The organism is Methylomusa anaerophila, assembly GCF_003966895.1.
GTDB lineage: Bacteria > Bacillota > Negativicutes > Sporomusales > Sporomusaceae > Methylomusa > Methylomusa anaerophila.
On sequence record NZ_AP018449.1, the window covers coordinates 2,187,501 to 2,418,186 of the forward strand.

The 230,686-nt window shown below is 47.9% G+C and carries 229 protein-coding genes, 6 tRNA genes, 2 pseudogenes, 3 riboswitches and 1 other annotated feature (1 of these 241 running past the window's edge); of the genes and pseudogenes, 201 read left to right on the forward strand and 36 right to left on the reverse strand.

Annotation, left to right across the window (positions count from 1 at the left end; all coding sequences use genetic code 11):
- Positions 1-421 precede the first annotated feature (421 nt).
- Entirely contained in the window at positions 422-1,522 is a 1,101-nt protein-coding gene (locus tag MAMMFC1_RS09785) for a radical SAM/SPASM domain-containing protein (protein ID WP_126308345.1), read from the forward strand.
- 155 nt (positions 1,523-1,677) lie between these two features.
- Here MAMMFC1_RS09785 and speD read toward each other — a convergent pair whose 3' ends face one another.
- Complete coding sequence (gene speD, locus MAMMFC1_RS09790; protein WP_232035755.1) at positions 1,678-2,130, reverse strand: adenosylmethionine decarboxylase; 453 nt, start codon at positions 2,128-2,130, stop codon at positions 1,678-1,680.
- A 458-nt stretch (positions 2,131-2,588) separates the two neighbouring features.
- Here speD and MAMMFC1_RS09795 point away from each other — a divergent pair, with 458 nt between their 5' ends.
- From MAMMFC1_RS09795 to disA, 9 genes are all read left to right on the forward strand, one after another.
- Complete coding sequence (locus MAMMFC1_RS09795; protein WP_126308347.1) at positions 2,589-3,785, forward strand: FprA family A-type flavoprotein; 1,197 nt, start codon at positions 2,589-2,591, stop codon at positions 3,783-3,785.
- A 193-nt stretch (positions 3,786-3,978) separates the two neighbouring features.
- A complete protein-coding gene (locus MAMMFC1_RS09800; protein WP_126308348.1) occupies positions 3,979-4,521 on the forward strand; it encodes a zinc dependent phospholipase C family protein in 543 nt (180 codons plus the stop codon).
- A 1-nt stretch (position 4,522) separates the two neighbouring features.
- On the forward strand, positions 4,523-5,710 hold the full coding sequence (locus MAMMFC1_RS09805; protein WP_126308349.1) for a class I SAM-dependent rRNA methyltransferase: 1,188 nt from the start codon (positions 4,523-4,525) through the stop codon (positions 5,708-5,710).
- Positions 5,711-5,903: 193 nt separating this feature from the next.
- Complete coding sequence (locus MAMMFC1_RS09810; RefSeq protein ID WP_232035756.1) at positions 5,904-6,368, forward strand: CtsR family transcriptional regulator; 465 nt, start codon at positions 5,904-5,906, stop codon at positions 6,366-6,368.
- A 36-nt stretch (positions 6,369-6,404) separates the two neighbouring features.
- Complete coding sequence (locus MAMMFC1_RS09815) at positions 6,405-6,968, forward strand: UvrB/UvrC motif-containing protein (protein ID WP_126308351.1); 564 nt, start codon at positions 6,405-6,407, stop codon at positions 6,966-6,968.
- A gap of 12 nt (positions 6,969-6,980) precedes the next feature.
- Positions 6,981-8,078: a protein arginine kinase gene (locus MAMMFC1_RS09820; RefSeq protein WP_324332460.1), complete on the forward strand. Its 1,098-nt coding sequence runs from the start codon at positions 6,981-6,983 to the stop codon at positions 8,076-8,078.
- A gap of 36 nt (positions 8,079-8,114) precedes the next feature.
- Complete coding sequence (locus MAMMFC1_RS09825) at positions 8,115-10,595, forward strand: ATP-dependent Clp protease ATP-binding subunit (RefSeq protein ID WP_126308352.1); 2,481 nt, start codon at positions 8,115-8,117, stop codon at positions 10,593-10,595.
- A gap of 200 nt (positions 10,596-10,795) precedes the next feature.
- On the forward strand, positions 10,796-12,157 hold the full coding sequence (gene radA, locus MAMMFC1_RS09830) for a DNA repair protein RadA (protein ID WP_126308353.1): 1,362 nt from the start codon (positions 10,796-10,798) through the stop codon (positions 12,155-12,157).
- Complete coding sequence (gene disA, locus MAMMFC1_RS09835) at positions 12,154-13,272, forward strand: DNA integrity scanning diadenylate cyclase DisA (protein WP_126308354.1); 1,119 nt, start codon at positions 12,154-12,156, stop codon at positions 13,270-13,272. Before radA ends, disA begins: the two co-directional genes overlap by 4 nt.
- A gap of 290 nt (positions 13,273-13,562) precedes the next feature.
- Here the strand turns inward: disA and spoIIP are convergent, their stop codons facing one another.
- Positions 13,563-14,726, reverse strand: coding sequence for a stage II sporulation protein P (gene spoIIP / locus MAMMFC1_RS09840; RefSeq protein ID WP_126308355.1), 1,164 nt, complete (start codon positions 14,724-14,726; stop codon positions 13,563-13,565).
- Between the two features lie 244 nt (positions 14,727-14,970).
- The gene (locus tag MAMMFC1_RS09845) at positions 14,971-15,393 is read right to left on the reverse strand and encodes a nucleoside triphosphate pyrophosphohydrolase family protein (RefSeq protein ID WP_232035757.1); all 423 of its coding nucleotides are present in this window, start codon (positions 15,391-15,393) and stop codon (positions 14,971-14,973) included.
- 388 nt (positions 15,394-15,781) lie between these two features.
- On the opposite strand from MAMMFC1_RS09845, the gene MAMMFC1_RS09850 reads away from it, so the two are divergent.
- The 76 genes and pseudogenes from MAMMFC1_RS09850 (at position 15,782) to truA (ending at position 74,819) form a co-directional block, all read left to right on the forward strand.
- Positions 15,782-16,930: a PIN/TRAM domain-containing protein gene (locus tag MAMMFC1_RS09850; protein ID WP_232035758.1), complete on the forward strand. Its 1,149-nt coding sequence runs from the start codon at positions 15,782-15,784 to the stop codon at positions 16,928-16,930.
- A gap of 150 nt (positions 16,931-17,080) precedes the next feature.
- Positions 17,081-17,740, forward strand: a pseudogene (ispD, locus tag MAMMFC1_RS23010) (2-C-methyl-D-erythritol 4-phosphate cytidylyltransferase); the annotation flags it as partial.
- 48 nt (positions 17,741-17,788) lie between these two features.
- Positions 17,789-18,283, forward strand: a complete 495-nt coding sequence (gene ispF / locus MAMMFC1_RS23015; protein WP_232035807.1) for a 2-C-methyl-D-erythritol 2,4-cyclodiphosphate synthase — start codon at positions 17,789-17,791, stop codon at positions 18,281-18,283.
- A gap of 77 nt (positions 18,284-18,360) precedes the next feature.
- The gene (locus tag MAMMFC1_RS09860; protein WP_232035759.1) at positions 18,361-18,654 is read left to right on the forward strand and encodes a hypothetical protein; all 294 of its coding nucleotides are present in this window, start codon (positions 18,361-18,363) and stop codon (positions 18,652-18,654) included.
- 282 nt (positions 18,655-18,936) lie between these two features.
- Positions 18,937-20,400: a glutamate--tRNA ligase gene (gene gltX / locus MAMMFC1_RS09865; protein WP_126308358.1), complete on the forward strand. Its 1,464-nt coding sequence runs from the start codon at positions 18,937-18,939 to the stop codon at positions 20,398-20,400.
- 347 nt (positions 20,401-20,747) lie between these two features.
- Positions 20,748-20,957, forward strand: a binding site (T-box leader).
- A 62-nt stretch (positions 20,958-21,019) separates the two neighbouring features.
- On the forward strand, positions 21,020-21,706 hold the full coding sequence (gene cysE, locus MAMMFC1_RS09870; RefSeq protein WP_126308359.1) for a serine O-acetyltransferase: 687 nt from the start codon (positions 21,020-21,022) through the stop codon (positions 21,704-21,706).
- A complete protein-coding gene (gene cysS, locus MAMMFC1_RS09875; protein WP_126308360.1) occupies positions 21,687-23,138 on the forward strand; it encodes a cysteine--tRNA ligase in 1,452 nt (483 codons plus the stop codon). Before cysE ends, cysS begins: the two co-directional genes overlap by 20 nt.
- Complete coding sequence (locus MAMMFC1_RS09880; RefSeq protein WP_126308361.1) at positions 23,128-23,610, forward strand: Mini-ribonuclease 3; 483 nt, start codon at positions 23,128-23,130, stop codon at positions 23,608-23,610. Before cysS ends, MAMMFC1_RS09880 begins: the two co-directional genes overlap by 11 nt.
- A 119-nt stretch (positions 23,611-23,729) precedes the next feature.
- Positions 23,730-24,368 (forward strand): FAD-dependent thymidylate synthase, encoded by a 639-nt coding sequence (gene thyX, locus MAMMFC1_RS09885; RefSeq protein ID WP_126308362.1) that lies wholly within the window; start codon positions 23,730-23,732, stop codon positions 24,366-24,368.
- Positions 24,369-24,549: 181 nt separating this feature from the next.
- Positions 24,550-25,608, forward strand: a complete 1,059-nt coding sequence (locus tag MAMMFC1_RS09890; RefSeq protein ID WP_158618722.1) for an HD-GYP domain-containing protein — start codon at positions 24,550-24,552, stop codon at positions 25,606-25,608.
- A gap of 268 nt (positions 25,609-25,876) precedes the next feature.
- Positions 25,877-26,629, forward strand: a complete 753-nt coding sequence (gene rlmB, locus MAMMFC1_RS09895) for a 23S rRNA (guanosine(2251)-2'-O)-methyltransferase RlmB (protein WP_126308364.1) — start codon at positions 25,877-25,879, stop codon at positions 26,627-26,629.
- Complete coding sequence (locus MAMMFC1_RS09900) at positions 26,626-27,987, forward strand: VanW family protein (RefSeq protein ID WP_126308365.1); 1,362 nt, start codon at positions 26,626-26,628, stop codon at positions 27,985-27,987. The genes rlmB and MAMMFC1_RS09900 overlap by 4 nt, the downstream gene beginning before the upstream one ends.
- Positions 27,988-28,163: 176 nt before the next feature.
- Positions 28,164-28,682 carry an NYN domain-containing protein gene (locus MAMMFC1_RS09905; RefSeq protein WP_126308366.1) on the forward strand — a complete coding sequence of 173 codons (519 nt, stop codon included), beginning with the start codon at positions 28,164-28,166 and terminating at the stop codon, positions 28,680-28,682.
- Positions 28,683-28,827: 145 nt separating this feature from the next.
- Positions 28,828-29,568 carry an RNA polymerase sporulation sigma factor SigH gene (sigH, locus tag MAMMFC1_RS09910; protein WP_126308367.1) on the forward strand — a complete coding sequence of 247 codons (741 nt, stop codon included), beginning with the start codon at positions 28,828-28,830 and terminating at the stop codon, positions 29,566-29,568.
- Between the two features lie 151 nt (positions 29,569-29,719).
- Complete coding sequence (gene brxF / locus MAMMFC1_RS09915; protein WP_126308368.1) at positions 29,720-30,184, forward strand: BREX-3 system P-loop-containing protein BrxF; 465 nt, start codon at positions 29,720-29,722, stop codon at positions 30,182-30,184.
- 27 nt (positions 30,185-30,211) lie between these two features.
- Complete coding sequence (locus MAMMFC1_RS09920; RefSeq protein ID WP_232035760.1) at positions 30,212-31,309, forward strand: 6-phosphofructokinase; 1,098 nt, start codon at positions 30,212-30,214, stop codon at positions 31,307-31,309.
- Positions 31,310-31,589: 280 nt separating this feature from the next.
- A complete protein-coding gene (locus MAMMFC1_RS09925) occupies positions 31,590-32,321 on the forward strand; it encodes a DUF421 domain-containing protein (RefSeq protein WP_126308369.1) in 732 nt (243 codons plus the stop codon).
- A 187-nt stretch (positions 32,322-32,508) separates the two neighbouring features.
- Positions 32,509-33,309 (forward strand): undecaprenyl-diphosphate phosphatase, encoded by an 801-nt coding sequence (locus MAMMFC1_RS09930; protein WP_126308370.1) that lies wholly within the window; start codon positions 32,509-32,511, stop codon positions 33,307-33,309.
- Between the two features lie 385 nt (positions 33,310-33,694).
- Positions 33,695-34,156, forward strand: a complete 462-nt coding sequence (locus MAMMFC1_RS09935) for a chemotaxis protein CheX (RefSeq protein WP_126308371.1) — start codon at positions 33,695-33,697, stop codon at positions 34,154-34,156.
- Between the two features lie 141 nt (positions 34,157-34,297).
- Positions 34,298-34,373, forward strand: a tRNA-Thr gene (locus tag MAMMFC1_RS09940).
- A gap of 15 nt (positions 34,374-34,388) precedes the next feature.
- Positions 34,389-34,473, forward strand: a tRNA-Tyr gene (locus MAMMFC1_RS09945).
- An 18-nt stretch (positions 34,474-34,491) separates the two neighbouring features.
- Positions 34,492-34,567: transfer RNA gene (locus MAMMFC1_RS09950), tRNA-Met, on the forward strand.
- A 194-nt stretch (positions 34,568-34,761) separates the two neighbouring features.
- A tRNA-Thr gene (locus MAMMFC1_RS09955) sits at positions 34,762-34,837 on the forward strand.
- Between the two features lie 5 nt (positions 34,838-34,842).
- A tRNA-Met gene (locus MAMMFC1_RS09960) sits at positions 34,843-34,919 on the forward strand.
- Between the two features lie 336 nt (positions 34,920-35,255).
- Positions 35,256-36,458: an elongation factor Tu gene (gene tuf / locus MAMMFC1_RS09965; protein ID WP_126308372.1), complete on the forward strand. Its 1,203-nt coding sequence runs from the start codon at positions 35,256-35,258 to the stop codon at positions 36,456-36,458.
- A gap of 242 nt (positions 36,459-36,700) precedes the next feature.
- Positions 36,701-36,850, forward strand: coding sequence for a 50S ribosomal protein L33 (rpmG, locus tag MAMMFC1_RS09970; protein WP_126308373.1), 150 nt, complete (start codon positions 36,701-36,703; stop codon positions 36,848-36,850).
- Between the two features lie 43 nt (positions 36,851-36,893).
- Positions 36,894-36,969: transfer RNA gene (locus MAMMFC1_RS09975), tRNA-Trp, on the forward strand.
- Between the two features lie 24 nt (positions 36,970-36,993).
- Complete coding sequence (gene secE, locus MAMMFC1_RS09980; RefSeq protein WP_126308374.1) at positions 36,994-37,209, forward strand: preprotein translocase subunit SecE; 216 nt, start codon at positions 36,994-36,996, stop codon at positions 37,207-37,209.
- 41 nt (positions 37,210-37,250) lie between these two features.
- The gene (nusG, locus tag MAMMFC1_RS09985; RefSeq protein ID WP_126310551.1) at positions 37,251-37,790 is read left to right on the forward strand and encodes a transcription termination/antitermination protein NusG; all 540 of its coding nucleotides are present in this window, start codon (positions 37,251-37,253) and stop codon (positions 37,788-37,790) included.
- Between the two features lie 43 nt (positions 37,791-37,833).
- The gene (rplK, locus tag MAMMFC1_RS09990; protein ID WP_126308375.1) at positions 37,834-38,259 is read left to right on the forward strand and encodes a 50S ribosomal protein L11; all 426 of its coding nucleotides are present in this window, start codon (positions 37,834-37,836) and stop codon (positions 38,257-38,259) included.
- Positions 38,260-38,377: 118 nt separating this feature from the next.
- Positions 38,378-39,082: a 50S ribosomal protein L1 gene (gene rplA, locus MAMMFC1_RS09995; protein WP_126308376.1), complete on the forward strand. Its 705-nt coding sequence runs from the start codon at positions 38,378-38,380 to the stop codon at positions 39,080-39,082.
- A gap of 470 nt (positions 39,083-39,552) precedes the next feature.
- Positions 39,553-40,083: a 50S ribosomal protein L10 gene (gene rplJ, locus MAMMFC1_RS10000; protein WP_126308377.1), complete on the forward strand. Its 531-nt coding sequence runs from the start codon at positions 39,553-39,555 to the stop codon at positions 40,081-40,083.
- Between the two features lie 282 nt (positions 40,084-40,365).
- Positions 40,366-40,743, forward strand: coding sequence for a 50S ribosomal protein L7/L12 (gene rplL, locus MAMMFC1_RS10005; RefSeq protein ID WP_126308378.1), 378 nt, complete (start codon positions 40,366-40,368; stop codon positions 40,741-40,743).
- 443 nt (positions 40,744-41,186) lie between these two features.
- The gene (rpoB, locus tag MAMMFC1_RS10010) at positions 41,187-45,005 is read left to right on the forward strand and encodes a DNA-directed RNA polymerase subunit beta (RefSeq protein ID WP_126308379.1); all 3,819 of its coding nucleotides are present in this window, start codon (positions 41,187-41,189) and stop codon (positions 45,003-45,005) included.
- Positions 45,006-45,027: 22 nt separating this feature from the next.
- Positions 45,028-49,011, forward strand: a complete 3,984-nt coding sequence (rpoC, locus tag MAMMFC1_RS10015) for a DNA-directed RNA polymerase subunit beta' (RefSeq protein ID WP_126310552.1) — start codon at positions 45,028-45,030, stop codon at positions 49,009-49,011.
- A gap of 674 nt (positions 49,012-49,685) precedes the next feature.
- A complete protein-coding gene (locus tag MAMMFC1_RS10020) occupies positions 49,686-49,949 on the forward strand; it encodes a ribosomal L7Ae/L30e/S12e/Gadd45 family protein (protein ID WP_324332481.1) in 264 nt (87 codons plus the stop codon).
- Positions 49,950-50,158: 209 nt separating this feature from the next.
- Positions 50,159-50,542: a 30S ribosomal protein S12 gene (gene rpsL, locus MAMMFC1_RS10025; RefSeq protein ID WP_126308380.1), complete on the forward strand. Its 384-nt coding sequence runs from the start codon at positions 50,159-50,161 to the stop codon at positions 50,540-50,542.
- A 56-nt stretch (positions 50,543-50,598) separates the two neighbouring features.
- On the forward strand, positions 50,599-51,069 hold the full coding sequence (gene rpsG / locus MAMMFC1_RS10030) for a 30S ribosomal protein S7 (RefSeq protein WP_126308381.1): 471 nt from the start codon (positions 50,599-50,601) through the stop codon (positions 51,067-51,069).
- A 102-nt stretch (positions 51,070-51,171) separates the two neighbouring features.
- Positions 51,172-53,250, forward strand: a complete 2,079-nt coding sequence (fusA, locus tag MAMMFC1_RS10035) for an elongation factor G (protein ID WP_126308382.1) — start codon at positions 51,172-51,174, stop codon at positions 53,248-53,250.
- A 69-nt stretch (positions 53,251-53,319) separates the two neighbouring features.
- A complete protein-coding gene (gene tuf, locus MAMMFC1_RS10040) occupies positions 53,320-54,522 on the forward strand; it encodes an elongation factor Tu (protein WP_126308372.1) in 1,203 nt (400 codons plus the stop codon).
- 336 nt (positions 54,523-54,858) lie between these two features.
- On the forward strand, positions 54,859-55,170 hold the full coding sequence (gene rpsJ / locus MAMMFC1_RS10045; RefSeq protein WP_126308383.1) for a 30S ribosomal protein S10: 312 nt from the start codon (positions 54,859-54,861) through the stop codon (positions 55,168-55,170).
- A 15-nt stretch (positions 55,171-55,185) separates the two neighbouring features.
- On the forward strand, positions 55,186-55,827 hold the full coding sequence (gene rplC / locus MAMMFC1_RS10050) for a 50S ribosomal protein L3 (protein WP_126308384.1): 642 nt from the start codon (positions 55,186-55,188) through the stop codon (positions 55,825-55,827).
- A gap of 61 nt (positions 55,828-55,888) precedes the next feature.
- Complete coding sequence (rplD, locus tag MAMMFC1_RS10055; RefSeq protein WP_126308385.1) at positions 55,889-56,515, forward strand: 50S ribosomal protein L4; 627 nt, start codon at positions 55,889-55,891, stop codon at positions 56,513-56,515.
- Complete coding sequence (gene rplW, locus MAMMFC1_RS10060; RefSeq protein ID WP_126308386.1) at positions 56,515-56,802, forward strand: 50S ribosomal protein L23; 288 nt, start codon at positions 56,515-56,517, stop codon at positions 56,800-56,802. The genes rplD and rplW overlap by 1 nt, the downstream gene beginning before the upstream one ends.
- A 41-nt stretch (positions 56,803-56,843) precedes the next feature.
- Entirely contained in the window at positions 56,844-57,671 is an 828-nt protein-coding gene (gene rplB / locus MAMMFC1_RS10065) for a 50S ribosomal protein L2 (protein WP_126308387.1), read from the forward strand.
- A gap of 96 nt (positions 57,672-57,767) precedes the next feature.
- Positions 57,768-58,049, forward strand: a complete 282-nt coding sequence (rpsS, locus tag MAMMFC1_RS10070) for a 30S ribosomal protein S19 (protein WP_126308388.1) — start codon at positions 57,768-57,770, stop codon at positions 58,047-58,049.
- A gap of 55 nt (positions 58,050-58,104) precedes the next feature.
- Entirely contained in the window at positions 58,105-58,437 is a 333-nt protein-coding gene (gene rplV / locus MAMMFC1_RS10075; RefSeq protein WP_126308389.1) for a 50S ribosomal protein L22, read from the forward strand.
- Between the two features lie 30 nt (positions 58,438-58,467).
- Positions 58,468-59,154, forward strand: coding sequence for a 30S ribosomal protein S3 (gene rpsC, locus MAMMFC1_RS10080; protein WP_126308390.1), 687 nt, complete (start codon positions 58,468-58,470; stop codon positions 59,152-59,154).
- Positions 59,154-59,633, forward strand: coding sequence for a 50S ribosomal protein L16 (gene rplP / locus MAMMFC1_RS10085; protein ID WP_126308391.1), 480 nt, complete (start codon positions 59,154-59,156; stop codon positions 59,631-59,633). Before rpsC ends, rplP begins: the two co-directional genes overlap by 1 nt.
- The gene (rpmC, locus tag MAMMFC1_RS10090; RefSeq protein ID WP_126308392.1) at positions 59,623-59,820 is read left to right on the forward strand and encodes a 50S ribosomal protein L29; all 198 of its coding nucleotides are present in this window, start codon (positions 59,623-59,625) and stop codon (positions 59,818-59,820) included. The genes rplP and rpmC overlap by 11 nt, the downstream gene beginning before the upstream one ends.
- A gap of 46 nt (positions 59,821-59,866) precedes the next feature.
- On the forward strand, positions 59,867-60,166 hold the full coding sequence (gene rpsQ / locus MAMMFC1_RS10095) for a 30S ribosomal protein S17 (protein WP_126308393.1): 300 nt from the start codon (positions 59,867-59,869) through the stop codon (positions 60,164-60,166).
- A gap of 381 nt (positions 60,167-60,547) precedes the next feature.
- The gene (gene rplN, locus MAMMFC1_RS10100) at positions 60,548-60,916 is read left to right on the forward strand and encodes a 50S ribosomal protein L14 (RefSeq protein ID WP_126308394.1); all 369 of its coding nucleotides are present in this window, start codon (positions 60,548-60,550) and stop codon (positions 60,914-60,916) included.
- A gap of 18 nt (positions 60,917-60,934) precedes the next feature.
- Positions 60,935-61,273 (forward strand): 50S ribosomal protein L24, encoded by a 339-nt coding sequence (gene rplX / locus MAMMFC1_RS10105; protein WP_126308395.1) that lies wholly within the window; start codon positions 60,935-60,937, stop codon positions 61,271-61,273.
- 30 nt (positions 61,274-61,303) lie between these two features.
- Positions 61,304-61,846, forward strand: coding sequence for a 50S ribosomal protein L5 (gene rplE / locus MAMMFC1_RS10110; protein WP_126308396.1), 543 nt, complete (start codon positions 61,304-61,306; stop codon positions 61,844-61,846).
- A 49-nt stretch (positions 61,847-61,895) separates the two neighbouring features.
- Positions 61,896-62,081 carry a type Z 30S ribosomal protein S14 gene (locus MAMMFC1_RS10115; protein WP_126308397.1) on the forward strand — a complete coding sequence of 62 codons (186 nt, stop codon included), beginning with the start codon at positions 61,896-61,898 and terminating at the stop codon, positions 62,079-62,081.
- Between the two features lie 33 nt (positions 62,082-62,114).
- Entirely contained in the window at positions 62,115-62,513 is a 399-nt protein-coding gene (gene rpsH / locus MAMMFC1_RS10120) for a 30S ribosomal protein S8 (protein ID WP_126308398.1), read from the forward strand.
- A 218-nt stretch (positions 62,514-62,731) separates the two neighbouring features.
- Positions 62,732-63,283: a 50S ribosomal protein L6 gene (gene rplF / locus MAMMFC1_RS10125; RefSeq protein WP_126308399.1), complete on the forward strand. Its 552-nt coding sequence runs from the start codon at positions 62,732-62,734 to the stop codon at positions 63,281-63,283.
- Positions 63,284-63,321: 38 nt separating this feature from the next.
- The gene (gene rplR / locus MAMMFC1_RS10130) at positions 63,322-63,690 is read left to right on the forward strand and encodes a 50S ribosomal protein L18 (protein WP_126308400.1); all 369 of its coding nucleotides are present in this window, start codon (positions 63,322-63,324) and stop codon (positions 63,688-63,690) included.
- A 17-nt stretch (positions 63,691-63,707) separates the two neighbouring features.
- Positions 63,708-64,208: a 30S ribosomal protein S5 gene (gene rpsE / locus MAMMFC1_RS10135; protein ID WP_126308401.1), complete on the forward strand. Its 501-nt coding sequence runs from the start codon at positions 63,708-63,710 to the stop codon at positions 64,206-64,208.
- Positions 64,209-64,222: 14 nt separating this feature from the next.
- Positions 64,223-64,402 (forward strand): 50S ribosomal protein L30, encoded by a 180-nt coding sequence (rpmD, locus tag MAMMFC1_RS10140; RefSeq protein ID WP_126308402.1) that lies wholly within the window; start codon positions 64,223-64,225, stop codon positions 64,400-64,402.
- 206 nt (positions 64,403-64,608) lie between these two features.
- Positions 64,609-65,049 carry a 50S ribosomal protein L15 gene (gene rplO / locus MAMMFC1_RS10145; protein WP_126308403.1) on the forward strand — a complete coding sequence of 147 codons (441 nt, stop codon included), beginning with the start codon at positions 64,609-64,611 and terminating at the stop codon, positions 65,047-65,049.
- Positions 65,050-66,306, forward strand: a complete 1,257-nt coding sequence (gene secY, locus MAMMFC1_RS10150) for a preprotein translocase subunit SecY (protein WP_126308404.1) — start codon at positions 65,050-65,052, stop codon at positions 66,304-66,306.
- Positions 66,307-66,318: 12 nt separating this feature from the next.
- Positions 66,319-66,972 (forward strand): adenylate kinase, encoded by a 654-nt coding sequence (locus MAMMFC1_RS10155; protein WP_126308405.1) that lies wholly within the window; start codon positions 66,319-66,321, stop codon positions 66,970-66,972.
- Positions 66,969-67,715 (forward strand): type I methionyl aminopeptidase, encoded by a 747-nt coding sequence (map, locus tag MAMMFC1_RS10160; protein ID WP_126308406.1) that lies wholly within the window; start codon positions 66,969-66,971, stop codon positions 67,713-67,715. Before MAMMFC1_RS10155 ends, map begins: the two co-directional genes overlap by 4 nt.
- Before the next feature lie 24 nt (positions 67,716-67,739).
- A complete protein-coding gene (locus MAMMFC1_RS10165) occupies positions 67,740-68,027 on the forward strand; it encodes a KOW domain-containing RNA-binding protein (RefSeq protein ID WP_126308407.1) in 288 nt (95 codons plus the stop codon).
- A 25-nt stretch (positions 68,028-68,052) separates the two neighbouring features.
- Positions 68,053-68,271, forward strand: a complete 219-nt coding sequence (gene infA / locus MAMMFC1_RS10170) for a translation initiation factor IF-1 (protein WP_126308408.1) — start codon at positions 68,053-68,055, stop codon at positions 68,269-68,271.
- 109 nt (positions 68,272-68,380) lie between these two features.
- Complete coding sequence (gene rpmJ, locus MAMMFC1_RS10175) at positions 68,381-68,494, forward strand: 50S ribosomal protein L36 (protein ID WP_126308409.1); 114 nt, start codon at positions 68,381-68,383, stop codon at positions 68,492-68,494.
- 30 nt (positions 68,495-68,524) lie between these two features.
- A complete protein-coding gene (rpsM, locus tag MAMMFC1_RS10180) occupies positions 68,525-68,896 on the forward strand; it encodes a 30S ribosomal protein S13 (protein WP_126308410.1) in 372 nt (123 codons plus the stop codon).
- An 18-nt stretch (positions 68,897-68,914) separates the two neighbouring features.
- Positions 68,915-69,307, forward strand: a complete 393-nt coding sequence (gene rpsK / locus MAMMFC1_RS10185; protein ID WP_126308411.1) for a 30S ribosomal protein S11 — start codon at positions 68,915-68,917, stop codon at positions 69,305-69,307.
- A gap of 24 nt (positions 69,308-69,331) precedes the next feature.
- A complete protein-coding gene (gene rpsD / locus MAMMFC1_RS10190; protein WP_126308412.1) occupies positions 69,332-69,964 on the forward strand; it encodes a 30S ribosomal protein S4 in 633 nt (210 codons plus the stop codon).
- 66 nt (positions 69,965-70,030) lie between these two features.
- Positions 70,031-70,990, forward strand: coding sequence for a DNA-directed RNA polymerase subunit alpha (locus tag MAMMFC1_RS10195; protein ID WP_126308413.1), 960 nt, complete (start codon positions 70,031-70,033; stop codon positions 70,988-70,990).
- Positions 70,991-71,005: 15 nt separating this feature from the next.
- Complete coding sequence (gene rplQ / locus MAMMFC1_RS10200) at positions 71,006-71,344, forward strand: 50S ribosomal protein L17 (RefSeq protein ID WP_126308414.1); 339 nt, start codon at positions 71,006-71,008, stop codon at positions 71,342-71,344.
- 189 nt (positions 71,345-71,533) lie between these two features.
- Positions 71,534-72,367: an energy-coupling factor transporter ATPase gene (locus MAMMFC1_RS10205; protein ID WP_126308415.1), complete on the forward strand. Its 834-nt coding sequence runs from the start codon at positions 71,534-71,536 to the stop codon at positions 72,365-72,367.
- A complete protein-coding gene (locus MAMMFC1_RS10210; RefSeq protein ID WP_126308416.1) occupies positions 72,358-73,224 on the forward strand; it encodes an energy-coupling factor transporter ATPase in 867 nt (288 codons plus the stop codon). The genes MAMMFC1_RS10205 and MAMMFC1_RS10210 overlap by 10 nt, the downstream gene beginning before the upstream one ends.
- Positions 73,218-74,030, forward strand: coding sequence for an energy-coupling factor transporter transmembrane component T family protein (locus MAMMFC1_RS10215; protein WP_126308417.1), 813 nt, complete (start codon positions 73,218-73,220; stop codon positions 74,028-74,030). Before MAMMFC1_RS10210 ends, MAMMFC1_RS10215 begins: the two co-directional genes overlap by 7 nt.
- A gap of 21 nt (positions 74,031-74,051) precedes the next feature.
- The gene (gene truA / locus MAMMFC1_RS10220) at positions 74,052-74,819 is read left to right on the forward strand and encodes a tRNA pseudouridine(38-40) synthase TruA (protein ID WP_126308418.1); all 768 of its coding nucleotides are present in this window, start codon (positions 74,052-74,054) and stop codon (positions 74,817-74,819) included.
- An 11-nt stretch (positions 74,820-74,830) separates the two neighbouring features.
- On the opposite strand, the gene MAMMFC1_RS10225 is transcribed toward truA, so the two are convergent.
- From MAMMFC1_RS10225 to MAMMFC1_RS10240, 4 genes are all read right to left on the reverse strand, one after another.
- Positions 74,831-76,207 (reverse strand): VWA domain-containing protein, encoded by a 1,377-nt coding sequence (locus MAMMFC1_RS10225; protein ID WP_126308419.1) that lies wholly within the window; start codon positions 76,205-76,207, stop codon positions 74,831-74,833.
- Positions 76,188-77,072 (reverse strand): AAA family ATPase, encoded by an 885-nt coding sequence (locus tag MAMMFC1_RS10230; protein ID WP_126308420.1) that lies wholly within the window; start codon positions 77,070-77,072, stop codon positions 76,188-76,190. The genes MAMMFC1_RS10225 and MAMMFC1_RS10230 overlap by 20 nt, the downstream gene beginning before the upstream one ends.
- A gap of 170 nt (positions 77,073-77,242) precedes the next feature.
- Entirely contained in the window at positions 77,243-77,959 is a 717-nt protein-coding gene (locus MAMMFC1_RS10235; RefSeq protein WP_126308421.1) for a hypothetical protein, read from the reverse strand.
- Between the two features lie 328 nt (positions 77,960-78,287).
- Entirely contained in the window at positions 78,288-78,830 is a 543-nt protein-coding gene (locus MAMMFC1_RS10240) for a carbonic anhydrase (RefSeq protein ID WP_126308422.1), read from the reverse strand.
- A 308-nt stretch (positions 78,831-79,138) separates the two neighbouring features.
- A riboswitch (glycine riboswitch) is annotated at positions 79,139-79,240 on the forward strand.
- Positions 79,241-79,524: 284 nt separating this feature from the next.
- Between MAMMFC1_RS10240 and MAMMFC1_RS10245 the strand changes: the two genes are divergently transcribed.
- The gene (locus MAMMFC1_RS10245; RefSeq protein WP_126308423.1) at positions 79,525-80,694 is read left to right on the forward strand and encodes an ABC transporter substrate-binding protein; all 1,170 of its coding nucleotides are present in this window, start codon (positions 79,525-79,527) and stop codon (positions 80,692-80,694) included.
- A gap of 55 nt (positions 80,695-80,749) precedes the next feature.
- The gene (locus MAMMFC1_RS21470) at positions 80,750-80,893 is read left to right on the forward strand and encodes a hypothetical protein (RefSeq protein ID WP_158618724.1); all 144 of its coding nucleotides are present in this window, start codon (positions 80,750-80,752) and stop codon (positions 80,891-80,893) included.
- A 22-nt stretch (positions 80,894-80,915) separates the two neighbouring features.
- Here MAMMFC1_RS21470 and MAMMFC1_RS10250 read toward each other — a convergent pair whose 3' ends face one another.
- From MAMMFC1_RS10250 to MAMMFC1_RS10265, 4 genes are all read right to left on the reverse strand, one after another.
- Positions 80,916-81,455, reverse strand: a complete 540-nt coding sequence (locus MAMMFC1_RS10250) for a universal stress protein (RefSeq protein ID WP_126308424.1) — start codon at positions 81,453-81,455, stop codon at positions 80,916-80,918.
- Positions 81,455-83,035, reverse strand: coding sequence for a DHA2 family efflux MFS transporter permease subunit (locus tag MAMMFC1_RS10255; RefSeq protein WP_126308425.1), 1,581 nt, complete (start codon positions 83,033-83,035; stop codon positions 81,455-81,457). The genes MAMMFC1_RS10250 and MAMMFC1_RS10255 overlap by 1 nt, the downstream gene beginning before the upstream one ends.
- Before the next feature lie 59 nt (positions 83,036-83,094).
- Positions 83,095-84,114, reverse strand: coding sequence for an HlyD family secretion protein (locus MAMMFC1_RS10260; protein ID WP_126308426.1), 1,020 nt, complete (start codon positions 84,112-84,114; stop codon positions 83,095-83,097).
- Between the two features lie 94 nt (positions 84,115-84,208).
- Positions 84,209-84,535: a PadR family transcriptional regulator gene (locus MAMMFC1_RS10265; RefSeq protein ID WP_126310554.1), complete on the reverse strand. Its 327-nt coding sequence runs from the start codon at positions 84,533-84,535 to the stop codon at positions 84,209-84,211.
- A 350-nt stretch (positions 84,536-84,885) separates the two neighbouring features.
- Between MAMMFC1_RS10265 and MAMMFC1_RS10270 the strand changes: the two genes are divergently transcribed.
- From MAMMFC1_RS10270 to rpsI, 6 genes are all read left to right on the forward strand, one after another.
- Entirely contained in the window at positions 84,886-86,493 is a 1,608-nt protein-coding gene (locus MAMMFC1_RS10270; RefSeq protein ID WP_126308427.1) for a CehA/McbA family metallohydrolase, read from the forward strand.
- 251 nt (positions 86,494-86,744) lie between these two features.
- The gene (locus MAMMFC1_RS10275) at positions 86,745-87,203 is read left to right on the forward strand and encodes a MarR family winged helix-turn-helix transcriptional regulator (protein WP_126308428.1); all 459 of its coding nucleotides are present in this window, start codon (positions 86,745-86,747) and stop codon (positions 87,201-87,203) included.
- Positions 87,204-87,225: 22 nt separating this feature from the next.
- The gene (locus tag MAMMFC1_RS10280) at positions 87,226-87,726 is read left to right on the forward strand and encodes a GNAT family N-acetyltransferase (protein WP_126308429.1); all 501 of its coding nucleotides are present in this window, start codon (positions 87,226-87,228) and stop codon (positions 87,724-87,726) included.
- A gap of 84 nt (positions 87,727-87,810) precedes the next feature.
- The gene (locus MAMMFC1_RS10285) at positions 87,811-88,251 is read left to right on the forward strand and encodes a GNAT family N-acetyltransferase (RefSeq protein ID WP_126308430.1); all 441 of its coding nucleotides are present in this window, start codon (positions 87,811-87,813) and stop codon (positions 88,249-88,251) included.
- 200 nt (positions 88,252-88,451) lie between these two features.
- Entirely contained in the window at positions 88,452-88,889 is a 438-nt protein-coding gene (rplM, locus tag MAMMFC1_RS10290) for a 50S ribosomal protein L13 (protein ID WP_126308431.1), read from the forward strand.
- Between the two features lie 23 nt (positions 88,890-88,912).
- The gene (gene rpsI / locus MAMMFC1_RS10295) at positions 88,913-89,305 is read left to right on the forward strand and encodes a 30S ribosomal protein S9 (protein WP_126308432.1); all 393 of its coding nucleotides are present in this window, start codon (positions 88,913-88,915) and stop codon (positions 89,303-89,305) included.
- A 61-nt stretch (positions 89,306-89,366) separates the two neighbouring features.
- Here rpsI and MAMMFC1_RS10300 read toward each other — a convergent pair whose 3' ends face one another.
- Genes MAMMFC1_RS10300 through MAMMFC1_RS10305 form a run of 3 tightly spaced genes read right to left on the reverse strand, consistent with a single transcriptional unit; the run spans position 89,367 to position 91,968 of the window.
- Positions 89,367-90,977, reverse strand: coding sequence for a peptide ABC transporter substrate-binding protein (locus tag MAMMFC1_RS10300; protein ID WP_232035762.1), 1,611 nt, complete (start codon positions 90,975-90,977; stop codon positions 89,367-89,369).
- Positions 90,978-91,009: 32 nt separating this feature from the next.
- Positions 91,010-91,147 carry a hypothetical protein gene (locus MAMMFC1_RS22345; protein WP_232035763.1) on the reverse strand — a complete coding sequence of 46 codons (138 nt, stop codon included), beginning with the start codon at positions 91,145-91,147 and terminating at the stop codon, positions 91,010-91,012.
- Entirely contained in the window at positions 91,144-91,968 is an 825-nt protein-coding gene (locus tag MAMMFC1_RS10305; RefSeq protein WP_408631234.1) for a transglycosylase domain-containing protein, read from the reverse strand. The genes MAMMFC1_RS22345 and MAMMFC1_RS10305 overlap by 4 nt, the downstream gene beginning before the upstream one ends.
- A gap of 126 nt (positions 91,969-92,094) precedes the next feature.
- On the opposite strand from MAMMFC1_RS10305, the gene MAMMFC1_RS10310 reads away from it, so the two are divergent.
- The 17 genes from MAMMFC1_RS10310 (at position 92,095) to glmS (ending at position 113,520) form a co-directional block, all read left to right on the forward strand.
- On the forward strand, positions 92,095-92,811 hold the full coding sequence (locus MAMMFC1_RS10310) for an N-acetylmuramoyl-L-alanine amidase family protein (RefSeq protein ID WP_232035764.1): 717 nt from the start codon (positions 92,095-92,097) through the stop codon (positions 92,809-92,811).
- Positions 92,812-92,872: 61 nt separating this feature from the next.
- Positions 92,873-94,246, forward strand: a complete 1,374-nt coding sequence (gene amrA, locus MAMMFC1_RS10315; protein WP_126308434.1) for an AmmeMemoRadiSam system protein A — start codon at positions 92,873-92,875, stop codon at positions 94,244-94,246.
- Between the two features lie 194 nt (positions 94,247-94,440).
- A complete protein-coding gene (gene amrS, locus MAMMFC1_RS10320; protein WP_126308435.1) occupies positions 94,441-95,433 on the forward strand; it encodes an AmmeMemoRadiSam system radical SAM enzyme in 993 nt (330 codons plus the stop codon).
- Positions 95,434-95,876: 443 nt separating this feature from the next.
- Positions 95,877-96,917: an N-acetyl-gamma-glutamyl-phosphate reductase gene (argC, locus tag MAMMFC1_RS10325; protein WP_126308436.1), complete on the forward strand. Its 1,041-nt coding sequence runs from the start codon at positions 95,877-95,879 to the stop codon at positions 96,915-96,917.
- A gap of 191 nt (positions 96,918-97,108) precedes the next feature.
- The gene (gene argJ, locus MAMMFC1_RS10330) at positions 97,109-98,317 is read left to right on the forward strand and encodes a bifunctional glutamate N-acetyltransferase/amino-acid acetyltransferase ArgJ (protein ID WP_126308437.1); all 1,209 of its coding nucleotides are present in this window, start codon (positions 97,109-97,111) and stop codon (positions 98,315-98,317) included.
- A gap of 150 nt (positions 98,318-98,467) precedes the next feature.
- Positions 98,468-99,373 carry an acetylglutamate kinase gene (gene argB / locus MAMMFC1_RS10335; protein ID WP_126308438.1) on the forward strand — a complete coding sequence of 302 codons (906 nt, stop codon included), beginning with the start codon at positions 98,468-98,470 and terminating at the stop codon, positions 99,371-99,373.
- Positions 99,366-100,562, forward strand: a complete 1,197-nt coding sequence (locus tag MAMMFC1_RS10340) for an acetylornithine transaminase (RefSeq protein ID WP_126308439.1) — start codon at positions 99,366-99,368, stop codon at positions 100,560-100,562. The genes argB and MAMMFC1_RS10340 overlap by 8 nt, the downstream gene beginning before the upstream one ends.
- A gap of 329 nt (positions 100,563-100,891) precedes the next feature.
- Entirely contained in the window at positions 100,892-101,821 is a 930-nt protein-coding gene (gene argF, locus MAMMFC1_RS10345) for an ornithine carbamoyltransferase (protein WP_126308440.1), read from the forward strand.
- A gap of 9 nt (positions 101,822-101,830) precedes the next feature.
- On the forward strand, positions 101,831-102,280 hold the full coding sequence (locus MAMMFC1_RS10350; RefSeq protein WP_232035765.1) for a GNAT family N-acetyltransferase: 450 nt from the start codon (positions 101,831-101,833) through the stop codon (positions 102,278-102,280).
- Between the two features lie 254 nt (positions 102,281-102,534).
- Positions 102,535-103,773, forward strand: a complete 1,239-nt coding sequence (locus MAMMFC1_RS10355) for an argininosuccinate synthase (protein WP_174234371.1) — start codon at positions 102,535-102,537, stop codon at positions 103,771-103,773.
- The gene (gene argH / locus MAMMFC1_RS10360) at positions 103,766-105,181 is read left to right on the forward strand and encodes an argininosuccinate lyase (RefSeq protein ID WP_126308441.1); all 1,416 of its coding nucleotides are present in this window, start codon (positions 103,766-103,768) and stop codon (positions 105,179-105,181) included. Before MAMMFC1_RS10355 ends, argH begins: the two co-directional genes overlap by 8 nt.
- A gap of 62 nt (positions 105,182-105,243) precedes the next feature.
- Positions 105,244-106,323, forward strand: coding sequence for a branched-chain amino acid aminotransferase (locus MAMMFC1_RS10365; RefSeq protein ID WP_126308442.1), 1,080 nt, complete (start codon positions 105,244-105,246; stop codon positions 106,321-106,323).
- Positions 106,324-106,503: 180 nt separating this feature from the next.
- The gene (gene cdaA / locus MAMMFC1_RS10370) at positions 106,504-107,328 is read left to right on the forward strand and encodes a diadenylate cyclase CdaA (RefSeq protein ID WP_126308443.1); all 825 of its coding nucleotides are present in this window, start codon (positions 106,504-106,506) and stop codon (positions 107,326-107,328) included.
- Complete coding sequence (locus tag MAMMFC1_RS10375; protein ID WP_126308444.1) at positions 107,318-108,259, forward strand: CdaR family protein; 942 nt, start codon at positions 107,318-107,320, stop codon at positions 108,257-108,259. The genes cdaA and MAMMFC1_RS10375 overlap by 11 nt, the downstream gene beginning before the upstream one ends.
- A 14-nt stretch (positions 108,260-108,273) precedes the next feature.
- On the forward strand, positions 108,274-109,872 hold the full coding sequence (locus MAMMFC1_RS10380; RefSeq protein ID WP_126308445.1) for an NAD(P)/FAD-dependent oxidoreductase: 1,599 nt from the start codon (positions 108,274-108,276) through the stop codon (positions 109,870-109,872).
- Between the two features lie 62 nt (positions 109,873-109,934).
- The gene (glmM, locus tag MAMMFC1_RS10385; RefSeq protein WP_126308446.1) at positions 109,935-111,290 is read left to right on the forward strand and encodes a phosphoglucosamine mutase; all 1,356 of its coding nucleotides are present in this window, start codon (positions 109,935-109,937) and stop codon (positions 111,288-111,290) included.
- 397 nt (positions 111,291-111,687) lie between these two features.
- The gene (glmS, locus tag MAMMFC1_RS10390) at positions 111,688-113,520 is read left to right on the forward strand and encodes a glutamine--fructose-6-phosphate transaminase (isomerizing) (protein ID WP_126308447.1); all 1,833 of its coding nucleotides are present in this window, start codon (positions 111,688-111,690) and stop codon (positions 113,518-113,520) included.
- A 222-nt stretch (positions 113,521-113,742) separates the two neighbouring features.
- Here glmS and tnpB read toward each other — a convergent pair whose 3' ends face one another.
- Complete coding sequence (gene tnpB / locus MAMMFC1_RS22890; RefSeq protein WP_126310559.1) at positions 113,743-113,895, reverse strand: IS66 family insertion sequence element accessory protein TnpB; 153 nt, start codon at positions 113,893-113,895, stop codon at positions 113,743-113,745.
- Between the two features lie 30 nt (positions 113,896-113,925).
- Here tnpB and MAMMFC1_RS10400 point away from each other — a divergent pair, with 30 nt between their 5' ends.
- From MAMMFC1_RS10400 to MAMMFC1_RS10415, 4 genes are all read left to right on the forward strand, one after another.
- On the forward strand, positions 113,926-114,201 hold the full coding sequence (locus MAMMFC1_RS10400; RefSeq protein WP_126308448.1) for a helix-turn-helix domain-containing protein: 276 nt from the start codon (positions 113,926-113,928) through the stop codon (positions 114,199-114,201).
- An 823-nt stretch (positions 114,202-115,024) separates the two neighbouring features.
- Positions 115,025-116,074: a mechanosensitive ion channel family protein gene (locus tag MAMMFC1_RS10405; RefSeq protein WP_232035766.1), complete on the forward strand. Its 1,050-nt coding sequence runs from the start codon at positions 115,025-115,027 to the stop codon at positions 116,072-116,074.
- 312 nt (positions 116,075-116,386) lie between these two features.
- Positions 116,387-116,623: a type II toxin-antitoxin system Phd/YefM family antitoxin gene (locus MAMMFC1_RS10410; RefSeq protein WP_126308449.1), complete on the forward strand. Its 237-nt coding sequence runs from the start codon at positions 116,387-116,389 to the stop codon at positions 116,621-116,623.
- A 2-nt stretch (positions 116,624-116,625) separates the two neighbouring features.
- On the forward strand, positions 116,626-116,889 hold the full coding sequence (locus tag MAMMFC1_RS10415) for a Txe/YoeB family addiction module toxin (protein WP_126308450.1): 264 nt from the start codon (positions 116,626-116,628) through the stop codon (positions 116,887-116,889).
- 303 nt (positions 116,890-117,192) lie between these two features.
- Here MAMMFC1_RS10415 and MAMMFC1_RS10420 read toward each other — a convergent pair whose 3' ends face one another.
- The 3 genes from MAMMFC1_RS10420 to MAMMFC1_RS10430 form a co-directional block, all read right to left on the reverse strand.
- Complete coding sequence (locus MAMMFC1_RS10420; protein WP_269471875.1) at positions 117,193-117,450, reverse strand: cupin domain-containing protein; 258 nt, start codon at positions 117,448-117,450, stop codon at positions 117,193-117,195.
- Between the two features lie 104 nt (positions 117,451-117,554).
- Positions 117,555-117,809, reverse strand: a complete 255-nt coding sequence (locus MAMMFC1_RS10425; protein WP_126308452.1) for a hypothetical protein — start codon at positions 117,807-117,809, stop codon at positions 117,555-117,557.
- A 68-nt stretch (positions 117,810-117,877) separates the two neighbouring features.
- A complete protein-coding gene (locus MAMMFC1_RS10430; RefSeq protein WP_158618725.1) occupies positions 117,878-118,096 on the reverse strand; it encodes a helix-turn-helix domain-containing protein in 219 nt (72 codons plus the stop codon).
- Between the two features lie 191 nt (positions 118,097-118,287).
- Between MAMMFC1_RS10430 and MAMMFC1_RS10435 the strand changes: the two genes are divergently transcribed.
- From MAMMFC1_RS10435 to MAMMFC1_RS10470, 9 genes and pseudogenes are all read left to right on the forward strand, one after another.
- The gene (locus MAMMFC1_RS10435) at positions 118,288-118,593 is read left to right on the forward strand and encodes a helix-turn-helix domain-containing protein (RefSeq protein ID WP_197723972.1); all 306 of its coding nucleotides are present in this window, start codon (positions 118,288-118,290) and stop codon (positions 118,591-118,593) included.
- 23 nt (positions 118,594-118,616) lie between these two features.
- A complete protein-coding gene (locus tag MAMMFC1_RS10440; protein WP_126308455.1) occupies positions 118,617-118,826 on the forward strand; it encodes a hypothetical protein in 210 nt (69 codons plus the stop codon).
- Between the two features lie 218 nt (positions 118,827-119,044).
- Entirely contained in the window at positions 119,045-119,218 is a 174-nt protein-coding gene (locus MAMMFC1_RS10445; RefSeq protein WP_126308456.1) for an Arc family DNA-binding protein, read from the forward strand.
- Positions 119,219-119,255: 37 nt separating this feature from the next.
- Positions 119,256-119,454, forward strand: a pseudogene (locus MAMMFC1_RS22350) (glutamine--fructose-6-phosphate transaminase (isomerizing)); the annotation flags it as partial.
- A gap of 485 nt (positions 119,455-119,939) precedes the next feature.
- Positions 119,940-120,641 (forward strand): class I SAM-dependent methyltransferase, encoded by a 702-nt coding sequence (locus MAMMFC1_RS10450; protein ID WP_158618726.1) that lies wholly within the window; start codon positions 119,940-119,942, stop codon positions 120,639-120,641.
- Positions 120,642-120,691: 50 nt separating this feature from the next.
- Positions 120,692-121,105, forward strand: coding sequence for an LmrA/YxaF family transcription factor (locus tag MAMMFC1_RS10455; RefSeq protein WP_158618727.1), 414 nt, complete (start codon positions 120,692-120,694; stop codon positions 121,103-121,105).
- A 104-nt stretch (positions 121,106-121,209) separates the two neighbouring features.
- Positions 121,210-121,839, forward strand: a complete 630-nt coding sequence (locus MAMMFC1_RS10460) for a DUF3786 domain-containing protein (protein WP_126308459.1) — start codon at positions 121,210-121,212, stop codon at positions 121,837-121,839.
- A 503-nt stretch (positions 121,840-122,342) separates the two neighbouring features.
- Complete coding sequence (locus MAMMFC1_RS10465) at positions 122,343-122,765, forward strand: MarR family winged helix-turn-helix transcriptional regulator (protein ID WP_126308460.1); 423 nt, start codon at positions 122,343-122,345, stop codon at positions 122,763-122,765.
- 95 nt (positions 122,766-122,860) lie between these two features.
- Positions 122,861-124,261 carry an MFS transporter gene (locus MAMMFC1_RS10470; RefSeq protein WP_126308461.1) on the forward strand — a complete coding sequence of 467 codons (1,401 nt, stop codon included), beginning with the start codon at positions 122,861-122,863 and terminating at the stop codon, positions 124,259-124,261.
- Positions 124,262-124,728: 467 nt separating this feature from the next.
- Here the strand turns inward: MAMMFC1_RS10470 and MAMMFC1_RS10475 are convergent, their stop codons facing one another.
- Together MAMMFC1_RS10475 and MAMMFC1_RS10480 are read right to left on the reverse strand one after the other, a co-directional pair.
- The gene (locus MAMMFC1_RS10475; RefSeq protein ID WP_232035767.1) at positions 124,729-125,277 is read right to left on the reverse strand and encodes a site-specific integrase; all 549 of its coding nucleotides are present in this window, start codon (positions 125,275-125,277) and stop codon (positions 124,729-124,731) included.
- Positions 125,278-125,534: 257 nt separating this feature from the next.
- On the reverse strand, positions 125,535-126,815 hold the full coding sequence (locus MAMMFC1_RS10480) for an IS110 family RNA-guided transposase (RefSeq protein ID WP_126308463.1): 1,281 nt from the start codon (positions 126,813-126,815) through the stop codon (positions 125,535-125,537).
- Between the two features lie 357 nt (positions 126,816-127,172).
- On the opposite strand from MAMMFC1_RS10480, the gene MAMMFC1_RS10485 reads away from it, so the two are divergent.
- Positions 127,173-129,149, forward strand: coding sequence for a methyl-accepting chemotaxis protein (locus tag MAMMFC1_RS10485; RefSeq protein WP_158618728.1), 1,977 nt, complete (start codon positions 127,173-127,175; stop codon positions 129,147-129,149).
- Between the two features lie 108 nt (positions 129,150-129,257).
- Here the strand turns inward: MAMMFC1_RS10485 and MAMMFC1_RS10490 are convergent, their stop codons facing one another.
- Together MAMMFC1_RS10490 and MAMMFC1_RS10495 are read right to left on the reverse strand one after the other, a co-directional pair.
- Positions 129,258-129,842: a DUF2284 domain-containing protein gene (locus tag MAMMFC1_RS10490; protein ID WP_126308465.1), complete on the reverse strand. Its 585-nt coding sequence runs from the start codon at positions 129,840-129,842 to the stop codon at positions 129,258-129,260.
- Between the two features lie 123 nt (positions 129,843-129,965).
- Positions 129,966-130,640: a DUF3298 and DUF4163 domain-containing protein gene (locus MAMMFC1_RS10495; RefSeq protein ID WP_158618729.1), complete on the reverse strand. Its 675-nt coding sequence runs from the start codon at positions 130,638-130,640 to the stop codon at positions 129,966-129,968.
- 150 nt (positions 130,641-130,790) lie between these two features.
- Here MAMMFC1_RS10495 and MAMMFC1_RS10500 point away from each other — a divergent pair, with 150 nt between their 5' ends.
- Positions 130,791-131,975, forward strand: a complete 1,185-nt coding sequence (locus MAMMFC1_RS10500; RefSeq protein WP_158618730.1) for an MFS transporter — start codon at positions 130,791-130,793, stop codon at positions 131,973-131,975.
- A gap of 166 nt (positions 131,976-132,141) precedes the next feature.
- Here MAMMFC1_RS10500 and MAMMFC1_RS10505 read toward each other — a convergent pair whose 3' ends face one another.
- Positions 132,142-133,188: an HD-GYP domain-containing protein gene (locus MAMMFC1_RS10505; RefSeq protein WP_126308468.1), complete on the reverse strand. Its 1,047-nt coding sequence runs from the start codon at positions 133,186-133,188 to the stop codon at positions 132,142-132,144.
- Positions 133,189-133,978: 790 nt separating this feature from the next.
- On the opposite strand from MAMMFC1_RS10505, the gene MAMMFC1_RS10510 reads away from it, so the two are divergent.
- Positions 133,979-134,503, forward strand: coding sequence for a GNAT family N-acetyltransferase (locus MAMMFC1_RS10510; protein WP_232035768.1), 525 nt, complete (start codon positions 133,979-133,981; stop codon positions 134,501-134,503).
- Between the two features lie 45 nt (positions 134,504-134,548).
- Here the strand turns inward: MAMMFC1_RS10510 and MAMMFC1_RS22355 are convergent, their stop codons facing one another.
- A complete protein-coding gene (locus MAMMFC1_RS22355; protein WP_145987634.1) occupies positions 134,549-134,749 on the reverse strand; it encodes a hypothetical protein in 201 nt (66 codons plus the stop codon).
- A 203-nt stretch (positions 134,750-134,952) separates the two neighbouring features.
- On the opposite strand from MAMMFC1_RS22355, the gene MAMMFC1_RS10515 reads away from it, so the two are divergent.
- Together MAMMFC1_RS10515 and MAMMFC1_RS10520 are read left to right on the forward strand one after the other, a co-directional pair.
- Positions 134,953-135,243: a helix-turn-helix domain-containing protein gene (locus tag MAMMFC1_RS10515; RefSeq protein ID WP_126308470.1), complete on the forward strand. Its 291-nt coding sequence runs from the start codon at positions 134,953-134,955 to the stop codon at positions 135,241-135,243.
- A 171-nt stretch (positions 135,244-135,414) separates the two neighbouring features.
- Entirely contained in the window at positions 135,415-136,050 is a 636-nt protein-coding gene (locus tag MAMMFC1_RS10520) for an N-acetylmuramoyl-L-alanine amidase family protein (protein WP_126308471.1), read from the forward strand.
- A gap of 195 nt (positions 136,051-136,245) precedes the next feature.
- Here MAMMFC1_RS10520 and MAMMFC1_RS10525 read toward each other — a convergent pair whose 3' ends face one another.
- The gene (locus MAMMFC1_RS10525) at positions 136,246-137,607 is read right to left on the reverse strand and encodes a lipid biosynthesis B12-binding/radical SAM protein (protein ID WP_126308472.1); all 1,362 of its coding nucleotides are present in this window, start codon (positions 137,605-137,607) and stop codon (positions 136,246-136,248) included.
- Positions 137,608-138,438: 831 nt separating this feature from the next.
- Here MAMMFC1_RS10525 and MAMMFC1_RS10530 point away from each other — a divergent pair.
- The 10 genes from MAMMFC1_RS10530 (at position 138,439) to MAMMFC1_RS10575 (ending at position 147,993) form a co-directional block, all read left to right on the forward strand.
- Positions 138,439-139,299: a methylenetetrahydrofolate reductase gene (locus tag MAMMFC1_RS10530; RefSeq protein WP_126308473.1), complete on the forward strand. Its 861-nt coding sequence runs from the start codon at positions 138,439-138,441 to the stop codon at positions 139,297-139,299.
- A 492-nt stretch (positions 139,300-139,791) separates the two neighbouring features.
- A complete protein-coding gene (locus MAMMFC1_RS10535) occupies positions 139,792-140,400 on the forward strand; it encodes a TerD family protein (protein ID WP_126308474.1) in 609 nt (202 codons plus the stop codon).
- Positions 140,401-140,510: 110 nt separating this feature from the next.
- Positions 140,511-141,089, forward strand: coding sequence for a TerD family protein (locus tag MAMMFC1_RS10540; protein ID WP_126308475.1), 579 nt, complete (start codon positions 140,511-140,513; stop codon positions 141,087-141,089).
- A gap of 19 nt (positions 141,090-141,108) precedes the next feature.
- Complete coding sequence (locus MAMMFC1_RS10545) at positions 141,109-141,681, forward strand: TerD family protein (protein WP_126308476.1); 573 nt, start codon at positions 141,109-141,111, stop codon at positions 141,679-141,681.
- Positions 141,682-141,811: 130 nt separating this feature from the next.
- Positions 141,812-142,438, forward strand: coding sequence for a TerD family protein (locus tag MAMMFC1_RS10550; protein ID WP_232035769.1), 627 nt, complete (start codon positions 141,812-141,814; stop codon positions 142,436-142,438).
- Between the two features lie 36 nt (positions 142,439-142,474).
- Positions 142,475-143,206 carry a TerC family protein gene (locus MAMMFC1_RS10555; RefSeq protein ID WP_126308478.1) on the forward strand — a complete coding sequence of 244 codons (732 nt, stop codon included), beginning with the start codon at positions 142,475-142,477 and terminating at the stop codon, positions 143,204-143,206.
- Position 143,207: 1 nt separating this feature from the next.
- Positions 143,208-144,386 carry an HpcH/HpaI aldolase/citrate lyase family protein gene (locus tag MAMMFC1_RS10560; protein ID WP_126308479.1) on the forward strand — a complete coding sequence of 393 codons (1,179 nt, stop codon included), beginning with the start codon at positions 143,208-143,210 and terminating at the stop codon, positions 144,384-144,386.
- Entirely contained in the window at positions 144,349-146,847 is a 2,499-nt protein-coding gene (locus MAMMFC1_RS10565) for a phosphoribosyltransferase (protein ID WP_126308480.1), read from the forward strand. Before MAMMFC1_RS10560 ends, MAMMFC1_RS10565 begins: the two co-directional genes overlap by 38 nt.
- Entirely contained in the window at positions 146,847-147,662 is an 816-nt protein-coding gene (locus MAMMFC1_RS10570; RefSeq protein ID WP_126308481.1) for an HAD family hydrolase, read from the forward strand. The genes MAMMFC1_RS10565 and MAMMFC1_RS10570 overlap by 1 nt, the downstream gene beginning before the upstream one ends.
- 100 nt (positions 147,663-147,762) lie before the next feature.
- Entirely contained in the window at positions 147,763-147,993 is a 231-nt protein-coding gene (locus tag MAMMFC1_RS10575) for a hypothetical protein (protein ID WP_126308482.1), read from the forward strand.
- A 330-nt stretch (positions 147,994-148,323) separates the two neighbouring features.
- Here the strand turns inward: MAMMFC1_RS10575 and MAMMFC1_RS10580 are convergent, their stop codons facing one another.
- On the reverse strand, positions 148,324-149,256 hold the full coding sequence (locus MAMMFC1_RS10580) for a substrate-binding domain-containing protein (RefSeq protein ID WP_126308483.1): 933 nt from the start codon (positions 149,254-149,256) through the stop codon (positions 148,324-148,326).
- A gap of 354 nt (positions 149,257-149,610) precedes the next feature.
- Here MAMMFC1_RS10580 and MAMMFC1_RS10585 point away from each other — a divergent pair, with 354 nt between their 5' ends.
- The 9 genes from MAMMFC1_RS10585 (at position 149,611) to MAMMFC1_RS10625 (ending at position 161,265) form a co-directional block, all read left to right on the forward strand.
- Positions 149,611-150,450, forward strand: coding sequence for a polysaccharide deacetylase family protein (locus MAMMFC1_RS10585; RefSeq protein ID WP_158618731.1), 840 nt, complete (start codon positions 149,611-149,613; stop codon positions 150,448-150,450).
- Positions 150,451-150,471: 21 nt separating this feature from the next.
- The gene (locus MAMMFC1_RS10590) at positions 150,472-151,410 is read left to right on the forward strand and encodes a phosphodiester glycosidase family protein (protein WP_126308485.1); all 939 of its coding nucleotides are present in this window, start codon (positions 150,472-150,474) and stop codon (positions 151,408-151,410) included.
- A gap of 292 nt (positions 151,411-151,702) precedes the next feature.
- A complete protein-coding gene (locus MAMMFC1_RS10595) occupies positions 151,703-152,575 on the forward strand; it encodes a hypothetical protein (protein ID WP_126308486.1) in 873 nt (290 codons plus the stop codon).
- A 275-nt stretch (positions 152,576-152,850) separates the two neighbouring features.
- Entirely contained in the window at positions 152,851-154,647 is a 1,797-nt protein-coding gene (locus MAMMFC1_RS10600; RefSeq protein WP_126308487.1) for a putative bifunctional diguanylate cyclase/phosphodiesterase, read from the forward strand.
- Between the two features lie 65 nt (positions 154,648-154,712).
- Positions 154,713-155,561, forward strand: coding sequence for a PHP domain-containing protein (locus tag MAMMFC1_RS10605; RefSeq protein ID WP_126308488.1), 849 nt, complete (start codon positions 154,713-154,715; stop codon positions 155,559-155,561).
- Between the two features lie 519 nt (positions 155,562-156,080).
- Positions 156,081-157,265 carry an MFS transporter gene (locus tag MAMMFC1_RS10610; RefSeq protein WP_126308489.1) on the forward strand — a complete coding sequence of 395 codons (1,185 nt, stop codon included), beginning with the start codon at positions 156,081-156,083 and terminating at the stop codon, positions 157,263-157,265.
- Positions 157,262-159,670 carry an ATP-dependent DNA helicase gene (locus MAMMFC1_RS10615; RefSeq protein WP_126308490.1) on the forward strand — a complete coding sequence of 803 codons (2,409 nt, stop codon included), beginning with the start codon at positions 157,262-157,264 and terminating at the stop codon, positions 159,668-159,670. Before MAMMFC1_RS10610 ends, MAMMFC1_RS10615 begins: the two co-directional genes overlap by 4 nt.
- 109 nt (positions 159,671-159,779) lie before the next feature.
- Positions 159,780-160,547 carry a histidinol phosphate phosphatase gene (locus MAMMFC1_RS10620; RefSeq protein WP_126308491.1) on the forward strand — a complete coding sequence of 256 codons (768 nt, stop codon included), beginning with the start codon at positions 159,780-159,782 and terminating at the stop codon, positions 160,545-160,547.
- 310 nt (positions 160,548-160,857) lie between these two features.
- Positions 160,858-161,265 carry a VOC family protein gene (locus MAMMFC1_RS10625; RefSeq protein ID WP_126308492.1) on the forward strand — a complete coding sequence of 136 codons (408 nt, stop codon included), beginning with the start codon at positions 160,858-160,860 and terminating at the stop codon, positions 161,263-161,265.
- A gap of 108 nt (positions 161,266-161,373) precedes the next feature.
- Here MAMMFC1_RS10625 and MAMMFC1_RS10630 read toward each other — a convergent pair whose 3' ends face one another.
- Positions 161,374-161,592 carry a hypothetical protein gene (locus tag MAMMFC1_RS10630; protein ID WP_126308493.1) on the reverse strand — a complete coding sequence of 73 codons (219 nt, stop codon included), beginning with the start codon at positions 161,590-161,592 and terminating at the stop codon, positions 161,374-161,376.
- Positions 161,593-162,148: 556 nt separating this feature from the next.
- On the opposite strand from MAMMFC1_RS10630, the gene MAMMFC1_RS10640 reads away from it, so the two are divergent.
- From MAMMFC1_RS10640 to MAMMFC1_RS10650, 3 genes are all read left to right on the forward strand, one after another.
- Positions 162,149-165,091, forward strand: a complete 2,943-nt coding sequence (locus tag MAMMFC1_RS10640) for an insulinase family protein (RefSeq protein ID WP_126308495.1) — start codon at positions 162,149-162,151, stop codon at positions 165,089-165,091.
- A 146-nt stretch (positions 165,092-165,237) separates the two neighbouring features.
- A complete protein-coding gene (locus MAMMFC1_RS10645) occupies positions 165,238-169,485 on the forward strand; it encodes a 2-hydroxyacyl-CoA dehydratase (protein ID WP_232035770.1) in 4,248 nt (1,415 codons plus the stop codon).
- A 353-nt stretch (positions 169,486-169,838) separates the two neighbouring features.
- The gene (locus MAMMFC1_RS10650; RefSeq protein WP_126308496.1) at positions 169,839-170,843 is read left to right on the forward strand and encodes a DUF3231 family protein; all 1,005 of its coding nucleotides are present in this window, start codon (positions 169,839-169,841) and stop codon (positions 170,841-170,843) included.
- 194 nt (positions 170,844-171,037) lie between these two features.
- Here MAMMFC1_RS10650 and MAMMFC1_RS10655 read toward each other — a convergent pair whose 3' ends face one another.
- From MAMMFC1_RS10655 to MAMMFC1_RS10675, 5 genes are all read right to left on the reverse strand, one after another.
- A complete protein-coding gene (locus tag MAMMFC1_RS10655) occupies positions 171,038-172,279 on the reverse strand; it encodes an iron-containing alcohol dehydrogenase (RefSeq protein ID WP_174234372.1) in 1,242 nt (413 codons plus the stop codon).
- Positions 172,280-172,347: 68 nt separating this feature from the next.
- Positions 172,348-173,622 (reverse strand): Ger(x)C family spore germination protein, encoded by a 1,275-nt coding sequence (locus tag MAMMFC1_RS10660; RefSeq protein ID WP_158618732.1) that lies wholly within the window; start codon positions 173,620-173,622, stop codon positions 172,348-172,350.
- Positions 173,619-174,728 carry a GerAB/ArcD/ProY family transporter gene (locus tag MAMMFC1_RS10665; protein ID WP_126308499.1) on the reverse strand — a complete coding sequence of 370 codons (1,110 nt, stop codon included), beginning with the start codon at positions 174,726-174,728 and terminating at the stop codon, positions 173,619-173,621. Before MAMMFC1_RS10665 ends, MAMMFC1_RS10660 begins: the two co-directional genes overlap by 4 nt.
- 3 nt (positions 174,729-174,731) lie before the next feature.
- The gene (locus MAMMFC1_RS10670; protein ID WP_197723973.1) at positions 174,732-176,432 is read right to left on the reverse strand and encodes a spore germination protein; all 1,701 of its coding nucleotides are present in this window, start codon (positions 176,430-176,432) and stop codon (positions 174,732-174,734) included.
- A gap of 147 nt (positions 176,433-176,579) precedes the next feature.
- Positions 176,580-176,870 (reverse strand): hypothetical protein, encoded by a 291-nt coding sequence (locus MAMMFC1_RS10675; RefSeq protein WP_197723974.1) that lies wholly within the window; start codon positions 176,868-176,870, stop codon positions 176,580-176,582.
- Positions 176,871-177,126: 256 nt separating this feature from the next.
- Here MAMMFC1_RS10675 and MAMMFC1_RS10680 point away from each other — a divergent pair, with 256 nt between their 5' ends.
- The 4 genes from MAMMFC1_RS10680 (at position 177,127) to MAMMFC1_RS10695 (ending at position 182,163) form a co-directional block, all read left to right on the forward strand.
- Positions 177,127-179,022, forward strand: a complete 1,896-nt coding sequence (locus MAMMFC1_RS10680; protein WP_126308500.1) for a hypothetical protein — start codon at positions 177,127-177,129, stop codon at positions 179,020-179,022.
- A gap of 168 nt (positions 179,023-179,190) precedes the next feature.
- A complete protein-coding gene (locus tag MAMMFC1_RS10685) occupies positions 179,191-179,757 on the forward strand; it encodes an RNA polymerase sigma factor (protein WP_126308501.1) in 567 nt (188 codons plus the stop codon).
- Positions 179,758-179,839: 82 nt separating this feature from the next.
- Entirely contained in the window at positions 179,840-180,778 is a 939-nt protein-coding gene (locus MAMMFC1_RS10690; RefSeq protein WP_126308502.1) for a hypothetical protein, read from the forward strand.
- Between the two features lie 23 nt (positions 180,779-180,801).
- Positions 180,802-182,163 carry a PP2C family protein-serine/threonine phosphatase gene (locus MAMMFC1_RS10695; RefSeq protein ID WP_126308503.1) on the forward strand — a complete coding sequence of 454 codons (1,362 nt, stop codon included), beginning with the start codon at positions 180,802-180,804 and terminating at the stop codon, positions 182,161-182,163.
- Here MAMMFC1_RS10695 and MAMMFC1_RS10700 read toward each other — a convergent pair.
- Positions 182,156-183,106 carry an HD-GYP domain-containing protein gene (locus MAMMFC1_RS10700; RefSeq protein ID WP_158618733.1) on the reverse strand — a complete coding sequence of 317 codons (951 nt, stop codon included), beginning with the start codon at positions 183,104-183,106 and terminating at the stop codon, positions 182,156-182,158. The genes MAMMFC1_RS10695 and MAMMFC1_RS10700 overlap by 8 nt on opposite strands.
- Positions 183,107-183,513: 407 nt before the next feature.
- Between MAMMFC1_RS10700 and MAMMFC1_RS10705 the strand changes: the two genes are divergently transcribed.
- From MAMMFC1_RS10705 to MAMMFC1_RS10765, 13 genes are all read left to right on the forward strand, one after another.
- Complete coding sequence (locus MAMMFC1_RS10705) at positions 183,514-184,347, forward strand: carbon-nitrogen hydrolase family protein (protein WP_126308505.1); 834 nt, start codon at positions 183,514-183,516, stop codon at positions 184,345-184,347.
- 112 nt (positions 184,348-184,459) lie between these two features.
- Positions 184,460-184,657, forward strand: coding sequence for a 50S ribosomal protein L31 (rpmE, locus tag MAMMFC1_RS10710; protein ID WP_126308506.1), 198 nt, complete (start codon positions 184,460-184,462; stop codon positions 184,655-184,657).
- A 153-nt stretch (positions 184,658-184,810) separates the two neighbouring features.
- A complete protein-coding gene (locus MAMMFC1_RS10715; protein ID WP_126310564.1) occupies positions 184,811-185,641 on the forward strand; it encodes a DUF1385 domain-containing protein in 831 nt (276 codons plus the stop codon).
- 221 nt (positions 185,642-185,862) lie between these two features.
- Entirely contained in the window at positions 185,863-186,945 is a 1,083-nt protein-coding gene (gene prfA / locus MAMMFC1_RS10720) for a peptide chain release factor 1 (RefSeq protein WP_232035771.1), read from the forward strand.
- A 24-nt stretch (positions 186,946-186,969) separates the two neighbouring features.
- Positions 186,970-187,842, forward strand: a complete 873-nt coding sequence (gene prmC, locus MAMMFC1_RS10725; protein ID WP_126308507.1) for a peptide chain release factor N(5)-glutamine methyltransferase — start codon at positions 186,970-186,972, stop codon at positions 187,840-187,842.
- On the forward strand, positions 187,842-188,888 hold the full coding sequence (locus tag MAMMFC1_RS10730) for an L-threonylcarbamoyladenylate synthase (protein ID WP_126308508.1): 1,047 nt from the start codon (positions 187,842-187,844) through the stop codon (positions 188,886-188,888). Before prmC ends, MAMMFC1_RS10730 begins: the two co-directional genes overlap by 1 nt.
- A 343-nt stretch (positions 188,889-189,231) precedes the next feature.
- Positions 189,232-189,840: a manganese efflux pump MntP gene (locus MAMMFC1_RS10735; protein ID WP_126308509.1), complete on the forward strand. Its 609-nt coding sequence runs from the start codon at positions 189,232-189,234 to the stop codon at positions 189,838-189,840.
- Between the two features lie 118 nt (positions 189,841-189,958).
- Positions 189,959-190,462: a low molecular weight protein arginine phosphatase gene (locus MAMMFC1_RS10740; RefSeq protein WP_232035772.1), complete on the forward strand. Its 504-nt coding sequence runs from the start codon at positions 189,959-189,961 to the stop codon at positions 190,460-190,462.
- A gap of 315 nt (positions 190,463-190,777) precedes the next feature.
- The gene (gene rpiB / locus MAMMFC1_RS10745) at positions 190,778-191,221 is read left to right on the forward strand and encodes a ribose 5-phosphate isomerase B (protein WP_126308511.1); all 444 of its coding nucleotides are present in this window, start codon (positions 190,778-190,780) and stop codon (positions 191,219-191,221) included.
- Between the two features lie 55 nt (positions 191,222-191,276).
- On the forward strand, positions 191,277-191,834 hold the full coding sequence (locus MAMMFC1_RS10750) for a TIGR01440 family protein (RefSeq protein ID WP_126308512.1): 558 nt from the start codon (positions 191,277-191,279) through the stop codon (positions 191,832-191,834).
- 66 nt (positions 191,835-191,900) lie between these two features.
- Entirely contained in the window at positions 191,901-193,142 is a 1,242-nt protein-coding gene (locus MAMMFC1_RS10755; RefSeq protein ID WP_126308513.1) for a serine hydroxymethyltransferase, read from the forward strand.
- Between the two features lie 311 nt (positions 193,143-193,453).
- On the forward strand, positions 193,454-194,080 hold the full coding sequence (gene upp, locus MAMMFC1_RS10760; RefSeq protein ID WP_126308514.1) for a uracil phosphoribosyltransferase: 627 nt from the start codon (positions 193,454-193,456) through the stop codon (positions 194,078-194,080).
- Positions 194,081-194,113: 33 nt separating this feature from the next.
- Positions 194,114-194,383 carry a DUF2442 domain-containing protein gene (locus tag MAMMFC1_RS10765; protein ID WP_126308515.1) on the forward strand — a complete coding sequence of 90 codons (270 nt, stop codon included), beginning with the start codon at positions 194,114-194,116 and terminating at the stop codon, positions 194,381-194,383.
- 173 nt (positions 194,384-194,556) lie between these two features.
- Here MAMMFC1_RS10765 and MAMMFC1_RS10770 read toward each other — a convergent pair whose 3' ends face one another.
- On the reverse strand, positions 194,557-194,760 hold the full coding sequence (locus MAMMFC1_RS10770; RefSeq protein ID WP_126308516.1) for a TOBE domain-containing protein: 204 nt from the start codon (positions 194,758-194,760) through the stop codon (positions 194,557-194,559).
- Between the two features lie 307 nt (positions 194,761-195,067).
- On the opposite strand from MAMMFC1_RS10770, the gene MAMMFC1_RS10775 reads away from it, so the two are divergent.
- From MAMMFC1_RS10775 to MAMMFC1_RS10825, 11 genes are all read left to right on the forward strand, one after another.
- On the forward strand, positions 195,068-195,748 hold the full coding sequence (locus MAMMFC1_RS10775; protein ID WP_126308517.1) for a nucleoside triphosphate pyrophosphohydrolase family protein: 681 nt from the start codon (positions 195,068-195,070) through the stop codon (positions 195,746-195,748).
- A 165-nt stretch (positions 195,749-195,913) separates the two neighbouring features.
- On the forward strand, positions 195,914-196,963 hold the full coding sequence (locus MAMMFC1_RS10780; protein WP_126308518.1) for an MraY family glycosyltransferase: 1,050 nt from the start codon (positions 195,914-195,916) through the stop codon (positions 196,961-196,963).
- A gap of 222 nt (positions 196,964-197,185) precedes the next feature.
- Positions 197,186-198,349 (forward strand): non-hydrolyzing UDP-N-acetylglucosamine 2-epimerase, encoded by a 1,164-nt coding sequence (wecB, locus tag MAMMFC1_RS10785; protein WP_126308519.1) that lies wholly within the window; start codon positions 197,186-197,188, stop codon positions 198,347-198,349.
- A gap of 235 nt (positions 198,350-198,584) precedes the next feature.
- Positions 198,585-199,559: a calcium-binding protein gene (locus MAMMFC1_RS22895; protein ID WP_324332386.1), complete on the forward strand. Its 975-nt coding sequence runs from the start codon at positions 198,585-198,587 to the stop codon at positions 199,557-199,559.
- A 179-nt stretch (positions 199,560-199,738) separates the two neighbouring features.
- Positions 199,739-199,921: riboswitch (cobalamin riboswitch) on the forward strand.
- 131 nt (positions 199,922-200,052) lie between these two features.
- Positions 200,053-204,444 carry a TonB-dependent receptor domain-containing protein gene (locus MAMMFC1_RS10795; protein ID WP_126308521.1) on the forward strand — a complete coding sequence of 1,464 codons (4,392 nt, stop codon included), beginning with the start codon at positions 200,053-200,055 and terminating at the stop codon, positions 204,442-204,444.
- Positions 204,445-204,611: 167 nt separating this feature from the next.
- Positions 204,612-205,856 (forward strand): hypothetical protein, encoded by a 1,245-nt coding sequence (locus MAMMFC1_RS10800; protein WP_126308522.1) that lies wholly within the window; start codon positions 204,612-204,614, stop codon positions 205,854-205,856.
- A gap of 149 nt (positions 205,857-206,005) precedes the next feature.
- Positions 206,006-206,200 (forward strand): hypothetical protein, encoded by a 195-nt coding sequence (locus MAMMFC1_RS10805; protein WP_126308523.1) that lies wholly within the window; start codon positions 206,006-206,008, stop codon positions 206,198-206,200.
- A gap of 279 nt (positions 206,201-206,479) precedes the next feature.
- A complete protein-coding gene (locus tag MAMMFC1_RS10810) occupies positions 206,480-206,836 on the forward strand; it encodes a nucleotidyltransferase domain-containing protein (protein WP_126308524.1) in 357 nt (118 codons plus the stop codon).
- Positions 206,826-207,233, forward strand: a complete 408-nt coding sequence (locus MAMMFC1_RS10815) for a HEPN domain-containing protein (RefSeq protein ID WP_126308525.1) — start codon at positions 206,826-206,828, stop codon at positions 207,231-207,233. The genes MAMMFC1_RS10810 and MAMMFC1_RS10815 overlap by 11 nt, the downstream gene beginning before the upstream one ends.
- Positions 207,234-207,570: 337 nt before the next feature.
- Positions 207,571-207,754, forward strand: a riboswitch (cobalamin riboswitch).
- 198 nt (positions 207,755-207,952) lie between these two features.
- Complete coding sequence (locus MAMMFC1_RS10820) at positions 207,953-209,251, forward strand: type II secretion system protein GspD (RefSeq protein WP_126308526.1); 1,299 nt, start codon at positions 207,953-207,955, stop codon at positions 209,249-209,251.
- Between the two features lie 121 nt (positions 209,252-209,372).
- Entirely contained in the window at positions 209,373-210,167 is a 795-nt protein-coding gene (locus MAMMFC1_RS10825) for a hypothetical protein (protein WP_126308527.1), read from the forward strand.
- Positions 210,168-210,236: 69 nt separating this feature from the next.
- On the opposite strand, the gene MAMMFC1_RS10830 is transcribed toward MAMMFC1_RS10825, so the two are convergent.
- Positions 210,237-210,509, reverse strand: a complete 273-nt coding sequence (locus MAMMFC1_RS10830; protein WP_126308528.1) for a type II toxin-antitoxin system RelE/ParE family toxin — start codon at positions 210,507-210,509, stop codon at positions 210,237-210,239.
- The gene (locus MAMMFC1_RS10835; protein ID WP_126308529.1) at positions 210,499-210,723 is read right to left on the reverse strand and encodes a TA system antitoxin ParD family protein; all 225 of its coding nucleotides are present in this window, start codon (positions 210,721-210,723) and stop codon (positions 210,499-210,501) included. Before MAMMFC1_RS10835 ends, MAMMFC1_RS10830 begins: the two co-directional genes overlap by 11 nt.
- Positions 210,724-211,108: 385 nt before the next feature.
- On the opposite strand from MAMMFC1_RS10835, the gene MAMMFC1_RS10840 reads away from it, so the two are divergent.
- From MAMMFC1_RS10840 to MAMMFC1_RS10945, 22 genes are all read left to right on the forward strand, one after another.
- Positions 211,109-211,321: an AtpZ/AtpI family protein gene (locus tag MAMMFC1_RS10840; protein WP_126308530.1), complete on the forward strand. Its 213-nt coding sequence runs from the start codon at positions 211,109-211,111 to the stop codon at positions 211,319-211,321.
- Positions 211,322-211,388: 67 nt separating this feature from the next.
- The gene (locus tag MAMMFC1_RS10845) at positions 211,389-211,874 is read left to right on the forward strand and encodes an ATP synthase subunit I (RefSeq protein WP_126308531.1); all 486 of its coding nucleotides are present in this window, start codon (positions 211,389-211,391) and stop codon (positions 211,872-211,874) included.
- Between the two features lie 10 nt (positions 211,875-211,884).
- Positions 211,885-212,559 (forward strand): F0F1 ATP synthase subunit A, encoded by a 675-nt coding sequence (gene atpB, locus MAMMFC1_RS10850; protein ID WP_126308532.1) that lies wholly within the window; start codon positions 211,885-211,887, stop codon positions 212,557-212,559.
- Positions 212,560-212,650: 91 nt separating this feature from the next.
- Positions 212,651-212,899, forward strand: coding sequence for a F0F1 ATP synthase subunit C (atpE, locus tag MAMMFC1_RS10855; RefSeq protein ID WP_126308533.1), 249 nt, complete (start codon positions 212,651-212,653; stop codon positions 212,897-212,899).
- Positions 212,900-212,987: 88 nt separating this feature from the next.
- Positions 212,988-213,491, forward strand: coding sequence for a F0F1 ATP synthase subunit B (atpF, locus tag MAMMFC1_RS10860; RefSeq protein ID WP_126308534.1), 504 nt, complete (start codon positions 212,988-212,990; stop codon positions 213,489-213,491).
- Complete coding sequence (gene atpH / locus MAMMFC1_RS10865; protein ID WP_126308535.1) at positions 213,485-214,024, forward strand: ATP synthase F1 subunit delta; 540 nt, start codon at positions 213,485-213,487, stop codon at positions 214,022-214,024. The genes atpF and atpH overlap by 7 nt, the downstream gene beginning before the upstream one ends.
- Positions 214,025-214,342: 318 nt before the next feature.
- A complete protein-coding gene (gene atpA, locus MAMMFC1_RS10870; protein ID WP_126308536.1) occupies positions 214,343-215,872 on the forward strand; it encodes a F0F1 ATP synthase subunit alpha in 1,530 nt (509 codons plus the stop codon).
- A gap of 6 nt (positions 215,873-215,878) precedes the next feature.
- Positions 215,879-216,730 carry an ATP synthase F1 subunit gamma gene (gene atpG, locus MAMMFC1_RS10875; protein WP_126308537.1) on the forward strand — a complete coding sequence of 284 codons (852 nt, stop codon included), beginning with the start codon at positions 215,879-215,881 and terminating at the stop codon, positions 216,728-216,730.
- A gap of 37 nt (positions 216,731-216,767) precedes the next feature.
- Positions 216,768-218,177, forward strand: a complete 1,410-nt coding sequence (atpD, locus tag MAMMFC1_RS10880; protein WP_126308538.1) for a F0F1 ATP synthase subunit beta — start codon at positions 216,768-216,770, stop codon at positions 218,175-218,177.
- Between the two features lie 3 nt (positions 218,178-218,180).
- Positions 218,181-218,585 carry a F0F1 ATP synthase subunit epsilon gene (locus tag MAMMFC1_RS10885; RefSeq protein ID WP_126308539.1) on the forward strand — a complete coding sequence of 135 codons (405 nt, stop codon included), beginning with the start codon at positions 218,181-218,183 and terminating at the stop codon, positions 218,583-218,585.
- A gap of 282 nt (positions 218,586-218,867) precedes the next feature.
- Positions 218,868-220,127 (forward strand): UDP-N-acetylglucosamine 1-carboxyvinyltransferase, encoded by a 1,260-nt coding sequence (gene murA, locus MAMMFC1_RS10890; protein WP_126308540.1) that lies wholly within the window; start codon positions 218,868-218,870, stop codon positions 220,125-220,127.
- Positions 220,128-220,426: 299 nt separating this feature from the next.
- Positions 220,427-221,479: a stage II sporulation protein D gene (gene spoIID / locus MAMMFC1_RS10895; protein WP_232035411.1), complete on the forward strand. Its 1,053-nt coding sequence runs from the start codon at positions 220,427-220,429 to the stop codon at positions 221,477-221,479.
- 206 nt (positions 221,480-221,685) lie between these two features.
- Entirely contained in the window at positions 221,686-222,441 is a 756-nt protein-coding gene (locus tag MAMMFC1_RS10900; protein ID WP_126308542.1) for a M23 family metallopeptidase, read from the forward strand.
- Positions 222,442-222,695: 254 nt separating this feature from the next.
- A complete protein-coding gene (spoIIID, locus tag MAMMFC1_RS10905; protein ID WP_126308543.1) occupies positions 222,696-222,953 on the forward strand; it encodes a sporulation transcriptional regulator SpoIIID in 258 nt (85 codons plus the stop codon).
- A 203-nt stretch (positions 222,954-223,156) separates the two neighbouring features.
- Positions 223,157-224,188 carry a rod shape-determining protein gene (gene mreB, locus MAMMFC1_RS10910; protein WP_126308544.1) on the forward strand — a complete coding sequence of 344 codons (1,032 nt, stop codon included), beginning with the start codon at positions 223,157-223,159 and terminating at the stop codon, positions 224,186-224,188.
- An 87-nt stretch (positions 224,189-224,275) separates the two neighbouring features.
- The gene (flgF, locus tag MAMMFC1_RS10915; protein ID WP_126308545.1) at positions 224,276-225,034 is read left to right on the forward strand and encodes a flagellar basal-body rod protein FlgF; all 759 of its coding nucleotides are present in this window, start codon (positions 224,276-224,278) and stop codon (positions 225,032-225,034) included.
- A 97-nt stretch (positions 225,035-225,131) separates the two neighbouring features.
- Positions 225,132-225,920, forward strand: coding sequence for a flagellar basal-body rod protein FlgG (gene flgG, locus MAMMFC1_RS10920; protein WP_126308546.1), 789 nt, complete (start codon positions 225,132-225,134; stop codon positions 225,918-225,920).
- 10 nt (positions 225,921-225,930) lie between these two features.
- Positions 225,931-226,914, forward strand: coding sequence for a flagellar basal body P-ring formation chaperone FlgA (flgA, locus tag MAMMFC1_RS10925; protein ID WP_126308547.1), 984 nt, complete (start codon positions 225,931-225,933; stop codon positions 226,912-226,914).
- A 10-nt stretch (positions 226,915-226,924) separates the two neighbouring features.
- Positions 226,925-227,518, forward strand: a complete 594-nt coding sequence (locus MAMMFC1_RS10930) for a flagellar basal body L-ring protein FlgH (protein WP_126310566.1) — start codon at positions 226,925-226,927, stop codon at positions 227,516-227,518.
- 64 nt (positions 227,519-227,582) lie between these two features.
- Complete coding sequence (locus MAMMFC1_RS10935) at positions 227,583-228,698, forward strand: flagellar basal body P-ring protein FlgI (protein ID WP_126308548.1); 1,116 nt, start codon at positions 227,583-227,585, stop codon at positions 228,696-228,698.
- A gap of 230 nt (positions 228,699-228,928) precedes the next feature.
- Positions 228,929-229,384 carry a rod-binding protein gene (locus tag MAMMFC1_RS10940; protein ID WP_232035412.1) on the forward strand — a complete coding sequence of 152 codons (456 nt, stop codon included), beginning with the start codon at positions 228,929-228,931 and terminating at the stop codon, positions 229,382-229,384.
- A gap of 146 nt (positions 229,385-229,530) precedes the next feature.
- On the forward strand, positions 229,531-230,686 hold the 5' portion of the coding sequence (locus MAMMFC1_RS10945; RefSeq protein ID WP_126308549.1) for a phosphodiester glycosidase family protein. 293 nt of this gene lie beyond the right edge of the window; 1,156 of the gene's 1,449 nt are visible here — the first part of the coding sequence; the start codon lies at positions 229,531-229,533; the stop codon falls past the right edge of the window.

The window sequence follows — 230,686 nt, forward strand, 5'->3', positions numbered from 1 at the left end:
ATATTTTAACATATTCGGAATGCTCTTGCCAGTGTACTTGCACTTGCACCTGCACCTGCGTATGTGAATGTACCTGTCAATGCAAATGTCAGTGCGAAACCCCAGGGTGCATAATAAAAATACCGTTTATATCCCCGGCTGAAAAGATCCTTTTTGGTAGCGGCTTCATGCTCAGGCGAGAAGAATTTGGCGGGTTATTGTTTGACATGAACAAGTTGACATCTTTTATATGTAATTTCGTTGCGTACGAAATATTGTCATACATTAAAGGTAAGGATCTATTGTATGCACATGATTTGATGGCCTTGGTCAATCACATAAAAAACGTATTCGAAGAGGTTCCGGGAGACGCTGAAGATATCGTGCGTCGGTTTATTTGTAGCTGCACCCAACATAGATTCTTGGAAGGAGCAACATCGTAATGGGAAGCATATCGCACCTTTCTTCTCCTATCCATATCTGGTGGGATATTACCCGCCAGTGTAACTTAAGGTGTTTGCATTGTTACTCTTGCGCTTCGCAGCGGTCTGAAACTGAACTCACAACGGAAGAAGTCTTCGGTATCATAGATCAATTGAAAGCTATGAACATAGGGTATGTATACATATTGGGCGGAGAACCCTTGCTGCGTTCGGATTTTGATATCATTTTGGATTATTTCTCCAAAGCGCAGATTCCGTTGATGTTAAACACAAATGGCTGGTTTGTTGACAATCATTGGGCAGAAAAAATATCCGAAAGTTCTGTAAAACAGTTGCGCTTTAGTGTAGACGGCTGTAATGCGGAGACTCATGACGCTCTCCGTCAAAAAAAGGGATCGTTTGAACGGGTTGTAAATGCTATCAAAATTTGCCGTGAAACAAGCATACCTCTTATAAGCTGTTCTTTTACGATTACCAAGCACAATATGCATGAAATACAACCCACAGTGGATCTTCTTGCAAAATTAGGGGTTGATCAGATACAGTTTGGTCCCATCTCCAACACTGGCCGAGCATCCGAACATCCGCAATTACTCCTTGAAGCCAATGACACACAGGGAATAGCTAACATTTTGTCTCAATGTATAAATGATTATGGTGATAAAATATTTATTTACAGTGTTGATGGCATTTATGACAAACCATGCACTCAATGCGTAAAAGAAGGAATGGTAAAACCTATGTTTATGGGATGCCTTGCCGGCAGAACTTGTTGTTGTATTGACTGGGAGGGTAAGGTAATTCCTTGTCTGTTGAAGCGGGAGCCTGTTGCCGGGAGTTTAAGAGAAACCCCGTTTCAAGATATTTGGGACCATGCGCCTGTTTTTAATTATATGCGAAGGCATCGCGGCGCGGAATATCCTGAATGTAATGAATGCATTTATGGCGACGTATGCGCTAGGGAGTGCCCCCTCGCACAAAGTCAGAAAACGTACGGATATCATGAACGCCGTGAGCGCATTCAATCCCTGCCTCTGGAAAACGCAGCTAAACCCGTTTCTTGCTCTTTGACAGGTTATTGCCACAACTCATTGAGATAATAAGCTATAGTGTCGCATTTATGATCTGTATCGTCATTAAATAGAAACATTGATAAAATTCGCCTTTAATAAACGATAAGAAATATTAAAAAAAAATTAAAAGCAATTGGTTGTTATTATAACACAAATTGCTTTTAATTACCAGTTAAATTTTTTTATTTGTGTCTTGCTAGAAATTTTAACACTCTTGCACCGGTATTGCGCACGCTCCGCAGCGGGGCAATGCTTATTTTAACACGTGGACGCATATCCTTTTGTGAGCCAAAATCGCCGCGGAGAATGTTTGTGGTTTTGGTTTTAGCGGGTTTCAAGAAGCGCTTAAGAACAGATACGGCCTTATTAGGGCGAGTGTGATCGCCGCGAGTAAAGACATCTACTGCTGCGTATCCAAGCTCCGGGTAGGTATGGATGCCCATGTGGCTTTCAGCCAATAAGGCCAGGATAGTGAGGCCATGTGGTTCAAACTTGTGGTAGGACAACTCAAGTAGGGTCATATTTGCTTCTTGTGCAGCAGCGAGCAGAGCATTTTTTATATAATCCAGATCGTCGAGGCTTGCAAAACTGCAGCCGTACATATCTACGGTTACGTGTTTACCAATAACCTTCACAATGCATCGTCCCTTCCAAACTCTAATATTCATTATGCTGAATGCGATGGGAAGTATACTATAAGGCGTATATTTTTCGAAAATCGCTTGGGAAAATATACATCAACTATAGGGAACGCATTAGAGAATTGAAATTATATCCGGGTATTTAGGAACGCTTCGACGCTGCCGCTTAACCTTAGCTTATCCTAATACCCGGATATAAATTTTTAATGCGACATATATGGCATAATGAGCGATTATTGGTCAGAAATATAATGAATTATGCGGTTTTCATTATAATTCTCCTCCAAGGAAAAGTAAAGAGTATTTTCGTTATTTTTATGCAAAATATTGTTAACATCTTAAATACTTATATGTGGATTTGTTAAAAAACTTATTTGAAAATAGTATTTCAAAATTAAGCAGGAAAATTATTAGGAGATAGAATATATAAATAAGTATAGGAGGGGTTTAAGATGAATAATATTGAACTGGCGGAAGGCATATATTATGTGGGGGCCGTAGACTGGAATCTCCGGGATTTTCACGGCTATACAACAACACGCGGCGTTACCTATAACGCGTATCTGATTATAGATGAAAAAGTTTGTCTTATCGACAATGTTAAGGCTCCCTTTTCCCAGGAACTAATTGAACGCATTAGTCAAATCGTAGACCCGGCCAAAATTGACTATGTGGTTACAAATCACATTGAGCCTGACCATTCCGGGTCGCTGCCGGCTATCATGGCCAGGGCGCCGCAGGCGAAAGTCATTATAACGGATCACGGGCAAACGGGTATTCAAAAGCATTATCAACAGAACTACGACTTTCGCGTAGTTAAGGAAGGAGATACTTTAAAGCTGGGGCGGCATGAGTTAAAGTTTATTCCTTTGCCGATGCTGCACTGGCCTGATTCCATGGCTACCTATTTGCCGGGAGAACAAATTCTTTTTTCCAATGATGCTTTTGGTCAGCATATTTGCACTACCAAGCGTTTCGATGACGAAAACAACCTCCACGATGAATTGTACGAGGCTGAGAAGTATTATGCCAATATCATAATGCCGTTTGGTAAAATTGTGCTGAAAGCCCTTGAAAAATGCAAGGAACTGCCGATTAAAATGATTGCTCCCAGTCATGGAATCGTGTGGCGGAGTCATATACCTGAAATTCTTGCAAAGTATGCCATGTGGGGCAAGGGCATTAATGTAGCAAAAGTAATAATTGCCTATGACAGTATGTGGGGAAGCACCGAGCAAATGGCCCGCCGGATTTTAGAAGGGGTTGCCGCGGCGGGAGTACAGGGTAGTTTTTATAAAATGGCAGTATCCGACCGGAGTGAGGTGATCAGAGACATCTTAACAGCGGGAGGCTTGCTGATTGGCTCTTCAACCTTAAACAACGGTGTATTGCCGAACATTGCTGCACTTTTACTATATCTGAAGGGGTTAAGACCCGCTAACAAAATAGGGGCTGGTTTTGGCGCCTATGGCTGGGGCGGCGGCGCCCAAGCAACTATCGAAGAATTGCTTGCGAAAGCTGGCGTAGCTGTACAAGAACCGGGTCTAACGCTTAAATGGGTTCCCGACAAGGAGGAGCTTAATAAATGCTTTGAGTTCGGCCTGACTTTTGGCCAGAAAGTACTGGCCAGTATAGCCGAAAAACGTTAGAAGGTTTAAGCGATGTTTGCTAAACGTTTGCGAAACAGCCTCTACGATTTAGAGAGAAAGCGGGTTGCTCGATAAAAGATAAAAGATAGGAGGGCTGAAAAAGCCCTCTATTTACATACTGCCGGCCAAACATTAGCACACTATATACACACTATACTAATTAAGATTAAAGTACTTGGAGGCCGTATTTAGCGTGTTTACCGTACATCACGGATTTTGGATTTATTTTTTTACCAGAAATCATCCGCGGGTTTGGCACTTTGTCTTTGGTTCCATGTTCCCTGACTATGTATATGTAATACTCATTGCCATGGTAATGGTGCAAGGTTTGCTTAATTGGCATGAACTTATTAGCCTTACGCCGGAAATGCTGATGGGACTGGTTGCCCTGCATCCCTGGGCGGCAAGAATTGATCTGATTGGTCATTCGGTGGTGATTTGGCTGATTGTTATGATTGCATGTCTTTTGCTGCCGGGGATTAAACAGTTCAAGGCTTTTGTTGTTGGCTGGGGGTCGCATCTGTTTATTGATGCGATAACGCACGGGGCTTATTCAAACTTTTTTTTATATCCTTTATCGCATCTAACCGTAGAAAGCCCTGTCTCCTATTGGGAACCTGATCACTGGGTGCATGAATATAAACTGGTTAATACTTCATTAATGGCCATTGCTATGGCTTATTTGATTTTCGAATGGTGGCAAAAAAGAAAGAAGCGAGGAAAAATAAAAAAATAAAATGAGATTAGCTGCTAATGTAAATGTATATATTCGGAAGGGCGCTCAGCACCGGGTGGAAAGTGGTCATCCATGGGTTTACCAAAGTGAAATTGACTATGTTGACGGTCAATTTCAACCAGGAGACATTGTTGATGTATATAACTTTCGCCAGCGGTTTATTGGCCGCGGCTACATCAATCCCCGCTCCCAGATTACAGTAAGGATTTTATCCCGCGAGCAGGAAGATATTAACCGGAATTTCTTTAAAAAACGGATTGAGACTGCCTGGCGCTACCGACAAACATTCATAGCGGAGCCGGAATATTGCCGGCTGATTTTTGGGGAAGCCGATTTTTTGCCTGCGCTTATTGTGGACAAATTTGGACAATACATGGTGATGCAAACACTGGCGTTAGGCATCGAAGTTCATAAAGATACCATAGTATCTGTGTTGGAGGAATTATTTGACCCGGCAGGCATATACGAGCGCAACGACGTTCCCGTTCGCAAACTTGAAGGCCTGGAAATGCGCAAGGGTTATATTAAAGGGAAGTTTCCCACTTTAATAACGGTAAAAGAAAATGGGATTCCTTTTTATGCCGACATTGAAAACGGACAAAAAACGGGATTTTTTTATGACCAGCGAGAAAACCGCCTTTTTTTAAAGTATATGGTTCCTGAAGCCGAAGTTTTAGATTGTTTTTGCCATACCGGTTCTTTTGCCATCCACTCGGCTTTATTTGGGGCCAAATCCGTACATTCTATTGATATATCGGAAGATGCAATTTGTTTAGCGCAAAAAAACGCCGCATTAAACAAAGTGGATGACAGGTGCCGGTTTGAGGTGGCTAATGCATTTGATGCTCTACGTACACTAACCGGGGAGCGGCGGCAATATGATGTAGTCATCCTTGATCCCCCCGCTTTTACCAAAAGCCGGGATAGTATTGAAGGCGCAGTCCGTGGATACAAGGAAATCAACCTGCGTGGACTTAAACTCGTCCGTCCGGGCGGCTATCTTATTACCTGCTCTTGTTCTTATCATATGGACAGGGAACTGTTTAAAGCTGTGGTGGTAGATGCCGCTCGTGATGCCAAGCGCGTTATCAGAGAAGTAGAATACCGGACGCAGGCTAAGGATCATCCTATTTTGCCTGCCGCTGGCGAAACAAACTATCTAAAGTTTCTTGTAATTCAGGTCCAGTGATTCAGATGAGGCGTAAGGATTATATAGAAGGTGAAAAATGGCAATAATCAATAGTAATTGGTTTTTTCCATATATATTTGGAAGAAATAGCATATTGCTATTTTTAGATAAGTAAAGTAAAATAAAGTCGAAAAGTCAATTAAAGTCAAATTTGCATTTTGGTTATCTGTTAGCCGGTGACGGGGGTGGAATGGTGAATCAATTTAGTAACCCAAATAATCTTGCCGATATAATTGAGAAATGGATTTTGCGTAAACTTTCAGGACAAGACGGCGAAATTATTATACTTAAGCGTAATGAAATGGCTACTGAACTTGATTGTGCTCCCTCACAAATTAGTTATGTTTTAAGCACGCGGTTTACTTTCGAAAGAGGATTTATTGTGGAGTCGCGGCGCGGTTCAGGCGGATTTGTGAGAGTTGCCCGCGTCCCGGTGCAAAGAAGGGTTTTCGAGGAGGCTGCCGAGCAGATTTCCTCTGATATTACAATGGGTGAGCTTATCAGGCTTGTGGAAAGGCTGCGGGATAACAATCTCATGACAAACCGTGAAGCGGCTTTAATGCTCAAGTGTTTGACCATTCTCTACGAAAGGGTTAAACCAGCGGAGCGTATCCCTTTATTGCGTTCTCTATTGGAAACCCTTGCGGAGCATAATTAAGTCTTAACCAGTCTTAACCAGGGGAGGTCGACATAGATGTTATGCGATGACTGCCAAAAAGAACCGGCTTGTGTGCATATTACCAAGATTTTGAATGGACAGAAAATAGAAAAGCATCTTTGCGAGCAGTGCGCGGCTAATTCGGGAGATGCGGCCATTTCCAGCAGCATAAGTAATTTGTTTGCCAACAAGGTATCCATTCATGATTTTCTTAAAGAGATGTTCCATTATTCTCCATCGGCAGAGGCCGCGCACAAGACTGAAATTTCCTGTTCCCAGTGCGGCATGACCTACCAGGATTTTAGCCGCAGTGGTAAACTGGGATGCGGTACATGCTACCAAACCTTTCGCGAGAATCTGGAACCATTAATTAAAAGAGTGCATGGCACTTGTGGCCATACCGGCAAAATTCCTAAACGAAGCGGACAGTCTCTTGACATAAAACAGCGTATTAAAGCGCTGCGGCAGGAACTGGAAGCGCTGGTTGTCAGGGAAGAATATGAGCAAGCAGCGAAAGTTAGGGATGAAATCCGTATTCTTGAGAAGACGATAGTTGATAAGGATGATAGTCCCCCTGCTTCCCTGGCGGGGGACAGGTAAGGAGGAGTTCCGGTGAGTGAGAACCGAGATATCTTGGGAAGTTTACTGGAGCAGCCATTAAACCCTTGGATGAACGGTGACGGGCCGCCCGGCAATGTGGTTATTTCCAGCCGGATTAGACTGGCGCGTAATCTTTCGGGGCAGCCTTTCCCCAATCAGGCTAATGCTGATCAGATGGCGGCAGTGGTTAGGGAATTAAAAGAAGTAGCCGATGATTTATCCAAGGCGGACGGACATGATTATCTCTTTATTGAATTAAATGAACTACCGCCGTTGACACGCTACATTCTTGTGGAAAAACATATCATCAGTCCTAATCATGCCGTCGAACCGGAAAATAGAGCGCTTATTGTCCGGGATGACGCCGGTGTAAGTATCATGATCAATGAAGAGGACCATTTACGGCTTCAGTGTCTGAAACCAGGACTGGATTTGGAAGCGGCGCTGAGTCAGGCCAACACAATAGACGATATTATTGACTCCAAACATGATATTGCTTTTGCTGAACATTTTGGTTTTTTAACTTCCTGTCCCACCAACCTGGGTACCGGGCTCAGAGCTTCTGTCATGCTGCATCTGCCGGCATTGGCATTAACCAAACAAATAGGACAAATTGTAGCAGTATCCACTCAACTGGGTCTGGCTGTGCGTGGTCTGTACGGGGAAGGCACTGAGGCAGTCGGCAATGTGTTTCAGGTATCAAATCAGGTAACTACCGGGCATAGTGAACAGGAGATTATCGATAATTTGACTGCAGTTGTCAAGCAAATTGTGGATAAGGAGCAAGCGGCGCGATCTTTGTTGATACAAACTGCCAATGATATTTTGCACGATCGGGTGTGGCGAGCTTTTGGCATCTTGCGGTACGCCCGGAGTATCTCCGGTCAGGAAGCTTTGGCCAGGCTGAGTGAAGTACGTCTCGGTATTGATGTGGGAATCATTAAGGAGGCCCGGCCGGAAATTTTTAATGAGTTGTTGGTAACAACCAGGCCAAACTATCTCCAGAGTTTGGCCGGCGACCGGATCTTAGACCAGCTAAGCCGGAATAAACTTCGGGCCGACATTATCCGGGAGAAATTAAAAAAGGGGACAGAAGAAACAGAAGAATAAAAGAATAGGAGAAGAAGAAAATAGGAGGTCATAAAAATGTTTAATCGATTTACTGATCGAGCCCGCAAGGTGTTGGTATTCGCGCAGCAGGAGGCGGCGAGATTTGGTCATGGATATATTGGTACCGAGCATTTGCTTTTAGGCTTGTTGCGGGAAGGTGAGGGAGTTGCCGCCAAAGCTCTTGCTTCCTTGAGTATTGATCTCAATGCCGTACGGGCTCAAGTTGAAGGACTCATGGGCCGTGGCCAGGAGCAAAGTATGGAAATCGGCTATACACCCCGCGCCAAAAAGATAATCGAGTTGGCGATGGAAGAGGCTTTGCGTTTGGGACACAATTACGTAGGTACTGAGCATTTGCTTCTGGGACTGATTCGCGAGGGGGAAGGTGTGGCGGCCCAGGTGCTATCCAGTCTTGGCGTCGACATCAATATAATGCGTCAACGGGTGATTGAAATGCTCGGCGGCTACACTATGTCCGGTCAGACACCCCAGCCCAAAGTCCCAGGCAGTCAGCCGCTTGCCCAAACGAATACCCCATTGTTGGATGAGTTCGGCCGGGATCTGAATAAGTTGTCGACAGAGGGGAAGATTGATCCGGTCATTGGACGGGAAACCGAAATTGAAAGAGTCGTACAAATTCTTCTGCGCCGAACTAAAAACAATCCGGTGCTCATTGGTGAACCGGGAGTTGGCAAAACTGCCATTGCCGAGGGATTGGCCAAGCGCATCGTAGAGGGACAAATCCCCGAAATCTTACGCAATAAAAGGGTAATCTCCTTAAATATGGCTTCCATGGTTGCAGGTACAAAATACCGCGGTGAATTTGAGGAACGCCTGAAAAAGGTCATGGAAGAAATCCGGGAAGCCGGAAATGTAGTTCTATTTATTGATGAGCTCCATACTCTCATCGGGGCTGGAGCTGCCGAGGGCGCAATTGACGCTGCCAATATATTAAAACCCGCCCTTGCCCGGGGAGAAATCCAGGTTATCGGTGCAACAACATTAAACGAGTACAAAAAACATATTGAAAAAGATTCGGCCCTGGAAAGGCGCTTCCAGCCTATCATGGTAGGCGAGCCTACGGCAGAGGATGCAATCCTGATATTGCGGGGGATTCGTGATAAATATGAAGCTTTCCACCGGGCGCAAATTACCGATGAGGCGATTGAAGCGGCAGTAAACTTATCTCACCGCTACATTTCGGACCGGTTTCTGCCGGACAAGGCGATTGATTTGATGGATGAAGCCGCTTCCCGGGTAAGGCTGCAAGCCTTCTCCATTCCGCCGGAAGTTAAGGAAATGGAACAACAATTGGATAAAACCCGCACGGAGAAGGAAGCGGCCATTGCCGCTCAGGAATTCGAACAGGCTGCCGGTCTGCGTGATCAGGAACAGCTGTTTAAGGAACAACTGGATCAAATGCAGAAGCAGTGGAAGCAGCGGGGAAGTGAACGTATTGTAGTAACTGGGGAAGATATCGCCCACGTTGTTGCCGCTTGGACAGGAGTTCCCGTGAAACGGCTGGCTGAAGAGGAATCTGAGCGCCTGTTGAAGCTGGAAGAAATACTGCATAACCGGGTTATTGGCCAGCATCAGGCCGTTCAATCGGTAGCCCGCGCTATGCGCCGTGCCCGGGCCGGCCTCAAAGATCCTAAACGCCCCATTGGCTCATTTATCTTCCTGGGACCGACCGGTGTCGGTAAAACTGAGTTGGCGCGGGCTTTGGCAGAAGCATTATTCGGTGATGAAACTGCCATGATCCGGCTTGATATGTCCGAGTATATGGAGAAACATACTGTTTCCCGGCTGGTGGGAGCACCTCCCGGTTATGTCGGCTATGAAGAAGGGGGACAGTTAACGGACGCTATTCGCCGCAAGCCTTACTCCGTTATCCTTCTGGACGAAATCGAAAAAGCGCATTATGATGTTTTCAACATGCTGCTCCAGGTGCTGGAGGATGGAAGATTAACGGATAGCCAGGGCCGCACGGTGGACTTTAAAAATACTGTGATCATCATGACTTCTAATGTCGGCTCCCAGTATCTTAGAAAGGAATCCGGAACAATGGGTTTCTTAAGAGAGGATAGAGGGGATAAGGACGTTAAAGATGAGGCGGATTATGCGAAGAGACGGGTTATGGAGGAAGTGAAGAAAACCTTTAGACCCGAGTTTCTTAACCGGGTTGATGAAATCATTGTCTTTAGCAGTCTGACAGATGAAGAGCTTAAAAATATTGTAGCGATCATGCTCAAAGATGTAACCAAGCGGCTAATTGAAGCCAATTTGAATTTGGAAGTGACAGACGCCGCTAAAGACGTTCTTTTACAAGAAGGCCGGGATCATGCTTTTGGGGCTCGCCCGCTGCGGAGAGCTATTCAAAAGATGGTAGAAGATGAAATTGCCGAAATGATTATCCGCCAAGACGTAACTGCAAATGATACAGTAATCGTAGATGCTGATGAAACAGGTAAAATAACATTTGTTAAGAAACGGCTTGATTTGTGCCAAGTCCCTTAGGATGCAGGCAGGGATTTAATCGCCATATTCTCCTTAAAATGTCCGTATCGGTTAACAAGTGCCTATAGCAGGAAATTAAACCCTAAAGAGCGAAAAAGCACTCATATATGAGTGCTTTTTCCAGTATTAGGCTTATTTAATTCATTAAGACACCTCAGTTAGCATATAAAATATATAATTTTTTTAAGGGGAAGATACCTTTGACCAAGACTAAGACAAAGTTTGTCTGTCAAGAATGTGGCGCGGATTCTTCCAAGTGGCTGGGACGTTGCCCGGGATGCGGGGCCTGGAACACCATGATCGAGGAGCTGGTGGTGAAAAAAACAGATGCTGCCGGAATACGGCTGTCTGATTCCAAACCGCGTTCTATCAGGGATGTGGATTCAACAGTGACACCGCGGCTGGTAACAGGTGTGAGAGAATTTGACCGGGTTCTTGGCGGGGGAATTGTGCCGGGCGCACTCATTCTAATTGGCGGCGATCCGGGAATTGGCAAATCCACATTATTGCTGCAGGTAGCAGCCGGTGTCAGCGAACAGTATGGGACTGTTCTTTACATTACAGGTGAGGAATCGGCCGCCCAGATTCGAATTAGGGCGGAAAGATTAGGGAAGATAGGTAATAATTTATTGGTTTTTACAGAAAATAATTTAGAGACTATAATTAATGAGGCGGTAAACCAAAAGCCGGCTTTTGTTATCATTGACTCTATTCAAACAATGTACAGCGCCGATATTGCCTCAGCGCCCGGCAGTGTGAGCCAGGTGAGGGAATCAACAGGCAAGCTGCTCAGATTCACCAAAGATAGCGGAATTCCAACGGCTATCATCGGGCACGTTACCAAGGAGGGAAATATTGCCGGTCCACGCCTTTTAGAACATATGGTTGATGTGGTACTGTATTTTGAGGGAGAGCGAAATTACGCTTTCCGTGTATTAAGGGCCATGAAAAACCGGTTTGGCTCCACAAATGAAAGTGGAATTTTTTCGATGGAAGAATCAGGTTTGACTGAAGTGCCTAACCCTTCACGCATTCTCCTGGCGGAACGGCCCCAGGGAGCTCCGGGGTCTGTGGTGTTGGCTTATATGGAGGGGGTCAGACCGTTACTGATTGAAATCCAGGCTTTAGTCAGTACTACCTGTTTCGGCATGCCCCGGCGAATGGCTGTAGGCTTTGATTACAACCGGCTTATCATGTTGATGGCCGTGTTGGAAAAACGGGTCGGCATGATGTTGGCCAACCAAGACGCCTATGTTAATGCCGTTGGCGGATTCAAAGTCATTGAACCTGCGGCGGACTTACCGGTTGCACTGGCAATTGCATCCAGCTTTCGCAATGCTGCCGTGGACCCGGAAACAGTGGTAATGGGCGAGGTTGGTTTAACCGGTGAAGTACGAATGATCAACCGGGCGGAAGTCCGGATTGCGGAAGCAGCTACTTTAGGCTTTAAACGGTTTGTTATTCCCGGTGGCAACTTGACCAACCTGAAGATCTGCCGGCAGGATCTTAGCATAGTTGGGGTGGGAAGTGTCTGCGAAGCTATGGAGGCGGTGTACATATGACAAAAAATCGCGACGAACAAGCTGCACGTCCTGAACGTTCCGAACGAGTGGAACGGCTATGGGACACACGTTTTATCAAGACAATCAAATCACTGGCGCCGGGAACACCGCTGCGTGAAGGTCTCGAGAATGTTTTGAAAGCCAAAATGGGAGCGCTGGTACTGGTGGGTGACAGTCCGCAGGTACTGGAAGTAGTGGATGGCGGCTTCGAGCTCAATTCCGAATATACGCCTTCGGGATTCTATGAACTGGCGAAAATGGATGGCGCTATCGTTTTATCTTCCGACGGCAAACGGATATTGTATGCTAATGCTCAGCTAGTTCCGGAACCGGGCATACCTACGTCCGAGACGGGTACCAGACACCGTACAGCCGAGAGGGTTGCCAAAGAGACAGGGACGTTGGTTATTGGTATTTCGCAAAGAAGGAATATTATTACTTTGTATTTGGGAAACCTCAAATATATGTTAAAAGATATTCCGGTGATTTTGAACCGTGCCAATCAAGCCTTGCAAACGCTGGAAAAGTATAAGTCGGTTTTAATCAAGGGTTTGACCAATTTAAGCGCCCTTGAGTTTGAAGATTTGGTGACACTTTACGATGTGGCCAACGTGCTTATTCGGGCTGAGCAGGTTAACCGTATTGCCACGGAGATAAAGTATAACAGTATTGAATTGGGTACTGAGGGACGCTTGGTTAGTATGCAAATGGAAGAACTGGTGTCCGACGATGATGATGTCGAACTATTAATAAAGGACTACGCTATTCAGTACGATCAGAAGTTTTTTGAAAGTGTTCGCGAGCAGTTAGCCGCCCTGCCGGAGGATAATCTCGAACCTTATCCGGTATGTCGCGTTTTGGGATATGGAGTTAGTCCCAACGCTATGGATATACCGGTTGTACCCCGGGGATTCAGGGTCCTGAGCGAAATACCACGGCTTCCTCTTCAAATTGTCGAAAAACTGGTGATCCATTTTAAAACTCTGCACCGGATTAATAATGCAAACATTGCTGAACTGGATGAAGTAGAGGGAATTGGCGAAGTACGGGCCAAAACAGTAAAAGACGGCCTTAAGCGAGTGCGGGAGCAAGCGCTGATGGACCGTCATTTGTAGTGGGTTTATTCACTTTAAGGGGGGAACTGCTTATAAACCGCCATCTGCTTCGTTGCTCCTGCGGTCCTCACTCCGGCGTACAACCAGTACGCCTCCGTTCCGGTCCTCGTCGCGCCTAGCAGCTAACGATTTCTAAGCAGTTCGTGCAATTGATAAGCTGGCGGATACAAGTTTATTACTCATTAAGAACGTTTTACCACACTCTTCGTTATCTTTCTCTGTGGCCCTCTGTGTCCTCTGTGGTTCCGGTTCCTTTGCCTTATGACATTTTAGTTTTTCAGGATAGTTCGTTATTTACGTTTTCGGCGGGGGCCGAGAAAGTTGGTGAATTCGTATTTGACGAAATTTCTTAGTTTTTGCTTGGCTTCTTTGAGGCTGCCGGTGCTTAAATAGAGATAGACGGCGGCGCCGGCGATAAGGGCGAGTACAATCCAGAGTATGTCATAATAGGCGGGAGACACCGGGTCAGTGGTGGTGAATGAACCAACTGTACCGTCGTCTCCGGGGGGGCTGGCCTGGGCGACTCCGCCGCCGGCGGCGCTATTGAGAAAAGATGGAACTATATCGGCAAATAGGGCGGCGCTTCTTTCCGCCGCCTCGCGATTGCTATATTGGGTGCCGACTTCAATGAGGATATTACGGGGGCTTAAGTCCTGGTTGTAATTTCCGTGAGCAATGAATATGCCCCGGATAAGCCCTTTGTATCTGGCATCCGTTGCGGCTTTAATTTGCCTGGCATAGTTTTGTATTGTAATACGGCTCTGGTTTTGTCGTCCGACCACTAATAGAATCTTCGTTGCTTCTTGCCCGTTAATCGTTGTTCTATAAGCACTGGCCGGTGCACTGTTTCTATGGACGTCAAATAACGCTACCGGCTGATTTTTTAGCATTTTCATTACAGTGCGCCGGGAGCGATGGTAAGCGTTGGCGTCATGCGGGTCATGCAGTGTTTTATTATGATCAACCTGATAGCCAAGTTTTTTGAGCCTTCGGGCAAAGGCATCCCCTACAAGCATAATGCTGCCCTTCCCGCGCTCTGTGGCTCTTCCGTCGGAAGGAATATAAGATTCATCCGTATGAGTATGATATATTCCTATTAGAGGTTTGGGAACTTCGGCTGGAGCAGCTTGAGCCGGTACGTTGTATATAGGGAGAATTGAGGAATAACTGCCGATTACACGAGCTTTGCCTACATTACCTTCCACTGAAATAATTTCGTACAGGGTATCGTCCTCGTTTATAAATTGGTCGCCAGGATAAGCTTGGTGTCCTGTCTGCAGAATAATTTGGCCCTGTTCATCAACAATGGTTGTGTAGCCTGATATCATTTCAGCATCGTTATTGTAAACAGTGTCGCTATCCTGGGCTAAAGGTTCAGCGTATAAATTTCCGGCGGATAATAATACGGAGAGTAGTATGGAGGAATACAATAAAACTGTGCGCAGGTAACTCATGTATCTCACTCCCGCTAAAATCAGTGATCGTAATTTAAAATATTTTCACTTTCACCTTCACTACCTTTAGCATTTAGCATTCCCCGGGAACAAACGATTATGCGGAATAAAAAACAGCAGTCCGGAATGGGACTGCTGAATGCAGTTTAACTATACGGAACGCTTCCGCGCTGTCGCTTAACCTCAGCTTATTCTAATATCCGGATGTCTTCTTTATGCGACATGTAAATCAACTGAAGAATCATCAAGAAAGATGAAAAAATCCAAGGGTAGTGACATTGTTATGCTCTCGCTGCATCACGTCATAAAGATTTAGACCTGTAAGGTTGCAAATTGCCGCTAGGTAGAAAAGACTGTGCCCCAGCTCTTTTGTTAGTATTTCTTTGCATTGTTCACAAGGTTCGCCGTACAGATGGGAAGACATATGGTCCTTTAATTCACTGTAGCTGATATTTTCGGGTAATTGCTGCCTGGCGGCGTCAATCTTGATACAACCACATTCGGTCACAGCCTTAACCAGGGCTCGATTGACCCGGGCGGAAGCCTCTTGGTATTTGGTAACCACATCGAGTACACTGCGGTGGCGGATAAGGTATTTATCTACCGCCGACTGGAAATCCAAACAACATTTGTCTGATTTATCACATTTATTCTTATTATCCATCATTGGGAAAACACCTCGCTTTGCCTTAATTATATAGATAGCCGTAAGTCATTGTCAATCAGATGAAATGCCTATTTTACAGTAATACCCGTAAATAAAAATTGAAAAATAAGATAAGTGAATGAAAGTTGAGCATATAATGAAAGTTGAATTATTGACAACGATAAATAAGCATGCTAAAATATAAAATTTTGACAAATAACATGTTTCATGTTATATTAAGATAATAGCCAAGAAATTAAGAAATATTGTTGCGATGGGAATTTATGTATGATTTTAGAAAAAAACGGGAACAATACTATAAACACATTTCATGTAGATGACAATGTTTATCTGCAAATTTTGTGAAATTTTCTATGGCAAGAGTATAATTTTGAAGGGAGGTGAGCGGGTGTTAGACCAGATCTTACGGTTATTTATCACAGTCTTGGCTGCTGTGGGAGGACTGATGATAACCGATAGGATAATGCCCTTGTTGACAGCGGTAATTAGTGAAGAATTTTTGCGCATCGGTGTTTTCGGGGTGACAATGACCACTATATTATCTTTTATTATTGGCGGCTTAGTCGGCGGCATCCTTGGTTTTCTGGTAGCGCCGTTATTTATCAAACATCTATGGCGGTTTACCTATTGGGTGGAAGTGAAACTCAATAAAATGCCGGTATACGACATAATAGCCGGTGCGCTTGGGCTTGCCATCGGACTCATTATATCGAATTTACTAGGTTCTGCTTTTTTACCTATCCCCATAGTTGGCAAATATGTTCCTTTAATACTAAGTATAATCTTGGGATATCTGGGTATAAACGTCGCCATTCGGAAAAGGGAAGAATTGATTAGCATGTTCTCTTCCTTGCCAAACCTGCCATGGCTCAATAAAGACAATAAAGACGGTAAGGATGGTAAGGATCATGGCAAGGAACAACAACAGGGGGGAGTATCACAGCCGAAGATTTTAGACACAAGCGTGATTATTGACGGGCGTATTGCCGATATCTGCAAAAGTGGCTTTATTGAAGGAACATTGATTATTCCTATTTTCGTTCTGGAGGAATTGCAGCATATTGCTGATTCATCCGATTTGTTAAAACGTAATCGTGGTCGACGCGGACTTGATATTTTAAATCGGATGCAGAAGGAACTGGAGCTGAGCATTCAAATTGATACTTTGGATTTTGAAGATATTGCCGAAGTGGATTCTAAACTCATCAAACTTGGCCAAACACTTAAAGCCAAAATCATTACCAATGACTACAACCTTAATAAGGTTTCTGAGTTGCAAGGGGTTCCTGTTCTCAACATCAATGAACTGTCTAATGCCGTTAAACCGGTGGTGTTGCCAGGTGAAGAAATGACGGTGCACGTTGTGAAGGACGGGAAAGAGTTCGGCCAAGGCGTTGCCTATCTTGATGACGGAACCATGATTGTTGTTGACGGCGGCAAAAAACATATTGGTGAAACGGTAGGCGTACTTGTAACTTCGGTTCTTCAGACCGCTGCCGGCAGAATGATTTTTGCCAAGCCTAAAGTAATGGCCTAATATGGATTTTATTTAACTTAAAATGCCTATAAGTCTTAACGGCTTGTAGGCATTTTACACGTTTTACGAAAATAATATCAGTACCTTTTTAAATTGAATAGCCTTTGTCCGGCAAAGGCTGTTCAATAAGCTGGAGGTGGGGAAAAACGAGTGGTTACTGCGATAATTACTGCCGCCGGGCAAGGAAGGCGCATGGGAGCCGGCTTTAATAAAGTCCTGATGCCGTTGGGAGAGCATCCGGTTTTGGTACATACATTATCAGCTGTGGCTGCCTGCGCAGATGTCAACAGAATGGTAGTCACGGCGGCTGCAGATGAAATAGAAGCAGTCAAGAGCCTGATTGTTAGACAAGGATTACAGGCTGTTTGTCAAGTTGTTGCCGGCGGCAATGAACGACAATATTCCATCGACAATGCTCTTAGTCTCATACCGGAAGATGAGGATATAATTTTGGTTCATGACGGAGCCCGGCCTTTAATTGACCCGCAATTGATCAAGGAGGTAATTGCGGCGGCGCTCGTATATCAGGCGGCAGTTTTGGCTGTGCCGGTAAAAGACACAATAAAGACGGTGAATAACGAAAAATATGTTACTGATACTCTTGAGCGAAGCAAGCTGTGGGCTATTCAAACTCCGCAGGCTTTTCACGGCCGATTGTTGAAAGAGGCCTACTGTAAGGCTAAGCAGGAAGAATATCTGGGAACAGATGACGCTTCGCTGGTGGAGCGGATAGGGATTCCTGTAAAAATTGTGGCCGGAAGCTATAGGAATATAAAGATTACAACGCCGGAGGATTTAATTGTTGCCGACGCACTCTTAAATGCAGGACAAAGCCCTAAGAAGGAAGCTCATAATAGGATGCAATCTGTCCGGGTGGGCATAGGTTATGATGTTCACCGTCTGACTACAGGACGTAAACTTATTCTGGGCGGGGTGGAAATTCCTCACACTCATGGACTGGAAGGCCATTCTGATGCTGATGTGCTGCTTCATGCGATAAAAGACGCCCTTTTGGGCGCTGCTGCCCTGGGTGATATTGGCCGGCACTTCCCGGATAGCGACGATCAATATAAGGGTGCCTCCAGTCTTGCACTCCTGGAAAAAGTAAGAAACATATTATTCATTGAGGGCTATCGGATAATTAACATCGATGCGACGATTGTGGCGCAACAACCCAAACTTGCTCCCTACATGCCGGCCATGAATATAAATGTGGCTTCGGTTCTTAATATGGGCGCCGGCCAAGTAAATATCAAAGCTACAACTACCGAGGGGTTAGGATTTGCCGGCCGGCGGGAAGGCATTGCCGCTTATGCCACAGTTTCAATCATCCGCGGATCAAGTTTACTGTGATTAGTTTTGTGCATAAAAGCTTTTCTTTCACACATATTATGAATAAGCTATATTAAAAATTATTTTGGAGGTTTTTTATGCAGAGACAAACTTGGCTAAAAGTGACTATGCTGGTGGTTGCGTTTGTGCTTGTGCTGTCGCTGTTAAGTCCAGGGTATGCTAAAGCCGCCGACTTTACATTTAATATAAATATTGTCAGACAAAGCGACGGCAGTACGTGCGGTGAATTGTGGTTAAAAGACGGGCTCTTATGGCGGGTGGCTATATTACCTGACGGGGCCAGGCCTGTATCAAGGGGAACGGCCACTTCCAACACCACATTGATTATTCCCGATATTATCAAAGGTATGTTTGTGATCAAATTTGAATAACAAATTAGTAGTAGCTTAGTAGTATTTAAAATAAATGCGGCACTTTTTGTGCCGCATTTATTTTAAATACTGAGATTCGAGATTCGCAAAGGCAATACATTGCGTCAAAAGGAATGACGCAATAGACTAGACTTCCTTTGCATGTATCCTTATAATCTGATAGAATATACAATGATTAGCATATGTTGGCGGTTTTTTATATAAGCCGTCATTCTGTCATTTTATCATTCTATCATTCTATCATTCTATCATTGCCGAGTTTAACGGAAGGAGTAACTATATATGAATGAAGACCAACTTAGAGTTCGTTTCGCACCGAGTCCAACCGGACCTTTTCACATAGGTGGAGCCCGTTCGGCCTTATTTAACTGGCTTTTGGCCAAAAAGTACGGTGGAAAACTCATACTTCGCATTGAAGATACCGACCTGGAACGTTCGACGAAAGAATCGGAGGAAAACATCAAGGAAGCGTTGCGTTGGCTGGGGATTACCTGGGACGAAGGTATAGATGTGGGAGGTCCTTACGGTCCTTACCGTCAGACTGAGCGTCTTGACATTTACCGGCATTACACAGAGAAGCTTCTAGAATCAGGGCAAGCTTTTCATTGTTATTGCAGCGAGGAAGAATTGGAAGCCGAGCGTCAGGAGCAAATGGATAAAGGGGAAACACCCCGGTACATGGGCCGCTGCCGGAACTTAAGCCCGGAGGATAAACAACGCTTGGCGGCAGAAGGGCGTAAGCCAACTGTAAGGTTTAAAGTCCCGGAAAACAAACAGATCGTCTTTAAAGATCTGGTGCGGGATACGGTAAGCTTTGACTCCAACGGTATCGGCGATTTCGTCATTGTTAAGTCCGACGGCATTCCCGTGTATAACTATGCTGTTGTGCTGGATGACGCTTTGATGCGAATCAGTCACGTTATCAGAGCAGAGGAGCATCTCTCCAATACGCCTCGGCAAATCCTTCTCTATGAAGCTCTTGGCCTAGCTGTGCCGCAGTTTGGTCACATATCGCTTATCCTTGGGAAGGACCGGACCAAAATGAGTAAGCGCCATGGGGCAACTTCTGTTGATCAGTATCGGAACCAGGGTTATTTGTCTGAGGCCATTGTGAACTTTCTCGCTCTTCTCGGTTGGGCTCCTGCCGGGGAACAAGAGATATTTTCCCGTGAGGAACTTATAAACGAATTTTCTATGGACCGGGTGGCCAAAAATCCGGCAGTCTTTGATATTGACAAATTAAACTGGCTTAACGCTCATTATATGAAACAAGCCAGTCCGGAACTGGTAACCGAGCTGGCTTTGCCTCATCTCAAGGCAGCAGGTTACGTACAGGATGACATCTCGGGTGAAAAAAAAGATTGGTTAATTAAGGTCATGGCAGAAATAAAGGATTACCTTAGTTATGCCGCTCAGGCCGTCGATCATGTGGATGTATTCTTCAATGACCACATCACCTTCGAAAGCGAAGAAGCCAGGGAAGTCATGCGGGATGCGGATATACCCAGAGTCATGGAAGCGTTTAAAGTGAGGCTTCTTGCCCTCGACCCGCTGGAATCTGCCGGTGTACAAGCCATTTTAAAAAGTATTACGAAAGAACTTAAGCTAGGCGGCAAAAAAGTATACATGCCTGTCCGAATTGCCATTACCGGCAAAATGCACGGGCCGGAACTTATTAATTTGATTCCCCTTCTTGGCAAAGAACGCACCCTGGCCCGAATGGAAAGGATGCTGGCCCAAGTTTAACCAAATTATTAATCATTATTGACATGTTTAAGCCGCCTTGCGTATAATATTTATACAAAAACCCAAATAATGACTCGGAAATCCGATTATTTTATGTAACTAAGTAACTGCCCAGGTTATCTATCGCCACGAACTGCTTAGAAATCGTCAGATACCGTTGCATATGAAAAAAGCTTATTGCAACGAGTTTGCTAATTACGGTTCTACTACTATCATAGTCAGACCGTCTAGGCGCGACGAGGACCGGAATGGAGGCGTACTGGTTGTACGCCGGAGTGAGGACCGCAGGAGCAACAACGCAGATGGCGGTTTATAAGCAGTTCCCGACTTAATGTGAATAACATAGACTAAATGCGATGAACAGGAATAGTACGCGGATTACTTCCCCTTCAGAGAGGCGCTGTCAAAGGCTGAAAACGGCGCCGGGCTAGGTCCGCCGAAGTGCGCCTGGGAGCAGGATGGCTGAAAGGTTATCCCGGCAGGCTGCCGTTACCGGCTGAAAAAGCAGGGGTTTTATAACTCAAACAGAGTGGGACCGCGGAACCACCGTCTCTGTAGGAGACGGTGGTCATTTTATATTTTCTCTGCCTGTGGAATATTTCAAGGAGGATAAATACCAATGCTTAATCGTCTTAGAAAAGATATTAAGGTAGTATTTGAACGGGACCCTGCGGCCAAAAGCGTAGTGGAAGTACTTTTATGCTATCCCGGACTCCATGCCATCTGGCTGCATCGAATCGCTCACTGGCTGTTTAACAGGGGCTGGGTGCTTGTGCCACGCATGATCAATTATTTTAACCGGATTTTAACCGGTGTGGACATTCACCCCGGTGCAACCATCGGCGAAGGACTATTTATTGATCATGCTACCGGTGTGGTAATCGGTGAAACCTGTATTATCGGTGACAATGTAACATTGTATCAGGGAGTTACCCTTGGCGGTACAGGTAAAGAGAAAGGTAAGCGGCATCCCACAATCGGCAACAATGTGGTTGTTGCCAGCGGCGCCAAAGTTCTTGGATCGTTCAAAGTAGGCGACAATTCGAAAATTGGCGCCGGCTCCGTAGTGTTGCGGGAAGTGCCACCCAACTCAACTGTCGTAGGTATACCGGGTAAAATAGTATGGCATGACGGGAAAAAAGTAAACCGCTATGAAGACGCGGATGCGATTGATTTAGAGCATGACGACCTGCCGGATCCAATGGCGGAAATGATGCTTTGTATGCAGCGTAACATAGCCCGTTTAGAAGGAAGAGTGGCCCAACTGGAAAAGGAGTTGAAAAACCGTGAACTTAAGGGTGTATAATACACTAACCAGGCAGAAAGAGGAGTTCGTTTCTCTGGAGCCCGGCAAAATAAAAATGTATGTATGCGGTGTAACCCCTTACAACCACCCGCATATTGGCAACGCCAGACCGTTTATTACCTGGGATGCTATTCGCCGTTATCTGGAGTACAAAGGTTTTGCAGTATGTTACGTACAAAATTTTACCGACGTAGACGATAAAATAATTAATGCCGCCAATGGGGAAAAAGTAACCTGGGACGTAATTGCCAACCGCTATATTGCCTCCTATTTCGAGGTAATGGACAAATTGAATATTCGCCGCGCCCATTTTTACCCCCGGGTATCCGAACATATGGCAGATATTATCAACATGGTTGCAACACTGATTGATAAAGGCTTTGCTTATGAAGTAGACGGCGATGTGTACTATAGTGTCGAAAAGTTTCCCGGTTACGGCAAGTTAAGCGGACGCAGCCTGGAAGATATGAAAGCCGGGGCTAGAATCGACGTTGATGAACGGAAAAAACATCCGATGGATTTTGCGCTGTGGAAAAGCGCCAAGCCTGGTGAACCTTCATGGAAAAGCCCCTGGGGGGCCGGTCGGCCCGGCTGGCACATCGAATGCTCGGTCATGTCTTATAAATATCTTGGCAGCAGTTTTGATTTTCACGGCGGCGGCAGTGACCTTATTTTTCCTCATCATGAAAACGAAATCGCTCAGTCCGAAGCCTTCACCGGGGAAGAGCCCTTTGTCCGGTACTGGCTGCATAACGGCTTTATCACTGTGAATGAAGAGAAAATGAGTAAATCTTTGGGCAACTTTTTCTTAGTAAAAGATATATTAGAACACTTCCGGCCGGAGATTCTCCGCTTCTTCATCTTGTCTACCCATTATCGCAGCCCGCTCGATTTCAGTGATGAGCGGCTGCAGGAAGCCGGACGAAGTCTGGAACGATTGAAAACGGCGCAGGAAAACTTAAAGCATTTGATTGGTATGGGTGAAGGACAAGGAGAGGGTCAGGACGCAACAATTTTAAGTGATGCTGCAACCGGCGCCCTCAAAGATTTCACCGAAGCCATGGATGATGATTTTAATACCGCGCTGGCGATCAGTGCCCAGTTCGGTTTGGCGCGGGAAATTAATATTTACCACGGTAAAGTAGCGGGCGGCAAGGTTAAAGCCGATAGTCAAGCGATTGTTGCTGCCCGTCAGGCATTTACTACTATGGCTGATATTCTGGGAATTCTGGCAGAAGATAATAGTGGCTCAAAGGACGAAGATGCCCGCCTGGTGGAGCAACTGATGGAAATTATCATTGACATTCGACAGGAAGCACGCAAGAAAAAAGATTGGGCTGCAGCCGACAGTATTCGGGACCGGCTGGCGGAGATCGGCATCATCCTGGAAGATTCTCCGCAAGGAGTAAGGTGGAAAAAACGTGAAGTTTGATCACTTCCGGTCGTTAGTAGAAAATATGTTTTCCCCAGCGGCTGAAGGAGGCGCTCCGCCGGCAAGATTTGACCATCTTTCGGCGGAGCGCCTGCACCCGCTTGTTCTGGCTTATATCGGCGATGCCTATTTTACCTTGTACGTTCGTACGCGATTACTTGCCTATGAACAGAATAAAGTACGGGTGTTACATACTTTTGACGCGCGAATGGTTTCGGCGGTAATGCAGGCTAAAGCCCTAAAGGCACTGGAAGACATGCTGACGGAAGAGGAACGGAGTATTGTGCGGCGTGGCCGCAACACCAAGTCAACTGTGCCTAAAAGCGCTTCGATCGGCGAATATCGTTATAGCACAGGCTTCGAAGCGTTGCTGGGATTTTTGTTTCTGCAGGAAAAACATGAGCGTTTGTCGGAAATCGCCGGACAAGCTTTTGTTCATATTTCCCGGGAAATGACAATTGCCGATAAATAGATGACAAAAAGTATATAAAGTGAATAATTCCAATGGGCAGGGGGCGGAGTGGAAAAGTTACGGCGCATTAAACAGCAAAGTGGGATTTGCCCCCAAAATAATATAAGGAGTGGCATGTTGTGGAAGTTAAACTTATATCAAAAACACCGGACTATCTAAAAACCATTTGGGTTGCGGCTCGAACCTGCTATAGCCCTTTATCGCCTGTCGAACTTATCGACCAGACCCCGACTGAGGAAGAAATGTTACGATTAATAAAACATGTTTTGTCCAATAAACATTTAAGTGTTGTGGAACATTGCCATATGACTTTTGCAGTTAAACGGGTTTCCCGTACACTTCTTGCCCAATACAGCCGTCATCGTATCGGGGTTAGTCTGTCGGTTCAAAGCCAAAGATACGTTTCGGAACAATCATCACAAAACCCGGACGGTCTGTTTGAATTTATCATACCCCAAACCGTTGCTGACAACGAAGTAACCAAGGAAAAATTTATGGTTGCCATGAGGAAGGCGCAGGAGGCATATGACCAACTGTTGGCAGCCGGCGTGACTAAGGAGGATGCCCGGTTTGTCCTGCCGGGAAGTGCTGGCACAAACTTTGTGACTTCACTCAACTTGCGATCTTTCCTGGATCTTTATCAAAAACGGGTGCTTACCCATGGGGCCCAATGGGAAATCAGGAATATGATAATAAAAATGAGTGAGCTTTTGCTTGCAGTAGAGCCATGGCTGCAGAAATTTATACCTAAAGAATAATAAGAATAATAAGAATGATAAAATGATGTTTATTATGTTGGAGGTTGACGTAGGAGTATATCCGGCAGGACAACTGTGTGCCGGTGTATGGCAGGAATAAGCCGGTTTTTGTAGAACTATGTTAATTACGCTAATTGTATCAGGGAAAGTGACAGGAAAGGCTGTAAAAGGAGGGTCATACGTGCGGCGGATATTAAAGGAAAATGTTGCTGCCGGTATGAAACTGGCTCAGGCCATATATGGCTTAAACGGCCAAGTCGTATTGGGCAGCGGCGTGGAATTGACTGATAGCCATATTGCCAGGCTTATCGATATGGATATCACATATATCTACATAGAACCTGACGAACAGCAGTTGATTGATCCCAACGACAAAGAAGCGCAAGCTGCTAAAGCTGAGATTATTAATGCGGCTTATCAAGCTCTGGATGAAGTGGAAGTGGGCAAGTATGTTGATACAAAAGCGACTAAGGAAAAAGTTATAGAATTGCTCACTGAGTGCTGCATGCATAAGCAGATTCAGCCGCTGTTCGTTGAAATGCGAAAATGCAATGATTACTTATTTAAGCATGCTGTAAGCGGGTACTTTTTCGCCATGATGATGGGTATGAGTGGAGAACTCACAGGAACAAGACTCAAGGAATTGGGGTTGGGAGCTCTCCTAAGAGACGTGGGAATGGTTAGCATACCCAGAGAAATAATCAACAAGCCCGGAAATCTTACTCCCGCAGAAATGAGTGAGGTAAAGCGGCACGCTGAAGCCGGATTTGAAATACTACGCCAAAATCCGGATATCAGCCTAGTATCGGCCAATTGCGCCTTGCAGCATCACGAACGGTACGACAGCAGCGGTTACCCCAGGGGAATCGGGCAGGATCAGATTCATGAGTTTGCGCAGATTACCGCCATTACCGACGTATATTCGTCTATGACTGCAAACACTCCTTACCGGAAGGCTTTATCAGTTTACAATACATTAGCTATTATTCAAAAAACCGGTTCAACCTACTTTCATCCGGATATGGTAAACAGTCTTGTGGCGAATGTTGCCGTGTTTCCCGTGGGGGCGACTGTCCGTTTGAACAACCGGTATACCGGGATGATAAAAGGATATGCCGATGAAACTAAAACCAAGCCTATCGTTACGGTTGTTGCGGACGATCAGGGGCATCGAATCAGCGAGAAGGTAATTATCGATGTAAGCGTCAATCCTAATCGGTTTATTATTGAAGTTTCTTAATTTTGGAGTATCAGGACCGTGAACTCTATTATAGACGGCAGATGGTGATGTCTGCCGTTTATTTACTATGCATACATTGTTGTATGAGGTAATATGAAGGTATAAACCGGTTTCTATAAAATCTTCTATAAAATTAAGATTGCGGGTCTTCTAAAAGCATGCTTTGTTAGTAATCGCTTAAATATTGTAGTAAGAGTCAGGGAGCCAGGGTTGGTTTGCGGCTCAAGATGACAGAATAGAATCAAAGACGATGCAGGGAGTGGTTGCGATGTGTCAGAACGATGAAATCATTACCGGGCGAAATAGTGTCATGGAGGCACTAAAATCCGGGCGGGCCGTTAACAAGATATTGGTAATAAAAGGAGAAAAGTATGGTTCGATCCGTGAGATCATCAGTCAGGCACGGGCTATGGGGCTGGTAGTACAGGAGGTAGACGGGACTAAACTGGATCAGATGTCCGGCGGGACAAAGCACCAGGGAGTAGCAGCCATGGTAGCGCCTGTAAGTTATGTGGAAATGGAAGATATTTTGGCAAATGCTACAAATCATAATGAGACGCCCTTTCTTGTCCTGCTGGATGAGCTTAACGACCCGCATAATGTGGGGGCTATATTACGCACTGCTGACGCTGCCGCTGTGCACGGCGTGCTGATTCCCAAACGGCGTAGCTGCCCTCTCACTCAGGTGGTAGCAAAAACTTCCGCCGGCGCGGTAGAGCATGTTCCGGTTGCGCGTATCGGCAATGTGTCTCAGACGCTGGAATCTCTGAAAAAGCAAGGGCTTTGGGTAGTTGGGGCCGATATGGACGGGGAAAAGAATTACTACGAAGCCGATCTAACCGGACCTATTGTCCTGGTGGTTGGCAATGAAGGAGAGGGAATGGGGCGGCTCACCAAAGAAGCGTGCGATTTTCTGGTTCGCATACCGATGCGCGGGAAAATAACTTCCCTTAATGCTTCTGTAGCTTGCTCGCTGCTCATGTATGAAGTGCTTAGACAGAGGGAGGTGAAAGGACAGTGAAGCGCCGGGTGGTATTGCCGGCGGCTATCTTAACGATTTTGATTTTAGCGGGACTGGGGTGGATGCTCCGGCCTTTGTTCGCTAGTGAAGTCTATGCCGGCGTAACGGTAGCCAATATTGATGTGGGTGGAAAAACTTGCGATGAGGTGGCGCAGATTTTGCTGATGTGGCAAAAAGATCACCTTGACAAGCCTATCCTCTTATCCCATAATGATCTGGTATTTCGCCTGGAACCGCAAAATATTGATTTTAGTATTGATGCGGCATCTACGGCGGAAACGGCCTGGAAATTTGGGCGTGAGGGCTCCTGGTGGGAGCGGCTGAAAAATATTCGTCACGCCAAGCAGCAAGGCTATTTAGTACCACTTAAAATCAAGTATAATGAAAACAAGTTAGATGATATATTCCGTCAATTGCAAGAAATGGTTGAACAGCCGCCCCAGAATGCTACCCTAAGTCTGTTAAAAGGCGGTTTAGTGCCTGAACAGGCAGGCAAACAACTGGACATACCTCTTCTTAGGGATCAGGTGCTGGCGGCGTTAAACCGTCTGGAAGCAGGCAGTATATCATTGCCGGTCAAAGCCGTAAACCCCGATATAACCGCCGCCGATATTGCTGAAAATAACATTAAGGAACCTATTTCTGTCTATACCACTACTTTCAGCCCTGAAGATGTTAACCGCACAGCTAACATTAAACTGGCAGCCCAGAAAATTAATGGCTGGATGATACATTCCGGGCAAGTTTTTTCCTTTAACGATATAGTAGGTCCAAGAGAAAAGCCGCAAGGATTTAAGGAAGCCATGGAAATCATCAATGGTGAATTTGTCCCCGGAATTGGCGGTGGCATTTGTCAGGTTTCGTCCACCTTGTATAATGCTGTGCTGATGGCCGGGCTGGATATCGTAGAAAGGACAAATCACTCCAAGCCCCTGGTCTATGTCCCATTGGGGCGGGACGCTACGGTAGTTTACGGCCTTCTGGACTTTAAATTTCTCAATAACAGTTCGGCGCCGCTGATGATAATGGCGGAAACTTCAGGCAATAAACTTTACATAGGCATATTCGGCCAGCGATCGCCGGAAAAAACCATAGAAATAGTCACTGCCGAAAAACAGACTATTGAGCCCACAGTGATAAAAAAGGCTGACCCCGATTTGCCTATGGGGGGCAGCAAAGTGGAAAAGCAAGGAAAACCCGGTTATGAGGTAACTACAATCCGGCTGACGCGTGATGCAACGGGCCACGAAATAAGACGTGAAGTGTTGTCAAAAGACCGCTATTTGCCTGACAACACAGTTATGAGGGTAGGGCTGCAAGCGAAACCGGTTCAGAAGGCGGATGACAGTAAGGACTAGTAGTCTGTAAACCCTAATTCTATAGTGTTCTTGCGAGATCTTTTCCGTCTTGCTTTGTTGTCGTCGCCTTACATATTCCCGATATGCGCGCCTCCTCCGCCTCGCAGGACGAAAAACCTCTCGCAATTCATCCTATAGCTTTAGAGTTTACAGACCACTAGAAATGGAGCAAGTACATGGAAATACTGATTGTGGACGGCTATAACGTCATCAATGCCTGGCCTGACCTTGTTGCTGTAAAAGACAATCTGGAATATGCCCGTGATAAACTGGTGGACATACTTATGGAATATGGTGCATATAAAGGGTTTAAGACGGTTATCGTCTTTGACGCCCATTTGGCGGCCGGGAAGGATCAAATTTATGGCATGGCAGGTAATGTAGAGGTGGTATTTACCAAGGAAGGAGAGACTGCTGACAGTTCAATCGAGAAAATGGTATACTATCTTGTGCGCGGGGGAGAGCGGGTCTATGTCGTAACCTCAGACGCCGCTGAACAAATGATGGTCATTGGCGCGGGAGCTTGTCGCCTCTCCGCCAGGGAACTGAAAGCGGAGGTTGCCGCTGTCAAAAAAGAGATCCAAGACAACATGGCCGGAAAGCTTTTGCCGCAGAAGCGCTATGAAATAGGAAACCGTCTCGATCACGAACTGGTGCGGCGGCTGGACGCCATACGCCGCGGCGGCAAAGCCTGAGACCCGCGACTAAGGGCTTGACTAAGTAATTGTGAGCAGTTATAATTTATGTGACAAGACATGCACCGTTGGTAGCGGCACTAATCGCTTTAGTGCATTTTCTTTTTCTATAACAACAAAATAAAACTAGTATGGGGGCGATGCGATGCGGGTTAATACTCAACGCGATCAATACAGTTGTTTTGATAATTTGACCGATGAAGAGATTGTATTTGATGCCAAAGATAATGACAACATGGTCGCTCTGGAGTATTTGATAAACAAATACCGCAACTTCGTTCGGGCGAAAGCCAGGTCATACTTTTTGATTGGCGCTGAACGGGAGGACATTATTCAAGAAGGTATGATTGGCTTGTATAAAGCTATTCGCGATTTCCGCAATGACAAGCTCTCGTCATTCCGGGCTTTTGCCGAGCTATGCGTTACCCGGCAGATTATTACGGCGATTAAGACTGCTACCAGGCAAAAGCATATACCGCTCAATTCATACGTATCTTTAAATAAGCCGATTTATGATGAAGACTCTGATCGTACGCTCCTGGATGTGCTTTCAGGTTCAAAAATTACCGATCCTGAGGAATTGGTAATCAATCGCGAGGAGTTTGTTGATATTGAAGAAAAAATGGGCGAGATTCTAAGTGACCTTGAGTGGAAAGTGCTTATGTCCTATCTTGATGGCAAATCCTATCAAGAAATAGCTATTGAACTGGACCGTCATGTGAAATCCATTGACAACGCCTTGCAGCGGGTAAAGCGCAAACTGGAACGGTACCTGGAAAACCGTGGGGACGATACTGATATCCGTGGAATGTACAAGGGTTTAACAGGTATGGGTAAGGATAGTCAGCTTAATTTGACCGATTTTGGCGATGTTTGTGACGAATAGCTGAACTAATAGCATAGTAATAATAGTAATAATTGAAATGGCACCTAATACCGGTGTCATTTTTGCTTTTTTGCAAAGGAGATAATTGGTCGATTAGAGAATAAGAAAATATAGCGTGTAACATATAGACTTATTATAAGGGGGATGCGATATGGAGGTAACTATTACCCATGTGGTTGAGAGTGTACGTGAAGTGGGGAAAAAAGGGGAGCGACTGGTAATTATCGCCGGGAAGCCGGGCAGCGGCAAAAGTAAAATCATGCGTGAATTATCGGAAATGCGCGGGTGGGTATATGTTGACAGCAAGACGCTATTGACCGACGAGTTATTTGAAATGTCGCCAAAGGCGCGCGCCGGTGAAGCAGCCAACATTATGGACGAAGTCTTGGAACAAAAGAGCGCCGATGTGATATTGTTAGACAATACGCAAGTGCTCTTCGCGCCTGTGCTGCAAGTTAATCCGTTAACCTTGTTGCGCCGGCTGAGCCAAAAACAAACCGTTGTGGCCGCTTGGCCGGGCAGTTTCGAGAACGGAGAACTGGTGTACTCCGGGAATATGGGATCAGAACCTGTTTCTTATTCCGGTGAAGGGTTGAAAGTTGTCGCCATCAGTTAAAATACATTTCGGATAGGGGGTGATTATGTGGTCGCAAATGGAAATATTCAGACAATAGCCGTATTGACCGGCGGCGGAGACTGTCCGGGACTCAATGCTGTAATTCGGGCCGTGGTAAAGACTGCATTAGGTGCGGGAATGAAAGTGTGGGGAATCCAGAATGGTTTTGGCGGTATGGTAGAAAATCAGATGATTGCCATGACGGATCAGGCGGTGTCGGGTATATTGCCCCGGGGCGGCACCATTTTAGGGACAACCAATAGAGATAATCCATTTCATTATCCTCAAAAGCGGGGTAATGAAATCGTTTATGAAAACATGTCGGAACAGGCCCTTGCCAATCTGCGGGAAAAGAGGATTGAGGCCTTGGTAGTAATTGGCGGCGACGGCACTCTGAAAGTCGGATCTGACTTTCAGGCCATGGGATTAGCGGTTGTGGCTGTTCCCAAAACCATTGATAATGACATTCCGGGGACAGAGAGAACTTTCGGTTTTGATACGGCGGTTGCCACAGCTACCGATGCCCTTGACCGGTTGCATACCACTGCTGAATCTCACCACCGGGTTATGGTCCTGGAGGTCATGGGGCGTTATGCCGGCTGGATTGCCTTGCATGCCGGCATGGCCGGCGGCGCTGACTGCATATTGATTCCCGAAATACCCTTTGCCATCGAACCGGTGATTGCTAAGATCAAGCAGCGGCAAGGCAACGGCAAAAGGTTCAGCATTGTCGTAATAGCCGAAGGTGCATTCCCCCGTGGTGGCCAAGTATCCGTTTCCCGCATAGTGGAAGGCAGCCATGAAAAAATACGTTTGGGCGGGGCCGGCGAAAAACTGGCCAGGGAAATTGAAGAAATCACCGGGATTGAATCCCGCTGCACTGTTTTGGGACATTTGCAGCGCGGCGGAAGCCCCACGGCATTTGACCGGGTTCTTTCCACCCGGTACGGTGTTGCGGCAGTTCAGTGCATAAAAGATAACGTATTTGGCCATATGGTTGCCCTCAATAAAAATCAGATCATCCGCATTCCTATTGAAGAAATAGCCGGCCAAGCCTACAATGTTCCCCTTGATAATGAGCTGCTTTTGGCGGGGCGGGCCATAGGGATTTGCTTCGGCGATTAGGCGATTTAATACTCGGCTTAAAGGTGGGAACTGCTAATAAACCGTCATCTGCGTCGTTGCTCCTGCGATCCTCACTCCAGCGTACAACCAGTACGCCTCCGTTCCGGTCCTCGTCGCGCCTAGACGGTCTGACTATGATAGTAGTAGAACCGTAATTAGCAAACTCGTTGCAACAAGCTTTTTTCATATGCAACGGTATCTAACGATTTCTTAGCAGTTCGAGATATTTGATAACCTGAGCACCGGGCGAATAATAAACCCCGCTGTCGGATCACACTATGTGGTAAATGATGGCGGGGTGATATTTTTGGATACTCTGGGCATAACGCTGTTCAGGGTCGTTGTAAGTATGATGATGCTCCTGGTAGTAATGCTCGCTATTGGGCATCGATCCATGGGCGAGATGAGTCCCTTTGATTTTATCATCTCTATTACTATCGGGGCGGTGGCGGGGGCGTTAATCATCGACCAGCGAATTGAAATTCTCACTGGCCTGGCTGCGCTTTTCGTTTTAGGTATGATGCAGATTATAGTTGACTGGCTGGTAATCAAATTTCGCGCACTTAACTATCAGTTAAACTTAAAGCCCGTTGTTATGGTGGAGAAGGGGCAAATCTTAAAAAAAAACCTGCGTAAGGCTCGCATGCCGGTAGAAAGCCTGCTTCAACTCCTGCGGGAAAAAGATGTATTTGATGTTACTATGGTAGAACTGGCTATATTGGAACCCCACGGTAAACTAAGCGTCTTAAAAAAAGCCGAACATGCCCCGATAACACCAGACCAGGTAAATATAAATGTTCCGCCTAACAGTATTTTGATACCCGTCATTCTGGAAGGAAAATTGCAGGAAGATACTTTACAAGGCATGGGATTTTCGTCGCAGCAGATTGAAGAATTCCGCAAGCAGCATGAAGACAAAATTCATGAGGTTTTCATCGCATTTATGGATCAAAACAAACGGGTACATATTATAGCAAATAACGTTAAGGAGCAAGGAATATTTTTACATTAATCCGGTTTTCTTTTTCTGTTTCCATGTCTGACCCTTTGACGTGAGGCAAAATATGGTAGTATAATAAGGGAGTGACTATTCAGGAAGCGGGAGTCAGGAGATGGAATGGAAGAACGGCCTCGCCGAAACATTCTGAATTCTGAATACGGAATACTGAATACTGATTCTGAGACAGGACGTGACAACTGTGAATGAAAATGTTATTGCCGTAATTATCGGTATAGTAGAAGGTTTGACCGAGTATCTACCTATCTCTTCCACCGGACATATGATTTTAGTTGGATCTCTTCTTGGATTTGAAGGGGAAAAAGCCAGCGTGTTTGAAGTCTTTATTCAGCTTGGCGCTATTTTGTCGGTTTTGATTCTATATCGCGATAAGTTTTTGCATATGATAACTCCTAGGCGGACTGGAAGCGACGGTAATGAGCTAACGTTAATCCATGTATTGGCTGGAATTATTCCTGTAATGATAATAGGTTTTCTGTTACATAAGCCGATCAAAGCTTATCTTTTTTCTCCTTATACTGTAATTATCGGTTTGGTAGCGGGCGGAGTTCTCATGCTGGTCGCTGAGAAATATTTCTCAAATCCTCGTACCAAAGAAGTTGACCAGATGAGCATTTCCCAGGCTTTTTTTGTAGGTTTGTTTCAGATACTATCTCTTTGGCCTGGTTTTTCCCGGTCAGGGTCGACCATAGCAGGAGGCTTATTTTTCGGAATGAGCCGTAAAGCTGCCGCCGAATTTTCCTTTATTATCGCTGTGCCTTTAATGTTCGTTGCCTGTGTTTATGATCTCTTAAAAATATTGGACAAGCTAAGTATAGATGATTTGACTATGATCGCCATTGGCTTTGTGGTTGCGTTTATTACTGCGTATCTTTCAATTGTTTGGTTTTTGCGATTCTTAAACAAGTCAACTCTGGCTTCCTTTGCCTACTATCGCTTTATTGTTGCCGCTGTGTCATACTATTACTTTTTCTGGCGGTAACGGCAACAGAAAACGCCTAAGGCTGCATTTCAGCCTAGTGTCTTGACCACATTATCTTTTTAGTTTGATGACGGACAAAATAGCAAATGGCGGCGTCAGCCCCTCCTAGCAGACCCCTTCCAGTATGCGTCGTCGGGTCTTCCTTGCCCTTTGCCATTTTGTCTCGCCCTAAAACTAAAATATAACATGGCCAAGACACTAGGCGTTTTTTTATGACAATTAATTTAAGTAATTGGTAAAAAGATCCGAAAATCAAGATGTACGATTGATATAGAATTGGCATATTATACCGGAATAAGCAAAAAAATAACAGCGGATCCAGCTGCACATGTGAAATTTTGATCTTAATATCTTAATATGGATTAGTTTATAGGAGGTGGCAAGTATGGATGTAAAGTTGATTAATCCCTTTGTTGACGCAGTAGCAGCAGTGATGCCGCAATTAGGATTCGCCCAAATTTCCCGTGGCGGCTTGTCTGCCGGTGATCAGTACGTGACCAGTAAAGGTCTGACCGTAGTTGTAGGAGTCACAAATGCCCTTACAGGAAGTATTGCCTACAATATGACGGAGGACACAGCCAGAAAGATAGCGTCTACCATGATGATGGGAATGCCGGTCGCCGCTTTGGATGATATGGCGCAAAGCGCTATTTCCGAGATGGTTAATATGGTTACTTCGAATGCTGTGACCAGCCTGGGAAAAATGGGGGTCGTGGTAAAATTATTGCCGCCAGGTTTAGTAGTTGGGGACAATTCCAAAATAAAAGTGAGTGAATCAAAATTTTTGGCGATTGAGATTATGGTCGACTCTGAGCGGTTGGAATTGAATTTTGGATTGGGGACCTAGAGTAAACCGACCACTAGTTATGAGCTTAATTAAGGATGTATTTGCCTGCAAAAAAAAGTTGACATAGCAATTTTGATATTATATAATAAATTTTGTCACTGAGGCGAGGGCCTCGTTTGCGGTGACTAAAAAAAGGCAAGTGCTGGCGTAGCTCAATAGGTAGAGCAGCTGACTTGTAATCAGCAGGTTGGGGGTTCAATTCCTCTCGCCAGCTCCACTTCCACTATATTTTGGAGGGATTCCCGAGTGGCTAAAGGGAGCAGACTGTAAATCTGCCGTCTTTGACTTCGGTGGTTCGAATCCACCTCCCTCCACCAGTCACTCATCTCACTCATCGCGGGGTGGAGCAGTTGGTAGCTCGTCGGGCTCATAACCCGAAGGCCGCAGGTTCAAGTCCTGCCCCCGCAACCATCTAAAATTATCTGGTCTTAAATCACCCCAACTGCAACTATGTATTGTTTCTGCCACCTAACCGTAAAACGGGCTTAGAATGCCCAGATGCGAGGCGGCAGTGAGGATGTGCAGCGCAGCGTACATAAGAAGTACGCAAGCGAGCGTCCGAACGACAACGAAGCAGATGGGCGTTCTAAGCCCGTTTTACATTTGCTGGTGTAGCTCAGTCGGTAGAGCGTATCCTTGGTAAGGATAAGGTCACCGGTTCAATCCCGGTCACTAGCTCCATTTACGGCGGCGTAGCTCAGTTGGCTAGAGCATGCGGTTCATACCCGCAGTGTCCGGGGTTCAAATCCCTGCGCCGCCACCAAGTAACGAAAAAATCTTGCAGTTTAACTGTAAGATTTTTTTATTTTTGTCTCAAAATTTGTAACTTTTCAGGAAGGTAAAAATAGTTGATTTATCTACACTTTAGCAGAAAGTAACTTGAATTTTTCACAGTTGAAAACGCTGGCGCCCGTGTTTATACCCCGTGCTTTGCAGGAATTTTTTGAGTGAGATAGAATATTCTAACTTTATAGAACCGCGAAGTATCTTGATTTATTTTTGCAAATTATACGACTTATACGACTTATACGACTATCAGTTGCAGAAACATGAATAAGCTTAGTTTTAATTAGTTTCCATAAGGAGGCAGTCTAAGTAAATGGCTAAGAAAAAATTTGAAAGAAACAAACCCCACGTTAACATTGGTACAATTGGTCACGTTGACCATGGCAAAACATCCCTGACCGCTGCAATCACTCTGACATTGTCCAAACACGGCGGCGCAGAGTTCATGGCTTATGACCAGATTGACAAAGCCCCGGAAGAAAGAGAGCGGGGGATTACCATTAACACCGCTCACGTTGAGTATGAGACGGCAAAGCGTCACTATGCCCACGTCGACTGCCCGGGCCACGCCGACTACGTTAAAAATATGATTACCGGTGCTGCGCAGATGGACGGAGCCATCCTGGTTGTATCCGCAGCCGACGGGCCGATGCCGCAAACCCGTGAGCACATCCTCCTGTCCCGCCAGGTAGGTGTGCCGGCGATGGTTGTGTTCCTAAACAAATCTGACCTGGTTGACGATGCCGAACTGATGGAACTGGTTGAAATGGAAGTTCGTGAACTTCTCTCCAGCTATGAATTTCCCGGGGACGACATTCCGGTAGTAGCCGGCTCGGCCGTAAAGTGCCTGGAGTGCGGGTGCGCTAAGCCGGATTGTGAATGGTGCGGCAAAATCCATCAACTGATGGAGCAAGTAGATAATTATATTCCGACACCGGAACGCGATACCGACAAAACCTTCCTGATGCCGGTGGAAGACGTATTCACCATTACCGGTCGCGGTACAGTTGCAACGGGCCGTGTAGAACGGGGCACGGTAAAAGTAGGGGACACCATTGAAATCGTAGGTATGAGCGATAAACCAAAATCCACGGTAGTAACGGGTGTGGAAATGTTCCGCAAGCTGTTGGATTCGGCAGTAGCCGGCGATAATATCGGCGCCCTGCTGCGCGGAGTTGAGCGGAAAGAAATCGAGCGGGGCCAAGTCTTGGCTAAACCCGGTTCCATCAAACCCCATACCAAATTCAAATCGGAAGTATACGTATTGTCCAAAGAAGAAGGGGGCCGCCACACGCCGTTCTTTAACGGCTACCGGCCGCAATTCTACTTTCGTACCACCGACGTAACCGGAGTGGTACACCTGCCGGAAGGTGTGGAAATGGTAATGCCGGGTGACAATGTGCAAATGGCCATCGAGCTCATCACCCCCATTGCCATTGAAGAAGGTCTGCGGTTCGCCATCCGTGAAGGCGGCCGTACCGTAGGCGCCGGCGTGGTAACCGCTATTTCCGAATAGTGAACCAAACGCTTGCATAATATTGAATAGATTGGATATAATTGATAAAGCGGGGGACAAACCCCTGCTTTATTTTATTTAAAAATTAGGCTTATAATTAGTGACATGCCCGAGGCTGTGGGCTATTGACACGCCGGTATAATTATGCTAAATTGTATTAGTGACCTTACAAAAAGTTATCAAAAAAGTTGTCAAAATTAATTGTTTGAGCTATTATATTACTGGTAAGAGAGGTGTACGCCATGCGCAATGCAGTAACATTGGCCTGTACTGAATGCAAACAACGCAATTATCAGACCAATAAAAGCAAAAAAAACGATCCGGATAGATTGGAATTCAACAAGTATTGCAAATTTTGCAAAAAACATACTGCCCATAAAGAAACAAAATAATTATCGGATGGTTTCGTAATCATAAAAAGAATGCCTATAACGTAGGGGTATAGCTCAATTGGTAGAGTAGCGGTCTCCAAAACCGTTGGTTGTGGGTTCAAGTCCTACTGCCCCTGCCAGCACTTTGAACGGGATGTGAAATTATGGCAGCCCAAGAAACTGCAGTTACAGGCGGTACTGCGCGCTGGAAAAAGTTTTTTCGGGAAGTTAGAGCCGAATTAAAAAAAGTAACTTGGCCGACCCGGCAAGACTTAATCAATTATACAGGAATAGTTTTTGTTTCTGTCGTCGTCGTAGCGGCTCTAATTTGGGTAATCGACAGCATACTTACTCAAATACTTAAAGTTCTTATCAAGTAGACTAAGGGGGTAGGGGGCGTTTGGAACGTCCCTTGAAGGCAATGGAATCCGAAAAACTCGAAAAGCATTGGTATGTAATTCATACTTACTCCGGGTACGAAAACAAGGTTAAAGCCAATCTGGAAAAGAAAGTTCATTCCATGGGGATGGAAAATGAAATTTTCCGAGTGCTTGTGCCTATGGAAGATGAAGTGGAAATGAAGGATGGCAAAAAGAAAATTGCCAAGAAAAAAGTATTTCCCGGGTACGTACTGGTTGAAATGATTGTTACCGACCGGTCCTGGTACGTTGTGCGAAATACCCCGGGGGTAACTGGCTTTGTCGGTTCGGGTACCAAGCCTATTCCACTCAGCCAGACTGAGATAAAACACATCCTTAAGTCGATGGGAATAGAAGAAATTAAACCGAAAGTTGATATTGAGGTTCAGCAGCTGGTGCGTATCACCTCCGGCGCTTTCGAGAATTGGACAGCCACAGTGACCGAAATTAATCCTGACCGGGGTAAACTAAAAGTACTTGTAAACATGTTTGGTCGGGAAACGCCGGTTGAGCTGGATTTTTCACAAGTTGCAAGAACATAAATATATTTGTAAATATATTGTTTGATATAAGGGGGTGTAATATATGGCCAAAAAAGTGGTAAAACTTGTAAAGCTTCAAGTTCCTGCCGGTAAAGCTACGCCGGCGCCTCCCGTAGGTCCGGCCCTAGGCCAGGCAGGTGTCAATATCATGGCTTTCGTTAAAGAGTTTAATGAAAGAACAGCCAGTCAGGCCGGCTTAATTATTCCAGTTGAGATTACGGTTTTTGAAGATAGATCTTTTACCTTCATTACTAAAACTCCGCCTGCCGCTGTGCTTCTAAAGAAAGCAGCCGGTATTGAAACAGCATCCGGTGAACCCAACAAGAAAAAAGTTGCCAAGGTTGCTCGTGCCAAAGTTCGCGAAATTGCAGAATCGAAGATGCAGGATCTCAATGCTGCCAGCGTAGAGGCTGCAATGCGGATGATTGAGGGGACAGCCAGAAGTATGGGGATTGATATTGTTGACTGAAAAAGCTACTGAACAAATGTAGCAAATGTAACAAACAATCATTATGATGCTTTGTAAGGGGGATGCCCCGGTGGGAGGATTTGCACTTCCGTTATTACCACATTAGGAGGAATATAATATGTCGAAACACGGTAAAAAGTATCAGGAAGCAGCAAAGCTTATTGATGCCGATAAGCTGTACGATCCTGATGAAGCTGTAGAGCTGGTTAAGAAGACAGCTAGCGCCAAGTTTGACCAAACTGTGGAAGTTGCTGTCAAGCTGGGCGTTGATCCCAAACACGCTGACCAACAAGTACGTGGTGCAGTTGTTCTGCCTCATGGTACAGGTAAAACGAAACGGGTTTTAGTATTTGCCAAAGGTGAAAAAGCCAAAGAAGCCGAGAGTGCCGGGGCTGATTTTGTCGGCGCCGAAGACATGGTTGAAAAAATCCAGGGGGGCTGGACGGATTTTGATGTGGCAGTAGCTACGCCGGATATGATGGGCATGGTAGGACGTCTTGGTAAAATTCTCGGACCCAAGGGTTTAATGCCAAACCCTAAAGTTGGTACGGTTACCATGGACCTGGCACGTGCCCTTAACGAGATTAAGGCCGGCAAAATAGAGTACCGCACTGATAAAGCGGGAAACATTCATGCGCCTATTGGTAAGGTATCCTTCGACGGCGAAAAACTGCTGAAAAACTTCCGCACCCTGATTGATACATTAATTAAGGTTAAACCCGCTGCGGCTAAAGGTCAGTATATGCGGAGCATTTCCCTAAGCGCTACGATGGGACCCGGCGTAAAGGTTAACCCGTTGAAAGCTTCTGAGAAAAAAGAATAGATTCTAGATTATCAAATGCACGAAATGCTTAGAAATCGTTAGATACCGTTGCATATGAAAAAAACTTATTGAGTATCAACTTGATAATCATTTATGATCAATCATAGTCAGACCGTCTAGGCGTGACGAGGACCGGAACGGAGGCGTACTGGCAAGTACGTTGGAGTGAGGACCGCAGGAACAACGATGCACCGTCGCCTACGAGACATTCGATATGGCACCTGGTTGGCAGTAAACATGCTGCAAGGGCATCGGGATGGCGGTTTATAAGCATTTCCCGACTTAAAGTGAATAGGTAACAAAGGCTATAGACAGTAGGCACTGAATAGGTTTAATAAGCTATTTGAAAAAATGGCTTGCCTGCCGAGGCCGGGGATTTGGCGACGTGACGTATGCGTTTCGAGCGACCTCCGGTTTTTACTGCCGTGGGGTCGCTTTTTAATGTACTTTAGCTAAGGAGGTGTAAATAGATGGCTGTAATACAGGAGAAACAGCAAATAGTTGCGGAACTTAAAGAAAAGCTGGCTAACACCAAAGGAGCGGTTTTGACCAACTATCGCGGCTTGACTGTTGCTCAGGACACTAAACTTCGTTCCAAATTGCGGGCGGCTGGCGTTGAATACCGGGTTATTAAAAATACAATGACTCGCATCGCCGCCCAAGAAGCAGGCATTGAGGGTCTCGAAGCCTACCTGGAAGGACCTACTGCAATCGCTATTTCTTCCGTGGATCCGGTTGCGCCCGCCAAAGTTATTTCTGAGTTTGTAAAAGAAAACAAGTTACAGGCTCTTGAAATTAAAGCTGGCATAGTAGAGGGAAAAGTAATTGACGTCAATGGCGTAAAAGCTCTTTCCAGTCTCCCGCCGAAAGAAGTGCTTGTCGCCAAAATCCTGGCAGGTATGCAGGCTCCGATTGCCGGTTTCGTCAATGTTCTTTCCGGTACTTTGCGCAATCTTGTATATGCGCTTGATGCCGTACGCAAACAGAAAGAATCGGCTTAAGCTCTTCTTACCTAAAAAGCTTATCTATTTATCAAATGCCGCGAACTGATTAGAAATCGTCGGATACCGTTGCATATGAAAAAAACTTATTGAGTATCAACTTGATAAGCATTTATAATCAATCATAGTCAGACCGTCTAGGCGCAACGAGAACCGGAACGGAGGCGTACTGGTTGTACGTCGGAGTGAGGATCGCAGGAGCAACGACGCAGATGGCGGTTTATAATCAGTTCCCAACCTAAAAGTAAATAAATTATATGAAAGTATATGGAGGTACGTAAGATGAATAAAGAACAAATTATGGAAGCTATTGAACAAATGACAGTACTGGAACTGTCTGAACTGGTTAAAGCTCTGGAAGAAAAATTTGGTGTATCGGCCGCTGCTCCTGTTGCCGTAGCGGCTGCCCCTGCTGCCGGCGGCGCTGCCGCTCCTGCTGCTGAGGAACAAACTGAGTTTGACGTTATTCTGACCAGCGCCGGTGGTGCTAAAATCAACGTTATCAAAATTGTTCGCGAAGTTACAGGTCTCGGCTTGAAAGAAGCCAAGGATCTGGTTGACGGCGCTCCCAAACCCGTTAAAGAGAAAATACCCAAAGCTGACGCTGAAGCTCTCAAAGCTAAGTTCGTTGAAGCCGGCGCTTCCGCTGAGATCAAGTAATTCTTATTAAAAACTATTGTTAAAAGAGCACCTAACACCTTTGGTGCTCTTTAATTTTGAAGAACGTTTAAAATATAAAATCTAAAAAAATTTTTAAATTTTAAATTTAAAAATTTTTTTTATAAAATAAAGAAAATTTCTTGACATATTTATTTAAAATTGATACCATTATATATTGCCGTACATATTTTTTTTATAAATTTATCCAAAAAATTATTGCATTGATAGTATAAGACATGTATTGGCAGGAAATAGTAATATAATGGAGGATGAAAGGGAAGTTCATCGTGGATATAAGCAAGGTCCTTGCCCAAAATGAAGAGCCTTGCTTGTTTTGTATTTTACCTATCTGCGGACTTATTATTTGCTTAGCGCAGACAGAGTATGCTGCACTTTGTCAGATACTAAGGCCAGCGAATCATGGCTAAGGGGTGAAAGGGTTAATGTTTAATCCTGTTCCGGTGGGCAAAAGGGTCAGGTACAGCTACGCGAAAATCAACGAGGTGCTGGACATGCCCAACCTTATTGAAATTCAAAAGAACTCTTACAATTGGTTTCTAAAAGAAGGACTCCAGGAAATATTCCATGATATTTCGCCCATTCAGGATTTTACCGGTAACCTGGTATTGTCATTTGAAAATTTTAATCTGGGTGAGCCAAAATATGACGTGGAAGAATGCAAAGAGCGTGACGTAACGTATGCTGCGCCGTTGAGAGTAAGTGTCCGGTTGTTTAACAAAGAGACGGGAGAAATCAAAGAACAGGAAGTATTTATGGGTGATTTCCCGCTCATGACCGACAACGGCACCTTTATTATTAACGGCGCCGAGCGGGTTATTGTCAGCCAGTTAGTACGTTCACCGGGTGTATACTATGGCGAAACTATCGATACTACCGGCAAAAAACTGTACAATGCTACTGTTATTCCCAATCGCGGGGCTTGGCTGGAACTGGAAACCGATTCCAACGACGTTGTATCGGTAAGGGTCGACCGTACTCGTAAAATACCTGTCACTGTGTTAGTTCGCGCCCTGGGCTATGTATCTAACGGTGCGATTACAGAGCTGTTTAATGATGACGTACGCATCCGGGCCACGCTGGAACGTGACAACACCGATTCACGGGAAGAAGCCCTGGTAGAGATTTATAAGCGTCTTCGTCCCGGTGAGCCGCCGACGGTTGAAAATGCCGCTCAGCTTCTGGAATCTTTGTTTTTTGATTCCAAGCGCTATGATTTAGCTACAGTTGGCCGTTATAAATTAGCTAAGAAATTAGGGTGGCGCCGCCAACTTTTGGGCAAAACCCTTCACCAGCCGCTGGCAGATTTGGAGACAGGTGAAGTGATTGTTCCTGAGGGTACCGTAGTTGACGAAGATGTGATCCAGAAGATTGCCGCCGCCAGAATATTTGAGGGCGAAGGCATTCATGATATAAAAATACAGCAAAAAGACGGCGGTGTTGCCAAATTAATATTCAACTCTATCTTGCCATATACCCATCGCACCATTACCCGGGAAGACATAATCGCTTCAATTAGCTACCTGTTAAATTTGATGGACGGCCACGGCTCAACGGATGATATCGACCATTTGGGCAATCGTCGGTTGCGTTCTGTGGGTGAACTGCTCCAGAACCAGTTTAGAATCGGCTTGGCCAGAATGGAGCGGGTGGTTAAAGAGCGGATGACTATCCAAGATGTTGATGTAATTACACCGCAAGCTCTCATCAACATTCGGCCGGTTGTCGCCGCCATTAAGGAATTTTTTGGCTCCAGCCAGCTTTCCCAATTTATGGACCAAACCAACCCGCTGGCTGAACTGACGCATAAACGTCGTCTTAGTGCCCTGGGACCGGGGGGACTCAGCCGCGAGAGAGCGGGTTTCGAAGTTCGCGACGTTCACCACTCACACTATGGCCGAATGTGCCCAATTGAGACCCCGGAAGGACCAAACATCGGTCTCATCGGTTCTTTGTCCACATTCGCCAGAATTAACGAGTTTGGCTTTATTGAGACACCGTATCGCAAAGTGAACAAACATGAGCGAAAAATAACGGATGATGTTGTATACCTGACTGCTGATGAGGAAGACGAGTTGATTATAGCCCAAGCCAATGAAGAAGTTGGTGAGGACGGCTGGTTTAAGGAGCCGCGTGTAACCTGCCGCCGCAAACACGATATTCTCGTTGTTCCCGCGGAACAGGTGGATTGCATGGACGTATCCCCTAAGCAGGTTGTATCGATTGCAACTGCTATGATTCCGTTTCTCGAGAATGACGATGCCAACCGGGCCCTTATGGGCGCCAATATGCAGCGACAAGCCGTACCGCTTCTGAGAACTCAGGCGCCGCTTGTCGGTACCGGCATGGAATATAAGGCTGCCAGGGATTCCGGGGTAGTGGTGCTGGCAAAAAATGCCGGGATAATTGAGAAAGTGACTGCCAATGAGATTCATATCCGTACCGAAAATGGCGGGCTTGATACTTATAAACTTTTAAAATATCTAAGATCCAACCAAGGCACCTGTATCAATCAGAAACCCATTGTTTATAAAGGCGAGAAGGTAATTAAAGGCCAGGTTTTGGCGGACGGACCTTCCACCGACAAAGGCGAATTGGCTCTGGGTTACAACGTATTGGTAGCGTTTATGCCCTGGGAAGGTTACAACTACGAGGATGCCATCCTGTTAAGCCAGGATTTGGTTAAAGAGGATGTATTTACCTCCATTCACATTGAGGAATACGAGTGTGATGCCCGTGATACTAAATTAGGACCGGAAGAAATTACCCGGGACATCCCCAATGTAGCGGAAGATGTGCTAAAAGACCTGGATGACCGGGGCATTATCCGTGTGGGAGCCGAAGTAAGGCCAGGGGATATTTTGGTCGGCAAGGTTACACCTAAAGGGGAAACCGAGCTTACAGCCGAAGAACGTCTTCTCCGGGCGATATTTGGCGAAAAAGCAAGGGAGGTACGGGATACCTCCCTGCGTGTACCTCACGGTGAAGCAGGAAAAATTGTCGACGTTAAAGTCTTTACCAGGGAAAATGGCGACGAATTGCCGCCAGGAGTCAACCAGTTGGTGCGTTGTTATATCGCGCAGAAACGAAAAATATCCGAAGGCGATAAAATGGCGGGGCGTCACGGCAACAAAGGTGTCGTTTCCCGAATTATGCCGAAGGAGGATATGCCTTTCTTGCCTGATGGCACCCCGGTTCAGATTGTATTGAATCCGTTGGGCGTACCGTCACGGATGAATATTGGTCAGGTATTGGAAACCCATCTGGGTCGTGCGGCCGCCGCTATCGGCATGCAGGTCAGAAACATGGACCCCACCCTGGGGGACAGACTCCAGGAGGTTGGCTATAATCTGGCCAAGAACGGCCTGCCGAAACCGGATATTGCCGGTGTGCATCTGGCAACTCCGGTATTTGATGGCGCCACAGAAACAGAGGTCATTAAGACCTTAAAAGCTGCCAGGCTTTCTGAGGATGGAAAAAGTATACTCTATGACGGACGCACCGGGATGGCTTTTGATAATCCGGTAACCGTTGGTTATGTATATATGCTGAAACTGGCCCATTTGGTAGACGATAAAATTCATGCCCGTTCTACCGGACCATACTCTTTGGTTACCCAACAGCCGCTAGGCGGTAAGGCCCAGTTCGGCGGTCAGCGTTTTGGCGAGATGGAAGTTTGGGCGCTGGAAGCCTATGGCGCGGCTTATACCCTGCAAGAACTTCTTACCGTCAAATCTGATGACGTAGTAGGACGTGTCAAAACCTATGAGGCGATTGTTAAGGGTGAAAACGTGCCTGAGCCGGGTGTCCCCGAATCTTTCAAGGTTCTTATCAAAGAACTGCAAAGTATCGGCTTAGATGTCAAGATATTGTCTGAAGATGCGCAAGAGATTATGATCCGTGAATCAGATGATGATGTCCATGAAACGGCTAAGGAACTGGAACTTAGCTTAGGCGGCGGCGACACATCCCCGCCATCGCCGCATGAACGAAAAACTTCGGATCTTGAAGCCGATATGATTGACGAATTCGATCTGGAACCACTGGAAGAAGAACTTGATATTATTGCCGAAATCGGTGAAATGGAAGCTGATAGCCGTACAAGTCCGGACGAGGATTTCGATTTTTCGGTGAAGAAGGCGAGTACTGCCAAAAAGCTAAAGGAGAAGGAAAAAAAGTCTAATTCCCCTGATTATCTGCCCGATTTAGACGATTTGGACGAGGATCCGGAGGATCTTGACTAGTTTAGAAGGGAGCGATAACCCCTTGTTGGACGTAAATAACTTCGATTCAATGCGTATTGGATTGGCTTCGCCGGAACAAATTCGTAAATGGTCCCATGGTGAAGTAAAAAAGCCCGAAACCATAAATTACCGTACCCTTAAACCGGAGCGGGAAGGTTTGTTTTGTGAAAAAATCTTCGGTCCAACCCGTGACTGGGAATGTCATTGCGGTAAGTATAAGCGTATACGCTATAAAGGCATCATTTGCGACCGCTGCGGTGTTGAAGTAACTCGTTCCAAGGTGCGCCGCGACCGGATGGGTCATATTGAGCTGGCTGCTTCGGTTTCACACATTTGGTATTTTAAAGGTATCCCCAGCCGGATGGGTCTTATTCTGGATATTTCGCCCCGCTCACTGGAAAAAGTGTTGTATTTCGCTTCTTATATCGTAATTGACCCCGGCGATACGCCGCTCATGAAAAAGCAACTCTTAAATGAAAATGAATACCGGGAGAACCGCGAGAAATATAGCAACGCTTTTAAGGTTGGAATGGGCGCTGAAGCTATAAAAAAACTTCTGGAAGAACTTGATCTGGAAAAACTTAGCCGGGAACTAAGACAAGAGCTTAAAGAAGTCAGCGGCCAGCGGAAAATCAGAGCCATTCGCCGGCTGGAAGTTGTGGAGGCATTTCGCAAATCCGGCAATAATCCTGCCTGGATGATTATGGATGTTGTTCCTGTCATTCCGCCGGAGCTTAGACCGATGGTTCAACTGGATGGTGGACGATTTGCCACTTCCGACTTAAACGACCTGTATCGTCGTGTAATCAACCGCAATAATCGCCTAAAGCGTTTGTTGGATCTGGGTGCGCCGGATATTATCGTCCGCAACGAAAAGCGTATGCTGCAGGAAGCGGTCGACGCTCTTATTGATAATGGTCGCCGCGGTCGTCCGGTTACCGGACCCGGCAATCGTCCGCTAAAGTCTTTGAGTGACATGCTAAAAGGCAAGCAAGGACGCTTCCGCCAAAACCTTCTTGGTAAACGGGTTGATTACTCCGGCCGTTCGGTTATTGTGGTTGGTCCTGAACTCAAACTGCACCAATGCGGCCTACCCAAGGAAATGGCATTGGAACTCTTTAAACCCTTTGTTATGAAAAAACTGGTGAATGCCGGTCACGCTCATAATATCAAGAGCGCCAAGCGAATGGTTGAAAGGGTAAGACCGGAGGTTTGGGATGTACTGGAAGAAGTAATTAAAGAACATCCGGTATTATTAAACCGGGCGCCGACTCTTCACCGTTTGGGTATTCAAGCGTTTGAGCCGGTATTGTCCGAAGGCCGGGCCATTAAGATTCATCCGTTGGTATGTACTGCATATAACGCCGACTTTGACGGAGACCAAATGGCGGTTCATGTGCCGCTTTCGGCGGAAGCTCAGGCGGAAGCCCGGATGCTGATGCTATCGGCTCATAACATCTTGTCGACAAAAGACGGCAAACCGGTTGCGACGCCTACCCAGGATATGGTTTTAGGTTCTTATTACCTTAGTATTGAAAAAGAGCCTGAAGACGGTAAATGCAAATACTTCGCCAATATCAACGAAGCTTTGCTGGCCTACAATCATGAAGTCATTAACCTGCATGAGAAAATGGTTGTTCGGATGAAAGATTTCGGCCGGGTTCATACCACCGTTGGCCGGATGATCTTTAATGAAGTGCTGCCGCCTGAACTCAGGCATTATGAGTATAAAGACGGTGAATGGCATCTGGGCAAGCTGATGGATAAGAAACAGCTTGGTAAACTTGTAGCCGATTCCTACCGTAAGTTCGGCAACGCCAAGACAGCCGTCGTACTTGACGGCGTCAAGCGGTTAGGTTTTTCTTTTGCTTGCCGGGCCGGTGTGACCATTGCCATATCTGACATTATTATTCCCGGGGAAAAGAAGGATATATTGGCCGAAACCGAGGATAAAGTTGACACTATCGATAAGCAGTACCGCCGTGGTCTCATAACCGAAGATGAGCGGTATAAGAAGGTTATCGACTTGTGGACCAAGGCTACGGACGACGTAACCAGCGCCTTGATGAATACACTTGACCGTTTCAATCCTGTATACATGATGGCCAACTCCGGCGCCCGCGGCAACATTCAACAAATACGTCAGCTTGCCGGTATGCGGGGGTTGATGGCTGATCCGTCAGGCCGAATTATTGACTTGCCGATTAAGGCTAATTTCCGCGAAGGTTTAACCGTGTTGGAGTACTTTATTTCAACTCATGGTGCCAGGAAAGGCCTTGCCGATACCGCGCTGCGGACGGCGGACTCCGGTTACCTCACCCGCCGCCTAGTGGACGTAGCCCAGGATGTGATAGTCCGGGAAGAAGACTGCGACATAGTTAGCGTCAACCTGGTGCGGGAAAGAGCCCGTCTCGCTCAATCCAGCGCCGGCGCCATCGGCATGTTGAAAGACACATTGATTGGCCGTATTTTGGTTCAAGATGTATTTGATCCCAAGACAGCTGATTTGCTTCTGGCGCAAGGAACACTGCTTAATGATGATAACCTGCGCTTAATCGGTGAACATGGTGTGCCTGAAATCATCGTTCGCGGAGCATCCGTAGATACCGAAGAAGGTAACGCCGCTGCCGTTGCTGAAACCATTTCGCTGGGTGAACCGGAAGAAAAGGTTCGTATGGCTCTGAAAGAGGCTATGATTAGGGAAATGCTCGGCAAAAATACAGTTGACGCAGTCAAAGACTACGCCGGCGGGGTGCTTGTCCCGGCCAACACGCTGCTTACGGAAGAACACATTGAAGCCATATTAGCCAGCGATGCGCGGGAAGTAAAAGTTCGTAACAACAACATAAAAGGTATCGAAGTTGAAGCTATAACGGAAGGTACCGGTGTGATTGAATCCTTGAAAGACCGGATTGTCGGCCGCGTTTGTGCGGAAGAAATTGTAGACCCCAATACCGGTGAAGTTATCGTGCATGCCAATGATGAGATTACAGAAGAATTGGCCGATCAAATTGTGGCAGTCCGCAAGAAAGTTTCTATTCGCTCCGTTCTTACCTGTCGTTCCCGGTTTGGCGTTTGCATAAAGTGCTATGGCCGCAATTTGGGTACCGGCCATATGGTTGATGTAGGTGAAGCCGTTGGTATCATCGCCGCACAATCCATCGGTGAACCTGGTACTCAGCTTACCATGCGAACCTTCCATACCGGTGGTGTTGCCGGCGATGACATTACCCAAGGTCTGCCGCGGGTTGAAGAATTATTTGAGGCCAGAAAACCTAAGCGCCAGGCAATTATTACCGAAGTGGCAGGCAAGGTGGAGATTAAAGAAATTAAGGGCATGCGCCGGGCTACCATTTATCCCCAGGATGCATCTTTGGGGGAAGAGCGTGCATACCAAATCCCATATGGGGCAAGACTTATTGTTAATGACGGCCAGCTGGTAGAGGCTGGCGAACGTCTCACCGAGGGCGCAGTCAATCCCCATGATATCCTCAGAGTGCGTGGCCTTAAGGACACACAGCGGTACCTGGTGTATGAAGTTCAAAAAGTGTATAAGTCCCAGGGGGTTGAAATTAACGACAAGCATATTGAGGTTATGGTCCGTCAAATGCTCCACAAAGTAAAAGTGGAAGAAGCAGGTGATACCTACCTCCTGCCGGGAGAGTACATTGACATTAACACCTTTGAGGAAGAGAACGCCAGGGCTATCGAGGCAGGCGGCGAACCTTCCGTCGCTCGTCCCATTTTGCTTGGTATTACCAAAGCATCTTTAGCCACCGATTCATTCCTGTCGGCAGCTTCCTTCCAGGAAACTACCCGTGTCCTTACAGAAGCCGCTATCAAAGGCAAGGTAGACCCGCTGCTTGGACTGAAAGAAAATGTTATTATCGGTAAGCTAGTGCCTGCCGGTACCGGTATGAGCCGCTACCGTAATATCCGTATCAAATCTCAAGCAGTTCCCCAGGAAGTTTCTCAGTCATGCCCGCCAGTGCCGATTAATAGCTAGGTCGCTAAGCCGGGGATTGACCTCACAAGGTCAATCCCCGGCTTGCGCTCTTTGGTCTAAAAGGGGGGGAACTGCTTATAAGGCACCATCTGCTTCGTTGTTCCTGCGGTCCTCACTCCGGCGTACAACCAGTACGCCTCCGTTGCGGTCCTCGTCACGCCTCGCATCTGATACCTTCTAAGCAGTTCGAGGCAAATCAAGGTTGATGCTAAGAGTAGTTTTTTGTTTGAAAAAACTTTAGTTAATGCCTAAAGTATTTTTCAACATCAAACCCTAATCCCCCGAGAATGATGACTTTGTTTGATGAGCGCCAGGACGACCTTACGATGTCACTCCATGGTTTTGTCTGTTATCTCCATCTAATTCGTCACTTCGAACGATTAGTACGAACTGATTAGAAAGTGCCAGATGCTAGGCACGACGAGGATCGCAGCGGAGGCGTACTGGCCGTACGTCGGAGCGAGAACCGCAGGAGTAACGACGCAGATGGTGCTTTCTAAGCCGTTCCCCCCTAATTAGATTATCAGTCAAATGTGACACACCCGGTTTGGTGTACTTAAAGTTCTGCGAAAAATCTATAAGTTTCTTGACATACAGTCACCAAAATGATAATATATAAAAGTGTCTGAATCGTATGTTGGATTTCTTTGTCAGGAAAAAGGGGATTGGTAGCGGTGAGTAATGTGGCCCTTGACACTTTAAAAACTGCAAAGAAAGTAATTGGCGCCAAACAAACTGCCCGGGCTGTGGAGAAAGGTCTGGCCCTGAAGGTATATTTGGCACAGGATGCGGACCGGCGGGTAATAGCCCCGCTAATGGAAACATGTAGACGCAATCAGATCCCAATTGAAACCGGAGCTACAATGGGTGAATTGGGTAAGGCTTGCGGTATTGAGGTAGGCGCCGCCTCGGTTGCTATTGTTAAGGAGCAGCAATAAGGTATTAACAATTTGTAACTATTTGGCAGTCAGAAGTCAGGAGTCAGCAGTCAGAATAGAGAACCGAAACAAAATTTTTTTGGCAAGAGATCAGTAAATAGTGAGCATATTCTTGAAATATTCTGAATTCTGACTCCTGGATTCTGAATACCTGAATAGTTTGCAATTATTAATAGTAAATAACGTGATTGGGGAAGGAGGTGCGATGGATGCCGACAATTAGCCAGTTGGTACGTAAAAGCAGAGAAGATATGGAAAAAAAATCCACTGCTCCTGCGCTCAAAGAATGTCCGCAAAAACGTGGCGTTTGCACGAGAGTATACACAACTACTCCTAAAAAACCGAACTCCGCCCTGCGTAAAGTAGCGCGGGTGCGTTTAACGAACGGTATCGAGGTAACTGCTTACATTCCCGGCATTGGACACAACCTGCAGGAGCACTCGGTTGTGCTGATTCGTGGTGGCAGGGTTAAAGACTTGCCAGGCGTGCGTTACCATATTATCCGCGGCTCATTGGATACTGCCGGGGTTGCCAAACGGAACCAAGGCCGGTCCAAGTATGGGGCTAAACGTGCTAGCGCCAAAAAACAATAAGAATTTATAGAGGTACAGAGTTACGCAGAAACAAAAGTTTGGAAGGAGGGAAATGAATGCCAAGAAAAGGTCCTATACCCAAACGGGATGTACTGCCGGATCCGGTGTATAACTCCAAGCTTGTCACCAGGTTTGTCAACAAAGTAATGCTGGATGGCAAAAAGGGTATTGCAGAAAATATAGTTTATGACGCATTTGATGTGATTCAGGCGAAAACTGGTAAAGATCCGCTGGAAATATTTGAAGGCGCACTTAAAAACGTTATGCCTGTGCTTGAGGTTCGTGCCCGCCGGGTTGGTGGCGCTAACTACCAAGTGCCGGTGGAAGTTCGTCCTGACCGCCGTCTCTCACTGGGAATTCGTTGGTTGGTCGGCTATTCCCGCAAGCGCGGTGAGAAGACTATGTATGAAAGACTGGCTGCAGAATTGATGGATGCCGCAAATAACGCCGGCGCTTCCGTGAAAAAACGTGAAGACACTCACAAAATGGCTGAAGCTAATAAGGCTTTTGCCCATTATCGCTGGTAATTATAGCTCGCTGTGAAAAAAACGCTAACCTATGGGATTTGCGCTAAGCAAATCCCGGTAGCCTAATGGACGCGAGCAAAAAAAAATAGGGAGTTGAAAATAGTGGCCCGAAAGTTTCCTCTGGAAAAGACGCGGAACATCGGTATAATGGCCCATATTGACGCCGGCAAGACCACTACGACAGAACGGATACTTTTTTATACCGGTAGAGTACACAAAATTGGTGAAGTACATGATGGCGCTGCCACTATGGACTGGATGGTTCAAGAGCAGGAAAGAGGTATTACAATTACTTCAGCGGCCACTACTTGTCAATGGAACGGTCATCGTATTAATATCATTGACACACCAGGGCACGTGGACTTTACTGTTGAAGTAGAACGTTCGCTCAGGGTTCTTGATGGCTCGGTTGCTGTTTTTTGTGCCAAGGGTGGTGTTGAACCACAGTCTGAAACCGTATGGCGTCAAGCCGACAAATATGGCGTTCCGCGCATGGCATATGTAAATAAAATGGATATCACCGGGGCTGATTTCTACCGGGTTATCGACATGATGAAATCCCGCCTTGGCGCCAATGCTGTACCCATTCAACTGCCTATCGGGTTTGAGGACACCTTCAAAGGTTTCATTGATCTGATTGAAATGAAGGCAGTTATCTATACGGATGATCTCGGCAAGGTAAGCGAGGCGACCGACATTCCTGAAGATATGCAGGAACAGGCGGAAATTTACCGGCAGAACCTGTTGGATGCCGTAGCTGAAAGCGATGACGACCTGATGATGAAATATCTGGAGGGTGAAGAACTCTCCAAAGAGGAAATTAAAACCGTCATCCGTAAAGCCACAATCGCCTGTAAAATGACACCGGTACTGTGTGGCTCATCCTACAAAAACAAAGGTGTGCAGCCGCTTTTGGATGCTGTTGTCGAGTATATGCCGGCTCCTACCGATATTCCGGCTATTAAAGGGGTGAATCCTGAAACCGGCGCCGAAGATGAGCGGAAAGCCGACGATAATCTGCCGTTTTCGTCTCTGGCCTTCAAAATTATGGCCGACCCGTATGTTGGTAAACTAGCCTTCTTCCGGGTATATTCCGGTAAACTGGCATCCGGCTCCTACGTCTTTAATTCCACTAAGAACAAACGGGAGCGTATCGGCCGCATTCTGCAGATGCACGCCAACCACCGGGAAGAAATCGAAGAAGTTTACACAGGGGACATTGCGGCAGCGGTTGGCCTCAAAGACACAACCACCGGTGATACCCTGTGTGACGATAAAAACGTGATTATCTTAGAGTCAATGGTCTTCCCCGAACCGGTTATTTCAGTTGCTGTAGAACCAAAGACCAAAGCCGATCAGGAAAAAATGGGCACCGCCCTGTCCCGTCTCGCCGAAGAAGACCCAACTTTCCGCATGCATACTGATCCGGAAACCGGGCAAACTATCATTTCCGGTATGGGTGAATTACATCTGGAGATTATCGTCGACCGGATGCTGCGGGAATTCAAAGTAGAATGTAACGTAGGCAAGCCTCAAGTTGCTTACCGCGAAACCATCCGGAAGGCAGTCAAGGCTGAAGGCAAGTTTGTTCGCCAGTCCGGCGGCCGCGGCCAATACGGTCACTGCTGGCTGGAAATCGAGCCGCTTGAGCCCGGTCAAGGCTTTGCCTTTGAAAACAAAGTCGTCGGCGGCGCCATTCCCAAAGAGTATATCGGTCCTATCGAGGCTGGCGTCAAAGAAGCAATGGAAACCGGCGTATCGGCGGGTTACCCGATGGTTGACATCAAGGTAACCGTTTACGATGGTTCGTACCACGATGTGGACTCTTCCGAAATGGCGTTCAAAATTGCCGGATCAATGGGCTTTAAAGCCGGTGCCGCCAAAGCTAATCCAATCATCTTAGAGCCGTATATGAAAGTGGAAGTTACCGTACCGGAAGAATACATGGGTGACGTTATTGGCGACCTCAACTCCCGCCGGGGCCGGATAGAAGGTATGGAAGCCCGTGCCGGGGCTCAAGCCATCCGATCTTTTGTACCGCTTTCCGAAATGTTCGGCTATGCTACCGACCTTCGTTCGAAAACCCAAGGCCGCGGCAACTACTCCATGGAATTCGATCATTACGAGGAAGTGCCTAAAAACATTGCAGAAGCAATCGCTGCTAAGGTAAAAGGTGTGTAAGTTAACACTTATCATTGATAAGTGTAAATGTAAATAATTGTATAATTAATTTAGGAGGTCAAAACTCAAATGGCTAAGAAAAAATTTGAAAGAAACAAACCCCACGTTAACATTGGTACAATTGGTCACGTTGACCATGGCAAAACATCCCTGACCGCTGCAATCACTCTGACATTGTCCAAACACGGCGGCGCAGAGTTCATGGCTTATGACCAGATTGACAAAGCCCCGGAAGAAAGAGAGCGGGGGATTACCATTAACACCGCTCACGTTGAGTATGAGACGGCAAAGCGTCACTATGCCCACGTCGACTGCCCGGGCCACGCCGACTACGTTAAAAATATGATTACCGGTGCTGCGCAGATGGACGGAGCCATCCTGGTTGTATCCGCAGCCGACGGGCCGATGCCGCAAACCCGTGAGCACATCCTCCTGTCCCGCCAGGTAGGTGTGCCGGCGATGGTTGTGTTCCTAAACAAATCTGACCTGGTTGACGATGCCGAACTGATGGAACTGGTTGAAATGGAAGTTCGTGAACTTCTCTCCAGCTATGAATTTCCCGGGGACGACATTCCGGTAGTAGCCGGCTCGGCCGTAAAGTGCCTGGAGTGCGGGTGCGCTAAGCCGGATTGTGAATGGTGCGGCAAAATCCATCAACTGATGGAGCAAGTAGATAATTATATTCCGACACCGGAACGCGATACCGACAAAACCTTCCTGATGCCGGTGGAAGACGTATTCACCATTACCGGTCGCGGTACAGTTGCAACGGGCCGTGTAGAACGGGGCACGGTAAAAGTAGGGGACACCATTGAAATCGTAGGTATGAGCGATAAACCAAAATCCACGGTAGTAACGGGTGTGGAAATGTTCCGCAAGCTGTTGGATTCGGCAGTAGCCGGCGATAATATCGGCGCCCTGCTGCGCGGAGTTGAGCGGAAAGAAATCGAGCGGGGCCAAGTCTTGGCTAAACCCGGTTCCATCAAACCCCATACCAAATTCAAATCGGAAGTATACGTATTGTCCAAAGAAGAAGGGGGCCGCCACACGCCGTTCTTTAACGGCTACCGGCCGCAATTCTACTTTCGTACCACCGACGTAACCGGAGTGGTACACCTGCCGGAAGGTGTGGAAATGGTAATGCCGGGTGACAATGTGCAAATGGCCATCGAGCTCATCACCCCCATTGCCATTGAAGAAGGTCTGCGGTTCGCCATCCGTGAAGGCGGCCGTACCGTAGGCGCCGGCGTGGTAACCGCTATTTCCGAATAATACGAACAAAAATCAAGAAGCTAAAAAGCTACTCAGATCAACAATTGCACGAACTGCTTAGAAATCGTTAGATGCTAGGCGTGACGAGGACCGGAACGGAGGCGTACTGGTTGTACGTCGGAGTGAGGACCGGAGGAACAACGACGCAGATGGCGGTTTATAAGCAGTTCCAAACTTAAGGTGCAAAGACAAAGTTAAATCTGGCAAGGGCGGTTGGGAACCGCCCTTGGGCCGGATATGACCGGCGATGAGGTGAAAGGTGGCCCGACTCGCGCGGGGGAATTTTCACCGAGAATGTCCGTTCAGAGAAACTGGGCGATAAGGAGGAACAAATTAATGGCTAAACAGCAAAAAATCAGAATCCGCCTCAAAGCGTATGATCACAAAGCACTAGATCAAAGTGCAACTAAAATTGTTGATACCGCAAAAAGAACCGGCGCGTTAGTTTCCGGTCCCATTCCCCTTCCTACCGAAAAAAATATCTTCACGATTCTTCGTTCACCCCATGTCAACAAAGACTCCCGGGAACAATTCGAAATGCGTACACACAAGCGCTTAATCGACATCCTGGAGCCGACGCCAAAGACGGTAGACGCTTTGATGCGTCTTGATCTTCCGGCTGGTGTGGACATTGAAATCAAGCTGTAGGAGGAGGTGCGATAAATGGCTAAAAGCATTTTAGGAAAAAAAGTTGGCATGACACAAATCTTTACGGCTGAGGGCAAAGTAATCCCGGTTACAGTTGTTGAAGCCGGTCCCAACGTCGTAATTCAAAACAAAACAGTCGAAAACGACGGCTACAACGCAGTGCAGCTTGGGTTCGGTGAAGTAAAAGAGAAAAAAGTAACCAAACCGATGAAAGGTCACTTTGCGAAGGCTAATGTCAAACCGGTGAAGTTCATTCGCGAGCTGCGCCTGCCTGGAGCCTCTGAATATACAGTTGGTCAGGTATTAACCGCTGAAACCTTCGCTGAAGGTGAATTGGTTGATGTAACCGGCACCGCCAAGGGCAAAGGTTTCGCCGGCGGTATCAAACGCCACCACTTCAGACGCGGACCTATGGCTCACGGTTCCAAATCCCACCGCGAACCCGGTACCATCGGCTCCCGGATGAGCGGCGGCGGCGGTAAAGTATTTAAAGGGAAAAAACTGCCTGGCCGTATGGGCGGCAACAAAGTAACCGTTCAGCGTCTCTCTGTTGTACGGGTAGATGTACCCCGCAACCTGATTCTTATCAAAGGTGCAATTCCCGGACCCAAAGGCAGCCTGGTAGTTGTTAAAAATACAGTCAAACCCGGTAAGTAATTGCAGCTTGCAGCTTTTATTGCAAACAAAGGTTGCGGGCATCGAAAGGAGGATGCGCTATATGCCGAAAGTGGCAGTATATGATATAACCGGTGTTCAAACCGGTGAGATGGAACTTAATGATAACGTATTTGGCGTAGAGATAAATGAAGCGGTTGTGCACCAGGCGGTTGTGATGCAACTGGCTAGCCAGCGCCTCGGTACCCACGCTACCAAGACCAGAGGTGTGGTGCGCGGCGGCGGCAGAAAACCCTGGAGACAAAAAGGTACCGGCCGGGCGCGGTCCGGCAGTACCCGTTCGCCGGTATGGGTTGGCGGCGGCACCGTATTTGGACCTCAGCCCCGCAGTTATAAATTCAGCATGCCGCGTAAAGTCCGCCGTTTGGCTATCAAGTCGGCTCTTACCGCGAAAGTAAATGCCGGCCAGCTTCTCGTAGTGGAAGATATTAATTTTGCTGAACCTAAAACCAAGAACGTCGTAAAAATGCTGGATGGCTTCCAGGCGCAAGACGACAAGGCGCTCATCATCACTGCTGAGGCCAATGAAAACGTAGAGAAATCTTCACGTAACATTCCCGGGGTAAAAACCATCAATTCGCTGGGGCTTAATGTTTACGACCTTCTCCATCATAACAAGGTACTGGTAACCAAAGATGCCGTGGCCAAGATTGAGGAGGTGCTGGCATAATGGAAATTTCGCGCGATGTACTCATTCGTCCGCTCATCACTGAAAAAACCACCAGCCTGATGCAGGACAACAAATACACTTTTATCGTTCCTTTAACAGCTAACAAAGTGGAAATTCGCCAAGCTGTGGAACAAATCTTCAAAGTAAAAGTACTGGCCGTAAATACCATTCGGGTAATGGGAAAAAACAAACGCATGGGTAAAACTCAAGGTAAACGCCCGGATTATAAAAAAGCTATTGTCAAACTGGCTCCCGGCGAACGCATTGAGTTCTTCGAAGGTGTATAAAAGGTGTATAATCCGAAACGTTCAAAGAAGGAGGGGCACTAATGGCAGTAAAAAGCTTTAAACCATACGCTCCCGGCAGACGGTTTATGACAGTAGCCGATTTCTCCGAAATTACTACCGACCGTCCGGAGCGATCACTGACCGAGCGCCTGCAAAAACATGCCGGCCGCAACCAGCAAGGCCGTTTAACGGTCCGGCATCAAGGCGGCGGCCATAAACGACTGTATCGTATCATTGATTTTAAACGCAATAAAGATGGCATCCCGGCAAAAGTGGCCACTATTGAATACGATCCTAACCGTTCGGCGCGGATTGCGCTTTTAAACTACATTGATGGTGAAAAACGTTACATTCTCGCTCCCAACGGCCTCAATGTAGGCGACAACATAATGAGCGGTGCGGAAGCCGACATCAAAGTCGGCAACGCTTTACCACTGAAAAACATTCCTGTGGGTACCATACTCCATAACATTGAGCTTAAAATCGGTAAAGGCGGCCAATTGGTCCGTTCTGCCGGCGCCGGTGCGCAGCTCATGGCCAAAGAAGGCGACTACGCGCTTCTCAGATTGCCTTCCGGCGAACTTCGTAAAGTTCACACCAACTGTCGGGCGACTGTTGGTCAAGTAGGCAACCTAGAACATGAAAACATCACCATCGGCAAAGCCGGCCGCACTCGTTGGCTGGGTATTCGTCCCGCTAACCGCGGTGTGGCCATGAACCCGATCGACCATCCCCATGGTGGCGGCGAAGGACGTTCACCTGTCGGACGTAAACATCCGGTTACTCCTTGGGGCAAATGCGCCATGGGTACCAAGACCCGGAAAAAGAAAGCTTCGGATAAACTGATTGTTAAGAGACGGACGAAATAGATGTTCTTATATTTATGCGAGGTGTTTAAAAATACCCGGATGACAACAATGCGGATGGGGGTTTTGAAACAGCTCGCCGAAAGGGGGTAAGATAAGGTGTCTAGATCCATCAAAAAGGGACCCTATGTGCATGACAGTCTGATTAAGAAAATTGATGCCATGAACGAAAAGAACGAGAAAAAAGTCGTTAAAACCTGGTCGCGCAGTTCCACCATTCTGCCCAATTTTGTCGGCCATACCGTTGCAGTGCATGATGGACGGAAGCATGTACCTGTATATATTACGGAAGACATGGTAGGTCACAAACTGGGTGAATTTGCGCCTACCCGGACTTACAAAGGTCACGCAGGCTCGGAAAAATCCACTTCGCTGCGGTGATATATACAATTATGGAATAATCCGGTAAATTTTAGTGCCGGAAGGGGGTTAACGAATGGAAGCTAAAGCGATTGCCAAATATATCCGCATTGCACCCCGTAAAATCCGCATCGTAATTGATCTGATCCGCGGTAAAAACGTGGGAGAGGCTTTTGCAATCTTAAAACACACTCCGAAAGTCGGAGCCGAAGTTGTCGAAAAAGTCTTAAAGTCGGCAGTAGCAAACGCTGAACACAACTATGATCTGAATTCCGACGAACTCTATGTAGCTGCTGCCTATGTAGATCAGGGCCCCACCCTGAAACGAATTCATCCACGGTCTCGTGGCCAGGCCTTCAAAATTTTAAAGTACACCAGCCACGTGACTTTGGTTGTGAAAGAAAAGTAAGCTGAGACGAAGGATAAAGGAGGGAATCTAGTGGGTCAAAAAGTTAATCCGCATGGTCTTCGCCTCGGCATCATCAAGACTTGGGATGCTAAATGGTATGCCGATAAAGACTATGCAAAATTTTTGCATGAAGATATTAAAATTCGTGAACTTTTAAAGAAAAAACTTTATACTTCCAATGTATCGCAGATTATCATCGAGCGGGCTGCCAACCGGATTAAAGTCGTTATTCACACTTCCAAACCAGGCATGGTCATTGGCCGTCAAGGCAGCGGCATTGAGCAAATTAAGCAGTGGCTTAGAGATCTCACCGGTAAAAATGTTGATATCAATATCGCGGAAATCAAGCAACCGGAACTGGATGCTACTTTGGTTGCCGAAAACATAGCTGTTCAGCTGGAAAAAAGAATTGCATTCCGCCGGGCAATGAAACAATCGGTAAGCCGCACTATGCGAATGGGCGCCAAAGGTATCAAAGTAATGGTAGGCGGTCGTTTAGGCGGAGCAGAAATTGCCCGGACTGAAGGATACCGTGAAGGCAGCATTCCGCTTCACACGCTGCGCGCCGACATTGACTACGGCACAGCTGAAGCCCACACCACTTATGGCCGTATCGGCGTAAAAGTGTGGATCTATAAAGGGGAAGTTCTGCCTGAAGCTAAGAAAGAAGCTGCTGCTCCTGTTGCCGCTGCTCAATCTGAAGGGGGCGAACAGTAATGCTTCTGCCAAAAAGAGTGAAACATCGTAAACAATTTCGTGGCCGTATGACCGGCAAAGCCACCAAAGGCAATACCGTATCCCACGGCGAGTTCGGGCTGGCAGCTTTAGAGCCGGCCTGGATTACCAACCGCCAAATCGAAGCAGCCCGTATTGCCATGACCCGTTATATTAAACGGGGTGGTAAAGTGTGGATTAAAATATTCCCTGATAAGCCGGTCACTGCCAAGCCGGCTGAAACCCGGATGGGCAGTGGTAAAGGCTCGCCGGAGTACTGGGTGGCGGTAGTTAAACCTGGCCGCGTCATGTTCGAAATGGACGGCGTGGCTGAAGAAGTGGCCCGTGAAGCTATGCGTCTTGCTGCTCACAAGCTGCCAATTAAAACCAGATTCGTGACCAAGAAAGACACGGAAGGTCTGAACATGGACGCGCCGCCGGCTAAACCTCAAGAAATGGGTGGTGAAATAAATGAAGGCTAACGATATCCGCGACCTGAGTCCGGCTGAACTTGACCAAAAACTTGTAAAGCTGAAAGAAGAACTGTTTAACTTAAGATTCCAGCACGCTACCGGCCAACTGGATAATCCGATGCGGATTCCTGCCGTCAAAAAAACCATTGCCCGTATCAAAACCGTCCAACGGGAACGTGAACTTAAGGCTCAATAATCAGGCTGGTTAGTTAAGTAGATAGTGAAGGGAGGCTAATGGGGACATGACAAGCGAGAATGCAGAGAATGGGAATAATGCAAATGTAAATGAGAAAAGACGCGAGCGCAAAGTCCGTATTGGCAAAGTAGTCAGCGACAAAATGGATAAAACGGTTGTAGTGGCTGTTGAACGTCTGGTTCAGCACCCTCTTTATCATAAAGCCGTGAAGCAAACGGCTAAATTCAAGGCCCATGATGAAAACAACGAAAGCCACACCGGCGACGTTGTGAAAATCATGGAAACCCGCCCGCTGTCCAAAGAAAAACGTTGGCGCGTAGTGGAAATTATGGAAAAAGCGAAATAAATCATATCCAATTAAATCCCTAGGAATCTGTTGCAAAGCCTACTTGTGCCACAATATCTGAGGCCGTTCAAAAAGGTCCAGATATTAGTAGCCTGTAAACTCTAAAACCATGATTGTCTTCGCGGTCTTTTTCCGCAATGCTGCGTTGTCGTCGGCTTGCATATTACTCGATATGCGCACCTCCTCCGCCTTGCCTTGCGAAAAAATCCTCGCGAATTCATCTATACTTTTAGAGTTGACAGACTACCTAGGCAGCCCCGCGAACCCAGCAGTGACGCGTACTTGGGTATGTACGCTAGCAATGGGTGAGAGGGGATAACAACGTAGATGGGCCTTTTTCAACGGCCTCCTAGAGCCTCGGAAGGAAGGAGGATAAGTACTATGATTCAACAGCAAACTACGCTGAATGTGGCTGACAATACAGGCGCGAAAGAAATCATGTGCATTCGTGTACTGGGTGGCTCTTACCGTAGATATGCCAATATTGGCGATGTGATTGTAGCCTCGGTAAAAGATGCTTCTCCCGGTGGCGTTGTTAAAAAAGGTGATGTTGTTAAGGCCGTAGTTGTCCGTTCGAATAAAGGGCTGCGCCGTCCGGACGGTTCCTATATCCGGTTTGACGAAAACGCAGCCGTTATTATTAAAGAAGATAAAAGCCCGAGAGGTACACGTATATTTGGACCTGTAGCCCGCGAACTCAGGGACAAAGAATTCATGAAGATTATCTCTTTGGCACCGGAAGTAATCTAATTAAGGGAGGTGTCCGGAGTGTCTGAAGCTATAAAACTGCACGTCAAAAAAGGCGATAAAGTCGTCGTTTTGTCAGGTAAAGATAAAGGTAAGCAAGGTAAAATCATCGAAGCTTTGCCGAAAAAAGGCAAGGTAGTGATTGAAGGTGTCAATAAGGTAAAACGCCATACCAAACCCTCGGCGAAAGCTCCGCAGGGCGGAATCATGGTAAAAGAAGCGCCGCTGGCGTCCGCTAAAGTGATGCTGGTATGCCCGGCTTGCGACAAACCGACCCGCATTAAGAAAACTCTGCTGGCCAGCGGTTCCTATGCCCGCGCCTGCAAAAAATGCGGCGAAATCATTGATAAAGACAAATAATTTCCACTCTGCCGGAAAGGAGGTTAACTCATGGCTGCAAGACTCAAAGAAAAGTATCTTAATGATGTAACCAAAGGGATGATGGAGAAATTTGGTTACCAAAATGTAATGCAAATACCTAAGGTCGAGAAAATTGTCCTCAATATGGGCGTGGGTGAAGCGGTAGCCAATCCCAAAGTTCTCGATGCTGCTGTTAACGATATGGTTCAAATTGCCGGCCAAAAACCGGTTGTGACCAGAGCAAAGAAATCCATCGCTGCTTTCAAGATTCGTGAAGGCATGCCGATTGGCGCGAAAGTGACCTTGCGGGGCGAGCGGATGTATATATTCTTGGATAAATTAATTAATATTGCGTTACCGCGGGTGCGTGACTTTCGCGGTGTTAGCCCCAAAGCATTCGATGGTCGCGGTAACTACACCTTAGGGGTAAAAGAACAGCTTATTTTCCCTGAAATTGATTATGATAAGATCGATAAAATCCGTGGTATGGACATCATCATTGTCACTAACGCTAAAACCGACGAAGAGGCTAGGGAGTTATTAAGACTGATGGGTATGCCGTTCAGCGCATAATGGACTATCCATTAACGCCCATCGGCAGTAAAGTTAAGGAGGGAAACCTGTGGCCAAAAAGGCACTCATTGAGAAGTGGAAAAGTGAGCCTAAGTTTAAAGTGCGCAAGTACAACCGCTGCAAAATCTGCGGTCGCCCGCACGGTTACCTGCGCAAGTTTGAAATGTGCCGGATTTGTTTCCGGGAACTCAGCTATAAAGGCGCCATTCCTGGAGTAACCAAGGCAAGCTGGTAACAGCATGAACATATAGGAAGGGGGTTTCAAAACATGGTAATGACCGATCCGATTGCCGATATGCTGACACGCATCCGCAATGCTAATTCGGTTTATCACGATAAAGTGGAAATACCGGCATCAAAAATTAAGCAGTCCATTGCCCAAATCTTAAAAGACGAAGGCTTTATCAGGGACTATGACACCTTGGGAGACGGAAAGCAGGGAATACTCCGGGTCAGCCTGAAATATGGCCCGAACCGGGAAAAGGTAATTACCGGTCTCAAGCGGATCTCCAAGCCCGGTCTCAGAGTATATGCGAAGAAAGAACAAATGCCGCGTGTGCTTGGCGGTCTTGGTATTGCAATCGTTTCCACATCAAAAGGTGTTATGTCCGACAAAGTCGCCCGCAAAGAAGGTTTAGGCGGCGAAGTTATTGCCTACGTTTGGTAATTTTTAGATAAAAGACTGTTTAAAAGTGTTCAGATGCGTCGTTGCATACCTCTTACATTGTGCCGATCGCTTTCTCTTATAGATAAAGCAGGCTTTAACAGACCGAGGCACGATGAGGATTGCGCAGCGCCGCGTACGTTGGTTGTACGCAAGCAAGCAACCGCAAGAGTAACGAAGCAGATGGGCGTTTTGAAACAGGCTTTAATAGGAGGTGCAACATGTCTAGAATTGGCAGGAGTCCAATTACTGTTCCCGCTGGCGTTACCGTAAAGGTAGACGAAAGCAACCTGGTGACAGTTAAAGGCCCCAAAGGTGAACTTAGCCGCCAGCTCCATAAAGATATGGCTATCGAGCAGGAAGGCAACGTTATCACTATCAAACGGCCTTCTGATGATAAAGAACACAGATCACTCCACGGACTGACCCGAACTTTACTGCAAAACATGGTAACAGGCGTGACAAACGGCTTTTCCAAAACCCTGGAAATCGCAGGCGTTGGCTACCGGGCAGCAAAATCCGGCACTAAACTGGCGCTTACATTAGGTTTCTCCCACCCCTTGGAGATAGTACCGCCGAAAGGTATTACCATCGAGGTTCCGGCGCCAAACAAAATTGTTGTGTCAGGTAGTGACAAAGAAGCGGTGGGCGAACTTGCCGCCAAAATCCGTTCCTACCGTGAACCTGAACCGTACAAGGGCAAGGGTATCAAATATGAAGGCGAATTCATCCGCCGCAAAGTTGGTAAAGCCGGCGGTAAAGGCAAGAAGTAAGCCTGGCAAAGCGAATTTAGGCGAAAGGAGTGAACATCTTGCTGCATAAAGGAAACAGAAACGTATCACGCCAAAAGCGGCACTTAAGAGCGCGTAAAGCCCTGGCAGGTAATGCTGAACGTCCGCGGCTGAACGTATTTCGCAGTTTACAGCATATTTACGCTCAGATTATAAATGACCAGACTGGCGCAACCCTTGTAGCCGCCAATACCGTGGAGAAAGAACTTCAAGCCAAAATGGAATATGGCGGCAACATCGAAGCAGCAAAAGCGGTTGGTGAAGCAATTGCGAAACGGGCTTTGGAAAAAGGCATAACCAAGGTGGTATTCGACCGCGGCGGGTATATCTACCATGGCCGTATCGCGGCCTTGGCGGCCGCCGCCCGGGAAGCTGGTCTTGAGTTTTAAGAAAAGGAGGGAAAGTAATGGCCAGAATTGATTACACCGGTCTGGATCTAAAAGAAAAAGTAGTATTTATTAACCGTGTTGCCAAAGTAGTAAAAGGCGGCCGGCGTTTCTCCTTCAGCGCCCTGGTAGTCGTCGGTGACAGCAACGGACATGTAGGCTTCGGCTTGGGCAAAGCCTCAGAGGTACCGGAAGCTATCCGTAAAGGCGTAGAAGACGCTAAGAAAAACCTTATCAACGTTCCAATCGTTGGCACCACCATTCCCCACGAAATTATCGGCATATTTGGCGCAGGCAAAGTTCTCTTAAAACCTGCTTCCGAAGGCACCGGCGTTATTGCCGGCGGTCCGGCTCGCGCCGTACTTGAACTTGCCGGTATTCACGATATCCTGACCAAATCACTCGGCTCCTCGAACGCCAACAATATGGTACGCGCTACCATCGAAGGACTAAAACAGCTTAAACGGGCTGAAGAAGTTGCAGTTCTTCGCGGCAAAACCGTTCAGGAACTGCTGGGTTAAGGAGGGACTTAAAAGTGGCAAAAGTAAAAATCACTCTGACCCGTAGCCTAATCGGCAGACCGGAGGATCAGCGCGCAACTGTGAAAGCCTTGGGACTCAAAAAAACCAATAGCTCGGTAACTCAGGAAGACACTCCGGTTATTAGAGGGATGATTCGGAAGGTAGAACACTTAGTAACAGTAGAGCCGGAATGATTGGTCGACCTAAAGAGGGGAACTGATTATAAACCGTCATCTGCGTCGTTGCTTCTGCGATCCTCACTCCAGCGTACCACCAGTACGCTTGCGTTCCGGTTCTCGTCGCGCCTAGCATCTAACGATTTCTAATCAGTTCGTGGTATCTGATGGCTGAGCTGAGCGGACGGGATGGATAAGATTAGAATTTAAGGAGGTGCTGTAATATGAAATTGCATGAATTGGCGCCAGCGCCTGGTTCAAAAAAAGTGCGTACTCGCATAGGCCGTGGTTTGGGTTCCGGTCTTGGCAAAACAGCCGGCAAAGGTCATAAAGGGCAAAAAGCCCGGGCTGGCGGCGGTGTACGTCCTGGTTTTGAAGGCGGCCAAAAGCCTTTATACCTGAGACTTCCCAAACGAGGCTTCTATAACAAGTTCGCGAAGGAATACGTGGAAATCAACGTCGTTCAGCTGAACCGGTTTGAGAACGGCGCGGTTGTTGACATGGAAGCTTTGGTTAAAGCCGGTGTTGTCAAGAAGGTACTTGACGGACTCAGGATCTTAGGCAACGGTGAGCTTACCAAAACTTTGCAAGTAAAAGCAAATGGCTTTACCAAGTCGGCTGTGGCGAAGATTCAAGCTGCCGGCGGCTCTGTTGAGGTGATTTAGGTGCTGTCAGAGCTGTCGAATGTATTTAAGATTACCGAACTGAGACAGAAGATCGTATTCACCTTAATAATGTTCTTCGTATTTAGACTGGGTACCCACATTCCGGTTCCGGGTGTGAACGCCGCCGTAATTGAACAGCTATTTACCAGCGGTAATCTGTTTGGTCTCCTGGATTTGTTCTCAGGTGGCGCCTTAAGCAAGTTTTCCATATTTGCCATGAGTATTACTCCCTATATTAATGCTTCCATAATCATGCAGCTTTTAACGATTGTGGTACCGAAATTTGAGCAGTGGGCCAAAGAAGGGGAAGAAGGTAGAAAGAAAATTACCCAAATCACCCGTTATGGCACAGTACTTCTCGGTTTTATTCAAGCAATCGGCATGGCGGTTGGACTTAATGCCGCCATCATCAGACCTGGGATTGGCTCCGTTCTTCTCATTGCTATTACCCTTACTGCGGGAACTACCTTCCTCATGTGGTTAGGTGAACAAATTACCGAAAAAGGTATCGGAAACGGTATTTCGCTTATCATCTTTGCCGGTATTGTATCCCGGCTGCCGGATGGATTATACGTCATTTACCAGTATTTTACCGCCGGTACTATCAATTTCTTTAATCTTATCTTGTTCCTTATTATTGCCATAGCGATGATTGTATTTGTTATCGCTATTCAGCAAGGGCAGCGTAAAATTCCTGTTCAATATGCCAAACGGGTGGTTGGCCGTAAAATGTACGGTGGACACTCCACTCATATCCCGCTCAAAGTCAATCAGGCGGGAGTTATTCCGATTATCTTTGCGTCATCTGTGCTCATGTTCCCGGTAACCATTGCCCAGTTTATTCAAGTGGAATGGGTAAAGACCGTGGCAGGGTGGTTTGCGTGGGGAACGCCGCTACAGACTACATTGTATGCGCTTCTCATCATCTTCTTTACGTACTTCTACACTGCGGTTACCATGAACATATCAGATATGGCAGAGAATATGAAAAAACACGGCGGTTTCATACCAGGTTTGCGGCCCGGTAAACCAACCGCCGATTATTTAGACCGCGTGATGACCCGAATTACCTTGGCTGGGTCAATCTTTCTGGCCATAATAGCCATACTGCCGAATTTTGTCGCCGCGGCAACGAATATCCAAGGGGTTTATTTCGGTGGTACTGCCCTGCTGATTGTAGTAGGGGTAGCCCTTGACACCATGAAACAAATTGAAGCGCACGTTCTTATGCGTCATTACCAGGGCTTCATGAAATAAGGAGGTAGCGTCATGTTTATACTGTTAATGGGCCCGCCTGGCGCCGGTAAAGGCACTCAGGCGGTCGAACTGGTTAAAAAGTTTAAGATACCACACATTTCAACCGGCGATATGTTTCGGGCGGCGGTAAAAGAAGGCACTGAGCTTGGCAAACAGGCCAAAGCCTGCATGGATGCCGGTCAACTGGTTCCGGACAACATAACTATCGGAATCGTGAAAGAACGCCTCGCCAAGCCCGATTGCCAAAATGGCTTTATTCTGGATGGTTTCCCTCGCACCACTGCCCAAGCAGAGGCTTTGGATCAAACTTTGCAGGAACTTGGCATTAAGCTCGGGCGGGTGATCAATATCAGTGCTCCTGACCAAGAATTGGTAAAACGTATGACCGGGCGGCGGATATGCAAAAGTTGCGGCGCTACTTATCATGCCGTATTTAATCCGCCGCTAAAGCCTGATATTTGCGATAAGTGCGGCGGTCAGATCTATCAAAGAGATGATGACCGGGAGGAAACGGTGGTAAACCGGTTAAAGGTTTACCAGGCACAAACCCAGCCCCTCATTGAGTATTATCAAGACAAAGGATTGTACACCGAAATCAATGGCTTGCAGCTAATCGAGGACGTATTAAAAGATATTGTGAGCAGTCTGCGAGGCATACAGGCATGATCATCCTAAAATCACAAAGGGAAATCAGCTACCTGCGTGAGGCTGGAAAAATAGTGGCGGAAACGTTAAACGAAGTAAAAAAGGCCGTTAAACCCGAGATCACTACGCAAGAACTGGACCGAATCGCCGAGCAATATATCAAAAGCCGGGGCGGTATTCCCGCCTTCAAAGGTTACCACGGATTTCCGGGTAATATCTGCACATCAGTTAATGAAGAGGTTGTACATGGTATTCCCGGAGTAAAAAAGTTAAAATCTGGAGATAATGTAAGTATTGACATCGGCGCTATCATTAACGGGTATTGCGGCGATGCCGCAATTACCGTACCTGTGGGGGAAGTCGACACCGAAGTACAAAAGCTGATTGAGGTTACCGAACAAGCTTTGCATAAAGGCATAGAAAAAGCTGTGGCCGGAAACCGTTTGGGAGATATATCCCACAGCATTCAGTTATACGCCGAAGAACACGGGTATGGTGTGGTGCGCGATTATGTTGGCCATGGTATCGGCAGAAATATGCATGAAGACCCGCAAGTGCCGAATTACGGACCTCCCGGCCACGGCCCACGATTAAAATCCGGTATGACATTAGCGATAGAACCAATGATCAATCTGGGAACCCATGAGGTGAAGACCCTCAGTGATAACTGGACAGTGGTGACGGTTGACAAGAAACGGTCGGCCCATTTCGAGCATACCATTGCCATTACCGCCGATGGTCCGGAAATATTAACAAAATTATAGTATTTATTTAGGAGGAGACGATTTGTGTCAGCCGGGAACATCGTAGTGGGAGAGCTTGTGATATCATCGGCTGGACGAGATCAAGGGCATCTCTACGTTGTGATAGGAAGACATAAAGAGCGGGACCTCCTGTTAGCTGACGGACGTGGTCGCAGCATTGGGAATCCTAAGAAAAAAAATGTAAAACACATAAAAAAATTCAATTCTGCTATTGCTGACAGAGTGGCGGAAAGAATTGCCACAGGACAAAAAGTGACTGACGAAGACATCCGCCAAGCTCTTGCGCTAATGTATAAACCGGATAATCTGTGAGAAGCGGACGAGGAGGGATTAACTCATGTCCAAACAAGATGTAATCGAGATGGAAGGCACTGTGGTTGAGGCGCTGCCCAACGCCATGTTCCAAGTAAAATTGGAAAACGGACATGTGGTACTGGCCCATGTTTCCGGCAAGATTCGCATGAATTTTATACGAATACTACCGGGAGACAGAGTCACCATTGAACTTACCCCTTATGATTTAAAGCGCGGCCGGATTACCTATCGATTCAAATAGCAGCGGGTTCGTGGGCCTGCAATTGTTCGTTAATCCGGCGGTATACAGCCCGCAGGGCAAACGGACCAGCGAACAGCCAGTACACGATACACGATAAGGAGGTTCAATAATGAAAGTAAAACCGTCGGTTAAACCTATTTGCGAAAAATGCAAGATAATTAAACGTCATGGCCGAGTAATGGTGATTTGCGAGAATCCCAAACATAAGCAAAAGCAAGGATAAACGATAAAGGAGACAGGGGGTGGATGACGAATGGCACGTATTGCTGGTGTAGACTTACCACGTGATAAACGTATTGAAATTGCTTTGACATACATCTTTGGCATCGGACTAACATTATCAAAAGAAATTCTTCGCAATACAGGAATTAATCCGGATACCCGGACCCGGGATTTAACTGAGGAAGAAGTTTCTAAGCTGCGTGAGAATATTGACAAGAACTATCGGGTAGAGGGCGATCTCCGCCGGGAAGAACAACTCAACATCAAGCGCCTTATCGAGATTGGTTCGTATCGGGGCAAGAGGCACCGTATGGGTCTGCCGGTGCGTGGTCAGCGCAGCAAGACCAATGCTCGTACCCGCAAAGGTCCGAAAAAGACTGTTGGCGCCAAAAAGAAGAAATAGTAAGGGAGGGATCAAAGCTTGGCTACTAAGAAAGTTGTCAGACCTAAACGTAAAGAACGTAAAAATATCGAACACGGTGTGGCTCATATCCGCTCTACTTTCAATAATACCATCGTAACCATTACCGACACCAGGGGAAATGCCCTCTCCTGGGCCAGCGCCGGCGGGCTTGGCTTCCGGGGTTCCCGTAAAAGCACGCCTTTTGCCGCCCAAATGGCGGCGGAAACCGCTGCCAAAGCAGCAATGGAGCATGGCTTGAAACAAGTGGAGGTATTTGTAAAAGGACCTGGTGCCGGCCGGGAAGCCGCCATCCGTTCACTGCAGGCAGCAGGCCTGGAAGTAAATATGATTAAAGACGTAACACCCATTCCTCATAATGGTTGCCGTCCGCCAAAAAGAAGAAGAGTATAGGGCTATGGGAGGTGTTTGATAAGAATGGCAAAGTATACAGGTCCTGTTTGTAGATTATGCCGCCGGGAAGGCGCGAAATTATATCTTAAAGGCGACAGATGTTATAGTGATAAATGCTCCTTCACCGATCGCGGTTTTGCACCGGGACAACATGGTGCAACCCAAACCCGGAAGAAAGTTTCCGAATACGGCATTCAGCTCCGGGAGAAACAAAAAACCCGCCGGGTTTACGGTATACTGGAGCGGCAATTCCGGTCTTACTTTGATAAAGCTGAACGTCAAAAAGGCATTACCGGTGAAAATCTGCTCATTCTCTTGGAAAGAAGACTGGATAACGTTGTTTATCGCCTGGGGCTGGCTGAAAGCCGCAATCAGGCCCGGCAACTGGTCCGTCACGGCCATTTCACTGTTAACGGCCACCGGGTAAACATTCCGTCTTACCTCGTTAAAGTTGGCGATGTAGTGGCTGTTAAAGAAGGCAGCAAGGAGTCGCCGCTTGTTAAATCCGTTGCTGAGGCGCTGAGCCGAAAAACAGCTCCGGCTTGGCTGGAAGTTTCGGCTGACGACCTTAACGGCAAGATTGTACGCTACCCCACCCGGGAGGAAATTGATATTCCTATCCAGGAGCATTTGATTGTAGAATTGTATTCAAGATAAGCTGCCCCTCAATCGCGGCAATGGCGTTAACTGTAAGTTTACGCAAACTGAGGAGGGTTTTTCCGGATGATTGAAATCGAAAAACCGAAGATCGAAATAGTAGAAATAAGTGACGACAATCGTTATGGCAAATTTGTGTGGGAACCGTTGGATAGAGGATTTGGCATCACTTTGGGCAACAGCCTCCGGCGGGTACTTTTATCCTCATTGCCGGGTGCTGCCGTCACGAGTGTCAAAATTGAGGGTGTGCTACACGAATTTTCTACTATACCTGATGTTCGGGAGGACGTCACCGACATTATTTTGAACCTTAAAGAACTGTGTCTAAAAACTTACACTGACGAACCTAAGGTGCTCAGGATCGAAGTAGAAGGAGACGCGGAAGTCAAAGCAGAGGATATTATTACCGATCCTGATGTGGAAATTCTAAACCCGGAACTTCACATTGCAACTATCGGGCAAGGTGGAAGATTATTTATGGAGCTTTATGTCGAGCGAGGCAAAGGTTATGTGCCTGCCGACAAAAACAAGAAATCCGACCATGTAATCGGGGTCATCCCGGTTGATTCCATCTTTTCTCCTATCGTTCGTGTGAACTACAACATCACAGATACCCGTGTAGGTAATGTAACCAACTATGACAAACTGACTTTGGAAGTATGGACTGATGGCAGTATGCGTCCCGAGGAAGCGGTCAGCAAAGCCGCCGGTATCATGGTGTCGCACTTGAAGATGTTTCAAAATATTGCCGGCGAACCGCCCGAAGAGGATGCGGAGCAAGGAAATATTTCCGAAGAGCCGGCCGAGGGCAAGAATCGCACAATGGAAATGACCATTGAAGATCTTGATCTCTCGGTACGTTCCTATAATTGCTTAAAACGAGCAGGTATCAATACAGTGGCTGAGCTTGTGCAAAAGTCGGAGGAAGACATGATGAAAGTTCGCAACTTGGGGCGCAAGTCACTGGAAGAAGTTAAGAAAAAGCTCATTGAAATGGGGCTTGCATTAGCTGAAACTGAAGAGTAAGGGGAGGGAAGAGTGTTGTTCTATAGAAAGTTAGGACGGGACACAAGCGCTCGCAGAGCGCTGTTTCGCAGTATTTTGACTTCCTTCTTTGCATACGAGCGTATTGAAACAACCGAAGCCAAAGCCAAGGAACTCAGCGGCCTTGCCGACAGAATGATTACTTTGGCCAAACGAGGCGACTTGCATGCACGTCGCCAAGTGTTATCATACCTCATGGACGAAGAAGTTGTTAAAAAGCTTTTTGAACAAATTGCACCGAAATATACCGACCGTCAAGGCGGTTATACCCGGATTATGAAACTTGGTCCGCGGCGGGGCGATGCCGCACCGATGGCGATTATTGAACTGGTTTAGTAACTTGAAATAGGCGACCTGAGAGGTCGCCTTTCTGGCAGTAACAGATTTATAGAATTAAACGATTTAAACACAGAGGCGCAGAGAACACGGAGGAGCACAGAGGAAAAGCACAAACCATATAACCCTCTGCGTCCCTCCGTGCCCTCTGTGCCTCAGCGCGGTTAAAAAAGGGGTGTAAGCCTCGTTATGGGAGAAATCATTAAAATTGAAAACTTGTGCCACACCTACACCGGTTATGAAGGCCGGGAGGTGCCGGCGCTTGCCGATATAAGCCTTTCCATTGCCAAAGGTGAGTTTGCGGCGATTATCGGGACCAATGGGTCTGGTAAATCGACGCTGGCTAAACATCTGAATGCTTTATTATTGCCTACTGGCGGCAGGTGCCTGGTAGATGGCATGGACACTGCCGATAACGATAAGCTTTGGTCCATACGGCAAATGGTTGGTATGGTGTTTCAGAATCCGGATAACCAGATTGTTGCCGCCGTTGTGGAAGAAGATGTTGCATTTGGTCCGGAAAACTTAGGAATCATACCGTCTGAGATCGTGAAACGAGTCAGCGATGCCCTTAGGGCCGTAGGCATGGAAGAATACCGGCAGCACGGACCCCATTTATTGTCCGGCGGCCAGAAGCAACGAGTAGCCATTGCCGGCGTGCTGGCCATGCGGCCGGAATGTCTGGTACTGGATGAACCAACGGCCATGCTGGACCCGCAGGGACGGAAGGAAGTTCTGGAAACAGTTCACAAACTGAATAAAAAAGAAGGCATCACCGTAATATATATTACTCATTTCATGGAAGAAGCGGTTACCGCCGACCGGGTGATTGTGATGGAGGCAGGCAGGATTGTCGATCAAGGCCCGCCTGCCGTTATTTTCAGCAATGTAAAAAAACTGAAAGACATTGGCCTTGATGTTCCCGTTGCGGCTGAAGTCAGTCAGCTGTTGCGCCAGGCAGGAGTTCCTTTGCCTGACAACCTGACTACCGACGACGAACTGGTGGTGGCTTTATGTCCATAGTCTTTGAAAACGTAACCTACACATATATGCCGGGCACTCCCTACCAGCGAACAGCCATAACCAATATCAACCTGACAATACTGCCGGGTGAATTTTTAGGTATTATTGGGCATACCGGATCGGGAAAATCCACCCTGGTTCAGCATATGAACGGTCTTATCAATCCTACAGCGGGGAAAGTGCTGGTCAACGGGGTTGACCTGTCAGAGAAAAGTCAGGCGGTGAAAGAAACCAGGCGCAAAGTCGGCATGGTGTTTCAATACCCTGAACACCAGCTGTTTGAAGAAACCGTTTATGAAGATATCGCCTTTGGCCCACGGAACCTGGGACTTGCCGATGAGGAAGTGAAGCGGCGGGTTTGCCGGGCAATGGATTTTGTCGGTCTTGACTTTGAAAAATTTAAAAAGAGGTCGCCGTTTAATTTAAGCGGCGGCCAAATGCGGCGGGTGGCGATTGCGGGAGTAATTGCTCTGGAGCCGGAGTATCTGGCCCTTGACGAACCATCTGCCGGCCTTGACCCCCGGGGCCGGGATGAAATTTTCGGCCAGGTAATGAAACTCCACCAGGCAACAGGAGTAACCGTGATCCTGGTTTCACACAACATGGACGATGTGGCCCGTATGGCAAACCGGATAATTGTCATGAATCACGGCGAAATAAGCTTAGATGGTCCGCCGCGGGAAATATTCAAAAGCGGGCGGGATAAAATTCACGCTGCCGGCGTGGACGTACCGCCGGTTACCGCCCTCTTAAATAAATTAAATGAGCGGGGCCTGCCTGTTAACGATGATGCCCTCACCGTGGAAGAGGCTGTTAAATCCATACTCGCGGTGCCGAGGGGGCAGAAAAAATGCTGAAAGACATTACTCTCGGGCAGTATTTTCCCGGCCGGTCCTATATCCACCGCCTGGACCCCCGGACTAAGATCTTAGCGGTTATTGCCTACATCGGCAGCGTTTTTCTGGCGGAAAACTATCTTGCTTATGCTATTTTGACTGCCTTTGCCGCGTTTGTTGTGCTTGTATCCGCCATTCCCTTCCGGCTGGTACTCCGGTCAATTAAACCGCTGTGGATTATTGTAGTTCTTACGCTATTGATCCATGTATTTTCAACCCCGGGAAATGTCCTGTATCATCTGGGACCCCTCACGGCAACAGCAGAAGGTGTACGGCAGGGCATCATGATGTCTCTGCGTCTGGTGTTACTTATTACAGTGTCTTCGCTGTTGACATTTACCACTTCACCCATTTCCTTAACAGATGGCATTGAGAGACTGCTGAATCCCTTCCGGCGGCTTGGGCTTCCAGCCCATGAACTGGCAATGATGATGACGATTGCTCTTCGGTTTATTCCCACCTTGCTGGAGGAAGCCGACCGGATTATGAAAGCGCAAATGGCAAGGGGAGCCGACTTTGGCTCCGGTAATATTCTTAAGCGGGCCCAAAGCCTGATTCCTCTGTTGGTACCGCTGTTCATCAGTGCCTTCCGGCGAGCCGATGAATTAGCCGTCGCCATGGAAGCAAGATGTTATCGCGGCGGGGAGAACCGCACCCGGATGAAGGAACTGAAAATTAGCGCCGGCGATTGGATTGCCGGCGGGATGTTGGCGCTGTTAGTTGCTATTTTGTTTGTTCTTAAGTATATTGTTAGTATTAACAATTAATATAATCGGTATTTCCAACTGATGGAGGTGTTTAAGCTGTCTGGCGGTCAAACCCGTAACATAAAGCTTACCCTTGCTTATGATGGTACACACTACCATGGGTTTCAGCGGCAAAAAAACGCCCTCACCATTCAACAGGTAGTAGAAGAAAGACTTGCTAAATTATTTGGTCATGAGCTTAAAATAAACGGATCGGGCCGTACCGACACCGGGGTCCATGCCTATGGACAAGCTGTCAATTTTTACACCGGCGGAACTGTCCCAACCTGCCGGATTCCCATAGCGGCTAAGGGGCTCTTGCCACCGGATATTGTTATTATTGACGCTGAGGATGTGCCCCGGGAATTTCACGCCCGGTTTTGGGCGAAGAGCAAGATTTACCGTTATCGGCTGCTGAATCAGCCGCTGCTGAATCCTTTTGAACGAAACTATGCTTGGCACTTTCCCGAAAAACTCGATTGGCAGCTCATGCAGGAAGCTGCCCAGTTAATCGCCGGCACGCATGATTTCTCAGCCTTCCGTGCGACCGGCAGCGTTCCGGTCAACCCGGTACGCACAATCTTGGCGGTAGAGTGCCGCCGCCGCCGGGAGACAATAATTGAATTTGAATTTTGGGGAACCGGCTTCCTCTACCACATGGTGCGCAATTTGGTCGGTACCCTGGTAGAAGTCGGGCGAACCCGTATGACTGTAGACGAATTTTCGGCTATTCTGGCCGGACGGGACCGGAAGGCGGCCGGAATCACGGCGCCGCCCCAGGGACTGTATCTTGTGGAAGTTAAGTATTAAAAGGACACCTGTTATAAAATTGCGGCAACAAACCGCTCCAGTTGTTCAATATTGGCGCAGGGGTACATACCGGTACAGCCTGGACGGTACTTTTCCATAATGCAGTCATCGCGGTCCCATAATTCTTTGGCTAACGGGTTGAGCCAATACAGAGCTTTGGCATTTTCCCTGATTTTATATAAAACTTCGCTGCCGTCCACCGTATTCCGGTTATTTTTGGCATCTCCCAGAATCAGGACGGTGGTGCTTTTATTCAATACTTCCAGGTAACGGCCGGCAAACTGATGCAGCACTTTACCATAATGAGAAAAACCGGTACAGTTAAAGCCTTTCAGTCTGCCGATGGCTGCCAGGGCGCTGCCGGCATCCTGTTCTTTGAAATAATCGGTCACTTCCAGCACTTCATCAATAAACAGAAATGAGCGGATACTGGAACATCTCTTCTGTAAAGCATACACAAACAACAACATAAAATAACTGAACCGCCGCACCGAATTGGACACATCGCATAGCAGGCAAAGATCGGGCTTGGACGGTTTCCTTGCCGTCCTGACCAGCTTAAAGGATATACCGCCTGTTTTCATCGCCTGTTTTATGCTTTTGCTGATAGTAATCCTGCCCTGAATCGATACCTGCCGGCGCCGGCCTTTTTTTACCGCCAGCCTTTTCGCCAGCTTCGCCACCTCGCGGGACATGATATCTAAAGGGGCATCGCTGTCAAGAATATTGCTCTGCCAGGGATTCTGCCGCTTCATTAGCCGGCTTAGATAATCCCGGCTCATCACCCGCGCCTGCAAACGCTCTATTTCCGCAATAAAAAAATTCTCCCATAAGGCCAGGCTGTTCTGCGCACACTGATACTCAGCCGCTGAAATCCGGCCACAGCGGTAATCTTCCTCAATGCGGCCGTATACCTCAAACCAGCCGCTGCCCTGCTTAAGGGAGGCAAGGGCCTCCTCCTGATTCTCGCTGATATCCTCTATCCCCTGCATATGTCTTTTGACACTGGAATAAAGCAAATCCGTTTCCCGGTTTAATACCGCCTCGATCAGCAGCTGCAGCGGCGAGCCGCCGCTTGTTCCGCCGGAACCGCCCTCGCCATAGCCGGCTTCCCCCGGCAAAGAACTTTTAAGTGGGAGTACACCGGCGCGGTCTGCCATAATTTCCGGATCCGGCTCCAGATAAAGTTCAATAAGCCGCTGCAGATAACCGGCACCCCATTCGGTTTTGAGCATTGTCCCATTTAACAAATTATATAAAGCGTATTTGTCCATTTGCGTGGCGTTCAGCAGTTGCAGCGCCTGTATGCTGTCGGCAATTTCCCGGGTGCTGACATTTATGCCTGACTGCCGGAGTATCCTGGCAATATCAAAGATTAAATATTCCACGCAACCAGTCCTTTTGACCGATTTTTTCAGTAATTGCCAGACAATCTTCCCGGTATTTCAAGAGGATATTTACCGTATTTACCAGCAAATCGGGGGAAAGCTCCCGCACGCCCATATGGTCCAGAACGGTTACCCAGTCAATTACTTCACTAATGCTGGGATGCTTTTTCAATTTTTCCAGCCGTACCCGTCTGACAAAAGCTACGGCCTGTTTTCCCAAATCATCGTTAAGCACGGGAAAATACATCTTCAGGATTTCCAGTTCGCGCTGTTCGTGGGGATAATCCAGATATAAGTATAAACAGCGGCGGCGCAGAGCGTGACTTAACCGGCGCGTATTATTGCTGGTAAGAATGACGGAGGGAATGCTGGCGGCGGTTACGGTGCCTGTCTCCGGAATGGATATTTGCCAGTCGGAAAGAATTTCCAGCAGGAAACTTTCGAATTCTTCATCACTTTTGTCGATTTCATCAATGAGCAGGACGGCGGCGGCGGTACTGCTGATGGCCTCCAGTAGAGGTCTTGCCAGCAAAAACTCCCTGGTGTAAATATTCTGGCTCATACCGGCCCAGTCTTGCCGGTCTGTCCCCTGGGACTGGATATATAGCAGTTGTTTCTGATAATTCCAGTCATACAAAGCTTTCGTTTCGTCAATCCCCTCATAACATTGCAGCCGGATAAGGCGCCGGTCCAGATAATGACTCCAGGCCTTTGCCAATTCCGTTTTGCCTGCTCCCGCCGGTCCCTCTATCAATATGGGTTTGTTCAGCAGCATGGATATCCGGAGAAGCATTGCCGTATTGTCGTCGGCAATGTATCCTTGCTGCTTCAAGCCCAGCTTTATTTCATCCCAGCCGTTCACCATATTTGTTTTTGCTCCCCTGTTTGTGCAATCTTTTTACCACGGTTTTCCATTTATCTGTATGCGGGCTTTTTTTACTTTTTTTATCAGTATAGCAAATTTTCTGCCGGTTGACCACATATATTGCCAACCAAAGCTGGCCACCGGCCTCCAGTTAGGAGTATCATTTATCCTTACCAGGATTTATATTTTATGCGTTGCGGGTTATAGGGGTATTTATTCTCAAGTGCAGTGAATAATACCAGACATACCGAATGTATTAGCATCAGGTAATATATATTCCAGCCGTTGTTAAAAAAGAGTATTCCCCTATCAAAAAGAATAGCATCAAAGGAAAAATAGATAAAAAAGGGAACCAGTTTCCAATACCAGTTTCCCAATATGCAAATGAAAAAGACACAGAAGAAAGACAACACCGCGTTATAAATGACTGAGAATACGCCGGCGTCCCGGTAAAGGTTTTCAAACCAGCCGACGATGGCATATTGCATTCCGGTAAGCAGGAGAAAGCTTTCCGGAAGCTTTAGTATAACCAGTAAAATGAACCAGAACGTGATATATCTCAGGATACCGCGCCGTCTGCTTTGCAACTGGCCGAACCATATCTTCATCAAAAGGCAATAAATGAAAATTGCAACGCTGGTCATCCAGGTTTGCCACCAGTTGTGCTGATAGATTCCGAGATTCACAAAGAGAATATCCAAAAGCGTAAAGATGACGGTTATCAGTACTAGCCAGCGCCAGCGCAGCGAGTAAGCAACCACCAACAGAGCGGTCGTAGGCCATAAAGTGGCATTGGTTATGATATGTCCAAAAATGTTTTCCGCGTAATAATCCTTAAAAACGCCAGGCTTATAAACATAACTGTCCAGCAAGAGCAATACAATCATTTCACCTGTAAAAGTCAGCATTATGGCAAACAAAAAAAATGATATAAGTTCATATGGATTTTTTTTTATTTTTGTATAGAAGAAAAGCTGTCATTCCCGCACCGATAACCGCAAGGACGCAATACCAATAGATGCCTGGCATGTAGTTCACCTCAATTGTTGAATAAAGGTATTCTTTGATTTTTTTTATTAAGTATACCTTCCGGGGAAATGTTATTTTTGTTTACCAAGCATTAAAAGGGCTGCCTTAAAATAGGTTCTTTGAATCTATTTTAAGACAGCCCTTTTATCACTTTATCCAGTGCCGCAATAACTGATACCGGAAACATTAATCCTCTTTTATCAAATAGAGCTTATTATCATCTAGCCGATAATACATAGGCGCAACTTCAATTTTGGGATAACGCAGTTTTAATCTTTTAGATTCACTTAGTACAAAATCAATCTCGTTGCCAATTTCAAACATGGGTGCGAAATATCTAAAATGTTCTTCCGCCCACTCTTTTTTCCAGCCGGCGCTTTCCGTTAAACCTTGTATAAAGGCTTTTTGCTTAGACATCAAATTGACCATACCGCAGTTATTATGGGCGATAACTACAATATACCTCACGCCTCCAACCGCAATAGCATAAGAAACCTTAAATTCAGTATAGCGGAGATTAGCGCCACCACTACGGATAATATAAGCAAAGTTTTCTGGTATACGGAGATGTTTCCGGTGATCCATACACATGCCAATTAGCATTTGTGCTTCTGTATATTGTGAATACTCCCAGTTTAAATTATGATAGCCAAGTAATAATTCAATAGGCGTTCCCCTATATTCCGGGAAAATATCTTCTTGGGACGATATTTTAATAAGAGTACCCATTTATACCCACCTTCTCTCCCGATATTTTTTGTATAAATTGCCACAAATATAATACACCTATATAATACACCAGAAGTGGCAGATGATGATAGGGATGATTTTGGGATCAGCATTGACATATGTTGAAGGAACCGTCCCTGTGGCATTTAAGAAGAATTCTCCTTGACAAGCCATCACTATGTCTACTATAATAGCACTTGTGTGCACTATATATTGAAAAAATAATATTTTTATCCAAGTGAAGTTTGCGGAACGAAAATTATGTCTACAGAAACGCTTGCAGGCAATTTACGTTACGGACCGCAAATGAATGGAACTCTGGAGAGCCCCTGGCAACAGGGCGCCGAAGGGGCAAACCGTCCTGTTACGGGACCGGTGAAACTCTCAGGCAAAAGGACAGAACTAATATAGCTTATTCAGACTATGCACTTTGTCTTTTTTCAGAGTCGGGTCGATTGTTTTCAAACATGATTTACCGGTGTAATGCCCCAAACGCAGTAAAGCATCGAAATGTTTTGGGTATTACATCGGGGGAAATCAGCTTTGAATTCATATGATTTGGCTCTTTTATTATTGGCAGCCAGGGCGGTAAGTGGTGAAACTCCAGATTCCGGAATCAGGGGCTTTATTTATCTGTGCACAATACGCTCAACAATGAAGGAGAATGAAGGAGAATGAAGGAGAGGGTTTCCCGATGAGAAAAACAGGTTTTAAAGCGGCGGCGGTGTTGGTTGTTGTGATAATGCTGGGAAGCTTGCTGGCAGGCTGCGGCAGCAGCCAGGATGCCAATATCGTTAAAATCGGCCTTTTAAATGAACTGACCGGCGGCAATGCCACATTTGGTACTTCAGCTGCGAACGGCGCGAAAATGGCCATTAAGGAAGCCAACGCCAAAGGCGGGGTACTGGGAAAACAGATTCAGGCAGTTGTCGCCGATAACAAAAGCGAGCCTTCAGAGGCGGCGAATGCCATGACGAAACTGGCGACACAGGACGGAGTGGCGGCGGTAACGGGTATTTTTGCCAGTTCCAATGCGATTGCCGCCTCCAGCGTTGCCGAAGCGAATAGAATTCCATTTCTGGCGGTCGGCGCTACCAATCCTAAGGTAACTGTGGACGAGAAAAGCGGCAAGGTGAAAAACTATACCTTCCGTGTTTGTTTTATTGATCCGTTTCAGGGGACGGTGGGCGCCAATTTTGTCCTGAATACCCTCCAGGCCAAAAAAGCCGCGCTGCTGGTTGACAACAGCAGCGACTACAGCAAGGGTCTGGCCGCCTTCTTTAAAGACGCCTTTACCAAAGGCGGCGGCAGTATTCTGGCGGAAGAGGCCTATCTGCAAAAAGACCAGGATTTTAAAACCATTCTGACTAAGGTAAAGGCGCTTAATGCCGAAGTTTTATACGTTCCCGGCTATTATGAGGAAGTGGGTAAAATTGTCAAGCAGGCCCGGGAGATGGGGATTACCGTGCCCATTGTCGGCGGGGACGGCTGGGATTCGCCCAAACTGGTGGAAATGGGCACCGCCGCTGCGCTGAACAAGACCTATTTTACCAATCATTACTCTGTCGATGACAGCAGCCCGGTTTCCAAGGCATTCGTGGAGGCGTATAAAAAAGAGTACGGGCAAGTTCCGGATGCGCTGGCAGTGCTTGGCTATGATGCCGCCAATCTTCTGATCGACGCCATCAAACGCGCCAACAGTAGCGAGAAGGAGAAAATCCAGGCAGCCCTGGCCGCCACGAAAGATTATCCGGCGATTACCGGTTCCACTACGCTGAATGCAACTCATGATGCGGAAAAAAGCGCCGTTATCATTGAAATGAAGGACGGCAAACAGGTTTTCAAAGCGACTGTCAAACCCTGATCGGCACAGGGTGGGGTCGGGGGCCAGGCTTGCCGTGCCAGGTTGTGGCCGAGATATGAGGTATAAAGTAAACTTAGCTTCCGGGTGGGGTTTTAACCACCCAACTGAAGCTAAGTTTACTTCATTACAGGGACTTATTATCCGCTGGCCTGTGCCCGTAAGGGTATCTACTCCCGCTTTCGCCAAACGGGAGTCTTAGAGCGGGTTAGTCACAGGATAAACTATTTGGTCACCATGACCGGACAGGCCGCATGATGTAAAACATAACTGCTGACACTGCCCAGGAGAAGCCCTTTGATCGCGCTCCGGCCCCGGCTGCCCATCACGATCAGGTCATAGCCATGTTTATTGGCAAAAGTCACAATGACTTCCGGGGGAGTGCCGATTTCCAGGAAGCCCTGTGCCGCTACCGTTGCCGGCAGTTGCTGCACGGCTTTGTCAAGAATTTGCCGGCCGCCTTCCTTAAGATCCTCCAAAACCTGGCCGGGAATATAGCCGCCGGTATCGACTTGTCCAATAGCGGATATAGCCTGGGAAAGATTGACCACATGCAAAATGCCGACAGCAGCCTGGCAAAGTTCAGCCAGATAAACGGCGTAAGCCAAGGCCCGCTGTGAATTGGCCGAACCGTCGACCGGAAGTAAAATACGTTGAAACGCTACCATAAACACATCCCTCCCTATAACAATTATCCCGCTTTCCAGCGAATCCGTCAATCGCTGCTGCAAAACCCGTGCATTGCGGCAACACGTCGTATCCATTACCGCCCCTCCGGCACGGCGGCAGTATCCGTGGTCCGCCGCCGGATGAACAGCGCCAGCAGGCCGCTGGCAAAACACACAAAAGAAACCGTGAAAAACACGTCTTGAAATGATAATATGGAAGCCTGCCGGGAAACCAGCTCACTTAACAGTGCTTTGAGCATCACATGCTGCTGCGGCAAAAAGCCCTGTCCTGTTAACCAGCCGTGAGTCGCTGCCTGCAGCATGGTACTGTCCATCCCCTGGTTGCCCCACAGTGCCTGCAGCAGGCGGTATATGTCACTGGACGAATGAGTAGCGGGGTTGAGATATTCCTTTAGGACGGCCGTATGATAGATTTCCCGGCGCGTCAGCAAGGTCTCGGCAAACACGACCCCCATACTGCCGCCGATGATTTTCGCCAGGTTAAAAATTCCCGAACCAACACCGATCTTATCTTGGGGCAGGGATGATACCGCACAATTGGTTAATGGCGACATGGTAAGCCCCAGACCCATACCGAATAAAGCCAGGCGGATAAAAAAATTGTGGCTGGAATAATCGGCGTTAATGGTATCCAGTGAGTATAACGCGCCGGCAATCATCATGATACCGGCAAAAGCCGGCAGGCGCGAGCCGAAACGGTCGGCCAGCCGCCCGCCAAGCGGCGAGAATACAACCATGGTAGCCGTCAGCGGCAGCAGCATTAAGCCGGCGGTAGTGGAGCTATACCCTAAAATTGATTTGAGAAAAAACGGTAATAAGAAGTTCCCGCCGTAGAAAGCAACAAAGGAGATAAAGCCGATAATATTGGCTACGGCAAAGGTGGAATTGCCAAACAGCTGCATATCAATCATGGGCTTTTCCACCTTGAATTCCACTGCCAGAAACAGCACAAATGCGGTAAACGCCAGATAAAACAGCGACAGAATATAAAGAGAGTCCCAGCCTTCCTTCTGGCCCTGATTCAGGGCAACCAGCAGCGAACTGATACTGGTAATAAGGAGGGCGGCCCCTGCAAAATCCATGCTGACCGTCAAATTGCGGCCGGATTTGGGGATTACGGCCGTTGCAAAGATAATACTGAGTACACAGACAGGGCCCACCGAGAAAAAGATCCAGCGCCAGTCAAAATTCTCGATTATATAGCCGCCGACAGTCGGCCCCATGGCGCCCCCCGCGGCGGCCATGGCGCTCCACAATCCCAGCGCCTGCCCCCGCTCGTGCGCGGCAAAGGTTTGCGCCACAATGGTCATGGCATTGGGCAACAGCATGCCGGCGCCTATTCCCTGCGCAATCCGGAAAATGACCATGGCCGTCGAGTTTGTGGCTATACCGCAAAGCAAGGAGGCCGCGGTAAAGAGCACTAATCCTACTATATACACTGTTTTGGCTCCGAATTGATCACCCAGTTTGCCAGTCAGCGGCAAGGTAGAACCATAGGGCAGCATATACCCCAGCGACACCCAGACAATGGAGTCCATATTAAAGTTCAGGGCGGACATAATATTGGGCAGGGCGATATTAACGCAGCTACTGACGTAAGCGCTCAGCACCGTTCCCAGACAAACAGCACACAAAATCGCATATTTTTTTAGCATAATTAAAAAGAACCTTTCGCTACAAGCCAGGCCTTGGGGCTGCTGTCACGCCTATCTGCCTATTTTGTAATAATATGAATGATGGCCGACATGCCGGGCTTCAGCACATACTCGGACTCTTCGGCCTTTATTTTAATCGGCAGCCGCTGGGTAACCTTGGTAAAATTAGCAGAGCTATTTTCGGTCGGCAGCAACGCGAACTGAGACCCGGCGGCCGGACCGACTTCACTGACCCGGCCGGTAAATTTTTTATCCGGATAGGCATCAACGGTAAATTCCACCGGCTGGCCCACCTTGATCCGGCCAATATAGGTTTCCTCAATATTGGCACCGATCCAGACATCGGCAAGGTTACTTATGCTGAATAGCTGCTGGCCAAAGGCAATAACTTCGCCGGCCTCAATTGATTTTAGGGCGATTACGCCGCCGACGGGTGCCTTAATCTCGGTATCAGTCAGGAGGATTTCGGCGTTTTTTAAGGCGGCCTGTGCTTGCTGCACCTGGGCCTGAGCCATCATGATATCTTCTTTGCGCGAGCCTTCGACGCTCAGGCTGTACTGCTCGGTGGCGGCGATATATTGAGCCTGCGCGACCTCATAGGCTGTCTTACTGGCATCTCTTTGCTGAACCGATATGGCTCCCTGCTGGTAAAGAGCTTCATCCCGCTCACTGTTTTTGCGGGTATTTTCCAGATTGGCTTTGGCCTGCAAGGTTGCCGCATTGACTTGTGCAACTTCCTGCGGCCGGTTACCGGCAGTCGTCGCAGCCAGTTTAGCCTGGGCCATGGCTAAATTGGCTTTGGCTTGCTCCACCTGCGCCTCAAACTCCTGCCGCTCAAGCACGGCAATGATCTGGCCTTCTTTGACATGATCCCCTTCTTTTACCAGTACATTTTGAATCCGGCCGTTAACCTTGGCGCTCACGGCAACGATGGTGCCTTTTACCCGGGCATCGTCGGTGGAAACCATCCGGCTGGCGCGAATCCACCACCATGCGCCGCCAACAACTAAAATAGCTACCAATACCCCGCAGATCATGACCATCTGCCGGTTACTCAGTTTAGAAGTCTCTTTTTCCACAAAATTCCCTCGCCTTTTTCTGCTTATATTTTGTCTTGTTCTGTTAATAAACGATAGATTTTTTCATCCCTGCTTGTAAAATGCTTGTAAAACGTTAATGCGGGAGTAAATCCTCCCGCAAAACAGAGATCTTCCATTCCAGGTGCTTGAGCCGCTCTGCCAGCATTGTCTCCAATGCCGGGATACGGCCCAGGCCGGCTGCCGTAATGGTATAAATCCGTTTATTCCGCCTAACCGGGCTATCCCATTCCCCAACGATATATCCCTTTTCCTCCATCCTTCTGAGCAGCGGATAGAGGGCATTGGTGTTCGGCGTGTAGGCGTTTTGCGTACGCTGCCTGATCTCCTCCGCCAATTTGTTGCCGTGCGCCGGCTCTTGCTGCAATATTTTCAATATATATATGCCAAGAACCAATCGCATGAAACTTAAACAATCGTCAGTCCTGGACGCCAAAAAAATCCCCTCGCTAAATTTATTAAATTTATCATTATTAATAATATCAACTTTTGGTTTATGGGTCAATAGCATAAATAAGGGCATTGACTTGTTGACTTACTTATTAGAGTTAAAAGAAAACGGTTCCAAGAATTTTGCGGTGTAGCCTTTTTAGGGTGAGTAAGAGTTCAGGTCTTGATTCGTTATGTTTTTAAAATAATCAAATTAAAGTATGTTAAAGTATGTAAATAAAAGTTCATGATAAATAAGAAGGAAATTTCCTGTTGAGAAGTAAATATATGGAAATAAACTAATTTAATAAGGAGGGTTTATAAATGAAACGTTTCTTTTCCGGCTTAATGATTTCAATGCTGACATTTATACTCTTATTCTGTGTTTATACTTCAACAGCAGCAGCGAAAGCGGATGATGTGGAAATAACTTTGATCACACCATTATCCGTTAGTAAGGCAGTAGCCTTTCCGGTGGTGGCTAAGGTTACAAACAATAAGTTGGCAGGTGATATTCAGCTAAAAAAAGCCACATGGAACTGGGCGCAAAGGGAATACGTTAAGGAAATAAATCAAGCAATTCGGCCCGGTGGGGAAGCGCGCCAGGCATTGAAAACGTTACAAGGCAAAAATGAAAGAGGTACCTTAAGCGCGGCTGAACAAAATCAAGCAAAAGCTCATTATGAAAATTTGAAGAAAGCTACCAGTTACGTTCGATTTACGGTTACCAAGGAGATGGCGGCAGAGCTTTTGGCTAAGGGTTCGATAAAATTGAGCATTGATTTAACCGGGCAAAGTCTCTCGGATCAAAATGAAGTGCATGCTTTACAGGAAGTTGTATTGACGGCGGGGCGTGCCCCGGAGAGGCCGCCTGTTGCCCCCGGCGCTCACCACAGCGACTGGTATTTCGGGGACACCCATTCCCACTCAACATACACCTGGGACTACTACTTCGGTGACGGGATTTACACCATTCCGGAATTAAAATCTTTAGCAATGGCAGCCGGCCTGGATTGGCTTGTTCTGACCGACCACTCCTATTGCCTGGATGCCAATAAATATACTGAACAGAAAAATACTGTCACTTCCCTGTCGGACGGCACATTTGCCTTTCTCTACGGTGAAGAGCTTTCCGCCGCCGAGCTGGTAAACGGCGTTAAAGCCTATGATACTTGCCACTTTGGGAGTATCCTGAACAGTACTTTTGTCCCCAGCCAGACTGATATATTCCGGAAAGCTTCATCGCCGGATTCCCAGCAGGCTATTAACTATATAAAGCAGTATGGGGGACTTGTAAAAACAAACCATCCCAACTGGGGAACAGGGGTGCTGGAAGCCTGGAATTTTAACATTAATACTTATCCGTACACCCACGGAGAAACCGGCATGGAAATCATAAATGCCAGCTCAAGCAGCGACACCAACCTCGGTTCAACTACCCGCTGGATTGATCATCGGCTGCTGAACGGAGAAAAAGTATTCCCCTTTGCCGGCAGCGATACGGAATCCTCCAATTATTTGGGCGGGGCTTACACGGTGGTATATGCCGATTATTTAACGCAGCAAAACATTAAAGACAACCTTGGACTGGGTCACCATTACGTGACGACACGCCCGGGTCTGGCGGAATGGGCGAGAAAAAGCGGCACCTCAACCTGGTCCTGGATGGGAGACAGCCTCACGATAGGCAGCGGCAACGCAGAGGTGTACATATCCTATGCGGACAGTGCCGATTCCCTGGACATAGTCGTGATGAAAGGAAAAACGGGATGGACTGCGGAACAGCAGGTTTACGCCAAGACAGTCAGCCCAGGAAGCGGCTTTTTCACCATAACTGTCGGTGTGGAGCCCGGAAGTTATCTGCGGGCATACTGCAAGGAAAAGACCAACGGAAATTATCGGGCTTTTACAACGCCGATATGGTTTAACTAACTGAGTATTTTATTGTTTATGAGCAGGCTCCTAAGACGGGAGCCTATTTTTTTTTTATTACTGAAACATGAGAACGGGGACCCGGTCATCTTATTTGTTAGCTTCGCAGTTAATACTTTATTTAGTTGACATTTCAACTAAATGGCAATATAATTTAGATTAGTTGAAATATCAACTTATTTTAATATTTTGAATGTACTGGAGGAGTTAGCATCGGCAGACTAACAAGTGAAGTGCTGCGGGAGGCCGGTATGCTTGCCCGCTGCATCCAATCCATCTGTGACATCAAGTATCGGGAAATTAGCCTGCAAAGAGGTCAATTCATTTTTTTAACCCGCATTTGCGAGAATCCGGGAATTAACCTGATTGAATTGTCCAACATCCTAAAAGTGGACAAGGCAACAACTACTAAGGCGATAAAAAAGCTGCAAGAAGAGAATTATGTATTAAGAAATCGTAATGAAACCGATAAAAGGATGTGGCATCTGTTTCCTTCGCCAAAAGCACAGGAAATCTATGCTTATATTATTCAGGATGAAAACAAGAATATTGAAACTTGTTTTACCGGTTTTAGCCCGGAAGAAAGAGAGGCTGTATATAAATTACTCAAACGGATGCGTGAGAATATTGAACAGGATTGGCGGGATTTAAAAAGATACAAAGAGGAACAGGGAGGAACAGGAATAAACTTTTCGAATGCGGGAAAGTGATCAATCAGGAGGCAATTTTTTAATGGAAGAGGAAGAAATTATTATAAAAAAGTATTCGGCAGAATACAAAGATGAAATTATTGATTTAATTCTTGATATTCAGCAAAATGAATTTCAGATTCCTATTAAAAAAGAAGATCAACCGGATTTGAATGATATACCTAATTTCTATCAAGCCTTACATGGGAATTTTTGGATGGCAATTTGCAACAACCGGGTGGTGGGAACTATTTCATTGCGCGATATCGGGAATAAGCAAGGCGCATTGCGAAAGATGTTTGTAAAAGCAGCTTATAGGGGCAGTAGCTATAATATAGGGAAATTGCTGCTGTTAAACCTGATTCACTGGGCCAGGGAACACTACATTCAAGAAATTTACCTTGGAACAACTGAAAAATTTTTGGCAGCCCATCGTTTTTATGAAAAAAATGGATTTGTTCAAATAGCTAAAGCGGACCTGCCGGATGCTTTTCCCATAATGAAGGTAGATTCAAGATTTTACAGATTGTATATAAAGGAGTAGCTGGAGTAGGGGAATGAAGGCCAAAATTTTGTTAAAAAAGAAAAAGAGCGTAAGTGAATTTTGAGTGTCGGGGAGGAATAATGAATGGAAATCCAGGTTATTATTGCTAATACTGCTAAAGAACGGGAGAAAGCATATGCTATCAGACGCCGGGTATTTATCGAAGAACAAAATGTTCCGGCAGAGTTGGAACTTGATGAATATGACAACCATAAAAATACGCAACATGTGCTTTTGTTTACCGATAAAGAGAAGGCAGTGGGAACAGCCAGATTTCGTCCCTATGGCGATGGTGTTTTAAAGATTGAGCGCGTAGCTGTTCTGGCTGAGCAACGCGGCGGCGGTGTTGGCAGAATGATAATGGAAGCAATTGAAACTGAGGCCCGAAAAGCAGGGTATAAATGTTTGAAACTGAGCGCACAGCTGCACGCCAGAAAATTTTATGAGCGTCTCGGCTATCAGTCCTATGGCGAAGTATATCTTGACGCCGGTATTAAACATATTGCCATGACAAAGACAATTTAGATAAGACCGGAAAAGGGTAAAGGCGTATAATTTTTTTTCGCATGACAAGGCATTCTGCTTGACATTGCCTGGTGATTTTATTACAATAATTTTATGAGATTTTTGCCATGACTTCCATTAGCCCCGGAACTCAAGGTTAAGAAATCATTTAAAAATGATTAACTACTTCTGGTCTTTATGCTTGTGATAGGAGGATAGACATGAAAACCTTTATGGCCAATCCGGCCAATATTGAGCGCAAATGGTACGTTGTCGACGCTGAAGGAAAAACTCTTGGTCGATTAGCCGTCGAAGTTGCCAAAGTTCTGCGCGGCAAACATAAACCGATTTTTACCCCCCATGTAGATACCGGCGACCATGTAATTGTGGTCAATGCTGATAAAGTTGCCTTTACCGGCAATAAACTCACGCAAAAAACTTATTTCCGTCATTCCGGTTACCCAGGTGGAACTACCTTTACGACTGCCGGCAAAATGCTTGCCGACAAGCCGGAAAGAGTAGTAGAGATTGCTGTAAAAGGCATGCTGCCCAAAAACCGTTTAGGACGGGCAATGTACCGAAAACTTAGCGTTTATGCCGGTCCGAACCATCCGCATGCTGCGCAGCAGCCGGAAGTTCTGGAACTCAACATTCGCTAATACCGGAAAGGAGGAACAATAGAATGGCATTGGTTACTTACTACGGCACAGGCCGCAGAAAAACCTCGGTTGCCAGAGTTCGTCTGGTTCCGGGTGAAGGAAAAATTATCGTTAACCGGCGGGCGCTGGATGATTACTTTGGCCTTAAGACCCTTGAACTTATTGTGAAGCAGCCGCTCAACCTCACTGACACTCTTGGCAAATATGATGTACTTGCCAATGTTGAAGGCGGCGGTGTTTCCGGCCAAGCCGGCGCTGTACGGCATGGTATTGCCCGCGCGTTGCTAAAGGTCGACACTGAATTCCGCCCGGCTCTTAAAAAAGCCGGCCTGCTTACCCGTGACCCAAGGGAAAAAGAGCGTCGCAAATACGGCCTCAAAAAAGCCCGCAAAGCTTCCCAGTTCTCCAAACGTTAATATTATCTATGCAATTAAAACCCCGCTGGAAATACCGGCGGGGTTTTTGACTGCATCAGATTTATTCAACATATGCCTCTTTGAAATAGATTACGTCCGTAATGGTTCGTACATAACCTTTCAAATTGGGTTTAATGCACCATGGTTGAGTGTAGTAGTAAATGGGCACAATCGGCATATCTTCCATCAGGATTTTTTCGGCTTCATGCATAGCCTTCATCCGTACCGCCGGGTCTAAACTGCCTTTCGCCTGGGCAACGAGGGCGTCATACCGGCTGTTTTTCCAGCCGGTGCTATTGTTGCCGCTATAGGAAGTGAACAGGCCGATGAAGGTCAGGGCATCAGGGTAGTCGCCAACCCAGCCGTCACGGGAGATTTGGAAGTCAAGCTGTCTGCGGGTATTGAGGAAGACTTTCCATTCCTGGTTGGTGATCTTGACCTCAACACCTAAGTTTTTCTTCCACATCTCTTGCAGGGCTTCAGCTATTGCCTTATGATTTTCGAGGGTATTATAGGTAATCGTAATGACGGGAAACCCTTTGCCGTCGGGATAACCTGCTTCGGCTAACAGCTTCTTGGCGGTTTCTATGTCATTGTTTCTGTAGAAATCGCTGCCGGCTTTGCGGAAGTCGTCACCCGCTTTGGCATCAGGCACTCCCGGCGGTACCCAGGCTAATGCCGGCACTTGTCCTCCCCTGGTAACCGTCTGAACGATTGCTTCCCGGTCGATGGCCAGAGCGAAGGCCTTGCGGACTTTGACATTATCAAAGGGCGCCTTAGTTACATTGAAATTATAGAAATAGGTTGCAAGCAGAGGAAAGATTGTCACTTTATTTTCTTTCTTCAATCTTTCCAGTTCGGCATTAGGCGGATCCATGGCAATATCTACCTGATTATTTTCAAACATGGCCAGACGGGTGGTGTTACTGTCGGCAATGGGAAGTTCCAAGGCAGTGGTTTTCACTTTGGCGCTGTCCCAATAGTATTCGTTTTTGACAAAATTCATATTACCATTATGGACCCAGTCGGTAATCTTAAAGGGACCGTTACCGATGATGCTTTTCCCATCGGATGCCCAGGCAGGATTGGCTTCCACTGTTTTTTTGTGAACAGGGAAATAGGTATAAAAAGCTGTCAAGGACGGGAAATACGCGCAAGGTTCTTTTAGAGTAACTTCGAGGGTCTTGTCGTCAAGCGCTTTAACCCCTACCTGGTCGGCAGCGGTCTTCCTGGTATTGTATTCTTCCCCGTTTTTCAGGTAGTACAGCTGGTCGGCGTATTTGCTGCCCAGTTCCGGACTTAAAGCCGTTTTCCAGGCATATTCAAAATCATGAGCGGTTACAGGATCACCGTTGGACCATTTAGCATTGGCCCGGATATAAAACTTGTAAGTTAAGCCGTCAGAAGATACATCCCAGCGTTCGGCTGCCGCGGGTAAAGGTGTGGAGTTTGCGTCCAGTGTCGTCAAACCTTCAAAGATTTGTACTACAACATGCATTTCCGGACTTCCTGTCATTTTTCTTGGGTCTAATGTTTCAGGTTCGGATTCCAGAGCGTAACGAATCGGCTTGTGGGCATCGGGTCTGGTTGTTTTGCTGTTAGCACAGCCGGCAATGATTGCTCCCGTCATGGCAACTACCAGCACAAGTGAAAATACTTTTTTCCAGGACAATAATAATCCCCCCTAGTTTCTAAAATTTATATTCACCCGATGGCAACGCCGATCAGGTGGCCTGCCAGACTGCTCAGAGGCAATCCTATCCGCCGCTTCCGGTTGATATAGTCGTGGAAAGCTATAGTTTTCAGGGAAGATAAAGTGGGTAAACAAAGTCTACCTTTCACTTTTCCCGAACCAGTGCAAGAGGGGCGGCTTTTGCTTCCTGTGCCAGGCCGGGGCTAATGTAGCCATAACGCACCATAGCAGTCAGAACCACTGCCTGGCGTTGTTTCGCCGCTATAAAATCCACATACGGCGATGTCAGGGACGGGGAGTTGGGCAGCCCCGCCAGCATGGCGCATTCCGGCAAGCTAAGGCTGGCAGGTGGTTTGCCAAAATAGATCGCGGATGCTTCACCAATACCATAAGCCCCGGAACCATAATAGATTGTATTGAGATACATCTCTAAAATTTCTTCCTTCGAGTAGCGAACCTCCATATCCAGGGATAACACGAATTCCTCAAGCTTACGGGTTAGAGTGCGGTCGTGGGACAAAAACAAATTTTTCACCAATTGCTGGGTGATGGTACTGCCGCCTTCGGTGACAGTACCAGTCTGAAGATTTACTAAAAATGCCCTGAATATTCCTTCCGCGTCAAAACCGGAATGCTGGTAATACCGGTTGTCTTCCACCGCAATGATGGCTTGTTGCAAAGACAGGGGAATATCATCAATAATTACGTAGGACTTTTTATTTAGCTTGGCTTCCACAGCGCTTTTGAGGGCGAAGATCCGATGGAGCCGGCTCCAGGCGTTCACGGCGCCGGACGTGATGGTTGAACCGGATGAAGTTGAAGTAATGGCAGGGACAGGAGCAGGCGATAAGGTGATTTTGCCTACGAGAAAACGCAGTATTGCGTCGCCGCTGGCCCAGAAGAAGGAAGCTGCAAATACGATTAGCAGGAGGCAAAGAAACCTCCCCACGCGCAGGCGGACTACTTTCAAATTCCACACCCCCAATATTATTGTATCCCATTGGCAAGTATATTGCCATATTTTCCAGGTAGTAATAGGTCTGGCCCGATCCGCATAGGGTATAAGTAGCAAAACGGCGGACCGGAGGGGATGGGTATGTGGCTTCTTACCGTGCGGCGGCAAAGTATCTTTATGGCGGCAATGTTCAGTATCGCCGTGGTAGTATTGAATCTGCTAACCTTCCGGTATCTGGTTACCAATGATATTGAACACACGGACTTAAGTGTTCTGCAAGGCAAATGCATCGCAATTGATCCGGGTCACGGCGGCATTGATGAAGGCGCCAGCTGGCACGGTAACCAGGAAAAAGCAATAAATCTGGCCATTGCTGCCGAACTTGCTGCGGTGCTTAAAACGAACGGCGCCAATGTTGTTTTGACACGAGACAGTGATGTGGATTATTACACCCGGGGCAAAGGCGGGAAACGGAATGATCTTTTAAAGCGGGTCGAAGCAATTAATCAGTCGGGGGCCAATGTGTACGTCAGTATTCATTGCAACGCCATCAAAGGCGCCAGATGGTCAGGCGCCCAGGTCTTTTACAATCCCAAGCTTGAGGAGAACAAAGTATTAGCGGAAATTATGCAGCAAGCATTGAAATCCTATCCGCCTGGAAACAAGCGCCAGGCCAAGCAGGATTCAGGACTGTTGCTGTTGAAGTCTGTCAACATGCCCGGTGTACTGGTGGAAGCCGGCTTTATCAGTAATAAGGAAGAAGCGGTAAAACTGGCTGATTCAGCTTATCAGCAGGCTTTAGCGCTGTCAATTGCCAAAGGTCTTGCGTATCATTTCAACCATAATGCGGGAAGATAAATATATTAAATATATGGGGAAATCATGCTGATATCGATTCCTGAAGTAAGGGGGAAAGAGAATGGAAAATCTGGTCGGTTGTGCGTTAATGCCGCACCCGCCTATCATGATTCCGGAAGTAGGGAAGCATGAACTGACTAAAATAAAAAAAACTGTAGAAGCTGCGACAAAGGTCTCCGAAACGCTGAAAGAGGCAAATCCCCAAACGATAGTGATTATAACACCCCATGGGCCGGTTTTTAATGATGCCGTAACGGTCAGCGTTCACCCTCGCTTACGCGGCAGCTTTACTAATTTTGGCGTTCCGGATGTGGTACTGGGATTTGAAACCGACAGCCTTTTAATGAAACATATTATCCGCAGTTGTCAGCGGCTGGGCGTAAATCTGCTGGAGCTGACTGACGATGCCGCCAAGAATTATCGTATCTCTCTGCAGCTTGACCACGGGGCACTGGTGCCGCTTTATTATTTAACCAGGGCGGGATTCAAAGGGCAGATTGTACATTTAACTATGGGTATGCTGCCTTATGAAGAAATGTATACCTTCGGCAAAGCCGTCCAAACGGCTATCAACAGTACGGACAAGCGGGTGGCGGTTATAGCTTCCGGTGATTTGTCCCACCGGTTGATCCCCGGCGCCCCGGCCGGATTTAGCCCGAAAGGGGCGGAATTCGACAGGCTGGTTATAGAGGCGCTGAAAAATGTTGATGTTAAGGCTCTTTTGAATCTTGACCAAGATCTGGTTGAAGAAGCCGGGCAATGCGGCTTAAGACCGATTTTCTTTTTGCTGGGAGTTATGGGCGGTTTGGACGTAGCTGTCGACACCGTATCCTATGAGGGACCGTTCGGCGTGGGGTATGGAATCGTATCCTTCAAAATAAACGGTAAAAGAAAGGAGGAGGAAAATGCCACGGGTACCATGGGTACGGAAAGCGCTCCGGTAACGCTAGCTAAAGCCAGTCTGAAGTATTATCTGGAGAACAAAAGATTGATGCAGCCGCCGCAAGCTATTGCCCCTGTTCTTGCCGGACAGGCAGGAGCCTTCGTGTCATTTAAAAAAGACGGAGAACTCCGAGGCTGTATCGGAACCTTCGCACCAACCCAGCCTACTATTGCCGAAGAAATCATTCGCAATGCCGTGAGTGCCGGAACCGAGGACCCCAGATTCTGGCCGATCGAGCTTGATGAGCTGCCGGAACTGGATGTGTCTGTCGATATATTGAGTGAACCCGAGCCAGTCACCAGTTTCGACCTCCTGGACCCGAAAAAATACGGTGTCATAGTTCGTAAAGGCAGGCAGTCCGGCCTGCTGCTGCCTGACTTGGAGGGAGTCGATACAGTACAAGATCAGGTTTCCATCGCCAGGCGGAAGGCAGGCATTCGACCCGATGAGCAGATTGAGTTGTACAGGTTTACAGTAACAAGATATAAATAGGACTTTTCGGCTTAAAGATGGGAACTGATTATAAACCGTCATCTGCGTCGTTACTCCTGTGGTCCTCACTCCAACGTACCACCAGTACGTTTGCGTTCCGGTCCTCGTCGTGCCTAGCATCTAACGATTTCTAATCAGTTCGTGGCGTTAGTCAAACTGATCCGATACAAATATGCATTGATGGGGGGGGTATTATGCGGGAGGCATTGTATTATGAACCACACGCGCAGGGAGTCATATGTCGGCTTTGCCCCAGGGAGTGTGTTATCGGTGAAGGGCGGACCGGTTTTTGCCGGGTTCGAAAAAATGTAGGCGGCAAGCTGTATGCGCAAAATTACGCCTTTGCTACCGGACAGGCTCTCGACCCCGTTGAAAAAAAGCCGCTGTATCATTTTTATCCCGGAAATAATATTCTGTCTTTGGGAACCTGGGGATGCAACTTTGCCTGCAAGTTTTGCCAGAACTGGCACATTGCCCACGGGGAACCGGACACGGCCTATATTCCTTCCGCCAAGGCTGTTGAAGCAGCCCGGGAACTGGTAGCGCAAAATAATATCGGCATCGCCTATACTTATTCGGAGCCCAGCGTTTGGTTTGAGTATATTCTTGACACCGCTAAATTAGTGAGAGAAGCCGGTCTTAAAAATGTACTGGTAACCAACGGATTTATCAATCCGGAACCGCTCACGGAACTCTTGCCTTATATTGATGGGATGAACATTGACGTCAAGGCTTTTAATAATGACTATTACCGTAATGTATGCGCCGGTATTTTGGACCGTGTAAAATCAACCGTAGAGCTTGCGGCCAAAGCCTGCCACGTGGAAATTACCACTTTGGCAGTAACCGGCTTAAATGATTCGGAGGCCGAATTGACGGCGCTTTCCCAATGGCTGGGAGAAATCAGCCGGGATATTCCGCTTCATTTTTCCCGCTACTTTCCGAACTATAAGATGCAAGAACCCGCTACATCCCTGGCTACTCTTGAAATGGCCTATAATGCGGCCGGAAGATATCTTAACTATGTATATGTGGGCAATGTCGGCGGCGACGGGGTCAATACTTATTGCCCGGCTTGTGGTTTCAAAGTCATTGACAGACTGCAATATAAGAGTTATTTAACCAGTGAAAAAAAATGTCCCCAGTGCGGGTACAACATCTACGTCGTCGGCAACATTAGGATGTGATTTGCTTTATAGTAGGGAACTGCTTACAGACCGTCATCTGCGTCGTTGCTCTTGCGGTCCTCACTCCGGCGTACAACCAGTACGCCTCCGTTCCGGTTCTCATCGCGCCTACGGTCTGACTATGATAGTTCGAACTGTAATTAGCAAATGTCATTGCAATAAGTTTTTTTCATATGCAGCGGTATCTAACGATCTCTAAGCAGTTCGTGGCATTTGGCAACTCTGAGCCGTTACGTAAATGAAGGATTTAAGCGTCTAAAAAATGAGGCTTCGGCTAAAGTCCCGGAGGATTTAGCTGAAGCTAGTTTTTTATTTTGTATGTAAAGTTGTATTCAATCTGGCAGGAATTATATGATAAAATTTTGTATACATGAGTACAAAAACTTCTTGCATTTTTATGCAATAATAATGTATAATTATTAACAAGTGAGGAGGAATTGGCTATGAAGGTGAGCATCATTGGCGCGACGGGGTATACCGGCGAGGAACTTCTGAGGATTTTGGCGGGGCATCCCGCGGTGGAGATCCTATATATTACCTCAGAAAGCCGGACGGGAACTCAGATTAATGAAATATATCCCCATTTTACCCGATTTCATGATGGAATTCTAGCAAGTGTGCAGGAAATTGATAAAATTGCCGCTGAAAGCCAGGCGGTTTTTATCGGCTTGCCCCATGGGCATGCCATGGAAGTGGGTAAAAAAGTCCGCGCGGTTAATCCTAAGATAAAGATTATCGATTTAGGGGCAGACTACCGCTTCCGCAATGCGGATCTATATGAAAAATGGTACAAAGTTCCCCATACCCACCGGGAAGCTCAGGCTGTTTACGGGCTCACCGAACTCTATCGCAGCCGGGTCCGCGAGGCCGAAATTGTCGGCAATCCGGGTTGTTATACGACCGCAAGCATTTTGGCCCTGGCGCCGCTGGTAGTTAGTAAATTGATTGATCTCGCCACAATTGTCGTAGATGCCAAATCAGGAGTATCCGGCGCCGGACGCGGGCTTAATCTTGGCTCCCACTTTGCGGAAGTGTTCGAAAGCGTAAAAGCCTATAGTATTGCCGGCCACCGCCACACTCCCGAGATTGAACAAACTTTGGGCGAACTGGCCGGGACGGATGTGATCATCAGTTTTACGCCGCATCTGATTCCCATGACCAGAGGTATTCTAAGCACCTGCTATGCCAGCCTAAAGCCAGGCGTTAGCGCTGAGGCGGTCGATGCGGCATTCACCGCAATGTACGATAACGAGTACTTTATTCGCCTTTTAGGGCGAGGCGGTTATCCGGCAACCAAAAACACCCGCGGCTCCAACTTCTGTGATATTGGGTGGCATATTGATCCGCGAACCGGCAGGGTAATCGTGGTAGCGGCCATTGATAACCTGGTTAAAGGCGCTGCCGGGCAGGCAGTACAAAATCTCAATGTTATGTTTGGACTTGACGAGCAAATGGGGCTTACTCAGGTTCCTTTATATCCATAAGCGGAGAACTGCTTATAGACCGTCATTTGCTTCGTTGCTCCTGCGGTCCTCACTCCGACGTACAACCAGTACGCCTCCGTTCCGGTCCTCGTCGCGCCTAGCATCTGACGATTTCTAAGCAGTTCGTGGCCAATGATAATCTGAGCAGGGAGAAAAAAATATTTTTTAAGAAGAAAACGGGGGCATTTAGAATGCTTATGAAGATAGACGGCGGGATTACAGCGCCGGCGGGATTTACGGCTGCCGGGGTTAAGGCCGGCATTAAGAAGAGCGGCAAAGAGGATGTGGCAATTATTTATAGTAGTGTGCCTGCTGCTGTTGCCGCCGTGTTTACTGCCAACAAAATTGTTGCCGCGCCGGTTATTGTTTCCCGGCGGGTAGTGGACAAGGGCCGAGCCTGTGCGATTGTTGTAAACTCAGGCTGCGCCAATTCCTGTACCGGTCAGCAGGGGCTTATTGATGCCCAGTCTATGGCCCATATGACGGCTTCGGCCCTCAATATTAAAGATTGTGAAGTGGTGGTGGCGTCAACAGGCGTTATTGGTATGAGCTTGCCCATGGGCAAGCTTGCTGAAGGTATCAAGAAGGCTGCGGCAAATTTGTCGGTCGATGGCCACCAGGCAGCGCTTGAAGCCATCATGACGACGGATACATTTCCCAAGTCGTCTGCCTACCGGTTTACCTTGGGGGGCGTCCCGGTGAAAATTGCCGGCATTGCCAAAGGCGCCGGCATGATTCATCCCAATATGGCCACAATGTTATCCTTCCTTACCACTGATGCCGCCATTTCGCCGGCAATACTGAAACAGGCGCTAAAGCAGGCCGTGGAAGTTTCATTCAACGCGATAACTATCGATGGTGACACCAGTACCAACGACACAGTTTGCGTGTTGGCCAACGGGCAGGCCGGCAATGCGCCTATTGATAGCGGCCAGGGGGAGGACTACCAGGCTTTCGTTGACGCTCTGACCGCAACATGTACCGATCTGGCTAAGCTGGTCGTCCGGGACGGTGAAGGCGCCACCAAATTTCTTGAAATAACCGTGAAAGGCGCCGTAAGCTTGGGCGACGCCAAAACGGCGGCCATGGCAGTTGCCAAGTCGCCGCTGGTCAAAACAGCCTTCTTCGGTCAAGATCCCAACTGGGGACGGATTATATGCGCCATAGGTTATTCCGGGGCGCAAGTTGTTACGGACAAAACTTCCCTCACCATCGGCGGTATTACCACTGTAAGGGGAGGGCAGGGCTGCGAGGTTGACGCTCCGTCCCTCAAAGCAGCCATGGCGGCCAAAGATATTGCCGTGACAGTGGACCTTGGCCTGGGGCCGGCGGCGGCTACCGTCTGGACTTGTGATTTTTCGTATGACTATGTGAAAATTAACGCCGAATACACCACGTGAGACTGGTTTGCAACAGTGCATATAGGCATCCAAAGCCAGTCTCACCGAGTAATAGCAAGCTTTGCGATTATGTTGCGCTACGATCTTGCGGTATAATTGAATTGCAGTTCCTGCTTTTCGAGATAGTTTTTAGGAAGGAATGATATTTCCATGATCAAGTCAGTTGAGAAAGCGGCGGTGCTGATTGAAGCGCTGCCTTATCTGCAGAAATTCGCCGGCAGTACGGTGGTCATTAAGTACGGCGGTAATGCCATGCTGAATGATGAGTTGAAGAAGAATGTGATCCAGGATATTATCTTTTTAAAATATGTGGGTATCCGGCCGGTGGTTGTTCACGGCGGCGGTCCTGAGATAACCGCCATGCTGGAAAAGCTGGGTAAGAAGTCTGAATTTGTCAGAGGCCTGCGGGTAAGCGATGCCGAGACAGTCGAGATAGCAGAAATGGTTCTCGTCGGCAAGATCAACAGTGAGATCGTAAAATTATTAAACTTTTATGGGGCCAAAGCGGTAGGCATCAGCGGCAAAGATGCCGATTTTATCTTAGCGGTCAAACATCTGGCCAAGGTCCAGGAAGATGGCGTGACCAAAGAAGTGGATATAGGTTTTGTCGGTGACATATTGAGGCTTAACACCGCGCTGGTGGAAAACCTCCTGGATAAGGGCTATATCCCGGTTATCGCTCCCATCGGCGTCGGCAAGGACGGTGCAACTTACAATATTAACGCCGACTATGTGGCCGGAGAAATTGCAGCGGCTTTAGGCGCGGAAAAACTGGCGCTGCTGACCGATGTGGAAGGCATCTACCGTGACTACCAGGATAAGAGTACATTTATCTCCACTTTGTCTTTGGCTGAAGCCCAGGTAATGATCAAGGACGGCAGCATTGAGGGCGGCATGATTCCCAAAGTGGAAGCTTGCATTAAAGCTTTGGCCGGTGGCGTCGCCAAGACGCACATTATTGACGGACGGCAGCCCCATTCCTTATTGTTGGAGGTATTTACCTCCGAGGGGATCGGTACGGAAGTCGTGAAGTACAGGAGGTATATCAGTGGATAAACAAAAGATTATTCAGCTTGACAAGGAAAATTATCTGCCGGTTTTTGCCCGGTATTCCATAGTATTATCCCATGGCGAAGGACCTTACGTCTACGATAGCGAGGGTAAGAGGTACATTGACTTTCTAGCCGGAATCGCCGTAAATGTTTTGGGGCACGCCCATCCGAAACTGGTGGCGGCTATCGCCGGCCAGGCAGGCAGGATGATCCATTGCTCCAACCTTTACTATACCGAGGCCCAGGCCGCTTTAGCCGCTAAGCTGGTTAAACTGAGCGGTCTTGGTAAAGTCTTCGTCGGTAACAGCGGGGCGGAAGCCAACGAAGGCGCCATTAAACTGGCCAGAAAATATGGCAAGACGATCAGTGAGGAAAAGGTAGAGATTATTACTGCCGAGCATTCTTTTCACGGCCGGACTTTGGCTACCCTGACCGCTACTGCCCAGCCTAAGTATCAGAAAGGCTATGAACCCTTGCCGGGCGGCTTCAGGCATGTGCCGTTTAATGATTTACCGGCTCTTGCGGCAGCCATGTCCGGGAAAACCTGCGCCGTCTTCCTGGAACCCATCCAGGGAGAAGGCGGCGTCAACGTCCCGGACCGGGATTATCTGCAAGGCGTACGGGATTTATGCGATAAATACGGGGCGCTCCTTATACTGGATGAAATTCAGACCGGCATCGGCCGGACCGGCGCCATGTTTGCCTACCAATTGTACGATGTCAAACCGGACATTATCACCCTGGCCAAAGGATTAGGCGGCGGTGTTCCAATCGGTGCTTTTATCGCCACCGATAAAGTGGCTGCCATATTTTCGGCAGGTGATCACGGCTCCACTTTTGGCGGTAATCCCCTGGCTTGCGCCGCAGCCAACGCGACGCTTGCCGTTATCGAAGATGAGAACATACTGGCCAACGTGACAATGGTCGGGCAATATCTGATGGAAAAACTCGAATTCCTAAAGGATAAATATCCCAACCTGATTAACCAAGTCCGTGGCCAAGGTCTGATAGTAGCAGCCGGACTGAGCCGTCCCGGCCGGGACATTGTCGACAAATGCATGGATTATGGCGCTATCATCAACTGTACGGCCGGCGATGTCCTGCGTTTCGTGCCACCGCTCATCATCACCAAAAGCCATGTAGACGAAATGACGGAAATTTTGGACCGGGTACTTGCCGAGGAAGCGAAGTAATCAGGCAACTGTCCGCAAATGTTAAAAAGTTTCCAACATACTTAACGAGTAGTAACCTTGTATCCGTTTAGTTATCAAAAACCACGAACTGCTTAGAAATCGTCAGATACCGTTGCATATGAAAAAAACTTATTGCAATGATATTTGTTAATTACAGTTCGAACTATCATAGTCAGACCGTAGGCGCAACGAGTACTGGAACGCAAGCGTACTGGGATGTACGCTGGAGTGAAGCACGCAGGAGCAACGACGCAGATGGCGGTTTATAAGCAGTTCCCAACTTAAAGTGAATGAAATGTAATTTGATCGTGGGGGAGTTGTATACACCAATGAGCCTTAAAGGTAAAGATTATTTATCGATACATGATTTGTCGGTAGATGAAATACACCAGATCCTGGATCTGGCCAAGTCGCTGAAAGATAAGCAAAAACGCGGCGAAGAACACAAACTGTTGCCTGGTAAAACCCTGGGCATGATTTTCCAAAAGTCTTCCACCCGCACGCGAGTGTCGTTTGAGGTTGGCATGTGGCAGTTAGGCGGCCGGGCGCTCTTTCTTAACGCCAATGACCTGCAAATTGGCCGGGGTGAGCCGGTGAAAGATACTGCCCGGGTACTGTCACGTTATGTAGACGGAGTAATGATCAGAACCTTCTCACACCTGGAGGTGGAAGAATTGGCTGGATACGCTTCCATTCCCATCATCAACGGGCTGACCGACCTGTTGCACCCGTGTCAGGCCATGGCCGACATCTTTACCGCCGTGGAATACAAAGGCGATCTGAAAGGCCGTAAACTGGCCTATATTGGCGACGGCAACAACATGGTCAATTCTCTTCTCCACGTCTGCGCCAAGGTTGGCATGGACATCAGTGCTGCCACTCCGCCCAATTACGCCCCTGATGCCGCCATTGTGGAAGAAGCCATAGCCGATGCGGCGGCAAGCGGCAGTAAAATCAACATTGTTAACGATCCTTTCGCAGCAGCCGAGGGCGCGGATGTCCTCTATACTGACGTCTGGGCCAGCATGGGGCGGGAAGCGGAACAGGCTATTCGCAAACAGGCATTTGCCGGCTTCCAAATTAATAGCGCCATTGTCCGCACCGCCAAGCCGGACTGTATTGTGATGCACTGCCTGCCTGCCCACCGCGGGGAAGAAATCACCGATGATGTGATGGAAGGACCGCACTCGGTTGTGTTTGACGAAGCGGAAAATAGATTGCATGTGCAGAAAGCCATTATGGCTTTGTTAATGGGTTAGGCAATCTTTATGGGCATGGGTGAGACAATGATCCGCGAAATGACCATTCGCGACTACGATGACGTGATAAAGCTTTGGCAAAAAACTGCGGGAATCGGTTTAAGCGATGCCGATTCGCGCGAGAATATTCGAAGATATATGGAACGGAATCCGGGACTTAGCTATGTGGCGGAACAAAACGGCGCCGGGATCATCGGCGCCGTGCTTTGCAGCCATGACGGGCGCAGAGGCTATCTCCACCATCTGGCGGTGGATGCCTGCTGCCGCGGGCAAGGCCTGGGCCGAAGCCTGGTGGAAAGGTGCATGGCCAAGCTGCGGGAAGCCGGCATAACCAAGTGCCATGTTTTCATCTTTAAGGACAATGAAACCGGCAAAGCCTTTTGGACCCATAACAGCTGGGCGGTGCGCCAGGATCTTACCATTGCTTCCCGGAATATCGATAGTAACTATTCACCTTAAGTTGGGAACTGCTTATAAACCGCCATCTGCGTCGTTGCTCCTGCGGTCCTCACTCCAACGTACCACCCAGTACGCCTCCGTTCCGGTCCTCATCGCGCCTAGCATCTGACGATTTCTAAGCAGTTCGAGGCATTTGATAATCTGAATAAATACATCGACATTTAAACGATATATATAGGCAGGATTTTCGCAAGCTGCCGCGAAAATGTAAACCTGATTTAACATAAACATGGAACTTTGGGAGGATTCGCATTATGAGTAATATTAGTAATATTAGTGAGATTAAAAAAGTTGTTCTCGCCTATTCCGGCGGGCTGGATACTTCGGTAATCATTCCCTGGCTGAAAGAAAACTACGGCTGTGAAGTGATCGCTATGTGCGCCGACGTAGGCCAAGGCGACGAGCTGGCTCCCGTTAAGGAGAAGGCCATTAAGTCCGGCGCCAGCAAAGTATATATTCAGGACTTAACCGCCGATTTTGTGGAAAACTATATCTGGCCGACATTAAAGGCCGGCGCCGTTTATGAAGGAAAATATCTTCTCGGTACTTCCTTTGCCCGTCCCATCATTGCCAAAGCCCTGGTGGAAATTGCCCGCAAGGAAGGCGCCGACGCCATTGCCCACGGCGCAACCGGCAAAGGCAACGATCAGGTGCGTTTCGAACTGACTGTCAAAGCACTGGCACCGCAGCTTAAAATTATTGCTCCCTGGCGGCTATGGAACATCCGTTCCCGGGAAGATGCCATCGATTATGCTGAAAAACACGGCATTCCCGTTCCCGTAACCAAAGCCCGTCCCTACAGCATGGACCGGAACATCTGGCACTTGAGCCACGAGGGGGCCGATCTGGAAAACCCGGCTAACCAACCCCTGGACGACGTGTACATGGTAACCACGCCGCCGGAAAAAGCACCGGATAAACCTACTTATGTGGAAATCGAATTTGAAAAGGGCATCCCGGTAGCCGTGGACGGGGTGAAAATGAAGGCCGTGCCTCTCCTGGAAAAACTTAACCAAATGGGTGCAGCCAACGGTATCGGCATCACCGACCTGGTGGAAAACCGCCTTGTGGGTATGAAGTCCCGGGGCGTATATGAAAATCCCGGCGGGGCAATCCTCTATTATGCCCACAGGGAACTGGAATACCTCACTTTAGACCGGGCCACCATGCATTTCAAAGAGCAAGTTGCCGTTAAATACGCCGAACTGGTCTATGACGGCATGTGGTACGCCCCCTTGCGGGAAGCGCTGGACGCTTTTGTTGATTCCACCCAGCAAACGGTAACCGGGACGGTAAGACTTAAACTGTATAAAGGAAATATCATCAGCGCCGGCTCTGCATCTCCTTACTCCCTCTACAGCGAAGAATTTGTTACCTTCGGCCGGGATGAAGTCTACAACCAAAAAGACGCCGAAGGCTTCATCAACCTGTTTGGCCTGCCCCTCAAAGTGCGGGCGCTAATGAAAGCAGAGGCGAAAAAAGAGCATGGGTAAACTATGGGGTGGTCGCTTTTCTAAAAGCACCGACGTGATGGTGGAGGAGTTTACCTCCTCCATTTCTTTTGATCACCGCCTGTACCGCCAGGATATAAAAGGCAGCATCGCCCATGCCAAAATGCTGGCCAAATGCGGCATAATCAGCAAGGAAGACGCTGGCCTTATTATCGAAGGGTTAAATGGAATACTGGCCGACATGGAAGCCGGACGATTCCAGTTTGACATCGCCCTGGAAGACATTCATATGAACATCGAGAAACGGCTGACCGAGCGCATCGGCCCTGCCGGCGGCAGGCTCCATACCGCTCGCAGCCGGAACGACCAGGTGGCCTTGGATACTCACATCTATCTTAAGGAGGAGATCGCCAGGATTGCCGGTTTCATTTATGAATTGGAACAGGCTATTATTGAAACGGCCGAGAAACATCCCCGGGCAATCATGCCCGGCTATACCCATCTCCAGCGGGCGCAGCCCATTCTCTTCTCCCATCACCTAATGACCTATTTTTTCATGCTGGAGCGGGACTTCCGGCGCCTAAGAGGCGTGTGGGAATCTACCGATATTATGCCGCTGGGCGCCGGCGCCCTGGCCGGTACAACCTTCCCCATCGACCGGCAGTTTGTGGCCGATGAACTTAAATTCAGCCGCATTTATGAAAATAGCATTGACGCTGTCAGCGACCGGGATTACATCCTGGAATTCCAGTCCTTTGCCTCCATCCTGATGATGCATCTGAGCCGTCTCAGTGAAGAAATCATTCTGTGGTCCTCCACCGAATTCTCTTTTATTGAGTTGGATGACGCTCATTGCACCGGTTCCAGCATCATGCCGCAGAAAAAAAACCCGGATGTGGCCGAACTGGTCCGTGGCAAGACCGGCCGGGTATACGGGCACCTTATGGCCATGCTCACAGTGGCCAAGGGACTGCCTCTGGCCTACAACAAGGATTTGCAGGAAGACAAGGAAGGACTGTTTGATACCATTGATACGGTGAAATTCAGCCTGACGGTATATGCCGCCATGCTGCGGGGCATGCGGCTAAATGAGAAAAACATGGGCGGCGCTTTGGCCGCCGACTTCTCCAACGCTACCGACATGGCCGACTATCTGGTAAAAAAAGGACTGCCTTTTCGCCAGGCCCATGAAGTAGTGGGCAAGTGCGTGGCCTTCTGCCTTGATCAGGGAAAAACCCTGCTGGAGCTGACTTTGGATGAGTTCCGGCAGTTCTCGGAAATGTTTAATAGTGATATCCTTCAGGCTATAAAACCTGAAACATGCGTCGATGCCCGCAACTCTTTCGGCGGGACATCGCCCGCCCAGGTCGGACAAGCCGTTGCAGCCGCCCGGAACATAATGTCCAGCCAACGGAAACACCTTGACATGTATGCAAAAACAGCACTATAATAGATTGTAATTGTAAGTAATTGGCTGGACTTTGGATATTGCATAAAGGAGGCACTCTTACTATGGCCGATATCAAAGTAACACTGGCGGCTGAACGAAATACCCCGCCCTCCGAGGACGTTCTCGGTTTCGGCAAAATCTTTACGGATCATATGTTTGTTATGGATTATATCACCGGGCAAGGCTGGCACAACCCCAGAATTGTTCCGTACGGCGAGGTTCCCCTGTATCCGTCGGCTATGGTGCTGCATTACGGCCAGGCCATATTTGAAGGCATAAAGGCTTTTCGCACCATCGACAACCGGGTTGCTATATATCGTCCGGTAGATCATTTGAACCGTCTCAACCGGTCGGCGGAAATTTTATGTATTCCCAAGCTGGATGTTGAACTATTGCACAAAGGGTTAAATCAGCTGATTGATATTGACAGGCAGTGGGTGCCGGCGCCACTGGGCACTTCCTTGTATATTCGCCCGTTTGTCATTGCGGCCGACCCTTATATAGGCGTTAAAGTGGCTGACCATTATACTTACTTTGTTATCCTTTCACCTGTCGGCGCCTACTATGCTTCCGGTTTTAAACCGGTTAAAATCAAAGTGGAACAATATTATGCCCGGACAGTTAAAGGCGGTCTCGGGGAAGCCAAGACTCCCGGCAACTACGCCGCCAGCCTTAAAGCTTCGGAAGAAGCCAAAAAAGAGGGATTTACCCAAGTTCTCTGGCTCGATGCGGTTGAGAAAAAATATGTGGAAGAAGTGGGCACAATGAACATCTTCTTCAAAATTGATGATGAGCTCATTACGCCTGAGCTTAACGGCAGCATTCTCGCGGGTATTACCCGGCGGTCGGTGATTGAGGCGGCCAGGGACTGGGGAATGAAAGTGACCGAACGCCGCATAGCCATTGAAGAAATCTATGCGGCCCATAGCCAGGGCCGTCTGCGGGAAGTCTTTGGTTCCGGCACAGCAGCAGTTATCTCCCCAGTGGGCGAACTTAGCTGGCAGGGTAAAAAAATTATCATCAACAACAACCAGACCGGCGAAACCTCCCAAAAGCTGTTTGACTACATCACCGGCATTCAACAAGGCCGGGTCGACGATAAATTTGGCTGGATTCACGAAGTTGCCAACCTGCATAAATAATAGATAACTGTAAACAGGCTTGTGCCGGTGTCGTACCGAAACCCGGCACAAGCTTTTTTTCTTAATTTTTTTGCCGCCAGGAACCGATTTCAAAAGGTTTTCCGGGTAAATGGGTAGAATAATATTTAAGTAGCTTTTGACGCATTACTATTTTCAGATAGACTCTTGGAGCGTGCGGGCATGTTATTGCAAATAAAGGGCATAATTTCCACAATCAATTTATTAGACATTGCCGACATTGTCATTGTAGCCGTTGTTTTATACAAGCTCTATTTCATGATCAAGGACAGCCGGGCGGTGGCGCTGTTAAAAGGTCTTATTGTGCTCCTTCTGGCTACTCTGGTCAGCAAATGGCTGGGCCTCAATGTGGTAAACTGGCTGTTGCAAAAATCCATGACCGTTGTGCTGGTGGCTTTGCCGGTTGTTTTTCAGCCGGAACTCCGGCGCGCTCTGGAACACCTGGGACGGGGACGGTTTTTTCAGGGCAGCAGCTTACTGAACGCCGAAGAAAAAGAAACTTTATTTGCGGAAATTGCCCGGACGGTAGCAGTGCTATCCAAGAATAAAATCGGGGCGTTAATAGTATTGGAACGGGATACCGGGCTAAATGATTACATTGAAACAGGCATTAAGGTAGATGGCTTGATTACCAGCGAATTTCTCACCAATGTTTTCATCCCCAATACGCCGCTGCATGACGGCGCTGTCATTATCCGCGGCAATCGGATGCAAGCAGCCGGTTGTTTGCTGCCTTTAACCGAAGACCGGTCCCTTAGTAAAGAACTGGGTACCCGGCACCGGGCAGCCATCGGTATCACCGAGCAGACTGACGCGGTTGTCATCGTTGTCAGCGAGGAGACCGGGATTATATCTGTGGCGCGCGGCGGGCGGCTCATCCGGTATATTGACTGCGATAAGCTGGTGGAACACTTACGGCCCTTGTTTGCTGCCAAGCCGTCTTCATTGAGCGAATTCTTTAGCTGGAGGCCACCCAATGCCAGATAATAAGAAGAGATTTCGCGATATTACCACCAAGATCATAGCTGTTATCATCGCGATCGTTTTGTGGCTATACGTAATGAACGAGCAGAATCCACCGATTGAGGCCTACTTTACCGTACCGCTGGAGATCCGGAAGGAAGTTGCCAACCAAGTGGTGTTTGATGCTCCCGAAGCGGTGCGCGTCAAGGTCCGGGGTCCCCGGAGCACGATAGCCGGTATAATCAATAGGGAGATTAACGCTTTTATTGATCTTAAAGGAGTTCCGGAAGGACGGCAGAGCTTAAAAGTTGGGGCTGCCATTCCTGCCAGTCTGGAACTTATTGAAATTAGTCCCGATAGAATTATGGTCCGGATCGACACCACAATTAGCCGTACCGTGCCGGTGGTAGCGGCATTTACCGGCGCGGCAACCAAAGGCATGATTGTGGAGCAGGGATATGCCAATGTGGACGCCGCAACCGTGGAAGGGCCGAAAAATTCTGTCAATATGGTGGACAAAGTCGTGGCCAATATTGACCTATCCGGCAGAGTCGGCGACTTTTCCGGGGAAGTCCCACTTATACCTGTCACCAAAGATGGCAAAGAAGTGGATGGCGTATCTCTTTCGCCGGCCAAAACCAGGATAGAAGTCAAATTGTCTCCCGGTATTAGCAAGAAAGTTTTGGATATTAAGCCGGTTGTCCAGGGTGATTTGCCTAAGGGACTGGTATTGAAGAGTATTACTACTGAACCGGATAAAGTTGAAGTCAGCGAAGAAGGAGAGGGAAAGAATCTGGCGAAGCTTGACACCATATATACCGAGCCGGTTAATCTTACCCTCATTGACAAAGATACCAGCAGGGAAGTCAAACTGCAGTACGTGGAAGGCACGACAGGACCTGTGGCTAACGTTATTGTGCATATTAAGCTGGACTCGCTTGTTCATCAGCCATAAGGAGATATAAGTGCGTGCTCAGAGTAACCAACTTCCGCATACCGCTGACTGACGACACACCCATCGACAAATTGGCCGCCAAACGGCTGAAACTTCCCCTGGCGGCCATCGAATCCGTAACTATTGTCCGGCGGGCACTTGACGCCCGCCGAAAAAATAATATCAACTTTGTCTACTCGCTGGAAGTGACGGTAAAGATGCCTGAAGGCCAGGTTCTCTCCCGCCTGTCCGGCGATAAGGACGTGGTTAAAGCCGTACCGGCGGCGTCCGGGGCCATTGAGACCGGGACCAGACCGCTAACCTGCCAGCCGGTAGTCATCGGGGCAGGACCGGCCGGGCTCTTGGCCGCCTATATCCTGGCTCGCCACGGCTATAAACCCTTGCTGTTGGAGCGGGGGCGGGACGTGGACCGACGGACTCAGGACATTACAGCCTTTTGGCGTACCGGCCGGCTTGACGAGACATCCAATGTCCAGTTCGGCGAAGGGGGAGCCGGAACATTTTCCGACGGCAAATTGACAACCAGAGTAAGTGATCCCAAGCTGGGGCAACTGCTTGATCTTCTGGTTGACTGGGGGGCGCCGCCGGAAATCAAATACCTGCATAAACCCCATATTGGTACAGATAAATTAAGAACTATCGTTAAAAATATACGGACCCGGATCAGGGAAATGGGCGGCAAAGTGGAATTTGAAGCCCGGCTTACTGATGTGGCGATAGCTGACGGCCGGCTTACCGGCATTACGGTGAACGACAACAGGCGCATTCCCTGTGATGTGTTATTTCTCGGCATCGGGCACAGTGCCCGTGATACCTACGCCATGCTCTACCGGCGGAAAGTGGCCATGGAAGCAAAGCCTTTCGCCATTGGCGTGCGCATTGAACATCCCCAGGAGCTTATTGATCAGGCCCAGTACGGCCCGGCTGCCGGGCATCCCAAACTGGGGGCCGCCGATTACGCGCTGGTCTATCAGGACCGGTCTTCCGGCCGGGCTGCCTACTCTTTCTGCATGTGTCCGGGAGGAATGGTGGTTGCCGCGGCGTCGGAAACAGGCGGTGTGGTTACCAACGGCATGAGCCTGTACAGACGGGACACCGGTATCGCTAACAGCGCCTTGGTGGTCAACGTCACGCCGGCTGACTTTGGGACGGATATATTAAGCGGTATTGAGTTCCAGCGCCATTATGAACGGCTGGCCTTCGCCGCCGGTGGCGGCGGCTATGCCGCGCCGGTGCAAACGGTAGGTGATTTCCTTGCCGGTAAGTCAGGCGGAACCAACTATCTGGTGCATCCCAGTTACCGGCCGGGAACAACCGCCGTGAACTTACACCGGTGTCTCCCGGCCTGCGTTACCGGCACCTTAGCCGGGGCATTACCCGACTTTGGCCGCAAAATACAAGGCTTCGCCCACCCGGGCGCGGTCCTGACGGGAGTAGAAACCCGGACATCGGCGCCCGTCCGGATCCTTAGAGGCCAAGACTTTATTTCCCAAAATACGCAGGGCCTTTACCCCATTGGCGAAGGGGCAGGCTACGCCGGCGGGATTATGAGCGCCGCCCTTGACGGCATGAATGCCGCTATCGCTTTTATCAAAGCATACAAACCCCTTTAATTCCACCATCATAGAATATTGTATTAATATTGGGTATTGCGAAAGGAGCAGGTAACAATTATATGGGCAGATTATTTGGCACAGATGGCGTACGCGGCGTTGCCAACGCCGAACTGACCCCGGAATTAGCCTTTCATCTAGGCTGGGCGGCGGCTTATTACTTTAGCAAGGAATTCTCCGAAAATCATCCCCCCGTGTTTTATATCGGCCGGGATACCCGGGTTTCCGGTCAAATGCTGGAAGCGGCATTAGCCGCCGGCATTTGTTCGGCCGGCGGGCAAGCTGTTCTTTTAGGCGTTGTGCCAACCCCGGCGGTGGCTTATCTTACCCGTGAGCACGGCGCCCAAGCCGGGGTAGTTATTTCTGCTTCCCACAATCCTTACGCCGATAACGGCATCAAGTTTTTTGCCGGCACCGGCTATAAGTTGCCGGACGCGGTTGAAGGCGAACTGGAAGACCTGGTAATGGTAGATAAGGACGCTATGCAGCGTCCCACAGGCACCCGGGTGGGCTTTATCAGCCAGCGCCATGATATGCTGGGTGAATACATAGATTATGTATTATCCACTATTGATATTGATATCGATTTCCGTAAGCTCAAGGTTGTTGTGGACTGCGCCAACGGGGCGGCTTTCGAAGCGGCTCCCGCCGCTTTCAAACGGCTGGGGGCAAACGTCATTGTGCTTAATAACCGGCCCACTGGGGTCAACATTAATGAAAATTGCGGCTCCACTCACCTTGAGCAGCTGCAGGCTGCCGTCCTGGAGCACAAGGCCGACTTAGGACTGGCCCACGACGGTGACGCCGACCGTTGTCTCGCTGTTGACGAAAATGGGCATGTGGTGGACGGCGATCAGATTATGCTGATTTGCGCCCTTGAACTCATGCAGCAGAAAAAACTGGTCAATGATACTCTCGTCGTCACTGTTATGAGCAACCTGGGGCTGCACCAGGCTATCAAACGGGCCGGCGGCAAAGTAGAGATAACTCCCGTCGGCGACCGTTATGTGCTGGAAGCCATGCTGGAAAAAGGCCTGGTTCTAGGCGGCGAGCAGTCAGGGCACATTATTTTTACTGAGCATAGTACTACCGGCGATGGTCTGCTGACCGCCCTCCAACTTGCGGCGGCGTTGAGGAAAAGCGACAAGGTTATGTCTGAACTGGCAAATGTTATGACCCGGTTTCCGCAACTGCTGGTCAACGTGCGGGTGGCTGCCAAAGAGGGCTGGCAGGGCAACGCCGCCATCCAGGCAGCCATCAAAGCCGGTGAAGCTGAACTGGGTGAAAACGGCCGCATTCTGGTGCGTCCTTCCGGTACCGAACCGCTGATTCGCGTAATGGCGGAAGGCCCGTCTCAGGCCGACCTTGACCGGATTGTTCATAAAATCGCCGCCGTCATCAAAGAGCAGCAAGGCTAAGTTTTGACAAAATTAGGACAATTGACATATTATGTAAGGTAGGATAAAATTAAGTATGTTATACGGAAGGAGCACTACCCGGTGCTCCTTTGCATATGTATGACCATAAGGGGGGTGGGAATGAAGCGGAAAACACGAAAAGTGCGATTAGGATAAGAATATTGGGATTGACAAAAACTATATTGGAAAGTAGCGCTGGTGCCGGATCTGATAATAGATCCGAGCAGACGAGGAAGAGGTTCATCGAGCAGTCAGCGGATGCCTCTCGGCCCGGCCTGTGGTCGTCAGCCTGCCGACAAAACCGCAAGGCGACTTGCGGCACAAAACGGCGGTAGCAGGGAGTCACGGGATAAGTCTGTCCCGGCATTCAAATTTGACTTTAGGAGGATTTTCATATATGTGTGGCATTGTGGGCTATATTGGTGCTAACCAGGCTGCTTCCTTCCTGCTGGAAGGTCTGAGCAAGCTGGAATACCGGGGCTATGATTCCGCCGGTATTGCCGTCTTCGACGGCGAAAAAATTAATGTGGCGAAAAGCGTGGGACGTCTCAATGCTCTTCAGAAGAAGGTAGAACTTGAGCCGCTTCAGGGTCACATCGGTATCGGTCACACCCGCTGGGCCACTCACGGCCGTCCGTCCGACGCCAACGCCCATCCCCATACCGACTGCACCGGCAAGTTCGTTGTCGTGCATAACGGCATTGTGGAAAATTACCTGCATCTTAAGGAAAAGCTGGCGGCCAAAGGTCACAAATTCACATCGGAAACAGACACCGAAGTGGTGGCTCACCTGGTGGAAGAATACTACAACGGCGACTTTGAAGCCACCGTCCAAAAAGTCCTGTCCACCATCGAAGGCTCCTACGCCCTGGTTTTCTTAAGTGAACGCGACCCGGACAAAATTATTTGCAGCAAGCAGGATAACCCGCTGGTTATCGGCCTGGGAGACGGGGAGAACTATATCGCTTCCGACATTCCCGCCATCATCAGCCGCACCCGCAAGACCTATATCCTCAGCGACGGTGAGATGGCGGTTGTCACGAAAGATTCCGTGCAGGTGCTGAACTACCGCCGCAGCGTGCCTGTCGCCAAGAAAATTTTCGAGGTGAATTGGGATGCCGAAGCAGCCGAAAGAGGCGGCTACGAGCATTTCATGATCAAAGAGATCTACGAGCAGCCCAAGGCCATCCGGGAGACCATGACCGGGCGGCTTGCCAAGGACGACAGCGGCGTAATCTTCGACGAACTCAACTGGACCAAGGAATATGTGGCTTCCATCCGCAAGGTTGCCATCGTCGCCTGCGGTACCGCCTACCACGCCGGCATGGTGGGCAAATATCTCATCGAGAAACTGACCCGTATCCCGGTGGAAGTGGACGTAGCTTCCGAATTTCGCTACCGTTCCCCTCTCGTCGATGAGCATACCCTCACCGTCATCATCAGCCAGTCGGGCGAGACCCTGGACACCTTGGCCGGGCTCAAGGAAGCCAAAAAACAAGGCTCCCGCGTCCTGGCAGTGACCAACGTTGTCGGCTCCTCCATCGCCCGCGAAGCCGACCACGTCATCTACACCTGGGCCGGTCCCGAAATCGCCGTCGCTTCTACCAAGGCCTATACCACCCAACTGATAGTCATGGCCCTCCTGTCCGTCTATATGGGAGGATTGAAAGGGACTATCCCCCCGGAAACCAGCAAGGAACTTTGCCATGGCCTCAAGAACCTGCCTGCCCAGGCCCACGAACTGCTGGAAGACGTGGAGGCCATCAAGACCTTCGCTGAACAATACGGCTTCAACGAAGACGTCTTCTTCATCGGCCGCTCCCTGGACTACGCCGTAGCCCTGGAAGGCTCGCTGAAGCTGAAGGAGATCTCCTATATCCACGCCGAGGCCTACTCAGCCGGTGAGCTGAAGCACGGCACATTAGCCCTGATCATCGAAGGCATACCCGTTATTGCGCTGGCTACCCAGCTGGATGTGTACGAGAAGATGCTGAGCAATATTAAGGAAGTAAAGGCGCGGGATGCTGTGGTTATCGGTATCGGGTTCAAGGGTGACACCGAGATTGACAAGTATGTGGATCATACCATTTTCATTCCGGCTACCAATAAGTATCTGACGCCGATTCTGTCGGTTATTCCCCTCCAATTGCTGGCTTATTATGCGGCAGTGACCAGGGGTTGTGACGTGGATAAGCCGAGGAATTTGGCGAAGAGTGTGACTGTGGAGTAAGGAAGGGTAACGTTAAATCGCCTGTCAGCGTGTGCTGGCAGGCGATTTGTTTTGGGCGAAAGTAAACTTGTCGGCGGGTGAGCGCCAATACCAGGTCTTAGCCAACGCTCCACCGTGTTACTTGACTTCCGCTTATGGCTAAGACCCGGTATTGGCTGGGTTAGGGTAAGTGGTGTGAGTCTTATCCCCCCAATGAATGTTGTTATTTCAAGGTTAGTAAGTCTATTGAGCGTTTAAGATTAGCTGGGGAGAAACCGTGTCATTGGGCCACTGGAACATTACGCTTTCCAGTCGTTTATAAAGAAGAACAAAGCCATCACCTTCCCAGTAAAGTGCCTTCAATCGATCACGCCGTCGGTCGCAGAATAAAAACAGATCGTTCTGGAATGGGTTTAGCTGGAAGTTGTGCTTAACGAAGAAATACGGATATCAAAGCAACAACTGACCCGCCTTGTCGACAATCTGCTTTTGCAAGGAATTGCCAAAAGAGAATTTGATAACCTGGATCGGCGGATAATTAAAATAAGCCTTACCGAGGCGGGGCTAGTCCTGCTTGCGAACATAGAAAAAGAAGCCCGCGAAGGGCTGGCTGCTAGACTGGAAGCATTCGATGACAAAAAAATGGTAGAGTTAAATGATGCTGTGGACAGGCTATCTCATCTACTTCGAGAGCTGTCTTAGTGGGTAATGTCAGGTTTAGTAATTGGTAACAAATCTGTAACATTGGTATGATAAACTGACCCTAGCAGACTATAGCAAGGTGAATGATTATGTGGGAAACGGTCGATATAGCCCAAGAAAGCTGTGCGCACCGGCCAAAAACAGTTTTGATCAAACATGAGAGAGAGCCGATATACGGTAAGAACAGCCGCCTTATCGGTTATGAATATCGATTAATATGTTTAAGTGCCGATCAGGAAAGCACAGATTGTCTTCTTTGTGAAAAATGCTTGCGGCGGTATTGTGAAGTGAAATAACTAGTATGACATGGAGATAAAGTGATTTTAAGGATTTTAGAGAGACATTAGGGGACGGTCCTTTTCTGGCATCAAAAGCAGCAATAATATTCTAAGTAATACAATTTCAGGTATTTGCCTGGATAACTCGTCAATTTTATTGTCAATGGCTTTAATTTGAGCATCTAGAAACTGCACTGTGTTCGCGTGCAATTGAACAGTAGCAAAATTGGCCGCCAGCGGAATACCGATAACCTCCATATACGGGAGACACTCAATAAGGCTTCATATTTCTTCTGTCCATAGAGTTTGCCTTGTCGCGGCAGAGGTTCTAACATAGTCACTATCGCCTCGCGATTATCTTTCTTTGACCATTCTGCCGGCGACGGAAACTTGCTTAGTAGAGTTAGTGCTGTTAAGGATGTTGGTTGTAAGACTTTAGGAAACAAGGGAACTAAGGATAATGAAAACGATCAATGGCAGGGAAAAAAGGGGTAGTTAACAAAATAATATCTATTACATAAAATGAATTTTTACGGGAGGAAACAATGCTTGAATTTTTCACTGAAATAGGAAACAGAATCATAAACGGCAGCTTCGAAACGCATTTGGTGGTTTACTTCATTTGTTTAGCGTTAGGCATCATCATACTGCGGTTGGTATTTTCCAAACTGCTCAAAATAATCGCAAGATTAACCAATATCTCTTATTTCCTGCTGCAGCAAACATTTAGGGGAATACCTACGCTGTTGGGCATTCTCATTGGCCTATACGCTGCAATGGAAATCCTGACAATTCCGCCGCGGCCGCTACTATTTCTCCAAAGGTTGTTCCACTCTCTTGTCATTCTGTCCCTGACCCTCATGGTCGCGCATCTGTGCTCCGGTTATCTTAAGTATAAGCTCGGAAAAACATCCGAAAACTTCGCTTCCACTTCGATCTTAATCACAACAATCGACCTGACCGTTTACGCTATTGGCATATTGGTTTTGCTTGAATCTTTCGGAGTTTCGATCTCTCCGTTGATCACAGCTTTGGGCGTTGGCGGCTTGGCTACCGCTTTGGCGCTGCAGGACACTTTGGCGAATTTAATTTCCGGCATTAATATTTTGGTGTCCAAACAAATCAAGATGGGTGACTTCGTTAAACTGTCAACCGGCGAAGAAGGTCATGTAGTGGATATGAACTGGCGTAATACCACAATAAAGTCTCCCTCTGAGAATATGGTGGTCGTACCCAACCAAAAAATTGCTTCATCTATAATCACCAATTATGCACAACCGTTTGCCGAATGTTCCGTCGCCATTCTCATAGGAGTAAGTTATGAAAGTGATATGGATTATGTGGAAAAAGTTACCGTCGCGGTCGCCAAAGAAATTCTTCAAGAAACCGCGGGAGGTGTTAAAAGTTTTGAGCCGTTGGTCCGGTACTTTAGTTTCGCCGAGTCCAGCATTAACTTCAATGTTATCCTGCGAGTAAAGAACGTAACAGACCAGCACCTGATCCGCCATGAATTCATGAAGAGACTTCATGCCCGTTACCAACAGGAAGGAATAATAATTCCGTTCCCGCCAGAACGGTCAATTCGGAGCAAGTAACGCCACTGGTGGAATCACGCCAACGGTAAACTGTAGGTGGTCTTTGCTATTTATCCTAGAAGATTTCACCGGAAAATCTCCACTCGTAATTATACTCCATCTATTGTGTAACTCCCGCCATGAGCGGAAATTATTTCATAATAAAATCCGCTAATTGGCATAAAAATTGCATTCGCGCAAGATCTTAATGAAAAAAAACTACCGGGAATCTTTTTTCGACAACGTTGGTACATAATTATTGACGTACATAATTATGTACGTTATAATTATATTAAGCGTACATTATCCAGTACATTAAGGGGAGGTTTAAATATGTCAGTAATGAATGCCACAACGGCAAGAAATAATTTTTTTAAGGTCTTGGAAGAGGTTATTGCAACTCATGAGCCTATTTGCATAACTGGGAAAACCGGCAACGTAGTAATGATATCTGAAGAAGACTGGACAGCTATTCAGGAAACCTTATATTTAATTAATATACCGGGGATGAAAGAAAAAATAATTAAAGGTCTTAATACTCCGCTGGATGAATGTGTAGAGGATAACTAATAATGGATGAGCCGTGGAAAATTCTCTATACCAAAGATGCTTTAAAAGATAAGAGAAAGGCTTATAAGGCCGGTTTCCAGGATAAGATAGAACGTCTCTTGTCTCTACTTAAAGAAAACCCTTATACTCCACCGTATGAAAAACTTGTCGGTAATTTTTCTGGTGCATATTCGAGACGTATTAACATTCAACACCGTCTTGTATATTCAGTACATGAAACTGAAAAAGTTGTAAAAATAATTAGTATGTGGCACCATTATGAATAATTGTCGATGGTGTATAACCGGAAAATATTATGAACATATACTTTTCTAATCACTCTGACATTGGTTGGAACCCATCCTCCGTAGATACCGGCACTATAAAAATTGTTTTACTGCGGGTATGTATTTGGCTGATTGTGCATGATATAATCATAAAAGTAAAAAGTATCTTTCTTGGATTGTTTGGTTTGGCGATTAAACAATACCACAAAAAGAGATACTTTTTACTTTTTTTATAATATTTTTTTAGCCATCGCGCTAAGCGATTTCGTTCTTCGTATAGTTAAGAGCCCGTCCATTCTGAAATTATAGTGAGAATACCACTACGAGCAGCATTTTAAACTGCGCCGCTGCCTCAACCGCGTGCGGTATGCCGGCAGGCATAACAACGCTCTGCCCAGCTTCCAGGGCATATGCTTTACCACCGATGGTAATGGATGCGCTGCCATCCAAAATATACACCAACGCATCGCCGTGAGATTCGTGCGTGCTGATTTCTTCACCCTTGTCAAACGCGAATAGTGTTATGCTTACAATGAGTCGAGGGACGGTTCGGTGACTCATCGACATTTGTATTTGGGGACATTGCGGGGACATCGAATCATAGCTGCGTTATTTGCATTTGTTTAGAACTTATAATGCAAGTCGGATCCATGAATTCCCAAAACTTAATCTTTATGTACCACTGTAAAATCTTTGCTTTGATCTGAGTGACAATTAAATTGCGCAATAATCTTTTTTATTCCTAGCTCTAAATAGTAAACCCCCATACCTTTTGCCAGTTCAGCAGTATTTCCTGTTTGAAAACAAAATATCATAGCAAGCTCCAAAATATTCTGGGGAGTATATTCACCCAACAGATCATGTTGATGGCGGGCGTAATCATAGCCTATTTGAAAATCGCTTAGATGTTGTTTGGACACGATTCTCTCCTCCCGTCCGTTACCCATTTTGGTAGTAGCAGGTTGGTAATTTAAAAGTTCGGTGATACTTACAACTGAGGTAGCTTAGTAGATTGATCATCTAGAAGTTCAGTTACGTTGACTCCCAGAACTGTGGCGATTTTCTCCAGAAGACTAAAGGAGGGTGTTTCACGGTTATTTTCAACAGCGGATAAATGTTCCCGTGAAATTCCTACTTTGGCGGCTAAGTCCGCCTGTTTTATTTGTTTGTTTCGCCGTATAACCCCAACTTTAAATGCTGTTTTCACAGTTGCCACCTCCATGAATATATTGTAAGTTTACATACTACGTCTTGCAACATTAATGTAAGTTAAAATATTACATTAATTGACTTTTTTTTAGGTAAATTCATTGATTGTCAGCCTATATCTTGACCTTGTAAAATATTTCATGTACCATTAATGTAAGGTTATATATTACATTACTAAGGATGGTCACATTGAATATTGGTGGACGCATTAGAGAAATAAGAAAACAGTCTGGCCTGAAAATAAACCAATTAGCAGAAACAGTTGGTATTGACCGAGTGTATTTGAGTGATATAGAGCGGGGGAAAAGTACACCATCATTAAAAACTTTGGAAGCCATTTGTACGGCGTTAAATATTTCCCTTTCCGATTTCTTTGCTGAGCAAGGTCAGGAGCTAGACCCGGAAATTCGCCGACTTGTGGATACCGTTAAGAAACTAACGCCTGAGCAAAGAGAGTATCTTCAAAAATTGTTAGAAACAATAAGCAATAATTGATGTTTACGTGTGGAAATAAGGACATGGAAGCAGGGTATGGTTTTGAACCACTAAAAAACCCCTGTTTTTATCTTGCAATAACAATTAAAAAGAGCAAAAAATTACGCAACAAGGATGGTTCCTTCGGATATTCAAAAGAAGGAAGCAGAGGGGAGTCACTTATTGTAGCATCTAATAAAAATTGGCTGGAGGGAGAATTTTTTTTCGCAGGAAGCTTCGGGGTTAGACATTGACTTTTGATTTAACTTTTTTCCTACTTGACATAGTATTGAATGAAATTGCTTTTCGGCAGGTGAATTCGAGGTGAATTCACCTGCCGTTATTATAAATGGGATGAATTGGGAATGTCAATATAGAAATGAATTAATTATGATGTCACCGTGCATGTATATTTAGTGCATTCATATTGGTAGAATAATGACAGCATGTATAGGTAGGGGATGATAATAAAATGCCTTCAACTCTTCCACCTTTCTCACTTCGAATTCCCGAAAAGTTGCTGAATAAAATACGTTTTATCGCGGAACAAAACAAACGGTCAACCAACAAGGAAATCGAGTTTATTATTGAACAGTATGTAGCTGAGTACGAAAGAAAATGTGGCCAAATTAAAATTGATGAATGAGAATAGATAGAGTCGAGGGACCGTTCTTCGCCTCATTTCTGTGTTTATTGGTATTGAGGGTGACACTGAGATTAACAAATATGTGGATCATACTATTTTCATTCTGGCTACCAATAGTATCTGACGCCGATTCTGGCGGTTATTCCGTTACAATTGCTGGCGTATTATGCGGCAGTGACCAAGGTTGTGATGTGGATAAGCCGAGGAATTTGGCGAAGAGTGTGACTGTGGAGTAAGGAAGGGAAGGGTTAACGTTAAATCGCCTGTCAGCGTGTGCTGGCAGGCGATTCTTGTATAGCACTGAAAGTAAACTTGTCGGCGGTAGGCGCCAATACCGGGTCTTAGCCAACGCTCCACCGTGTTACTTGACTTCCGCTTATGGCTAAGACCCGGTATTGGCTGGGTTAGGGTAAGTGGTGTGAGTCTTATCCCCCCAATGAATGTTGTTATTTCAAGGTTAGTAAGTCTATTGAGCGTTTAAGATTAGCTGGGGAGAAACCGTGTCATTGGTAAAACAGCTAAAAAAGCTCCTGGCCAATTTCGTGTGGATTTGGCAGGAGTTTTGTATGCTTATGGGAAATAAGTGATAAATGAATTTAGGAAGAGGAAGAAATATCGCCCACCATAAAAAAGCATTAAAGTAGTATTTTAATCAATTATATTTGGAATAACATTTACAATGAAATCCATCCATTCATATTATCTATTTAAAGGAGTACTTATGATTATTGATCGTTCTCTAAATTATGGTAGGAATCACGTTCGAGAATTTTTACAATTGTCAGTTCCATTTAAAACTGTTGTAGATTTCGGTGCTGGTCTTGGAAGCGATTTAGATATCGCGCGAGAACTGAATGCTTCTGCAGAATTATATGCAGTTGAATTGTATAAACCATATATTGATCATTTATTGAGTAGACATATTCGAGTAATAGAAAACAACATAGAACGGGACGAAATATATTTACCCACCGAATCAACGAATGTCGTTATTGCCAATCAGATTCTGGAGCATACTAAGGAACTTTTTTGGATCTTTCACGAAATGTCGCGTATTCTTACTGTTAATGGGTACCTGATCATTGGAGTTCCTAATTTGGCGTCTTTGCACAATAGGTTGTTATTATTTGCTGGAAAACACCCAACTTCTATTAAAGCAAATTCAGCACACATACGAGGATTTACAAAAGAAGACTTATTATACTTTATCGAAGAATGTTTTCCTGGCGGTTACAAACTAGAAGCATTTAGGGGCAGTAATTTTTATCCTTTTCCTTCATTTATTGCTAGACAACTGGCAAGTATAATACCTAATATGGCATGGGGAATTTTCTTTTTATTTAAGAAGCAAAAACATTATAAGAACGAATTTGTAGAGTATCCTATAAAACACCAATTAGAAACTAATTTTTATTTAGGTTGATCAACATGAGTCAAGGGTCGTTCTATTTTTATTTCGCAAGTAAAAAAGAGTTGGCTAAGGAAGTCGCTAATTACTACAGCAGAATTAAAATATCCGAAATTTCAAAAGCTGCAGAAGGCAGAACATGGGAAGATTTTATTGAGAAACTGATGGGAGATATCATAAAAAGAGCGAAACAGAAAAAAAGTTTTGGCTGTCCGTTAGCTGTTTTAGGCATGGAAATTGCCTTTTTGGAGCCGGATATCGCGGATAAATATTATGAATCAATAAAAAAAGTTGTGGGCATATTTGCTGATGTTTTCAAAAGATCCGGGATAGCTGAGGAAAAAGCAGTTCTAATTGCTGATCATGTCCTGGCCATATATGAAGGATATCTGTTATTTTACAGAATAAGCAAAAATATTGATGAATTGGAGAAGCTCCGAAGAGACCTGAAAGCAATTACGGCAAGTCTCCCGCTATAATATTGGTTTGAAATTGAGGGAACTATGAATTCCTGGATCATCAAAAAATGTTTTCGTCTTGATGGAACACGGTGCATTTTAATCAAAATAGAAAGGAGTATCTTATGGGTAGCGGCTATGAACAAATTTATGAAGGCCTCATTCCTAAATTGAGCAAATGCGATTTTTTTGAAATCGCCGAACGCCTTGGCCTATCACTTCAGCCGGACGGTACCTTATCTGTCCAGTTTCTTGGCCGGGAATATGGGATTAGTTCCCACGGTATTAATCCGACGGATGGTAAGTCGGTTAATGTCAACAATCGCAGTGTGCTGGCTTACTACACATTGTCTCAAGGCATGGGTGAACCTGAATTTTCGTATGTGCCGATTTCTTATCATACCGGTCCGGGGATAACATTCAGCAGCAATATAAAATGGATGACCGACCCGCTCGGTAAAGCATTTAGTGAAAATTATGAAGCATTTAGAGAAACTATGGGCAAATTAGGCGGGGTTTTTAACGGCAAGATGAAATCGGGTGGCTATTCATGGCTGTTGAACGTATTGCCGAAAATCCCCCTGCAAATCATTTATCAGGATGGCGATGATGAATTTCCCTGCGAAGTTCAGATTTTGTTTGATAAAAATGCTTCACTATTTTTGGAATTTGAATGTCTGGCTTTTTTAGAGGGCTGCCTCGTAAGAGCGATGCTTATGACTGCCCGAACGGGAGACACAACCGGATGGGTGTAAACTTCGCTGTAAATAAAAGAAGCGTATTATGCGGCAGTGACCAGGGGTTGTGATGTGGATAAGCCGAGGGATTTGGCGGAGAGTGTGACTGTGAAGTAAGGAAGGGTAACGTTAAATCGCCTGTCAGCGTGTGCTGGCAGGCAATTTTTGTATGGCTGAAAGTAAACTTGTCGGCGGTAGGCGCCAATACCGGGTCTTAGCCAACGCTCCACCATGTTACTTGACTTCCGCTTATGGCTAAGACCCGGTATTGGCTGGGGTGGAGGCAAGAAGTGTGATTGATGTATATTTCGGGCAAAACTGACAACAGCCAGATAATCAAATGTTGTAGAGGGTCCCTACCAATAAATTTGTGTTATTTTTCTTTTAAAAGGCATATAATTAATTTGTTCGGAAACAAATTAATTATATGCCTTTTGGCTAGTAAAAGCCTTTAAACAGTGGATAAAACCGGGGAGTAGCCGGTGTTCTATAAACGTACTTTGCATTAATGGAGGTAGTACATGAAACCTTATCACTTGGGGCATCGCATTAATATTTTAGGACGGGTACTTTCGAAGAGACTACACGAAGGAATCTCCGCAACAGGAATTACGAGTAGTCAATGGCCTGTTATTGCCCGCCTCTTATATTGTAATGGATTAACACAAACAGAAATTTGTGAGCAATTATCTATAGAAGCTCCTGCTATTTCTAAAACAATTTGCAACCTGGAAGCAGCGGGGTGGGTTATACGGAGCACAGATGATAAGGATAAACGTGAAAAAAAGGTGACTCTTACTGATAAGGCTAGATCGCATCTTCCTATCTGGCTCCAAACTGTTATCGATTTGGAAACTCAAGAACTTAAAGGTATCTCAAATGAAGATCTCGTGATCTTTAATCGTGTCCTTGAACAAATATTACAAAATTCCAAAGATCATTAAATTGAATTCTAACCGGAATTTTAGATTGTATATTTGCCTACTTTCGCCTATTTAAGCAGTACAGGATATTTTGGGACAAAAAAGGGGCTGAGAAAATGGTTCAATTAGATAATCCCGAATTACGTAAGTGGATGATTTTGTCAGTCAGCTGTGTAGCCGTATTTATGACGACCCTTGATGCCAGTATTGTTAACATTGCGCTCCCTTCCATTACACAATTTTACAATGCGCCTTTATCCAGTGTTGAATGGGTTGTAATGGTTTATCTGCTCCTGATAAGCAGCATGTTGCTCACATATGGGCGAGCGGGTGATATGTACGGGCATCGACCGATATTTGTGATTGGATTTGGCATTTTTACAGTGGCTTCAATTTTTAACAGTATAGCACCGACGATTGGTTATCTTATTGCCGCAAGAGCACTGCAGGCTATCGGTGGCGGCATGGTGTTGGCGGTGGTTCAAGCGATTATTGCCGCTACTTTTGGCCCGCAAGAACGCGGCAAGGCCATAGGTATTTCCTTGACTTTTGTGTCATTGGGTCTTGCTACCGGTCCTTCGTTGGGAGGACTTTTGGTAAGCTACTTTGGTTGGCAATCTATCTTTGTCATTAATATACCTGTCGGATTTATCGGCTGTATCTTGGCTTATCAGATACTGCCTGGTTCTAAGACCAGTGGGCAAAAGTTTGATGTCGCCGGGGCGGCGGCACTTTTTGTTGCCCTTACGACGTTTTTGCTCGCCATGAGCCACGGCCAGGCATGGGGCTGGACTTCGAATATTATCCTCGGATTACTGGCGGTGACGGTAATATTTTTTACCGTGTTTATTCTAACTGAACTGAAAAGCGCTGCACCGATGATTCAGATATCGATGTTCAACGACCGTTTTTTTGCCGCCTCAAATATGGCAGCGTTAATCAACTATCTAGCTCAGTATACCCTGACTTTCCTCTTGCCCTTTTACTTAATTTCGCAGATGAATTTGCCTATTAGTACTGCTGGTTGTATTATCAGTGCTTTTCCGGTAGCGATGATGATTTCTTCACCAAAAGCAGGCGCAATGTCGGATAAATTGGGCTTCAGGGTATTGACGGTAGCTGGCATGGCCTTTGTCGGCACAGGGATGCTAATTGTCGGTTTGGTTGCTCTCAATCCGCGGATTCCTTTTATCGTTCTAGGTATGGTCTTTGTCGGTCTGGGGTCAGGAATATTTCAGTCACCAAACAATAACTCAATAATGAGCGCTGTTCCCAAAAGCCATATGGGGGTTGCATCAGGAATGATTGCCACCATGCGTAATGTCGGTCAGGTTATGGGCGTGGCGGTCAGCGGGGCGGTGTTCGCCAATCAGATGGTAACCTATCAAAATCTTTCTCATCCGGCGATGTATGCCATGAGAGATACATTTTTTGTAGCAGCATGCATAGCCTATTTCGGGGCTATAATCTCCCTGGTACGGGGTAAAAAATCGCACCTTAAAGATGATATTATGTAATAAACGTTTAGTTCGGGATTTCTCGGAGATATAAGACCAGGGCGATGGGAGATTCATATGGCTATATAAAAAAAAGAAGGCCTCGTTTAGCCTTCTTTTTTTTGGTGGGCCCAGCATGGGCGATTACTTGTTGGTGAAAGTCCAATACGGGGGCTGATAGCGCCAACCCTTCGGATCATATGTTCATGTATACGCTGCAAGCGGGTGTACCGCTCCTTTACATCCGTGACTTTCTCGGCCATTCTAAAATTTCAACCACCGAAATTTGTGCAAGATGTAATTTGTAGATATAAGCAATATATATAAGGTAACACACTCTACTTATGTTACTTTGCTAACTATTTCCATAGAAGTAAAGTTCGCCCTTTTTTCATTTTTTCCTCTTTTTCGACATAATTTTTATTGAAATTCGATATTTTTTTCAATTTTGGGCTTCAAGCCTTATAAAAGTGATAAAGATAACAACTTCATAAATTTAAATTAATATAGACATTATCTAATTCTTCTTTTGTTATCCCTAAGTAAGCCAACGTTACACTGGGAGCTGAGTGATTAAGTAATTTCTGAATTTTAGTCACGTCCACTCCGTTTTTATATGCCCAATAGCCGAAGGTTTTGCGTAATGTATGAGTTCCGATGGCATCCTTAATATTTATGGAACGCGCCGCACGATTGATAATTCGATAGGCTTGTATGCGGCTGATGGGGCGATCGCCTTTTTTGCTTTTAAACAACCAATTGCTTTGATGGTCAATATTGGCGAGATACTGCTGAATCGCCTTTTTGCAGGTGTCCGAAAGGGGAAAATCCTTGGTTTTTCCAGTCTTCTTTTCCCGGAGTACAATTCTGTCTTTTTCTCTCACGTCATTGATTTTCAAGGATAATAAATCGGAAATTCGTAAACCGCTGTTGATGCCTAAAACAAAAAGAAGGTAATCGCGTAAATTTTTGCCCGCTAAGTACTTTTTGATAGCATCGATCTGTTTTTTGTTTCGGATCGGCTCCACATACTCCACTTTGATCACATCTCCCTAAAGTAACATATTATCCATTAAAGTATATAATATGTTGCAAAAAGCTGGCAAAACGCAAGTATCACCTTTTTGTGCAAAGTAACATAAGTAGAGTATGTTACCTTAGATCATTCTGTTGCGAGCAATCTGGTAATATGTCAAGCTCATAAAAAATAAATATCGTAAGCAATGCGCCAAAAAAGGGTAAATCTAATAAGCTCTTTCCTCAAGAAGGAGAAAAAGTTAAAAAATGGAAATCATTAAATTTGGCTTACTCTACTTTTAGAGTAAAGCTGATGGTTGGCCAGCAATCCAAAAATCAGCCGGATAAATTTACGAGCAGTAAGTGCGAGTGCGCGTTTATGCTGATGAGTTTTAACTTCATCGTATTTCTTGTGGTAAAAAACTGCGTATTCCGGTATATGGTTCTTAACATGACTGGCAGCTTCAATTAGATAGTATCTTAAGTAGGAATTGCCAGCTTTTGAAAGAACGGTGTCGTCAGCCCTAAAATTGCCGGATTGATTTTCACGCCAAACAAGACCGGCATATTTAGCAAGAGCACTGTGCGAGTTAAAGGCGTCGATGGAGCCAATCTCCGCAATGATGCCGACAGCGTAAACCGGGCCGATGCCAGGAATGGACAAGAGAGAGTGATAAGCATTTGGGTCAAGCCCCTTGAGGTTTTTTTCAATTGCCTTATTAATGGCCTTTATTTCGGACTCATAAGCGGAAATAAGGTTGAAAGATGAGGCGATAGAGAGGGTTAAAGGTTCATATAGGCATTTATCCAATCGGTAAGAATTGCGAGCTGCCTGCTGAAGTAAAGAGGCTGTATGGCCAGGATTTACAAACCGGTTTTTACCTTTTTGGCCAATATGATCAATCAGTGCTTGCAGCGGCATATTGGCAATGTCCTCGGTAGAGAGGAAGTCGGTTAAAACCGAAGAGGCCGTAGCACCGTAATGGTCGGAAAACGGCTGCTGATCTTCGTCGAGCATAGAAAGTTCACTGAATTTAAGAAATATATTCGAGAGCATATAGGTTTTCTCGCGAGTAAGCGAAGCGGCGATATGTAAACGATGGCGGGTCAGGCGTTGCAGAGCAAGAAACTGGCTGCCGCGCCAAGGCGCAGTAGTAATTCGGCCGACTCTGGCAAAATCAGCGATTACAAAAGCGTCAACAGCATCGTTTTTCCCTAAGTCGATGTACGATTTTTTGTAATTGGCAATCATCTTGGGGTTCAAACAATAAACGTGAGTATGAAATGGCATTAACAGCTCACAGGAAGACAAATAATTGGCGATATGAATTCCGTAGAAAGATGTGGACTCCAAAGCAAGCATCAGCTTGTTGATGTCACGGTTTCCATAAAGGAAGGCATGAAGTTTTTCGGCCATTTCAATGGCTCCCGGGTGATTGTTCGGTACAGAAAACCGCAGAAGTTTCTGTGCTTCGTAATCAATAGCACAGACGACATTTTCTCGGGAACTTACGTCAATCCCCACAAATAAAGTAGAAAGAAGATCCGCCTTCTTCATAAAACTTCACCTCCTTTTTGGCAAAAAATAGGGAAGATAGAAAGGAATACCCTGATCTTACTCACTGACCGCACCCTCGCATAATCAGCATTCATCTGTGAAAGCAGCTTGCTGGAAAGCTTTCGCCCAGAGACGCAACATCTGTGTTAGCGGTATTGGATGAATAAGGCAGGCGTCACGCTTTATAAGCAATAACCAAAAGGTTTTGCAGGAGAGATCAGACGTTACCTTTGCTAAATTCTCTTACGAATATTTTAGCATCAGGGGATTCAAATCCGGGTAGTAAAAAATAAAATAAGCTTTGTAAACAATGGCGGATTATTGCCTACAAAACTTATTATACGAGGAGAGATGAGCATGAAAAGCATTCAGATGAAATTAACGGTTACGATCATAGTTATTTTCCTGGTGGCGCTTAGCACGCTTGGCGGGCTAAACTACTTTAGGGCCCGGGAAATCGTTACGGAAAATATAACCAGCGACATTCAAAAAATGGCGGCAATTTCGGCTGGGGATGTGAGTGACTGGCTGGAGATACGTAAGTCGGAAGTGAGTGTTATGTCGCTGGCGCCGGTTGTCCGGTCCGGCAACCTAGAAGCAATAGCGCCTTTCCTAAAAGATGTGGTGGCAGAGAATAAGGTTTATGATTCGATCGGTTTTATTAAACCTGACGGCACCTATATGAATTCCTCCGGCGCGACAGGCAGTCTGGCGGACAGGGAATATTTCCAGCGGGCCATCAAAGGAGAAAAGATTATTTCCAACCCGACAACGTCCAAGACGACTGGTAAAACCATGGTGCCGCTGGCCGTACCGGTGAAAAATGACGGTGCAATCATCGGCGTTCTTTACGGAACAATCAATATGGATAGTCTGACGCAGAAAATTCTCGATATCAAGGTAGGCCAGACCGGCTATGCGATGGTTACGCAGGGGGACGGTCTCAGGATAATCCATCCTGACAAAGAGACGGTGATGAAGAGCAATCCCATCAAAGACGCCAATGCCGACCCAGCTCAGCGCCAACTGACCGAATTAATGGTCAAAGGGGAAAAAGGACTGCTGGCCCTGAAATCCTCCGATGGGGTTGTCAAATATTACAGCTACGCGCCTGTTCCCGGAACCGCATGGTCGCTGGCCATTTGTGTCCCGGCCGATGAAGTGACCGGGATCGTTGCCTCCCTTACCGTCATTTCGCTTGTGACCATCATTGTCGTCCTGCTGGTTGCGGCTGTGCTCATCGCCTGGTTCGCCCGCCGCATCGCGAGGCCCATTCAGACAATGGAAGCGGCGGCCAGTCAGATTGCCGGCGGCAACATTCGTCAAGTTAAGCTGGACGTCAACTCCAACGACGAGATCGGACGATTGGGACGCAGCTTCGAGCAGATGGCCGGCAACCTGCGGGATATTATAAAACAAATTCATACCGACGCCGAGCAGGTTGCGGCGGCGTCTGAGGAACTGACCGCCAGTTCGGAACAGTCGGCCCAGGCAGCCAATCAGATAGCGACTTCTATTACCGGCGTCGCCAACGGGGCTAACGAACAGCTTGTGGTGGCAAACGAGGCCACAGCGGTTGTGGACCAAATGTCCGCCAGTATCCAGCACGTGGCCGCCAATACGAACCAGGTTGCCGTACAATCATCCCAGGCGGCCGAGAAAGCCAAGGAAGGCGGCCATGCGGTGGAAAAGGCGGTTAGTCAGATGGTTCAGATTGAGGATACTGTCAACACTTCCGCCAAGGTGGTGGCTAAGCTCGGCGAACGCTCAAAGGAAATCGGCCAAATTGTCGATACCATCGCAGGTATTGCCGGCCAGACCAACCTGCTGGCGCTTAATGCGGCCATCGAGGCGGCGCGGGCTGGAGAGCAGGGCCGGGGCTTTGCAGTAGTCGCGGAAGAGGTAAGAAAGCTGGCCGAGCAGTCCCAGGAAGCGGCCAAGAAAATCGCCGAACTGATCGGGGAAATACAAGGCGATACCGCCAAGGCTGTCGCGGCTATGGATGACGGCACGCGGGAAGTAAAGACCGGGGCCGAAGTAGTTAACGCCGCCGGCGTTGCGTTTAGGGAAATCGTGGAATTAGTGTCTCAGGTTTCAGCCCAGGTAAGGGAAATTTCGGCGGCCATCCAGCAAATGGCTTCCGGCAGCCAGCAGATTGTTGACTCGGTCAAAAAGATCGACGCCTTCAGCAGGTCATCGGCGGGCGAGGCCCAGAGCGTCTCGGCGGCTACCGAGGAGCAACTGGCCTCCATGGAGGAAATCGCAGGTTCTAGCGAAGCTTTGGCAAAACTTGCGCAGGAACTTCAGGCGACCGTGGCCAAATTCCGCGTTTAGCAAGAGTTGACTTGTTAACAGATGCATGACGTTTTATTTCAGTTTTCGTAAACACAAAAACACAGCCTGCCTGGCAGTGGCAGGACTGTGTTTTTTACTGTAAAAATGCTATATTTTTAAATTATCCAGCCTGTTTCCCAATGACTGTTTGGTTAACAGCGCGTGTATTAGGGTGTAGTATTCCGGCAGGCTGTCTTTGGACCATTTTAATTCGATTCCCAATAAATCAGTTGTAATTGTAGTGAGATCAAACCCGAGAGATTCCAGGGAATGGCGCATTTTTTCCGGATGCCGGCAGGGTAGGGTATCGCGTCTCGCACAGCGGTCGCAAAGGTGGCAGCCACCGGAAGCCAGACTGACACTGCCGGGTATTTGCTGTTCCAGGGCCAGCAGGGTATCGGCCAGTTTGGTTTTTACCTCCCGTAATGTACTCATGGTAATCTCTTTGATTTTCTCAGCGGTATTGGCGGCCTTAATGGTTGCCGGCTCATAAATTATTTTGACGCCAACAACATAAATATAGTTGAAATCGCGGAGAAATTGTTTGACATCCAGTTGCAGCGGCGGGCAGGACCAAAGGTTGTTATAATTGTGACATTCTTTGCAAAAAACCATAAAATTTTCCTGTTGCTGGTATTTGCAGATGAAGTCCTGCAGGGCTGCCGAATTTGTGCAGGTAAAAGTATGATACAAGGCAATTCCCTCATTTCCCTTAAAGATTTTTCCGGCCGGCGATCCCGAATCCTTGGCTGTTCAAGGCTTGTAATGCGGCTGTGGGATCTTCGCAGAAGTAGGACTGTTTTGCCGTAGTGGCGGCTAGGGAACCGCCTGGCGGACTTCCGGCATTAATAGATCGGCAATGTCCGCCAGGGGAATGGGGAATTTCAGGAACCCATAAACATACGGCGTATATTCATACAATTGATAGTACACAACAAGGGCGGCCGGCGTGAGATAAAATTCCTGCCCGCTTTCCTTGATGCCGTCATAGGGGGTAATGAAGGTAATTTGCTTCTCATTGATTTGTTTGTGGATGATGGCGTTAATACGGGAGCGGTAATCGCTGTCCGGGCTGAATAATTCACTGAATTGATACAGACGGCCGGTTTTTAGGTTGACTGTAAAAGCCTTCAGATAAGTCATCGGGTGGGCGGCCCGCGGCGGGGAAACAAACTCGGTAACGGTAAGACTGAGAATATTGTTCTTGTTAAAACCCACCCGGTAATCCACTTGTACCGAGGCGCCGGATCCCTCAACGCTGCCGGTAAACCGATCCAGTTCCTGCTGAAAATATTGATTAAGCTGATTTTGCACGGCGCTGTCAGGCAAATCTTCAATATGAGGCCAAACCGTCTGGCTGGTCAAAATGGTAACATCCCGGGGCAAGACATTGGCATAAACAGGCTGGGTGGAAAGTTTGTACAAGCGGTATCCGCCGCCGGCCAAAGCCACCAAGAACACAATGCAAAGCACATATTTCACTATTTTCACAGACAGCCACCTTCCTTTATCCTCAAAAAACCTATATTATTTAGTATACAGGAATATTTTATATTTTGCAGGGAACAGGAAAAATATTCTAACGGTCAACCCAGGCAGTACCTGCTTTGTTTTGGCGAAAGAGGAGATGGTATTTACAAAATGAGCCAGTTTAAGTTGCTATCCAAGAATTTTATTTGTATTTGTCTTTCCAGCTTTCTGTATTTTGGCAGTTTTTATTTGCTGTTGCCTGTATTGCCGCAGTTTGTGGCCAGTTTGGGCGGCACAACCAGTCAGATTGGTTTGGTAACCGGCTTTTTTACGATGGTATCGGTGCTAATTCGGCCGTATTGCGGTAAACTCGCCGACAAATATGGCCGGAAAAAACTGCTGCTGTTCGGGGCCGGGCTTTTTGCGCTGCTGTTTTTCTTCTATGACCGGATTCAGGCCGTGGTGCCGCTTTATTTATTGAGAATACTGCATGGCGTTGCGCATGGCAGTTACCTGGCGGCCGCTTACGCGTATGTTGCCGATCTGGCTCCAGTCGAGCGGCGGGGCGAAGTCATGGGTATCTATGGCGCGGCCAATGTGCTGGCCATGGCGCTGTTTCCCGCCTGGGGCAGTTCACTTATAACCGGCAGTCAGGATTTCTCAACCCTGTTTATGGTTGCCATAGCTACCGCGGCGGCCGGTTTCCTGGCGGTCGCCGGTATTGATGAGCGGAAACCGTCAGAAGAAGGCCCGCCCAATGTCAGTATTCTGGCCGTAATCCGCCTGCGGGCGGTGCTGGTGGCTTCGCTCACATTATTTGCCGCCGCGACGGTGTACGGCGCGGTTATTACCTTTTTGCCGGTATACGCGCCCGGACGGGGAATCGTCCAGGTCGGGATATTTTTTACAACCTATGCGGCCTTTACTTTGATCAGCCGGATAGTTGCCGGCAAGCTGTCAGACCGTTTCGGGCGGCGCGCCGTAATTCTCCCCTGCCTGACGTTTGTGGCCATTGCGGCCTTTTTGTTGCCGTTTTTGCAGGGAATCTACGGCTTGGCGTTTATTGGTGGTTTGTTTGGCTTTGGTTTTGGCGCCTTTATGCCTGCTTTGAACGCGTTCGTCGTGGATGAGGTTTCACCCCGGGAACGGGCCAGCGCGCTGGCTGTTTTTACTTCCTTCATGGATGTGGGGATTACAACCGGGGCGGTCGTTTTAGGGATTATCGGTGAACTTAGAGGCTATGCCGTCATGTTTGGCCTTGGCGGTGTGGTTGTTGTTCTGGGGATCTTATTATTTGCCGTCGGCGCCCGGGCGTCTTATTTACAAAAAAAAACGGCTGATAGTGCCGGACCGTGAAAATGAACGTGAGTCGGGGGACGGTTCTTCGACTCATATTAATATGAGCATTAGGGCTCTAAAGCTAATGCCACCAGTGAATCTGAGAACCGTGCTCCTGAGTCAGATTGTCATCACCCGGCTTGACTGATAATAATATCCTCTTTAATGCTGCAATGTCCTGTATTTACAGGATTTCCTTAATAAATACGGTTAACTCTTTGCCTAAATTTATTTCCCTCGGGGTAGTGTACGGTTTGTTCAGATGATTATAATAAATATGAACGATCGGACGGGGGCCTAAATTTTGGCGTACATTCGCCACAACTCCGACCTCACCGGTAGATAGGCGGACTACGGAGCCGAGAGGGTAGACGGCAAGACTATTGCACATTACATTGGCAATTTCGCCGTCAAGTAGAATTCCGCCACTCCCATATAAATATTCGATTGCCTGATACCTGGGATATTTATCCCTGCATATCAAACTGTCATACCCATCACACACGGCAATAATTCTCGCACCAAGGGGAATATTGCTTCCGGATAACTGTTTGGGATAGCCTGATCCGTTCCAATATTCATGGTGGTATAGAATTAGTTCACAAATTTCTTTACGAATACCCGCTTCCTGGGCAAAATAGTAGCCATATTGCGGATGCTCCTGCCATAACTTTTCTTCCTGTTTGTTTCTTTGCGCTACTGTCAACAAGTGCGGCATCTCGCAAAGACCCACATCATGCAGGATTGCCCCTGTGCCGATGACTGTCATATTGGTTTTCCCAAGTCCCATTGCCCCTGCCACCAAAAGCGACAATGCACAGGTATTAACACAGTGGTTGTAAAGTAAGTCACTATTCATTAATTTCATTTCCGTACAAAAGCGAACTACGGCCGGATCAATTGCGATGTCTTTGGCAATGGCCTGCGCCGTCTGGGATACTCGGATCATTTCGTCGGATGTGTTGGCTTCGATGCGATTGGGTGCAAACTGAGTAATCTGGGCCAAAAGAAGGTTTTCTATTTCTCTGGAAGTAATCTTTTTTATATCGACAGTCAGGGTATATTGATCATTTATCCACACAGTTTTTACGCTCCGGGTCCGCAATAAATCAATATGGGTTTCGGTTATCTTGACCCCCTCTTTAAGGAGAAGCGTTTGGGTATGCGGGCATAGGACATTTTGGGCCAGAATCATCTCCGGATATAGTTTGGCTACCGGCAATTCTTTCATACACCTATCCCCTTTGCATTAAATATTAGTTATTCTGTAAGTTTGTCATTAGTCCCATTATTTCAACATTTTCAAGAAATATCCTGTGACTTTAGTCCTGTTTTATTGTTATTTATCGTTAAAATATGTTAACAAATCATTCGAAATATTTACATAAAATTTCCCGTCCTACAGTCATAACCTGCCTCTAAGGCAGGTTATGACTGTAGGACGGGAAGATTGTTGTATTGGGGACAAGGGGACATCCGGACACACTTGGGGATGCCGTTTTCGCACAGCCTGACGTTCCTTAATGTCCTATAGTGCCGGACCACAAAAATTATTGGGGAGCAATTTGACGAGAGTGTGACTGTGGAGTAAGGAAGGGTAACGGGAAAAATCGCTTGTCAGCGTGTGTTGGCAAGTGATTTTTTTGTATGGCTGAAAGTAAACTTGTCGGCGGGTAGGCGCCAATACCGGGTCTTAGCCAACGCTCCACCGTGTTACTTGACTTTCGCTTATGGCTAAGACCCGGTATTGGCTGGTTGGGAGACAAGGGAATTTAATCGCCCAATACAGTCAAGAATGTAGCCTTTATATTGACCTGGAAAATGAAAGTGGAGTTAAAATTAGTAATTACCACTTTACTGAGACTTACAGCAATAAAGAGATTCACTTTGACTACCATCTGCTTTTAGGCCGCTCAAATACAACCAATGCTAAGTACCTAATGGAAATGGTCGGTATTCGGTTTTAAGCTTCAAAAGCCGTGATATGCATTATATTATTTAGCAATAAAGACTTGGTTCTGTTGCTTGTTAGAAAGTTATGTTTAAGTTCCGGGAAGGGGGAAGAATATAACTTGCCTTTGTCCTGCAATCTTGTGGATGAGATGTATCCACTTTACCTAAATGTGGTGTATCGTGCCAAAGAATTCAGGACCGAACCTGTTCCCAAAAGTTTTTTCATTGCCTCTTGTGATCTTAAGGATATTCAAACCTTTGCAACGACAATTCGTGACCAGCAGGGTAAACTGTTAGCCTGCATTATCAACTTTGAGAATAATAATATACTGGTTCCCTATTACATCGGAAGGGACTATAGCGCTAATAAAGAGTATAACCTGTACTACAATATTTTATGGGAAACGATCAGTACAGGAGTAGCCAGGAAGAAAAAGGTAATTGACCTTGGACTAACTACTTATGATATTAAAAAGTGGCTTGGAGCAGAGATACAGCCTATTAAAATGTTTGTAAGGTTTAAAAGCAATGGAGTTAATAAGGTTTTAAAGTATTCGTTGCCGATGTTCCTCGAAGTTCCTCCGATACAATAACTTAACGATCTATGGAGTGAGGGTTGGCGCGGAAGAGGAGTTATTTTAGTTACATATATTTTGTTTGAACAACCGTACGTCTTCCAGCGCCGTCTCAAGTCGCATAAGAGTTTCGGTTGTATCCTTTCCCTCTTTATCTAGCCGATCAAGTTCTTCTAATAAGTTTCGAATTTTATCGCATAATTCAGTTTCTTTTTGTTCGTATTTTTGTGATTTATGCATTTTTATAATTACACCTTTTAACATAGTTGATAGTTGATAGTTGATAGCAGCAACTTAACTACTTATATCGGAAAAGTTACCCATATTATACCATATATATCTACGGATTAGAATAAAAAAGTCTAATTTAGACAGGTGTATTGGTTTAGCAACCTCCGTATAATAGACATAACGAGTATTTTTCGTTAGGAGTGTTAGTTATTAATATAGGGAGCGTTGCTAATCGAATGCGAAAAAAGGATACCGATAAATTTTTTCCGATATATAAGGAAGTCGGAAGGAGGATTGCATTTTTTCGCAATCTGCGCGGACTAAGCCAGGAAGAACTCGCCGCAAAGGTTGATATTAGTGCAAGTCATTTAAGTAAAATTGAAGCACCAAACATACAAATAAGTTTTTCCCTGGATATGCTTTTGCTAATTGCGGAGGGACTGGACGTACCTGTTGCCGCACTTTTCGCTCCAGTAGAAGCAATTAGTATTCAGTTCAAAAATCAATTCCCTAATTCAGATATGTAGCCGGCCGGATAGGCCGGTTTTCTATTTCTACGATGTGCAGATGCTGGGGACATTGACCGGTTGACTTATTAGCAGCTTGTCGACAAATCTTGCTGGGCGTAGTTGGCTGCCGGAACCTCTTTATGACTTTTAACATAATGTATAGCAAAGTGCATATTGGAGGGAATAAAAATGTTGCACTGTGATGCCTGTCATCAAAAAGACGTCGACGGATGCTGCTATGAATGTGTTGGAGTATCAAAACCATTATTGGATAAAATTGTTGTCCTCGATCCTGGTCATGGAGGTATTTATTCGGGAGGCGTACACTATGGGTTCCGGGAATCTGATATTAATCTGTCGGTCGCTCTTAAACTACGCAAAAAACTAGCCAGGTTAGGCGCTAAAGTTATTATGACGCGAACACGTGATGTTAACCTGGCCCCACCGGGCTCGACTCTTGGCGCCGATCTCCGAGCCAGAGTAGATGTTGCTAAAACCTCTGGCGCTGATATTTTCGTAAGCCTGCATGTTGACGATGTTCCCAATATCAATCTTGAAGGTCCTGCCAGTTACTTCCCGGAAGGACGTTCTTCCGGCCTTGCCTCTGCCATCCAAACTTCTTTAGTAAATGAAATCTGCACAGATGGCAATGGTGTTAGCCCAGCTAATTTTTATGTACTCGTTCATAATGATATGCCCGCAGCATTAATTGAAATGGGGTATCTATCCAATCCCGCGGAAGCATTATGCCTTATGGATAATGCCTATCAAAATCTATTAGCTGGCGGCATTTTACGGGGCATCATTAATTACTTTCAGAAATAAGTCTAATGAATAACATGAAAAATCGCCTGTCAGCGGTACTGACAGGCGATTTTTGTGTGGGCTGAAAGTAAAATTGTCGGCAGTAGGCGCCGCTACCGGGTCTTAGCCAACGCTCCACCGTGTTACTTGACTTCCGCTTATGGCTAGGACCCGGTAGTGGCTGGATTGGTGCGGCAGAGGAGAGTAAAAAAAGAATCACGCACTCGGTAAATGGATCCACAAAGACCCTTTTACCCCAAATTGTTTTCTTGGACTTTCAGCTTGTTCGCCTTCGCCTATATTCACTCCCAGGCCCGGTACAAACCAGTTGGGGTGTTTAGTTCCTTCGTCTTCAACCTTTTTGATAATGAAATCTTTAACTGCAGGCGCAATATAAAAATGAGGCGTTAATAAATCCGTTTTATCATTGATAATTCCTTCTTGAAGCGCGGTGTAATAAATAGGAGTTTTCGGATATATCCTTATCCCAACTTGCATAAAAACAGCTTTGGGATTAATCTTTTGAAGAATCTCAAAGGTGTCGGATAATGTTTCCTCTGTCTCCCCCGGACCTCCCAAAAGCATATTCGGTAATAAAGGCATATTAACTGAACCACAATCCTTAACTACCTCAAGAATTTTCTCAACGTTATAATTTTTTCCATAATGTTTTAAGACGCTATCGCTTCCGGATTCAACCCCTAAATCAATCCCGGTGCAACCAGAATCTTTATACAATAAAAGATCATCACGATTTAAATTTGCAGGACTAAAGTACGCCGTCCATTCAATTGGAATTTTTCTTTTAATAATTTCCGCCGCAATGCTGACACTGTGACTGGACGGATCATTAAACACACTGTCGGTAAAGAAAAAGTGTCGGATACCCATCGTTTCCAAATAATATTCTATTTCATTGACTACGTCAGCAGGTTCCCGTAGTTGGTACTCGGTGCCCTCGATTAACGGATAACTGCAATATATACATCGGTGCGGGCAGCCTCTTTTGGTTGTTATTCCAATAGCTCCGCCTTCATCATAATACCAGTTAAAATTAAACTGTTCATTAAGCTTTTGCAGCTTTTCCGAATGTGCTTTATTAAATTTTAAAGAAATCTGGTTACCGATAATCAGTGGACTCATGAGTAATTCCTTTTTTTCTAATTGATTAAGTTGATTAAGGAGGCTTAAAAAGCTTACTTCACCAGCTCCGACTATACCATAATCAGCTCCGGTATACGCAAGCATTTCTTGAGGCATAATGGAAAAGCCGGAGCCGCCCAAGACTATGGGGCCTGTATAATTTGCGCGTATATGTGAAATAAAACTTTTTAAACTGGGCGCAAATGCCTTATTTAGAGGATATTGAGTATTATCAAGATTTCGAAAAGCAATACTCACTGCATCAGGTTGAAATTCTTTGATCCTTTTAATGACATCTTCATCGGAAAACAAATTGCGGTCGATATATTCAACCTCATGGTCTTCGACGATAGATTTGGCCACGTAGTAGGCTCCGATTGGGAAGACAGGTTCCGGAAAACATTCTTGGTTAAATGATATCATTAATACTTTCATTGCCTAAATTCCTCCATATATTATAAATTTTTTGGAACTACGGAAAAGTTAAAGTTTAGATTACAGGTGAGTGACAACGTAACAAATTATGAGGAACCCCCCATTTAAGGTTCTTACCTTAAATGGGGGGTTCCTCAACAATCCAGTACTCTGCGTCACCTAAATACATGGATAATCTTGCAGTCTTTTTTCGTCCTGTTTCGTTGTCGTCTCCTTACATATGTCCGATATGCGCGGCTCCTCCGCCTCGCAGGACGAAAAAAATCCTTGCAACCTTATCTAATGATTTAAGTGACGCAGAGTACTAGCAGCGGCATCGGCAGCGAGAACACTCCGGCTGAAAAAACTTCGGATTTTACCATGTACCCTTGGTACCCTTGCATACGGGTGTACTAGCCAAAAAGCATACGACACCAATTGAAGTTCACGAAACTTCAATTGGTCATTTTGTCATTTGCTATATCTTTTCCTTAATTTCCATTACGCCTCCGTAGTGGAAAAAGGGAAGGAAAATTTATCCAATTAAGACTTTGTCCAACAGATGGCACGTTTATTATAACATATTTTACAGATTATACAGAAGAAGTATTTTCAAGAAATATTTTCAATATTTTTAAGTGACGCAGAGTACTAGTGCTCATCAGTCAGGGAATTGACGCACTTTTAGCCACAACTTACCTTTTTGGCAGTAAGTTATGGCTATTTTACTTAAATGATTAATAGGTGTAAAATATTGTTAGCGGTTATGATCAGAATTACCCACATTTGTGAAGGATGTTTGAAGGATGTTTTTCCGGCAAGTAAGCAAAAACTATCTTGGGAGGAAGGCCGATGCTGTTAAAAGATAAGTTAGGTAAGTCTTTTGTTTTTACCACCGAGTTAGGCGGCATAAATGGTACCGACATTGAGAAAAGTATCGCCAAAGTCAGGGAATATGCCGGCTTGGATGCAATCAACATCCATGATTGTCCGAACGCCAGACTGCGCATGAATTCCGTGATGGCAGCCGCTGTTATTAACCGGGCGACCGGTATGGAAACCATTCCCCATTTTACCTGCCGGGACCGCAGTTTACTGGGTACTCAGGCCGATCTTTTAGGCGCCCATGCCCTGGGTATTCGTTATTTGCTGCCGACAACCGGTGACAACCCACAGCATGGACCCTATAAATCATCAGGGGTGTATGATTATAACTCTGCCGAACTCATCGCCCTCATTAAAAACTTCAATGCCGGCCAAGACGCCAACGGCCAGGCGTTTCAAGGGCAGACCCAGTTTACGGTGGCGGCAACAGCCACACCGGCAGCAGCCAATCTGGCGGCTGAAATAGCTAATATGCAGAAAAAAGTCAATGCCGACGCCGACTTTTTTCAGACGCAGCCGGTTTATGACGCGGCCCAGGCCGGGGTATTCCTTGCGCAAGCCAAGGTGTTCGGCAAACCGGTGTTATTAGGGTTAATGCCTTTAAAGAGTCTGAAGATGGCCGACTTTGTCAACAAAAACGTGGCCGGCGTAACCGTTCCCCCCACAATCCTGGCGGCAATGGAACAAGGGAAGACCGGTTTCGAGGTAGCGTGTGAGTTGATTAGCCAGGTCTACCGGCAGGTGGACGGGCTGCATATATTCGGCATGGGTGATGTGGCCGTAACCAACAGGCTAGTTGCTTATACCAAGGAACTGCTGAGCCGCTAACGGCGAGAACCCTTGCATAGAATAACACAGCTTTGTGATATTGTTGATAATAAAGAAGTATACTTCCCGGGCATGGTAAATAACCCTCTGTCAGCACCTAGGCCGCTGAAAAAGCCCTTTGATGCTAAAAAAAGGTATAGTCCCTCAAGAAAACTGAGGAGGCTGTACCTTTTTTCGCGTATCATTTACGATATCAGGAGGGACATAGGGACAAAAAACTTGTCTCTTACGTAAACATTTAGTTAACTTGCGTTAAATTGCGTTAAAAATTAGTAAATTTTAGAGGTATTTTGAGATATTTTAGCGAATTAATCTAAATTAATCAATAATAGAACAAAACCCCAAATCGTTTTCTTTTACCAAAAATCTCTATATTTCATCTGGACAAAACGGCAGCCGGACTTATAATGAAGTTAAACAATTAAAACAAATGTTTTAATTTGATTTCTTTATATTATTAATTTAATACACTATTGGGGAGAGTGGTAATATTTGACAATTGATTTACAAAAAGGCCAAAAAATCGATTTGACCAAAGGTAATGCCGGTCTTACGGAGTTAATGGCCGGCTTGGGCTGGGATCCGGCGGAGCAGTCATCCGGCGGTTTCCTGAAGGGTTTATTGGGCGGTAAAAACAAAGTGGACATTGATTGTGACTCATCGGTTCTTTTACTCAACGAACAAGGAAAATTAGCTAAAAAAGAAAACTTGATATATTTCGGGAACTTAAAAAGCGCCTGCGGCAGCGTACAGCACATGGGCGACAACCTTACCGGCGGCGGCGACGGGGACGATGAACAGGTCATGATTTACCTGAATAAAGTACCGGCGGATGTACACCGGCTGGTCTTTGTCGTTAACATTTATGACTGCCAAAACCGGAAACAGGATTTCGGCATGATAAAAAACGCCTTTATCCGGGTTGTGAACAAGTCGGACAAGCAAGAATTGGCCAGATTCAATATGAGCGATGATTACTCAGGCAAAACAGCGTTGATTGTGAGCGAAGTATACCGTTATAAAGGGGAATGGAAGTTCGCCGCGCTTGGCGAGGGAACAAATGATCCCTCCCTAAGTTCCCTGGTCCAAAGATATTGCTAACTCCTATATGGAACGTCTCGACGTTGTCGATTAACCTCAGTTAATCCTATGCCTGGATGTCAATTGCGGCATATATATGTCACAAAAATGAAAATTAGGAGGTTTTCAAAATGGCGATTAGCTTAAGTAAAGGACAAAAAGTAGACTTGACTAAAACAAATCCCGGTTTGACGAAAATTATTATCGGTCTTGGCTGGGATACGAACAAGTACGACGGCAGCAGTGATTTTGATTTGGATGCGTCCGCTTTTTTGCTTGGTGGATCAGGTAAAGTTCAAAGTGAGCAGGATTTTATTTTTTACAACAACCCGAGCGGCGCTGAAGGAGCGGTTGTACATACGGGAGATAACAAAACCGGCGCCGGCGAAGGCGATGATGAACAAATTAAGGTTGACTTGTCCAAAGTACCCGCAACGATTGAAAAAATAGACTTCACCATTACAATTCATGAAGCGGCGGAACGCAAACAAAACTTTGGCCAAGTTTCAAACGCTTATGTACGGATATTTAATGAAGTAACTGATGAAGAACTTATCCGGTATGATTTGGGCGAAGATTTTTCCGTTGAAACCGCTATTGTCGTAGCCGAACTTTACCGGCACGGCAATGAATGGAAATTTAATGCCGTCGGCAGCGGGTTCCAAGGCGGCCTGGCGGCTCTTTGCGCCAATTTTGGGCTTAATGTTTAACAATCGGAGGTTACATTAAATGTCTATCAATCTAAGTAAAGGCGAGAGAATTAATCTGTCGAAAGAAGCTCCCGGCTTGAAAAAAGTCGGTGTTGGCTTAGGCTGGGACACAAACACTACCGACACCGGCGTTGATTTCGATTTGGATGCATCGGTTTTTCTGGTCGGTGCCAACGGAAAAATCCCATCGGAAAAATACTTTGTGTTCTATAATAATCTGACATCCCCCGACGGGGCGGTGAAGCATACCGGCGACAACCGCACCGGCCAGGGGGATGGCGATGACGAAACTATTCTTGTTGATATTCCCAAGCTTGATGGAAATATTCAGGATTTAATATTTGTTGTTACCATTCATGAGGCAACTGCCAGAAAGCAGAATTTCGGACAGGTCCGCAACGCGTTCATTCGCCTTTATAATGAAGAGAACGGCAAGGAAGTTGCGAAGTATGAGTTGAATGAAGATTTTTCCCGCGAGACCGCCCTCGAGTTTGGCCGTCTTTACAAAAAAGACGGTGAATGGAGATTTCAGGCTGTTGGCCAAGGATATAATACGGGGCTGCAGGGATTTGTTGATAAGTATTATGAATAATAAGGACAAAAGAGACAAAAGACAAAAGGATATATAAGAAAGGGGGATTCCCCTTTCTTTTGGTATTGCCATTTTATGGAAAATTTTGACAAAGTGAGGGTTTATAGTGGGCTTCTTTGATAAAGTTAATATGGAAAAGAAACCACAGGCAGCGGCAACGCCGACGGCAAAAATTAATCTTAGCAAATCAGGCGACTCCCACACAATAGATTTGACCAAAAAAAGCAGCGAAATACTGGTTAACCTAAACTGGCGCACTACGCTGGAAAAGAAAAACTTTTTCGGCATGCTATCCAAAGAAAGCATTGATCTTGACTTAGGCTGCATGTATAAGCTCACCGACGGTTCGCGCGGAGTTATTCAGGCTCTGGGCAATTCTTTCGGCTCGGTGCGCTCCCATCCGTTCATCGGCCTGGATAAGGACGACCGCACCGGAACGAGCGCTGACGGTGAAAATCTGCGGTTTGCCAAACCGGAGTTGCTTGCCTTTGTCGTGGTATTTGCGTTTATTTATGAAGGCGCCCCCAACTGGGGGGCTGCGAAAGGCGTTGTCACTGTAAGTCAGCAAGGCAGTCCTGATATCGCACTGCAGCTTGACAATCCCCAAAATGGCAAGATTATGTGCGGCTTAGTTGCGATTGAGAACAAGGCGGGCAATCTTGTTATAACTAAGTTGGAAAAGTATTATGATGGACATCGGCAGCTTGATAAGGACTTTGGGTTTGGTTTTAATTGGACGGCCGGTTCCAAAAATTAATTATTATTACGGCAAAATAAGTGCGGAGGAACAGTAATGAGCGAGTTGGTCACAGGCGTCATCAGTAATTATGCACAATTTTTTAGTTTTCAAGCTTTTTGGGACGTGGTTTCAAATCCTCTGAACTTAGCGATTATCGGAACGCTAATTATTCTGGAAGGGTTACTATCGGCGGATAATGCCCTGGTATTAGCCATAATGGTTAAACATCTGCCCCAAAATCAGCAGAAGAAAGCCCTTTTCTATGGTATCTTCGGTGCATACCTGTTTCGTTTCATTGCGATCGGCTTAGGGACGTATTTAATAAAAATATGGTGGATAAAGGCTGTCGGCGCACTATATTTGTTGTGGCTTTCATTCCAATATTTCGCACTTAAAAAGAGTGACAAAGAAGATGACCCCCTGGAAGAAAAAACCTCGGCCATGGGCTTTTGGCGCACAGTTTTAGCGGTAGAGCTTATGGATATCGCCTTCAGCATGGATAGTGTTCTGGCTGCCATCGGCGTCAGCGATCAGGTATGGGTGCTCTATCTGGGAGGTATTCTCGGCGTAATGATGATGCGGGGCGTGGCTCAGCTTTTTCTTATGCTTATTGAAAAATATCCCGGTTTGGAAACAACCGCCTATGTATTAATCGGTATAATCGGAACGAAAATGATGGCTTCGGCTTTTGGTTATCATACAAGCAACGTGGTTTTCTTCGGTACTCTTGTTATCGTGTTTTTTAGTACCTTTGTTATTCATCATCTTCGCGGTGAGAACGCTTAAAATGCGGTATTTCAACTATCTTTCCGACGAACAGTTGCAGGATTTGTTTTATATGCCGCCACAATCTACAAGCGTTTCAGACAAGTCATTATTGGAATATGCCCTGGGAGCAACTTTGTATATGCCGGCCACGCGCAAAACCGTTGCCCAGGATATTGCGGCGGGTAAGCTAAAAGGCTTGACGTCAATGGTGCTTTGTTTGGAGGATGCTATCGGCGACGGAGAAGTTGTCGCTGCGGAAGAAATGATTGTTGCGCAAATCCGCCTGTTAGCTGCGGCAATCAACAAGGGAGAACTGCTGCCCGAGAGAGTCCCGCTAATATTTTTGCGCGTTCGCGATGTTCAGCAAATGGTACGAATAAGCGAACGGCTGGCGTATGACCTGGAATTACTCACAGGCTTTGTTTTCCCCAAATTCACCCCGGTAAATGGCGTTGCTTATTTTGAAGCTTTGGCAAAGATTAATCGGCGGACTTCCAAGCCGTTATACGGCATGCCCATATTAGAATCGCCGGAATACATCTATATTGAAAGCCGCTGCGAACAATTGCAGGCGGCCCAAGTCTTGCTTAATCAGTTTCGTGATCTTGTCTTAAATGTAAGAATCGGCGCCACTGATTTATGCGGTTTGTTCGGCCTGCGCCGCAGTCCTGATGAAACCATCTATGATATTGCCCTCATCAAGGACTCTATTGCGGATATAGTCAATATATTCACGCGGCCGGACAGCATGTTTGTTGTTTCCGCCCCTGTTTGGGAGTTTTTCTCCAGCGGCCGGGTTTTAAAGCCTTTGCTTCGCCAAAGCCCTTTTGTCAGGCTAGGGCGGAAAGGCGGCCAACTGAGAGATCAGTTGGTGTGCCGTTATATTGACGGTTTGATTCATGAAGTGATACTGGATAAAGCCAACGGGCTGACAGGCAAGACAATTATTCATCCCAGCCACATCAGGCCGGTTCAATCCCTGTATGTAGTAACGCACGAGGAATACATTGACGCCTTAAGTATCATCAACAATGGCAAGAATGGCAAAAGCGAGGTAGGAGTAATTGCCAGCCAATATGCCAACAAAATGAACGAAATAAAGCCTCACCTGCGCTGGGCGCAAAAAATACTGATCAAATCGCGCGTCTATGGAGTGTTCAATGAACAGCACAACTTCACAAGCTTACTCGAGGCTTAACCGCCATTATGAAATCTTAGACGATTTAAAGGTTGAAGTCAGTATAACAAGCAACCCTTATCAAATTCCGGTTGATGCGTTGTTCGGAATGGCGGCCCGACAAAATGCAAAACGCGGTTTTCTGTTTGTCAGCAAAGTGTTAGGCAAGCATATCCCTGTTCATCCGTTCATTCCTTTTGCCGGCGGAGCGGCCTTGGCCAGACGTTATGCCGAGATTATACTGGGTGATTATCACGCGGCCGGGCAGGACGATCTTGCCAATATATTTACTAAGCCGGAGCTTTGCCAATCCCAATGGGAATCGATAGCTGACAATTACATCCATCTCGCCGACCCGACATTGTTTATCGGCTTTGCCGAAACAGCCACTGCCCTTGGACATGCCATGTTCAGTTGCTTTCAGGGAGAAGCGAGGTACATTCATACTACCAGGGAAAATATACCAGACATCGGTAATTTTTTTGACTTTACCGAAGATCACAGCCATGCGCCGGAACATAGATGTTATGCGGCTGACCCTGATCTGTTTGCCGGTCAACGCACTATCGTGCTGGTTGACGACGAAATTACCACCGGCAACTCGGCGCTCAATTTGATTCGCGCTATTCACCACCGTTATTCGCATCTTAGCTTTGTAGTAGCATCACTCTTGGACTGGCGGTCACCGGAAAACCATCGGCGATTTGCTGATGTTGAGCGGGAGCTTGGGATAAATATTCAAACAGTATCGTTGCTAACCGGGCGAATAAAAGTAAACGGCAGCCCGGTAATAAAACAAACTGTCCATAGACGGCGCGACAGTTTTAGGGCAGCGGAACAAAAAGTTGACAGGATAGTGCTGCAAAGTTCGTTGGCGTTGAAAAAAGGCTCATCGGTTAATAGCCTTAATAGAGCCAATTTTACGCCCTATCTTGCGGCAACCGGCAGATTTGGCCTGAGTGCCGAGGAAAACCGGATCAATAATTTTGAACTGCAGCGAATAGGAAGGCAGTTGCGAAAACTACGGCAAGGCGCCAGAACACTCTGCCTGGGAACAGGTGAATTTATGCATGTACCCTTTGCCGTCGCCCGCTACATGGGCAATGGCGTATTTATGCAATCAACCACCCGTAGCCCCATTCACGCTGCCGACAATCCGGGCTATGCCGTCCGGCAGGCTTTGACTTTTGCCAATCATGAGGACCCGGCAATTAACAACTTCATTTATAATATCCCCGCTGGGTATTATGATGAGGTTTTCGTATTTTTGGAGCGGGAAGCATCTTACGGGCAGCTTGTGCCGATGTTTGACGCCTTAAAAAGAACAGGCATACCCCGCGTATGCTGTGTGGCGTTCGTGCCGCAGGAATTCCCCATTGCGCCACCCGCGCCAATGGGAAGCTACAATACCGCTGATGTTGTCTTCCTGCTTAAAGATATCGGTTCAATGCTGCCGGAAACGGAAACAGAAGAAAGGGAAGAAGCAATTCAAGGAGGCCGTCACTATTCGGAAATGCTGCCGAAAGAATATCGCCCGACCGAAGAGTATATAAAACTATATCATGATACCCTTACGGCAACGGCGCGAAAAGTTGCCCTGGCGGCCGGGATTGTAGCGGAACTGATCGTTAAGCTGCGAGGCGCAAACATAGTGCTGGCGTCCCTCGCGCGGGCCGGAACACCCATTGGCATATTAATTAAACGTTACTTACAGTACAAATACAAGTTTGACCTGCCGCATTACAGCATTTCCATCATCCGGGGCAAGGGAATTGATGAAAATGCTATTTTGTATATCCGCAAACAGCATCCTGAAGCGGATATTCAGTTTGTCGACGGCTGGACGGGTAAAGGAGCGATAACCAAACAATTAATTGCGGCCTGTAAATTATTTGCGATAAAATACGGCGTGACGCTTAATCCCGATTTGGCTGTTTTGGCCGATCCCGGCCATTGTGTTCCCCTGTACGGCACCAGGGAGGATTTTCTAGTTCCCAGCGCTTGTCTGAATGCGACTGTTTCCGGCTTGGTCAGCCGGACGGTTCACCGTGACGATCTCATTGGACAATATGATTTCCATGGCGCTAAATACTATCGCGAATGGGCCGGTCAGGATTTGTCCCGGCCATTTGTCGATACCATCGCCGGGTACTTGGTGGCTGTGGCGCCAGCGGCGGAAGCGCAAGCTGAAATAATGCTCAAGGAAATAACCGAACCAACCTGGGATGGTTTAAAAAACATCCAGGCAATTCAAAACAGCTTCGGTATACAGGATATTAACTTAATTAAACCGGGGGTCGGCGAAACCACCAGGGTGTTATTGCGGCGCGTTCCCTGGCGTATTCTGGTCGACTCCGTTAAGAATCCAAATTTGAAACATATCTTGATGCTGGCCGGCGAACGCAGCGTACCGGTTGAGGAATGGCCGGGCCTTCCCTATTCGTGTTGCGGCTTGATAAAGCCTGTCGGGGGAGATAACTGATGCTTTTTGCCAGTGATCTTGATCAAACTCTTATTTACTCGCAGTCTTCATTTAGACTAGCACCGGGAGCAATACCGCCAGCGTTAAATCTGGTCGAAATACATGAAGGCCGCGAAATATCATACGTGGCGAATAGCGTGGCGTTGCGGCTGCAAAGATTGTTGGACAATGTTTGTTTTGTCCCGGTAACCACACGGACAATCGAACAATACCGGCGAATATCGTTGTTTAGGCGTGATTTCACGCCTGATTACGCCATTGTGTGCAATGGCGGCCATATTTTAGTCCGTGGTAATCCCGACGAAGCATGGAACCGCCAAGTTAGGGCGAATATGGAACAATTTTGCGCAGACAGAAGCCTCATTCTGGCCAGATTCGGTGAACTGCAACATGAATCCTGGATTCAGTCAAGCCGCACGGTGGATAGGTTGTTCGATTACTTTATTGTTGAGCGGGCAACAGTGCCGGCAGCGGAATTAAATTCTTTCACCGAATGGGCTGAACAACAAAACTGGCGTGTCTCCCTCCAAGGGAGAAAGCTCTATTTTGTCCCCAAAGTAGTAAATAAGTGGGATGCTGTGGCTCATGTGCGCAATTTGACCGGGCGAACCAGGATAGCCGCGGCGGGCGATTCGCTCCTTGATCTGTGCATGCTTGAGCAGGCCGACTTTGCCATAGCACCATGCCATGGCGAAATATGGGAGCATCACTCTGACGGCAGGTTGGTAATGGTAAATATACGTTTCACCAAACAACAAGGCATATATGCCGCCGATGAAATTCTCGATTTTATTTTCGAGTCAGCAGGAAAATAGCGATATGAGACTGCGATTAGCTTAGATGGTATATCGACCTAATCTATTGCCTACGAATATTCATGTAACTTATTCGTATAATAGCAATAGAGGTGGCGGTATGAAAACAACTGACAAAAAGGCCGGTTTTAGCCTGCAGGCGTTGCCGCTTTTTCTTTTTTTCGGTTTTCATGTGGTTATCGGCGTAGCGGCAGCAATCGCAGGCGTCTTTGTTATTGCAAACCAGGGGATATTATATGCCGGCCTGGGTTTGATAGGGGCGGCAATCTTTGCTTTAACAAATGCGGTCGAGGGATTTATCGAACTGTTTATGGGGCAGGGGACAGGTTAGATTATTTTCTAAAGCAAGAATATATTGAACTTCCCCGGGGCCAGTGACCTTGGCATACTACACATAGTTATTCCTGGTTGCTTATACCAAGGAACTGCTGAGCCGCTAACGGCGAGAGGGCCCTCCAGAGGATGACACAAGCCTTGCAATATTGTTGATATAAAAGTATGTTTCCCGGCGCATGTAAAAAACCTCTGCCAGCAGCAAGGCCGCTGAAAAAACCCTTTGATGCGAAAAAAGGTACAGTCCCTCAAGAAAACTGAGGAAGCTGTACCTTTTTTTCGCGTATAATTTAAGATGTCAGGAAGGACAAAGAGATGCGCAAAATACTTATACTTCAGCAATAATTTCCCCTGTCCGGGATATATCATAGCCGCTCATGCCGGCAATTTCATTGCGGAATGTGGTTGACCGCAGCACGTCCAGCAAAGACCTGAACTGGGGCTTGTCCATGTCTTCTTTACGGATCACCAAATCATACCGTTCTTTTTGCATGGGGATGAAGTCAATATCCTTTACCTGCAGAGCGATCTTTTCGGTCCCTACGCCCACATCAGCCTCGCTGCGCGCCACACAACTGGCAACAGCCAAATGGCTCGTCTCTTCCCGGTCATAACTATCGATCTGCCGGCTGTCAATTCCGAGAACCCGCAGTTTTTCATCAATCAGCACCCGCGTGCCTGAACCCCGCTCCCGGTTGACAAACCGCACACCGGATTTGGTGAGATCCAGCCAGTCCCGGATATTCTTCGGATTACCCTTGGCCACATAGAAGCCTGACATACGGTACACCAGATTGATTATCACCGTCTTATGACCAGGCAGCATGCGCCGTACATAGGGAATGTTGTATTCGCCGGAGTCACTGTCCCACAAATGAGCCGTCACAGCGTTGGCCGTTCCCCGATATAGGGCGCCCAATCCATCCAGGCTGCCGCAGTAATTACGCAAAAAATGCAGGTTGGGCATTTTTTTTTCCATATGACGGGTTAAGGCATCCAGAATTGCATCTTGCCCACAGACAATCAGTCCCTCGCTGGTGCAAAAAAGAGCTTCCGCGCGCCTGTCCGTTGCTGTTACTGCCGGCTGATTCCCTTTGGTTTTACTTTTATATATTTCCAAATCGCTCGCTTCTACCCGTACCTTGCGTCCAACACGGTAACCGGTCAGTTCGCCGCGCTTAATCAGTTCGTATACTGTAAAGCGGGAAATCTTGAGAATCTTGGCCACTTCTTCCGGCGTATACGATACATCTTCCGCCATGTTTTCACCTCATAACAGGAACATCCTGAACTCCTATTTTATTATATCACTCATTATATCATATTAGTTCATTATATCATATCAATATCAATATCATATCATGTCATAGCCGCCATACGCTAAAAAAATATGGAACTTGTTTGGAATTTATTGTATCATGGAAATGCATATCAACAAAAAGTAAAGGTGGTGCTTAAATTTCCGCACGAATTACCTCACTTTATGGCGGAAAAAAATTTTAATATATAAATACTTTGGTTTTACGCAGGGACTTTGCCGATGTGTGTAGAAAATGCTTGAAAACAATATTATTATTGGTGACTATTATTGACAAAAAGGGCAAAAATGACAAAAATGCATAAGAAGCTGTTATGTGGCCTGCTGCTGGTTATTGCAGGCGGAATATGGTATTATTTCGGGCTGGTTCAGGAGATGGCCAAGGGGCAAAATCCAGCCGGCGCATCTGTAAGCCAAACCCCGGCAAACGCTTTGCCTAAGGCTGGGCCGGACAAGGCTGTCGCGTTGCCTGCGGGCATTCCGGTATTAATGTACCATAGTATTAGTAACGAACCTGATAATGATGCCGTAATATCCCCAAAACTTTTTAAAGAACAGATGCAGTTCCTCTATAAAAATCAATACACACCCATTTCGCTGGATCAACTGTATTCCTATTTAAACGGCGGCAGGGATTTACCGGCCAAACCGGTAGTGATTACATTTGATGACGGGTACCGGGACACCTACGAAATTGCTTATCCTGTCCTTAAGCAATACGGTTTCATAAGTGTCTTATTTATTCCCGCAAGTGAGATCGGTCAGCGCCTAAGCGCTGCCGAACTGGCCGAGATGAAAGCCGCCGGCATGGAAATCGCCTCCCACAGCTATACGCATCGTGACTTAAGCACCTTATCCCGGCAAGAACAATTGGCGGAGATTGTGAAGTCCAAGGAAGTCCTGGACCGTTTGCTCAGTCAGGACACCCGGCACTTCTGCTATCCATATAGCGGGTATGATCCGGCTACGTTAGAAATTTTAAAGGAAAAGGGGTTTAAGCTGGCTGTTACAACTACCCCCGGCTGGGCCCGGCCAGGGGATGATTTCCTGCTTATAAAAAGGATCTGGATGGGAAACAGTGTAGACCTGTCCCGGTTTGAGGAAAGATTGACCCGGGAAAACTATTCCATACTATAGCTATAATAAAGGGGACGAGTAATGACCAGTATTTATTTTCGTTTTCTCATAGCGAATTTGCTCATTCTGGTTCTCACCGCGCCGCTTATCACGTTGTTTGGACCGTTCACCAACATCAAACGCAGCGTGATTGGCGCTATTATGACTTCACGGCATCCGTATTATATTACTTGGCTGTTTTCCGAACAGGAAATTAAGGCTCTTCTGGGCAGCAACGTTAGCTCCGATTCCAGTCAACGGCAGGACGTAGTTCACTTTACGAAACGGCAGGACGACTCTTTACGGCTGATTAATATTACAAGTTCGCGTTTTCAGGGAATGCTGCTGGAAGTGCCTGACCCTTTAAGGGTTCAGGTGGCAACTGCCCGCGATATGCGGGAAAAAGGCGACACGGTGAGCGCTATTGCGCTGAGCAATAATGCTATTGCCGCCATCAACGCCGGCGGCTTTTATGACCCGGAAGGGGTAGGCACGGGCCGGCTGCCTTACGGAGTTATTGTTCAAGAAGGGAAGTTTGTGGTTGGCGGCGATATCAAAGAAGAGATCGATCTCGTTGGCCTCACCAAATCCGGCTCGCTGGTAGCCGGCAAATATACTCCTGCTGAGATGCGAAAAATGGACTTGCAGGAGGGGGTTACCTTTGGTCCGCCAATTATAATTAACGGTAAAAAACTGATCACCCAAGGCGACGGCGGCTGGGGAGTTGCTCCCCGGACAGCCATCGGACAAAAACGGGACGGCACCATACTGCTGCTGGTTATCGACGGCCGCCAGCCAAGTTACTCCCTGGGAGCAACACTGTTAGACGTACAAAATATCCTGTACGAACAGGGTGCATACGTCGCGGCCAATCTGGACGGGGGTTCCAGTACCACAATGTTTTACAACGGCAAGGTTGTCAATAAACCTTGTGACATGCTGGGGGAGCGGATGATCCCCACAGCCTTTATCGTGAAATGATTAGGATTCAGGTTACCAAATGCTTCGAACTGCTTAGAAAGGGTCAGATGCTAGGCACGACGAGGACCGGAACGGAGGCGTACTGGGGGTCCGCACAGACTACTTAGGAAAAGGCTAACTAGGCCAGAACGGTTGGAGTGAGGACCGCAGGAGCACGATTCTGATTTCGTTTGTATTATCAACGCAAGTCAACTTGTCGCAGATAACAGCAACGCAGATGGTGCGGCGACGCAGCATGGCGGTTTATAAGCAGTTCCCAACTTAAGGTGAATAGTTGGAGGGAGGATGACACTTGGCTTTTTTCACAGGATGGCGGTTAACAAACCGCGGCAGATTTATTGTTTGCCTGCTCTTGACCTTGCTGCTGCAGGGAAGTATCTATTGGTACCTTGATCAGATACTTTTGGCTCCTGCCTCTTCCTTTCAGGTGAGCGCCGCCAGCGCCGAGCAAACTATCATTAGCGGCAAGGCTTATTATTCCCGGGACCGCCGTTATATGGCGGTTGTAAAAGCCGGCAGCATTGAAATTTACAGTATGCCTGACAAGAAACTGGTTCGCAGCTACGAGACAGGCAAGGAACAGGTTTCTTATTTCAAATGGCTGGAGGACCGGGATCTGGCTTTGGTGGGGCTGTATTATGATGTTGACAAGGACAACGGACGTGTTGTCTTAAGTCAACTCAACCCGTTGGCAGATGAATATCAGCTTTCCACAACCATTGATAAGCTGGCGTCCGGCAGCAAAATTACCGATGTGGCCTATTCAACCGCTACCAATGTTATCTACATACAAGTTCAGGTTGCGGACAAACCGGCCGCTTACCGTGTATACCGCACAGACGCCAATCACGATTTGACAAGAATATATCTTGCCTCCAGCCGCGTTGGCCGGATCGCCGTGCTCTATGACGAAGATTCCCTGATATATGATAATCTGGAAGACGACACAGTTCTTCTCCGGCAGGGAAACGGCAGCTGGCGAGTAATTTCTCCCCCTGGTGATAAATTCCGTTTGCTTACTGTTGACAGTACAAACAACATATACATTGCCCGCTTGAATAAAGAAGGATTAGCGGAAGAAGTCTATAAAGGCAGGCTGAAAGTAGGTTTTTTCCACTACAAAACCCTGCAGACCCCGTTGAATGTCAACGACGTTAAAATTTGACGTTAAAATTGATGTTGAAATTTAATAATGTTAAAATTTAATGAACTCTATAATAAAGGTAACCGGGCGGCTGAAAAGCCGCTCTTATTTTATAATGTTAAACTGTTCTTTACAGTGTTTGCGGTTCGGATTGCAGGAATTAGCAAATCGATGCAGAAAATGACATATTGGAGTTTATGAATATATTCCTTATATTCCTTGTCTTTGAATGAGAAGTGTTGGCAGGCAGGAGCGGACTTAATGCAGTATTCGTTTTTATCGCAAGGAGGCTGGGCATGGAGGCTCAAACGCAAAAGATCATCACACTTGAAAAGGAACTGGTTCTTCTCCAGCGGCTTTACCAAGAGCGCTTAGAGGACATGGTCAAGGAGCGCACCGCGGAGCTTAAACGCATTAACGAGCAGTTAGAACGGGAAATCGCCGTACAAAAAGAAACGGAAGATAAATTAAGGAAGTACCAGATACTTACCCAAAGCACCAGCGATATCATGTTGTTTACCCACTGTGACGGGAGCATAGTAGAGGCCAACCAGGCTGCGGTCATAACTTACGGCTATGAGCGGGACAAGCTCTTGACGATGAATTACAGCGACTTGAGCCGGTCTTGCCAGGTTAATTTGGATATGACCCAATTCGCCCAAGGAACATTTCAGCTTACCAGGTTTGAGTCGGAACACCAGCGTAAAGACGGCTCCCGGTTTCCGGTTGAAGTTAGCTGTCAAAGCGCTGTACTGGGCCGGGAAAGAGTTCTTCTCTACATGATCCGTGATATTTCCGAACGTAAAATCCTGGAAAATGAATTGGAATATTTTGCTACCCACGACCGGTTGACTAAAATCCCTAATCGTTACACACTGGAAAAAAAAATCACAGAGTTAATTGCGGCGGCGGGTGATAATTCCATCGGCGCCCTCATGCTGATTGATCTGGACAATTTCAAGCTTGTTAACGATACATATGGACATGCCGTTGGGGATCAGGTGCTGGTTAGTTTGGTGACTTTGCTGCGAAAGTACCTTCGCCCCCGGGATATTATCGCCAGATTGGGCTCGGATGAGTTTGCCGTTTTCCTGGAAGATGTGGCGGAAGAGGAATGCAAGGGAGTAGCTGAAAAGATACGCCGGTTGCTGGATGAAAGTGAGCTTTTTGTCCAGGTTCACCATTTGAGTGTCAATCTAACTGCCAGTATCGGCATAGTTGCAATTGATGGCTCCCTTGACTTTCAACGGGTGTTGGCTTATGCCGACACAGCAGTATACGCGGCGAAGGATTCAGGGAAAAACCGGGTTGTTGTCGTACATGATGAACTTGATAAGGAAAAACTCTCCCAAGTCAGTCAAATTGCGGCTCAAATCAAGTCGGCACTCAAAGAAGACCGTTTTGTCCTGTATTATCAACCGGTGTATCGTCTTGGTAAAGGGATCATTCATTATGAAGCCTTGATACGCATGTATGACGAAAAAGGCGGCCTAGTACCGCCGGGGGTATTCATTCCTGTGGCCGAACGATTTGGAATGATGTCGCAAATTGACCGGTGGATTGTGAGGACGGTACTTAACGTAATCAGGGAACATCCCGGCATGACGGTGTTTATTAATTTGTCCGGCCTTAGTTTAGGTGACAAAGCATTACTGGATTATATTGAAACAAGCATCAGAGACAGCGGCATCGAACCATCGTGGCTGGGATTTGAAATTACCGAAACAACGGCGGTGAATGATATGTCGCTGGCGGAGCGGTGGATTAAACGGCTGAAAGGAATCGGCTGCCGGTATGCCATAGACGATTTTGGCGTTGGCTTTTCTTCCTTTTCCCTATTGCAGGCCCTGCCGGTTGACTATATTAAAATTGATGGATCCTTCGTTCGCAATTTGAATACCAACCCGACACAGCGGGCGCTTGTCCAAGCCATGCAGGCGGCGGCAAAAGCTCTGGGCAAAAAGACCATTGCCGAATTTGTTGAAAATGAGGAAATAGTCGGAATCCTGCGCGTTTTGGAAGTGGACTACGGCCAAGGTTTCCACCTGGGTAAGCCGCTGCCGCTGGAAGAGCTGCCATGGGGAGAAGCCTAAATCATTATCTGGGGCGGGCTGCCGGATTAACGGCAGTTTTCATATTTTTTCACAGTAGGCAGTAGATGGAGAATCGTGAGGGTATTATGAAAGTTGATCTGCACATTCATACAACGGCCTCCGACGGTTCATGGACACCGTCCCGGCTGATAGACGAGGTTGGCAAGGCGGGTATCGGGCTGTTTGCCGTAACCGACCATGACACTACACAGAACATTGCGGAAACGGGGCGACTGGCTGCAGCCGCCGGTCTTGCTTTTTTGCCGGGAGTGGAAGTATCGTCAACTTTGGGTAACCAATCCTTTCACATCCTGGGATACGGGATTGACCCGGATAATGAAGAGCTTAGGCGCCTTATAGCTTGGAATACACAACTGCTGGCAGAGGCCGACCATAACAGTATTCGTAAACTGATTGCCGACGGGTTTGCCATTGATTACGGGGAGTATGCGGCATATCAACACGACCCGGCCCGCGGGGGCTGGAAGTCCTTAAGTTTTCTCATCGATAAAGGTTTTTGCCGGGATGTAAACGATTTTTTTTCCCGCTTGTTTACCGCCGAAAGAGGCATTCGTTTTCCGGATTTTCCGCCGCCGGCAAAGGCCATTCAGGCCATTCGGTCCGCCGGGGGATCACCGGTGCTGGCTCATCCGGGCAGCAGCTTTCACGGTACCTCCCTGGATGAGACTCTTGATTTCTTTGGCAAAGAGGATATTGCCGGCGTGGAATGTTTCCATCCCAGTCATGACGCCGCTACCACCCGCCGGGTGATAGCCTGGTGCCAGCGAAACGGGCTTTCGATTACCGGCGGGTCGGATTGTCACGGCGATTTTGTTTCCAAACGGCGTCTCGGCAGACCGTCAATCCATCTCGAACAGGTCAGGCTGGAGGAGTTGTCAGCACTTGGGGTTTAAACTGTCAGGTACACCAAAAAAATACAATATTCCCTCAAGTTATCCTCTTGCCTTTTTAAGCTTAAGCATGCTATAATAATGGCAAGCACCACCCTTACACTGACAACAAGGTTTCGGTTTTACCCATGAAGGTTTTGATTCAAGAGTTTTGAATCCCTGAAAGTAGGCAACCGTTCCCGGTCAATAAGGTTTTAGGTGTTGTTTGCCATTAACGTTTTATCCCCAAAAGTTAAGTTGTAGCCATATCCGTTTTTCAGTGTGAAACTCCTCTGTGAAAGTCTTTACTGCTTTGAAAGGATGGTCATTTATCAAGGTTTCAGACACTGTGTAAGGGTGGTTGCTTTATGGAGAGAAGGTTCTGCGCCTTCTCTCCTTAGTTTTGTTTTCATCTTGATAATGAGTCAAGACTCCCGCCTCTACAGGCGGTGTTAATTCAGGTGGAGTAGACTCTCCACCTAAATCCCCGATGTTTCAGCGATGCTGAAACGAGTTCACTAGTTACCGGGAGAGGATGATTAGATGGTTAGCCAAGCCGTATTAACCGGGCAGTTTATTCGGTTGGCAATGGCGAATTTTTGTTACTGGGCCAGCCTGGATATTTTTTTGCCGATATTGCCCCAGCACTATCACAGCGCCGGTTTCAGCGATTATCAGGTGGGCATCGTCATCGGCGCCATTTCTGCCGGGGCGCTGCTGTTCAAAATAGTTGCCGGCAAGGCGGTGGACCGGTACGGCGGTTCGCCGGTGGTTTGCATCGGTTTGCTTTTAACGCTGGCGGCTATTGCCGGGTATCCTTACGCCAACTCTGTCTGGACTGCATCCCTGAGTACTTTTATTCAGGGAGTGGGCTTGACCTGTTATAGCGGCGCGGCGTTGACAATGGCGACTTTGATGTTTGAAAATGAACATACTACCGATGTATTTGCGCTATTTACAATGGCGGGAATGTTTGGCGCCAGCCTGGCATTGGCGGTAGCCAATTGGGTCTACGTCACCGGCGGGATGCCTGCCGTGGCGGTTGTTGGCGGCTCAGTGGCGGCATTGTGCCTGCTGCTTGTGCCCAAAAAACCTGCCAGCAGAGCCGGGATCCAGCGCGCAGCAACTTTATCCGTCGGAGATATTGCCGGCAATCCTGGTGTGTATATTCCCACAATCAGCTTATTTGCCACCAATATGTGCTCAGCCGGCGCCATGACTTATCTGCCCATCCTGATGCTCAGCCGGGGAGTTAGTGACTTTAGTGTCTTTTTTGTGAGTTATGCGATTGTCGTAATCATTGTCCGGTTGTTCATCCGGCGGTTGTGCGAAGTAGTTGGGGCGGCCAGACTGGAGACTATGTCGGTGGCTTTGATGGGTATGGTCATGTTTCTTGCTGCCGTATCCGACAGTTGGCATCTCTTAAGTTTGTGCGGTATGCTTATGGGGGTGGCCCTTGGCGTCGCTTTTCCGGCCATGGGGACAACTGTTACCGCTTGCACTGCACCGGTTAACCGCGGGACGGCTTTTGGCGTATTTACCACGGCGGCCGACTTTGGCTTTGTGATTGGCGCCACCGGCCTGGGATTTATCGCCGCCGGCATTGGGTATGCCGCAATTTTCGTGTTGGCCGGGGCTTATACCACCCTTTACGCCATTGTACATAGACTGTGGCTGGTTAAGAAGCTTGACCCGGCGGAACTGGGAACGCCGGAGTGCCAGGCATGATTAGCAGCAACCTGGTCCGGATTTCGGTGCGCACGCTGGTGGAATGGATTCTGCGCTCCGGGGATCTGGTTTTTTCCCTGACCGCGCCGGCCCGGGCCGTTGAGGGCACAAAGGCTCACCGCAAGGTGCAAAAGTCGCGGACAGGCGAATATCAAGCCGAAGTAGCCTTGACATATACCATTGAGCGGGAAGACCTTGTTTTGGAGATCGGCGGCCGGGCCGACGGGATTTTTCTTAACCGGGGGGATGAAGAAGCGGCAGCGGTTATCGATGAAATAAAGTCAACCAGCCGTCCGTTAGAAGCGATTGAAGCCGACCAATATCCCTTACACTGGGCGCAGGCTAAATGTTATGCATTTATTTACGCGGCGCAGAATGATCTGGATACTATTGGCGTCCAGTTGACTTACTATCAGCTCGATAGCAGAGAAATCAAGGAATTTTGCCTTTTCTATCCTCGCGGGGAATTGGCCGTCTTTTTCCACGGTCTGGTTGAGCAATACCTGTTTTGGGCCAGACTGTTAAGGGATTGGATCAAGGTGCGGGATGAGTCCATTGCTCAAATTAATTTTCCTTTTGTCGGCTATCGTCCCGGCCAGCGGGAATTAGCGGTGGCTGTATATAAGACAATCGCCGCCGGCAGGAAACTGTACGCGCAGGCGCCTACCGGGGCGGGCAAAACCATGGCGACCATATTTCCCGCCGTCAAAGCGGTAGGTTCCGGCCTGATTGAGAAGATATTTTTCTTAACCGCCAAGACAGTGACACGGGGATTGGCGGAAGAGGCTTTTGCCAAGCTGCGGCTGAACGGTCTGGTATTTAAAACAGTCACTTTAACGGCCAAGGATAAAATATGTTTTAAACCCGGCAGGGAATGTCACCCGGGCGAGTGTGAATACGCTAACGGGCATTTTGACAGGGTGAACGGAGCCATTGCCGACATTTGGCGGGAGGATTGTTACACGCGTGCGACGGTGGAGCAATATGCCGGCAAACATCGGGTCTGTCCCTTCGAGTTTTCCCTTGATTTAGCGCTTTGGGCTGACGGTGTTATTGGCGATTACAATTATGTCTTTGACCCCCGGGTGTATTTACGGCGATTTTTTGACAATGATACCGGCTGCAACTGCTGCTTTTTGATTGATGAGGCGCATAATCTGGTAGACAGGGCCAGAGAGATGTTTTCCGCCGCCCTGCTGCGCCGTCCCTTCGTCCATCTCAGGCGAGCCAGCCGGCAGGTATTGCCCCGAGTGTCGAAAGCGGCCCAGGCTGTCGGCGCCCGGTTGCGGCAGATCGGCAAGACCTGCCTGACCGGCGGGGAAGGCGAACCGGTGGATTTTTTTGTGCAGAAGGAAGCTTTATACGATATACATTCGGTGTTGCGCAAGTTTACTAACGAAGTTGAACGCTGGCTGTTAACGGGGAACCAGGATCAAGCCGGCCCCGAACTGAAAACGGCGTTATTGGACCAGTATTTTACAGCCCTGAGCTACCTGCGGATTGCCGAGTGTTATGATGAACGGTATGTCACCTATCTTGAAGCCGTTGAGGATAACGACGTAAAGGTCCGGCAATTTTGCGTTGACCCGGCCAAACTGCTGCGTGCCGCTCTTCAGCGTGGGCGTGCCGCCATCTTTTTTTCGGCGACGTTAACACCCCTTTCCTATTTTGCCGCTGTGTTGGGCGGCAACGAGGATGACGGCAAGATCGCCGTCCCTTCGCCGTTTTCACCTGACAACCTCTGCCTCATGATTGCCGGCAGAATTGCTACCACTTATAAATCCCGGGCCGGAACCTATGACCGGGTGGTGGCGGCCATCGCGGCGGCGGTAAGCGGCAAAACCGGCAACTATCTGGTGTTTTTCCCGTCATTCCAGTATCTTGGGGAAATATACGAACGTTTCTCTTATCAATATCCCCGCATCCGGGTCATCCGGCAGGCTGTTTCGATGGCGGAACAGGAACGTGTGGCGTTCTTGGATCACTTCGGCCGCAGCGGCAACAGACCCCCTGACGAAACGCTGGTCGGCTTTGCCGTGCTTGGCGGCATTTTCGGCGAGGGGATTGATCTTGTTGGCGAGCGGTTATCCGGGGCTGTCATTGTGGGGGTTGGGCTGCCCCAAATCGGCAATGAGCGGGATATTATCCGGGATTATTATAATCAGGTAAATAGTCAGGGATTCGAGTTTGCCTATATGTATCCCGGAATGAACAAGGTGCTGCAAGCCGCCGGGCGGGTAATCAGGACGGAACAGGACCGCGGCGTGGTACTGCTCATTGATGAACGTTTTACCGGCTATCGCTACAAAACTTTATTTCCGTCCGAGTGGCGGCAGGGGGTGAAGGTGGCGGATGCGGCAGGCATCACCGGGGTCGTAGGTCGTTTTTGGCAACAGGGATGCTGAGTACCGGTTTCTTGTTTATGCGGTGTATCCGGTTTATAATGGATATAGGGGGATCCGGAAGGATAATTGTAAAATTGGATGGTCCGGGGACATGATAGGAGGATTTCTGATGTTGTTTGACACCCATATGCATACTGTGTTTTCCACTGACTCCCGTATGACTATTGGGGAAGCAATCGCCAAAGGACGGGAAGCGGGTTTAGGTATTGTGATCACCGAACATATGGATCTGGCTTATCCGGAACCGAAAAAATTTTTGTTTGATGCGGCTGAGTATTTCCAGGTCTATGAAAAATACCGCAGTGACACGGTTCGTCTGGGAATTGAAATTGGGATGAGAACGGACTGCCTTGAGGGAAATCATTCGCTGGTTAGCGCCTGGCCTTTTGACTATGTAATCGGCTCCGTTCATGTAGTTGACAATATTGATATCTACCAGGAAGGCTTTTATCGTTTAAAAGGTAAAGCCGAGGTCTACCGGCAGTATTTTGACACGATGATCGGTTGCCTTAAGTGCTATGATTTCATTCATAGTCTGGGACACATTGACTATATCGCCAGATATGCCAGGTATAGTGACCCGGAAGTATATTACCATGAATTCCGGGAGAAAATTGACGAGATACTGACCCTTTTGGCGGAGAAAGGGAAAGCCATTGAGATTAACACCCGCCGTTTTGGCGATAAAAATGCAGTAGAGAACTTGCTGGCCATTTACCGGCGGTTTCATGAATTAGGCGGCCGGCTGGCAACTATCGGGTCGGATGCCCACCGGCCGGAGGATATTGGCCGGTGGCTGGATGTGGCGCTGGAAGTGGCTGAAGCAACCGGTTTGAAACCGGTCTGGTTTAAGGAAGGCGTGCCGCAGTACTTATAGTCTTTCTTCTTGTATGGTATAATGTGTCTATATAGTGTTTCAAAAATTGTATTTATTTAGGTCATCTAATGCCTCGAACTGCTTAGAAATCGTCAGATACCGTTGCATATGAAAAAAACTTATTGCAATGATATTTGCTAATTACAAGTTCGAACTATCATAGTCAGACCGGAGGCACGACGAGGACCGGAACGGAAGCGTACTGGACGTACGCTGGAGTGAGGACCGCAGAAGCAACGACGCAGCTGGCGGTTTATAAGCAGTTCCCTACTTAATGGGAATAGTATAAGAGCCGAAGGGGAGTCATGTTATGCAGATTAAGCGGGTGGATTCGACGATTAGCACAGATAGACTGCAAGAGTCAAAGGAGTATTACATCAAATACTTCCAATTCCAGCTGGTGTACGAAAGCGACTGGTATATTGAACTCCTGGCGCCGGGATTGCCTACAACCGGAATAAGTTTTGTCCTGCCGCAGCGGGACGCAGGCGAATTCTTTTTTGGCAAAGGGCTGATCCTGTCCTTCGAGGTGGAGGATGTGGACGCGGAATACCGGCGGCTGACAGAGGCTGGGTTGGATATTGTTCAGGAATTGCAGGATAAACCCTGGGGCGAGAGAAGTTTTGTCGTGGATGATCCCAACGGCGTACACCTGTATATTTATGAATCCATTCCGGCGACGCCGGAGTATCAAAAAGTTTATGATACCTTTAAGTAAGTTTTATTTCTTCTGCCGGAGAATGTTGATCCAAATTCGAAGACACCCACACTTATAGAAGTGGGTGTCTTCGAATTTGGATCAATTGCTCTTGTCATACTGAATCTATCACAGATTGTCGTGTTTGTCGGATAATATCGACAGGCCGGCGGCTTCATTATCCGCCGTATTTTGAGTTGGATCGGTTTTTTGCTGTCCCTTATACAGGAAGAAGTTTTCTAATAGATAAAACAGGCTAAAGCCAGGACTTGATCCCCGCAATAAAGGAGACCCCTCGGAAAAAGGCCCTGCCGGCGGGGGACCTTCCGTCGGTTTGCCGTGTTGCATAAGTAATCCCCTTCCTTTCCGCTGTATTTGAGTACCGTTATTATATTGTTATACGGATTTCAAGTTATTATACGCTGCTGTTTCTGCCGGTGTGTCTGGCAGCGGTGCGGGGAAATCAATTCTTTAATGGGACATATATATTTTCAAGGCGAGAGAAAGTTTTAATCCTTTGTGTTAGACAAAGAAGAAGCGGGAAACCCTATACATAGAAGTTTTCCCGCTTCTTACTCAATTTTGCGAAAGTATAAAAGTATATACGAAGGAATAGGCTGTAGATAAAAAGATAAAAATACCAACCATAGAGAATAGAGAATAGAGAATAGAGAATAGAGAATAGAGAATAGAGAATAGAGAATAGAGAATAGAGAATAGAGACACAGAATACCCAGAGAAAGAACAACGCAGACGCCCCAAGGCGCCAAACTTTCTACAGCAGTTCCCTGCTCAATGGGAAGTAGATTGCTAACAGGAGGAATTTGGCGTTCTAGGGAAAAATAAAATACATAAGATAATAAGCACACAAATAAGCAAACTAAGAGAAAAGAGAGGGAAGCAAATGTCACTTACAGTCGGCGATGTCAACCACGGGTTTGAATTAATTGAAACTAACCAGGTAACTGAAATAAATTCAACAGCCAAGTTATTCGAGCACAAAAAGAGCGGCGCCCGCCTTCTTTATCTTGAGAATGACGACGACAACAAAGTGTTCTCAATCAGTTTCCGCACTCCGCCGGCAGACAGCACCGGAGTGCCGCATATTATCGAGCATTCGGTATTGTGCGGGTCGCGCAAGTTTCCGATGAAAGAACCGTTCGTGGAGTTGGTTAAGGGTTCGTTAAATACTTTTTTAAACGCCATGACTTTTCCCGATAAGACTATGTATCCGGTTGCCAGCCGGAACAATAAGGACTTCCGCAACCTTATGGATGTTTATCTGGACGCCGTGTTTCATCCCAAAATGGTAGACACGCCGGCAATTCTCATGCAGGAAGGGTGGCATTATGAGTTGGAATCGCCGGCGGCCCCTTTAACCTACAAAGGAGTAGTATATAACGAAATGAAAGGCGTTTTTTCCTCGCCGGATGCAATTCTGGAAAGGAAAGTCTCCCAGGAACTTTTCCCGGATACCGCTTATGGCGAGGAATCCGGCGGCGATCCGGACGACATTCCCTGTTTGACCCAGGCGGAATTCGTAGCTTTTTTCCGGAAATACTATCATCCGGCCAACAGTTATATTTTCTTATATGGTGACCTTGATATTCTGGACACTTTGAAATTCCTGGACGAAGCTTATCTGAAGGACTTTGAGCGCACTGCCGTCAACTCGGCCGTGACTGTGCAGGCGCCTTTTAAAAGCGGCAAAGAAGCCAGCTATGATTATCCCGTTTCCCCCAATGAACCCACCAAGGAAAAAACTTACCTATCGTTAAATTATGTTGTGGGCAAAGCCATTGATCCGGAGGTTTACCTCGGGTTCATGATTCTGGAACATTTGCTGTTGGAGACTCCCGCCGCGCCCCTTAAGCAGGCGCTGTTGAACGCCGGCCTGGGTAAGGAGGTTTTTGGCAGCTATGCCAAAAGCATGCTGCAGCCTGTCTTCTCTGTTGGCGTCAGCGGCTCGGAGCCGGACCGGGCCGGCGTGTTCAAACGGGTTATTCACGATACGCTGCAAAACTTGGTGAATGAGGGTATCGACAAAAAACTGATCGAGTCATCCATCAATATTTTTGAATTCCACCTGCGGGAGGCTAATTTCGGCAGCCGTCCCAAGGGGCTGGTATACAACATGAAATGTATGGACAGTTGGCTGTACGACGAAAGCCCGCTTATGCACCTGGCGTATGAACCCACTTTGGAAAAGATTAAAACAGCCGTGCACAGCCCTTATTTTGAAACCATGATCCAAAAATACCTTTTGGCTAACTCCCACCAGGCAATGATCGTCCTTAAGCCCAAACCCTGTTTATCACAGGCCAAAACAGCGGAACTTGAGCGGAAGCTGGCGGAATATAAAGCGACGCTGTCGGCGGAACAGCTAAAGGGGATTATGGACCAAACCAAAAGCCTGAAAGAAAGGCAAGAGACGCCGGACCCGGCGGAAATACTTAAACTGATTCCGCTCCTCGATTTGCAGGATATTGAATCCAAGGCGGAAGAATTGCCGCTCATTGAGAAAAAAGAGGCGGGAGTGCCGGTATTGTTCCACCCGATCTTCACCAACCGGATTGGGTACGTCGGCCTCTATTTTGACGTGAGCGCTGTACCGCAGGAATTGCTGCCGTATGTTTACCTGCTGGCGGAAATATTGGGCAAAGTCGATACAAGCAAATACAATTATACTGAATTATCCAAGGAGATTAATATTCATACCGGCGGTTTCTGTTATAATTTGGCTGCATTTTCGGAAAACGGCGACGATCAAACGTATCACCCAAAATTTATCATCAAAGGTAAGGCACTTGTTGACAAGCTGCCGCAAATGTTTGAGCTTATGGGTCTGGTTGCCGGCGGCAGCCTGTTTGACAAACAGGAAAGAGTGAAGGAACTGATACTTGAGGTCAAGGCCGGGTGGGATACGGCCTTGTTTAAGCGCGGTCAGCAGGTTGTGGCCAGCCGCGTGTTGTCTTATTTCTCGCCGGCCGCCAAGTTCAATGAAATCGGCCAATTTACCTTCTATAAATTCATGTCCGGCCTGGAGCGGGAATTGGACGGCAAGCTGGCGGAAATCGGCAAAAATTTGGCCAATACCGCCCGCTTGATATTCAACCGTGACAGTCTTCTAGTCAGCATTACCTGTGAAGAAGGAGACTATCCGAAGTTTACAGACAGCCTGGCTGTTCTTTATAATTTGTTGGGCGCCAGGAATTTAAAACCCGTAACGTATCACTTTGACCTGGAGGCTTTAAATGAAGGAATCATGACTGCCGGCAAAGTACAGTACGTGGCCAAAGGCGCCAACTTCCGGCGGCTGGGGTATTCCTATCATGGCAGTATGAAGGTATTGGAAAGCATATTAAGGTATGACTTTTTATGGTCGCGCATCCGGGTTCAGGGAGGAGCCTACGGCGCGTTTGCCCAGTTTGACCGCAACGGCAATATTGTATTCGGTTCGTATCGCGACCCCAACCTGCTGGCGACGCTGCAGGTTTATGACGAAACGGCCCAGTATCTTGCGGCGTTTAATACCGGTAATGTTTCCCGCCGGGAGATGACCAAATATGTAATCGGCGCCATCAGCGGAATGGATACGCCCCTCACTCCCCAAATGAAAGGGGAACGGGCTACGGCGCTGTATATCCGGAAGATCAGCCGGGCCGACATCCAGGTCGAGCGGGATCAGGTGCTGGCCACCGGTCAGGAAGATATTCGCCGGCTGGCGGCACTGGTTGACGCCGCCATGAAGGAGAACTATTTGTGTGTCATGGGCAGCGAGCAAAAAATCCGGGAAAGCCAGGAACAAAAAAAGGTGTTCGGCCGGTTGGCCGAAGCATTTGAGTAACCCGTTTCCCTTGAGAAAACACAAGGATTGCCCAATTGCCATTAAAGCGGGTATTTTATAACAAGCAAAAGCTGTTCTTCCATTAATAGGAGGGCGGCTTTTTTCAATATACCGATGCTTTTCTGGGCAGAATACAGGAATAACATATGTGCGAAAGGAAGTATACCGTGGGCAGCGTACTCAGGGTTGGAATTGATGCCGGTTCAACCACTGTAAAGGTAGTTGTGCTTGATGAACAAAACAATATGATATTTAATCAATACTTGCGTCACGCCTTCGACATAAGAAACGCCCTGAATCTAATATTCGCCCAAGCTCGCACCCTTTTGCAAAATAAGTTTCTGGCCGTTATGATCACCGGTTCGTCAGGCATTGGCCTGTCAAATCATTTACAACTGCCCTTCCTGCAAGAAGTGATTGCCTGTACCCAGGCGGTAAAACGCATCATACCTGAAGCCGGCACTGTGATCGAGCTTGGCGGTGAGGATGCCAAGATTACTTATTTCGGCGCCGGCGTGGAGCAACGCATGAACAATGCCTGCGCCGGCGGGACAGGCGCGTTTATTGACCAAATGGCCGCTCTGCTGCACACCGACCCGGCAGGGCTGAACCAGCTGGCTAAAGGCTATAAAACCATCTATCCCATAGCCTCCCGCTGTGGGGTGTTTGCCAAAACAGACATCCAGAACCTTCTCAACGAAGGCATCCCGCAAGCAGATATAGCCGCATCCATTTTGCAGGCGATTGTTAATCAGACCATCAGCGGCCTGGCCCAAAGCAGACCAATAACCGGCCCGGTTGCTTTTCTGGGCGGGCCGCTGCATTTTATGCCTGAGCTAAGGCAAAGGTTTATCGAAACCCTGGCTTTAAAGACCGATCAAATAGTAAGTCCGGCGCAAGCGCAATATTTCCCGGCTATCGGCGCCGCCCTCGCCCAATTCCCCGCCACATTGCGGCATGAGCGTCTGCTGGCCGGAATTGCCAAGTTATATGAATTTGCAGACCCGGACCGTGAAAAGATTGAACCGCTGTTTGCCACCGAAGCCGAGTACGAACAGTTCCGGCAACGGCACAATAACAGCGCTGTGGCCAGAAAGGACCTGGCAGCATATGCCGGCAAAGCCTATCTGGGAATTGACGCCGGTTCCACCACTGCCAAACTGGCCCTCATCAGCGAGGACGGCAGTCTGCTGTATTCCCACTATTCCGGCAACCGGGGCGCACCCTTGGAAAACGTTATAACCGCTCTAAGAAAGCTGTATCAATCGCTGCCTGACAACCTGACCATAGCCGGTTCGACGGTGACCGGCTACGGTGAGCGGCTGATCAAAACGGCGTTGCAGGCGGATGTGGGCGAAGTGGAAACAATTGCTCATTATAAAGCCTCCAGCCGGTTTCTGCCTGGCGTGGAATTCGTTCTGGATATCGGCGGCCAAGATATGAAAAGTTTTTTTGTCCGCAACGGGGTAATTGATTCCATTATCTTGAACGAAGCTTGTTCCGCCGGTTGCGGTTCCTTTATCGAAACCTTCGCCCAATCTCTCAACATGAATGTGACAGCCTTTGCCGCCCTTGGCCTTACAGCCAAAACCCCGGTGGATCTTGGCAGCCGCTGTACGGTGTTTATGAATTCAAAAGTAAGGCAGGCCCAGCAGGAAGGCCGGGATATGGGCGACATCTCCGCCGGTATAGCCATAGCCATTGTAAAAAACGCCCTGTATAAAGTAATCCGTTTAAAGAATCCGTCCGACTTAGGGCAAAAAATAGTCGTTCAAGGCGGTATTTTTTATAATGACGCTGTCCTCCGGGCGCTGGAAAAATTTCTTGGCCGGGAAGTGGTCCGTCCGGACATCGCCGGCATCATGGGTGCCTATGGCGCCGCGTTGATAGCGCGGGAACGTTGTGCTGGCAACCATAGATCGACTATTTTAAACAGTGAGGAGCTAAATAATTTTACTGTGCAAACTTCCAGCCGCCGGTGCGGCCTATGCGGCAACAATTGTTTAATCACCGCCCAAAATTTTTCCACCGGGCAGGTTTTCCGTGCGGGAAACCGCTGTGAACAAGGCGCCGGCCAAGAAAATCAGGAAAATAAAGAGAATACAGCCGGGGATATTCCTAATATTTATAACTTTAAATACCAACGGGTTTTCAACTACAACCCGTTGGCTGCGGCAGCCGCCCGTCGCGGTACAATAGGCATTCCGCGGGTTTTAAATATATATGAAGATTATCCCTTTTGGTTTACGCTATTTACCCGGCTGGGCTACCGGGTTGTTTTATCCGGACCTTCCTCCCGGCAATTGTATGAGACCGGCATCGGCGCAATCCCTTCGGAGTCGGTATGCTATCCGGCCAAGCTGGTCCATGGCCATATGCAGGATCTTGTGGATAAAGGGATCAAAAAGATATTCTATCCCTGCATTCCCCTGAATATTAAAGAAGACCCGGCAGCCGACAACTGTTACAATTGTCCCGTAGTCGCTTCCTATCCGGAAAATATCAAAGCCAATATGGATGCCCTCGTTACCCGACACGTCACTTTCTATCATCCATTCCTGCCCCTTGACAACCCCGCCAGAATGACACGCCGGCTGATACAGGAGCTATCACCGGAAAACCTGCCGGCAATGGCAGTTAACAAAGCTGTAAAAAAAGCCTACGCGGAACTGGCAAGGTATAAAGCCGAGGTCCGGCAAAAAGGGGAAGCCATCCTTGCCGATATTGGCGCAAGGGGCATCCGGGGGATTGTACTGGCCGGCCGGCCCTACCATATTGATCCGGAGATTAACCACGGTCTGCCGGAAATGATACAATCCTACGGCCAGGCAGTATTGTCGGAAGACGCCATAAGGCATTTGACGCCGGTGGAACGGCCGCTGCGCGTTGTCGATCAATGGGTGTATCATTCAAGATTATACGCCTGCGCCGCCTTTGTGGCCCAGCAGCCAAACCTGGAGTTGATCCAGCTGAACTCCTTTGGCTGCGGTATTGATGCCATAGCCATCGACCAGGTGCATGAGATCCTTGCCGCTCATAACAAAATCCATACCGTTATCAAGCTGGATGAAATGAACAATTTGGGAGCAGCCCGGATACGTGTCCGCTCATTGCTGGCGGCGACAAACCGGCGGACTGCTCCGTTGCCGCCTGCCAATGCTTCGTACCGGTACCGGCGGCGGCTGTTCACGCCCGCAATGAAACAGCGTTATACGATCATAGCGCCGCAAATGTCGCCGGTCCATTTTCAGTTTTTGGCAACCATTCTCCAAAAGTTCGGTTATAAGGCGGTGTTTACTCCCCCGGCCGATAAGGCGGCAATTGACCTGGGACTCCGCTATGTCCACAATGATGCCTGCTATCCGGCCATTATTACCGTGGGCCAGGTGCTGCAAGCTCTCCAATCCGGCCAATATGACATAAATAATACTGCCGTCCTGATGTCCCAAACCGGGGGCGGCTGCCGGGCAACCAATTATATTGCCCTGATCCGCAAAGCGCTGCAGGATGCGCAACTGCCCCAGGTGCCGGTTGTATCTTTTTCCACCGGCTTGGAAAAAAATCCCGGTTTTAAGATTTCCCTGCCCATGCTGGATAATGCCATAATGGGATTGCTTTACGGCGACTTGCTGATGCAAGTATTGTACCGGGTCCGGCCTTATGAAAAAATACCCGGTTCGGCCAATCGGCTATACGGCCACTGGGTTGAACAGTGTCAACAGGCGCTGGCAAGGGGAAGCAAACTTGCTTTTTGGAAAAATGTGGCGGCCATTGTCCGGGATTTTGACAACCTGGCGATCCGGGAGGGTCTGGTCAAACCCAAAGTGGGGATAGCGGGAGAAATTTTTATTAAATATCACCCCGCAGCCAATAACCAGATTATCGATCAACTGGAAAGGGAAGGGGCCGAAGTCGTGGTCCCCGACTTGACAAATTTCTTCCTCTACTGTGCCTACGACGGTAAAGTATCCCATCAGCTGCTGTCCGGAAACTGGCACGGTATTTGGGGGGGAACTCTTTTGATCCAGGTGGTGGAGCTCTACCGCCGGGGCATGAGACAAGCGTTACAGGCCAGCCAGCGTTTTTCGCCGCCTTCACCGATAAAAGAAATAGCCTGCCATGCGGCCAAACATTTATCACTGGCCAACCTGAACGGTGAAGGCTGGTTTCTGACCGGCGAAATGGTGGAACTAATCCTAAAGGGTGTAACCAACATCATCTGTGCGCAGCCGTTTGCCTGTCTGCCCAACCATATAACCGGCAAAGGGATGCTCAAAGAACTCAGACGGTCCTATCCCGGGCTAAACGTTATGTCCCTGGACTACGACCCGGGGGTCAGTGAGGTAAATCTGTTGAACCGAATTAAGCTGATGCTCTCGGTTGCCAATGTATAGGGAAGTATTCAGAAGTCAGAAGTCAGAATGTTGGTGCCGCCAGCGGCGTGGAAGCCGGACTACTGAATATAGTTACAGACGCTTTTTATATAACAATAAATGGCTAAAAGTTACGCAAAAAACAGCAAGTAATTTGGGGAAGCCCTGGAAATAATATAATAAAAGTATCTATTCAGGTTATCAAATGCCACGAACTGCTTAGAAATCGTCAGATGCTAGGCACGACGAGTACTGGAACGTAAGCGTACTGGTTGTACGCTGGAGTGAAGCACGCAGGAGTAACGACGCAGATGGCGGTTTATAAGCAGTTCCCTACTTTTGGGTGATAGTTTTTAATAAAAAGGAGGTTTCTTATGCATCAAGAATTGAAAACCCACCTTAGCGCCGCCGAGGTCGGCGCCCTATGGACCCAATATACGGATGCGACTATGACCGCTTGCATGCTGAAATACTTCCTGGCCAAGAACGAAGATAAGGATATCGGCCAGGTAGTGGAATATCTGCAACAGGTAACACAAACCAAAATCCAGAGAATCAGGAAAATCTTGCAAAGCGACAATTACCCGGTGCCGATAGGGTTTGGGGACAACGACGTCAATAGCGAGGCGCCCAGGCTCTATTCCGACTCTTTTGCCCTTGCCTTCATCCGCAATATTACCCGCCTTAGCCTTACTACGTACGGTTTGGCACTAAGCACATGCGCCCGGCAGGATGTACGGCAGCATTATCATCAGTGTCTTGCCGACGTGGCCCAAGTTGATGAAAAAGCGGTAAATGCGGAACAAGCCAAAGGCCTGTATATGCGGGCACCCTGTATATCCGCGCCGGAAAAACCGGAGTTCATTCAGGATAGCGACTACCTTGGCACCCTTTTTGGGAGTAAGCGCCCTTTGAGTGCAATTGAAATTGCCAATATTTTTGTCGGCATTGAAAAGGGTATATTCAGTAAAGCGTTGTTAATGGGCTTCGCTCAGGTAGCGGCAGCGAAGGAACTGCGGGAATTTTTTCTGCGAGGCAAACAGATAGCTCATAAACACGCCGATATACTCGGCGACCTTCTCACCCGCAACGATATGCCCGCCCCCGCGAGTCCCGACTCTTATGTCACCAACTCCATTGTCGCACCGTTTTCAGACCGGCTGATGCTGCAGTACACTATTTTGAGTACTCAAGCCTCGTTCGCATATTACGGCACGGCTCTAGCCTTAGTTACCCGGTCGGATATATTCGGCAGCTACGTGCGGCTAATGACGGAAGGATCACAGTATCTGGAAGACGCCAACATGCTGATGATCCGGCATAAATGGCTGGAACAGCCGCCACTGGCCGAGGATAGGCGGGCGCTGGTGAGGAGATAAGAAAATCTTCGTTGACGAAGATTTTGGGAGTCAGAATTCAGGAGTCAGAATTCAGAATGGAGCGCGAGACGACCATTCTTTATTCTGACTCCTGATTTGGTTCTATTCCGATGTCTGGTAATCAGGTAATCAGGAGCCGGGATTCAGATGGCCATTCCCTATTCTGACTCCTGACTTCTGACTCCTCCTGTTTCCTACCTTTTCCCCGCAGCGCTGAGAACTTCAATTTTCTTCGACTCGTTATGGGGCGGTTTGTCATCAGCCGGGCCCATTGATGCCCTATATATATTTTCAATGTCTTCCAACGTGCTCCTTCTTGGATTGGTAAAGGTAGAGATATCCTTGAAGGCGTTTTGAGAAAGCTGAGGGATGTCAGTTTCGCGCACGCCCATCTTTCTTAATTCAGCCGGAATTTTAAGATCGACGGCAAGTTTTCTGAAGGCATTCATGATTTTTTCCACAGCTTCCGGCTGGCTGGCGGCTTTTTCCCCCATGGCTTCAGCCATTTTCAGAAGCCTGTCTGCCGGTACGGATACGGCATTATAATCTAAAACATAAGGAAGCAGGACACTGTTATAATCGCCGTGAAACAGATTATAAAACCCGCCTAACTGGTGGGTCATGGCATGGATTAACCCCAAGCCGGCATTATTAAAAGCCATGCCCGCCATTACGCTGGCAAACACCATCTGTTCCCTGGCTTCCATGTCATTGCCGTTCTCATAGGCCCGGCGGAGATAATTAAAAACCAGCTTTATGGACGTCAGCGCCAGAGAATCCGTTATGGGCGAGGCTTCGGTGGACAGGTAAGCCTCTACTGCATGGGACAGAACATCGGTACCGGTGCTGGCTGTGACTTCCGGCGGCATAGTGACCATGAACATGGGGTCATTGACCGACATTAACGGTGTTAAATTTGGGGAAAGGATGGGCATTTTTACTTTGCGCGATTCGTCGGTGATAATGGCGAGCATTGTCATTTCAGCAGCCGACCCGGAGGTAGTATTAACGGCGATATGCGGTATACCCGGCTTGGTAACCTTGTTGTAGCCTTCATAATCGATTATGGAACCGCCGTTGGTAGCCACGACTGCTATTGCTTTGGCGCAGTCATGACAGGTGCCGCCGCCGACAGATATAATCAAGCTGTAATCTCTTTTGAGTTCCAGCAGGTGGGGAAAATAGGACAGACCGTCTTCCACAAAGCCGACGGTGGGGTTGGAATGCAGGACGCCGTCAAAGATATCATAGGAAATAAACACATTCTTCAAAATCTTTTCGATCTGTTCCACCCAGCCCAGGGTTACCAGATTCCTATCGGTAACAATCAATGCTTTGCTCAGTTTCCAGCCTAATAATTCGTTGGGCAGGTCCTTAATTGCCCCCACCCCGATAAGATTGGCTTTCGGTGTCAGAAAATTATGGGTATTTTCCATTTTGATTCCCCCTGTATTTAAAAAATTAGACTTGCTATTAGATTACCCATAATTATAATGGTTGAGTCTTATTTTATTATCAATTTTTTAATATTGGCGCCTGTATTTATTACTTTGGCCTCAACATTGATCTTTACCGGGATGGCCGGATAAATATCCGCCCATTTTGCCTCATACTCGCTTTTCCATAATCTGGGTGATTCTCGGAATAAAGCGAAGCCGAAACCGAATATATCCGTTTGCAATTCTTTCTGCCCCTTCTGTAATGCGGCTTCGATATCCGACCGCACACTGTCCGCCAGTCCCTGTTCCTCGGCGCTCACTTCGGCCGCAGATATAAAATCCGGCCCCTCGCCCTGGTAGTATTTCCGCAAAGCGGCCTTTACAGCGACATTCACATATATAACCGGCTGGCCGCTATCCAGTTGGACTTTTATTTTACCTTTCGATTCCAGCACATGAAAATACAATGCATCTCCCGGGCCGGCTTGATCTGATGTTTCCGAGAACTTATAGTTCAGCATTTTCTTGCCCATAATCCAGTTAAGCCCCATACTCTCTTTTTCATCCAGCCAGCCCACAAATTTGTCGCCTTTAAACGCCGCCATACCGGTGACTGTATAGGCGCCGGTATGTTCGCCGTTAAACGTTACATTAGCCGGTGTTTCATCCTGCGCTGTCGGTGTTTTCGCCTGAGTTTTACCTTTGGTGTCTTGCTGTTGAGATTTTGCCTCGACGCTCACGACCCGCGGCGCTACCGCTTCCCAGCCGCCAATAGCCAGCATTTCCGTAAATTTATTAACGGTAACGGGATAGGCGACGCCTGTGTTTGGGCTCAAATGGATCAATTTATAGATTGCCGGAGCGGACGGCATTATATCGGCAGGGTCGGCGGTCTTTAGCACGTCTTCCGCCTTGCCTGCCGTAACGGCAATCGAGCTGGTGCTGACTAAGGCCGGCGAGCGGTCCAAAAGGTCAATGACCTCCATTATATTATGTTTGGCGGCCTCTTCCCCCACAAGAAGGACTTGTGTATAACCGAAAAACAGTCTTTTCGGAGCTATCTCCTGAATTTTTGCCAGGGCGCCGAGAAAAGTTTTATCCGTTGCCGAATGAACAATCCCCTGGGACTCCCTCCCTTGCGAGCTGTTTGACATACCGCTCCGCCCTTTTTTTATTGGCTGATACTGGATGGTTATTGTTGACTGCTCTGATTCGGCATTATAGTCAACCCCTATCCCGACAACCTGGGCCATATCTTCATATTCAATATAGTCCCAGCAGCCCGAAAGGACCAGGGATAAGAGAATGTGCACAGCTATCAGAAAAATTCTTTTGTTCATTTTGCCGTACATCCGGTTCTTTTCGCAGATTTTTTTTTCAGCAGGACGCTGACGGAAGCCAGCAACAGCACGAATATTGAGAAAGGCAAAACAACATAACCCAATATTACGGCAAGCTCATAGCCCTTGTTGTATGAGTTCAGCCATACCGCCGGCGCAAAGATCATCAGGGCTGTTACCGCCAGGAGAAATTTAGGTTTCCAGTTATTGAACATTTTTTTGGCAAGTGTCCACGCACAATACAGGCAGAGTGTGGTTTTGCCAATGGCGATAAATTGATAAGTACCGAAAATGAATACCTCCAGGCCGCGGATGAATTCGCCTACCTGGATAAGCTTGGCCGCATTGAGTCCCCCAAAGGCAATACGTTTTGCCAGCTCAGGGCTCATGATCGCCATAATAGCCAGTATTGCCGAGGAAAAGATAACCGCACAGGCGGCCAGTCCCGTTACAATCCACAGATAGCGCTTTCCCGGCGTGGGGATGTACCCGACGATAATCATTAGCAGTAACAGACATTCCGAGGCAGTTCCGGTCATAAACAAGGCTCCTTTAACAAATCCCAGCAAGGAAGTATCAAAAACAGGAATGACATATTCCATATGGATATATTTAGGAAAAGCAAAGGCGAAACTAAAGAAATAATTCAAAAGACCAAGTACGGACAACAGTTCAACCGTTCTTGCCAGGGCCTGGAACCCATTGCTTAGTAATATTACGGGTAACAAAAGCAAAACCAGCATAACAATCCAGTGGGGCGTAAATATCAGAAAAAACGCCTTGATCAATTCAGTAAACATATTCAGCATGGCAACCGCCACGGCAATATTGATTAAAATATAAGGGACACCGACCAGTACGCAGCTGATTTTTCCCAAACCCGCTTCCAGTATATCAAAGACCGTACCTCCCGGCTGATGCTTACCCAGGTATAAAATCCAGGCCGCGAACGGTATTAACAGTAAAATTCCGGCGAAAGCCGCAAGCCAGGCGGCCCGGTCGGTATCATTATCAATCCAGGTATGACTGTATACCATATTTCCGATTGTGCCGATAATAAGAAGAAAAAAAGTCTGTTCCCGCGTAAGCTGGATATTTTCCCGCATAAATCACTTTCCCGCCTGTAGTTTTTTTTGTTCGGGTTCACCGGCCCCATCCCCCATTCTTACCTGGTTGGAAGGCGCCAGTATTTTTAAACGTTTTTTCAATACGCTTAAATGCATACGGATGAAAGTATCCTTCATGCCGCTGAGTTCAAACGGCACTAACGGATAAAGGTAAGGGACGCCGAAAGATTCCAGGGAGGACAAATGCCAGAAGAGAATGACGATACCGTTTATTAAGCCAAACATGCCGGAAATACCGGCCAGGATAATGAAAAGATAATTGATGAGTCTTGACGTATATACAAGGGTGGTTGATGAAATAGCAAAGGACGACACTTCCGAAATAGCGACGACGATGAGAATGGAAGGGCTTACATAACCGGCGGAGACGGCTGACTGTCCGATAACCACCGCCGACAGCGTGCCGACGAAGTACCCCACCGATCCCGGTATCCTGAGCGCTGCTTCCCGGATAACCGTCATGCCAATGGTCATGAGCAGGAGTTCGACAATAGTGGGAAAAGGCACGCCTTCCCTGCCGGCGGCGATGTTCAAAGCCAGGGATTGGGGTACAATGATATGATTGTAAGTTACAAAGGCCAGGTATATAGGGGAAACGATAATGGAAGTAAATAAAGCTGAAAAACGGACAATTCTCAGATAGGAGGCGGTAACCGCTTTTTCGGCGTAATCATCCATTGTTTTAAGATTGTCCCATAAGGATACGGGGGCTAAAAACGCGAAGGGGCTGTTGATGCACAGCAAGGCAAAATGGCCTTGCGACAAATTTTTTGTTACCGTATCCGGGCGCTGGGTTTGCCGGTAGGTGGGAAATATGGACACGGGGTTGTCGCCGATAAGCTCGGCCACAGTACCGATACCGTCAACATTATCGATATCTATCCTGTTTATGCGGCGGCGGACTTCCGCGATAATGTTGGTATTGGCAACCCCTTCAATCCAAAACAATTTTAGTTTTGTGCGGGAAAGCCTTCCAATTGTAAACATTTCGCAGCGCAGGTCAGGCGTTGGCAGCCTTTTGATAACCATGCTGCAGTTTGTATCCAGGTCTTCCGTAAAGGACTCCAGCGCGGCAAGGGCCGAGCCTTCATTCTCCGGTCTTTCGATGGCGCGTTTTTCTGTTTGGCGGCTGTCGATAATAAGAACTTCATTTAGGCCGTTTACAAACAGCACCGTTTCTCCATTTAACAGACCTTCCACAACCTGATTCATATGGTTGGTGCGCTTGATTTTTGGAAAAAATATAAATTTTTCCTGGATTTGGGTAAGTAAATTGTCCAAACCGGTGTTCAGGTCGGCTTTCCCCAGCAGCAGCGGCTCTATTATGTGCCTGCCTATCAGTTGTTTGTCGGTCATACTTTCGATATAAGCTGCGCCGGCTTGGGCTTTTCCGTCTAAAATATCGTATTTCCTTGTAATAAGACCAAGATCATTTCCCAGGATACTTTGCAATAACACGAAGTTTGTATCCAGGGCTGGAGATACCTGGGCATTTTTTGCGGCGGCCTGACCGGAAAAGATTGACTTGAGCCGGTGGGTTAATTGGTTCAGTTCTTCGGCAATTGCCGTGCTTTCGCCGGTCACTTGCCGGAGAGCGTCCAGGTTTTTCGCGGCCTTAGTGAGTGAAGCCGACGGCACTTGCGCCGATAGTTTTTTGAAACAACGGTTTGGCGAATGTTTCACTGCGTTTTTCCATCCTTTTTAGAATTCCATTATCTACTATTATATTTAGTACGTCTTTCTTTTATGTGCCATTTTTGCCAAAGAAAATGCTCCCCTTTCAGATAAATAACTTAAGGGGGAGCATAGCACACAGGAAACGGCGATTATTTACTCGCACAAGATACCTTCCGCCAGCAGTTTTTCATCTGATTCCCAGGACTCGACAATGGCCAGGGCCGTACAGTAGTCAAAACCCATTCCCATTAAATAACAGATAAGACAGCTTTCCGTGATGGCGTGTTTGGCAGTCGTATTTTCTATTTCCTGAAGTCCGTGACGTACTGCCGGCAGGACTTGCATTAAAAAGTAACAAGTGTTTAAGGATTGGGGCAGGGTAAACTGGTATACCTGAACTGGTGGCCGGCAACGTTTGGTTCCGCCGAAAAGGCCTCTGTTCATTTTATGTTCTCCTTTCTTTATGTGCCTTAATATAGTTTATGCACTGTTCGGACTTATGTGAAGTATACCGGAGTTAAACGACTAAAATGACGAAGAAAGAGTAGCCGGCAAAAGAAAATATAAATTAAAATAGAGATATATTCGATATATAAGATATAGATGAAGTTTCAATAGTAACTAAGCAGACTTCAGGTAATAAATAGTTACTCGCCGCTGGCAGGCGACAAGTTGCGCCGCCAGGCAGAAAGGAACAGTTATGAATGTTAATAATGTTAATAATGTGTCAATACCGGCAACCGCCAATGTTCAACCAGTCAAAGCTCCTGGGGAAACCGGCAAAGGCGCAGCAGATACGCAAGCCGCCGCTGAACTAGAGAGTCAGCCGGCGGCAGCGCCGGCGGCCGACAGCCGGTCGGGGACGCAAGCCGCTGCTGCCGCCAGCCAGGTAGAAGTGGCCATGAATGAACTGCTTTCCCGGCATATGGCGCAGTTGGCCAAAGCCATCGGCAACCGGCTGCAATTGCTGGATTCCTTACCACCGGAGATAAAAGAAGCCGTATTGAATGTTTTGCGGCAGGCGATGTCGGCGGAGGAGACGCTGGCCCAAGGTATGGCGGCGCTGGTAAAATCACAAAATCAGGCATCCCGCCAACTCATGAATCTGGCCGAACTCTTAACTGACGCGGCGCTGGTTTTTGCCCGGAAGGAAATGCCGGCAGGAGCAATCGCTTTATTTACCCGCCTGGCCGAAAGTAATACGTCTCAAGCCCAGGCTGAGCAAAAGCTGGCTGCTTTCGCCGGCCAACTATTGTCCGGCGAAACAACGGCAGCAGAGTTTCAACAATCAGTTAATGAACTGGCCAAATCCATGTTGGGATCAGATGCTGCCAAAGCCGTTACAAGCGATGACCAGTTAGCCCGCTTCATTTTAAAACAGACAGGGGGAAATATACCGCTCCCCCTGGAAAAGCTGGCAGCCAAACATAACCTGTCGGAAGTGACCAAGCTGTGGGTAGTATTGCAAGCCAATAAGGAAGAAGGCGGTGATGCAGCCATTCCTTCTCCCGCCCAGAACAGATTGTTATTACTGGCGAACCAATTGCTGAAACAGGATGCGGCAAGTATGGAGGTAAAACAGGCAGTTCGTAATCTGGCCCAAGAACTGCTTGTACCGGCTACGGCCAAGGGGCTGGCGGAAGGAGATCTGGCCGGCAGTATTTTGCATCAGTTGGGGAAAACAGTGCCGGACATATTCCTTCGCGGTTCGGAAGCAGGCAATCAGTCCGCCGCGCGTCGCTTTATGGCTATATTGAAATTGAGCGGAGGGCTTGGGCAGCAAAAGCCTGAGCAAGCTGTGAACATAGGCCCAGGCATTACCGGTGCGGATTCAACGGCAATAGGGAATACTGGAATTGTCAGGCAGAGTCTGACCAATTCGCAAGCGGAGCAAACGCTGATTAAACTAGCTTCTCAGCTCTTGCACGGGGAAATGACAGCGGCAGAGGCAAAACAAGCCGTGCAGAATATGGCTAAGCAGCTCTTGGGATTTGATTTAGCCGCATTGACGCCGGCAGACGAGAGCGCAGCCAAAAATTTACTGAAACAAACTGTAACCACCATGCCGCAGGTCATCGACAAGGCTGTCGCCCGGTACAACATGCCGGAAATATCCCGGGCCTGGCTTCTGCTTCAATCCGTGAAGCTGGTCGAATGTCAAGGCAGGCTGCCATGGGAATTAAAGCAAGCCGCCGCCGCCGTTCGCGAACTGGCTGAAACTTTTCAACGGCCGGTAGATTTTACTTCTGAACGGCACGCCGGGAGCAGTGTCTTCTCATTTAATATGCCGCTTTATTTTGGTGATGGCCAGGCCTACCCGGCCTATATCCACATCTATCAGCAACATGAAAAAGAAAATCAGGCCGGTGTCCGCCAGCAGGCGGAAACATGGCTAAGGATTTGCCTGCATACCGACCATATCGGTCCGGTGGATTCCTTCTATCGTCTGTACGATGGCCACCATCTGGATGTCAGAGTGCGGTTTAATGACTTCGATGCGGCCAATGAGTTTAGTCATTGCTTGGCGGATATACGCAAAGCACTGTCAGCGTCTTCATTGGAACTAACCGACCTATCTGTACGATCATTAGAGTAAATAGGGTAAATGGAAGGCTGTCTCAAAAATGAGACAGCCTTTTTAAAATTTTTATGGGAGTTTTAAAATAATTTAACCGTTACTTTTTTATTTTTGCGGCGTTAAAATATAAGTAAGCCTTCCGGCTGTAATTTCAATTTTTCCATATAGAAAAAAGAGGTGACAGGTTTGCCAAGCGAAGAACACCAGCTCATTGCCAAAGCCCAGCAAGGCGACAGAACCGCCCTTAATCTTCTAATTTCCCGTTACTGGCAGCCTGTTTACCGACTGGCCTACTATAAAACAGGCAATCAGGATGATGCCCAGGAGATTGCTCAGGATACTTTTTTGAAGGTTTTCGGGGCTTTGTCCCGTTATAAACATATGGAAGCATCGTTTAAAACCTATTTGTCGCGGATTACCATAAATCTGGTCAATGACTATTGGCGTAAAAAAGGCCGGGTTCCGCCAATAATTGATATCGACGCATATAAGGAGCCGCTTTTTGACCCCGCAGCCAAGCCGGAAGATCAAGCCCTGGGCTCAGAGCGGCGGGAAGAAATCGCAGCCTTGATAGCTATGTTGCCGGCAGAGCAGCGACGGGTTGTTGAGCTTCGCATTATTGAAAGTTTGTCAGTTGCCGAAACGGCCCTGATCATAAATAAGACGGAAGCAGCGGTCAAGATGCTGCAGCAGCGGGCATTGAAAAAATTGCGGCAGTTATTTGTCGAGCGTGACATTGATATGGTGCATTAAAATCTTCTGTCAACAGTTAACAGTTAACATTGATAATTTAATTGATAATTTAGGTAATTTAAATTTAGCGGAGGTGAATAGGGTGAAGAAAAAAATGAACATGGATGAAATGCAGGCGGAAGAGTTATCAGCCGCTATTGATTCTCTGAATATGGGCCTGAAGCCGGCGGCAGTCAGTGAGGAAATTAACAACTTAATTATCGTCGCCGGCATAATTAAACAGTCATATCAGCAAGTGCAAACAAAGCCTGATCATACCACGGCATTAGCCGAACGAATCGCCGCCGGCATCGAAAAGAAGCGAAAGAAGCGGCGGAAAAAATTCAGTATCTGGGCCTTCGCCGGCGGAATAGGCAGTATAGCAGCCGTCCTGCTGGCAGCAGCATTGAATCTGGTTCCGCCCCTGCACCAGGAACACGGGTTAAGGGAAGATGCACCGCCTGATAAAGTCATTGCCGCTAACGATACGCAAGCCCCTTTACCTAACCCGGTTTATGAAAATACCGGCCAGGAATCCGTACCCGGTATACCACCGTCTTCCCTGGATGACAAACCGGCGCCGGAGCAGTCCGGGACGGTGGAGAAACAGGCTGATACCAGTTCCAAGGCTCCAATACGCACCTTTGCCCTGCCCGATAGCGGAGCGGTTCCCGGTAATTCGAATGTTAGCAGAGTGCGCCTGCCCGGCCGGAAAGCGGATGCTGTAACGGAGGAGGCAGGAACGGGTATTGTTAGGCAAATATATGGCAAAGGTACCCCTCGTGAAATTATTGTGACCCAGCTGCCCCCAGCCGGCGGTGGGCCGGTCGCAGCATCTATTTCCCGGGAAAAGACGGCAAAATCGCAGCAAAATGAAGCAACCGCCCGGAATAAAGTATTTACCACCATCAATGGTATTGAGGTCATCGTTGAGGGGGCGGTGCCGGAGGACGAATTGAAAAAACTGGCGCAGACGCTGGTAGTTGAAGAAACTCCCCAGCCTTCCCCGGGAAAAAGTCAGGTGGAAGACGTGAAAAAATAACATGAACAGCGGGGGGAGTATGTATGATTATTGTAAAACGGAGTCAAGGGCGGGAAAGATATTTTTCCCCTGTCGTTGGCGGGCTGGTGATTGCCGCCTTAATTGGTTGCGGCGGGTGGATGATAATTTTCCATTACCGGGAAATCTTGTTTGCAGCCGGCTGGAATGGGGACCGGGCTGAACTTGTCTGGCGGTTATTGGCATGCTGGCTGGTTACCTTACTGATTTTTTTGGTTGTGCTTTATTACCTTTTGCGGCAGCGAGCCAAGCTTTCCGCTTTGCTCAAAGACCGGACCGTGGAGATGAGCAGGCAGGCGGAAGCTCTAAGTTTAAGCAATAACCGCTACCGTTCCTTGATGCAACAGTCGGCAGACGGTCTTATTCTGGTTGATCCTGAGACCTGGAGGGTGCAGGAAGCCAACGAGAGGTTTGCACAAATTCTGGGCTACAAGGAAGAAGAGGTGATATGGCTAAAAATTGATGAATTAGGAATTGCCGACAAATCCTACAATATCAAAACTGATTTGGAAAATGTGCTGCTAGACGGATATATGCCCTCCAGTCTCAGACATTTTCGCAGTAAGGACGGAAAACGGGTGGATGTTACCCTCACCGCTTCGCTGGTACATTATTCCGAGAAAAGCGTAATCATGACAACCATGCGGGACGTAACCCAGCAAATTCAACTGCAAGAGGCCTTAGAGCGGGATGTAAAAATGGCCGGCCAAATTCAGCGGAGTTTATTGCCGGCTGACATGGACACCGAGCAAGTGTGTATTAGAACCTTATTTGCACCGTATCATATAGTAAGCGGTGATTTTTTCAGCTACTTGCCAATACGGGATGAAGCCGGAATTTTTGGCTTTATTATGGATGTATCCGGTCATGGGGTGGCAGCAGCGCTGCAAACTTCAGCCCTTAATGTGTTGATGCAGGAGATGATGGTCTTGGATGTGCCTATATTGGATAAATTACGCCAGGTCAATCTTATGAGCATGCGTTATTTTTCCGAAGAGTTCTACGCTACCATGCTTTGCTTTGAGATAGACTTCCGGCAAAAGACAGTGACTGTTGCATCTGCCGGTATGACGGGATTTTTGTCCTATTCTGATCCGGCTAACGGTTTGGTAAAGGCCGGCGGATCTTTTGTGGGTCTGGACAGGGAGCCGGATTTCGTCCAGCAGGTATTGCCAATCCGGAGCGGGGATACATTTTATTTCGTTACTGACGGGATTTTAGACTTGTTGCGCGAAGAACGCGAAGAAGAAGGAATAAAAACCATGGAATTAAAACAGTTTGATGCGTCGGTGACCTGGCTTTCCCATGTGGCCGGAAGCGAACGGCGGTGGGATGATGCTGCCGGTGTGTTTATTAAGATTAAGTAGTTTGTTTTAATTGGCAAATTTCCCGTTCGGTAAGCACTTGCAGGATAAATAATGACAGGTGCCTGGCCAGGTCAACCTGGCGGCCATTGACAATGGGACGGTTTTGTTCGTCGGCAATAATCCGCACGACAGGTCTGGTCTGAAGTCCGGGGATTACTTTTGTCACCACGGCTAGTTCGCCTGTACTCAGCCTCAGGATTGTACCGACAGGATAAACAGCGACTTGGCTTAAAAAGCTTTTCAAGATGCCCTCATCCAAATGGCTGTGAGCCATTGATACCATCATTTCGTGAGCCTCGTGGGGTAATGCGGCATTCTGGTAAGGTCTGGACGAAGTAATAGCGTCATATACATCGGCAACAGCTGCAATTTTAGCATACTCATGAATTGCTTTGGCTGAAAGACCGTGGCTATAGCCCGTACCGTCACATTTCTCATGATGCTGGCGGACAATATAGGCGGACAGGAGCGGTATTTCCTCCCGCTCGCGGAGAATGGCGAAGCCCAGGTCCGGGTGTTGGCACATGATGTTCCATTCCCGGTCATCAAGTTTTCCCGGTTTCTGTAAGATTTCTTGTGGAATCTGCACTTTTCCTATGTCATGCAGCAAGGCTCCCAAGGCCAATTCACGCAATTGAGACATCCGATAACCAAGCTGCAGGCCGATGACCGTTGATAATACGCAGACATTCACCGAATGACCGAAGGTATAGTCGTCATGAAGCCGGATATCAGTAAGGTGAATCATGGCGTCGGTATTAGAGATTATTTCGTCAATAATAAAAGATGTTAATTTATTAAATTGAACAATATTTAGCTGCTGGATGCTTCCCAGGTTTCTAAAAGATTTTTGGACTAGATCTATAGCGCGGATACGGGTTTCTTCCCGTATAATTTCCGGCATGGTTACCGGCATTTTTTGCACTTTTTGCACTTTTTGCACTATGGCTGGTCCTCCTGACTGCAACGAATAAAACAATAAATAGAATAATAACAATAATATCAGTATTAACATCAACAAAAAATGATCTTATTTGACATTATACCTTAAAAAATGTAATAAAGGAAACATATTCCTTTTATAATTTTTAAAATTGGACCAAGGTCCTGGTATAAAAGTCCCGGTATAAAAGTCCCGGTACTAGTGTCTTGGCCATGTTATATTTTAGTTTTAGGGCGAGACAAAATGGCAAAGGGCAAGGAAGACTCGACGACGCATACTGGAAGGGGTCTGCTAGGAGGGGCTGACGCCGCCATTTGCCATTTTGTCCGTCATCAAACTAAAAAGATAATGTGGTCAAGACACTTTAGGATGCCGGGGGATCATTGCCTTAGTTTGGAGGGAGTGGCATGGGGAATCAGGTTAAGGTGGGGATATGTCAAATTCGGGTTGAGACTGACAAACATACCAATATTGTCAAAGGACAGGAAATGATCCAAAAAGCGGCAGCAGCCGGCTGCCGGTTGATTGTTTTGCCGGAAATGTTCAACTGCCCCTATCAGTCCGAACTGTTTCCCGTATATGCCGAAACCTATCCCGGCGGACCGACTATCGGCATGCTGGCGGAAACGGCAGCCAGGGAAAAAGTTATTCTGGTAGGCGGGTCCATTCCGGAACGGGATGAGAACAATCGAATCTACAATACCAGTTATATTTTTGATGAGTCAGGGAAACTGGCCGGGCGGCACCGGAAGGTGCATCTGTTTGATGTCAATATTAAAGGCGGGACGGTGTTCCAGGAATCTTTAACCCTTGCTGCCGGCGACAAGCTAACTCTTGTTGACGCGCCCTTCGCAACCATCGGCGTGGCCATCTGCTACGATGTGCGCTTTCCGGAGATGGCCAGGGCAATGATGCTGAAGGGCGCCAAAATTCTGGTCTATCCGGCTGCCTTTGGACCGGTAACGGGTCCGCTGCATTGGGAACTCCTGATGCGGGCCCGGGCGATGGATAACCAGGTATTTGTAATTGCGGCGGCGCCGGCAAGGAATGACATGGCCGAATATAAGGCATACGGTCATTCGCTTATTGTCGATCCGTGGGCCCGGGTTTTGGCTGCTGCTGATGAGGGGGAAACATTGCTTATGGTTGAAATTGATTTAGACGTTGTGGACGAGGTGCGGGAAGAATTGCCTGTGCTGAAACATAGACGGGAAGGCATTTACCCGGATGTCAATTCTTAATGCGACATATATTCGTGAATTTGCTGATATTTGCTTGCAGACCCGGAAGTGTTGTGCTATAATTGTTTACGCGTAAATTCAAGCGTGGTTATAAAGTGAGGTGCAAGGCGTCATGAAAGAAAAGATTCATCCTAATTTTAATGAGACCAAAGTAACCTGCGGTTGCGGCAATACATTCATAACCGGTTCTGTAAAAAAAGAACTTCGCGTAGATGTATGTTCCAAGTGTCATCCCTTCTACACAGGACAGCAGCGGAACGTTGCCGCCGGCGGGCGGGTTGAAAGATTCAATAAGCGTTACGGCAAGTAAAGACTCGGGCAGCAGAGCAGCAATGCTCTGCTGTACTTATATTGTAACTACTCAGATACCTGAGTAACCTTATATTTATCTATCCGGAAGGGAGCAAATGCCGTGAAAACGAAAAAAACTTTCGTGGGCGGGCAGGCAGTTATTGAGGGTGTCATGATGCGCGGACCGGAGTATATTGCTACCGCCGTGCGCGAACCGTCCGGCGGGATTGTGGTTGAGAAAGACCGGCTTGAATCAATAACCGGCCGTTATCCGATACTAAAAAAGCCAATGCTGCGCGGCGTGGTGGCGCTGGTGGAATCACTTGTCTACGGTCTGAAGGCGTTGTCTTTTTCAGCGCAGGCTGCAGGCGAAGAAGGAGAAGAGCTGTCAAACAAAGAGATTGCCATGACAATGGTTTTGGCCTTGGGACTGGCAATTGTGCTTTTTGTTGTCATACCTACTTTTGCTGCCAAGTTCATTCATAGCGCTATCACCGATCCGGGCTTGCTAAACCTGTTGGAGGGAATTTTGCGACTGGCCATTTTTTTCGCCTATATCGGCGGGATATCCATGCTGAAGGATATTCAACGGGTTTTTCAGTATCACGGCGCCGAGCACAAGACCATCCATGCTTACGAAGCCGGTGTGCCGCTTACGATTGAAAATATTAAAGGCTATAGCCGCCTTCATCCCCGCTGCGGTACAAATTTTTTACTGATTGTCATGGTTGTCAGTATTGTAATGTTTGCTTTCCTGGGGTGGCCCGACCTGTGGCTTCGTATACTGTCGCGGATAATCCTGCTGCCGGTTGTAGCCGGTATTGCCTATGAAATCATCCGTTTTGCCGGACGCAGTGAGCATAAAGCCGTGGCCTGCGCCATCGCTCCCGGCCTATGGCTCCAGCAACTGACTACCCGCGAACCCAGCGACGACCAGATTGAAGTAGCCATCCAAGCCCTCAAAGCCGTAACACCGGCAGAAAGTAATGATACTGACAATTAACAATACTAAGCAATACTAACGATACTATTTAGTTAATGATTTAAAATCATCTGCTGCTACGAACTGCTTAGAAATCGTTAGCTGCTAGGCGCGACGAGAACCGGAACGAGGCGTACTTGGTTGTACGCCGCAGTGAGGACCGCAGGAGCAACGACGCAGATGGCGGTTTATAAGCAGTTCCCCCCTTAAAGGAAAATAGTTACACATGAGGTGAGTGTGCATTGCTTGACAAACCCCAAATCGAAAAGCTGCAGTCTTTAGAGGATAAATTTTATGAGCTGGAAGCGCGCATTAGCGATCCGGCGGTTATGGCTGACATGGGTGAATGGCAGAAACTGACCAGGGCCCATGCTAAAATGGCTCCGGTTGTGATTAAATTCCGGGAATTTAAAAAAGCCCTTGCGTCTATAGAGGAAGCCCGGGAAATGCTTAAGGAAAAACTGGACGAAGAATTCCGGGGAATGGTGGAAGCCGAATTCGAGGAAGCTAAAGGCAAAATTCCTGCTTTAAGTGAAGAACTCAGGATTTTGCTGCTGCCTAAAGATCCCAATGATGATAAAAACGTAATCGTGGAGATTCGTGGCGGGGCCGGCGGGGACGAAGCCGCGCTGTTTGCCGGCGATCTGTTCCGGATGTACACCCGCTATGCCGAAAACCAGGGATGGCGGACGGAAGTACTGGATGCCAACGTATCCGACCTTGGCGGGTTTAAGGAAGTTGTGTTCGTGATTGAGGGTGACGGCGCTTATTCCAAGTTGAAATACGAAAGCGGTGTTCACCGGGTGCAACGGGTGCCGACAACCGAATCCAGCGGCCGTATTCACACATCTACCGTTACGGTCGCTGTTCTGCCGGAGGCGGAAGACGTGGATGTGGAGATTAATCCCAATGATCTGAGAATCGACACTTATTGCGCCAGCGGCGCCGGTGGCCAGCATGTAAACAAGACGGAATCGGCGGTGCGAATTACCCACCTGCCTACGGGGGTAGTAGTACAGTGTCAGGATGAAAAATCCCAGCTTAAGAACCGGGATAAGGCCATGCGGGTGCTGCGCGCCAAACTGTTGGAACTGGCCCAGGAGGAACAACATGCCGAGGTGGCTGAAAGCCGGAAAAGCCAGGTAGGCACAGGCGACCGCAGTGAGCGTATCCGGACCTATAACTTTCCCCAGGGACGGGTGACCGACCACCGTATCGGTCTCACCCTGCACAAGCTTGACTTTATATTGAACGGTGATTTGGACGAATTGATATCGTCGCTGGTGACGGCCGGACAGAGCGAGCAGCTCAAACAAGTCGAATAATAAGATGATGCAGGGTGTAACACGATGACAGACGTACCAAAATCATGGAACATTGGGTTGATTTTAAATTGGACCAGGCAGTATTTCAGCGAAAAAGGCGTGGAAAACCCACGCCTTGATGCTGAAGTACTGCTTTCCCATATCTTAGGCCGGGACCGCCTATATCTCTATACCCATTTTGACCAGCCGCTGACGGCTTCGGAATTGGCCGCTTACCGGGAAATGGTAAAAAAACGGGCAAAACGGGCGCCGGTAGCTTATATTACCGGCAGGAAAGAATTTATGGGTCTGGAGTTTGCTGTTAGTCCGGCAGTACTTATACCCCGGCCTGACACCGAAATATTGGTGGAGGCGGTTTTGTCCCGTCTGCAGAAATTGACTAAGCCGGAAATCGCCGATTTGGGAACAGGCAGCGGGGCAATCATCGTCAGCCTGTTAGCTGTTATTCCCTCAGCCTGCGGGGTTGCTGTGGACCTTTCCCCGGAAGCGTTGGCGGTAGCCGGCGAGAATGCCAGGCGGCATCAGGTTGAGGAACGGTTAACGTTATGCTGCGGCGATCTCATTAGTCCCCTGACCGGTCGGAAATTTGACGCGCTGATTTCCAATCCGCCTTATATTCCCACAGCGGCTATAGCGGGTTTGAGTCCCGAAGTCCGGCAGGAGCCCAGAGTGGCCCTGGACGGCGGCGAGGACGGTTTGATTTTTTATCGTTGCATTGTGGCCAAGGGAGCCCAATACCTAAAGCCAGGCGGATTTATCGCCGTTGAGGTAGGTATGGGGCAAGCCCGCCCGGTGGCGGCTTTGGCTGCGGCAGAAACCCGCCTGACTGTTGCCGAGGTAATCAAAGATTATAGCGGTATTGAACGGGTAGTTGTATTTCAGGGAGTTGTTTCATAATGGATACTCAATATCTGAAGCTGGACAAAGATAATCCCGACGTCAAGGCTTTAGCGTTTGCGGCCGGGGTATTACGTCAAGGCGGGCTTGTTGCCTTTCCTACCGAGACAGTATACGGATTAGGCGCAAACGGTCTTGATAAGGAAGCGGTGGCAGGCATTTTCCGGGCCAAGGGCCGGCCGTCGGACAACCCTCTTATATTGCATATTGCCGATACTCCTGCTATTTTTTCTTTGGCCGCAGATGTTCCGGCCAATGCGAGGGCATTGATGGAGCGGTTTTGGCCGGGACCGTTGACAGTAGTGCTAAAACGTAAACCAATTGTCCCGGATGCGGTTACAGGCGGTCTTGATACGGTGGCAATTCGCTTGCCGGCTTCGAAAGTGGCCAGAGAACTGATCAGGTTGTCGCAAGTTCCTGTTGCGGCGCCCAGTGCCAACATATCAGGCCGTCCCAGTCCGGCAAACGCCCAGGACGTACTAACCGACTTAGGGGGGCGGATTGCTATTATCATCGATGCCGGCCCTTGTGACATTGGCCTGGAATCCACGGTAGTGGACTGTACCACACCTGTTCCCACCTTGCTGCGGCCCGGCGGGGTTACGTATGAGATGCTTATTAATATCTTAGGCGCAGTGGAGATTGATCCGGGTTCAGCCGGTGACGGCGGGATTCCCAGGTCGCCGGGCATGAAATATGCTCATTACGCGCCCAAGGCTGCCATGTATCTGGTGGAGGCCGGCCGTTTTGCGGCCGGAGCCATCCTGCGCCGGGAAATTGATTTAGCTTTAGCCCAACGCAAGCGAGTGGGAGCGGTGGTAGCTGCCGAAACGGCTTCTGAACTGCCGGCAAGCGTAATCGTGGCCGCATATGGACGGTACTCCGACGCGGGTGCCATTGCCGCTAACCTTTATACCGCCTTACGCTACTTTGACGATAAAGCAGTTGACGTTATTTACGCCCAGGGCGTTAGTGAAGCTGGTCTGGGGCTGGCAATCATGAACCGTCTGCGCAAGGCTTCCGGATACAGAATCATTAGAGAGTAGAGTACTGTTCAACTTTAAGTGGGGGAACTGCTTATAAACCGCCATCTGCGTCGTTGCTTCTGCGGTGCTCGCTCCGACGTACCACCAGTACGCCTCCGCGAGGTCCCCGCACAAACTATTATGCCAAGTCAACGAAATCAGAATCGTCGTCGCACCTCCGGTCTGACTATGATAGTTCGAACTTGTAATTAGCAAATATCATTGCAATAAGTTTTTTTCATATGCAACGGTATCTGGCAATTTCTAAGCAGTTCGTGGCATTTGATAATCTGAATACATACGAGAGTGGAGTGCTTCATATAACCTGGCTTCGCCTCATATACATGGATATGGGGTGAGGAGTTTGAGTACGTTTGAATTGTTTGTTTTAAGCGCAGCGTTGGGGACGGATTTATTTTCTGTTGCCATCCCCATTGGCATGAACCGGATCAGGCGTTTGGTAATTTTGCAATCAGCGGCTGTTTTTGCTGTTTTTCATATTGGGATGCTGCTTGCAGGTTACCATGCCGGTCATTGGCTGGGTTACATGGTGGAGCATGTGGGCGCCTATCATATCGAATGGCCGGTAACCACGGTGGAAAACTGCGCAAAAATTATGGGCGCGTTGGTGCTGGCCGGCCTGGGTGTGAATATGATCCGGGAGAATGCAGTCGGCAGTGACCATAGCGGCAATATCAACCCACCCTTGAATCATCCGCTGCAGGGTATAACCCTTGTGATGCTGGCGACCGGTGTCAGCCTTGATGCGCTGGCGGCAGGCTTCAGCCTTGGCATGATTGATGTTGATTTGTTTAAGCTAAGCGCAGTACTAGGGGGCGTAATATTTTTAATCGCCATCCTGGGGCTGGGCTTGGGGCGTAAGGTAGGGCGCTGCCTGGGATCAAAAGCCGAGCAAATAGGAGGTTCGGTTTTGTTTCTGCTAGGATGTCACATCATATGGGCAACGTTGTGAACTGCTGCCGCTTAACCTCAGCTTATCCTAATACCTGGATGTCAATTCTTAATGCGGCATATAGGCTGTTTTTGACAAAAGGGAGTTCTGGCAATTTACCCCCTGGTATGATAAAATTATGCCGGACATACAATCGGAGGAGTTGGGGACATTCGTGTTTAAAGTCTTGCTGGTGTGCACGGGAAATACTTGTCGCAGCCCTATGGCTGAGGCTATTTTGCAGGATAAATTCGCTCAAAATAATGTCGGCCGCCTGATACGGGTGGAATCCGCCGGCCTGGCCGGTGCTGAGGAACCGGCAGCCAAGCCTGCCCGGGCCGCAATTCGCCGGTGGGGCTTGAACATCGATAATCACCGCTCGCGGCGACTGACTCCTGCCATGGTACAAGCCGCCGGCTTAATATTGACTATGACCCGGGCCCATAAGCAGGCTGTCTGCCGCTTGCTGCCTCAAGCCACCGGCAAAGTACATACTTTATCTGAGTTCGCCGACGAGTCCGCCGACATTTTTGATCCCTTCGGCGGCTCGGAAAATGATTACCGGGAATGCGCGTCCCAAATCAACCGCCTGCTGGATAAATCCTGGCAAAAAATTGTCAAACTGGCAGGAAATGAAGAGTAAAAGCCGAAAAATAATCATTTGTCACTTGTATCTGCTAAGCGCCGCAGATGGCGGTTTCTAAGCAGACTTCCCTGCTAATATATTGGGCACCACAAGAAATGAAAATGGAGAACGTTTTACCACAGAGGCGCAGAGGGCGCAGAGAAACGCAGAGGGATTCATTATTTATGTTTTTTCAACGCTCTTCGTTATCCTTTCTCTGTGTCCCTCTGTGTCCTCAGTGTCTCTGTGGTTCCGGTTCCTTTGTCTTATGAGGTTTTAGATTTTCAGGATAGTTCCCCGCTTAATGTGAATAGTTACTAGGAGGTTTTGATTTTGTTAGTAGCAATCGGCAGCGATCATGGCGGTTTCTGTCTGAAGGAAGAAATAAAGAAGTTTTTGGCTGAAAAGGGTGTAGCCTGTCGCGATTATGGTACACATTCAACTGAATCTGTCGATTACCCCGACATATCCTTGGCGGTAGCGCAAGCAGTTGCTGCCGGGGAATGTGACCGGGGCATTATTGTCTGCGGGACAGGCATCGGTGTATGTATTGCCGCCAACAAAGTCAAAGGTATCCGGGCGGCTTTGTGCCATGATGTTTACTCGGCCCAAATGTCGCGCGAACACAATGACGCCAACATCCTGACGCTGGGGGAGCGGGTTATCGGCTGGGGTCTTGCCCGCATGATTGTGGATGTTTGGCTGAAGACGGAATTTGCCGGCGGCCGTCACCGGCAGCGAGTTGAAAAGATTTGCGCCTTGGACAAGCTGCTTTAACCGTACGGCGCAAGACAGCCTTATTAACGCTATTTGGATTGCGGGTGGTGAAAAAATGGAGATTGATTTGGCGACAATCGCCCGGCAGGCCGCACAGGCGGCGGAAGAATTACTAAAGACAGCTAAACTGCAAAAAGATCAGATTTTGGTTGTCGGCTGCAGTACCAGTGAAGTTCAGGGGGCCCGTATAGGTTCTTACGGTTCGGAAGTGGTTGCCGCCAAGATATTAATAAGCCTCATGAAAGCCTGCTCATGGCATCAGGTCTATTTGGCCGTGCAATGCTGCGAGCATCTTAACCGGGCTTTGGTGGTAGAACGGGCTGTTATGGAAAAATATAATCTTGAGGAAGTTACCGTCATACCTGTCGCCACAGCCGGCGGGTCGCTGGCGGCGCAAGCCATGCGCGACTTTGCCGACCCGGTGGTGGTTGAGTCCATTGCCGCTCACGCCGGACTTGACATAGGGTGCACTCTGATCGGCATGCATTTAAAAAAAGTTGCCGTCCCGGTTCGGTTGACTAACAAACAAATCGGCCAGGCACTGGTAATTGCCGCCCGCACAAGACCCAAACTGGTCGGCGGCGCGCGCGCGGTTTATGAAATCTGTACATAGAAAAAGGGAAAAAATAGGAGAAATAGTTACGGGAAAATATTTATTGCAGTAGGAGGAAGTGTCGTCATGAGTATTTTGGCAGGAGTGGACCCGGAGGTTGCCAGGGCAATTGATCTTGAACGCGCCCGGCAGCAGAATAAACTGGAGCTGATTGCTTCCGAAAACTTTGTCAGCAAGGCGGTAATGGAGGCCCAGGGCTCGGTATTGACCAACAAATACGCGGAAGGTTATCCAGGGCAGCGCTATTACGGCGGCTGTGAATACGTTGACATGGTGGAGCAGCTGGCCATTGAACGGGCCAAAGATTTGTATGGGGCCGAACATGCGAATGTCCAGCCCCATTCCGGTGCCCAGGCTAATACAGTAGTCTATTTTGCTTTTTTAAAACCAGGTGATTTGATCTTAGGTATGAATCTGGCTCATGGCGGACATCTGACTCATGGCAGTCCGGTTAATATCTCCGGACGATATTTCCAAATTTTACCATATGGCGTAGATCACCAGACCCATCTTATCAATTATGACCAGGTAAGAGAATTGGCGCTTAAGCACCGCCCTAAAATGCTGGTGGCCGGCGCCAGCGCCTATCCCAGAATTATAGATTTTGCCAAACTGGGCGAGATTGCCAGAGAGTCCGGCGCCCTGTTTATGGTGGATATGGCTCATATCGCCGGTTTGGTTGCCGCCGGCCTTCATCCCAGTCCGGTACCGCAAGCGGATATCGTCACAACTACTACCCATAAAACCTTACGGGGGCCGCGGGGCGGCATGATTCTTTGCCGCCGGCAGCATGCCAAGGCAATCGATAAGGCACTATTCCCAGGTATCCAGGGCGGGCCGCTTATGCATGTTATTGCTGCCAAAGCTGTGGCGCTCAAAGAAGCGTTAAGCGAAGAGTTTCGCCTGTATCAATCGCAAATTATCAGAAATGCCCGGGCTCTTGCCGACAAACTCAAACAGCAGGGTTTTACTCTGGTGTCCGGCGGCACCGACAACCATCTCATGCTTGTGGATTTGAGAAATAAAAATCTGACAGGTAAACAGGCGGCGCATCTTTTAGATGAGATCGGCGTTACCGTTAATAAAAACGCTATTCCTTATGATCCGGCCAGCCCGCTCATTACCAGCGGCATTCGCGTCGGGACGCCGGCAGTGACCTCCCGCGGCATGGTTGAGGCTGATATGTCGGTTATCGGCGAGATTATCGCCATGACGTTGAACCACCCGGACAATCCGGATTTTAAGGGGAAGGCACTTGCCCTGGTCCGGGACTTATGCCAAAAGTACCCGCTTTACCACGAGAAGTAAAAGCCTTCGCGTAAGGTTTACCCAGCTTATCAATTGCCACGAACTGCTTAGAAATCGTCAGATACCGTTGTATATGAAAAAAACTTATTGCAATGATATTTGCTAATTACAAGTTCGAACTATCATAGTCAGACCGGAGGCGCGACGACGATTCTGATTTCGTTGACTTGGCATAATAGTTTGTGCGGGGACCTCGCGGAAGCGTACTGGAGGTACGTTGGAGTGAGGACCGCAGGAGCAACGAAGCAGATGGCGGTTTATAAGCAGTTCCCTGCTTAATGCGCACAAGTTACTTTAAGGAGCTGATTTCCATGCAAGTAAAAGTCATCGATCATCCATTGATTCAACATAAGTTGTCCTTAATACGCGATATAAACACGGGTACCAAGGAGTTTCGCGAACTGCTTGAAGAAATCGCCATGCTTATGGCTTATGAACTGACCCGCAATCTGCCGCTGGAGGAGACGGAGATTGAAACTCCCCTGACTAAATGCAAATGCAAAGTGCTTACCGGCAAGAAACTGGGCGTTGTACCCATTCTGCGGGCGGGACTTGGTATGGTAAACGGCGTTCTTAAGCTTATTCCCGCCGCTAAAGTGGGTCATATTGGCGTATACCGGGACCCTGAAACCTTAAAACCGGTGGAATACTACTGCAAGCTTCCCACCGACGTGGCCGAACGGGAGTTCATTATTATCGATCCTATGCTGGCTACCGGCGGTTCGGCGGTGGCTGCCATTGAAATGCTAAAGGTCAGGGGAGCCAGGAACATTAAACTTATGTGCCTGGTTGCCGCACCGGAAGGCGTTAAAGCCGTCAGCGCCCGCCATCCGGATGTGGAAATCTACACGGCGGCGGTTGACAGCCACCTGAATGACCATGGTTATATTGTACCGGGTCTGGGAGATGCCGGCGACCGTATATTTGGCACCAAGTAACCCCGGCGTAAAAAGGAGAGATAAGTTCTATGAATGACCTTGTTTCAAAAGGTGAACTTAATTAAACAAGTCAAAAGTGTTACCCCTCTTGATGACTATGAACTATTACTTGAATTTAACACCGGCGAGAAGCGAATATTTGACGTAAAACCTCTGCTTGACAAACCGGTATTTCAACCACTCCGCAATAAAGAATTATTTAAAAAAGTCCATATTGTTTTTGATTATACTATAGCCTGGAATGATGATATTGATATGTGTCCGGATAATCTATATTTACAAAGCGTTCCTGTTAATTGCTAAAACAAAAGCCGCCAACCTCATTGGTGGCGACTACCCGACGTTCCTATTTACTACTTCCCCTATTGCATTTATCTGTTAATGAGTCAAGAATTCCGCCTCTACAGACGGCGTTAATTCAGGTGGAGTAGACTCTCCACCTGAATCCTCGATGTTTCAGCTATGCTGAAACGAGTTCACTTCATTACCATGACTTCGGTTGATTTTATTAAAGCCGTTACTTCATCTCCGGGTTTTAAACCTAAGTCGTCCACAGAATCCACAGTGATAGCCGCTACAATTTCTTCCCCCTTGTAATCCATGACAACTTTAGCCATCACTGCACCTTTTACAATTTCCTTCACCTGAGCGGGAAGTTTGTTTCTGCCGCTGATCTTCAATGCTGTTTCCCCCTTATATGTTTTTTATTCTTATTATCCCAATACACCCTTATTATACAGTATGTCCTAAATATTTTACAAGTTATTGCAAGCTGTTTGAAGAAAAAAAATATTAAATAATAATAGTTTACAAAGAGTATATTAGAATATATAAAAGAATATATTGAATATATTATTGAATATATTATTGAATATATTAAGGAAGATACCTGCCCAATGCTGCAGGAATTTGCCGATTGCCGGCGAAATATATTGAGAATTGGGTTTGTCTTGCCTGCGTGTCCAAATGTTGCGGGAGGAAAACTATGTGTTTGACGCCATTTATTTGCCTAAACTCGACAGCCTTACGCCGACGCTGGCTTCTACTTTGTTGAAAGCCATGGAAGAGGCCGGGGAACTGGCGCGGGCAGTTCTGAAATTTTTGCCCTATGAGCAGTATTCGCCGGCGGAACTGGCTGACCGGATTGAGGCGCCCGGTCTCCTGGCCGATGTAGCTGAAGAACTGCTGGATGTGGCGCAAGTCTGTGTTACCATGATATTTGTAATGGAAGAATATCATGGGGTGAATGTGGACGATTTAGTGACTTATCATTTGCGCAAACTGACGGCTAAGAACTATCGCTATGATGAAAGCCGAACCTATAGTATTTCCACTAGACAGGCCGCAGGAACCCAGCCGGGAAACTTTAAATGTCTGAATTTGCCGCGACTCGCAATCAGCGGTGTGACACTGCTGACTACCGTCTGCAAAATTCAGGAGGAACTTGGCGAACTTACCCAGTACATAGGCAAACATTCCCGGGCATCAGGGGAAAAGGCCGGTCTTGACCAAACAGAAGTTTTCCGGGGTTCGGCCCTGGAATTGTTAGACGTTGCCCAGTGCTGCTTTACTATGATGTACATATTGGCCGAACGTTATGCAGTCGATATACCCTGTTTAGTCAGCCGCCATGTGGCGAAACTGAAGCGCAAGGGGTATTGCAGCTGAAAGGCTGAATAACTTGTTCTAAGGCGATATTAAATGCATATAGTTATTGGTAATGAAAATACTAAATAATAGATGAGAATTTGTCCAGATACTGCTCGTTGACAAGTTTTAAAGATTTGGGTTACAATGTATGGGGTGTTGCCTAGAAATGAGGTGTTATAACATATGCAAACGTATGTAGTGGCCTTTGCGGTTGCCTTGGCGGCGGCTTATCTGATTACGCCCCATGTAAAGGATCTGGCCATTAAGGCCGGGGCTCTTGACGCTCCCGATGCCCGTAAAGTGCACAAAACTCCCATTCCCCGTATGGGCGGGCTGGCTATCTATTTTGGCTTTGTATTGGCTGTATTGTCCAGCATGCATGTGAGCCGGGAAATTTGCGGCCTGCTGCTTGGCGGAACGGTGATACTGGCCGTCGGCATTATTGATGACTTAAAGCAATTATCCGCCAAAGTCAAACTTTTAGGACAAATAACAGCTGCCGGCATACTGGTTCTTTTCAACATTCGTATCGACTGGATTACCAATCCCTTCGGCGATATGCTGTATGTGGATTACCTTTCTGTTCCTCTTACCATTCTCTGGGTAGTCGGTCTCACCAATACCGTTAACCTGATCGATGGACTGGATGGTTTGGCTGCGGGCGTTTCAACCATCGCTTCCATTACTATACTTTTGGTAGCTCTCGAACAAAACTTTTGGACGGTGGCCATATTGACCGCCGCGTTAGCCGGCAGCGCCTTGGGATTTTTACAGCATAACTTCAATCCCGCCAAAATTTTCATGGGTGATACCGGCAGCATGTTTTTAGGCTATATATTGGCGGCCGTGTCCATTCTCGGCGCCGTTAAGAGTGCGACAACCATCGCCCTGGTAGTTCCCATTGTAGCTCTTGGTCTGCCGATTATGGATACCGCTTTTGCGATTATCCGCCGTTATACCAGTGGCAGACCCATCTTTAAGCCGGATAAAGGCCATTTGCATCATCGCCTGCTGGCGATGGGCTTAAGTCAGAAACAGGCGGTGCTCCTCATGTATGTTATCAGCAGCTGCTTAGGCGTTAGCGCCATCGCCCTGACTGCCGTCAGCGAAATATATGCGGCTTTGATTTTGCTCATCATTGTTATCGTGGCCTTTATCGGGGCAAAGAAAATTGGCGTTCTCAAAAACAATGACGGTGTTATACCCGAGAGCGAATCCGTTAAAACCCATTGAAATCTTTTAACTTTTACCACAAGGGCGGGCGTTTCATTGCCCGCCCCCCTTGTTTATTAGCCTTATTAACGCTGCGACCCTGCCGTTTAACCACCGCTTATAATAAAGGCTGTCCTTCGCCTGCTGGTCGTCGGCAAGACGCGTTAGCGTTTTTCTTTTCGTGTCAGGCAATCGTTCTACATAGAACACATGGGGAAAGGGAATGGAAAGGAGCATGTTTTTATGTCCCGGATCAAAGTTATGACGGTCTTCGGCACTCGCCCGGAAGCAATCAAAATGGCGCCGGTGGTGCTGGAACTGGCAAAATATCCTGAGATGATTACCCCGGTGGTGGCGGTTACTGCGCAGCACCGGGAAATGCTTGACCAGGTTCTAAGCCTGTTTCAGATAGAACCGCACCACGATCTTGACATTATGTGCAAAGGTCAGACTTTGTTTGATATTACCTGCCGGTCCATACAAGGTTTAAACCAGGTGATGGCGCAGGAAAAACCCGATATCGTCCTGGTGCACGGCGATACCACCACCACATTCGCCGGCGCCCTGACCGCCTTTTACCACCAGATTGCCGTCGGCCATGTGGAAGCCGGGCTCCGGACCCATAACAAGTACTCCCCCTTTCCCGAAGAAATGAACCGTAAACTGACAGGCTCGCTGACGGACCTGCATTTTGCTCCCACCGGGACGGCCAGGGAGAATCTCCTGGCGGAAGCCGTAGGCCCCGAGAGTATTTTTGTTACCGGCAACACGGTGATCGACGCTCTGAAGGCCACGGTTGACCCCGCTTATCGTTTTGCCGACAACATATTGCAGCAGGTTGATTATGCGACCCTGAAAATCATTCTTGTAACCACCCACCGGCGGGAAAACCTGGGTGAGCCTATGCGCCGCGTTTATCAGGCCCTGCGTGATATTGCCGCGGAATTCAGTGACAAGGTGGAGATTGTATTTCCGGTGCATAAAAATCCCCTGGTACGGAAAGTGGTGCAGGAGGAACTGGGCGGAGTCAGTCAGGTGAAATTGATTGATCCCTTGGATTATCAGCCTTTTGCCAATTTGATGGCCCGCTCCCACCTGATTCTCACCGATTCGGGCGGCATCCAGGAGGAAGCGCCGGCCCTGGGAAAACCGGTGCTGGTGCTCCGGGATACTACCGAACGGCCGGAGGCTATCGAGGCCGGCACGGTAAAACTAATCGGCACCGACAGGGAAAAAGTTTACGCTGCCACCAAACTTCTTCTTACCAATCAGGCTGAATATGAACGAATGTCCAATGCCTGCAATCCCTATGGCGACGGCTTGGCTGCGGCCCGCATTGTAAAATGCGTTTTATGGAAATATGGCTTAACCCGGGAGCGGCCCGGCCAATTTTGCGGCGGCAAGTAGAACGGGGCGTCGGCGGTTGCCAAGCGCCCCGTTTTTTTTTTTGGCTTTTTTAAAAAAAAATTGAGAAATATAGGAAAAATACCTCATCTGAGGCATTTACGGCCTCCTTGTCCTGAGATATGCTGAAAGCAGAAACCGGGATTGTCCTGCTCCTCACGGCGGGGTAAAAACTCATGGAATTACCTCCGGTTCTGGTTGATAATCTACAATACAAGGGACAAAGGAGTGAATGAAAATGGCTGATATTTACGGGAGCAATCGGTCTGACTTCTTATTCGGCGGCAGCGGCAGCGACGCGATCTACGGCTATGACCGTTCCGACCTTCTGTTTGGCGGGGACGGCGACGACTCACTCGATGGCGGGGACGGTGACGACCTGCTGTATGGCGGCGGCGGCAGCGACTACTTGTACGGCGGCAGCGGCAGTGACTTGTTGTTTGGCGGCGAGGGCAGTGACTATCTGGACGGCGGCGAGGGCAGTGACGTGCTGTTTGGCGGCGCCGGCGACGATTATCTGGACGGCGGCGAGGGTGACGACCTGCTTTTCGGCGGCGAAGGCAACGACCTGCTGTTTGGCGGCGCCGGCAATGACCTGCTTTTCGGCGGCGAGGGCAACGACTTGCTTTTCGGTGGCGAGGACAACGACTTGCTTTTCGGCAGTGGCGGCGACGACTGGCTGGACGGCGGCGACGGCAGCGACGACCTGTACGGCGGCGCCGGCAACGACACCTATATTGTGGACAATCCCGGCGATGCGGTGCAGGAGAATCCCGGGGAAGGTGTCGACTCCGTAACCCTCTTGAATCTCACCAGCTATACCCTGCCGGATAACGTGGAAAACCTGTTTGGCATCAATACGGACGGTCTCATCCTGACCGGCAACAGCCTGGACAACATAATCGACGGCGGCGACGGCAGCGACACCCTCTATGGCGGCAGCGGCAGCGACGTCTACAGCTTCCAGGGCGACTTCGGCCATGATACCATTGCCGCGGCCCCGGACAACCGCTATGACACGATCGACTTCAGCGCCTTTGCCAGTTCCGCCGCCGCCGTCGGCCTCGGCGGCAGCAGCGGCGGCGACCTCATCGTCACCATCGGCGCCAATACCGTCACCATCGCCGACTGGGACCAAAGCGGCGGCAACAGGCTCAGCACCTTCGTCTTCAGCGACGGCGTCAGGACAACCAACGGCACAAGCTGGCTGTAAGCGCCGGCGCATCACCCCTTTCGGCGGCAACTGAACATCAGCATGGCCCGATACAGACCCGGTCGCGTGAGGGACCGGGTCTTGTCAAGTTTTTTAATAATTTATGCATAATTATCTATCGAATACCTCATGTGAGGGATTTACGTCCTGTTTGTCCTGCGATATCATAAAAAGCAGAAAAGGAAAATACAGGGATAGGTGCCCTTGGGGCTTAATAGGGAAGACCGGTGTGATGCCGGCGCGGTCCCGCCACTGTAACGGGGAGCAATCTCGCCTAGTTGCCACTGAAGCGGTCTGCTTCGGGAAGGCGCGGGGAAGCGATGAGCCGGAGTCAGGAGAACTGCCTGTCCGGCAATCGCCATTTGACCTGCGAGCGACAGGGAGGAGATTACGAACGGCCGGCGGCAAGCCTGTCCGCCAATTAGCGTAAGTACTCCCGTGAGGGAGTTTTTTTTATATAATCCTTGTATCAACATGGAGGGGGAGAAATTGGTTGAGACAACACAAAGCAAAACAAGCAAAGCAAAGCGGCAAGTTAAAGAAAAAAGCTTTGGCCATGCGGATCTGCTGCGCCCTGGCCCTGGGTTTCGCGGCCCAGCCCGGGGGCCCTGCCTATGCGGCTGAAGCGGGGGCCTCGGTGACGGTGGAGGCGGATAGCGTGAAAGAAACGACGGCGGATGCTTCCGGCCAAATAAATTACGGTACGTCTTATACAGACGTGACCATCCAAAATAGCGGCCGCTGGCGGCCGATGGATGCCATAACGTTTGGCGATCCGTACTATCTTCCGGTTTACGAGATTTATATCGATAAGCTTGACGTAAAGGCCGGCGGCATTATTGATTTGACCTGGCAGGAAACGCCTAATCCGGTGTTTTGGGGAGAACAGTTTGGAATAGGCGGGAGTAACTTTTTCCGTAATTTATGGGTAACGGACGCCACGCTGGCGGACGGCGCGGTTTTCCGGATCAGCGCGGCACCTGCCGTCTATAATGGGGAATACTCTCTCAGTGTCACCCCGTCAGTGAATCGTATCACTTTGGGAAGCTATACCAGCCCGGTGGCCGGCGGCGGCACAATATATGTCCAGCTTGGCAATATCATCGGTTTTGATCCGCTGAAGATCAACAGCAGTTCGAAGACTTTCGGAACAAGCGGGACGAGGTTTTTAACAATTTATGAACAAACATCCGGCCAGTTCCGGATTGCCGGCCAGGCCTCCTATCTGGACGCCCCCCTGAATGTCTACAAAGTGACGCCGGTGATCGAGACTTCGGAGGCAGGCGGCAACGAGTATCAACCCGAATATATGGTGTTTGCCGATCTGCTGGACTATACCGTCGACAACACCGGCCTTCTGTCGGAGTCGGCCAAAACCGCCGGCGACATGCAGCTGGCGATGCGCAACCTGTGGCGGCTGGAAAATGCCAACACCCTCAGCCGCCTGGACGAACTGCACACCCCCGAGGCCAGGCGCCGGGAAGGCATCTGGACCAACGCCTACGGCGGCCGGTTTACCAATAACAGCAGCTACGGCCGCAGCGTGCGGGAAAACTATCACGGCCTGCAAGTCGGCTACGATCAGGAGCGCCCCGGCGGTTTCTACGGCGGCCGGCTGTATACCGGGCTATTCTTCCAGCAGACCAGGGCCGACACCGGCCTTCATACCGGCAGCGGCAGCTCCGAGAGCAGCGGCTTCGGCGCCTATGCCGCCTGGGTGGGCCGTAACGGCCGCTATCTGGACCTCATGCTGCGGGGCTCCAAACTCCACAACGATTACTATTTTTACAGCAACGGCGGCAAAATCGACGCCGACTACCATGCCTGGGCCTTCGGCCTCAATGCCCGCTACGGCCTGCATAAACCCCTGACCAACGGCTGGTTCTGGGAACCCCACGTCGGTCTGGCCGCCGGCCGGATCGATGACGCGGATTATCCCACCAGCAACGGCTTGCAGGTGACCCAAGGCAAGGTGGACGTTCTGACCGGGCAGGTGGGCGTGCTGGCCGGCCGGTCCCTGGGCGAAAAAGGGAATTTCTACGCCAGGGTGACGGTCAACCATGATTTCGCCGGCAGCGGGTCCCTGCGGGGCAGCTATTCCGGCGGGACCCAGGCCATAGAAACCGGCGCCGCCAGGGATACCTGGTGCGAGCTGGCCCTGGGCGCCAATGCCAGGATCTCCCCCAGCGGCAATTTCAACGTGAATGTGCTCCACACCTTCGGCGGCGATGTCAAGACCGACTGGCAGGTAAACGGCGGCTTCAACTGGCGGTGGGGCGGCTTCGCTTCCCGGCAGAAACCGCCGGCTCAGCCCCAGGAGGCGGCAGCGCCGGCCGTGACGCCGGCAGCGGTTGCCGGCAGTACGCCGGCGAGCGGGCCTGAACCGCCGGCGGAGGGCGCCGGCAGCAACAGCCTGATCGCCGCCGGCGAAGCAATAGGCGCCGGCGACGACCTGGCGCTGCCGGTTGCCGGGCCGGACAAGCAGCCGGTCGCTGTCGCCCGTGACGGCGCCGCCGCCGGCCAGCCCGGCCCAACCGACCTTTCCCCCGAACCGGCTGCGACTGACGAACCCAGTCCGGCGCCGGCGCCCGCCCCTGCCGGGGAAAGCGCCCCTGCTTCCGGCTACGCCCTGGAGCCGGTGGTGGTGGAAGCGCCCCGCCCGGCGTGGGAGGACAAGCTGTCCCCCGGCACCGTGACCGTCATTGAACCGGATAAATACAAAGGCGAGCAAAAAACGCTGCCCGACCTCCTGAAGGAAGTCCCCGGCGTGCATGTGCGCTATTCCGCCGGCGGCATCGGCCAGTACACCACCGTCTCCGTGCGGGGCAGCACCGCCTCCCAGGTGGGGGTGTTCGTCGACGGCGTGCTGACCAATCTGGGGGGCGACGCGGCGGTGGACATCTCCACCATCCCGGTGAAAAACGTGGCCCGGATTGAGGTGTACCGGGGCTATGTCCCGGCCCGCTTCGGCGGCACCTACATGGGCGGCGTCATCAACATCGTCACCAAAAAGCCGGAAAAAGCCGATATTTCCGCTTCCTACGGGCAACGCTCCTGGGGCGGCTACACCGGCAGCCTGCAGGTGGATGCCCCCCTGGGCAGCGGCTCCTTAATGGTGGGAATCAACCGGGACCAAAGCGACGGGGATTTCCGCTATACGAATTTTGGTTATCAGAATGGTATTGCTACCCTACTGGCGTCTTATGAGCAATCTGTTGCAGATCTCGAAGGTCAGATTGCCCGGGGCGAGATTTCCGCCGACAACACGGATTATATTAGAGAGAAAAACTACTTGGCCTATCTCAAGCGTCTTTCGCCGACCCGCTATCGCATGAATAACAGCTATAAAAATACCGACGCGCTCCTCAAATGGCAGGATGAGCACTGGCAGGTCAAGGCCGGCTGGAAGCAAATCGACCGGCTGATGCCGCTATCACTTAGTGGCAACACATGCTGGGATAAGGAGGATGTGCCTGATGAATATTCGCCCGACGCGCCAGGTCCGTCCTACCAGAAGACTAATCTGAGGAAGAGACAGGAGCTTACCGCCAAAGATATTCTGGTCGGCCGGCGGGATACCAGCGGCAACCTGGAATGGGGCTGGAATGTCAATTATCTGGACCAGGAGAAAAGGTACAGCAATCCTGATCTTGCACCAGGCAGCTATGCCATGACGAAGCCGCTCTCCGTCTGGAGCGCTTATGACTCCCGCAGGTTCGGCGCTTCGCTGGACGGGTCCTTCAAAGCCGGCAACCATCTGCTGGACTTCCTGCTGAACTATTCCCGCGAAACAATGGATATTAAGGGATGGAGAATGGATGATATTAATTCAATAGCTAACAAGCAATGGAAATATAAATATCGCCAAACCCTCTTTAATGTCCAGCTGCAGGATACCATTACCCTGAATGATGCCGGCGACCTGTGGTTTACTCCCAGTATCCGCTACAACTCTTCCGATATATTAGGCAGTTCCCGGGAAAAAAGGGGGGGGGGATGGTTGAAGGCGGACGATGAACAGAGAGACAGCAAGACCACCTGGCAGTTCGCCCTGAAAAAGAAGGTGAGCAACAGTCTGACCTTGCGCGCTTCCTACGGCAAGTACTACCGGCTGTTGAACCTTTATGAGATTGCCGGCGACGGGGCCGGCATTCTGCCGCGCCCCGGTACTGATGCGCACGGTAACGCTTGGGGCTCCGTTTATCCGCAGCCGGAAGAGGGAATCCAGTGGGATGTGGGCGCTGCCTGGAAGGGCAGGTGGCTCAAGGCCGACGCCGATATCTCCCTGACCTATTTCAGCCGTCGGTCGGAAAATCTGCTGCAACTGCAGCGGTATGGCATTAACAACTGGTGCTATGTGAATGCGGCCAAAGGCAAAGCCAGCGGCGTGGAACTGCAGAGCAATCTGACCTGGGCCAAATGGGATCTCAATCTGGCCGCTACCTATGTACATGCCAGAAGTTCTTCCACTACCGGTAATACTCCCGCCGGCCTTTATACCTGGAATGATTACCCTATGACCTATACGCCGGAATGGGAAGGAAAGCTGCGCCTGACCTACCGTCCGGACAGCAAGACAGCCCTGTTCACGGAAATAAACTATACGGGCGAACAGTATTACGCCGATAGTTTATCTACTTTGGGTGGTGGTTCTAGTCAATATATGCAGACGGCGCTTACTACCGTAGGGTTGGGCTGCCGGTACCAACTGAACAAAAATGCCCAGTTGGTTGTCGGCGTCAACGATCTTTTTGACAAGGGACCGGAACTGAAGGAGATTTATACGGAAACCGACGGTTACGGCCTAAATGTGAGGAAGGAGTCCAACGCTGCCTATCCGCTGCAGGGACGGACTTACTACGCGACAGTGCAATATAATTTTTAGCCTTGCGTAAGAGTTACATGTGTTCTGACATACCAGGTTAACAGAAATGGAATTCCAGGAAAGGAGGTGATGCGAAAAGCCTTAAAGCAGCGAAAGGGGGTGAAAGCAACTTCGGGACAAGCAGCAAGCGGAAAATCAGGACTGTAAAAATAGGAGGGGACATGAGTATGAAACTGTTTAAAAAAGTATGGATCGTCTTAGCGCTGGTGATGGCCTTTGCTACCACCGCCTGGGCCAACTCCGCCTATACGGTGGTGAACTCCGGTTATAGCCAGGGGAAAGTGGGGACCATCACAAGCACCGGCTCCGTAACCCCCAGCGCCGTCTCCACGCCTTTGAACGGCGCCCCGGCGGTGCACTCCTTCACCGACGCCAACGGCCAGCCCCGGATGCTTGTTTATAACTATACTGCCGCTACAGGTAACCCTGAAGTCCTAATCTACAACCCGGCCACATCCCCGTGGACCCAGGTGAAATCTATTGCCGATTTGGCCGGCGCCAACATTGTCAACTTATACGGCATCGCCACATCCGGGAGCTATCTCTACGCGGTGGACTATGACACCGCGAAGATCGTTCAAATCAACATGGCGGGCGATGCCTACTCCGTGACCGCCACCTACACATTCCCGGGGACCACGGGCTATGAAAAACACGGTGTGGCCATTGCCGCCGTGGGTGACTACGTCTACGGCCTGTTTACGGAAGTGGACGATGATTATGCGACCAACCCTAATTACCTGACCAGCAAAGTGGTTAAACTCAATAAAAGCACCTTGGCTGCAGTCGGCACTGCCGCTCAGGTGGGCAAAAACGCCTTCACCCTGAAGTCTTACAATAACAAGCTCTACGTTGCCGCCGTTGGCGGCAAGCAGCGGGATGACGGGACCTACAACAGCGGGGAGTCCAAGCTGAATGTGGTGAACCTCGCCGATATGACGGTGGCCACGCCTTTTACGTCGGGCACGGCAATTCCGTACGAATTCCGGGATATTACCCTCAGCACCGCCGGCGATGCCTATCTTCTGGTCGGCAGGTACACCCCCGGCTACGCAACAATGACCGGGAAGGTGTACAAAACCACAGCGACGGCTATCGCCTCCGGCAGCCTCGGCACGGAAAAACAGAGTTTCAACACCGCCGGTTACTACTGGGCGCTGCTTTATGAAACTGCCGCCGACCGGCTGTGGTTCGCCCAAGGCAACCAGGTCGACCTCCGCATCGCATCTACTTACACCTCCATAGTGAGTTTGCCGGCGCAAACGATACTGGGCGGCTCCCAATATCCCAACCTCAACTCCGTCGCCTTAATCGGGCAGGCGGGCGCCACCCTCCAGGGCTATCAGGACCCGGCCCTGCCCGGCGTGCAATCCGGCCTGAAAGCAGCCCGAAAAATCAAAACCACGAAGTAATCCTATCGTTTTTTCCTGCGCCGCCGTTGGCTATACGGCGGTCCGGTGTTTGTAAAAGGAGCTGGTACTGTTGTACTGGCTCTTTTGCTTTGGCGCAGGGCCGGCCCTATTCGATAACTGTCTGCTTCTTAGAGAAACGAGGCGAGGAAATGTTTTTGCGACAATACCGAAAAACCGCGGTTGCTGCCTTGATTGCGGGATTGCTTATTTTTACGCTGCCGGTTGCCGCTTTGGCCGACGCAGTGAATGACGGACCGGCGCCGGCCGCGAATCCCGCTGATCCGCCGGCCAACCCGCCGAGTGTCAAAAGGGACGGTTCTGTGACTCATTTAAAAACACAGTAGAACCCCGTCCCCTGACACTCCACGCAAGGGGGTTAATTCGACATTGACAGAATCTGGTATACAAATGAATTTGATGCAGGACGACATTTTGTACGGTGTTCATTTTTCCTTATAAAACGCTATAATGAGGTTATAGCGAATTTTTTCCTGGAAGGATTATAATGTCAGGCAATTTGGTGGCGTTACTCCCAGAAGTGGATTTAGCTTGACGAAGATTTGGTAATAATGATAATGTGTAGATAGAATGTAGATGAAATATAAGGAAAGGAAACATGGGCTATGCCTATCGCTAAAGATAAGAAAGATTACGTAAATAAAATTATGGATGAAATAGTTGGCAGTATGCGCAGAATTTTTGGTGATGACTTACGCCAGGTAATCCTTTTTGGTTCGTATGCTCGTGGAGAAGAAGAAGTGTATTCAGATATGGATGTAATGGTGTTGGTCAATTTACGTGATGCTGAATTATGTAAATATAATAATGTTCTTGCAGAAGTAATGACCGATATTTCTGTTAAATATGGTGTTCTTCCGGCAATTATTGATAAAAATTATGAACAGTTTTATCATTGGTTGCCAGTATTGCCTTTTTACCGTAATGTAAAGAACGAAGGTATTGAATTTTATGCAAGCTGATATGTTAGAGTTGTCTAAGTATCGTATGTTAAAGGCGAAGGAATGTCTTGCGGATGCTCAGGATGCTTTTGAAGAAAGTCGGCTAGCAAACTCAATTAACCGGTCATATTATGCGATGTTTCATGCAACTAGAGCATTATTGGCTATAGATAGTTTTGATTCTAAAAAACATTCAAGTATTTTAGGCTATTTTAATCAGCAGTATATTGCTAGTAAAAGGGTTGAAACGAATTATTACCAGATGCTGGCCAATGCTTTCAGGGTAAGGAATAAGACTGATTATGATGATTTTTATATTGTTAGCAGGGAAGAGACTTTGCAACAATTAAACAATGCTCAAACTTTTATCACATTCATGAATGCTTTCATTGATAGTTTGATAGAAATTAGTGAATAGCAAAAACCCATACGGAAATGCCGGAAGTCTTTATAAAAAACTGCTTATCCACTGCTTATTTTCAAAAGTACAAATATTTCATAAGTTACATACCGCCACAGGCACAAACAGGACGAAATAGAACAAATGAGCGGCAAACGTGAGTGGCATAGGGACGGTTCTGTGACTCACTTAAAAGCACAATAGTTGTCAAGAACCCCGTCTCTGACACTCTCCAATACCAGCCTTATCCGTAATGGCAGACAATTTTTTTTTGACAATTGTGCATAATTATCCACCAAATACCTCATATGAGGGATTTACGCTATATTTATCCTAAGATATCATAAGAAGCAGAAAAGGAAAATACGGGATAGGTGCCCTTGGGGGCTTAATAGGGAAGACCGGTGTGATGCCGGCACGGTCCCGCCACTGTAACGGGGAGCAATCTCGCCTAGTTGCCACTGAAGCGGCCTGCTTTGGGAAGGCGCGGGGAAGCGATGAACCGGAGTCAGGAGAACTGCCTGTCCGGCAATCGCCATTTGACCTGCGAGCGACAGGGAGGAGATTACGGAACGGCCGGCCGTCAGGCCTGTCCCGCCAGTCTAGCGTACGTACCTCCCGTGAGGGAGTTTTTTGCTTTTTGTGGGATTTATTCGCCCGGGAAAGGAAGGATCTCTTAATCGGGCAGGCGGGCAGCACCAACCATCCAGGGCTATCAGGACCCGGCCCTGACCGGCGTGCAATCAGGTCTAAAAACAACGCGAAAAATCAAAACATTGGCTATACGGCGGTCCGGTGTTTGTAAAAGGAGCTGGTACTGTTGTACTGGCTCTTTTGCTTTGGCGCAGGGCCGGCCCTATTCGATAACTGTCTGCTTCTTAGAGAAACGAGGCGAGAAAATGTTTTTGCGACAATACCGAAAAACCGCGGTTGCTGCCTTGATTGCGGGATTGCTTATTTTTACGCTGCCGGTTGCCGCTTCGACCGACGCGGTGAATGACGGACCGCCGCCGGCCGCTGCCGGTGCGGCGCCAGCCGGCGGCCCGGACAGTACGCCGGGGCAGGCGCCGGCGGCGAATCCCGCTGATCCGCCGGCCAACCCGCCGGATCAGGCTCCGGCGGCCGCGCCGCAGCCTGCCTTCGACCTGCCGGCCCCCGACCCCGGCCTGCCGGCAAATACCGGGCTGTCGCCGCTGGTCATCAAGCTGGAATACGTAAAGGCCGAGCAAGTGAAAGCGATGCTTGCCGCTTTATTTCCGGATAACCGGGTCAGGGCGGAAATTATTAACGGCATGCTGGTGGCGGTCGGCAGCGAGGAGGACTGCGCCATGGTTAAGGACATGCTGGCCAGGATTGATGTCGCGCCGAAGCAGGTTATTTTTGAAGCCGAAGCGATCGAGGTATCGCGGGACGATGCCAGAAAAATCGGCATCGACTGGGGGCCGGTCACCGCCTTGCCGGGCGCGGCGACGACCGACGGCAGTTCTTTTCGCCTCGGGCTGGGCATTCCCAACCATGAGGAATACGGCGTCAATGTTTCGGCCACGATTCGCCATCTGGTGGAAACCAAAAAAGGCCGGCTGCTGGCCAGCCCGCGGATTGCCGCTTTGGACGGACAGACGGCGCAAATTCTCATCGGCGACAAGCTGGCGGTGGAAAGTACGCAGATTTCCAGCGGCACGACCATCACCACGGTCACCTACGTGGAAGTGGGCATCAAACTGGAAGTGACGCCCACCATCCATGCGGACGGCACTATAAGCACCCATATCAAACCGGAAGTCAGCAACAAAACGGACACTACCAGCAGCGGCAACCCCAACATCCGGACCCGCCAGGCCGAAACAACGCTGCGGGTAAAAAACGGCGAAACAATCGTGCTTGGCGGTCTGATCCAGCGCCAGGAAACCCAGGATACGGTCAAATTCCCGCTATTGGGCGATATACCCATCATCGGGCAGTTCTTTCGCTCGACAACCAAGGAAAAAACTGAAAGCGAGCTGATTATCCTAATTACCCCGAAATTGATAGAGTAGTAAGGAGAGGCTTGTAACTAGGGATGCAGCATTGACAGAATCTGGCATCGGATACTACAATAATAACAGTGAATTATAAATGACGGGTTGGCCTGAGAATTATCAAAGGAGATGGGGAGTTATGCAGCGTTGTGTTTCTCTTAGACGGATGGCGGGCGTCCTATTGGGTTTGGTATTGTACTTTTTGCTGACTGTCCCCTGGGTGCAGGCGGCGACCAGGACTTTGCCCAAGGACGCCAAACTGCATCCCCAGGGATGGGCAGTGGGCGATCTGATCCAATTTAAAAAAGGTACGACGGTTAGCACCAATGACCTGGGAGAGGTTGTTTCCGGCACCCTGGCTGATGACACATTGCTCCAGCCCCGCGGCTGGGAGCGGGTGATTGACGATTACTACTATGTTTCGGCTTACACGGACCTTAGCCCGTATTTTCCCCGCTATCCCCGTTTTTTTGCCGAAAGAAAATACAATATGGCTATTCCCGGTTACGGCCATTTGTTGTACAAGGGCGGCAGTACGGTTACCTTTAGCGAAAAGGGAGAAGTACTTGCCGGTACCATCGCCGAGCCGGCAACCGTCCGTTTGGTGGCGGGAAAATACGGTTTTGTGACATTTAAGCCGAATACGGCCCTCGCCTTTTACGATTCCGGCGCGCTTTTGTCCGGCGTATTGGATGCGGATACCAACCTGCGGCCTGTGGGCTGGGCCGCGAACAACCGGGCAGACGATTCGGCCGGCTTTATAAAGTTCAGCGGGAAAAAAAACGTTGTATTCAGTGAAAATGGAGAAGTCATCTCCGGCACATTAAAAGAGCCTGTCAAGTGGCATTCAACAGAAGGGCCGGTACGGGAATTTTCCGCCCAATCTTCCGTGCATTTTTATGAACAGGGTACGGCGGCTGAAAAAGCGGACTGAGGGCTGGGGAGGGGAGAGTTAGTGCTGACAGGGGGGGACACACAGGGCCGGCCAATTTTTGCCGGCATTTTAATTTTTTACATCCCGGTAAAAATTTTCGTGTACTCCTAATGCCATTAACAAAATAACCTTTTCATCTGCCTCGATCTCATAGGCCAGTAAAAATAATTGGCTTTGAATTTTAAATTTATAAACTCTTATTCCGGCTAAATCTCCCCGTTTCATTTCGCCGGTTTCTGGATTATCGGCAATATGGCGAATTGCATTGTTAACTGCCGGAACTTGATTCGGATGAAGCTTCTTATAGGCTCTTCGAAAATTGGGTGTCTGTTCAATTTTCATCTCTGAACGCGAAGGGCTCCTTTTCATCCCTTAATGATTTCGCCTTTAATATTTCTTGTATAAACTCAACGGGTAAATCAGGATTTTCTAAAACAAGATGGCCAATTTTTGCCCAATATTCAATTTGCATTGGCATTGATCTATGTTCGGCATTTCCTATTTTTTCTGCGTGTTTACACAGTTCTTCGTCTATTCTTATTGATCTGGTAGCCATTTTCCACAACCTCCTTATTTTATATAATATATTGTAGTATGTTGCCGCAATTGTGTCAATATATTTATTTCGTGGTATTGTGCCGCGGGATAGACATACAAATCCAATTCCTATCCTAAAAATCTAAAACGCCATAAGACAAAGAAAGCGGAACCACCGAGACACCAAAGACGCCTTCTTTTTTCAAAAAATTCTTTCTAATTTGATTAATTATAATGGCAGCAGGAATTTGAGTAAAACATAGCGAATAGAAATATATCGAATTTTTGCTTAAAAGAAAATTTAAGGAAAGCAGTTGCAGGTTTATAGCTGTTTGTTGGTAAATAATACGGTATTATTTAGGGGATACTGGCGGTGGGAAGTATTTCACGCCGGAGGTGGCGCTGTGGCGAAAGGGGATAAAAATTCCGTGCTTAATGCTTTTGGCTTAGTGGGAGCCATTGGGCTCAACATGGCGGCAACTGCAGCGGTAGGATTTTTTGGCGGACGTTTTGCCGACAACCACCTGAACACCTTTCCCTGGTTTACGGTTATTGGCATCCTGCTAGGCATGCTGGCCGGGCTTTGGTCTACCTATAAAAAAATTATAAACCAGTAGTCCATATTGTTTTCAAGAATGATTTACTAATTTACAATTGTAATGTGCAGTGACTATAATTTAATGAATGAAGGATTGCACTGACTACGAGGATGCAAGAATGCAAACAAAACAAGGTTATATGAATGACTTTACCGGTGAAATAAGGCGCACCGTGTGGGGGGTGCTGGCCTGGGGACTGGTTACGCTTCTCGGCGCCTACCTGACGGAACGGCAGCGGCTTGTGCCCGGTTTTTTGTTGGGATTCGCCGCCAGTATAATTTATTACACGCTGATGTGTTTTAGAATTAAACGAAGCGTGGACCTGCCGCCGGAGCGGGCCATCGGCTATATGCGCTCCGGCTGGCTTATTCGCTTGAGTTTTATTGTCATGATACTTATCATATCCCTTCGTATTCCGGGAGTTGATTTTTGGTCAGCAGTAGTGGGAATGTTCTCACTTCAGATAGTTTTTCTGCTGAATGCCGCCATAATTGTGGCAGCAGGGCTTATTTCCAGAATCGGTAGGACAAGTGGTACCGAGTATGGTGAATATTTGAAAAGAAAGGAGTGAAAGCAAAACTATGGGACATGGTCATGAGATTGGCAGTCATAAGCTGGCGCATCTTGCCGGGTTGACGTTTCATCTTGACACCTTGTACATGACCTGGCTGACTATGGCGATTGTTATTTTGCTGGCCGTGCTGGCGACTCGCCGGCTTAGTCTTGTGCCGGGCGGCTGGCAGAACTGCCTGGAAATAGCCGTTACGGCTCTTATGGGCCAGATTGAGTCTACACTGGGGCCGAAAGGCCAAAAATGGGCACCCATGATTATTACGCTGTTTCTGTTTCTGCTTGTCGGTAATGAATTAGGTTTGATACCCGGATTTACATCACCAACGAACGACCTTAACACTTCCTTTGGTTTAGCGCTGATGGTGCTGGTCCTGGTACACGTTCTGGCAATCGTGAACAAAGGGCCGGTGCGCTATATCAAACATTACTTTGAACCCTTCCTACCCTTTGTTATTATTAACCTTATTGAAGAAATTGCCAAGCTGATAACCCTGTCTTTCCGGCTATTTGGCAATATCGTTGCCGGCGAAATTCTGCTCATCATTTTGGGTATGCTGGTCCCGTATGTAGTCCCGACGGCTTGGCTGGCCTTCAGTGTATTTGTCGGCCTTATACAGGCTTTTCTATTTACCATGCTGTCCATGTCGTATCTTGCCAACTCATTGCAGGACGGTCAGCATTAAACATTGCTGCCCATCCTACATTATTTAGGTATCCCAGGTATCCGTGGTATCCATTTAACAGCAAAGATTTAGACAGAAAGGGGGTTTTTTTGTGGAACATGCTATTATTATTGCCGGTTCCGCTATCGGAGCCGGCTTAGCCATCGGTCTGGCCGCTATCGGCGCCGGTATCGGCGACGGTGCAGTAACCGCGAAAGCAGTCGAGGGTATGGCGAGACAACCGGAAGCAAGAGGAAGTATCCTTGTTAACATGCTGATTTCGGTAGGTTTGATCGAAGCGCTTCCTATTATTGCCGTAGTTATCGCCATCGTACTGGTATTTGCTAATCCGTTCATTTAAGTAATGCAGCGTTATAGGGCGACTGGCAGGATCTAAAACATTCCGGCCAGCCGCTCCCCTTATACGCCGGAAAGAGGAGGGACCCTCATTGATTGATTTGAATGCGACGCTATTTGCGCAAATTATAAATTTTCTTATTTTAGTGTTAATTTTGAGCAAGGTCGCTTATAAACCGCTGATGAAGGTATTAGCCGACCGGCAGGCTAAGATTCAGGCAAGCCTGGATACTGCCGAACAGGAACGGCTGGCTGCCGAGAAGCTGAGACAGGAATATGTGGCCCAAATGGCTGATGCCCGTAAAGAGGCTCAGACCATTCTGGAAAAAGCAACAAAACTGGCGGAACAGGCCAAGGAAGATATTCTTAAAGAAGCACGGGAAGAGAGTACCCGGCTTTTGAAAGCCACCCAAGAGGAGATCGCAGTGGAGCGGGAACGGTTCTTGCACGAGATTAAAGGTGAGGTTGTGAGCCTCGCTATCACGGCAGCCGCCAAGGTGGTTGCCCAAAATCTTGACGAGCAGGCTAACGCCAAGCTGGTGACCAATTTTATCGATAGCCTGGATGAAAAGAAAATAGGTGGTCTGCCATGCTAATGAACCAGCTGGCGCAAAGATACTCTCAGGCCATTTATGAAATTGCTTCAGAAAAGAACATGATGGACCAGGTGGAAGCCCAGCTGAATTTGGTTCAGTCCGCTATTGCCGGGTATAGTGATTTGAGTACGCTTATGTATCATCCGCAGGTTCCTGCCCAAGCCAAAAAAGAGACAGTGAATAAAATTTTCGCTAACGAATTGGATGATTTTGTCCGCAATTTTTTATTCCTGCTCATTGATAAACGGCGGGAAGCGGCCCTTCCGGCCATTGTCCGGGAATATGTAAAACTGGCGAATGCGGCCCGGAATATTCTGGAAGCGGAAGTCATTACCGCTAAGGCGCTAAACCCTGAGCAACAACGGACTTTGGCGGATAAAATTTCTAAAGTTACCTGCAAGAAGGTTGTCTTGAAATCTCACGTCAATGAGGAAATTTTAGGCGGTGTTATTGTTAAAATTGGTGACAAGCTGATTGACGGCAGTGTGGTCCGCCAACTGAAATCCTTGCAGGCGGCACTCCTAGCGCAGTAGCCCAAGCCAAGTTTTTTCTTAAATCACTGTGTTGCTTTTGTATTTTCGTAACGGCTCAGCATACCTAATGCCTCGAACTGCTTAGAAATCGTTAGATGCTAGGCTCGACGAGGACCAGAACGGAAGCGTACTGGACGTACGCTGGAGTGAGGACCGCAGAAGCACGATTCTAATTTCGTTAGTGTTATCAACGTGAGTTAACTTGTCGCAGATAACAGCAACGCAGATGGTGCGGCGACGCAGCATGACGGTTTATAAGCAGTTCCCTACTTAAAGGTGAATATTCTTTCGAGGACTAAGATTGGGGTGACAAACTACATGAAAATGAAGCCAGAAGAAATAACGGCCATCATCAAGCAGCAGATTGAGCACTATCAAGTGGATCTTAATGTTGATGATATTGGTTCCGTTATTGAAGTAGGCGACGGAATTGCCCGGATCCACGGCTTGGAAAAGGCCATGGCCGGTGAGCTTCTGGAATTCCCGCATGAAGTTTTTGGCATGGTGCTCAACCTGGAAGAAGATAACGTTGGCGCCGTGCTTTTGGGCGGCGAGGTTGAAATTAAGGAAGGCGACACGGTTCGCCGTACCGGCCGCATCATGCAGGTTCCTGTGGGTGAAGTCATGGTCGGCCGGGTTGTGAATGCTATCGGCCAGCCGATTGACGGCAAAGGACCTATCAATACTACGGAATTCCGGCCGGTTGAATACCGGGCGCCCGGCATTGCCGACCGTCAGTCGGTTAAGGAACCTTTGCAAACAGGACTCAAGGCTATTGACTCCATGGTACCCATCGGCCGCGGTCAGCGGGAACTGATTATCGGTGACCGGGGTACCGGCAAGACAGCCATTGCCGTGGACACCATTATTAACCAAAAGGGCCAGGGCGTAATTTGTATTTATGTAGCCATCGGCCAAAAATCATCCACTGTCGCGCGGGTGGTGAAAACACTGAGCGACGCAGGCGCAATGGAATACACAATTGTCGTGTCCGCTGCCGCTTCCGACAGTGCGCCGCTGCAGTACCTGGCTCCTTATGCCGGGGTTACGATGGGTGAGTATTTTATGCTCAAAGGCGGGCATGTGTTGTGTGTTTATGACGATTTGTCCAAACATGCTACCGCTTATCGGGCCATGTCCCTGCTGTTAAGGCGTCCGCCGGGACGTGAGGCGTATCCGGGCGACGTATTCTACCTCCATTCCCGTTTATTGGAACGGGCGGCTAAACTGTCCAACGAACTTGGCGGCGGTTCAATCACCGCTCTGCCGGTAATTGAAACCTTGGCCGGCGACGTTTCGGCTTATATCCCGACTAACGTTATTTCCATTACCGACGGTCAGATATTCTTAGAGAGCGAGTTATTCTACTCCGGCGTTCGTCCGGCGATCAACGCCGGTCTGTCGGTATCCCGGGTAGGCGGCTCGGCTCAGATTAAAGCCATGAAGCAAGTTGCCGGGCGCTTACGCCTGGACTTGGCCCAATTCCGCGAACTGGCTGCTTTTGCCCAGTTCGGGTCCGATCTTGACAAGGCAACCAAAGCTCAATTGGATCGCGGACAGCGTATGATGGAGCTGTTAAAGCAGCCCCAATATGTTCCGATGGTGGTTGAGGAGCAGGTGATGTCCATCTACACCGGCATTCACGGTTATCTTGACGATGTTGCCGCTGCGGATGTAACCAAGTTTGAACAGGATTTCCTTAAGTTTATGCGGGCCAACTATGCCGAGGTTGCTAAAACCATTCGGGAAAAGAAAACATTGGACGCTGACACGGAAGAGGTCCTCAAGAAAGCTATAAAAGAATTTAAAGATACTTTCACCACGAATAAGATTGAAGCGGCGAGGTGATAAGATATGGCTAGCTCCGGGGATATACGCCGCCGCATAAAAAGCGTAAAAAATATTCAGCAGATTACCAAAGCCATGAAGATGGTTGCCGCTGCCCGTTTGCGCCGGGCGCAGGAACGGGCTATTGCCAGCCGGCCGTACACCGATAAAATCCAGGAAGTTCTGGCCAGCGTAACTGCCAATGCCCGGGATGCCGTTCATCCATTGTTGGCAGCGAGGGAAGTTAAGCGAACCGGATATCTTGTGCTAAGCGCCGATAAAGGCTTGGCCGGTGCCTATTCTTCCAATCTAATCCGGGAAGTATTGCCGCAGGTTTATGGCAAGGAGAACGTGCGGCTGGTTACTGTGGGCAGAAAAGCCCGGGATTACTTTCGGCGGCGGGGTTACACCATTGATGACGCATTCATAGGCTTTTCCGAAAGGCCATCCTATGCTAACGCCGTTGATTTGGCCAAGCTGATGGCGGACAAGTTTACCGCCGGTGAGTATGATGAGATTTATCTTGCTTATACCCGCTTCTATTCGCCGATTAACCAAAAGCCGACGACAGTGAAGCTGTTGCCGGTGGCGGGAACGGGCGAAGGCGAAGACCTTCCGCAAACCGAATACATTTTTACGCCTTCCGCCGAGGAAGTTTTGAATCTCTTATTGCCCAAGTATTTGGAGACAGTCATTTACGGCGCGCTGCTGCAATCGGCTGCCAGTGAGCTTGGTTCACGGATGACGGCCATGGGGTCGGCCACCGATAATGCTCAGGAACTGATCTCCAAACTGACCTTGCACTACAATAAAGTTCGCCAGGCCACCATTACCCGGGAAATAACGGAAATTGTGGGTGGCGCCGAAGCGCTTAAGTAAGACAGTTCCTAGTAAGACCAAAGGAGGGGGAACCTAAGTGAATACCGGAAGAGTTATTCAAGTTATCGGTCCTGTTGTTGACGTTGAGTTTCCCCCGGAGCATCTGCCTGCTATTTATAACGCCATCAAGATTGATGAAAAAATTGGTGACGTTCAAGTAAAGCTGACTGCTGAAGTAATGCAGCATCTTGGTGACAATACCGTACGCTGTGTGGCTATGTCGTCTACTGACGGTCTGACCCGCAGCATGCAGGCAATCGATACCGGGGCGCCAATTAAAATTCCTGTAGGCAAAGGTACATTAGGACGGGTCTTCAACGTGTTGGGAGAAACTGTTGACCACGACCCGGCGGAAGTAAAGGCTGACGATTACTGGCCGATTCACCGTCCAGCGCCAACTTTTGAAGATCAGGAGACTACCTATCAGATTCTGGAAACCGGCATCAAAGTTGTCGACCTTATCGCTCCTTATTCCCGTGGTGGTAAAATCGGTTTGTTCGGAGGCGCAGGGGTAGGCAAGACTGTTCTTATCATGGAACTGATCCGGAATATTGCCACCGAGCACGGCGGTTTCTCCGTATTTTCCGGTGTAGGTGAACGTACCCGTGAGGGCAACGACTTGTGGAATGAAATGAAAGAGTCCGGTGTTATTGACAAAACCGCTTTGGTGTACGGGCAGATGAACGAGCCTCCCGGAGCCAGGATGCGGGTTGGTTTGACCGGCCTTACCATGGCGGAATATTTCCGTGATGTCGGCGGTCAGAACGTACTGCTTTTTGTTGACAATATTTTCCGTTTTATCCAGGCCGGTTCCGAAGTTTCGGCGCTCTTGGGCCGGATGCCGTCGGCGGTAGGGTATCAACCGACTCTGGGCACGGACGTAGGAGCGCTGCAGGAACGTATTACCTCCACCAAGAAGGGATCAATCACCTCGGTGCAGGCGGTATATGTGCCGGCCGACGACTTGACTGACCCGGCTCCGGCTGCAACCTTCGCCCACTTGGATGCCACCACGGTATTGTCGCGGCAGATTGCCGAGCTGGGTATTTATCCCGCGGTTGATCCTCTGGACTCCACTTCCCGGATTATGGACCCCCATATTTTAGGGGAAGATCATTATGCAACCGCCCGCGGCGTACAGGAAGTGCTGCAGCGTTATAAAGAACTGCAGGATATCATCGCCATTCTGGGCATGGAAGAATTATCGGATGAAGATAAGCTGACCGTTTCCCGGGCGCGTAAAATCCAAAGATTCTTGAGCCAGCCATTCTTCGTGGCGGAAACATTTACCGGCACACCCGGCAAATACGTACCTCTGAAGGAAACAATCCGCGGCTTCAAGGAGATTATAAATGGCAAGTATGACGACTTGCCGGAAACTGCCTTTTATATGGTGGGCACAATTGACGAAGCGGTGGAACGGGCGCGTAAAATGAAGGAGGAATAATGAGTGGCCAACAAGATCAGGCTGGACATTGTTACTCCGGAGCGCATGGTTTATTCCGAAGACGTTAACATGGTTATCGCCCGGGCAACCGACGGGGATCTTGGTGTTTTGCCCGGACACGTTCCTTTAATTGCCGGGCTGGATATTTGGCCGCTGCGAATTCTGCAGGACGAGGGCGAGGCCCAGGTTGCCGTGTGCGGCGGTTTTATTGAAGTCCGGCCGCAGAAAATTACCATTTTAGCCGGCTGCGCTGAACTACCGGGTGAGATTGATATTGAACGGGCCGAGGCTGCTAAAGAACGGGCGGAAGCACGTTTGAAAAGCCAGGGGCCGGATATTGATGTACTTCGCGCTGAGAGCGCCTTACGGCGGGCGATAGTGCGGCTAAAGGTAGGCAGCAGCAAATAACGCATTTTAAACCGCAGAGACCCAGAGAGCACGAGAACTTCGCGCACTCTGCGTCCTCTGCGGTTTTTAATTTTCAAAAAAATTACCGAAAAATTTCATTGTATAGGATATCAAAAAAATGGCAAAAATGAATTTAGTACGAAATATGATTAATTAGAGCTCAAGGACTTAAGCCCCTTGCTTACCATATACAGTGATGATAAACTATTAAAGAGAAAAAAGTTGCTATTTGACAAAGCTGGAATAATAGTTAATTTTACCGCTGTTGTGGGAGGAACTTATGTGGAAAAGATAGTTGTTCAAGGAGGAAACCGTCTGTCCGGCAGCATTAAAATCAGCGGCGCCAAAAATGCGGTTTTGCCGATCATTGCTGCCACGCTGCTTGCGACTACACCGAGCACGCTCGAGGAGATTCCCGATCTTGAAGATGTGCGTACAATATGTGAAGTCCTGGGGCATTTGGGTGTCGTTGTAACAAAGAACACTCCTAATACCTTGACCATTGATAGCAGTAACATCATCTCGTGTGAAGCACCTTATGAACTGGTAAGAAGAATGCGGGCATCCTTTTACGTTATGGGACCGCTTTTAGCGCGTGAAAATATGGCTAAAATTTCTTTGCCCGGCGGTTGTGCTATTGGCACCCGGCCGATTGATCTTCATCTAAAAGGTTTTGAAGCGTTGGGGGCGGAGATTTTGCTGGGACACGGTTTTATTGAAGCAAAAGCGCCGCAAGGCCTGAAAGGAGCCCGAATTTATCTGGATTTTCCCAGCGTCGGCGCTACGGAGAATATTATGATGGCCGCCAGTATGGCTAAAGGTCAGACTATTATTGAGAATCCGGCACAAGAACCGGAGATTGTAGATTTGGCAAACATATTGAATGCAATGGGCGGGCGTATTCGGGGTGCCGGGACGAACATAATCAGAATCGACGGGGTCAAAGAATTAACAGGAGCTTGTTACGCGGTTATTCCGGACCGGATTGAAGCGGGGACCTATATGCTGGCGGCGGCGATAACCGGCGGCGACCTCTGGCTGGAAAACGCCTTGACCGAGCATTTAAAACCTGTAATCGCCAAATTAAGAGAAGTTGGCGTGGTTATTGAGGAAGATGTAACCGGTGTGCGGGTCCGGGGGAATGGCCCTCTGAAAGCCGTTGACGTTAAGACTTTGCCTTATCCGGGCTTCCCGACCGATATGCAAGCCCAGTTCATGGCGTTAATGACGGTAGCAGAAGGAACCAGTATTGTCACCGAGACCGTCTTTGAAAATCGCTTCATGCACGTAGATGAACTCAAGCGGATGGGCGCCAGCATTAAGATAGAAGGCCGGAGCGCAGTTGTCGAGGGCGTAAAAGCTTTGACCGGATGCCAGGTAAAAGCTACCGACCTTAGGGCGGGGGCCGCCCTGGTACTCGCTGGTTTAGCAGCGAACGGACAGACGGAAATTGGCTGCGTTCATCATATTGACCGGGGTTATGACGGATTGGTGGAAAAGCTTAAAAGCGTCGGCGCCTCTATCCAACGGGTAGGACGATAGGCGGGGGGAGTATCCAGAGGTCAGGAGTCAGAAGTCAGAATCCTTCGCTAAGGCGTTCTTCTATTTCGTCTTTTCATAACTACCTTACTACCTTTTGCATAGCTATAATAATATCCTAAACAATTCGCAGCAGGCGGCCGTTCCGGCCGCCTGCTGATTTATTTTCGGTTATCATTCAAATATACAGAATTGAGAATTAGATTAAAATACTCCGAAACGAGCGTTCGCTCATTCTGACTCCTGAATTCTGAATTCTGCCCCCTGCCCCATCAGCATACCCCTTGCTTTGTCGGCATATTATGAAACAGAAGCTGTGTTTCGACGCATGGCGAAAGGATGATGCCGGGGTGAGATATATACTGATATACGGTATATTGCTGGTAATCGCAGTAGTCATTGTCATTCCGGCAATCACTATCGGCGGACTTGGCATCGTTTTCCAGTCCAGGGTTACCCAGTCGCAAAATGAAGCCCATACAGGCGAGGATGTTTCCATTAAGGTATTTAACCATGCAACCGGGGAAATTATCACCATGAATCTGGAAGACTATGTTAAAGGAGTTGTGGCTGCCGAGATGCCGGGAGAGTTCGAATTAGAAGCGTTAAAAGCGCAGGCTGTGGCAGCGCGAACTTATGCGGTTAAGCATATGGCTTATTTTGGCGGAACAGGAACAGCGGAACACCCGGGGGCGGATGTAAGCAGCGATCCCAAGGAAAGCCAGGCCTGGCAAAGCGACAGTGTTATACAGATGAAATGGGGGCGCAACTACAAAAAGTATTGGAGCAAGGTTACGCTGGCAGTAGACCAGACAAGAGGCTTAATTGTTACATATAATGGTGAACCGATTAATGCGGTTTTTCATTCAACCAGCGGTAACCGGACCGCCAGCGCCAAAGAAGTCTGGGGATTTGATTATCCGTATCTGAGAAGTGTAGCCTGCACCTGGGATCAAAATTCTCCCAAATATCACGATGTAAAAGAGGTAACATTGGTGGAATTAGAAACTAAGCTGGGAACAGACGCAGGGATCATAGCGGCCGCCCAAGACGGTAACCAGGCCAGTATCGTCAATATTATTAACCGGACGGAATCAGGACGGGTCGACAAGGTAAGGATTGGCAACAAGATTTTCTCCGGTCTGGAAGTGAGGGAAAAGCTGGATCTGCGTTCGTCGCTTTTCGATATTGAACCTCAGGCCGATAAGCTGATTATTAAAACAGTAGGTTACGGGCACGGCGTCGGTCTCTGCCAGTATGGCGCCAATGGCCAAGCGAAGAAAGGGCGAGACTTCCGGCAGATTTTAACTTATTATTACACTGGTGTTGCTATCAGAAATATATTTGGCTCCTGATTATTACGTAAATATCTAGTAAAGGACCGGAACCGCAGAGACACAGAGGACACAGAGGGCCACAGAGAAAGAATGACGAAGAGGGAGCATGTAAAATAAAACCCTCTGTGTTTCTCTGTGCCCTCTGCGCCTTTGTGGTAAAACGTCTCTTCACGTTAACGTTTCCCTTGAATGAAAACTGGGCATAATATACTTGAGGTGATATTATGCCCGGAAAATTATTCCCGGCCTTGTTTGGTAAAGATAAAGTGATAAGATATATTTGGCGTTCCGGCGGAATTGAGGCGAAACCGGTATTTACCGCTGCCACCTTGCTGATTTTAGCCGCTATTCTCGCATTTTTCGTTATTAGTGTTTTCCAAGCCGAGAAAGAGCAGCTCCTCCTGCAAAAGGTTCAGCCTATTCAAAACCCTGAACCGCCGGTCATTAGTTCCGAAATATCCGAAATAAATAATGTCCCGGCGACACTGCCTTCCAGTACACCGGTGACAGCAGCCGAAACAGGCGACATAGAACAAAAAATTCCTGCTGGCGGACCGGGTAACGCAGACGATAGCAGCGAAAGTATTCACCGGTTACTCAACGGTAATGTGATATTGGCATTTGGTTGGCAGGAACATCCATTATTCAAGGATTGGCGTTACCATACCGGTGTGGATTTAGCGGCAGCAGAAGGACAAGCCGTTCCGGCTTTTTTGCCGGGAGAGGTAATTGATGTGAATACTGATAAACATTTAGGATTAACTGTGGTTGTGAAAAGTGAAAAATATGCTGTTTATTATGGTTCTATCGCGACAGCCAGTGTAAGTAAAGGCGATAGGGTAGCAACCGGTATGCAAATCGGGCTTATTGGGGCGGCAGCCGGGGAAAAATATGGCCCCCATCTCCACCTGGGAGTAAAATCACTGGTAACAGACACCTATATTAATCCGGCAGAAATATTTCCCGAAATCAAAAATTAACAGAAACATCGCCTGAGAGGCGCTGCAAGAAAAGAGTGAACTCCCGCTGCTATTAGTGGTAGTTCACTCTTTTGTCTGGGGTATCTTGTAATATATACCATGTACTATATATAAACTCTGTGATTAGAGTATTTTAAGAAATATCAGCTTTTTCTTACTTGATCAGCTTGTACCTATAGAGTCTTTTCCCGCCTTTTCCCGCATATACATGTTAGCAAGAGCAGAAAGGGCGTTCACAGGAGGGAGAGACTGGAATGAAAGAATATATTCGCAAACGGGTATTGGATATATGTAACCATATCATGGAAACGAAAGAAACTGTGAGACAAACAGCAACAGTATTCGGTGTCAGCAAAAGCACCGTACATAAAGACATGATAGAAAGGCTGCCGGAGATTAACAAGCGTTTAGCAGCCAAAGTGAAAAACATATTAGAACTAAACAAAGCGGAACGCCATATTCGCGGCGGTGAAGCTACAAGGAAAAAATATAAGAACGCGGAAAAAAATTAAAAAATACTAAAATTAAGCCAAAATTAACCAAAGTATGTAGTATATTGTTGATATTTAGAGGATTTTTGCTTTTTATGTAGAATAGAATATTTATATCAATTTTGAAAAATGTGTTAAAAATGTACTATCTTAGTCTGTTTTTTCTTAGCCATGATAGGACAAGCAGCGGTAAGGGATACGGCTGAAAGGAGATTCGGTTCTGCATGTTTGGGTCAATGGATATAGGAGTGGATTTGGGTACAGCCAATATATTAATATATATAAAAGGTAAAGGTATTGTGCTGAGGGAACCGTCAGTCGTGGCCATCGACCGGGACAGCAACCGCGTGTTGGCTATCGGGGAAGAAGCCCGCCGTATGCTGGGGAGGACCCCCGGCAACATTATCGCCATTCGCCCGCTGAGCGAAGGAGTTATCGCTGATTATGACACTACGGAAAGTATGCTGCGCCACTTTATCCAGAAAGTGGTCGGCAAGAAATTTTTCTTCTTCAAACCCCGGATCATGGTCTGCATTCCTTCCGGAGTTACTACTGTGGAAAAACGGGCGGTGCTAGAGGCGGCAATGCAGGCAGGAGCAAGAAAAACATACTTAATCGAGGAACCCCTGGCCGCAGCCCTCGGCGCCGGACTGGAAATCTCCGAGCCATGCGGCGCTATGGTCGTTGATATCGGCGGCGGTACCACTGACGTGGCGGTGCTAAGCCTCGGCGGAATTGTAGTCAGCGAGTCCCTGCGGCTTGGCGGGGATAAATTCGATGAAGCTTTGGTGCGGCATGTGAAGAAAGAGTACAACATCCTTATTGGTGAACGTACTGCCGAAGAAATCAAGATGACAATTGGTACCGCCTATCCTTCCGAACGGGATGAAAGTATGGAAATCCGGGGCAGAGACCTGGTATCCGGTCTACCCAAAACAATCCGTATTACTTCCGTTGAAACCAGGGAAGCGCTGTCTGAGCCAATTTCGCTTATAATTGAATGTGTCAAATCAGTATTGGAGAAGACCCCCCCGGAACTGGCCGCCGATATTGTTGACAGAGGTATTGTTATGACCGGCGGCGGCTCTTTGATCCATGGACTTGATAAATTAATTAACCATGAAACAGGGATTCCCACATATCTTGCCGAGGACCCGTTATCCTGCGTTGCTCTGGGAACAGGTAAAGCCTTGGAAGCTCTGGCAAACCTGCAGGATAGCTTAACTACGCTGAAAAAAGGCAGTATTTCTTATTAGAGGCAGTTATCTTAATTTATTAAGCAGTTCACGACCTTTGGCCAGTGAACAGGCATTTTAGTTTATAAAAAAGAGAGGTGCCCAAAGGTGATTCGTGGTATTTATACTTCGGCTTCTGGTATGATGGCCGAGACTGTTCGCACCGATACCATATCCAATAACCTGGCCAACGGCAACACCGCCGGCTATAAGAAGGATGTAGCCATCAACAAGGACTTTGCCAGCATCTTGACCATGCGGATTGAAAACGAGGAAAGCGACCCCAATATCGGCGGCATGGGGGTTGGCGTGGTAACCGACAAGATTGTAACCGTTCACAATCCGGGATCTATTCAGCCAACCGGTAATACCTTTGATCTGGCCATTAACGGCAAAGGTTATTTTGCTGTGGAAACTCCGGCCGGCATCCGTTATACCCGTAACGGCTCCTTCACCCGCAGCAACCGGGGCGAACTTGTGACTATGGACGGCTACCGGGTTTTGGGCCAAAACGGGCCGGTGCAAATCAATACCGGCGACCAAAATGTCAGCAAAATATCTGTTGACGGTACCGGTCGTATTTCCGTGGATGGTGCGGAAGTTGACCGTTTGCGGCTCGTGGATTTTGCCGATGACCAGCAACTGGGCAAGGAAGGCGCCAGCTTGTTTTTAGCCGGCCCCAATGCTGTCGAACAGGCGGCGACCGGACAAGTTAGTCAGGGTTATTTGGAGTCGTCCAACGTCAACCCCATCTCTGAAATGGTTAATCTCATTTCAGCTTATCGCGCCTATGAAATCAACGCCAAAACCGTTCAGGCCCATGACCAGTTAATGGACAAGGCGGTAAATGATGTGGCCCGGGTATAAAAATAGCGTCAATTAACATTTAATTTATTTAATTTATTCCAGTTTTTTTTCGATAATATTTATAAATGGCAAGAAAAATATGGGGGTATATAATAATATGATGCGTGCTCTTTGGACTGCCGGGACCGGCATGGCGGCTCAGCAGGCGAACATGGATGTAATATCCAATAACTTGGCCAACGTTAACACTACCGGCTTTAAGAAAAGCCGGACGGATTTCGCCGATTTAATGTATCAAACCCTGCGCCAGCCCGGTGCTTCCAGCGGACCGGATACCCAGGTCCCCAGCGGTATCCAGATGGGACATGGCGTACGTCAGGTGGCAACCCAGAAGATCTTCACGCAAGGTTCCTACCAAAGCACCGGCAACTCGCTGGATATGCTGATTGAGGGGGACGGCTTCTTTCAGGTTACCATGCCTGACGGAACTATCTCCTATACCCGTGACGGATCATTTAAAAAAGACTCACAAGGCCGAATCGTGACTTCGGACGGCTATCCGCTGGAGCCGCAAATTACAATTCCCGACAATGCTACCGAATTAAGCGTGTCTTCCGACGGCATAATTACAGTCGCAATTCCCGGGCAAACAGCGCCGCAGGAACTGGGACAGCTTCAAATTGTCCGGTTTATCAACCCTGCAGGTCTCAGCAGTATTGGGCGCAACTTATACCAGGAAACTGCCGCCTCCGGCACACCGACAGCAGGAAATCCCGGTGATGACGGCGCCGGCACTATAACCCAAAAATATTTGGAAATGTCTAACGTGCAAGTAGTTGAAGAGATGGTAAATATGATTGTCGCTCAAAGAGCTTATGAGATTAACTCCAAAGCCATTCAGACATCGGATGAAATGCTGGGACAGGTTGCCGGATTGAAACGGTAAGGCTAATCGTATGCGCAACTTAATCTTCTGGCTGATCCTTCTGGTTAGCTGGTGTTTTCCCGGCATGGTTAGCGCCGGGGATGCTATCACCGTGAATGTAGCGGCGGAAGCACAGCTTTCCAGTCCCTATATAGCATTGGGAGACATCGCCGGCATCATTGGCGGCAATGAGGCACGATTGGATTCTTTACGGCGGCTTAATTTGGGTAGTGCGCCTATTCCCGGGCAGACTCTGGTCTTTACGAAGGAATTATTAGGTGCCCGGTTGGTGGCTGCGGGAGTTGATTTGTCCGGAATTACCTGGAATATTCCCAACCAGGTAAAAATAACATCCGCCTCCCAAGTGTTAAGCGGCGATAAGATTCTATTGGAAGCAAAGAATTTTGCGGAAAAACAAGTGAAGACCGGCTATGCCGGCGAGTGTACGATTACGCCGCTGGGGAATCAACGGGATCTTACATTACCCCCCGGGTATGTGACGCTGCACATGGATGCCCCTGCCGGTATTCGCTATAACGGATCGACTGCCATCCAGGTTAATGTGCTGGTGGACGGGCAACCGGCAGCTGTCGCCAGAGTCAGATTCGATATCAGGTTGTATCAAGATGTCATTGTTACGGCCAAACTGATTAATGCCAAAGAAAAGGTGTCATTGGAAAACTGCCGGCTTGAGAGGCGTGACATTGGCCGGATTACTCCCGGCTATATTACCGACTTTAACAAAATAAGGGAAATGTCGGTGCGCCGGACGCTGCCGGCAGGGATAGTGCTTACCGGCCTAATGCTGGACAAACCTGTTATCATTAAGCGAGGCACAATGATAACAATAGTTGGCGGCGATAGCGGCATAGAGGTAACCGCCGCCGGAATTGCCCTGCAGAATGGCTATGAAGGGCAACTCATTCAGGTACAGAACGCCAACTCCAAGAAACTAATATCCGCAGTGGTGGCGGATGCCGGTACCGTTCGGGTGCCAATATACAGCGGAAAGTGAAGTGAGAAGAATGCGGGTCGCAATTGGTTTTCTGCTGATACTTGCAATAATTATAACTATGTCACCCGCTGCCGGCGGGGTGCAGGCTGAGTCTTTATGGAGCGATAATTCACCGGCGGCGAATATTTTTAGCGATCACAGGGCTCATGCCGTCGGTGACATTCTTACCATCATCATCAGTGAGAACAGCAGCGCCAGCCGTTCAGGCAGTTCAAGCAACTCCAAGTCGTCCAGTACTTCCACAACTGCCGGCGTTGGCTTGCTTACTTTTATTGATGATATGAGCGCCAGCGGCCAGGACAGCTTTGATTCTAAGGGTGCGATTACCAACAGCAATAGAGTTAGCGGCCGCGTCACGGTAAAGGTTGTTGAAATAAAACCTAACGGCGACCTGGTTTTATCCGGGACGCAAAGCATAAAACAAAACAACGAAGAGCAAAAAATAACCGTAACCGGTACTGTTAGACCTTATGATGTAAATTCAGACAACACTGTTTATTCCTATAATGTGGCGGATGCCCAAATCCGGATGGACGGCAAGGGCCCGATTTCCGCCAAGCAGCGCCAGGGAATATTGTCACAGATATTTAATTTCATATTTTAGTAGTATTATCAGAGTTGTTGGATTGTTACGATTGTTCCATATTCTGATAGGAAGCGGAGGGCCTATGCGCAATTTCTTAAGGAAATTTCTGATAGGGACGGTTTTAGCCTCTATTCTTTTGTCCGTACCTGGTACCCCGGTTTTGGCATATGCCCGCATCAAGGATATTGCCAAAGTACAGGGCGTGAGAAGCAATCAATTGGTAGGCTATGGTTTAATAGTGGGACTTGCCGGTACGGGGGATTCCAACAAAAGCGATTTTACGCTCCAATCGATAGCCAATGTGCTCAAATCCTTCGGCGTCATGATAGATTCATCCCAATTTCAGACCAAAAATGCCGCCGCGGTGATGGTAACTGCCCAACTGCCGGCCTTTGCCAAGCCGGGTGATACCATTGACATTACCGTATCTTCCATGGGCGATGCGAAAAGTCTGCAAGGCGGAACACTTCTTCAGACGCCTTTAAGAGCGGCAAATGGGGCAGTCTATGCTGTTGGCCAAGGCTCGCTGGCAACCGGCGGATATGTCGCAGGCAGCAACGGTTCCAGTCAGCAAAAGAACTTTACTACTGCCGGGAATATTCCCAACGGCGCGATTGTGGAAAAGGATGTTCCCACCCAGTTTGGCAGCCGGGACAGAATTACTCTGTCACTCAGCCAGCCTGACTTTACGACAGCCAGCCGTATCAGTGAGGCAATTGACAGTCGCTTTGGACAGATCACTGAGGCTAAAGATCCGGGAACTGTTATTGTTAACGTTCCTTACAATTACTCTGCCGACATGGTCGGTTTTATTGCGGCAGTAGAAGAATTGCCTGTTACTCCCGATAACTCTGCCAAAGTAGTAATTAATGAAAAAACAGGCACAGTGGTCATCGGCAACAATGTTACAATTGACGAAGTTGCCGTGGCGCAGGGAGGACTAACCGTACGCATCAGCAGGCAGACTGACGTATCGCAGCCGCCGCCGTTTTCCAACGGTAATACGGTAGTGACAACGCAAACCAATGTAAACGTCCAAGAGCAACCCGCCGGATTAATCGTTTTACCGGCCGCTTCAAGCGTCAGCAGTGTTGTGCGCGCCCTGAACGCTGTGGGGGCTACCCCCCGCGACGTGATTGCCATTTTACAGGCAATTAAGGCGGCCGGGGCCTTGCACGCCGACCTCCAAATCATGTAGTGTAACGGTTCGCTTAAAGTGGGGAACTGCTTATAAACCGTCATGCTGCGTCGCCGCACCATCTGCGTTGCTGTTATCTGCGACAAGTTAACTGCGTTGATAATACTAACGAAATCAGAATCGTGCTACTGCGGTCCTCACTGCGACGTACCTCCAGTACGCCTCCGTTGTGGTCCTCGTCGCGCCTAGCATCTAACGATTTCTAAGCAGTTCGGGGCAGGAGTTAACTTATGCCGTTACGTAAGGGAATAGAAGGGTGTGTTTTTATGCAAATTAGTGGGGTTGATGGAAGTCAGTTCACCAACTCGAATGGGGCATTGGAAAGGGCTAAGGTGCAGAGTGCTGTTGAGATGCAGGACGGTTTTGCCGCGAAATTGGAGAGGGCGGTTGGTGCCGGCGGCGGGACGGGCGGACAGAATACCAATAAAGAGGGTTTGAAGCTGAAGCAGGCTTGCAGGGATATGGAAGCGGTTTTTTTGAATATTATGTTGACGAGAATGCGGGCCACTGTTCCCAAGTCGGGTTTGCTTGGCGATAATAAGGAAGAAAATATTTACCAGTCGCTTTTGGATACCGAGTTGACTAAAAATATGGCGCAAGCCGGCGGTATTGGTCTGGCCGATATGTTGTACCGGCAATTATCCCCGGCAAAATACAGTGGTCCCAAAGGTCAGGTTTCGCGTTAGCGCCTGCCCTTTTTTTATTATTCCTTATCTTGTGGTAAAAAAAGGAAATCTATAATTGCTCTGAATATGGAGGATAAAGAAGGATACAGAGAGAATGTATTCCATAAAATATAATATTGATTCTTACATATTCGGAGGATGAAAACATGAAAGGGTTCCGCAATTTGACGGCGTTTCATTCGGCCCGCCGTTGGGGATTTTTTTTGGCATTAATTCTGTGCCTTTTAGCTGTTCCTGCCCAGGCCTGGGCTGACCCAGGCAGCATAATCACCAAAATCAGGTCGAGTCAATCGGCGGAAAGGGTCCGGATTGTATTTGAATTTAATAATATCCCGCAATATAAGGTAACTACTCTGGAAAATCCATTGCGGTTGGTGCTTAACCTGTCCGGGAGCGTGAACCAGGCGGGGCTGTCGCAAATAACGTTTAACGATCCTATCGTCAGCAAGCTCAGGCTGTTTGCCGCCGGCGCCGGCAAATTGCAGGCGGTAGTGGATTTAAAATCAACCTATATGTATAATGTCTTTACCATTAAGAACCCTGACCGCCTGATCGTGGATATTATTAAAAACTATGATCAAAAGCTGGTAGAAGAAGTAACGCCGGGAATCAAACATATTTCCTGGCAACGCAGCACCGGTGACGGTCCGGTGTGGGCACACGCCCTGGACGTGGATCCCCAAGCCGGCTATCTTATTAAACCGGTATTGTCCAACGGCATTGTCCAGGGATTGGAGACGCTTGTACCCATGTCCCAACGCGCCCGGGCAATAGCGGCGGTAAACGGCTCCTATTTTGCACCGGACGGTACGATCATCGGCCTTTTAAAGATGGATGGCCAGATTGTCAGCACGCCGGAGTTGCCCAGAACGGCATTTGGGATTCTGCCTGACGGGAAAATAATCATTGATCAGGTTGATTATGAGGGGAAGGTGGAACTGCCTGACGGCCGGACTATTCCGCTTAGTGCGGTCAACAGAGAACGCGGGCCGGATGAATTGATTTTGTACAACAGCTTCTATGATGCAACCACAAGGTCTAATCCCTATGGGATTGAAGTTACGATAATAAACGGTAAAATTGCGGCGATAAATGATAATAACTCGCCAATCCCTCCAGACGGAGCAGTACTGTCTGCTCATGGTGCGGCTGCGAAAATAATGAGTGGCCTCAAAATTGGCGACGAGGTAAAAATAAGCCAAACCCTTGGCACGGTTTGGGATAAAATTACTTGGGCGTTGAGTGCCGGGCCAATGCTGGTGAAAGATAACAGTGTGTTTTTAACAACCAAAATTGAAGAAT

Bases quoted from the DNA above. Each gene is read 5' to 3' on its own strand.
- rpsD (WP_126308412.1), top strand. From the start codon at position 69,332: ATGGCAAAGTATACAGGTCCTGTTTGTAGATTATGCCGCCGGGAAGGC.
- mreB (WP_126308544.1), top strand. From the start codon at position 223,157: ATGTTTGGGTCAATGGATATAGGAGTGGATTTGGGTACAGCCAATATA.
- MAMMFC1_RS10730 (WP_126308508.1), top strand. From the start codon at position 187,842: ATGGATACTCAATATCTGAAGCTGGACAAAGATAATCCCGACGTCAAG.
- MAMMFC1_RS10585 (WP_158618731.1), top strand. From the start codon at position 149,611: ATGCATAAGAAGCTGTTATGTGGCCTGCTGCTGGTTATTGCAGGCGGA.
- MAMMFC1_RS10210 (WP_126308416.1), top strand. From the start codon at position 72,358: ATGTCCATAGTCTTTGAAAACGTAACCTACACATATATGCCGGGCACT.
- argF (WP_126308440.1), top strand. From the start codon at position 100,892: ATGAGCCTTAAAGGTAAAGATTATTTATCGATACATGATTTGTCGGTA.
- MAMMFC1_RS21470 (WP_158618724.1), top strand. From the start codon at position 80,750: ATGAGGTATAAAGTAAACTTAGCTTCCGGGTGGGGTTTTAACCACCCA.
- MAMMFC1_RS09860 (WP_232035759.1), top strand. From the start codon at position 18,361: ATGCAGAGACAAACTTGGCTAAAAGTGACTATGCTGGTGGTTGCGTTT.
- MAMMFC1_RS10445 (WP_126308456.1), top strand. From the start codon at position 119,045: ATGCCTTCAACTCTTCCACCTTTCTCACTTCGAATTCCCGAAAAGTTG.
- rpmJ (WP_126308409.1), top strand. From the start codon at position 68,381: ATGAAAGTAAAACCGTCGGTTAAACCTATTTGCGAAAAATGCAAGATA.
- MAMMFC1_RS22355 (WP_145987634.1), bottom strand. From the start codon at position 134,749: ATGTTAAAAGGTGTAATTATAAAAATGCATAAATCACAAAAATACGAA.
- MAMMFC1_RS10615 (WP_126308490.1), top strand. From the start codon at position 157,262: ATGATTAGCAGCAACCTGGTCCGGATTTCGGTGCGCACGCTGGTGGAA.
- MAMMFC1_RS10680 (WP_126308500.1), top strand. From the start codon at position 177,127: ATGAATGTTAATAATGTTAATAATGTGTCAATACCGGCAACCGCCAAT.
- MAMMFC1_RS10515 (WP_126308470.1), top strand. From the start codon at position 134,953: ATGCGAAAAAAGGATACCGATAAATTTTTTCCGATATATAAGGAAGTC.
- MAMMFC1_RS10830 (WP_126308528.1), bottom strand. From the start codon at position 210,509: ATGAAAATTGAACAGACACCCAATTTTCGAAGAGCCTATAAGAAGCTT.
- MAMMFC1_RS10665 (WP_126308499.1), bottom strand. From the start codon at position 174,728: ATGCGGGAAAATATCCAGCTTACGCGGGAACAGACTTTTTTTCTTCTT.
- MAMMFC1_RS10940 (WP_232035412.1), top strand. From the start codon at position 228,929: ATGCCGTTACGTAAGGGAATAGAAGGGTGTGTTTTTATGCAAATTAGT.
- MAMMFC1_RS10365 (WP_126308442.1), top strand. From the start codon at position 105,244: ATGGCCGATATCAAAGTAACACTGGCGGCTGAACGAAATACCCCGCCC.
- MAMMFC1_RS10605 (WP_126308488.1), top strand. From the start codon at position 154,713: ATGGAGAATCGTGAGGGTATTATGAAAGTTGATCTGCACATTCATACA.
- MAMMFC1_RS10815 (WP_126308525.1), top strand. From the start codon at position 206,826: ATGCAAGCTGATATGTTAGAGTTGTCTAAGTATCGTATGTTAAAGGCG.
- upp (WP_126308514.1), top strand. From the start codon at position 193,454: ATGCAAGTAAAAGTCATCGATCATCCATTGATTCAACATAAGTTGTCC.
- MAMMFC1_RS10265 (WP_126310554.1), bottom strand. From the start codon at position 84,535: ATGCGATTGGTTCTTGGCATATATATATTGAAAATATTGCAGCAAGAG.
- rplC (WP_126308384.1), top strand. From the start codon at position 55,186: ATGGCTAAAAGCATTTTAGGAAAAAAAGTTGGCATGACACAAATCTTT.
- MAMMFC1_RS10205 (WP_126308415.1), top strand. From the start codon at position 71,534: ATGGGAGAAATCATTAAAATTGAAAACTTGTGCCACACCTACACCGGT.
- glmS (WP_126308447.1), top strand. From the start codon at position 111,688: ATGTGTGGCATTGTGGGCTATATTGGTGCTAACCAGGCTGCTTCCTTC.
- MAMMFC1_RS09805 (WP_126308349.1), top strand. From the start codon at position 4,523: ATGAGATTAGCTGCTAATGTAAATGTATATATTCGGAAGGGCGCTCAG.
- MAMMFC1_RS10375 (WP_126308444.1), top strand. From the start codon at position 107,318: ATGCCAGATAATAAGAAGAGATTTCGCGATATTACCACCAAGATCATA.
- MAMMFC1_RS10780 (WP_126308518.1), top strand. From the start codon at position 195,914: ATGCAAACGTATGTAGTGGCCTTTGCGGTTGCCTTGGCGGCGGCTTAT.
- MAMMFC1_RS10405 (WP_232035766.1), top strand. From the start codon at position 115,025: ATGCTTGAATTTTTCACTGAAATAGGAAACAGAATCATAAACGGCAGC.
- rplM (WP_126308431.1), top strand. From the start codon at position 88,452: ATGAAAACCTTTATGGCCAATCCGGCCAATATTGAGCGCAAATGGTAC.
- MAMMFC1_RS10765 (WP_126308515.1), top strand. From the start codon at position 194,114: ATGACCTTGTTTCAAAAGGTGAACTTAATTAAACAAGTCAAAAGTGTT.
- MAMMFC1_RS10555 (WP_126308478.1), top strand. From the start codon at position 142,475: ATGAGCGAGTTGGTCACAGGCGTCATCAGTAATTATGCACAATTTTTT.
- MAMMFC1_RS10525 (WP_126308472.1), bottom strand. From the start codon at position 137,607: ATGAAAGTATTAATGATATCATTTAACCAAGAATGTTTTCCGGAACCT.
- rpsE (WP_126308401.1), top strand. From the start codon at position 63,708: ATGGCCAGAATTGATTACACCGGTCTGGATCTAAAAGAAAAAGTAGTA.
- MAMMFC1_RS10580 (WP_126308483.1), bottom strand. From the start codon at position 149,256: ATGGCGGAAGATGTATCGTATACGCCGGAAGAAGTGGCCAAGATTCTC.
- MAMMFC1_RS10810 (WP_126308524.1), top strand. From the start codon at position 206,480: ATGCCTATCGCTAAAGATAAGAAAGATTACGTAAATAAAATTATGGAT.
- rpsG (WP_126308381.1), top strand. From the start codon at position 50,599: ATGCCAAGAAAAGGTCCTATACCCAAACGGGATGTACTGCCGGATCCG.
- MAMMFC1_RS10215 (WP_126308417.1), top strand. From the start codon at position 73,218: ATGCTGAAAGACATTACTCTCGGGCAGTATTTTCCCGGCCGGTCCTAT.
- truA (WP_126308418.1), top strand. From the start codon at position 74,052: ATGGAGGTGTTTAAGCTGTCTGGCGGTCAAACCCGTAACATAAAGCTT.
- MAMMFC1_RS10285 (WP_126308430.1), top strand. From the start codon at position 87,811: ATGGAAATCCAGGTTATTATTGCTAATACTGCTAAAGAACGGGAGAAA.
- ispF (WP_232035807.1), top strand. From the start codon at position 17,789: ATGCAATCTGTCCGGGTGGGCATAGGTTATGATGTTCACCGTCTGACT.
- MAMMFC1_RS10610 (WP_126308489.1), top strand. From the start codon at position 156,081: ATGGTTAGCCAAGCCGTATTAACCGGGCAGTTTATTCGGTTGGCAATG.
- MAMMFC1_RS10550 (WP_232035769.1), top strand. From the start codon at position 141,812: ATGGAAAAGAAACCACAGGCAGCGGCAACGCCGACGGCAAAAATTAAT.
- MAMMFC1_RS10420 (WP_269471875.1), bottom strand. From the start codon at position 117,450: ATGAGTCACCGAACCGTCCCTCGACTCATTGTAAGCATAACACTATTC.
- MAMMFC1_RS22895 (WP_324332386.1), top strand. From the start codon at position 198,585: ATGGCTGATATTTACGGGAGCAATCGGTCTGACTTCTTATTCGGCGGC.
- MAMMFC1_RS10545 (WP_126308476.1), top strand. From the start codon at position 141,109: ATGTCTATCAATCTAAGTAAAGGCGAGAGAATTAATCTGTCGAAAGAA.
- MAMMFC1_RS10705 (WP_126308505.1), top strand. From the start codon at position 183,514: ATGGGGAATCAGGTTAAGGTGGGGATATGTCAAATTCGGGTTGAGACT.
- MAMMFC1_RS10540 (WP_126308475.1), top strand. From the start codon at position 140,511: ATGGCGATTAGCTTAAGTAAAGGACAAAAAGTAGACTTGACTAAAACA.
- MAMMFC1_RS10590 (WP_126308485.1), top strand. From the start codon at position 150,472: ATGACCAGTATTTATTTTCGTTTTCTCATAGCGAATTTGCTCATTCTG.
- rpsJ (WP_126308383.1), top strand. From the start codon at position 54,859: ATGGCTAAACAGCAAAAAATCAGAATCCGCCTCAAAGCGTATGATCAC.
- MAMMFC1_RS10355 (WP_174234371.1), top strand. From the start codon at position 102,535: ATGAGTAATATTAGTAATATTAGTGAGATTAAAAAAGTTGTTCTCGCC.
- rplL (WP_126308378.1), top strand. From the start codon at position 40,366: ATGAATAAAGAACAAATTATGGAAGCTATTGAACAAATGACAGTACTG.
- sigH (WP_126308367.1), top strand. From the start codon at position 28,828: ATGCGGGTTAATACTCAACGCGATCAATACAGTTGTTTTGATAATTTG.
- MAMMFC1_RS10465 (WP_126308460.1), top strand. From the start codon at position 122,343: ATGAAACCTTATCACTTGGGGCATCGCATTAATATTTTAGGACGGGTA.
- MAMMFC1_RS10485 (WP_158618728.1), top strand. From the start codon at position 127,173: ATGAAAAGCATTCAGATGAAATTAACGGTTACGATCATAGTTATTTTC.
- spoIIP (WP_126308355.1), bottom strand. From the start codon at position 14,726: ATGAGTTACCTGCGCACAGTTTTATTGTATTCCTCCATACTACTCTCC.
- MAMMFC1_RS10660 (WP_158618732.1), bottom strand. From the start codon at position 173,622: ATGAACAAAAGAATTTTTCTGATAGCTGTGCACATTCTCTTATCCCTG.
- rpmE (WP_126308506.1), top strand. From the start codon at position 184,460: ATGAAAGAAAAGATTCATCCTAATTTTAATGAGACCAAAGTAACCTGC.
- atpG (WP_126308537.1), top strand. From the start codon at position 215,879: ATGGCTAGCTCCGGGGATATACGCCGCCGCATAAAAAGCGTAAAAAAT.
- MAMMFC1_RS09815 (WP_126308351.1), top strand. From the start codon at position 6,405: ATGTTATGCGATGACTGCCAAAAAGAACCGGCTTGTGTGCATATTACC.
- MAMMFC1_RS10410 (WP_126308449.1), top strand. From the start codon at position 116,387: ATGTCAGTAATGAATGCCACAACGGCAAGAAATAATTTTTTTAAGGTC.
- rplW (WP_126308386.1), top strand. From the start codon at position 56,515: ATGGAAATTTCGCGCGATGTACTCATTCGTCCGCTCATCACTGAAAAA.
- MAMMFC1_RS10805 (WP_126308523.1), top strand. From the start codon at position 206,006: ATGTTTTTGCGACAATACCGAAAAACCGCGGTTGCTGCCTTGATTGCG.
- MAMMFC1_RS10450 (WP_158618726.1), top strand. From the start codon at position 119,940: ATGATTATTGATCGTTCTCTAAATTATGGTAGGAATCACGTTCGAGAA.
- MAMMFC1_RS10565 (WP_126308480.1), top strand. From the start codon at position 144,349: ATGAACAGCACAACTTCACAAGCTTACTCGAGGCTTAACCGCCATTAT.
- MAMMFC1_RS10630 (WP_126308493.1), bottom strand. From the start codon at position 161,592: ATGCAACACGGCAAACCGACGGAAGGTCCCCCGCCGGCAGGGCCTTTT.
- gltX (WP_126308358.1), top strand. From the start codon at position 18,937: ATGAATGAAGACCAACTTAGAGTTCGTTTCGCACCGAGTCCAACCGGA.
- MAMMFC1_RS10750 (WP_126308512.1), top strand. From the start codon at position 191,277: ATGGAGATTGATTTGGCGACAATCGCCCGGCAGGCCGCACAGGCGGCG.
- tuf (WP_126308372.1), top strand. From the start codon at position 35,256: ATGGCTAAGAAAAAATTTGAAAGAAACAAACCCCACGTTAACATTGGT.
- rpoB (WP_126308379.1), top strand. From the start codon at position 41,187: ATGTTTAATCCTGTTCCGGTGGGCAAAAGGGTCAGGTACAGCTACGCG.
- MAMMFC1_RS10560 (WP_126308479.1), top strand. From the start codon at position 143,208: ATGCGGTATTTCAACTATCTTTCCGACGAACAGTTGCAGGATTTGTTT.
- MAMMFC1_RS10280 (WP_126308429.1), top strand. From the start codon at position 87,226: ATGGAAGAGGAAGAAATTATTATAAAAAAGTATTCGGCAGAATACAAA.
- MAMMFC1_RS10460 (WP_126308459.1), top strand. From the start codon at position 121,210: ATGGGTAGCGGCTATGAACAAATTTATGAAGGCCTCATTCCTAAATTG.
- rplE (WP_126308396.1), top strand. From the start codon at position 61,304: ATGGCTGCAAGACTCAAAGAAAAGTATCTTAATGATGTAACCAAAGGG.
- rplF (WP_126308399.1), top strand. From the start codon at position 62,732: ATGTCTAGAATTGGCAGGAGTCCAATTACTGTTCCCGCTGGCGTTACC.
- rplN (WP_126308394.1), top strand. From the start codon at position 60,548: ATGATTCAACAGCAAACTACGCTGAATGTGGCTGACAATACAGGCGCG.
- MAMMFC1_RS10625 (WP_126308492.1), top strand. From the start codon at position 160,858: ATGCAGATTAAGCGGGTGGATTCGACGATTAGCACAGATAGACTGCAA.
- MAMMFC1_RS10570 (WP_126308481.1), top strand. From the start codon at position 146,847: ATGCTTTTTGCCAGTGATCTTGATCAAACTCTTATTTACTCGCAGTCT.
- MAMMFC1_RS10645 (WP_232035770.1), top strand. From the start codon at position 165,238: ATGTGCGAAAGGAAGTATACCGTGGGCAGCGTACTCAGGGTTGGAATT.
- MAMMFC1_RS10620 (WP_126308491.1), top strand. From the start codon at position 159,780: ATGTTGTTTGACACCCATATGCATACTGTGTTTTCCACTGACTCCCGT.
- rpsH (WP_126308398.1), top strand. From the start codon at position 62,115: ATGGTAATGACCGATCCGATTGCCGATATGCTGACACGCATCCGCAAT.
- amrS (WP_126308435.1), top strand. From the start codon at position 94,441: ATGCGGGAGGCATTGTATTATGAACCACACGCGCAGGGAGTCATATGT.
- rplK (WP_126308375.1), top strand. From the start codon at position 37,834: ATGGCCAAAAAAGTGGTAAAACTTGTAAAGCTTCAAGTTCCTGCCGGT.
- MAMMFC1_RS10715 (WP_126310564.1), top strand. From the start codon at position 184,811: ATGATGCGCGGACCGGAGTATATTGCTACCGCCGTGCGCGAACCGTCC.
- tuf (WP_126308372.1), top strand. From the start codon at position 53,320: ATGGCTAAGAAAAAATTTGAAAGAAACAAACCCCACGTTAACATTGGT.
- glmM (WP_126308446.1), top strand. From the start codon at position 109,935: ATGGGCAGATTATTTGGCACAGATGGCGTACGCGGCGTTGCCAACGCC.
- rplB (WP_126308387.1), top strand. From the start codon at position 56,844: ATGGCAGTAAAAAGCTTTAAACCATACGCTCCCGGCAGACGGTTTATG.
- rpsQ (WP_126308393.1), top strand. From the start codon at position 59,867: ATGACAAGCGAGAATGCAGAGAATGGGAATAATGCAAATGTAAATGAG.
- MAMMFC1_RS09825 (WP_126308352.1), top strand. From the start codon at position 8,115: ATGTTTAATCGATTTACTGATCGAGCCCGCAAGGTGTTGGTATTCGCG.
- MAMMFC1_RS10500 (WP_158618730.1), top strand. From the start codon at position 130,791: ATGAGCCAGTTTAAGTTGCTATCCAAGAATTTTATTTGTATTTGTCTT.
- MAMMFC1_RS10930 (WP_126310566.1), top strand. From the start codon at position 226,925: ATGCGGGTCGCAATTGGTTTTCTGCTGATACTTGCAATAATTATAACT.
- MAMMFC1_RS09935 (WP_126308371.1), top strand. From the start codon at position 33,695: ATGGATGTAAAGTTGATTAATCCCTTTGTTGACGCAGTAGCAGCAGTG.
- MAMMFC1_RS10740 (WP_232035772.1), top strand. From the start codon at position 189,959: ATGCCGGACATACAATCGGAGGAGTTGGGGACATTCGTGTTTAAAGTC.
- rplV (WP_126308389.1), top strand. From the start codon at position 58,105: ATGGAAGCTAAAGCGATTGCCAAATATATCCGCATTGCACCCCGTAAA.
- MAMMFC1_RS10900 (WP_126308542.1), top strand. From the start codon at position 221,686: ATGCCCGGAAAATTATTCCCGGCCTTGTTTGGTAAAGATAAAGTGATA.
- MAMMFC1_RS10470 (WP_126308461.1), top strand. From the start codon at position 122,861: ATGGTTCAATTAGATAATCCCGAATTACGTAAGTGGATGATTTTGTCA.
- secE (WP_126308374.1), top strand. From the start codon at position 36,994: ATGGCAGCCCAAGAAACTGCAGTTACAGGCGGTACTGCGCGCTGGAAA.
- MAMMFC1_RS10505 (WP_126308468.1), bottom strand. From the start codon at position 133,188: ATGAAAGAATTGCCGGTAGCCAAACTATATCCGGAGATGATTCTGGCC.
- MAMMFC1_RS10440 (WP_126308455.1), top strand. From the start codon at position 118,617: ATGGAAGCAGGGTATGGTTTTGAACCACTAAAAAACCCCTGTTTTTAT.
- infA (WP_126308408.1), top strand. From the start codon at position 68,053: ATGTCCAAACAAGATGTAATCGAGATGGAAGGCACTGTGGTTGAGGCG.
- MAMMFC1_RS10350 (WP_232035765.1), top strand. From the start codon at position 101,831: ATGGGCATGGGTGAGACAATGATCCGCGAAATGACCATTCGCGACTAC.
- MAMMFC1_RS10155 (WP_126308405.1), top strand. From the start codon at position 66,319: ATGTTTATACTGTTAATGGGCCCGCCTGGCGCCGGTAAAGGCACTCAG.
- wecB (WP_126308519.1), top strand. From the start codon at position 197,186: ATGTCCCGGATCAAAGTTATGACGGTCTTCGGCACTCGCCCGGAAGCA.
- MAMMFC1_RS10230 (WP_126308420.1), bottom strand. From the start codon at position 77,072: ATGGTGAACGGCTGGGATGAAATAAAGCTGGGCTTGAAGCAGCAAGGA.
- nusG (WP_126310551.1), top strand. From the start codon at position 37,251: ATGGAATCCGAAAAACTCGAAAAGCATTGGTATGTAATTCATACTTAC.
- MAMMFC1_RS10600 (WP_126308487.1), top strand. From the start codon at position 152,851: ATGGAGGCTCAAACGCAAAAGATCATCACACTTGAAAAGGAACTGGTT.
- rpsM (WP_126308410.1), top strand. From the start codon at position 68,525: ATGGCACGTATTGCTGGTGTAGACTTACCACGTGATAAACGTATTGAA.
- MAMMFC1_RS09845 (WP_232035757.1), bottom strand. From the start codon at position 15,393: ATGATGGATAATAAGAATAAATGTGATAAATCAGACAAATGTTGTTTG.
- MAMMFC1_RS09795 (WP_126308347.1), top strand. From the start codon at position 2,589: ATGAATAATATTGAACTGGCGGAAGGCATATATTATGTGGGGGCCGTA.
- rpmG (WP_126308373.1), top strand. From the start codon at position 36,701: ATGCGCAATGCAGTAACATTGGCCTGTACTGAATGCAAACAACGCAAT.
- MAMMFC1_RS10530 (WP_126308473.1), top strand. From the start codon at position 138,439: ATGCTGTTAAAAGATAAGTTAGGTAAGTCTTTTGTTTTTACCACCGAG.
- atpA (WP_126308536.1), top strand. From the start codon at position 214,343: ATGAAAATGAAGCCAGAAGAAATAACGGCCATCATCAAGCAGCAGATT.
- MAMMFC1_RS10800 (WP_126308522.1), top strand. From the start codon at position 204,612: ATGAAACTGTTTAAAAAAGTATGGATCGTCTTAGCGCTGGTGATGGCC.
- MAMMFC1_RS10520 (WP_126308471.1), top strand. From the start codon at position 135,415: ATGTTGCACTGTGATGCCTGTCATCAAAAAGACGTCGACGGATGCTGC.
- atpB (WP_126308532.1), top strand. From the start codon at position 211,885: ATGGGACATGGTCATGAGATTGGCAGTCATAAGCTGGCGCATCTTGCC.
- argC (WP_126308436.1), top strand. From the start codon at position 95,877: ATGAAGGTGAGCATCATTGGCGCGACGGGGTATACCGGCGAGGAACTT.
- MAMMFC1_RS10835 (WP_126308529.1), bottom strand. From the start codon at position 210,723: ATGGCTACCAGATCAATAAGAATAGACGAAGAACTGTGTAAACACGCA.
- MAMMFC1_RS10480 (WP_126308463.1), bottom strand. From the start codon at position 126,815: ATGAAGAAGGCGGATCTTCTTTCTACTTTATTTGTGGGGATTGACGTA.
- prmC (WP_126308507.1), top strand. From the start codon at position 186,970: ATGACAGACGTACCAAAATCATGGAACATTGGGTTGATTTTAAATTGG.
- flgA (WP_126308547.1), top strand. From the start codon at position 225,931: ATGCGCAACTTAATCTTCTGGCTGATCCTTCTGGTTAGCTGGTGTTTT.
- cdaA (WP_126308443.1), top strand. From the start codon at position 106,504: ATGTTATTGCAAATAAAGGGCATAATTTCCACAATCAATTTATTAGAC.
- MAMMFC1_RS09785 (WP_126308345.1), top strand. From the start codon at position 422: ATGGGAAGCATATCGCACCTTTCTTCTCCTATCCATATCTGGTGGGAT.
- rpsL (WP_126308380.1), top strand. From the start codon at position 50,159: ATGCCGACAATTAGCCAGTTGGTACGTAAAAGCAGAGAAGATATGGAA.
- spoIIID (WP_126308543.1), top strand. From the start codon at position 222,696: ATGAAAGAATATATTCGCAAACGGGTATTGGATATATGTAACCATATC.
- MAMMFC1_RS10675 (WP_197723974.1), bottom strand. From the start codon at position 176,870: ATGAACAGAGGCCTTTTCGGCGGAACCAAACGTTGCCGGCCACCAGTT.
- flgG (WP_126308546.1), top strand. From the start codon at position 225,132: ATGATGCGTGCTCTTTGGACTGCCGGGACCGGCATGGCGGCTCAGCAG.
- amrA (WP_126308434.1), top strand. From the start codon at position 92,873: ATGGAAAATCTGGTCGGTTGTGCGTTAATGCCGCACCCGCCTATCATG.
- rplJ (WP_126308377.1), top strand. From the start codon at position 39,553: ATGGCTGTAATACAGGAGAAACAGCAAATAGTTGCGGAACTTAAAGAA.
- MAMMFC1_RS10655 (WP_174234372.1), bottom strand. From the start codon at position 172,279: ATGGAAAATACCCATAATTTTCTGACACCGAAAGCCAATCTTATCGGG.
- MAMMFC1_RS10235 (WP_126308421.1), bottom strand. From the start codon at position 77,959: ATGATTGTATTGCTCTTGCTGGACAGTTATGTTTATAAGCCTGGCGTT.
- spoIID (WP_232035411.1), top strand. From the start codon at position 220,427: ATGAAACAGAAGCTGTGTTTCGACGCATGGCGAAAGGATGATGCCGGG.
- argH (WP_126308441.1), top strand. From the start codon at position 103,766: ATGGGTAAACTATGGGGTGGTCGCTTTTCTAAAAGCACCGACGTGATG.
- MAMMFC1_RS10270 (WP_126308427.1), top strand. From the start codon at position 84,886: ATGAAACGTTTCTTTTCCGGCTTAATGATTTCAATGCTGACATTTATA.
- MAMMFC1_RS10575 (WP_126308482.1), top strand. From the start codon at position 147,763: ATGAAAACAACTGACAAAAAGGCCGGTTTTAGCCTGCAGGCGTTGCCG.
- MAMMFC1_RS09905 (WP_126308366.1), top strand. From the start codon at position 28,164: ATGGAAATACTGATTGTGGACGGCTATAACGTCATCAATGCCTGGCCT.
- MAMMFC1_RS10935 (WP_126308548.1), top strand. From the start codon at position 227,583: ATGCGCAATTTCTTAAGGAAATTTCTGATAGGGACGGTTTTAGCCTCT.
- MAMMFC1_RS10695 (WP_126308503.1), top strand. From the start codon at position 180,802: ATGATTATTGTAAAACGGAGTCAAGGGCGGGAAAGATATTTTTCCCCT.
- argJ (WP_126308437.1), top strand. From the start codon at position 97,109: ATGCTTATGAAGATAGACGGCGGGATTACAGCGCCGGCGGGATTTACG.
- rplP (WP_126308391.1), top strand. From the start codon at position 59,154: ATGCTTCTGCCAAAAAGAGTGAAACATCGTAAACAATTTCGTGGCCGT.
- rpsI (WP_126308432.1), top strand. From the start codon at position 88,913: ATGGCATTGGTTACTTACTACGGCACAGGCCGCAGAAAAACCTCGGTT.
- rplO (WP_126308403.1), top strand. From the start codon at position 64,609: ATGAAATTGCATGAATTGGCGCCAGCGCCTGGTTCAAAAAAAGTGCGT.
- MAMMFC1_RS10245 (WP_126308423.1), top strand. From the start codon at position 79,525: ATGAGAAAAACAGGTTTTAAAGCGGCGGCGGTGTTGGTTGTTGTGATA.
- MAMMFC1_RS10640 (WP_126308495.1), top strand. From the start codon at position 162,149: ATGTCACTTACAGTCGGCGATGTCAACCACGGGTTTGAATTAATTGAA.
- MAMMFC1_RS10845 (WP_126308531.1), top strand. From the start codon at position 211,389: ATGAAGGATTGCACTGACTACGAGGATGCAAGAATGCAAACAAAACAA.
- MAMMFC1_RS10195 (WP_126308413.1), top strand. From the start codon at position 70,031: ATGATTGAAATCGAAAAACCGAAGATCGAAATAGTAGAAATAAGTGAC.
- argB (WP_126308438.1), top strand. From the start codon at position 98,468: ATGATCAAGTCAGTTGAGAAAGCGGCGGTGCTGATTGAAGCGCTGCCT.
- MAMMFC1_RS10250 (WP_126308424.1), bottom strand. From the start codon at position 81,455: ATGGATACGACGTGTTGCCGCAATGCACGGGTTTTGCAGCAGCGATTG.
- MAMMFC1_RS10255 (WP_126308425.1), bottom strand. From the start codon at position 83,035: ATGCTAAAAAAATATGCGATTTTGTGTGCTGTTTGTCTGGGAACGGTG.
- MAMMFC1_RS10825 (WP_126308527.1), top strand. From the start codon at position 209,373: ATGCAGCGTTGTGTTTCTCTTAGACGGATGGCGGGCGTCCTATTGGGT.
- MAMMFC1_RS10650 (WP_126308496.1), top strand. From the start codon at position 169,839: ATGCATCAAGAATTGAAAACCCACCTTAGCGCCGCCGAGGTCGGCGCC.
- rpmC (WP_126308392.1), top strand. From the start codon at position 59,623: ATGAAGGCTAACGATATCCGCGACCTGAGTCCGGCTGAACTTGACCAA.
- disA (WP_126308354.1), top strand. From the start codon at position 12,154: ATGACAAAAAATCGCGACGAACAAGCTGCACGTCCTGAACGTTCCGAA.
- MAMMFC1_RS10240 (WP_126308422.1), bottom strand. From the start codon at position 78,830: ATGGGTACTCTTATTAAAATATCGTCCCAAGAAGATATTTTCCCGGAA.
- map (WP_126308406.1), top strand. From the start codon at position 66,969: ATGATCATCCTAAAATCACAAAGGGAAATCAGCTACCTGCGTGAGGCT.
- MAMMFC1_RS10755 (WP_126308513.1), top strand. From the start codon at position 191,901: ATGAGTATTTTGGCAGGAGTGGACCCGGAGGTTGCCAGGGCAATTGAT.
- MAMMFC1_RS10310 (WP_232035764.1), top strand. From the start codon at position 92,095: ATGTGGCTTCTTACCGTGCGGCGGCAAAGTATCTTTATGGCGGCAATG.
- MAMMFC1_RS10415 (WP_126308450.1), top strand. From the start codon at position 116,626: ATGGATGAGCCGTGGAAAATTCTCTATACCAAAGATGCTTTAAAAGAT.
- cysE (WP_126308359.1), top strand. From the start codon at position 21,020: ATGCTTAATCGTCTTAGAAAAGATATTAAGGTAGTATTTGAACGGGAC.
- rlmB (WP_126308364.1), top strand. From the start codon at position 25,877: ATGTGTCAGAACGATGAAATCATTACCGGGCGAAATAGTGTCATGGAG.
- brxF (WP_126308368.1), top strand. From the start codon at position 29,720: ATGGAGGTAACTATTACCCATGTGGTTGAGAGTGTACGTGAAGTGGGG.
- rplA (WP_126308376.1), top strand. From the start codon at position 38,378: ATGTCGAAACACGGTAAAAAGTATCAGGAAGCAGCAAAGCTTATTGAT.
- rplD (WP_126308385.1), top strand. From the start codon at position 55,889: ATGCCGAAAGTGGCAGTATATGATATAACCGGTGTTCAAACCGGTGAG.
- MAMMFC1_RS10275 (WP_126308428.1), top strand. From the start codon at position 86,745: ATGCTTGCCCGCTGCATCCAATCCATCTGTGACATCAAGTATCGGGAA.
- atpH (WP_126308535.1), top strand. From the start codon at position 213,485: ATGCTAATGAACCAGCTGGCGCAAAGATACTCTCAGGCCATTTATGAA.